The 230686-nt window shown below is 51.9% G+C and carries 218 protein-coding genes, 2 tRNA genes, 4 pseudogenes and 1 other annotated feature (2 of these 225 cut by a window edge); of the genes and pseudogenes, 95 read left to right on the forward strand and 129 right to left on the reverse strand.

Going from position 1 to position 230686, the window contains the following annotated elements; all coding sequences use genetic code 11:
- Window positions 1–643 carry the 5' portion of a phosphatidylglycerophosphatase B gene (pgpB, locus tag AC6I4B_RS13330; RefSeq protein WP_497765733.1) on the reverse strand. 110 nt of this gene lie to the left of the window's left edge, so 643 of the gene's 753 nt are visible here — the first part of the coding sequence; its start codon is at window positions 641–643; its stop codon lies beyond the left edge, outside the window.
- Between the two features lie 166 nt (window positions 644–809).
- Between pgpB and ribA the strand changes: the two genes are divergently transcribed.
- Window positions 810–1400: a GTP cyclohydrolase II gene (gene ribA / locus AC6I4B_RS13335; protein WP_106929021.1), complete on the forward strand. Its 591-nt coding sequence runs from the start codon at window positions 810–812 to the stop codon at window positions 1398–1400.
- A 43-nt stretch (window positions 1401–1443) separates the two neighbouring features.
- Here ribA and AC6I4B_RS13340 read toward each other — a convergent pair whose 3' ends face one another.
- From AC6I4B_RS13340 to topA, 8 genes are all read right to left on the reverse strand, one after another.
- Complete coding sequence (locus AC6I4B_RS13340) at window positions 1444–2571, reverse strand: ABC transporter ATP-binding protein (protein WP_497765735.1); 1128 nt, start codon at window positions 2569–2571, stop codon at window positions 1444–1446.
- A 5-nt stretch (window positions 2572–2576) separates the two neighbouring features.
- Entirely contained in the window at window positions 2577–3479 is a 903-nt protein-coding gene (locus tag AC6I4B_RS13345; RefSeq protein WP_497765737.1) for a carbohydrate ABC transporter permease, read from the reverse strand.
- Window positions 3472–4362: a carbohydrate ABC transporter permease gene (locus AC6I4B_RS13350; protein ID WP_497765739.1), complete on the reverse strand. Its 891-nt coding sequence runs from the start codon at window positions 4360–4362 to the stop codon at window positions 3472–3474. The genes AC6I4B_RS13345 and AC6I4B_RS13350 overlap by 8 nt, the downstream gene beginning before the upstream one ends.
- 411 nt (window positions 4363–4773) lie before the next feature.
- Window positions 4774–7449, reverse strand: a complete 2676-nt coding sequence (acnA, locus tag AC6I4B_RS13355) for an aconitate hydratase AcnA (RefSeq protein ID WP_497765741.1) — start codon at window positions 7447–7449, stop codon at window positions 4774–4776.
- Window positions 7450–7764: 315 nt separating this feature from the next.
- Window positions 7765–7932, reverse strand: a complete 168-nt coding sequence (locus AC6I4B_RS13360) for a YciX family protein (protein WP_497765743.1) — start codon at window positions 7930–7932, stop codon at window positions 7765–7767.
- A 2-nt stretch (window positions 7933–7934) separates the two neighbouring features.
- Complete coding sequence (locus tag AC6I4B_RS13365) at window positions 7935–8084, reverse strand: YmiA family putative membrane protein (protein ID WP_497765745.1); 150 nt, start codon at window positions 8082–8084, stop codon at window positions 7935–7937.
- A 285-nt stretch (window positions 8085–8369) separates the two neighbouring features.
- Window positions 8370–9344 carry an HTH-type transcriptional regulator CysB gene (gene cysB, locus AC6I4B_RS13370; protein ID WP_497765747.1) on the reverse strand — a complete coding sequence of 325 codons (975 nt, stop codon included), beginning with the start codon at window positions 9342–9344 and terminating at the stop codon, window positions 8370–8372.
- Between the two features lie 194 nt (window positions 9345–9538).
- Window positions 9539–12136, reverse strand: coding sequence for a type I DNA topoisomerase (gene topA / locus AC6I4B_RS13375; RefSeq protein ID WP_497765749.1), 2598 nt, complete (start codon window positions 12134–12136; stop codon window positions 9539–9541).
- 396 nt (window positions 12137–12532) lie between these two features.
- On the opposite strand from topA, the gene AC6I4B_RS13380 reads away from it, so the two are divergent.
- Window positions 12533–12784: a YciN family protein gene (locus tag AC6I4B_RS13380; protein WP_497765751.1), complete on the forward strand. Its 252-nt coding sequence runs from the start codon at window positions 12533–12535 to the stop codon at window positions 12782–12784.
- Window positions 12785–12867: 83 nt separating this feature from the next.
- Here the strand turns inward: AC6I4B_RS13380 and sohB are convergent, their stop codons facing one another.
- A complete protein-coding gene (sohB, locus tag AC6I4B_RS13385; RefSeq protein WP_497765753.1) occupies window positions 12868–13914 on the reverse strand; it encodes a protease SohB in 1047 nt (348 codons plus the stop codon).
- Between the two features lie 254 nt (window positions 13915–14168).
- On the opposite strand from sohB, the gene AC6I4B_RS13390 reads away from it, so the two are divergent.
- Complete coding sequence (locus tag AC6I4B_RS13390) at window positions 14169–14930, forward strand: YciK family oxidoreductase (RefSeq protein WP_497765755.1); 762 nt, start codon at window positions 14169–14171, stop codon at window positions 14928–14930.
- The gene (gene cobO / locus AC6I4B_RS13395; protein ID WP_497765756.1) at window positions 14927–15517 is read left to right on the forward strand and encodes a cob(I)yrinic acid a,c-diamide adenosyltransferase; all 591 of its coding nucleotides are present in this window, start codon (window positions 14927–14929) and stop codon (window positions 15515–15517) included. The genes AC6I4B_RS13390 and cobO overlap by 4 nt, the downstream gene beginning before the upstream one ends.
- Window positions 15518–15573: 56 nt before the next feature.
- On the opposite strand, the gene rluB is transcribed toward cobO, so the two are convergent.
- Complete coding sequence (rluB, locus tag AC6I4B_RS13400) at window positions 15574–16464, reverse strand: 23S rRNA pseudouridine(2605) synthase RluB (RefSeq protein WP_497765758.1); 891 nt, start codon at window positions 16462–16464, stop codon at window positions 15574–15576.
- Between the two features lie 506 nt (window positions 16465–16970).
- Here rluB and AC6I4B_RS13405 point away from each other — a divergent pair.
- From AC6I4B_RS13405 to AC6I4B_RS13415, 3 genes are all read left to right on the forward strand, one after another.
- Window positions 16971–17270 (forward strand): hypothetical protein, encoded by a 300-nt coding sequence (locus AC6I4B_RS13405; protein ID WP_497765760.1) that lies wholly within the window; start codon window positions 16971–16973, stop codon window positions 17268–17270.
- A 357-nt stretch (window positions 17271–17627) separates the two neighbouring features.
- Window positions 17628–17825, forward strand: a complete 198-nt coding sequence (locus tag AC6I4B_RS13410) for a hypothetical protein (RefSeq protein ID WP_497765762.1) — start codon at window positions 17628–17630, stop codon at window positions 17823–17825.
- A gap of 16 nt (window positions 17826–17841) precedes the next feature.
- Entirely contained in the window at window positions 17842–18495 is a 654-nt protein-coding gene (locus AC6I4B_RS13415; RefSeq protein ID WP_497765764.1) for a bactofilin family protein, read from the forward strand.
- Window positions 18496–18577: 82 nt separating this feature from the next.
- On the opposite strand, the gene AC6I4B_RS13420 is transcribed toward AC6I4B_RS13415, so the two are convergent.
- Together AC6I4B_RS13420 and rnm are read right to left on the reverse strand one after the other, a co-directional pair.
- Complete coding sequence (locus tag AC6I4B_RS13420) at window positions 18578–19198, reverse strand: L-threonylcarbamoyladenylate synthase (protein ID WP_497765765.1); 621 nt, start codon at window positions 19196–19198, stop codon at window positions 18578–18580.
- Window positions 19195–20076 carry an RNase RNM gene (gene rnm, locus AC6I4B_RS13425; RefSeq protein ID WP_497765767.1) on the reverse strand — a complete coding sequence of 294 codons (882 nt, stop codon included), beginning with the start codon at window positions 20074–20076 and terminating at the stop codon, window positions 19195–19197. Before rnm ends, AC6I4B_RS13420 begins: the two co-directional genes overlap by 4 nt.
- Window positions 20077–20243: 167 nt before the next feature.
- Window positions 20244–20336, forward strand: a sequence feature (Trp leader region).
- 34 nt (window positions 20337–20370) lie between these two features.
- On the opposite strand from rnm, the gene AC6I4B_RS13430 reads away from it, so the two are divergent.
- The 5 genes from AC6I4B_RS13430 to trpA are packed head-to-tail and all read left to right on the forward strand — an operon-like array spanning window position 20371 to window position 26902.
- The gene (locus AC6I4B_RS13430; protein WP_497765769.1) at window positions 20371–21933 is read left to right on the forward strand and encodes an anthranilate synthase component 1; all 1563 of its coding nucleotides are present in this window, start codon (window positions 20371–20373) and stop codon (window positions 21931–21933) included.
- Window positions 21933–23528, forward strand: coding sequence for a bifunctional anthranilate synthase glutamate amidotransferase component TrpG/anthranilate phosphoribosyltransferase TrpD (gene trpD, locus AC6I4B_RS13435; protein WP_497765770.1), 1596 nt, complete (start codon window positions 21933–21935; stop codon window positions 23526–23528). Before AC6I4B_RS13430 ends, trpD begins: the two co-directional genes overlap by 1 nt.
- Before the next feature lie 3 nt (window positions 23529–23531).
- Window positions 23532–24890 carry a bifunctional indole-3-glycerol-phosphate synthase TrpC/phosphoribosylanthranilate isomerase TrpF gene (trpCF, locus tag AC6I4B_RS13440; RefSeq protein ID WP_497765772.1) on the forward strand — a complete coding sequence of 453 codons (1359 nt, stop codon included), beginning with the start codon at window positions 23532–23534 and terminating at the stop codon, window positions 24888–24890.
- A gap of 9 nt (window positions 24891–24899) precedes the next feature.
- The gene (trpB, locus tag AC6I4B_RS13445; RefSeq protein WP_497765773.1) at window positions 24900–26093 is read left to right on the forward strand and encodes a tryptophan synthase subunit beta; all 1194 of its coding nucleotides are present in this window, start codon (window positions 24900–24902) and stop codon (window positions 26091–26093) included.
- Window positions 26093–26902: a tryptophan synthase subunit alpha gene (trpA, locus tag AC6I4B_RS13450; RefSeq protein ID WP_497765775.1), complete on the forward strand. Its 810-nt coding sequence runs from the start codon at window positions 26093–26095 to the stop codon at window positions 26900–26902. Before trpB ends, trpA begins: the two co-directional genes overlap by 1 nt.
- A 316-nt stretch (window positions 26903–27218) precedes the next feature.
- Here the strand turns inward: trpA and AC6I4B_RS13455 are convergent, their stop codons facing one another.
- From AC6I4B_RS13455 to ompW, 3 genes are all read right to left on the reverse strand, one after another.
- The gene (locus AC6I4B_RS13455; RefSeq protein WP_497765776.1) at window positions 27219–27563 is read right to left on the reverse strand and encodes a hypothetical protein; all 345 of its coding nucleotides are present in this window, start codon (window positions 27561–27563) and stop codon (window positions 27219–27221) included.
- Between the two features lie 426 nt (window positions 27564–27989).
- Window positions 27990–28385 carry a hypothetical protein gene (locus tag AC6I4B_RS13460; protein WP_497765778.1) on the reverse strand — a complete coding sequence of 132 codons (396 nt, stop codon included), beginning with the start codon at window positions 28383–28385 and terminating at the stop codon, window positions 27990–27992.
- A gap of 25 nt (window positions 28386–28410) precedes the next feature.
- On the reverse strand, window positions 28411–29046 hold the full coding sequence (gene ompW, locus AC6I4B_RS13465) for an outer membrane protein OmpW (RefSeq protein WP_497765779.1): 636 nt from the start codon (window positions 29044–29046) through the stop codon (window positions 28411–28413).
- Window positions 29047–29315: 269 nt separating this feature from the next.
- On the opposite strand from ompW, the gene AC6I4B_RS13470 reads away from it, so the two are divergent.
- From AC6I4B_RS13470 to AC6I4B_RS13480, 3 genes are read left to right on the forward strand one after another with little or no spacing between them, the layout of a single operon-like run.
- Complete coding sequence (locus tag AC6I4B_RS13470; protein WP_497765781.1) at window positions 29316–29702, forward strand: YkgJ family cysteine cluster protein; 387 nt, start codon at window positions 29316–29318, stop codon at window positions 29700–29702.
- 52 nt (window positions 29703–29754) lie between these two features.
- Window positions 29755–30498, forward strand: a complete 744-nt coding sequence (locus AC6I4B_RS13475) for a YciC family protein (RefSeq protein WP_497765783.1) — start codon at window positions 29755–29757, stop codon at window positions 30496–30498.
- Window positions 30499–30546: 48 nt separating this feature from the next.
- On the forward strand, window positions 30547–31086 hold the full coding sequence (locus AC6I4B_RS13480) for a septation protein A (protein ID WP_497765785.1): 540 nt from the start codon (window positions 30547–30549) through the stop codon (window positions 31084–31086).
- 96 nt (window positions 31087–31182) lie between these two features.
- On the opposite strand, the gene AC6I4B_RS13485 is transcribed toward AC6I4B_RS13480, so the two are convergent.
- The 3 genes and pseudogenes from AC6I4B_RS13485 to AC6I4B_RS13495 form a co-directional block, all read right to left on the reverse strand.
- On the reverse strand, window positions 31183–32610 hold the full coding sequence (locus AC6I4B_RS13485; protein ID WP_497765786.1) for a PTS transporter subunit EIIC: 1428 nt from the start codon (window positions 32608–32610) through the stop codon (window positions 31183–31185).
- A 319-nt stretch (window positions 32611–32929) separates the two neighbouring features.
- Window positions 32930–33154: pseudogene (locus AC6I4B_RS13490) on the reverse strand (alpha-amylase family glycosyl hydrolase); the annotation flags it as partial.
- 47 nt (window positions 33155–33201) lie between these two features.
- Window positions 33202–34200, reverse strand: a complete 999-nt coding sequence (locus AC6I4B_RS13495; RefSeq protein WP_497765788.1) for a LacI family DNA-binding transcriptional regulator — start codon at window positions 34198–34200, stop codon at window positions 33202–33204.
- Between the two features lie 190 nt (window positions 34201–34390).
- On the opposite strand from AC6I4B_RS13495, the gene yciA reads away from it, so the two are divergent.
- Window positions 34391–34789: an acyl-CoA thioester hydrolase YciA gene (gene yciA, locus AC6I4B_RS13500; protein ID WP_497765789.1), complete on the forward strand. Its 399-nt coding sequence runs from the start codon at window positions 34391–34393 to the stop codon at window positions 34787–34789.
- A gap of 35 nt (window positions 34790–34824) precedes the next feature.
- Here the strand turns inward: yciA and AC6I4B_RS13505 are convergent, their stop codons facing one another.
- Window positions 34825–35361 (reverse strand): YniB family protein, encoded by a 537-nt coding sequence (locus tag AC6I4B_RS13505; protein ID WP_497765791.1) that lies wholly within the window; start codon window positions 35359–35361, stop codon window positions 34825–34827.
- 148 nt (window positions 35362–35509) lie between these two features.
- Here AC6I4B_RS13505 and hxpB point away from each other — a divergent pair, with 148 nt between their 5' ends.
- The 4 genes from hxpB (at window position 35510) to AC6I4B_RS13525 (ending at window position 39343) form a co-directional block, all read left to right on the forward strand.
- Window positions 35510–36178 (forward strand): hexitol phosphatase HxpB, encoded by a 669-nt coding sequence (hxpB, locus tag AC6I4B_RS13510; RefSeq protein WP_497765792.1) that lies wholly within the window; start codon window positions 35510–35512, stop codon window positions 36176–36178.
- A 154-nt stretch (window positions 36179–36332) separates the two neighbouring features.
- Window positions 36333–37094, forward strand: coding sequence for a 2-dehydro-3-deoxy-D-gluconate 5-dehydrogenase KduD (gene kduD / locus AC6I4B_RS13515; protein ID WP_497765794.1), 762 nt, complete (start codon window positions 36333–36335; stop codon window positions 37092–37094).
- A 76-nt stretch (window positions 37095–37170) separates the two neighbouring features.
- A complete protein-coding gene (locus AC6I4B_RS13520) occupies window positions 37171–37773 on the forward strand; it encodes a metal-dependent hydrolase (protein WP_497765795.1) in 603 nt (200 codons plus the stop codon).
- A 178-nt stretch (window positions 37774–37951) separates the two neighbouring features.
- Complete coding sequence (locus tag AC6I4B_RS13525; RefSeq protein WP_497765797.1) at window positions 37952–39343, forward strand: L-cystine transporter; 1392 nt, start codon at window positions 37952–37954, stop codon at window positions 39341–39343.
- 47 nt (window positions 39344–39390) lie between these two features.
- Here AC6I4B_RS13525 and AC6I4B_RS13530 read toward each other — a convergent pair whose 3' ends face one another.
- From AC6I4B_RS13530 to osmE, 10 genes are all read right to left on the reverse strand, one after another.
- Window positions 39391–41445, reverse strand: a complete 2055-nt coding sequence (locus AC6I4B_RS13530) for a beta-galactosidase (RefSeq protein ID WP_497765798.1) — start codon at window positions 41443–41445, stop codon at window positions 39391–39393.
- Window positions 41446–41488: 43 nt separating this feature from the next.
- Complete coding sequence (locus tag AC6I4B_RS13535; RefSeq protein ID WP_497765800.1) at window positions 41489–42697, reverse strand: oligosaccharide MFS transporter; 1209 nt, start codon at window positions 42695–42697, stop codon at window positions 41489–41491.
- 325 nt (window positions 42698–43022) lie between these two features.
- Window positions 43023–43262: a cell division activator CedA gene (gene cedA / locus AC6I4B_RS13540; RefSeq protein WP_497765801.1), complete on the reverse strand. Its 240-nt coding sequence runs from the start codon at window positions 43260–43262 to the stop codon at window positions 43023–43025.
- 129 nt (window positions 43263–43391) lie between these two features.
- Window positions 43392–44141: a chitin disaccharide deacetylase gene (chbG, locus tag AC6I4B_RS13545; RefSeq protein WP_497772156.1), complete on the reverse strand. Its 750-nt coding sequence runs from the start codon at window positions 44139–44141 to the stop codon at window positions 43392–43394.
- A gap of 11 nt (window positions 44142–44152) precedes the next feature.
- Window positions 44153–45499 (reverse strand): 6-phospho-beta-glucosidase, encoded by a 1347-nt coding sequence (locus AC6I4B_RS13550; protein WP_497765803.1) that lies wholly within the window; start codon window positions 45497–45499, stop codon window positions 44153–44155.
- Window positions 45500–45604: 105 nt separating this feature from the next.
- Window positions 45605–46429 (reverse strand): transcriptional regulator ChbR, encoded by an 825-nt coding sequence (chbR, locus tag AC6I4B_RS13555; RefSeq protein ID WP_497765804.1) that lies wholly within the window; start codon window positions 46427–46429, stop codon window positions 45605–45607.
- Between the two features lie 25 nt (window positions 46430–46454).
- The gene (gene chbA, locus AC6I4B_RS13560; protein WP_497765806.1) at window positions 46455–46802 is read right to left on the reverse strand and encodes a PTS N,N'-diacetylchitobiose transporter subunit IIA; all 348 of its coding nucleotides are present in this window, start codon (window positions 46800–46802) and stop codon (window positions 46455–46457) included.
- A gap of 53 nt (window positions 46803–46855) precedes the next feature.
- Window positions 46856–48214: a PTS N,N'-diacetylchitobiose transporter subunit IIC gene (gene chbC, locus AC6I4B_RS13565; protein ID WP_497765807.1), complete on the reverse strand. Its 1359-nt coding sequence runs from the start codon at window positions 48212–48214 to the stop codon at window positions 46856–46858.
- 83 nt (window positions 48215–48297) lie between these two features.
- Window positions 48298–48618, reverse strand: coding sequence for a PTS sugar transporter subunit IIB (locus AC6I4B_RS13570; RefSeq protein WP_497765809.1), 321 nt, complete (start codon window positions 48616–48618; stop codon window positions 48298–48300).
- A gap of 288 nt (window positions 48619–48906) precedes the next feature.
- Window positions 48907–49245, reverse strand: a complete 339-nt coding sequence (gene osmE, locus AC6I4B_RS13575) for an osmotically-inducible lipoprotein OsmE (RefSeq protein ID WP_497765811.1) — start codon at window positions 49243–49245, stop codon at window positions 48907–48909.
- Window positions 49246–49471: 226 nt separating this feature from the next.
- Between osmE and nadE the strand changes: the two genes are divergently transcribed.
- Window positions 49472–50299 (forward strand): NAD(+) synthase, encoded by an 828-nt coding sequence (gene nadE / locus AC6I4B_RS13580; protein WP_497765813.1) that lies wholly within the window; start codon window positions 49472–49474, stop codon window positions 50297–50299.
- A gap of 85 nt (window positions 50300–50384) precedes the next feature.
- On the opposite strand, the gene spy is transcribed toward nadE, so the two are convergent.
- The 6 genes from spy to AC6I4B_RS13610 form a co-directional block, all read right to left on the reverse strand.
- Window positions 50385–50891 (reverse strand): ATP-independent periplasmic protein-refolding chaperone Spy, encoded by a 507-nt coding sequence (spy, locus tag AC6I4B_RS13585; protein ID WP_497772157.1) that lies wholly within the window; start codon window positions 50889–50891, stop codon window positions 50385–50387.
- A gap of 340 nt (window positions 50892–51231) precedes the next feature.
- Window positions 51232–52209 (reverse strand): succinylglutamate desuccinylase, encoded by a 978-nt coding sequence (astE, locus tag AC6I4B_RS13590; RefSeq protein ID WP_497765815.1) that lies wholly within the window; start codon window positions 52207–52209, stop codon window positions 51232–51234.
- A 9-nt stretch (window positions 52210–52218) separates the two neighbouring features.
- Entirely contained in the window at window positions 52219–53544 is a 1326-nt protein-coding gene (gene astB / locus AC6I4B_RS13595; protein WP_497765816.1) for an N-succinylarginine dihydrolase, read from the reverse strand.
- Window positions 53541–55019: a succinylglutamate-semialdehyde dehydrogenase gene (gene astD / locus AC6I4B_RS13600; protein ID WP_497765818.1), complete on the reverse strand. Its 1479-nt coding sequence runs from the start codon at window positions 55017–55019 to the stop codon at window positions 53541–53543. Before astD ends, astB begins: the two co-directional genes overlap by 4 nt.
- Window positions 55019–56050 carry an arginine N-succinyltransferase gene (gene astA / locus AC6I4B_RS13605; RefSeq protein ID WP_497765819.1) on the reverse strand — a complete coding sequence of 344 codons (1032 nt, stop codon included), beginning with the start codon at window positions 56048–56050 and terminating at the stop codon, window positions 55019–55021. The genes astD and astA overlap by 1 nt, the downstream gene beginning before the upstream one ends.
- The gene (locus AC6I4B_RS13610) at window positions 56047–57267 is read right to left on the reverse strand and encodes an aspartate aminotransferase family protein (RefSeq protein WP_497765821.1); all 1221 of its coding nucleotides are present in this window, start codon (window positions 57265–57267) and stop codon (window positions 56047–56049) included. The genes astA and AC6I4B_RS13610 overlap by 4 nt, the downstream gene beginning before the upstream one ends.
- Window positions 57268–57746: 479 nt before the next feature.
- On the opposite strand from AC6I4B_RS13610, the gene xthA reads away from it, so the two are divergent.
- The 7 genes from xthA (at window position 57747) to AC6I4B_RS13645 (ending at window position 64815) form a co-directional block, all read left to right on the forward strand.
- On the forward strand, window positions 57747–58550 hold the full coding sequence (gene xthA / locus AC6I4B_RS13615) for an exodeoxyribonuclease III (RefSeq protein ID WP_497765822.1): 804 nt from the start codon (window positions 57747–57749) through the stop codon (window positions 58548–58550).
- A gap of 192 nt (window positions 58551–58742) precedes the next feature.
- Complete coding sequence (locus AC6I4B_RS13620; RefSeq protein ID WP_497772158.1) at window positions 58743–59384, forward strand: TVP38/TMEM64 family protein; 642 nt, start codon at window positions 58743–58745, stop codon at window positions 59382–59384.
- Window positions 59384–60088 (forward strand): TVP38/TMEM64 family protein, encoded by a 705-nt coding sequence (locus AC6I4B_RS13625; protein WP_497772160.1) that lies wholly within the window; start codon window positions 59384–59386, stop codon window positions 60086–60088. Before AC6I4B_RS13620 ends, AC6I4B_RS13625 begins: the two co-directional genes overlap by 1 nt.
- A gap of 20 nt (window positions 60089–60108) precedes the next feature.
- Window positions 60109–61287 carry an ABC transporter substrate-binding protein gene (locus AC6I4B_RS13630; RefSeq protein ID WP_497772161.1) on the forward strand — a complete coding sequence of 393 codons (1179 nt, stop codon included), beginning with the start codon at window positions 60109–60111 and terminating at the stop codon, window positions 61285–61287.
- Window positions 61260–62795, forward strand: coding sequence for an ABC transporter permease subunit (locus AC6I4B_RS13635; protein ID WP_497765824.1), 1536 nt, complete (start codon window positions 61260–61262; stop codon window positions 62793–62795). The genes AC6I4B_RS13630 and AC6I4B_RS13635 overlap by 28 nt, the downstream gene beginning before the upstream one ends.
- Window positions 62795–63427 carry an ATP-binding cassette domain-containing protein gene (locus AC6I4B_RS13640; RefSeq protein ID WP_497765826.1) on the forward strand — a complete coding sequence of 211 codons (633 nt, stop codon included), beginning with the start codon at window positions 62795–62797 and terminating at the stop codon, window positions 63425–63427. Before AC6I4B_RS13635 ends, AC6I4B_RS13640 begins: the two co-directional genes overlap by 1 nt.
- Window positions 63428–63510: 83 nt before the next feature.
- Window positions 63511–64815: a sulfurtransferase gene (locus AC6I4B_RS13645; protein WP_497765828.1), complete on the forward strand. Its 1305-nt coding sequence runs from the start codon at window positions 63511–63513 to the stop codon at window positions 64813–64815.
- On the opposite strand, the gene AC6I4B_RS13650 is transcribed toward AC6I4B_RS13645, so the two are convergent.
- Together AC6I4B_RS13650 and AC6I4B_RS13655 are read right to left on the reverse strand one after the other, a co-directional pair.
- Window positions 64812–65444 carry a CDP-alcohol phosphatidyltransferase family protein gene (locus AC6I4B_RS13650; RefSeq protein ID WP_497765829.1) on the reverse strand — a complete coding sequence of 211 codons (633 nt, stop codon included), beginning with the start codon at window positions 65442–65444 and terminating at the stop codon, window positions 64812–64814. The two genes, AC6I4B_RS13645 and AC6I4B_RS13650, sit on opposite strands and share 4 nt — an antisense overlap.
- Window positions 65437–66003, reverse strand: a complete 567-nt coding sequence (locus tag AC6I4B_RS13655) for a carboxymuconolactone decarboxylase family protein (RefSeq protein ID WP_497765831.1) — start codon at window positions 66001–66003, stop codon at window positions 65437–65439. The genes AC6I4B_RS13650 and AC6I4B_RS13655 overlap by 8 nt, the downstream gene beginning before the upstream one ends.
- Window positions 66004–66081: 78 nt before the next feature.
- Here AC6I4B_RS13655 and AC6I4B_RS13660 point away from each other — a divergent pair, with 78 nt between their 5' ends.
- On the forward strand, window positions 66082–66501 hold the full coding sequence (locus AC6I4B_RS13660) for a pyrimidine (deoxy)nucleoside triphosphate diphosphatase (protein WP_497765833.1): 420 nt from the start codon (window positions 66082–66084) through the stop codon (window positions 66499–66501).
- Here the strand turns inward: AC6I4B_RS13660 and AC6I4B_RS13665 are convergent.
- Window positions 66458–66727, reverse strand: coding sequence for a YnjH family protein (locus tag AC6I4B_RS13665; protein ID WP_497765834.1), 270 nt, complete (start codon window positions 66725–66727; stop codon window positions 66458–66460). The two genes, AC6I4B_RS13660 and AC6I4B_RS13665, sit on opposite strands and share 44 nt — an antisense overlap.
- Before the next feature lie 234 nt (window positions 66728–66961).
- Between AC6I4B_RS13665 and gdhA the strand changes: the two genes are divergently transcribed.
- On the forward strand, window positions 66962–68305 hold the full coding sequence (gene gdhA / locus AC6I4B_RS13670; protein ID WP_497765836.1) for an NADP-specific glutamate dehydrogenase: 1344 nt from the start codon (window positions 66962–66964) through the stop codon (window positions 68303–68305).
- A 402-nt stretch (window positions 68306–68707) separates the two neighbouring features.
- Here the strand turns inward: gdhA and AC6I4B_RS13675 are convergent, their stop codons facing one another.
- From AC6I4B_RS13675 to AC6I4B_RS13685, 3 genes are all read right to left on the reverse strand, one after another.
- Entirely contained in the window at window positions 68708–70645 is a 1938-nt protein-coding gene (locus AC6I4B_RS13675; RefSeq protein WP_497765838.1) for a DNA topoisomerase III, read from the reverse strand.
- A 4-nt stretch (window positions 70646–70649) separates the two neighbouring features.
- Window positions 70650–71693, reverse strand: a complete 1044-nt coding sequence (gene selD / locus AC6I4B_RS13680; protein WP_497765839.1) for a selenide, water dikinase SelD — start codon at window positions 71691–71693, stop codon at window positions 70650–70652.
- 129 nt (window positions 71694–71822) lie between these two features.
- The gene (locus AC6I4B_RS13685) at window positions 71823–72374 is read right to left on the reverse strand and encodes an NAD(P)H nitroreductase (RefSeq protein WP_497765841.1); all 552 of its coding nucleotides are present in this window, start codon (window positions 72372–72374) and stop codon (window positions 71823–71825) included.
- A gap of 163 nt (window positions 72375–72537) precedes the next feature.
- On the opposite strand from AC6I4B_RS13685, the gene sppA reads away from it, so the two are divergent.
- From sppA to chiD, 4 genes are all read left to right on the forward strand, one after another.
- Window positions 72538–74391 carry a signal peptide peptidase SppA gene (gene sppA / locus AC6I4B_RS13690; RefSeq protein ID WP_497765842.1) on the forward strand — a complete coding sequence of 618 codons (1854 nt, stop codon included), beginning with the start codon at window positions 72538–72540 and terminating at the stop codon, window positions 74389–74391.
- A gap of 57 nt (window positions 74392–74448) precedes the next feature.
- On the forward strand, window positions 74449–75465 hold the full coding sequence (gene ansA, locus AC6I4B_RS13695) for an asparaginase (RefSeq protein WP_497765844.1): 1017 nt from the start codon (window positions 74449–74451) through the stop codon (window positions 75463–75465).
- A 10-nt stretch (window positions 75466–75475) separates the two neighbouring features.
- Entirely contained in the window at window positions 75476–76117 is a 642-nt protein-coding gene (pncA, locus tag AC6I4B_RS13700; protein ID WP_497765846.1) for a bifunctional nicotinamidase/pyrazinamidase, read from the forward strand.
- A 210-nt stretch (window positions 76118–76327) separates the two neighbouring features.
- Window positions 76328–77581 carry a chitinase ChiD gene (gene chiD / locus AC6I4B_RS13705; protein ID WP_497765847.1) on the forward strand — a complete coding sequence of 418 codons (1254 nt, stop codon included), beginning with the start codon at window positions 76328–76330 and terminating at the stop codon, window positions 77579–77581.
- 127 nt (window positions 77582–77708) lie between these two features.
- Here the strand turns inward: chiD and AC6I4B_RS13710 are convergent, their stop codons facing one another.
- A complete protein-coding gene (locus AC6I4B_RS13710) occupies window positions 77709–77987 on the reverse strand; it encodes a YeaC family protein (protein WP_497765849.1) in 279 nt (92 codons plus the stop codon).
- 42 nt (window positions 77988–78029) lie between these two features.
- On the reverse strand, window positions 78030–78443 hold the full coding sequence (msrB, locus tag AC6I4B_RS13715; protein WP_497772163.1) for a peptide-methionine (R)-S-oxide reductase MsrB: 414 nt from the start codon (window positions 78441–78443) through the stop codon (window positions 78030–78032).
- Between the two features lie 339 nt (window positions 78444–78782).
- Here msrB and gapA point away from each other — a divergent pair, with 339 nt between their 5' ends.
- The 3 genes from gapA (at window position 78783) to AC6I4B_RS13730 (ending at window position 85191) form a co-directional block, all read left to right on the forward strand.
- Window positions 78783–79778: a glyceraldehyde-3-phosphate dehydrogenase gene (gapA, locus tag AC6I4B_RS13720; protein WP_096757311.1), complete on the forward strand. Its 996-nt coding sequence runs from the start codon at window positions 78783–78785 to the stop codon at window positions 79776–79778.
- Window positions 79779–79862: 84 nt separating this feature from the next.
- Entirely contained in the window at window positions 79863–80747 is an 885-nt protein-coding gene (locus AC6I4B_RS13725; protein ID WP_497765850.1) for a D-hexose-6-phosphate mutarotase, read from the forward strand.
- 433 nt (window positions 80748–81180) lie between these two features.
- The gene (locus AC6I4B_RS13730) at window positions 81181–85191 is read left to right on the forward strand and encodes an autotransporter outer membrane beta-barrel domain-containing protein (RefSeq protein WP_497765852.1); all 4011 of its coding nucleotides are present in this window, start codon (window positions 81181–81183) and stop codon (window positions 85189–85191) included.
- Window positions 85192–85279: 88 nt separating this feature from the next.
- Here the strand turns inward: AC6I4B_RS13730 and AC6I4B_RS13735 are convergent, their stop codons facing one another.
- Window positions 85280–86026 carry a MipA/OmpV family protein gene (locus AC6I4B_RS13735; RefSeq protein WP_497765854.1) on the reverse strand — a complete coding sequence of 249 codons (747 nt, stop codon included), beginning with the start codon at window positions 86024–86026 and terminating at the stop codon, window positions 85280–85282.
- Between the two features lie 437 nt (window positions 86027–86463).
- Here AC6I4B_RS13735 and yeaG point away from each other — a divergent pair, with 437 nt between their 5' ends.
- From yeaG to AC6I4B_RS13760, 5 genes are all read left to right on the forward strand, one after another.
- The gene (yeaG, locus tag AC6I4B_RS13740) at window positions 86464–88398 is read left to right on the forward strand and encodes a protein kinase YeaG (protein ID WP_497765856.1); all 1935 of its coding nucleotides are present in this window, start codon (window positions 86464–86466) and stop codon (window positions 88396–88398) included.
- 102 nt (window positions 88399–88500) lie between these two features.
- A complete protein-coding gene (locus tag AC6I4B_RS13745) occupies window positions 88501–89778 on the forward strand; it encodes a YeaH/YhbH family protein (protein WP_497765857.1) in 1278 nt (425 codons plus the stop codon).
- 135 nt (window positions 89779–89913) lie between these two features.
- Window positions 89914–91404, forward strand: coding sequence for a diguanylate cyclase DgcJ (dgcJ, locus tag AC6I4B_RS13750; protein ID WP_497765859.1), 1491 nt, complete (start codon window positions 89914–89916; stop codon window positions 91402–91404).
- A gap of 15 nt (window positions 91405–91419) precedes the next feature.
- Window positions 91420–91935 carry a YbaK/prolyl-tRNA synthetase associated domain-containing protein gene (locus AC6I4B_RS13755; protein ID WP_497765860.1) on the forward strand — a complete coding sequence of 172 codons (516 nt, stop codon included), beginning with the start codon at window positions 91420–91422 and terminating at the stop codon, window positions 91933–91935.
- Window positions 91936–92108: 173 nt separating this feature from the next.
- Window positions 92109–92555 carry a DUF441 domain-containing protein gene (locus AC6I4B_RS13760; protein WP_497765862.1) on the forward strand — a complete coding sequence of 149 codons (447 nt, stop codon included), beginning with the start codon at window positions 92109–92111 and terminating at the stop codon, window positions 92553–92555.
- Here AC6I4B_RS13760 and AC6I4B_RS13765 read toward each other — a convergent pair.
- Complete coding sequence (locus AC6I4B_RS13765) at window positions 92550–93326, reverse strand: AraC family transcriptional regulator (protein ID WP_497765863.1); 777 nt, start codon at window positions 93324–93326, stop codon at window positions 92550–92552. The two genes, AC6I4B_RS13760 and AC6I4B_RS13765, sit on opposite strands and share 6 nt — an antisense overlap.
- Window positions 93327–93426: 100 nt before the next feature.
- Here AC6I4B_RS13765 and AC6I4B_RS13770 point away from each other — a divergent pair, with 100 nt between their 5' ends.
- On the forward strand, window positions 93427–94608 hold the full coding sequence (locus AC6I4B_RS13770) for a CynX/NimT family MFS transporter (RefSeq protein ID WP_497765865.1): 1182 nt from the start codon (window positions 93427–93429) through the stop codon (window positions 94606–94608).
- A gap of 38 nt (window positions 94609–94646) precedes the next feature.
- Here AC6I4B_RS13770 and AC6I4B_RS13775 read toward each other — a convergent pair whose 3' ends face one another.
- Entirely contained in the window at window positions 94647–95354 is a 708-nt protein-coding gene (locus AC6I4B_RS13775; RefSeq protein WP_497765866.1) for a CTP synthase C-terminal region-related (seleno)protein, read from the reverse strand.
- Between the two features lie 137 nt (window positions 95355–95491).
- Between AC6I4B_RS13775 and AC6I4B_RS13780 the strand changes: the two genes are divergently transcribed.
- On the forward strand, window positions 95492–95836 hold the full coding sequence (locus AC6I4B_RS13780; protein ID WP_497765868.1) for a DUF488 domain-containing protein: 345 nt from the start codon (window positions 95492–95494) through the stop codon (window positions 95834–95836).
- Between the two features lie 33 nt (window positions 95837–95869).
- On the opposite strand, the gene AC6I4B_RS13785 is transcribed toward AC6I4B_RS13780, so the two are convergent.
- The 4 genes and pseudogenes from AC6I4B_RS13785 to AC6I4B_RS13800 form a co-directional block, all read right to left on the reverse strand.
- Complete coding sequence (locus AC6I4B_RS13785; protein WP_497765869.1) at window positions 95870–96175, reverse strand: hypothetical protein; 306 nt, start codon at window positions 96173–96175, stop codon at window positions 95870–95872.
- 60 nt (window positions 96176–96235) lie between these two features.
- The gene (locus tag AC6I4B_RS13790) at window positions 96236–96484 is read right to left on the reverse strand and encodes a putative hemolysin (RefSeq protein ID WP_497765871.1); all 249 of its coding nucleotides are present in this window, start codon (window positions 96482–96484) and stop codon (window positions 96236–96238) included.
- An 886-nt stretch (window positions 96485–97370) separates the two neighbouring features.
- Window positions 97371–98603, reverse strand: coding sequence for a hypothetical protein (locus tag AC6I4B_RS13795; protein WP_497765872.1), 1233 nt, complete (start codon window positions 98601–98603; stop codon window positions 97371–97373).
- 180 nt (window positions 98604–98783) lie between these two features.
- Window positions 98784–99058, reverse strand: a pseudogene (locus AC6I4B_RS13800) (replication endonuclease); the annotation flags it as partial.
- Window positions 99059–99109: 51 nt separating this feature from the next.
- Between AC6I4B_RS13800 and AC6I4B_RS13805 the strand changes: the two are divergent.
- The 3 genes and pseudogenes from AC6I4B_RS13805 to AC6I4B_RS13815 all read left to right on the forward strand — a co-directional run.
- A pseudogene (locus AC6I4B_RS13805) lies at window positions 99110–99253 on the forward strand (site-specific integrase); the annotation flags it as partial.
- A gap of 255 nt (window positions 99254–99508) precedes the next feature.
- Window positions 99509–100528 carry a sensor domain-containing diguanylate cyclase gene (locus AC6I4B_RS13810; RefSeq protein WP_497765874.1) on the forward strand — a complete coding sequence of 340 codons (1020 nt, stop codon included), beginning with the start codon at window positions 99509–99511 and terminating at the stop codon, window positions 100526–100528.
- A gap of 47 nt (window positions 100529–100575) precedes the next feature.
- Window positions 100576–100680 (forward strand): YoaK family small membrane protein, encoded by a 105-nt coding sequence (locus AC6I4B_RS13815; RefSeq protein ID WP_497765875.1) that lies wholly within the window; start codon window positions 100576–100578, stop codon window positions 100678–100680.
- 98 nt (window positions 100681–100778) lie between these two features.
- Here AC6I4B_RS13815 and AC6I4B_RS13820 read toward each other — a convergent pair whose 3' ends face one another.
- Together AC6I4B_RS13820 and AC6I4B_RS13825 are read right to left on the reverse strand one after the other, a co-directional pair.
- Window positions 100779–102254 carry a GGDEF domain-containing protein gene (locus AC6I4B_RS13820; RefSeq protein ID WP_497765877.1) on the reverse strand — a complete coding sequence of 492 codons (1476 nt, stop codon included), beginning with the start codon at window positions 102252–102254 and terminating at the stop codon, window positions 100779–100781.
- Between the two features lie 196 nt (window positions 102255–102450).
- Entirely contained in the window at window positions 102451–102711 is a 261-nt protein-coding gene (locus tag AC6I4B_RS13825; protein ID WP_497765878.1) for a DUF2534 family protein, read from the reverse strand.
- Between the two features lie 211 nt (window positions 102712–102922).
- On the opposite strand from AC6I4B_RS13825, the gene AC6I4B_RS13830 reads away from it, so the two are divergent.
- From AC6I4B_RS13830 to AC6I4B_RS13840, 3 genes are read left to right on the forward strand one after another with little or no spacing between them, the layout of a single operon-like run.
- On the forward strand, window positions 102923–103249 hold the full coding sequence (locus AC6I4B_RS13830; RefSeq protein ID WP_497765880.1) for a TehB family protein: 327 nt from the start codon (window positions 102923–102925) through the stop codon (window positions 103247–103249).
- Between the two features lie 31 nt (window positions 103250–103280).
- Window positions 103281–103637, forward strand: coding sequence for a TehB family protein (locus AC6I4B_RS13835; RefSeq protein WP_497765881.1), 357 nt, complete (start codon window positions 103281–103283; stop codon window positions 103635–103637).
- 1 nt (window position 103638) lies between these two features.
- Complete coding sequence (locus AC6I4B_RS13840) at window positions 103639–103821, forward strand: DUF1869 domain-containing protein (protein ID WP_497765882.1); 183 nt, start codon at window positions 103639–103641, stop codon at window positions 103819–103821.
- A 527-nt stretch (window positions 103822–104348) separates the two neighbouring features.
- Here the strand turns inward: AC6I4B_RS13840 and AC6I4B_RS13845 are convergent.
- Together AC6I4B_RS13845 and AC6I4B_RS13850 are read right to left on the reverse strand one after the other, a co-directional pair.
- Window positions 104349–104984, reverse strand: a complete 636-nt coding sequence (locus AC6I4B_RS13845; RefSeq protein WP_497765884.1) for a carbonic anhydrase — start codon at window positions 104982–104984, stop codon at window positions 104349–104351.
- 357 nt (window positions 104985–105341) lie between these two features.
- Window positions 105342–105566 carry a hypothetical protein gene (locus AC6I4B_RS13850; RefSeq protein WP_497765885.1) on the reverse strand — a complete coding sequence of 75 codons (225 nt, stop codon included), beginning with the start codon at window positions 105564–105566 and terminating at the stop codon, window positions 105342–105344.
- A 270-nt stretch (window positions 105567–105836) separates the two neighbouring features.
- Between AC6I4B_RS13850 and AC6I4B_RS13855 the strand changes: the two genes are divergently transcribed.
- Both AC6I4B_RS13855 and AC6I4B_RS13860 read left to right on the forward strand, forming a co-directional pair.
- Entirely contained in the window at window positions 105837–106238 is a 402-nt protein-coding gene (locus AC6I4B_RS13855) for a CesT family type III secretion system chaperone (RefSeq protein ID WP_497765887.1), read from the forward strand.
- Window positions 106239–106267: 29 nt separating this feature from the next.
- Complete coding sequence (locus AC6I4B_RS13860; RefSeq protein WP_497765888.1) at window positions 106268–109480, forward strand: hypothetical protein; 3213 nt, start codon at window positions 106268–106270, stop codon at window positions 109478–109480.
- A 73-nt stretch (window positions 109481–109553) separates the two neighbouring features.
- On the opposite strand, the gene AC6I4B_RS13865 is transcribed toward AC6I4B_RS13860, so the two are convergent.
- A complete protein-coding gene (locus AC6I4B_RS13865) occupies window positions 109554–113915 on the reverse strand; it encodes an autotransporter outer membrane beta-barrel domain-containing protein (RefSeq protein WP_497765889.1) in 4362 nt (1453 codons plus the stop codon).
- A 518-nt stretch (window positions 113916–114433) separates the two neighbouring features.
- On the reverse strand, window positions 114434–115228 hold the full coding sequence (locus AC6I4B_RS13870; protein ID WP_497765891.1) for a CatB-related O-acetyltransferase: 795 nt from the start codon (window positions 115226–115228) through the stop codon (window positions 114434–114436).
- Between the two features lie 218 nt (window positions 115229–115446).
- On the opposite strand from AC6I4B_RS13870, the gene AC6I4B_RS13875 reads away from it, so the two are divergent.
- Window positions 115447–115851 (forward strand): VOC family protein, encoded by a 405-nt coding sequence (locus tag AC6I4B_RS13875; RefSeq protein WP_497765892.1) that lies wholly within the window; start codon window positions 115447–115449, stop codon window positions 115849–115851.
- 85 nt (window positions 115852–115936) lie between these two features.
- A complete protein-coding gene (locus tag AC6I4B_RS13880) occupies window positions 115937–116236 on the forward strand; it encodes a transposase (RefSeq protein ID WP_497772164.1) in 300 nt (99 codons plus the stop codon).
- A gap of 12 nt (window positions 116237–116248) precedes the next feature.
- On the opposite strand, the gene AC6I4B_RS13885 is transcribed toward AC6I4B_RS13880, so the two are convergent.
- The 3 genes and pseudogenes from AC6I4B_RS13885 to AC6I4B_RS13895 all read right to left on the reverse strand — a co-directional run bounded on the left by AC6I4B_RS13885 (window position 116249) and on the right by AC6I4B_RS13895 (window position 117448).
- A complete protein-coding gene (locus tag AC6I4B_RS13885) occupies window positions 116249–116542 on the reverse strand; it encodes a YciI family protein (protein ID WP_497765894.1) in 294 nt (97 codons plus the stop codon).
- 207 nt (window positions 116543–116749) lie between these two features.
- Window positions 116750–116866: pseudogene (locus tag AC6I4B_RS13890) on the reverse strand (hypothetical protein); the annotation flags it as partial.
- Window positions 116867–117067: 201 nt separating this feature from the next.
- Window positions 117068–117448: a winged helix-turn-helix transcriptional regulator gene (locus tag AC6I4B_RS13895; RefSeq protein WP_497765895.1), complete on the reverse strand. Its 381-nt coding sequence runs from the start codon at window positions 117446–117448 to the stop codon at window positions 117068–117070.
- Window positions 117449–117569: 121 nt separating this feature from the next.
- Between AC6I4B_RS13895 and AC6I4B_RS13900 the strand changes: the two genes are divergently transcribed.
- Window positions 117570–118313 (forward strand): SDR family oxidoreductase, encoded by a 744-nt coding sequence (locus AC6I4B_RS13900; protein ID WP_497765897.1) that lies wholly within the window; start codon window positions 117570–117572, stop codon window positions 118311–118313.
- Between the two features lie 130 nt (window positions 118314–118443).
- Here AC6I4B_RS13900 and AC6I4B_RS13905 read toward each other — a convergent pair whose 3' ends face one another.
- Entirely contained in the window at window positions 118444–119271 is an 828-nt protein-coding gene (locus tag AC6I4B_RS13905; RefSeq protein ID WP_497765898.1) for an aminoglycoside phosphotransferase family protein, read from the reverse strand.
- A gap of 464 nt (window positions 119272–119735) precedes the next feature.
- On the reverse strand, window positions 119736–120881 hold the full coding sequence (locus AC6I4B_RS13910; RefSeq protein ID WP_497765899.1) for a multidrug effflux MFS transporter: 1146 nt from the start codon (window positions 120879–120881) through the stop codon (window positions 119736–119738).
- Window positions 120882–120978: 97 nt separating this feature from the next.
- Between AC6I4B_RS13910 and AC6I4B_RS13915 the strand changes: the two genes are divergently transcribed.
- Window positions 120979–121761 (forward strand): AraC family transcriptional regulator, encoded by a 783-nt coding sequence (locus tag AC6I4B_RS13915; protein ID WP_497765901.1) that lies wholly within the window; start codon window positions 120979–120981, stop codon window positions 121759–121761.
- 204 nt (window positions 121762–121965) lie between these two features.
- On the opposite strand, the gene icd is transcribed toward AC6I4B_RS13915, so the two are convergent.
- Window positions 121966–123216, reverse strand: a complete 1251-nt coding sequence (icd, locus tag AC6I4B_RS13920) for an NADP-dependent isocitrate dehydrogenase (protein ID WP_497765902.1) — start codon at window positions 123214–123216, stop codon at window positions 121966–121968.
- 215 nt (window positions 123217–123431) lie between these two features.
- Here icd and rluE point away from each other — a divergent pair, with 215 nt between their 5' ends.
- Window positions 123432–124097 (forward strand): 23S rRNA pseudouridine(2457) synthase RluE, encoded by a 666-nt coding sequence (gene rluE, locus AC6I4B_RS13925; protein WP_497765904.1) that lies wholly within the window; start codon window positions 123432–123434, stop codon window positions 124095–124097.
- Window positions 124098–124124: 27 nt separating this feature from the next.
- On the opposite strand, the gene csgG is transcribed toward rluE, so the two are convergent.
- From csgG to csgD, 4 genes are read right to left on the reverse strand one after another with little or no spacing between them, the layout of a single operon-like run.
- Window positions 124125–124958 carry a curli production assembly/transport protein CsgG gene (csgG, locus tag AC6I4B_RS13930; RefSeq protein ID WP_497772165.1) on the reverse strand — a complete coding sequence of 278 codons (834 nt, stop codon included), beginning with the start codon at window positions 124956–124958 and terminating at the stop codon, window positions 124125–124127.
- Between the two features lie 31 nt (window positions 124959–124989).
- On the reverse strand, window positions 124990–125406 hold the full coding sequence (csgF, locus tag AC6I4B_RS13935; protein ID WP_497765905.1) for a curli production assembly/transport protein CsgF: 417 nt from the start codon (window positions 125404–125406) through the stop codon (window positions 124990–124992).
- 9 nt (window positions 125407–125415) lie between these two features.
- Window positions 125416–125805 (reverse strand): curli production assembly/transport protein CsgE, encoded by a 390-nt coding sequence (csgE, locus tag AC6I4B_RS13940; protein ID WP_497772167.1) that lies wholly within the window; start codon window positions 125803–125805, stop codon window positions 125416–125418.
- Window positions 125806–125807: 2 nt separating this feature from the next.
- Window positions 125808–126458: a biofilm master transcriptional regulator CsgD gene (csgD, locus tag AC6I4B_RS13945; protein ID WP_497765907.1), complete on the reverse strand. Its 651-nt coding sequence runs from the start codon at window positions 126456–126458 to the stop codon at window positions 125808–125810.
- Between the two features lie 719 nt (window positions 126459–127177).
- Between csgD and AC6I4B_RS13950 the strand changes: the two genes are divergently transcribed.
- From AC6I4B_RS13950 to AC6I4B_RS13995, 10 genes are all read left to right on the forward strand, one after another.
- A complete protein-coding gene (locus AC6I4B_RS13950) occupies window positions 127178–127684 on the forward strand; it encodes a curlin (RefSeq protein WP_497765908.1) in 507 nt (168 codons plus the stop codon).
- A gap of 44 nt (window positions 127685–127728) precedes the next feature.
- On the forward strand, window positions 127729–128256 hold the full coding sequence (locus AC6I4B_RS13955) for a curli major subunit CsgA (protein WP_497765910.1): 528 nt from the start codon (window positions 127729–127731) through the stop codon (window positions 128254–128256).
- 70 nt (window positions 128257–128326) lie between these two features.
- Entirely contained in the window at window positions 128327–128656 is a 330-nt protein-coding gene (gene csgC, locus AC6I4B_RS13960) for a curli assembly chaperone CsgC (protein WP_497765911.1), read from the forward strand.
- A 56-nt stretch (window positions 128657–128712) separates the two neighbouring features.
- Entirely contained in the window at window positions 128713–129174 is a 462-nt protein-coding gene (locus tag AC6I4B_RS13965; protein WP_497765913.1) for an NUDIX hydrolase, read from the forward strand.
- Between the two features lie 53 nt (window positions 129175–129227).
- Window positions 129228–130337 (forward strand): tRNA 2-thiouridine(34) synthase MnmA, encoded by a 1110-nt coding sequence (gene mnmA / locus AC6I4B_RS13970; protein ID WP_497772168.1) that lies wholly within the window; start codon window positions 129228–129230, stop codon window positions 130335–130337.
- A 93-nt stretch (window positions 130338–130430) separates the two neighbouring features.
- Window positions 130431–131072, forward strand: coding sequence for a high frequency lysogenization protein HflD (gene hflD, locus AC6I4B_RS13975; RefSeq protein WP_497765914.1), 642 nt, complete (start codon window positions 130431–130433; stop codon window positions 131070–131072).
- A gap of 3 nt (window positions 131073–131075) precedes the next feature.
- Window positions 131076–132446, forward strand: a complete 1371-nt coding sequence (purB, locus tag AC6I4B_RS13980; protein WP_497765916.1) for an adenylosuccinate lyase — start codon at window positions 131076–131078, stop codon at window positions 132444–132446.
- A gap of 125 nt (window positions 132447–132571) precedes the next feature.
- The gene (phoP, locus tag AC6I4B_RS13985) at window positions 132572–133246 is read left to right on the forward strand and encodes a two-component system response regulator PhoP (RefSeq protein WP_497765917.1); all 675 of its coding nucleotides are present in this window, start codon (window positions 132572–132574) and stop codon (window positions 133244–133246) included.
- On the forward strand, window positions 133243–134706 hold the full coding sequence (gene phoQ / locus AC6I4B_RS13990) for a two-component system sensor histidine kinase PhoQ (protein WP_497765919.1): 1464 nt from the start codon (window positions 133243–133245) through the stop codon (window positions 134704–134706). The genes phoP and phoQ overlap by 4 nt, the downstream gene beginning before the upstream one ends.
- 77 nt (window positions 134707–134783) lie before the next feature.
- Complete coding sequence (locus AC6I4B_RS13995) at window positions 134784–135905, forward strand: ribosomal protein uL16 3-hydroxylase (RefSeq protein WP_497765920.1); 1122 nt, start codon at window positions 134784–134786, stop codon at window positions 135903–135905.
- Between the two features lie 114 nt (window positions 135906–136019).
- On the opposite strand, the gene pepT is transcribed toward AC6I4B_RS13995, so the two are convergent.
- Window positions 136020–137249, reverse strand: coding sequence for a peptidase T (pepT, locus tag AC6I4B_RS14000; protein ID WP_497765922.1), 1230 nt, complete (start codon window positions 137247–137249; stop codon window positions 136020–136022).
- A 267-nt stretch (window positions 137250–137516) separates the two neighbouring features.
- Between pepT and potA the strand changes: the two genes are divergently transcribed.
- Genes potA through potD form a run of 4 tightly spaced genes read left to right on the forward strand, consistent with a single transcriptional unit; the run spans window position 137517 to window position 141344 of the window.
- Window positions 137517–138653, forward strand: a complete 1137-nt coding sequence (potA, locus tag AC6I4B_RS14005) for a spermidine/putrescine ABC transporter ATP-binding protein PotA (protein ID WP_497765924.1) — start codon at window positions 137517–137519, stop codon at window positions 138651–138653.
- Window positions 138637–139494, forward strand: coding sequence for a spermidine/putrescine ABC transporter permease PotB (gene potB, locus AC6I4B_RS14010; RefSeq protein WP_497765925.1), 858 nt, complete (start codon window positions 138637–138639; stop codon window positions 139492–139494). The genes potA and potB overlap by 17 nt, the downstream gene beginning before the upstream one ends.
- Window positions 139491–140282 carry a spermidine/putrescine ABC transporter permease PotC gene (potC, locus tag AC6I4B_RS14015; RefSeq protein WP_497765927.1) on the forward strand — a complete coding sequence of 264 codons (792 nt, stop codon included), beginning with the start codon at window positions 139491–139493 and terminating at the stop codon, window positions 140280–140282. The genes potB and potC overlap by 4 nt, the downstream gene beginning before the upstream one ends.
- Before the next feature lie 15 nt (window positions 140283–140297).
- Window positions 140298–141344 (forward strand): spermidine/putrescine ABC transporter substrate-binding protein PotD, encoded by a 1047-nt coding sequence (gene potD, locus AC6I4B_RS14020; protein ID WP_497765929.1) that lies wholly within the window; start codon window positions 140298–140300, stop codon window positions 141342–141344.
- A gap of 54 nt (window positions 141345–141398) precedes the next feature.
- Here potD and cobB read toward each other — a convergent pair whose 3' ends face one another.
- The 5 genes from cobB to lolC are packed head-to-tail and all read right to left on the reverse strand — an operon-like array spanning window position 141399 to window position 146342.
- The gene (cobB, locus tag AC6I4B_RS14025; protein ID WP_497765931.1) at window positions 141399–142220 is read right to left on the reverse strand and encodes a Sir2 family NAD+-dependent deacetylase; all 822 of its coding nucleotides are present in this window, start codon (window positions 142218–142220) and stop codon (window positions 141399–141401) included.
- A 12-nt stretch (window positions 142221–142232) separates the two neighbouring features.
- A complete protein-coding gene (gene nagK / locus AC6I4B_RS14030; protein ID WP_497772170.1) occupies window positions 142233–143144 on the reverse strand; it encodes an N-acetylglucosamine kinase in 912 nt (303 codons plus the stop codon).
- Window positions 143145–143204: 60 nt separating this feature from the next.
- Window positions 143205–144449 carry a lipoprotein-releasing ABC transporter permease subunit LolE gene (lolE, locus tag AC6I4B_RS14035; RefSeq protein WP_497765933.1) on the reverse strand — a complete coding sequence of 415 codons (1245 nt, stop codon included), beginning with the start codon at window positions 144447–144449 and terminating at the stop codon, window positions 143205–143207.
- Window positions 144449–145150 carry a lipoprotein-releasing ABC transporter ATP-binding protein LolD gene (gene lolD, locus AC6I4B_RS14040; protein ID WP_497765935.1) on the reverse strand — a complete coding sequence of 234 codons (702 nt, stop codon included), beginning with the start codon at window positions 145148–145150 and terminating at the stop codon, window positions 144449–144451. The genes lolE and lolD overlap by 1 nt, the downstream gene beginning before the upstream one ends.
- A complete protein-coding gene (gene lolC / locus AC6I4B_RS14045) occupies window positions 145143–146342 on the reverse strand; it encodes a lipoprotein-releasing ABC transporter permease subunit LolC (protein WP_497765937.1) in 1200 nt (399 codons plus the stop codon). Before lolC ends, lolD begins: the two co-directional genes overlap by 8 nt.
- A 161-nt stretch (window positions 146343–146503) precedes the next feature.
- Between lolC and AC6I4B_RS14050 the strand changes: the two genes are divergently transcribed.
- Window positions 146504–147121: a DUF2238 domain-containing protein gene (locus tag AC6I4B_RS14050; RefSeq protein ID WP_497765938.1), complete on the forward strand. Its 618-nt coding sequence runs from the start codon at window positions 146504–146506 to the stop codon at window positions 147119–147121.
- 50 nt (window positions 147122–147171) lie between these two features.
- Here the strand turns inward: AC6I4B_RS14050 and melB are convergent, their stop codons facing one another.
- Both melB and AC6I4B_RS14060 read right to left on the reverse strand, forming a co-directional pair.
- Window positions 147172–148590: a melibiose:sodium transporter MelB gene (melB, locus tag AC6I4B_RS14055; protein ID WP_497765940.1), complete on the reverse strand. Its 1419-nt coding sequence runs from the start codon at window positions 148588–148590 to the stop codon at window positions 147172–147174.
- An 84-nt stretch (window positions 148591–148674) separates the two neighbouring features.
- Window positions 148675–150030, reverse strand: coding sequence for an alpha-glucosidase/alpha-galactosidase (locus AC6I4B_RS14060; RefSeq protein WP_497765941.1), 1356 nt, complete (start codon window positions 150028–150030; stop codon window positions 148675–148677).
- Window positions 150031–150299: 269 nt separating this feature from the next.
- Here AC6I4B_RS14060 and melR point away from each other — a divergent pair, with 269 nt between their 5' ends.
- Entirely contained in the window at window positions 150300–151226 is a 927-nt protein-coding gene (melR, locus tag AC6I4B_RS14065) for a transcriptional regulator MelR (protein ID WP_497765943.1), read from the forward strand.
- 113 nt (window positions 151227–151339) lie between these two features.
- Complete coding sequence (mfd, locus tag AC6I4B_RS14070) at window positions 151340–154786, forward strand: transcription-repair coupling factor (RefSeq protein WP_497765944.1); 3447 nt, start codon at window positions 151340–151342, stop codon at window positions 154784–154786.
- Window positions 154787–154900: 114 nt separating this feature from the next.
- On the opposite strand, the gene AC6I4B_RS14075 is transcribed toward mfd, so the two are convergent.
- From AC6I4B_RS14075 to yceD, 19 genes are all read right to left on the reverse strand, one after another.
- Entirely contained in the window at window positions 154901–157069 is a 2169-nt protein-coding gene (locus AC6I4B_RS14075; protein ID WP_497765946.1) for a T6SS phospholipase effector Tle1-like catalytic domain-containing protein, read from the reverse strand.
- The gene (gene tli1a, locus AC6I4B_RS14080; RefSeq protein ID WP_497772172.1) at window positions 157054–157563 is read right to left on the reverse strand and encodes a Tli1a family immunity protein; all 510 of its coding nucleotides are present in this window, start codon (window positions 157561–157563) and stop codon (window positions 157054–157056) included. Before tli1a (AC6I4B_RS14080) ends, AC6I4B_RS14075 begins: the two co-directional genes overlap by 16 nt.
- 14 nt (window positions 157564–157577) lie before the next feature.
- Window positions 157578–158105: a Tli1a family immunity protein gene (gene tli1a / locus AC6I4B_RS14085; protein WP_497765947.1), complete on the reverse strand. Its 528-nt coding sequence runs from the start codon at window positions 158103–158105 to the stop codon at window positions 157578–157580.
- A 92-nt stretch (window positions 158106–158197) separates the two neighbouring features.
- On the reverse strand, window positions 158198–159010 hold the full coding sequence (gene tla1 / locus AC6I4B_RS14090; protein WP_497765949.1) for a toxin Tle1 chaperone Tla1: 813 nt from the start codon (window positions 159008–159010) through the stop codon (window positions 158198–158200).
- Window positions 159011–159021: 11 nt separating this feature from the next.
- The gene (gene tssI, locus AC6I4B_RS14095) at window positions 159022–161220 is read right to left on the reverse strand and encodes a type VI secretion system tip protein TssI/VgrG (RefSeq protein ID WP_497765950.1); all 2199 of its coding nucleotides are present in this window, start codon (window positions 161218–161220) and stop codon (window positions 159022–159024) included.
- 786 nt (window positions 161221–162006) lie between these two features.
- The gene (gene ptsG / locus AC6I4B_RS14100; RefSeq protein ID WP_497765952.1) at window positions 162007–163440 is read right to left on the reverse strand and encodes a PTS glucose transporter subunit IIBC; all 1434 of its coding nucleotides are present in this window, start codon (window positions 163438–163440) and stop codon (window positions 162007–162009) included.
- A 298-nt stretch (window positions 163441–163738) separates the two neighbouring features.
- Window positions 163739–164533 carry a metal-dependent hydrolase gene (locus tag AC6I4B_RS14105; RefSeq protein ID WP_497765953.1) on the reverse strand — a complete coding sequence of 265 codons (795 nt, stop codon included), beginning with the start codon at window positions 164531–164533 and terminating at the stop codon, window positions 163739–163741.
- A gap of 10 nt (window positions 164534–164543) precedes the next feature.
- Window positions 164544–165548: a DNA polymerase III subunit delta' gene (holB, locus tag AC6I4B_RS14110; protein ID WP_497765954.1), complete on the reverse strand. Its 1005-nt coding sequence runs from the start codon at window positions 165546–165548 to the stop codon at window positions 164544–164546.
- Window positions 165545–166186, reverse strand: a complete 642-nt coding sequence (tmk, locus tag AC6I4B_RS14115; RefSeq protein WP_497765956.1) for a dTMP kinase — start codon at window positions 166184–166186, stop codon at window positions 165545–165547. Before tmk ends, holB begins: the two co-directional genes overlap by 4 nt.
- Window positions 166176–167198 (reverse strand): cell division protein YceG, encoded by a 1023-nt coding sequence (gene yceG / locus AC6I4B_RS14120; RefSeq protein ID WP_497772173.1) that lies wholly within the window; start codon window positions 167196–167198, stop codon window positions 166176–166178. The genes tmk and yceG overlap by 11 nt, the downstream gene beginning before the upstream one ends.
- 1 nt (window position 167199) lies before the next feature.
- Complete coding sequence (pabC, locus tag AC6I4B_RS14125; RefSeq protein WP_497765957.1) at window positions 167200–168009, reverse strand: aminodeoxychorismate lyase; 810 nt, start codon at window positions 168007–168009, stop codon at window positions 167200–167202.
- A 116-nt stretch (window positions 168010–168125) separates the two neighbouring features.
- Entirely contained in the window at window positions 168126–169367 is a 1242-nt protein-coding gene (fabF, locus tag AC6I4B_RS14130) for a beta-ketoacyl-ACP synthase II (protein ID WP_497765959.1), read from the reverse strand.
- Window positions 169368–169456: 89 nt separating this feature from the next.
- Window positions 169457–169693, reverse strand: a complete 237-nt coding sequence (gene acpP, locus AC6I4B_RS14135; protein ID WP_000103754.1) for an acyl carrier protein — start codon at window positions 169691–169693, stop codon at window positions 169457–169459.
- A 209-nt stretch (window positions 169694–169902) separates the two neighbouring features.
- Entirely contained in the window at window positions 169903–170637 is a 735-nt protein-coding gene (fabG, locus tag AC6I4B_RS14140; RefSeq protein ID WP_497765961.1) for a 3-oxoacyl-ACP reductase FabG, read from the reverse strand.
- Between the two features lie 12 nt (window positions 170638–170649).
- Window positions 170650–171579, reverse strand: a complete 930-nt coding sequence (fabD, locus tag AC6I4B_RS14145) for an ACP S-malonyltransferase (RefSeq protein WP_497765963.1) — start codon at window positions 171577–171579, stop codon at window positions 170650–170652.
- Between the two features lie 16 nt (window positions 171580–171595).
- Entirely contained in the window at window positions 171596–172549 is a 954-nt protein-coding gene (locus tag AC6I4B_RS14150) for a beta-ketoacyl-ACP synthase III (RefSeq protein WP_497765964.1), read from the reverse strand.
- 58 nt (window positions 172550–172607) lie between these two features.
- A complete protein-coding gene (gene plsX / locus AC6I4B_RS14155) occupies window positions 172608–173666 on the reverse strand; it encodes a phosphate acyltransferase PlsX (protein ID WP_497765966.1) in 1059 nt (352 codons plus the stop codon).
- A gap of 134 nt (window positions 173667–173800) precedes the next feature.
- A complete protein-coding gene (gene rpmF, locus AC6I4B_RS14160; RefSeq protein ID WP_003036242.1) occupies window positions 173801–173974 on the reverse strand; it encodes a 50S ribosomal protein L32 in 174 nt (57 codons plus the stop codon).
- A 16-nt stretch (window positions 173975–173990) separates the two neighbouring features.
- A complete protein-coding gene (gene yceD, locus AC6I4B_RS14165; RefSeq protein ID WP_497765970.1) occupies window positions 173991–174512 on the reverse strand; it encodes a 23S rRNA accumulation protein YceD in 522 nt (173 codons plus the stop codon).
- 142 nt (window positions 174513–174654) lie between these two features.
- On the opposite strand from yceD, the gene AC6I4B_RS14170 reads away from it, so the two are divergent.
- Window positions 174655–175239, forward strand: a complete 585-nt coding sequence (locus AC6I4B_RS14170; RefSeq protein ID WP_497765971.1) for a Maf family protein — start codon at window positions 174655–174657, stop codon at window positions 175237–175239.
- A gap of 39 nt (window positions 175240–175278) precedes the next feature.
- Here the strand turns inward: AC6I4B_RS14170 and AC6I4B_RS14175 are convergent, their stop codons facing one another.
- The 7 genes from AC6I4B_RS14175 to rluC all read right to left on the reverse strand — a co-directional run bounded on the left by AC6I4B_RS14175 (window position 175279) and on the right by rluC (window position 185035).
- Window positions 175279–176064 (reverse strand): TSUP family transporter, encoded by a 786-nt coding sequence (locus tag AC6I4B_RS14175; RefSeq protein ID WP_497765973.1) that lies wholly within the window; start codon window positions 176062–176064, stop codon window positions 175279–175281.
- Between the two features lie 112 nt (window positions 176065–176176).
- Window positions 176177–178657 (reverse strand): (2S)-3-sulfopropanediol dehydratase, encoded by a 2481-nt coding sequence (hpfG, locus tag AC6I4B_RS14180; RefSeq protein WP_497765974.1) that lies wholly within the window; start codon window positions 178655–178657, stop codon window positions 176177–176179.
- A 37-nt stretch (window positions 178658–178694) separates the two neighbouring features.
- The gene (hpfH, locus tag AC6I4B_RS14185; RefSeq protein ID WP_497765976.1) at window positions 178695–179651 is read right to left on the reverse strand and encodes a (2S)-3-sulfopropanediol dehydratase activating enzyme; all 957 of its coding nucleotides are present in this window, start codon (window positions 179649–179651) and stop codon (window positions 178695–178697) included.
- Between the two features lie 169 nt (window positions 179652–179820).
- Window positions 179821–180924 (reverse strand): helix-turn-helix transcriptional regulator, encoded by a 1104-nt coding sequence (locus AC6I4B_RS14190; RefSeq protein WP_497765977.1) that lies wholly within the window; start codon window positions 180922–180924, stop codon window positions 179821–179823.
- Window positions 180925–181098: 174 nt separating this feature from the next.
- Window positions 181099–182247 carry an iron-containing alcohol dehydrogenase gene (locus tag AC6I4B_RS14195; RefSeq protein ID WP_497765979.1) on the reverse strand — a complete coding sequence of 383 codons (1149 nt, stop codon included), beginning with the start codon at window positions 182245–182247 and terminating at the stop codon, window positions 181099–181101.
- Between the two features lie 34 nt (window positions 182248–182281).
- A complete protein-coding gene (locus AC6I4B_RS14200) occupies window positions 182282–183712 on the reverse strand; it encodes an SLC13 family permease (protein ID WP_497765980.1) in 1431 nt (476 codons plus the stop codon).
- 363 nt (window positions 183713–184075) lie between these two features.
- Window positions 184076–185035, reverse strand: coding sequence for a 23S rRNA pseudouridine(955/2504/2580) synthase RluC (rluC, locus tag AC6I4B_RS14205; protein ID WP_497765982.1), 960 nt, complete (start codon window positions 185033–185035; stop codon window positions 184076–184078).
- 675 nt (window positions 185036–185710) lie between these two features.
- On the opposite strand from rluC, the gene rne reads away from it, so the two are divergent.
- Together rne and AC6I4B_RS14215 are read left to right on the forward strand one after the other, a co-directional pair.
- Window positions 185711–188893: a ribonuclease E gene (gene rne, locus AC6I4B_RS14210; protein WP_497765983.1), complete on the forward strand. Its 3183-nt coding sequence runs from the start codon at window positions 185711–185713 to the stop codon at window positions 188891–188893.
- 163 nt (window positions 188894–189056) lie between these two features.
- Complete coding sequence (locus tag AC6I4B_RS14215) at window positions 189057–189227, forward strand: hypothetical protein (protein ID WP_497765985.1); 171 nt, start codon at window positions 189057–189059, stop codon at window positions 189225–189227.
- Between the two features lie 97 nt (window positions 189228–189324).
- Here the strand turns inward: AC6I4B_RS14215 and flgL are convergent, their stop codons facing one another.
- The 11 genes from flgL to flgB all read right to left on the reverse strand — a co-directional run bounded on the left by flgL (window position 189325) and on the right by flgB (window position 199325).
- The gene (gene flgL, locus AC6I4B_RS14220) at window positions 189325–190260 is read right to left on the reverse strand and encodes a flagellar hook-associated protein FlgL (protein ID WP_497765986.1); all 936 of its coding nucleotides are present in this window, start codon (window positions 190258–190260) and stop codon (window positions 189325–189327) included.
- A 14-nt stretch (window positions 190261–190274) separates the two neighbouring features.
- Complete coding sequence (gene flgK / locus AC6I4B_RS14225) at window positions 190275–191921, reverse strand: flagellar hook-associated protein FlgK (protein ID WP_497765988.1); 1647 nt, start codon at window positions 191919–191921, stop codon at window positions 190275–190277.
- A 63-nt stretch (window positions 191922–191984) separates the two neighbouring features.
- Entirely contained in the window at window positions 191985–192935 is a 951-nt protein-coding gene (gene flgJ / locus AC6I4B_RS14230) for a flagellar assembly peptidoglycan hydrolase FlgJ (RefSeq protein WP_497765990.1), read from the reverse strand.
- On the reverse strand, window positions 192935–194032 hold the full coding sequence (locus tag AC6I4B_RS14235) for a flagellar basal body P-ring protein FlgI (protein WP_497765991.1): 1098 nt from the start codon (window positions 194030–194032) through the stop codon (window positions 192935–192937). The genes flgJ and AC6I4B_RS14235 overlap by 1 nt, the downstream gene beginning before the upstream one ends.
- Before the next feature lie 11 nt (window positions 194033–194043).
- The gene (flgH, locus tag AC6I4B_RS14240; RefSeq protein ID WP_497772175.1) at window positions 194044–194742 is read right to left on the reverse strand and encodes a flagellar basal body L-ring protein FlgH; all 699 of its coding nucleotides are present in this window, start codon (window positions 194740–194742) and stop codon (window positions 194044–194046) included.
- 181 nt (window positions 194743–194923) lie between these two features.
- The gene (flgG, locus tag AC6I4B_RS14245; protein ID WP_497765993.1) at window positions 194924–195706 is read right to left on the reverse strand and encodes a flagellar basal-body rod protein FlgG; all 783 of its coding nucleotides are present in this window, start codon (window positions 195704–195706) and stop codon (window positions 194924–194926) included.
- Between the two features lie 8 nt (window positions 195707–195714).
- On the reverse strand, window positions 195715–196470 hold the full coding sequence (locus AC6I4B_RS14250; protein WP_497765995.1) for a flagellar basal body rod protein FlgF: 756 nt from the start codon (window positions 196468–196470) through the stop codon (window positions 195715–195717).
- Between the two features lie 20 nt (window positions 196471–196490).
- Entirely contained in the window at window positions 196491–197756 is a 1266-nt protein-coding gene (flgE, locus tag AC6I4B_RS14255) for a flagellar hook protein FlgE (RefSeq protein WP_497765997.1), read from the reverse strand.
- A gap of 27 nt (window positions 197757–197783) precedes the next feature.
- Window positions 197784–198488, reverse strand: a complete 705-nt coding sequence (flgD, locus tag AC6I4B_RS14260) for a flagellar hook assembly protein FlgD (protein ID WP_497765999.1) — start codon at window positions 198486–198488, stop codon at window positions 197784–197786.
- A 12-nt stretch (window positions 198489–198500) separates the two neighbouring features.
- Entirely contained in the window at window positions 198501–198905 is a 405-nt protein-coding gene (gene flgC / locus AC6I4B_RS14265; protein WP_497766000.1) for a flagellar basal body rod protein FlgC, read from the reverse strand.
- A 3-nt stretch (window positions 198906–198908) separates the two neighbouring features.
- On the reverse strand, window positions 198909–199325 hold the full coding sequence (flgB, locus tag AC6I4B_RS14270; RefSeq protein WP_497766002.1) for a flagellar basal body rod protein FlgB: 417 nt from the start codon (window positions 199323–199325) through the stop codon (window positions 198909–198911).
- A gap of 156 nt (window positions 199326–199481) precedes the next feature.
- On the opposite strand from flgB, the gene flgA reads away from it, so the two are divergent.
- The 3 genes from flgA (at window position 199482) to flgN (ending at window position 200970) form a co-directional block, all read left to right on the forward strand.
- On the forward strand, window positions 199482–200141 hold the full coding sequence (gene flgA, locus AC6I4B_RS14275; protein WP_497766003.1) for a flagellar basal body P-ring formation chaperone FlgA: 660 nt from the start codon (window positions 199482–199484) through the stop codon (window positions 200139–200141).
- A 102-nt stretch (window positions 200142–200243) separates the two neighbouring features.
- A complete protein-coding gene (gene flgM / locus AC6I4B_RS14280) occupies window positions 200244–200537 on the forward strand; it encodes a flagellar biosynthesis anti-sigma factor FlgM (RefSeq protein WP_497766005.1) in 294 nt (97 codons plus the stop codon).
- Window positions 200538–200541: 4 nt separating this feature from the next.
- Window positions 200542–200970 carry a flagella biosynthesis chaperone FlgN gene (gene flgN / locus AC6I4B_RS14285; protein WP_497766006.1) on the forward strand — a complete coding sequence of 143 codons (429 nt, stop codon included), beginning with the start codon at window positions 200542–200544 and terminating at the stop codon, window positions 200968–200970.
- A 44-nt stretch (window positions 200971–201014) separates the two neighbouring features.
- On the opposite strand, the gene murJ is transcribed toward flgN, so the two are convergent.
- The 4 genes from murJ to rimJ all read right to left on the reverse strand — a co-directional run bounded on the left by murJ (window position 201015) and on the right by rimJ (window position 204836).
- Entirely contained in the window at window positions 201015–202550 is a 1536-nt protein-coding gene (murJ, locus tag AC6I4B_RS14290) for a murein biosynthesis integral membrane protein MurJ (protein WP_497766008.1), read from the reverse strand.
- A gap of 111 nt (window positions 202551–202661) precedes the next feature.
- Window positions 202662–203585: a Gfo/Idh/MocA family protein gene (locus tag AC6I4B_RS14295; RefSeq protein WP_497766009.1), complete on the reverse strand. Its 924-nt coding sequence runs from the start codon at window positions 203583–203585 to the stop codon at window positions 202662–202664.
- A gap of 5 nt (window positions 203586–203590) precedes the next feature.
- Window positions 203591–204241, reverse strand: coding sequence for a YceH family protein (locus AC6I4B_RS14300; RefSeq protein WP_497766011.1), 651 nt, complete (start codon window positions 204239–204241; stop codon window positions 203591–203593).
- A gap of 10 nt (window positions 204242–204251) precedes the next feature.
- Window positions 204252–204836, reverse strand: coding sequence for a ribosomal protein S5-alanine N-acetyltransferase (rimJ, locus tag AC6I4B_RS14305; RefSeq protein WP_497766013.1), 585 nt, complete (start codon window positions 204834–204836; stop codon window positions 204252–204254).
- A 244-nt stretch (window positions 204837–205080) separates the two neighbouring features.
- On the opposite strand from rimJ, the gene mdtH reads away from it, so the two are divergent.
- The 7 genes from mdtH (at window position 205081) to AC6I4B_RS14340 (ending at window position 210416) form a co-directional block, all read left to right on the forward strand.
- Window positions 205081–206289 carry a multidrug efflux MFS transporter MdtH gene (gene mdtH, locus AC6I4B_RS14310; RefSeq protein ID WP_497766014.1) on the forward strand — a complete coding sequence of 403 codons (1209 nt, stop codon included), beginning with the start codon at window positions 205081–205083 and terminating at the stop codon, window positions 206287–206289.
- A gap of 85 nt (window positions 206290–206374) precedes the next feature.
- Window positions 206375–206935: a lipoprotein gene (locus AC6I4B_RS14315; RefSeq protein WP_497766016.1), complete on the forward strand. Its 561-nt coding sequence runs from the start codon at window positions 206375–206377 to the stop codon at window positions 206933–206935.
- 164 nt (window positions 206936–207099) lie between these two features.
- Window positions 207100–208146: a dihydroorotase gene (gene pyrC / locus AC6I4B_RS14320; protein ID WP_497766017.1), complete on the forward strand. Its 1047-nt coding sequence runs from the start codon at window positions 207100–207102 to the stop codon at window positions 208144–208146.
- A 71-nt stretch (window positions 208147–208217) separates the two neighbouring features.
- Window positions 208218–208463, forward strand: a complete 246-nt coding sequence (gene dinI / locus AC6I4B_RS14325; protein WP_497766019.1) for a DNA damage-inducible protein I — start codon at window positions 208218–208220, stop codon at window positions 208461–208463.
- A gap of 282 nt (window positions 208464–208745) precedes the next feature.
- Complete coding sequence (gene bssS / locus AC6I4B_RS14330) at window positions 208746–209000, forward strand: biofilm formation regulator BssS (RefSeq protein ID WP_497772177.1); 255 nt, start codon at window positions 208746–208748, stop codon at window positions 208998–209000.
- A gap of 137 nt (window positions 209001–209137) precedes the next feature.
- Window positions 209138–210256, forward strand: coding sequence for an N-methyl-L-tryptophan oxidase (gene solA / locus AC6I4B_RS14335; RefSeq protein WP_497766021.1), 1119 nt, complete (start codon window positions 209138–209140; stop codon window positions 210254–210256).
- A gap of 46 nt (window positions 210257–210302) precedes the next feature.
- Window positions 210303–210416 carry a DUF2770 family protein gene (locus AC6I4B_RS14340; RefSeq protein WP_497766022.1) on the forward strand — a complete coding sequence of 38 codons (114 nt, stop codon included), beginning with the start codon at window positions 210303–210305 and terminating at the stop codon, window positions 210414–210416.
- Here the strand turns inward: AC6I4B_RS14340 and trhO are convergent.
- A complete protein-coding gene (gene trhO / locus AC6I4B_RS14345; RefSeq protein ID WP_497766024.1) occupies window positions 210413–211474 on the reverse strand; it encodes an oxygen-dependent tRNA uridine(34) hydroxylase TrhO in 1062 nt (353 codons plus the stop codon). The two genes, AC6I4B_RS14340 and trhO, sit on opposite strands and share 4 nt — an antisense overlap.
- A 222-nt stretch (window positions 211475–211696) precedes the next feature.
- Between trhO and AC6I4B_RS14350 the strand changes: the two genes are divergently transcribed.
- From AC6I4B_RS14350 to AC6I4B_RS14360, 3 genes are all read left to right on the forward strand, one after another.
- Window positions 211697–212617: a Kdo(2)-lipid IV(A) acyltransferase gene (locus AC6I4B_RS14350; RefSeq protein WP_497766025.1), complete on the forward strand. Its 921-nt coding sequence runs from the start codon at window positions 211697–211699 to the stop codon at window positions 212615–212617.
- A gap of 184 nt (window positions 212618–212801) precedes the next feature.
- Entirely contained in the window at window positions 212802–214019 is a 1218-nt protein-coding gene (gene mdtG, locus AC6I4B_RS14355; RefSeq protein ID WP_497766027.1) for a multidrug efflux MFS transporter MdtG, read from the forward strand.
- 106 nt (window positions 214020–214125) lie between these two features.
- Entirely contained in the window at window positions 214126–214500 is a 375-nt protein-coding gene (locus AC6I4B_RS14360; RefSeq protein ID WP_497766029.1) for a MysB family protein, read from the forward strand.
- Here AC6I4B_RS14360 and AC6I4B_RS14365 read toward each other — a convergent pair whose 3' ends face one another.
- The 3 genes from AC6I4B_RS14365 to mdoG form a co-directional block, all read right to left on the reverse strand.
- Window positions 214501–214722, reverse strand: coding sequence for a YceK/YidQ family lipoprotein (locus AC6I4B_RS14365; protein ID WP_497772178.1), 222 nt, complete (start codon window positions 214720–214722; stop codon window positions 214501–214503).
- Window positions 214723–214861: 139 nt separating this feature from the next.
- Window positions 214862–217390 carry a glucans biosynthesis glucosyltransferase MdoH gene (mdoH, locus tag AC6I4B_RS14370; RefSeq protein WP_497766030.1) on the reverse strand — a complete coding sequence of 843 codons (2529 nt, stop codon included), beginning with the start codon at window positions 217388–217390 and terminating at the stop codon, window positions 214862–214864.
- Entirely contained in the window at window positions 217383–218918 is a 1536-nt protein-coding gene (gene mdoG / locus AC6I4B_RS14375; protein WP_497766032.1) for a glucans biosynthesis protein MdoG, read from the reverse strand. Before mdoG ends, mdoH begins: the two co-directional genes overlap by 8 nt.
- Before the next feature lie 272 nt (window positions 218919–219190).
- Between mdoG and mdoC the strand changes: the two genes are divergently transcribed.
- The gene (gene mdoC / locus AC6I4B_RS14380) at window positions 219191–220345 is read left to right on the forward strand and encodes a glucans biosynthesis protein MdoC (protein WP_497766033.1); all 1155 of its coding nucleotides are present in this window, start codon (window positions 219191–219193) and stop codon (window positions 220343–220345) included.
- Here the strand turns inward: mdoC and ymdB are convergent.
- From ymdB to ghrA, 6 genes are all read right to left on the reverse strand, one after another.
- On the reverse strand, window positions 220342–220899 hold the full coding sequence (ymdB, locus tag AC6I4B_RS14385; RefSeq protein WP_497766035.1) for an O-acetyl-ADP-ribose deacetylase: 558 nt from the start codon (window positions 220897–220899) through the stop codon (window positions 220342–220344). The genes mdoC and ymdB overlap by 4 nt on opposite strands.
- Before the next feature lie 72 nt (window positions 220900–220971).
- Entirely contained in the window at window positions 220972–221280 is a 309-nt protein-coding gene (locus AC6I4B_RS14390; RefSeq protein WP_497766036.1) for a YmdA family protein, read from the reverse strand.
- 302 nt (window positions 221281–221582) lie between these two features.
- Window positions 221583–222065: a DUF1097 domain-containing protein gene (locus AC6I4B_RS14395; protein WP_497766038.1), complete on the reverse strand. Its 483-nt coding sequence runs from the start codon at window positions 222063–222065 to the stop codon at window positions 221583–221585.
- Window positions 222066–222161: 96 nt separating this feature from the next.
- Window positions 222162–222716 (reverse strand): TorD/DmsD family molecular chaperone, encoded by a 555-nt coding sequence (locus AC6I4B_RS14400; RefSeq protein WP_497766039.1) that lies wholly within the window; start codon window positions 222714–222716, stop codon window positions 222162–222164.
- Window positions 222717–222736: 20 nt separating this feature from the next.
- Window positions 222737–223474, reverse strand: coding sequence for a phosphatase (locus AC6I4B_RS14405; RefSeq protein WP_497766041.1), 738 nt, complete (start codon window positions 223472–223474; stop codon window positions 222737–222739).
- A gap of 66 nt (window positions 223475–223540) precedes the next feature.
- The gene (gene ghrA / locus AC6I4B_RS14410; RefSeq protein ID WP_497766042.1) at window positions 223541–224479 is read right to left on the reverse strand and encodes a glyoxylate/hydroxypyruvate reductase GhrA; all 939 of its coding nucleotides are present in this window, start codon (window positions 224477–224479) and stop codon (window positions 223541–223543) included.
- Between the two features lie 260 nt (window positions 224480–224739).
- Here ghrA and AC6I4B_RS14415 point away from each other — a divergent pair.
- Both AC6I4B_RS14415 and AC6I4B_RS14420 read left to right on the forward strand, forming a co-directional pair.
- Window positions 224740–224827, forward strand: a tRNA-Ser gene (locus AC6I4B_RS14415).
- Between the two features lie 953 nt (window positions 224828–225780).
- Window positions 225781–226326 (forward strand): ADP-ribose pyrophosphatase, encoded by a 546-nt coding sequence (locus AC6I4B_RS14420; RefSeq protein ID WP_497766044.1) that lies wholly within the window; start codon window positions 225781–225783, stop codon window positions 226324–226326.
- Window positions 226327–226412: 86 nt separating this feature from the next.
- On the opposite strand, the gene AC6I4B_RS14425 is transcribed toward AC6I4B_RS14420, so the two are convergent.
- Window positions 226413–227318 (reverse strand): LysR family transcriptional regulator, encoded by a 906-nt coding sequence (locus tag AC6I4B_RS14425; protein WP_497772180.1) that lies wholly within the window; start codon window positions 227316–227318, stop codon window positions 226413–226415.
- Between the two features lie 116 nt (window positions 227319–227434).
- Here AC6I4B_RS14425 and AC6I4B_RS14430 point away from each other — a divergent pair, with 116 nt between their 5' ends.
- Both AC6I4B_RS14430 and AC6I4B_RS14435 read left to right on the forward strand, forming a co-directional pair.
- Complete coding sequence (locus AC6I4B_RS14430; RefSeq protein WP_497766045.1) at window positions 227435–228295, forward strand: pirin family protein; 861 nt, start codon at window positions 227435–227437, stop codon at window positions 228293–228295.
- A gap of 191 nt (window positions 228296–228486) precedes the next feature.
- Window positions 228487–228574: transfer RNA gene (locus tag AC6I4B_RS14435), tRNA-Ser, on the forward strand.
- Between the two features lie 250 nt (window positions 228575–228824).
- Here AC6I4B_RS14435 and AC6I4B_RS14440 read toward each other — a convergent pair.
- Both AC6I4B_RS14440 and AC6I4B_RS14445 read right to left on the reverse strand, forming a co-directional pair.
- The gene (locus AC6I4B_RS14440; protein WP_497766047.1) at window positions 228825–229625 is read right to left on the reverse strand and encodes an MBL fold metallo-hydrolase; all 801 of its coding nucleotides are present in this window, start codon (window positions 229623–229625) and stop codon (window positions 228825–228827) included.
- Window positions 229626–229796: 171 nt separating this feature from the next.
- On the reverse strand, window positions 229797–230686 hold the 3' portion of the coding sequence (locus AC6I4B_RS14445; RefSeq protein ID WP_497766049.1) for a phosphoethanolamine transferase. 514 nt of this gene lie beyond the right edge of the window; only the last 890 of its 1404 coding nucleotides appear in the window; its start codon lies beyond the right edge, outside the window — the gene reads right to left on this strand; its stop codon occupies window positions 229797–229799.

Raw genomic sequence — 230686 nt, forward strand, 5'->3', positions numbered from 1 at the left:
CCATCATTAAGTCCAGCGGCCAATGCATACCCAGCAGTAAGCGGCTGCCCATAACCGCCGCCGCCCACGCCATAATCAGCGCCACGGTGAATACGTGATGGCGCGGCCACAGCAGCCCAACCGCCAGCAGCGCCCACGTAGCGGCAAACATCGTGTGCCCGGACGGGAAGGCAAATCCGGTCTCTTTCTGCCAATGATGGCGCAAATAGTTTGGAATATCACGTTGTTGCGCTAGCTGCTCTTCCACCAATGCGGCTCTGTCTTTACGCTTTAAAGTGTAGAACTGCTCTACGGGGATTTGCTGTGTTTTTTCCAGCCAGACCACAAATGGCCTCGGCTCCTGTACCTGGGCCTTGATTAGCGATTTTGCCCCCTGCCCCATGACAATAGCGGCACTGAGAATCAAAAACAAAATGACAGAAGCACGAAAAGGCCAGCGCAGTAGCCATAAAAACAGCCCGCACAGCAATAAATGGGTAATGATTCCCCACGGCTGAGTCACCGTTTCAGTCACTGCGTACAGTACTTTTAGCCATGTACCGCTGTGCCCTGGTAACCATTGCCATCCACAAAGCCAAACCATTACTGGCATCAATAAAAGTATGGCGGCCGCAATTAACGTTCGTCCGGTGATGACGCGCATTTCTGTTCCTTTTCCGTCAATGTCACAGCCTTAGCTGAGAGTAAAGTGTCAAATTTGTGCGCTTTACGCCCGGTTACCCGCGCACTATTAGGTGAAGTAAAGCACGTTGTGGCAAAATAAGGAAAACAGAAGGCGTCGCTGACGCTGACATAATCTGGAGAATCACATGCAGCTTAAACGTGTGGCAGAAGCCAAACTGCCAACCCCCTGGGGCGATTTCCTGATGGTGGGTTTTGAAGAACTGGCAACCGGGCACGATCACGTCGCTCTGGTTTTTGGTGATATTACTGGGCAAACGCCTGTGCTGTCGCGGGTTCACTCTGAATGTTTGACCGGTGATGCACTATTTAGCCTGCGCTGTGATTGTGGTTTCCAGCTTGAAGCTGCACTGTCGCACATTGCGGAAGAAGGCCGTGGGATCCTGCTTTATCATCGTCAGGAAGGCCGAAATATTGGTTTGTTGAATAAGATTCGAGCCTACGCGTTGCAGGATCAGGGCTACGATACTGTCGAAGCCAACCACCAGTTGGGCTTTGCCGCCGATGAGCGTGACTTCACTCTCTGTGCCGATATGTTCAAACTGTTGGGCGTGGATGCGGTGCGTCTGTTGACCAACAACCCGAAAAAAGTAGAAATTCTGACTGAAGCGGGCATCAATATTGTTGAGCGTGTGCCGTTGATTGTTGGGCGCAACCCGAAAAACGCCCACTACCTCGATACTAAAGCGGCGAAAATGGGCCATCTGCTGACCAAATAACGCGATTGTCGCCGTTTATCGCAATAAACGGCGACGTTCTACCCTACAGCGAGATATTCAGTTCGCTGTTCGCATCAAACATGTGGCATCTCTCCATATCAAAACGGAACCACACTTGGCTTTGCAACCCCGCCGCGAGCACCGGTTTTGCCTCATCGGACGGGATACGCACCGTCATTTCAAACTCGCCAACCTGCAGATAAAGAAAGAACTCGTGCCCCATATTCTCGACACGGATTAACGTCCCCTTGCCGCTGCCCGCAATAAATGGCTGCGTCGCCACGGAGATATATTCTGGACGAATACCAAAGAAAATGTCTTTATCCACGTATTGCGCTACCTTGCCCTGCTGCTGCGCGTTAAGCGGTAACGTATTATCGCCAACGGTAATGTGCAGCCCATCCTCTTTTTTAATGATTTTTCCCGGTTTGATGTTCATTTCCGGCGCACCAATAAACCCTGCGACGAACATATTTTTGGGATAATGATAGAGATTATCCGGGGTATCCACCTGCATAATGTGGCCCAACTTCATAACGCAAATGCGGTCGCCCATGGTCATCGCTTCGGTCTGATCGTGGGTAACATAAACCGTTGTCGCCGGTTTACCAGACAGTTTCAACTGTTTGTGAAGATCGGAAATACGAATGCGCATCGAGGCACGCAGTTTGGCATCGAGATTAGACAACGGTTCGTCAAACAGGAATACGTCGGGCTTTTTCACAATCGCCCGCCCCACCGCCACGCGCTGCGCCTGACCACCGGAAAGCTGACGCGGCAAACGGTCTAGCAGGTCTTCCAGCTCCAGAATTTTAGCGGCCTCGTTTACCTGGCTTGCTATCTTGTCTTTCGGCAGTTTGCTGAGCTTAAGACCAAATGCCAGGTTTTCGCGCACGGTCATGTGTGGATACAGGGCATAGTTCTGGAACACCATCGCAATACCGCGTTCTTTCGGCGCGAGGTTATTCACCACTTTTTCGCCAATCCGAATTTCACCGCCGCTGATAGTTTCCAGCCCCGCCAGCATCCGCAAGGTGGTCGATTTGGCACAGCCGGATGGCCCGACAATCACCATAAACTCCCCTTCTGCGATAGAAAGATCGATACCATGTACCGCTTTGAAGCCGTTGGAGTAGACCTTTTCCAGTTTTGTAAAAATCACTTCAGCCATGATAGTTAACCTTTAATTCCGCTGCTGGAGACACCCTGGACGAAATAGCGCTGCGCCAGGAAGAACACAATGATGGACGGCAGAATCGAGATACTTGCCATCGCCAGAATTTCATTCCACGGCGCGCCTTCGGTGACGTCGATAGACATTTTGAGCGCCAGAGCAATCGGGTACTTATCGACGCTATAGACGTAAATCAGTGGGCCGATAAAGTCATTCATTGACCACATGAACTGGAACAGCGCTACGGAAATGATCGCCGGTTTCAGAATTGGCACCAGCACGTACCACAGCACCTGCCAGGAGTTACAGCCGTCAATTTGCGCGGCCTCTTCCATATCACGCGGCACACCGCGCAGAAACTGAACCAGCATAAAGACGAAGAACCCTTGTGTGGCAAACGCCGTCGGCAGATACAGCGGTAAATAGCTGTTGAGCATCCCCATTTCACGGAACATCAAATACTGCGGGATCAGCAGCACCGTGCTTGGCAGCAGCATGGTGGCGATAAGTGTGGAGAACCAGAATTTCTTCCACGGGATCTCAAAACGGGCAAAACCGTACGCGACGATCGTCGAGGAAATAATGGTCAGAATGACTTTGGGAATTACATACTTGAAGGTGTTAATCATGTAGTGACCGAAGTCGTATTCCGTACCGGTTTTCCAGCCATTAATAAAACCATCCCAGGTGGCATGTACCGGCCAAAGATTCAGTGTGGTGAAAATTTCACTATTTGGCTTAAAGGCGGCAGAGAACATCCATGCCAGCGGGTAAAGCATCAATAGGCCAACCAGCAGTAAAATCACATAGCGAACGTTGCGGTTTATTTTCTCCCGCCGCAACGTGCGGGCGACCTCAAGCGCAGCCTGTTGCGCGGTTGCCGTCATGGGTTGCAGTTCACTCATTTTTGCCTCCTTTATCGGCAGAGTAGAACACCCAATATTTCGACGACTTAAAGGCCAGCATGGCGAAAATAGCCACCACCAGGAACAGCACCCACGCCAGCGCAGCGCCATAACCCATATCAAAATATTTAAATGCCGTGTCGTAGATATAGAGCGAGAACAGATAGGTGTAATACGTTGGGCCGCCGCCGGTAATCACATACGGGCCGGTAAATTCCTGGAATGCACCGCTGGTTTGCATGATGAAATTAAAGAAAATAACCGGCGTAATTAACGGTACTGTTATTTTCATAAACATCTGCCATTTAGTAGCACCATCAATCATGGCCGCTTCATACTGTGTCTGTGGCACATTTTGCAGCGCGGCAAGGAAGATAACCATCGACGAGCCAAACTGCCAAACGCTCAGCAGCGTAACGGAAAGCAGCGCTAAAGGCGGCTCGCCAAGCCAGTTGATAGGATCTAAACCGAATACGCCGAGAAAGCTATTTAACAGGCCGTCGATAGCAAATAGCGCGCGCCAAAGTACAGCGATAGCTACCGAACTCCCCAATATTGATGGAATGTAATAGGCCGTGCGAAAAAAGCCAATGCCGCGCAGTTTAAAGTTCAGGACAAAAGCAATGCACAGTGAGAACGACAATTTAAGCGGAATAGTGACAAATACATAGGCAAAGGTCACGCCGAGCGATTTCCAGAACAAGGAGTCTTGCGTCAGCATATAGCGGTAATTTTCAATACCGTTAAAAACCGGCGGGCTCATGAGATCATATTGCGTGAAACTTAATAAGAACGATGAAACAAAGGGGAATGCGGTAAATACCAGCAACCCTATTATGTAGGGTGATATCCATGCCAGACCTAATAGCTTATTCTCGTTCATAGATTCCTCTAATGTAATAAAGACGAACCGTATCACCGACCTGTGCGATGGATGAAACAGTCAACTTTATCATATTTAATATTAGCTAATAAAAATTAGCTGTGAGATTCGGCAGGTAAACGAGAAATATCTTTTATTCGTAAGATGAATTAATTATCCGTGCTAATACACGGTTAGCCGATAACTCACTGTAAAAAAAGGAAAAGAGAAACAATAAGAAACAGTTATTACGGTGAAAAACAGATTATCTGACGTCAATTTATTCACTTTTTCGCAGCATGGCTCACGTTTTAGCGCCGGTTTTCCACTGGTATTATTTTTTATATGAATATTTAAATAAAAAGCCCCAGAGCGGCAGCATCGCCCTGGGGCTTTTGGTCATCATTTACCTGTGGCGCTAATGACCTCTTTTTACGCCAGCATATTACGGATAACGTAGTGCAAAATACCATCATTCTGGTAGTAGGTTAGCTCCGTTGCCGTATCAATACGACAGCGGCAGGCTAGCGTTTGTTGCTGCCCGTCAGCGCGGGTGAGCACCACCGGAATGGTCGCCCCCGGCTTCAGTTGTTGTAGCCCACTGATATCAATTCGTTCTTCACCAGTGAGCTGCAGGGTTTTGCGATTCTCCCCCTGCGGGAACTCCAGCGGCAAAATGCCCATCCCGATCAGATTCGAACGGTGAATACGTTCAAATGATTCCGCAATGACCACCCGCACACCTAGCAAACGCGGGCCTTTTGCTGCCCAGTCACGGCTGGAACCAGAACCGTACTCTTTCCCGGCAATCACCGCCAGTGGCGTGCCCTGCGCCTGGTACTGCATGGCGGCATCGTAAATAGACATCACCTCGTTGCCTGGCAACAGGCGCGTCATGCCGCCTTCCACGCCGGGAACCATCTCGTTACGAATACGAATGTTAGCGAACGTACCGCGCATCATCACCAGATGGTTACCGCGTCGCGAACCGTATGAGTTGAAATCACGAGTCGCGACACCGTGTTCCTGCAAATAGCGCCCCGCCGGGCTATCGGCTTTGATACTGCCCGCCGGTGAGATGTGGTCGGTAGTGACCGAATCGCCAAGCATCGCCAGCACTCGCGCGCCGTGAATATCCTGCACCGGATCTGGCGTTGCGCCCATTTCATCGAAGAATGGCGACAACCGGATATAGGTAGAGTCGTCCTGCCAGTCATAGGTATCAGAGTTCGGCACGCTGATAGCTTTCCACTCCGGCGTGCCGCTAAACACTTCGGCATACTCTTTGTGGAACATTTCGGTAGAGACTTGCTGCACCGCGCGGGCTATGTCATCACTGCTTGGCCAGATGTCCTTCAGATACACCGGCTGCCCGTGGCTATCCTGCCCCAGCGGGTCGCGGGCCAGGTTAACCGACATATTCCCTGCCAGCGCATACGCTACCACCAGCGGCGGCGAGGCCAGCCAGTTGGTTTTCACCAGCGGATGAATGCGCCCTTCAAAGTTACGGTTACCCGAAAGTACCGCCCCCACCGTCAAATCGCCCTGTTTAATGGCGCTTTCAATAGGCTCCGGCAGCGGCCCAGAGTTACCGATACAGGTCGTACAACCGTAGCCCACAAGGTTAAAGCCGAGCTGGTCGAGATACGGCGTTAGCCCAGCATGAGCCAGATAATCGGAGACGACTTTCGAGCCAGGCGCGAGCGAGGCTTTGACCCACGGTTTTGGAGCAAGCCCACGCGCAACCGCGTTTTTCGCCAGCAGCCCCGCCGCCATCAGCACGCTAGGGTTAGAGGTGTTGGTACAGGAGGTGATCGCGGCGATCACTACCGCCCCTTCTGGCAGTGCGTATTGCTCGCCATTAAGGGTAAAATCGACGGCGGATTTGCTTTTCGCCCCCGCATTCACCTCCAGCTCAGTGGTGGCAGCAAATGCTTTCGGCACATCGCTTAACGCGACGCGATCCTGCGGCCGTTTTGGCCCCGCCAGGCTTGCTTCAACCTCCGCCATATCCAGCGCGAGCGTCTGGGTGAAAACAGGCTCGTCGCCAGTGTTACGCCACATGCCCTGCGCTTTGGCATAGGCTTCAACCAACGCAATCTGTTCATCGCTACGCCCGCTCAGGCGCATATAAGAGAGCGTGACATCATCAATGGGGAAAAAGCCACAGGTCGCGCCATACTCTGGAGCCATGTTGGCAATTGTCGCGCGGTCAGCCAGCGGCAGTGAATCCAGGCCGTCGCCGTAAAACTCGACAAATTTACCCACCACGCCCAGTTGGCGCAGCATTTGGGTAACCGTCAGCACTAAGTCGGTGGCGGTGATGCCTTCGCGCAGTTTACCGGTCAGTTTAAAGCCGACGACATCAGGAATCAGCATTGAGACGGGCTGCCCTAACATGGCCGCTTCGGCTTCAATCCCGCCGACGCCCCAGCCCAGCACGCCGAGGCCGTTAATCATGGTAGTGTGCGAGTCAGTCCCTACCAGCGTGTCGGGATAGGCAACCCACTGGCCGTCTTGTTTCTCACTCCATACCGCCTGCCCCAAATATTCAAGGTTAACCTGGTGGCAAATCCCCGTGCCTGGAGGCACAACGCGGAACTGACTGAACGCCTGCTGGCCCCAGCGTAAAAACAGATAACGCTCGTGGTTACGCGACATTTCCAGACGCACGTTTTCTTCGAATGCGTCATCATCGCCAAAGTGGTCAACGGTAACCGAGTGGTCAATGACCAGGTCAACCGGTGAAAGTGGGTTCACTTTGCGAGTGTCACCCCCCAGGCGTTTTACCGCCTCGCGCATTGCCGCCAGGTCAACCACCGCCGGAACACCGGTAAAATCTTGCATCAGCACACGCGCCGGACGATAGGCAATTTCGCGGTCGGCATGAGCATTTTTCAGCCAACCAGCAAGCGCGTGGATATCCTCGGCGGTAACCGAGTCACCATCCTGCCAACGCAGTAGGTTTTCCAGTAGGACTTTGAGTGATTTAGGTAGACGGGAGAGCGATCCCAACGTGTTTGCAGCCAGCGCTAAGCTGTAATAATGATAGGTTTTGTTATCGACCTGTAGCGTATCCTTGCAGGCCTCTCGTAGTGTTGACGACATAGCTCCTCCTTAAATGGCGGGAATTGCAATACTCTGACACTCCTTAGGGTTTATGCACGAAATCATTCGAGTTGCGTCACAACAGCCACCCTCTCGGTGGCGAAAATCGACACGCGCAGGCAGTACAGAAGCAGCTTGAATGATGACGTGTACCCATTAAAGATAACACAACAGACTGATAATGCCGGAAAAAGGCTCAGATTGATAAATTTGTGCGGTGCGTAATTCATTTTACGACCGGCAGGAATTAATAGCAGAGAAAGGATTTATTCGGCGGGGAGATGGGAAAATATAGGGCAACAAATACCCATAGGGTTATTGTTTCTTATTCTCGTCTTGATTAAAGAGATCGATAAAATCTTGCTGCTCAGGCGTCAATGTCCAGCCATCGGGAATTTTGACCTTATTATTCTGTTCGTCCGGCGAATGCTTCTCAACGGGGCTATTAGGCTTCACCGGTTTGATACGTTCAGAGGTCAGCATAGTTATCCCCAAAACTGCCAGACAAGCAGTGCAATTGCGACCCAAAACAGCGCAGAACCGAGGAATACACTCAGCCAGGCCTTACGTTTCACGCGAGAGTTTTTATTATCTGCCGCCATTACCACCCTCTCACAATCGATATCGCTTATCATTTTCACACCAATCAATTGTCACAACTAATCATCATTGAGATAAATCCTAAGTAAATTTTAGGCAAAAATCCAGTGGTTTTACGAATGTTCGCGAGGGATTAATTAAATCTTTTGACAACAAATAGATATTTGAGACGTGAAGTTTGCTTAACGGTAACTTTATTTCTACTTTTGCGGCGTTATTATCAAAAGCAATAACCGTTAATCAACAAATTCAGGCTGGCAGGCAAGAGGAAAGGATATAAAACACTCCGCCCCTGTCAACGGGGCGGAGAATTAATACCCTTATTTTTCGGGTAACTTGATATCTTTAAACATCGCTTCGATGTCTTCATTAGAGCGCAGTGCCACGGCAGTATCAACCACATCGCGGGTCAGATGCGGGGCGAAACGCTGAATGAAATCATACATATAGCTACGCAGGAACGTGCTGCGACGGAAACCAATTTTGGTGGTGCTGTGGCTGAAAATATCATCAGCATCGAGCTTCACTAAATCCGGGTCAGAAATAGGGTCAACGGCCATGCTGGCAATAACCCCAACCCCCAATCCTAAACGGACATAGGTTTTAATCACATCGGCATCGGTGGCGGTGAAAACAATACGTGGCGTCAGCCCTGCGCGGTTAAACGCCGTATCCAGCTCAGAACGCCCGGTAAAGCCAAAGGTGTAAGTCACTAGTGGGTACTGCGCCAATTCTTCAATCGTCACCGAGGTTTTCGATGCTAGCGGATGCTCCGGCGTGACCACAATGGAGCGGTTCCAGTGATAGCACGGCAGCATCACCAGGTCGTCATAGAGGTGCAACGCTTCGGTGGCAATAGCAAAATCGGCGTTGCCTTTCGATACCGCTTCAGCAATTTGTGTCGGGGACCCCTGATGCATATGCAATGAGACGCGCGGGTAACGCTCGATAAAACCTTTAATCACGCCTGGCAGCGCGTAACGCGCTTGAGTATGGGTGGTGGCAACATAGAGTGAGCCTTTATCCGGCCACGTGTGCTCGCCGGCGACGGATTTAATCGCATCCACCTTCGATAGCACTTCACGCGCAATGCGGATTATCTCTTGACCAGCGGGGGTGACTTGCGTCAGATGTTTACCGCTACGGGCGAAAATCTGAATACCCAGCTCATCCTCCAGCATTCTGACCTGCTTACTGATACCGGGCTGTGAAGTGTACAACCCTTCTGCGGTGGAGGAGACATTGAGGTTATGGTTTACCACCTCAACGATATAACGAAGCTGCTGTAATTTCATACGATTGTATCCAGTCTACACTCAGTAACGGCTCTACTCGGATTGGCTAAAGACGATTTATTCATAAGAAATGCATCGGCTATAACCACTATATCACTTATAGCAAGTGTGTATAGACGGAAACAAAAAATAATAAATGAGGTTATAAAAAAGGGCCGCTAAGCGGCCCTTTATAAACGTTTATACACGAAACGTTACTTTTTAGCTTCAACCCATTTACCATCAACGAAGAACGCTGACCAGCCCGTCGCTTTGCCATCTTTTTCAGAAGAGACGTACTGCTGTTTGGTTTTGCGGCTAAAGCGCACCATCGTTTTGTTGCCCTGCGGATCCTGCTGCGGCGCATCGGCCAGATAACGCAGTTTTTCCGGCAGACGATCGCGGAAGCGGAACAACTCTTCCACTAATGGCGCACGTGTTTCGCGCGATTTCGGGAAGGTGTTAGCCGCCAGGAAGACCCCAGCCGCACCGTCACGCAGCACGAAATACGCATCCGATTTCTCGCACGGCAGTTCCGGCAATGGCACCGGATCTTCTTTCGGTGGCGCAACCTCGCCGTTACGCAGAATTTTACGCGTGTTCTTACATTCTTCGTTGGTACAAGCCATGTACTTACCGAAACGCCCCATTTTCAGGTGCATTTCAGAACCACATTTCTCACACTCAACGATTGGGCCGTCATAACCCTTAATGCGGAACTCGCCTTCTTCAATCTCGTAGCCGTCGCAGGTTGGGTTATTACCACACACGTGCAGCTTGCGCTTCGGATCGATCAAGTAGCTGTCCATCGCCGTGCCGCATTTCTGGCAGCGACGTTTAGCGCGCAGCGCGTTGGTTTCGGCGTCGTCACCTTCCAGCACGTTCAGCACTTCGTTTTCTGGCACCAGGTTAATGGTGGTTTTGCAGCGCTCTTTTGGCGACAGTGCGTAGCCAGAGCAGCCCAGGAATACGCCGGTGCTGGCGGTACGAATCCCCATTTGGCGACCACAGGTCGGGCAGTCGATGCTGGTCAACACCATCTGGTTCGGCTGCATACCGCCTTCTTCCGGTGCTTTCTCCGCTGTTTCTAGCTGCTTGGTGAAATCACCAAAGAACAGATCCAGTACCTGCTTCCACTCGGCTTCATGATTCGCCACGCGGTCAAGGCTGTCTTCCATCTGCGCGGTGAAGTCGTAGTTCATCAGCTCACGGAAGTTTTCTTCCAGGCGATCGGTGACGATTTCACCCATTTTCTCTGCATAGAAGCGACGGTTTTCGGTGCGAACATAACCCCTGTCCTGAATGGTCGAGATGATCGACGCATAGGTAGACGGGCGGCCGATACCGCGTTTTTCCAGCTCTTTAACCAGAGAGGCTTCGCTAAAGCGAGCCGGTGGCTTGGTAAAGTGCTGCGCCGGAGTCAGTTCAACCAGAGTCAGGCTATCGCCCTGCTTCACCACTGGTAAAGTACGATCTTCATCGCCTTTACGCAGCGCTGGCATGACTTTGGTCCAACCGTCAAAGCGCAGAGTACGACCGCGTGCTTTGAGTTTGAAGTCGCCAGCTTTCACGGTCAGCGTGGTGGAGTCGTACTGCGCAGGTGTCATCTGACAGGCAACAAACTGACGCCAGATCAGCTGATACAGTTTTTGCGCGTCCGCTTCCATATCTTTCAGCGACTCAGCCAGCACGTTAACGTCGGAAGGACGAATCGCTTCGTGCGCTTCCTGCGAGTTTTCTTTGCTGGCGTATTGGTTGGGGTTCTCTGGCAGATATTTCTGACCAAAGTTGTCGCCAATGTAGCCGCGAACCATGCTCAGCGCATCCTGGCTCAGGTTAGTAGAGTCGGTACGCATGTAAGTAATGTAACCTGCTTCGTACAGACGCTGAGCCATCATCATGGTTTTCTTCACGCCGAAGCCCAGACGCGTACTGGCAGCCTGTTGCAGCGTGGAGGTAATAAATGGCGCGCCCGGCTTGCTGCTGGTCGGCTTATCTTCACGCTCCAGCACACTGTAGCTGGCTTTTTCCAGCAGACTGACTGCCGCCATGGTTTCATCACGGCTAACCGGACGGAACGGTTTATCGCCCTGGTGGGTGACTTCTAATGGCAGCGCATCGCCCGCTGGCGTTGTCGTGCTGGCGTCTACTTCCCAATATTCTTCCGGGACGAACGCTTTAATTTCACGCTCACGATCAACCACCAGACGTACCGCCACAGACTGCACACGGCCTGCCGATAACCCACGGGCTATCTTTTTCCACAGCAGCGGAGAAACCATGTAGCCCACCACACGGTCCATAAAGCGGCGCGCTTGCTGAGCGTTAACACGGTCAATATTCAACTCACCCGGCTTTTCGAAAGCCTGGCGGATAGCATTTTTGGTAATTTCGTTGAACACCACGCGGCTATAGCGCGTTTCATCACCACCGATAACTTCCCGCAGGTGCCATGCAATGGCTTCCCCTTCGCGGTCAAGGTCGGTTGCGAGATAGATGTGGTCGGCTTTTTCCGCCAGCTGTTTGAGTTCCGAAACTACCTTTTCTTTGCCTGGTAGCACTTCATAATGTGCCGCCCAGTCATGCCATGGGTCTACACCCATGCGATTAACCAGCGCGCCTCGTTCATCCTTTTTAGGCTTTTTGGCCGTTTTGGTGGAGGTAGAGTCAGCGCTCTTTTTGGCGGCTGAGCCACTTGTCGGCAAATCGCGGATATGACCAACGCTGGATTTAACCACGTAGTCATTACCCAGATACTTATTGATCGTTTTGGCTTTTGCCGGGGACTCAACGATAACGAGAGCTTTACCCATATTCACCTTTACCTAATTTGATTCTTCCAGGAATACATCGCACTTGTTCCACATTCCACTGGCGACATGCCTTGTTATGTTGCGGCAACGCCAATAGATATCAACCCTTTACGAACCGGCTTTTGACACAGGTCGCCAGATGGTTGAGTTTACAGACTTTTTTTCGTCAGATGCTACAGCACGAAGAATATTTGGTCGAATGTCAAGCAAATCTGCTGCCAGATTGCCGAAAGCGTCACACTGTACCTGATAAAATTCGTTACGCAACTTTATTAGCATGCAAACACCCAACATGCCAACTCTGCGGTAAAATCATTACCCCTGGTTAACGCAGGGAAGATTTGCCCGCAACGGGCGCCCGGCGTAAACTAGCGCGGGAAATTTGAGGAGTTGAATATGTCAAATAATAGCCAACCTATCGATCGTCAGACTTTGCTTATCGAAGCAAACCGACTCATTCGTGAGCATGAAGATACTTTAGCCGGAATTGAAGCCACTGGCGTAGAGCAGCGCAATGGCGTGCTGGTATTCAGCGGTGACTATTTCCTGGATGAACAAGGCCTGCCGACGCCGAAAAGCACGGCGGTGTTTAATATGTTCAAGTATCTTGCCCACCAGTTGTCTGAAAAATATCATCTGGTTGACTGACCGCCAGGCTAACGCCTGAACGAGGTAGAAACCGCCCGGTAAGCGATGGCTTCCGGGCGGTGTATTAATAAAGCAGAAAAGTCTTACAGCAAAGGTTTTTGCCCGCGCTGCCACCAGCGCATCATTAAGCGATCGGCACTTTCCGCCGCACTACCGGTAAAACGATCCATCATTTTCTTACGCTGCATAAAGCGCACGCTGTAAACGTCGCGGCCTTCCATCAGCCCCAGCAGCAGTTCATCACTGGTTCCGACTTCATCCACCAGCCCTTTTTCCTGCGCTTGTAATCCGTACCAGTGTTCACCCGTGGCAACCTGTTCGATATCCAGCGTTGGGCGCATCTGTTTCACAAAGTCTTTAAACAGATGATGGGTTTCATTCAGCTCTTCGCGGAATTTCTGCCGCCCTTCTTCGGTGTTTTCACCGAGCAGCGTTAGCGTTCGTTTGTACTGGCCTGCAGTGTGCAGTTCAACATCAATGTCTTTATTTTTCAGGAAACGGTTCAGGTTCGGGATCTGCGCAACCACACCAATGGACCCCAGAATCGCAAACGGTGCGGCGACAATTTTGTTCGCCACGCAGGCCATCATGTAGCCCCCGCTCGCCGCCACTTTGTCAACCGCCACCGTCAGCGGAATCTGTTTATCGCGAATACGTTGCAGTTGAGACGCCGCCAGACCATAGCCATGCACTACGCCGCCAGGGCTTTCCAGACGCACGACAACTTGATCTTGCGCCGTCGCGACCGTCAGCACAGCGGTAATCTCTTCGCGCAGAGACGCCACTTCGTGGGCATCCATACTGCCTTTAAAATCCAGCACCCATACGCGCGGTTTGCTGGATACTGCCGTTTCGCCCTGTTTAGCTTTCGCTTTTGCCGCTTTCGCTTCCTGCTTCAGCTTTTTCTTTTGCGCCTTGTGCCACAATTTTTGTTGTGGTGCATCCAGCAACGACACGGCTAAATCTTCCTGCATCTCTTTATGCTGCTCACTTAAATTGGTGATCCGCAGTTCACCGCGCTGCCGTTTGCGCTGGGTAATGTTAACGAGAAGCACCGCAATAACGGCAATAGCGACAACAATTGTGACAATTTTAGCCAGAAACAGACCATACTGAAAAAGTAATTCCACACATCCACCTTGTACAAAAATCACAGAATCTGCCGCTCAGTGTACAACACCGCGCCCTATACGTCTCTGCCGCAGTATCAGCCTACGAGCAGGCTTCCAGAATGCTTTTTTGCTGATGAAATCATTGCAAATTGTTAATTATCCGTTGTCTCTCCGGTAGGCCGATTGAAATAGCGCAGAGATTCAGGCATAAAGCCCAAACGCCATCAAAAAGTACTAAAAATATGGCAGATAAAGGCCATAAAGGAGTCTTCGTGCACTATCAACCCCAGCTCGATTTGTTACAGAACCGTATCATCCTGGTGACTGGTGCCAGTGATGGTATTGGCAGGGAAGCGGCAATAACCTATGCCCGCTACGGCGCGAGCGTTATTTTACTTGGCCGCAGTGACGAAAAACTTCGCCTTGTCGCGCAAGAAATTGACCGTCTTGGCGGCCTGCCCGCGCGTAGCTTCACCCTCGACTTGCTAACCTGCACCGCGCAAGACTGCCAGACACTCGCCCAACAGATTAGCTTGCATTACCCTCGCCTGGACGGCGTGCTGCACAATGCCGGGCTTCTAGGTGATGTAGTGCCGATGACGGAGCAAGACCCCGAAGTATGGCAGCAGGTTATGCAGGTGAACGTTAACGGCACGTTTATGCTCACCCAGGCGCTGCTGCCGTTGCTGCTGAAATCCGAATCAGGATCGCTTATTTTCACCTCTTCCAGCGTGGGCCGCGAAGGCCGTGCGCATTGGGGCGCATATGCGGTGTCGAAATTTGCCACCGAAGGAATGATGCAAGTGCTGGCCGAAGAGTACAAAAACCAGTCGCTGCGGGTGAACTGCATCAACCCTGGTGGCACTCGCACCAAAATGCGTGCCAGCGCATTTCCGACGGAAGATGCTAAAAAATTGAAAACGCCTACCGATATTATGCCTTTGTACCTTTGGCTAATGGGCGATGACAGTCGCCGTAAAACCGGTATGACATTTGATGCCCAACCAGGGCGTAAGCCAGGAATTGCACAATGAGTGATGAACGTTACCGCGAGCGCCAACAGCGCGTAAAAGAGCGTGTTGCTGCCCGAGTTGCCGCCGCACAGGACGCCCGAGGGATAGTGATTGTGTTTACCGGCAACGGTAAAGGCAAAACCACTGCCGCTTTTGGCACTGCAACCCGCGCTGTAGGCCACGGCCAGAACGTTGGGGTCATTCAGTTTATCAAAGGCACATGGCCCAACGGCGAGCGTAATTTGCTGGAGCCACTGGGCGTTGAGTTTCAGGTCATGGCAACCGGTTTTACCTGGGATACGCAAAACCGTGAAAGCGATACTGCGGCCTGCCTCGCCGTTTGGCAGCACGCTAAACGTATGCTCGCCGATGAGACGCTTGAGATGGTTGTACTCGACGAACTGACCTATATGGTGGCCTATGATTATCTGCCGCTGGAGGAAGTGTTAACGGCGTTAAAAAACCGCCCTACGCACCAGACGGTTATCATCACAGGTCGAGGTTGCCACCGGGATATTCTTGATTATGCCGATACTGTGAGCGAACTTCGCCCAGTAAAACATGCGTTTGAAGCCGGTATCAAAGCGCAAATTGGCATCGACTATTAACAAAAAGCCCGGCGCAGTCTCTGGACTGCACCGGGCTTTTTTAATGAGCAAATCGCTTAGCCGTTATTGTTGTTGCGAGTGCTGCTACGACGTGGGTTATTGCTGGTCTGACCGTGACGTTTCACCGCACGACGAATCTGATTCGCCTTCATGCGACGACGGTCTTTTTCTACCGCCACTTTCGACGTGGTTTCCGCTGGCAGTTCCACCAGTTGGCGCAGATAGTTGGTTTGCGCCAGATCCAGTTCCGTCCAGCCGCCGCGAGGCAGGCCTTTTGGCAACTGAATGTCACCATAGCGAACACGGATAAGACGGCTAACCTGCACGCCTACCGCTTCCCACAGACGACGAACTTCACGGTTACGGCCTTCGGTCAGGGTCACGTTGTACCACTGGTTAATGCCTTCGCCACCGCTAAATTTGATGGTTTTGAACGCCGCTGGGCCATCTTCCAACTGTACGCCACGGGAAAGCTGACGCAGTTTATTTTCATCAACTTCACCGAATACGCGCACGGCGTACTCACGTTCTACTTCGCGGCTTGGGTGCATCAGGCGGTTCGCCAGTTCACCATCGGTGGTGAACAACAACAGACCACAGGTGTTGACGTCCAGACGACCCACCGCAATCCAGCGCGCGCCACGCAGTTTCGGTAGACGGTCAAAGACTGTCGGACGCCCTTCCGGGTCATTGCGGGTGCACAGTTCGCCCTCTGGTTTGTAGTAAGCCAGAACGCGGCAGATTTGTTCTACCGACTCTTTTACGGAGATAAGATGGCCGTCGATACGGATTTTGAGGCCAGGAACAACCTCAACACGATCGCCCAGCTTGGCGATTTTACCGTCCACGCTAACGCGGCCCGCTTCAATAATCGTTTCAATTTCACGACGGGAGCCGTGGCCAGCACGTGCCAGTACTTTTTGCAGTTTTTCGCTTTTATCGCTCATCGAGCTTCCTTCAGGTGTCGCCTTCACAGGCGTCTGGATATACTTACAAAACAATGAGTTAGAGAGGAACTCCAATTAACTCTTTGTATGTATATGAAAATTTTTCTAAGGATGCCTCAACCTATGCCACAACAGCTAAGACACACCTATTAATGTGACCGGCAATAATACACTAATTTCAAAATCAATGCTTCTGCTCGTTTCATACAACCATCTTTAGACGCCGACCGTTTAAAACCGACTGAAAGAATGAGCATTTGGCTCAGAGCGCCCCCTGGCGTGGCAACGCTTGCCCACGCCAGGGGAGAGAACATCAGGATAGATGAATGCGCTTTGGAGGGATGCCGACAAATCAGCTAATAACCCGATAGCGGGATAAAGGACCCGAGACAGATGATACGCTTAACCGCTACATAACATTTCATGCATAGCGGCCATATTGTTTTATTTATATCCGGTAATCCTCGCCAGATATACGACGTTTATGGACTGGATGGAGAAATGTCATGATATTCTATATTACTCAAACCAGAAGTATTCCACCCACAATCAGTAACGCCTATATAGAACCTATTATTCCCTCTGCTACCGCTCCTGCAATGAGCCTATGGCAAAGTATGGGGAAAACGCCCGTAATACCGCAAGTAGCCACGTCTCAAGCGGTAACGTTGAATGCGACAACTCAGTCAGAATACAGCGTAGACCTGGATGCTGATCCTGACGATGATGGCTTGTGGATTGAATTCTATACTGATATTCCTTCCACCTCACCAGACTTCCAGACCGCTGTCACTGATAATCATTGACAGGCAGGAGAAGACAGCAAGTCAGCGCCTTCGTAGGAATGAATAAAGAATGCTCCCCGGCGCCGGTGAATTGACTGACCGGGTGGCCTGATAAGGCCACCCGAGATAGCAGATTAGGCATTTACCCCCCCCCCTCAAAAAGCTCACTTCAAAGATATTTTTCTCTTACTAAACAATAAATTACGCACAAGAAAAAGATTCTCATGAAAAGCCTTATAACCCATTGATTGTGAGCATAAATTTTAAGGGAAAATATTTTTTATGCTAAATCATAAATTGCCGATAGTAATTATAAAAGGCGCACGGAAATAATAACCCTTGCATTGTGCATACATCAGACCGTAGGAATTATGAATTATGGGCAACCAAGAAGAATTGGCGTCTATGCTAAAGGAAATACAACAAGTCATTAACTCCTACGTAACCAACGAACGCGTTGAAATAAAAGTTAACATTGAAAAAAACAACAAAACATTATTGATAAGCATAAAAGGAGTTTCAGATATGAAAATCCATTTTAAAAAGTGCATCAATGACAAGAGTAAGCATGCTTAACTGCAGAACTTTCCATATGGCGAAATGTTATACTGCAATCAATCTCGCTTTTCTTTTCTGGCTACTCGCTTTAATAAGCTGGCATTTTGACACAAAAATTCTAGCCAGTGTATTAGGAACCCTCTCTATAGCAGGTTTCATCATCCATATCCGCCAAAATCAGGTCCAAACAATGTTTAAAAAAAATAAACAGGTAGACACCCTCCCCATTACCGAAAAGCAGCTACCCGCCGCCGTTGACGACAAATCCACCTCCGGGATGAAAAACAATGATACGACCGTGATTGCTAAAAATGTCTCCGTTGAAGGAAATATTATCTCCAGCGGCCATGTTTATATTTACGGCCATCTGAAAGGTGACATCAATACTGAAGATGGGGTCATTAAAATAATGCACGGCGGCGAGGTTGATGGAAATATCACCAGCAAAGAGATTATCGTAGACGGCAATATGTCAGGGCATTGCATCAGTGATTCGCTGGAAATAGCTGAAAACGGTAAGGTATCAGGAACGATTACTTACAATAGACTGAGCATTAAAAAAGGTGGTGCGTTTTCGGGTCAGGCTGAAATGCTGCCGCAGAATGCAAAGAAAGGTGAGAAAAAAAGCGAGGTTGAGAGTAAACCTGCCGACGTTACGGCATCTAATGGTGGCAAGTCAGCACGCTGATACCTCGCTGTTTCGCCGTTTTAAAAAACACAGTAGGGCTATGACGCTGAACGTTAGCCCTACTGTGTCATCATCGCTCGGCTTACAGGAACGGTTTTACGTCACCAACGCCTTCACGAATCACCACCGGAGAGTCTTCGGTCAGGTCGATAACGGTGGTCGGTTGCTGGCCCAAATAGCCGCCGTGAATGATTAAATCCACGACTTTCTCCAGACGATCTTTAATCTCTTCGGGATCAGACTCGGTAAATTCGTTGCCCGGCAGCATCAGAGAAGTCGAGAGCATCGGCTCACCCAACGCTTCAAGCAGCGCTTGCGCGATCGGGTTTGATGGCACACGCATCCCGATGGTTTTACGCTTTTCCTGCAACAGGCGGCGTGGAACCTCTTTGGTTCCCTTCAAAATAAAGGTGTAGTTGCCCGGCGTGTTGTTTTTGATTAAACGAAACGCCACGTTATCAACGTACGAGTAAGTAGATAACTCGGACAAATCGCGGCACATCAGCGTAAAGTTGTGGCCGTCCGGCAGGTGACGGATGCGACAAATACGCTCCATCGCGCCTTTATCTTCAATTTTGCAGCCCAGTGCGTAGCCAGAGTCGGTAGGATAAACAATCACCCCGCCCTTACGCACAATTTCAACGGCCTGGTTAATCAGGCGCGGCTGTGGGTTATCCGGATGGATATAAAAAAACTGACTCATGCTTCCCTCTCAATTGAATTCTGCGGCTGCTCCCAGCGCTGCCAGACTCCCTCGACGCCTGCGGGTAACCACAGTTTACGACCCAGTTCGATCCACGGGCAAGGTTGATGAAAATCAGACCCTTGTGACCCCAGCAAACCGTATTCGCGGGCATAGGTGGCAAGCTGAGCGCGCTCGTGAGGCGCTTGCTGACACTGCGCGACTTCCATCGCGTCGCCGCCATGTTCGCTAAAATGTGCCAGCAATCTTTTCAGCCACTTGGCGGACAAATCGTACCGCCCCGGATGGGCTAATACAGCAACGCCCCCCGAATGATGAATGACATCAATAGCTTCCTTTATTGTACACCACTGCGGCGGAACGTATCCGGTTTTCCCGCGCGCGAGATATTTTTTAAACACGTCACCTATATTATTGGCTTTACCCTGCTCCACCAGGAAACGGGCGAAATGACCGCGCGTGACTGCCCCTCCGCCTGCTAATCGCAGCGCCCCTTCCCATGCACCGGGAATGTTCGCCTTTTCCAGGCGCTCGGCAATCATCTGCCCGCGCTGTTGGCGGCGTTCAATCTGCGCGCCTAAGAAATCGGTCAACGCAGGGTTATCGATGTCGATATTCAGACCGACAATGTGAATTTCGTGGTTTTCCCAGAGCGTGGAGATTTCAACGCCGGAAATGAGTTGTAAAGCCAACTGTGCGCGGGCGATTTCGGCCTGTGCCCGTGGAATGGCATCCACCGTATCGTGGTCGGTAATGGCCAGCGTTCCCACTCGCATCTCCCCCGCGCGGTGTACCAACTCTTCCGGCGTCAGATGGCCATCAGAGGCGATAGTGTGGCTATGGAGATCGTAAATCACTGCGTAATTGGTGTCGCTCAAAGACCGCTCCCGTTGGGCTACTCATAATGGTTCGCGACATATCATAACGACATTATGACAATTTCTAAAATCAAGGGTTGACTTTGAACTCACGAACTAGTTAACTAGTACGCAAGCTCACTTAATAAAGGTATCTGCAAATGACACGTAACATGATTGTTCTGCACGGCGGTTGGTGGCGCACTTCCCAGTAGGGCGGAGTCATCACGTCTGCATTATGCAAACAGATACCCAGCCCGCCAATGAGCGGGCTTTTTATTAAGTAAAAATGATACAGGACAGGCGAGAACAACGATGCAAACACCAAAACCTACGCTCGAACTTCTGACCAGTGACGCTATTTACCGTGAAAACCCAACCGCACTGTTTCACCAACTGTGCGGCGCGCGCCCGGCCACGTTGCTGCTTGAGTCAGCAGATATTGACAGTAAAAATGATTTAAAAAGCCTGCTGCTGGTCGATAGCGCACTGCGCATTACCGCGCTGGGTAACACCGTGACTATTCAGGCGCTTTCTGACAACGGCGCATCGCTGCTGCCGCTGCTGGATGCCGCGCTGCCTTCTGGCGTTGAAAATGACCGCCAGCCAACCCGCCGTGTGCTACGTTTCCCGGCGATCAGTAACCTGCTGGATGAAGATGCGCGGCTGTGCTCACTGTCGGTGTTCGACGCCTTCCGCCTGCTGCAAGAGCTGGTTATCGTTCCAGAAAATGAACGCGAAGCGATGTTCTTTGGTGGGCTTTTTGCCTATGACCTGGTCGCCGGTTTTGAAGATTTACCGCAGTTAGAAAGCGACACCGCTTGCCCGGATTACTGCTTCTATCTGGCAGAAACGCTGCTGGTTATCGACCATCAAGCGAAAAGCACCCGCATTCAGGCAAGCCTGTTTACCTCGTCCGACGCGGAAAAAGAGCGCCTGCTGCAACGTATTGCCCAGCTTCGCCAACAGTTGAACGAGCCGCCGATGGCGCTGCCGGTGCGCACCATCAAAGAGATGCGCTGCGAGTGCAACCAGAGCGATGAAGAGTTCGGCGATGTGGTGCGCAAAATGCAAAAAGAGATTCGCGCGGGTGAAATTTTCCAGGTTGTGCCATCGCGCCGTTTCTCACTGCCCTGCCCGTCGCCGTTAGCGGCCTATGACGTGCTGAAAAAGAGCAACCCAAGCCCGTACATGTTTTTTATGCAGGATAACGACTTCACCCTGTTCGGCGCGTCGCCGGAAAGCTCGCTGAAGTACGATGCCACCAACCGCCAAATTGAAATTTACCCGATTGCCGGGACTCGCCCGCGTGGCCGTCGCGCAGATGGTTCGCTGGATCGCGACCTCGACAGCCGCATTGAGCTGGAAATGCGCACTGACCATAAAGAGCTTTCCGAACATTTGATGCTGGTCGATCTGGCGCGTAATGACCTGGCGCGAATCTGCACGCCGGGCAGCCGCTACGTGGCGGATTTAACCAAAGTTGACCGTTACTCTTTCGTGATGCACCTCGTTTCCCGGGTGGTAGGCGAGCTGCGTAACGATCTCGATGTGCTACACGCCTACCGCGCGTGCATGAATATGGGCACGCTGAGCGGTGCGCCGAAAGTTCGCGCCATGCAGCTTATCGCCGCCGCTGAAGGCAAGCGTCGCGGTAGCTACGGCGGCGCGGTGGGCTACTTCACCGCCCACGGCGACCTCGACACCTGCATCGTTATCCGTTCCGCGTTTGTTGAAAACGGTATTGCCACCGTGCAGGCTGGCGCAGGCGTGGTACTGGATTCCGTACCGCAGTCTGAAGCCGATGAAACCCGCAACAAAGCGCGTGCGGTTCTGTGCGCCATCGCCACTGCTCATCATGCACAGGAGATTTTCTAATGGCTGACATTCTGCTGCTCGATAATATCGACTCTTTTACTTACAACCTGGCAGATCAGCTACGCGCGAGCGGGCACAACGTGGTGATTTACCGTAATCACGTTCCGGCACAGACCTTAATTGACCGTCTGGGCACGATGGATAACCCGGTGTTGATGCTCTCACCAGGCCCTGGCGCGCCGTCCGAAGCAGGCTGTATGCCGGAACTGCTGACGCGTATGCGCGGCAAACTGCCGATTATCGGCATCTGTCTGGGGCATCAGGCGATTGTCGAGGCCTATGGCGGCTACGTCGGCCAGGCCGGTGAAATCCTCCACGGCAAAGCCTCCAGTATTGAGCACGATGGCCAGGCGATGTTCGACGGGTTAAGCAACCCGCTACCGGTCGCCCGCTACCACTCGTTGGTTGGCAGCAATATTCCGGCGGGTTTAACGATTAACGCGCATTTCAACGGCATGGTGATGGCGGTACGTCACGATGCGGATCGGGTGTGTGGTTTCCAGTTCCACCCGGAATCCATTCTCACCACTCAGGGCGCGCGCCTGCTGGAGCAAACGCTGGCCTGGGCGTTGCAGAAGCTGGAACAGAGCAATACGCTGCAACCGATCCTCGAAAAACTGTACCAGGCAGAAACCCTGAGCCAGCAAGAAAGCCATCAGTTGTTCTCTGCCGTGGTACGCGGTGAAGTGAAGCCGGAACAGTTAGCCGCCGCGCTGGTGAGTATGAAAATTCGCGGTGAAAGCCCGAATGAGATAGCCGGAGCCGCCACCGCACTGCTGGAAAACGCCGCGCCATTCCCGCGCCCGGATTATCCATTTGCCGATATCGTCGGCACGGGCGGCGACGGCAGCAACAGCATTAATATTTCCACCGCCAGCGCATTCGTCGCCGCCGCCTGTGGTTTGAAAGTGGCAAAACATGGCAACCGCAGCGTGTCGAGTAAATCAGGTTCATCCGACCTGCTGGCAGCGTTTGGCATTAATCTCGACATGAACGCCGATAAATCTCGTCAGGCGTTGGATGAACTGGGCGTGTGCTTCTTGTTTGCACCGAAATATCACACCGGTTTCCGCCATGCGATGCCCGTACGCCAGCAGTTGAAAACCCGCACGTTGTTTAACGTACTGGGGCCGCTTATCAACCCGGCACACCCGCCGCTGGCGCTGATTGGCGTCTACAGCCCAGAACTGGTGCTGCCAATTGCCGAAACCCTGCGGGTACTGGGTTATCAACGCGCGGCGGTTGTGCACAGTGGCGGCATGGATGAAGTCTCCCTCCATGCGCCAACCGTGGTGGCAGAGCTGAACGAGGGTGAAATCCGCAGCTATCAGCTAACTGCCGATGACTTCGGCCTCAAGCCCTATCATCAGGCGGAACTGGCAGGCGGCACGCCGGAAGAAAACCGTGACATTTTAACACGCTTGTTACAAGGTAAAGGTGAAGCAGCGCATGAGTCTGCGGTGGCGGTAAACGTGGCGATGTTGATGCGCCTGTACGGTCACGAAGACCTGAAAGCCAACGTTCAGCAAGTGCTTGATGTTCTGCACAGTGGTGCAGCCTACGACCGCGTGACCGCATTAGCGGCAAGAGGGTAAAAAATGCAGACCGTATTAGCAAAAATCGTCGCTGATAAAGCAATTTGGGTGGAAGCGCGTAAGCAACAACAACCGTTAGCGACGTTCCAGAATGAGGTACAACCCAGCCAGCGCAGCTTCTACGATGCCCTGAGCGGGACACGCACGGCGTTTATTCTGGAGTGCAAAAAAGCCTCGCCATCGAAAGGGGTGATTCGCGATGATTTCGACCCGGCGCGTATTGCCAGCGTTTATCAACATTACGCCTCGGCCATTTCGGTTTTAACCGACGAAAAGTACTTCCAGGGCAGCTTTGATTTTCTGCCGATCGTCAGCAAAATCTCACCACAGCCGATTCTGTGCAAAGACTTTATCATCGATGCTTACCAGATTTACCTGGCGCGTTTTTACCAGGCAGACGCCTGCCTGCTGATGCTGTCAGTGCTCGACGACGAGCAATATCGGCAGCTTGCTGCCGTCGCGCACAGCCTGAACATGGGCGTGCTGACTGAAGTCAGCAATGAAGAGGAACTTGAGCGCGCCATTGCGCTGAAGGCCAAAGTGGTGGGGATTAACAACCGCGACCTGCGCGACCTGTCGATTGACCTGAACCGTACGCGCCAGTTAGCGCCGCGCCTGGGTCATAACGTGACGGTTATCAGTGAGTCCGGCATTAACACCAACGCGCAGGTACGCGAGCTAAGCCATTTCGCTAACGGCTTCCTGATTGGCTCGGCGATGATGTCGCATGACGATCTCAACGCCGCCGTGCGTCGGGTGCTGCTGGGTGAAAACAAGGTGTGTGGCCTGACCCGTCCACAGGATGCGCAAGCCGCTTATGAAGCGGGAGCAATTTACGGCGGGCTGATTTTTGTGCCGACTTCGCCACGCGCGGTCAGCATTGAACAGGCGCGTGACGTTATCGCCGCCGCCCCGCTGAGCTACGTAGGCGTGTTCCGTAATACGCCTATTGCCGAGGTGGTGGAACGAGTGACGAGCTTGTCACTGTGCGCCGTACAGTTGCACGGCAAGGAAGATCAGGCCTATATCGATGCCCTACGCGCAGAGTTGCCCGTCAGCGTACAAATCTGGAAAGCGCTGAGCGTAGCCGACACCCTGCCTCCCCGCACGCTGCATCACGTCGATAAATATGTATTCGACAACGGCCAGGGTGGTACAGGGCAACGTTTTGATTGGTCACTGTTACAGGGTCAGGATCTGAGTAATGTGATTCTGGCCGGTGGTTTAGGCGCAGATAACTGCGTAGAAGCAGCCAAAAGCGGCTGCGCCGGGCTGGATTTTAATTCAGGTGTAGAGTTGCAACCGGGAATCAAAGATGCCAGCAAACTGGCCTCGGTTTTTCAAACGCTGCGCGCATATTAAGGAGCAATAATGAGTACTTTACTGAACCCCTATTTCGGCGAATTTGGCGGTATGTACGTTCCGCAAATCCTGATGCCTGCCCTGCGCCAGCTCGAAGACGCTTTTGTCAGCGCGCAGAAAGACCCGGCATTTCAGGCTGAATTTACCGACTTGCTGAAAAACTACGCCGGTCGCCCGACCGCACTGACCAAATGCCGCAACCTGACGGCAGGAACAAAAACGACGCTGTATCTTAAGCGTGAAGATTTACTCCACGGCGGCGCGCACAAAACCAACCAGGTTCTGGGGCAAGCGTTGCTGGCAAAACGGATGGGCAAAACCGAGATCATCGCCGAAACCGGTGCTGGTCAGCACGGCGTAGCCTCGGCGCTTGCCAGCGCCCTGCTCGGCCTGAAATGCCGCATTTACATGGGCGCGAAAGACGTTGAGCGCCAGTCGCCAAACGTATTCCGTATGCGCTTAATGGGCGCGGAAGTCATTCCCGTTCACAGCGGCTCCGCAACGCTGAAAGACGCCTGTAACGAGGCGCTACGCGACTGGTCTGGCAGCTATGAAACCGCGCACTACATGCTCGGCACGGCGGCAGGCCCGCACCCATTCCCGACGATTGTGCGTGAATTCCAGCGCATGATCGGTGAAGAAACCAAAGTCCAGGTACGTGAAAAAGAAGGCCGTCTGCCGGATGCAGTTATCGCCTGTGTCGGCGGCGGCTCTAACGCCATCGGCATGTTCGCCGACTTTATTGATGAAGCCAGCGTGGGACTGATTGGCGTTGAACCCGCCGGTCATGGCATTGAAACCGGTGAGCACGGCGCACCGCTCAAGCACGGGCGCGTGGGGATCTATTTCGGCATGAAATCGCCGATGATGCAGACCGATGAAGGACAAATTGAAGAATCTTATTCAATTTCTGCCGGTCTGGACTTCCCTTCCGTAGGGCCGCAGCACGCCTACCTGAACAGTATTGGTCGCGCTGAATATGTATCGATTACCGATAACGAGGCGTTAGAAGCGTTTAAAGAACTCAGCCGCCACGAAGGGATTATCCCGGCGCTGGAGTCTTCCCATGCCCTGGCGCACGCGCTGAAAATGATGCGTGAAAACCCGGAAAAAGAGCAGCTTCTGGTGGTGAACCTCTCCGGTCGCGGCGACAAAGACATCTTTACCGTACATGATATTTTGAAAGCGCGAGGGGAAATCTGATGGAACGCTATGACAACCTGTTTGCTCAACTGAAGGCCCGCAAGGAAGGCGCATTTGTGCCGTTCGTCACCCTTGGCGACCCGACCCCAGAGCAGTCGCTGAAGGTAATCGACGCGCTCATTGAAGGCGGCGCGGATGCGCTGGAGCTGGGTATTCCATTCTCCGACCCGCTGGCCGATGGCCCGACAATTCAGAATGCGACGCTGCGGGCTTTTGCCGCTGGCGTCACGCCGACTCACTGTTTTGAGATGCTGGCGGCGATTCGCCACAAACACCCGACCATCCCGATTGGCTTACTGATGTACGCCAACCTGGTGTTCAACCGTGGTATTGACGAGTTCTACGCCGAATGCGCACGCGTCGGCGTAGATTCCGTCCTCGTGGCTGATGTGCCGATTGAAGAGTCGGCCCCGTTCCGCCAGGCGGCGATGCGCCACAATGTCGCGCCCATTTTCATCTGCCCACCGAACGCCGACGATGAACTGCTGCGCCAAATTGCCGCGCATGGTCGGGGCTACACTTACTTGCTCTCCCGCGCGGGTGTGACCGGTACGGAAAACCGTGCGGCGCTGCCGTTGCACCATCTGGTGGAAAAACTGGCCGAGTATCAGGCTGCGCCACCGCTGCAAGGCTTTGGTATCTCCACGCCAGATCAAGTCGCGGCGACCATTGAAGCGGGTGCGGCTGGGGCGATTTCCGGCTCAGCGACGGTCAAAATTATCGAGCGTAACCTTGATAACCCACAGGCCATGCTCGCGGAACTGAAAGACTTTGCTCAGCGAATGAAAGCCGCCACTAAAACGGCGTAATCTTATCGCCGCCTGTTCATTCAGGCGGCTTATTTTGCCGCAGGCTTCCTGCCAGAAACGCACGTTCAGGCTCATCGAACAAAAAAAATCACTTTCCCACAAAATATAGGGTTGATATCTCAAATGAGAAAGATTATCTTTCTCATTACCGAATGGTTGAGCAAGACACTCAGGTATTCGGTACGACATTGCTCACATTGCTTCCAGTATTTTTGCCCGCATCCAATGCGGGCTTTTTTTTGCTCGCTACCTACCCATTCCCCTCTTGCTCAACGCGAATGTTCACCGTGTATTGCGGGTGATGCGGCAATAAGGGTCAAGATTGATCACGTTTATCACACTCAAAGTGGGCATCACCTGAATAGAGAGTCACTCGGTTTTTGAGTGGGCGATACATCAAGTTCACTGGCTCACCATTGATAGTGCCAATAATTTGCAGACTGTCGTCACTATTTCCCTGCCAGTCTGCAACCGAGGAAATATCAGTCGCAGAAATACCGCTAACCACCAGCCCAAGCGGCCTGTAAGGCTTGCTATCAGTAGGGGGCTGTAAGGGAGAGTAAACTACAGAAACGCCTTCGCAATTGAACTTCATTGGAGTAGCGCTGACGGAAAAGGAGGTGATCGCTAAGGTCGCGATTGCTGCCGCGAATAATTTCATCTAATAAGTCCGGCTATATGATAAACGCCGAGCATTATTTCATTACCCGAACTCAAAATCTAAAAAAATGCAGTCTATCAACACGTTCACGGCTCCACGCGCCTCCCCTATAAGAACCTATCCCGGCAGGCGTATATTGTTGCCGCCAGTTCGGGCATGGACAGCGCAGAAAAAGGGAGCGTACACGTAGTACGTGAGGATTTTCGAGAGCCAAGATGGCAAATGAACCCGCCTACTGGGATAGGCTCTACGTCGCGTTAGCAGCAACACTGAGAGGGTTCAGTGGAGCAGACCTATCTCACTCAGTGCATTCGCCACCAGCAGCATGAACATAATCGCAGCGATTGGAGTGTACATGTTGAACCTCCGACAAAGGCCATTACTGAAATTATAGTTCCAGTTTTGCAGAGTAATATTGCAGGAAGTTTACAGCGACGCTGACACCCAGAGACAGGCGTTGGCTCGAGATAAGCCATTCACCTGATGGAGTGACAGGTCGAAGCAGATTACATTACCGTCCGTTGTGATTTTGATGTTGTTTTGCATTGTCAGGTTCGGCAATGCATAGAGGTAGACCTGTTTGCCCACGCCCTCCACCGTGGGCTTTTTTATTTTGGCGAGATGTATTTTACGTCCGCCGGTTATTGGCTCTGCCGTAACGAAAGTAGTTGTCTTTGCTCCCGAAACACTCTCCTTTTTAATATCCTTCAAGACGTTATCGACAGTGTCTGGCTTGAGCACAATAATGGGATAAGATTCAACAGCGGGGAGATTTGAGGGCATCAATGATTCATGCGCAGAAGAGTGGAAAAAACTGGCCATATAATAGCCAGTTTTAAAGCCAAAATTAAAAACGATAGCCCGCAGAGAACATAAACACCCACGGATCCAAACGGGTGCTCACGCTTTGATTAACACCGCCCGCTTTAAACTTCACGTTGGTGTCGATATCCATGTACCAGACTGACATATTCAGCAGCCAGTCACGGTTGATCAGATAATCAAGACCCACTTGCCCCGCCGCACCCCAGGAGTCGTCCAGGCTGAGATCGGATAGCCCCGCCGCTTTGCCGTTATCGTTGAAATCATTATCAAAGAAGGTGGTGTAGTTGATACCGGCCCCAACGTAAGGGCGGAATTTGCTCTGCGCATCGCCAAAATACCACTGCGCCATCAGCGTCGGTGGTAAATGGTGAACGGTGGCGATATCACCCGTCGGGCCAGTGCCGACTTTATGGCGGAAAGGCGTCGCTGCCAGCAGCTCAATACCCACATTTTCCGTCGCCATATAAGTGAAGGTAAACCCTAACTGCGTGTTATTGCTGACGTTAAAACCACCGAGCGCGCCCAGAACATTATCAGAGCCTTCGGTCGGCCGCACGGTCGCTGAACCCGCACGAATGAAAAATTCCCCTGCGTCATGCGCCCAGACGCCGCCAGAAAAGGTACTCAACATTAATGCAACTGTTGCTAACTTCTTCATATCCACTTCCTCATTATGGTTTTTAAAGCGCAGCAAATATACCCACAACGCGTTACTTTTGATCCGTTATGGATCACACAAAATTGTTAGTTTTAACATTTATTGATCCAGATTAATTTTTACTACTCCGTAACACCGCGACATATTCACTCAACATCAATTTCATGATTTTCAGAGAAATTCTTTTCGTTCCCCTCTTGTCGCCAGCGTCACGGCTGGATAATTTACATACTAAACCTTGTTTTAATGCGTTTTTATCAGGTGTAATCATGAGTGAAATCAACCCGTGCATGACGTGCGGTGCCTGTTGTGCGTATTTTCGAGTCTCTTTCTATTGGGCTGAAGCCGATGATGCTGGTGGCACTGTGCCTGTGCAGCTGACCGAGCCCTTAACCCCTTTTCTTCGCTGCATGAGAGGCACTAACCAACGTCAGTGCCGCTGTTCAGCGCTGTGCGGCGAAATCGGTGAGTCGGTTAGCTGTTCGATTTACAATAATCGCCCTTCTCCCTGTCGAGAATTCGCTATGTCCGGTGAAAACGGCGAGACAAATGAAGCCTGTAACCGCGCCCGTGCGCGCTACGGCCTGTCACCGCGAGTTCCTCTTTACAAAGATATACTTAGCGAGACCAGCGCAGAGGCTGCTACGCCAGCGTGATTTGCTGTACAATTGCCGGCTGATTAATACCAGCAATAAGCAAGGAGAGTGCATGTCTATCACGGCGCAGTCGGTATACCGTGACACGGGTAATTTTTTTCGTAATCAGTTTGTCACTATTTTACTGATTACCTTGCTCTGTTCATTTATCACGGTGGTGCTTGGCCATGCCTTTTCACCCAGCGATGAGCAGCTTGCAACGCTGACGGTTGGGGATCACCTGGATAATAGCAGGGGCCTGCTTGATTTAGTTCAGAGCATGACGCCGGAGCAACAGCAGGTTCTGCTGCACTCCTCGGCGGCGACAACCTTCGCCGGGCTTATCGGTAACGCGATTTTAGTCGGCGGGGTTCTGCTGCTGATTCAGCTTGTCTCCGCTGGGCATCGCGTTAGCGCCCTGCGCGCCATCGGCGCTAGTGCTCCGGTGCTGCCAAAACTGCTGCTGCTTATCTTCATCAGCACGTTTTTGATTCAGGTGGGGGTTATGTTGGTGGTCGTTCCCGGTATTTTGCTGACTATCGTGCTGGCATTTTCACCGGTGATGATGGTGCAAGATCGCCTCGGCGTATTTGCCGCTATGCGCAGCAGTGTGCGCCTGGGTTGGGCGAATATGCGCCTTATCGCTCCGGCGGTCATCGGCTGGATGTTGGCAAAATCGCTGCTGCTCCTGTTTGCCTCAAAATTTGCGTTCCTGACGCCGTATATCGGCGCAGTGGTGGTCAATACGCTCAGTAACCTGGTTTCCGCTCTGTTGCTGATTTATTTATTCCGCCTGTATATGCTTATTCGCCACTAACACTGACGCTGCCCATAGGTGGGCAGCGCTGAACTACGGAATCGAAGTATGAAGCAGTTTCTGGATTTTTTACCGCTGGTAGTCTTCTTCGCCTTTTACAAGATTTATGACATCTATGCGGCCACCTCCGCGCTGATTGTCGCCACGGCGGTGGTGTTAATTTACAGCTGGGTGCGCTATCGCAAAGTAGAGAAAATGGCGCTGTTCACCTTTATTCTGGTGGCTGTGTTTGGCGGTTTGACCGTTTTCTTCCACAACGATGAGTTCATCAAGTGGAAGGTGACTGTGATTTACGCGCTGTTTGCCGGTGCGCTGCTGTTCAGCCAATGGGTGATGAAAAAGCCGCTGATTCAACGGATGCTGGGCAAAGAGATTACGCTGCCTGCCGCCGTGTGGTCGAAGCTGAACCTGGCCTGGGCCGTGTTTTTCATCCTCTGTGGGCTGGCAAATATTTATATCGCCTTCTGGTTACCACAAAATATTTGGGTCAACTTTAAGGTGTTTGGTTTAACGGCGCTAACGCTGCTTTTCACCGTTCTCAGCGGTGTTTACATCTATCGCCATATGCCGCAGGATGATAAACGCTAAACATCTGTCAGTGCACAGACAACGGCCCTGCAACGGGCCGTTGTTGTCCTCTCTGGTCATTTCATCATTCACAGCCCGCCTGTTTCCCTTCCCCCCTTAAGCCACCGCGTTTTTCAGCGGCTGTTTGCGGGCAGGCTGAGCCACCTTATTCGGATTAATAAACAGTGTGGTTAAGGCAAAAGCGAAGATAAACACAATTATTCCCACACTGACGTAGCCGATAAGCTGGTAGCGGTCATAGATATACATCAGCGGTGATAACAGCACCGCCAGACCGTAGGAGTTCGCCTTAATTGATAGCAGCGAGAGCAGCATTCCGCCCAGCGCCGAGCTGAGTATCATGATCCCCAGCGCGCGTTCACCGGTGCGCATGACCACGCCAAAAAGTGCCGGTTCGGAAATGCCGAGCAACTGGGTGGCGGTCGCCGAGATCCCCGATGTTTTGAACGCGGCATCGTGAGATTTAATGGAAATCGCCAGGCAGACCGCTGCGTTGGCAAAACCGTACATCGCGCAAACGGTAATTAACGGATTAAAGCCTGTGCTGGCAATCAGCGAGGTTTCAATCATGATAAACATATGGTGCATACCGGTCATGACAGCTATCGGGTAGATAAAGCCAATCAGAAAGCCGCCGATCCCCGCAGGCAGCGACAGGAAATGCTTGAATGCGATAATGGCATAATATTCAAATCCATGAACCAGCGGCCCCAGCACCAGTAGCGCTATACCAACCGAGCACAGGATGACCACAAAAGGCGTGAATATCAGGTCCATTGAATCAGGCATAATCTTCCTGAAGAAAATTTCCAGCCGGGTGCCGATAATCCCGGTGATCAGCGCCGTTAAAACCGATCCCTGATAGCCGACCAGCGGGATAAAACCAAACATATAAATTGGTACCACGTTGCCCGACGCCACATCATAGGCATTCGGCAACGCCGGTGACACCAGCATTAAGCCAACCAGAAAGCCCAGAATGGGCGTTCCGCCAAATTTTTTAAACGTTGACCAGCAAATAAATGCGGCAAGAAAAGCAAATGCCGTATCGCACAGCACCGTGGACAGCGTCCGCACGTAAAGAGGAACATCCTCCGGCGTGCTGCCAAACCAGGCGAGAACGGTATCGTTGAAAATAACGCCTTTCAGACCGAGAAACAGCCCTGTCGCCCCCAGTCCGGGAATGATCGACACAAACACATCCGATAAATTTCGAATGCCTCGTTGTAATCTTCCGCTGGCCTGGCGGGTCATTTCATCTTTACTGACTTCGCTGACCTGATATTCTGCCACGAATTCCTGGTAGACTTTATTAACCAGACCGGTGCCAAGTATTATCTGATATTGCCCTGCATTATAAAATACGCCCTTTACGTCGCGGATCTGGCGAATTTTATCGTCATCAATTATTTCCCGATCTTTTACTTGTAGTCGCAGTCGGGTCGCACAATGGGTACCCGAAATAATGTTATCACGGCCGACGATGCTGACAATTTCAATGGCAATCTCTCTGAATTTGTTCATTTTTAAAATGTCCTTTTATAAAAATGGTTTGGTAGGGTTGTAGTTCGGAGGTAAGGTAATCGTAGTTATTAAGCAAGACATCTCCCTGTGGCAAAATAAAGGGTATCGTTTTATTACTCAGGTTGGTGATCGAAATAAAACGGGCGGCACTGCTTTTTCTTTCATACGCAATGATATTTTCACCCGGGAAGTCTAGTGGAGTAAATTCGCCATAAATCAGCGTTTCCGGCCAGCACTTATTCCGTAAGCGGATCATTTTTTTATAAAATGCAAAGACCGAACCGGCATCATTTAACTGGCTTGCGGCATTGACGGCAAAATAGTCGGAAATATCATAGCCATTATCCGCCATCGGCGACTGATAAAATGGCGAAAGCCATATCATGCCAATCCCTAACTCGTGCAAATAAGGGAGTTTTTCAATGATGCCCCGGATATCGCCGGTGCCATCGTTATTACTGTCATAAAAACTTTTGGGGTAAATTTGATAGACCACCGCTTCCTTCCACCACTCCACTGCCTGCGCGTCCTGATGTATTTGCACATCAACCTCCGATTATGAAATCGATACCATATCGAGTTAAAAATTTTTTATGCTGACTGCCTGATAATTAAATCAGATCTGAGTAATGCCTCATCATAGTGATAATGCTGACCGCCGATCTGCGCCAGCAGATATTCCACGGAGATCCGCCCAAGCTGTTCAATCGGCTGGGCGACGGTCGTCAGCGGGATAGTGACCATTTCTGCCAGCGGCAGGTTATCAAAGCCCATAACGGCAATTTCTTGTGGAACCGCGATCCCCTGCGAGATCAGGCCAGAAATAAGGCCACAGGCGACTTCATCACTGCCAGCAAAAACAGCGTCAGGACGCTCTGCGGCGGGCAAAGCGTAAATATGCTCCCCCAGCGCGACGCCATCGGCCCAGGTATGCCTGTGGCGAAACAGCCAGTCTTCTTTAATCGCGAGGCCGCAGGATTGCATGGCTTCCATAAAGCCCCGGTTTCTGCGTTTACCGTGACCGTGCTCATCAAAATTACCGCCAGTGGAATACGCTATTTTCGAGTAACCTTTGCCGATTAAATAATTGATGGCGCGCCAGGTGGCGTCCTGGTCATCGACCCGCACCACCGGCAAAGTAGTTTCTTTGATGCTGGTATTACACAGCAGGATCGGGCCATATTTTTGATAGGTTTCGATGATATTTTTATCATTCTCCACCGAGCACAGTATTAACCCGTCGATAATTTTTTTCTTCAGCAGGTCGAGGCAATTTTTTTCTTCACCGACGCTGTCATGGTTTTGCACAATAAGCACCGAATAGCCATTTTTACGGGCGGTAACTTCCATCGCATCCACGAGGCTGGCAAAAAACGGGTTGGTGATGCGGGAAATCAGCACGCCGATACGATGTGTTTTCACGCCGCGCATTTGTTGCGCCACGGTACTGGGTACGTAATCCAGCGCCTTCATCGCCGCAAGGATTTTTTCCTTTTTATCGTCGGAGATATAAGGATGCTGATTGAGAAAGCGCGACACTGTCGTCACTGAGAGTCCGGCTTTTAACGCCACATCTTTGATGGTTGCCATAAGCTGATATGAAATCGTTATCACATGCCGCCAAAATAGGCCGACGAAAGTCTTTCGTCAACTCGCATTGAGCAAAATTTGATCACCTTCACAGCTGGCATCTCCACCCACGTCATTGTCAGCCCATTCTCAGCCCTTCCCTTTCGTAGTAGCATTCGCCTGATATCGATAATGTGAAACCGGAAAAAGCATGACAATTGCAAATGATGCCCCGCAGGGCGAACTGGTGCTTCGCACCCTGGCGATGCCAGCAGACACCAACGCGAATGGTGATATTTTCGGCGGTTGGATAATGTCGCAAATGGATATTGGTGGCGCCATTATGGCGAAGGAAATAGCCCATGGTCGCGTCGTAACCGTGCGGGTTGATGGTATGAGCTTTCTGCGCCCTGTTGCCGTCGGCGACGTGGTGTGCTGCTACGCACGTTGTGTGAAACGCGGTAATACCTCAATAACCATCAATATTGAAGTCTGGGTGAAAAAGGTTTCGTCAGAGCCGATTGGTCAGCGCTATAAAGCGACTGAAGCGCTGTTTATCTATGTCGCGGTCGATCCACAAGGTAAACCACGCGCCATCTCAGCAGAGTAAAAATCAGCCCAGCATCACGCTGGGCTGATTTCTTTTTAGAGAAACCCTAAGACTTTCAATACGAAATAGCCAATCACGATGGTGATAATCGGCAGCACGTACAGCGGGAAATACTGCACGAAAATAGTATGATGTGGCACTTCAACGCGTGCTTCCAGCGCTTCACGGCTCAGACCTTCCGCCCCTTTCGCTTTCTCAAGAATGAGCTGATCGTTCACCCCTTCACGTAAGAACCTCGCCTGACGTGACATCCGCGCGCCAGAATCCTGCAATGCCAGGGCGATAAAAATCAGCGCAAAGATAATCCAGAACATAATGTTCAGCCCATTCTGGAAATCTGGCTGCGGTGAGTTGTACCAGAAAAAGTTCAAAAATGGCGTATTGAAACGCATCATGTCCACCATCACGTGGACAAAATCCATCATCACGGCATCAATACCCGGTTGCTTCGCGCTGTGCTCGTACATAAATTTGAGCACCGAAATCAGCGTAGATATCAGCGCCGGGATAAAAATCACCCACCCGGCAATACGCTTCAGGATGGCAATGCGTCCAGCTTGTTGATACGTCATGGGTTCCCCTTGTTAAGACGCTTTCCTTATGGGCAATACACTGTCGCTACGTGCTTGTTAAGTCTACCTGCGAGGGTGACTTTCGCCCGACTTTACGCGCGATATGATATACCATTGCTGCATTCGTTACCCTAAAGGAGAGGTAGTTATGTCCACCGAGCGTCAAATACGCGCCGCCATTTTCGACATGGATGGGTTGTTGATTGATTCCGAACCACTGTGGGATCGCGGCGAGCACGAGATCCTCAGCGAACTGGGCGTTGATTTTTCGCGCCGCCATGAGCTTCCCGATACGCGCGGTTTACGTATCGATTTGGTCGTTGATCTCTGGTTTGGTCAACAGCCGTGGCAAGGCCCGGACCGCGCTGCTGTCGTTGAACGGATTATTACCCGCGTTATTGCGTTGGTCGAGGAAACTCGTCCACTGCTGCCGGGCGTTCGCGAAGCCGTGGCGCTGTGTAAATCACAAGGACTTAAGGTCGGTCTGGCGTCTGCATCACCGCTGCATATGCTGGATAAAGTGCTGACCATGTTTGATTTGCGTGACCAGTTTGATGTGCTCTGCTCTGCGGAATCACTGGCTTACAGCAAACCGCATCCGCAGGTTTATCTCGACTGCGCTGCTAAACTTGGCGTTGACCCGCTGTGCTGTGTTGCGCTGGAAGATTCGGTAAACGGCATGATTGCCAGTAAAGCCGCGCGTATGCGCTCCATCGTCGTACCCGCCCCCGAAAGCCAACTCGACCCACGCTTTAGCCTCGCCGACGTTAAACTGGCGTCGCTGGAAGAACTTACCCGCGAAAGTCTGTGCGGATAATTCTGCTGCGGGCACTACGTGTGCCCGCAAATGCCAATCACACCATAAAAATGAAACACTGTTTTATTTTTGTTTGAATTTCTCGTTACTCCCTTCTATGCTTGATCCCTGTCAGTCACGTCATAACGATAAAAAACAACATACAGGGGTCGATATGATTCTCAACGCATTCAATCTACAAGGTAAAGTGGCGCTCGTTACCGGGTGTGATAAAGGTTTGGGGCAAGGAATGGCGCTGGGTCTGGCGGAAGCCGGATGCGATATCGTCAGCGTGAGCCGCCGTATTCCGCAGGAAACAGCCGATAAAGTGCAGGCGCTAGGCCGCCGGTTATTCGCGATTCAGGCCGATCTCAGCCAACCTGATGGCATTGCGGATATAGTCCCTGCGGCAATCGCCGCTGCGGGACGTATTGATATTCTGGTCAACAATGCCGGGACCATTCGCCGTGAAGATGCGCTCACTTTTAGCGAAAAAGATTGGGATGACGTGATGAACCTCAACCTCAAATCCGTGTTCTTTCTTTCACAAGCAGTGGCGAAGCAGTTCCTGCACCAGGGCAGCGGCGGAAAAATTATCAATATCGCTTCGATGCTCTCTTTTCAGGGCGGAATTCGTGTGCCATCCTACACCGCCTCAAAAAGCGGCGTATTAGGTATCACCCGTCTGCTGGCGAATGAATGGGCGCAACATAACATCAATGTGAATGCCATCGCGCCGGGCTATATGGCGACGAACAACACCCAGCAGTTGCGTGATGATGCCGAGCGCAGTAAAGAAATACTCGACCGTATCCCCGCTAACCGCTGGGGCACACCGGAAGATCTCAAAGGCCCAGTCGTCTTCCTCGCGTCCTCTGCGTCTGACTATATCAATGGTTATACCGTCGCGGTTGATGGTGGCTGGCTGGCGAGATAAATTTTGACAAAGAGTTACACTGTAACCTCTTCCGCCTACTGTATAAAAACCCTATACTGTATGAATCTACAGAATAATGGGTTTTATCATGACGGCGGAAGGTCATCTGCTCTTTTCTATCGCCTGTGCGGTATTTGCTAAAAATGCCGAGCTGACGCCTGTACTGGCGCACGGAGACTGGTGGCACATTGTGCCATCGGCGATATTGACCTGTCTGCTTCCTGATATCGACCACCCGCGTTCACTGCTGGGTCAGCGGCTAAGCTGGCTTTCTAAGCCAATAGCCCGCATGTGCGGCCATCGGGGCTTTACTCATAGCCTGTTGGCCGTATTCGCGGCGCTGACCCTGTTTTATCTCAAAGTCCCTGAAAGCTGGATTATCCCTGCCGATGCCTTGCAGGGCATGGTGTTGGGCTATTTAAGCCATATTCTTGCCGATATGCTGACGCCCGCTGGCGTACCGCTGCTCTGGCCCTGCCGCTGGCGCTTCCGTTTGCCTATTCTCGCGCCGCGCAAAGGCAACCAGTTAGAGCGTGTATTGTGTATGGCGCTGTTTGCCTACGCGCTGTTTATGCCGCAGTCAATGCCAGAAAACAGCGCCATACGTTGGTCATCTTCAATGATCAATGCACTACAAACTGACTTCAACCGCTTAATCAATCGGCGGGTTGAGCAATAATTCCGCGCAAATCACATTTTTGGCATAACCCATTCCATTTGGATATAAGCGTACTATTCGAGTTCTGTTAACCTTCTCACATCCAGGCAAATCTATTCAGATTTGACCTATAAAAACACATGCCACAGCACCGTAATACCGTGCCGGACGGTGTGGATAATACTTCAGGAGAACGGGGATGAACCTTCCATTAATAGCGAACGTGATTGTGTTCGTGGTACTGCTGTTTGGCCTGGCGCAAACGCGCCACAAACAGTGGAGTCTGGCAAAAAAAGTGCTGGTTGGTCTGGTTATTGGTGTGGTCTTTGGCTTCGCCTTACAGCTTATCTACGGCTCTGACAGCCAGGTGCTGAAAGACTCTATCCAGTGGTTTAACGTGGTCGGTAACGGCTATGTACAACTGTTGCAAATGATCGTGATGCCGCTGGTCTTCGCCTCTATTCTGAGCGCGGTGGCCCGTCTGCATAACGCCTCCCAACTGGGTAAAATCAGTATTCTGACTATCGGCACACTGCTGTTCACCACGCTGATTGCGGCACTGGTCGGCGTGCTGGTCACTAACCTGTTCGGCCTGACGGCTGAAGGGCTGGTGCAAGGTACGGCTGAAACAGCTCGTCTGAATGCGATTCAAAGCTCTTATGCCGGTAAAGTTGCCGACCTGAGCGTACCGCAGCTTCTGCTGTCGTTTGTGCCGAAAAACCCGTTTGCCGACCTGACCGGGGCTAGCCCAACGTCGATCATCAGCGTGGTTATCTTCGCCGCGTTCCTCGGTGTCGCTGCGCTGAAACTGCTGAAAGACGATGCGCCGAAAGGCCAGCGCGTTCTGACCGCCATTGACACGCTGCAAAGCTGGGTGATGAAGCTGGTGCGTCTGGTGATGCAACTGACGCCATACGGCGTACTGGCGCTGATGACCAAAGTGGTTGCCGGTTCCAACCTGCAAGACATTATTAAACTGGGCAGCTTCGTGGTGGCGTCTTATCTCGGCCTGCTGATTATGTTTATCGTCCACGGCATCCTGCTGGGCGTGAACGGCGTAAGCCCGCTGAAATACTTCCGCAAGGTGTGGCCGGTGCTGACCTTCGCCTTCACCAGCCGCTCCAGCGCCGCGTCCATTCCGCTGAATGTTGAAGCGCAAACCCTCCGTCTGGGTGTGCCGGAATCTATCGCCAGCTTCTCGGCCTCTTTTGGTGCGACAATTGGTCAGAACGGTTGTGCGGGTCTGTACCCAGCGATGCTGGCGGTGATGGTTGCGCCAACGGTGGGCATCAACCCACTTGATCCGCTGTGGATTGCAACTCTCGTCGGCCTGGTCACCGTCAGTTCCGCAGGCGTTGCGGGCGTGGGCGGGGGCGCAACATTTGCTGCGCTGATCGTACTGCCTGCGATGGGTCTGCCGGTCACACTGGTGGCACTGCTGATTTCCGTTGAGCCGCTGATCGATATGGGCCGTACCGCACTGAACGTCAGTGGTTCAATGACTGCCGGTACGCTGACCAGCCAATGGCTGCGCCAGACCGACAAAGACGTTCTCAATAGCGAAGAAGACGCCGAACTGGCACACCGCTAATTATCGCTATTTTGTTGAAACGCGCGGCCAAAACCGCGCGTTTTTTGTTAATCCCGCCGACACACAACCCGACAATCACAGGGCTGTAGCCGCAATTGACTTAACGATTCGCCCGATAGAACATCGGTGTATCCTGCGGGAAGCGTGACATTCTGCAAAAGATTCGTATAGTTCTGCACAAAGATATACGCTCTCTCACCGTCCGTTCTTGCCGTTGCCACAACCCCCGCTGGAAACTCACTTTCTACCGCTCGCGGCAACGCCAGTTCTGCCATAATGGCGGAGAAAAAGTCGCGTTGAAATTCAAGGGAATTACGTGAAGCGACGTACCAGGCTTTGCCTCGCCCAAAATGATTAACCGTAACGGCAGGCATTCCGCCGTAGAAATCATCACGATAGGTAGCCAACGTTGTGGCTGTTTCAGTATGAATCAGTTCACACAGTTGGCGCGCCGAATAAGGGCCTTGCAGGCTGGCTTCATTCTCGGATATACCCTGAATTTGCTGAAGCTCACCTTCAGGTAAACTGTCTATCTCTTCCGCCCAGATGCCCAACACCCTACGCAACGGGCCAGGAAAACCACCCAAATAGCAAAGATCACTTTCATTAACGATTCCCGACCAGTATGTCGCCACAAAGTGGCCGCCATCGCAGACAAACGCTTCAGCCCGGTCGGCAAAGCCCTCACGCACCATATACAGCATGGGCGCAATCACCAGTTGGTAGGCACTGAAATCAACATCGGCATCAATGACGTCAACAGCAATCCCCTGCTCCCAGAATGGACGATAGTGCTCATTGACAGTCTTTTCATACTCCATTCCCAAATTACGCGGCCCCTTCGCGTTATCCAGCGCCCAGCGGTTTTGCTGATCGAAAATAATCGCCACTTTAGCATCCGTGGTGCAACCAGCGACCTCGTGAAGTTGCTTGAGCAATCCGCCTAATTGGCTCACCTCCCGCCCGACTCGCGTCTCCAGATGACCGACATGATCGACCACAGCACCGTGAAACTTCTCCACGGAGCCACGGCTTTTCCGCCACTGAAAGTACTGCACGGAATCCGCCCCATGCGCCACCGCCTGTAATGAAGAGAGAATATGCATCCTCGGCCTTTTCAGCTTACTGATAGGCTGCCAGTTCGTCGCACTCGGCGTTGACTCCATCAGAACAAACGGTTTGCCCGCTTTCAGACTGCGCATCATGTCATGGTACATGGCCGTATAGCAGGCCACCGTAGAATCATCATTATCACAATGCCAATACGGGTAGCTATCCCACGATACAAAATCCAGCGTTTGCGCTAGCTGCCAGTAATCGTAATCATTGAAATACCCCATAAAATTAGTGGTTGCCGGTAAGTCTGGATTTATCGCTTTCAACGGAGCAATTTCCTGACGACAAAAATCGGTCACCTGCGCCGTGTTAAAACGATGCCAGTCTAAATTCAGCGCATGGACTTCATGCTCCCCCTGCGGAGATGGAGACTCGATTTGCCTCCAATCGGTATAGGTATGGCTCCAGAAATCACTCCACCAGGCATGATTGAGGTTATCCAGAGTTTGATAACGTGCCTTTAACCATTGCCTAAAATTCGCCTGGCACCGTTCACAGTGACATTCACCACAGTATTCATTCGAGATATGCCAGCCAAGGATTGCCGGATGGTGCGAGTAACGTTCAGCCAATAGCGTGTTGATCGTGCGCGTTTTTTCACGATATACAGGAGAAGACATGCAGTGGTTGTGCCGCCCGCCGTGCAAAGCCGCTACACGGTCAGCGCCTACACGCAACACCTGCGGGTATTTCTGCGACATCCAGGCTGGGCGAGCGCCGGTCGGCGTGGCGAGAAAGACACGAATTTTGGCGCTGTAGAGTTTATCAAGAAGGCTATCCAGCCATTCAAAATCAAACTCCCCCTCCTTCGGTTCCAGTTTTGCCCAACTGAATATCCCTAATGACACCACGTTACATTTTGCTTCCTGCATCATCGCCAGATCCTGTTCGACAATATCCGCATCGCACCCCCATTGCTCTGGGTTATAATCGGCCCCATGTAAAAGCACATGGCAATCACTACCAAAAATATATTTTCTTTCCATTTCACCGGCCCCTGATTGTAATTTAATCGCAGAGATAAATCCTCTAAGCTGGATTATCTTCAGTCTTTTTATTACTCAAGAAAAAGATGGAGAAGAAGGTGGTGATAAATACTGCGCCACCCATAATAAGATATGAATTAGCGAATCCGATAGTGTCATAGCTGAACCCAGCCAACGGAGATATCACAGTGCCAATAATGGAACTGGTACAGGCAAAGCCCACCAGATATAGTGTTGATGACAGCTGTTTATCGAAATTCGTTGTGATATATTTAAACATAGAAACTAATAGCACGGGTAATTCGGCGACATGTAAGAACTTGGTGAAGAAAATAGGTATTGGCCCCACGACTATTCCAGAGCTTACCATACGCATAGACATCACCATGCCAGCAAATATCAGCCCATTTTTTGCACCAATTCGATTAACCAGCCACGGCGCGCAAAATAGCCCTGCCGCCTCCAGAAATACTTGCCCAGAATTTAAGTAGCCGAACATGGCAGTGCCTTGTTCTGGCGTTGCAAACTGCGCCACAAAATAAACGGAGAACTGCTGATCGTAGACGTTATAAATACAAGAGCCCACGACAAAAAATATCAGTGCCCAAAAACGAGGTAACGTCAACAAACGCAGTGCATCGGCAAGAGACACACTGCTGCCTTCCGCCACCTGTTCCATCGCGCTCGTGGTGGCATCCCCCACTCGGAGTGCACTAAGCACGACAAAGAACAGCAGGCCTCCCACCGAGGCGAGAGCAAAATTGAGCCGCGGATCGATATTGAACAGGATACCGGTAAAAAAACTGGCTACGGCCCATCCCACTGCGCCCCCCGAACGAGCACGACCAAATTCAAAATTATCACGTCGCGCGACCCGTTCAGTAAATGATTCCAGAACGCCAATACCACCGTTGTATATCAACCCTATATATAAGCCACCAAAAATACTGCCTAATAGCAAGTTTACATGCAGGAGGTAGCCAAACAATATAAATATGGGGCCTGAAACTGATAGCATCACCGCAAGATACCACAATAAATTTTTACGTAACCCCAGTTTATCCTGAATGAATCCATAGCAAACCTGGGCACATAGAGCAGAAACTGATAATGCGGAGAAAATAAGACCCGTTTGTGTCGCTTGCAGACCAATGGTGTTATTCAGCCAGACCGATAATAATGATTGAAACGATGACCAGGAGAAGAAAAAGAAAAACATAAGCAAACAGAGGACCCGTTGATTTCGCTTCATGAAAAATCGTCCTTAATTTAATATTGTGTTTATTTCTTTCGAGAATGATACGGATGCAAGTATAGTATTTTTATTAACATTCAAATTATGAATATTAATGCATCAATACATCAGAGTGTAACCGCTTTCACATCAGAGAAAGTATTCTTCTTCCTGAGGAGCGTAGTCTATTATTATTTTTTACTACGCTATTATGTTTTTTACTTTGTGTGATCGGTGATGGAAAGGAGAAATAAAAGCGCGGAGGGTTTTCTAACAGAGTTCGCCATCCGGGATGATGCAGGCACACTTACCATTTAGAGTATTGATCTGCCCCCGCTAATCCTTATGACTCAACATCATTTTCCTGGCACATTTGCACCGCCCAACGTTGAGCAGACTCAGGGACACTAAAGGCCTGCGAACGACGGAACGTGTTGCCCATCAGTACAAACGCCACATATTTTCCACGCAATAGCCAAACATCGCGAAAGCCTTCTACCTTCACGGCGTGCTCTGGAGGAGCCGGTTCGGAACGCGGGATATAGCTGATAATCTGCCGATTTTGTTGGCGAAGCGGTTTCATAAGCGGTTAATTCACAATCATCGATGACAATAACAGTAAACCGTGATGATAGCAGGATTCCGCCGCTGTCGTCATACACAAAAAACCCGACAGGAGCGCTGTCGGGTTGAGTTTTGCAAAGTCGGTCGCTTACACGTCGCGGTAGGTTCCTAAACGGTAGCCGCGCTCTGCAATCGCGTATTTCAACGAGGTGGAGGTCAGCACGTCCAGTTCAGCCAGTCGCGGGTAGCAATAGGCGCTGCCCATAATCGTGTTATCGACAAATGCCGGATGACACATCACTTCGACAGATTGTTCACCGCGCGCCGCTGAAGCATCCAGCACCTCCAGGAACAGCGCTTCAGAGATAGCATCGCCGTAAAATTCGCTGGCGAAGCCTTCGCTACTGCGCAGCCCTTCCGGCGCGGTCAGTGAAGCGCTACGGTCAATGCGCATCGCAATGCCTTTAGCTTTCGCAAACTCAGCCACCAGCGGGAAGATTTGCGGGATCATATGCACATGATGGTGGCTATCAAGATGCGTCGGCTCTGCGTCAAGCAGGTCGATAAAGCGCTGATACTGACACTCCAGTTCGCGCGCAATTTCGTCCATCGGCAGCGCATCTTCTTGCGCCATCTGCCAAATCCACTTACCGAGTTTCCCCTCGCGGGTCAGCCCCGGCATCGGCGACAGCGGCTCGCCCAACGTCAGAACAAAGTGCATCCCGACCGCCAGTTCCGGCGTCCGACGGCTAAGCTGTGCCGCGTGGTCAATCGCCGCGCCGTTCACCAGCGCGGTCGTGGATGTGACCAGTCCATTTTTACAGGCGTCGAGAATGCCGTAGTTCTGCCCTTTGCTCAGACCAAAATCATCGGCATTCACGATCAACAAACGTTCCATCATGCCTCCTGTCACTGTTTCAGTTTCTCCACGGTGGCAGCAAAATTCGGCAGCCATTTTTCATGCGCCAGAATCATTTCACGTGCCAACACCTCTGCATCTTTATCAGAGTGGATTAGCGGGCTTAAGTTCAGCGCCAGCAGAACATCGTTAAATTCACCGCTGAGTGCAGCCTGGCTCGCCGCAACCTCAAAACCTTTGATCGTGTGGATAAGCCCCAGGACTTTTTCGTCGAAATGGGTGACGCGCGGGTGCGGTTTCGCCCCATCATGGCCCAGAATCGAGGTGACTTCAATCGACCAATCCGCCGGAATATTGTCAATGTGGCCGTGGTGCGGAATATTCACATAGTGTTCAGTTTGCTTATCGTTATAGATAGCGTTGATCACTTCACATGCCGCATCGGAGTAATAGGCCCCGCCGCGCTGCTCCAGCTCTTTCGGTTTAACGTTCAGATCCGGGTTTTTGTACAGCTCGAACAGTTGTTTCTCAACCTTCTGCACTACCTGCGCACGCGCGCCGCCTTTGTAGTATTCGCCCATTTCAATGGCCAGCATCTCTTTTTGCTTGAAGTAGTACAGCAGGTAAGAGCACGGCAACAGATTCAGGGAGCGAATCAGCCCTTCGCTAAACGGCATGTCGAAAATGTTCTTCACGGTATTAGCAGACAGCGTGCCAGAGGCCACGCCGTCCAGCAGCTCGGCAAAGCGAGACTCACCATTGACCAGGACATCACGGATAAACACCATGTGGTTCAGGCCGAACAGATCGATAGACAGGTCGTCTTTTTCGCTCAGGCGCAGTACGTCGGTGATGAACATTTTCATACCGATAGGAATGTTACACACGCCGATAAAACGCTTGAAGTTGGTGTGGCGATAAACCGCCTCAGTCACCATACCGGCTGGGTTGGTGAAGTTGATAACCCACGCATCCGGGCAAACGTCCTGAACATCTTTAATGATGTCAAAAATAACCGGAATCGTGCGCAGGCCTTTAAACAGGCCGCCAGCGCCGTTGGTTTCCTGTCCCAGGTAGCCGTGGCTCAGCGGGATACGTTCGTCTTTTTCACGGGCTTTAAGCTGGCCAACGCGCAGCTGCGTGGTCACGAAGTCAGCACCTTCAAGCGCTTCACGGCGGTTGAGCGTCTTATAGACTTTCATCGGTACGCCCGCTTTTTCGACCATACGCTGGCACAGAGCATGGATAATATCCAATTTCTCCTGACCATCTTCCACGTCCACCAGCCACAGTTCAGTCACCGGCAGTTCATGGTAACGTTTGAGAAAACCTTCCAGTAATTCCGGCGTATAGCTGCTACCACCACCAATTGTGACGACTTTTAATTTCTGGCTCATACTTTTCTCCCTCGTGATCCACAAGTTAAACGTGGGTTACCCTCCACATTATGCGTGGATAGTTAAATTCTTTATTACAGAACTGCGGAATACTTCCGCAGCGCGTTATTTGATAACCGTTAGCTGTTTACGATAATTGCTGGGTGTGAATGAGGTCAGCTTTTTGAATGTTTTAATAAACAAACTTGGGCTGCTATACCCTGATTCATACGCAATATCGGTTACTGAGTAGTTGGTAATTTCCAACTGTTTCTTGGCAAAATTAATGCGGATATCATTAATAATCTGCATCGGTGTTTTGCCGTAATAGCGCTGGGTGGCTCGGGTTAAATATTCCTGGGTTTTCCCGGATAACGCGACCATATTTTCCAACGCCCCTTCACCAAATTTTAATTTATCGTGCATGGCTTCAACGGTGGATTTTAACCACTGCGGCGTAACATCCTGCGCCTGTTCTTCCCGGTGATGTCGCAGGCGATTAATCACATAGAAGGAAACCAGTTCAATAAATTCGTCAAATTCCGTTTCGCGAAAGTGAAGTGATGAAATAACCGACTCAATGTAACTCAGGAACGTGCTTTTAATCGAATAGACTTGCGAAGCAACCAGGGCAAATGGAACCAGCGGTTGATAGTGCGTGTCGAAGAAATCTTTGCTGATCCCAACGTTAAGGATTCGCGTTGCACCAAACTCGTAGAAGCTCTGGTGGTGCGACCCCATCGGGATAAACACAAAGTCTCCGCGCTCCAGCATGACCCGCTTACCATTAATCACCTGATAATAGCGACCGGTCAGTACGATAGTGAACTCGTAGTAATCATGCTGATGTAACCCGCTGATACTTTCCGTTTTGTTGTAGATGAAGACATGAAAATTTTTACCGTTAAAGAGCTGTTGTTCTCGGGCGGTGTTAATTTCCATGCTGATCATCTTAGGTTGCCTCATAGGGAAAAGCCTATTGTACCTTCTCGTGAAGTTCGATCAATTCAGCAACCAGTTCACGGGCCAACATTGACGTCATAAGATGATCCTGCGCATGAACCAGCACCAGGCTGACTTTCATACGGCCTTCGCCTTCATCGCTTTCAATTAACTGCGTCTGAACACGATGCGCTTCGCTCAGTGCAACGCGGGACTGTTCCATGGTGGCTTTCGCGGTGGCGAAATCGCCCTGCTTCGCCTGCTTCAGCGCGGTATACGCCAGGCTGCGAGCTTGTCCTGAGTTAATAATCAGGCCCATCACCACTTCTTCCAGATCGTTTTCCTGCACGTCCTCAGCAACAACATTTTCCAAATCAAACATAACTATTCCTTTTTGTGAGGGCGGTATGGAGGCTAGCTCCATACCGCATGGCATTAGAATTTCAGTGCAGCAGCGATGTCTTCTTCGCTTTCTTCTTCTTCAATCGTGGCCTGCGCTTTGTTCGAAATCATGACGAACGGTATGTAGACCATAGTGGCGACAGCCAGGTTGAACAGCGCGACCAGCAGAGCGGCGACGCTACCATTACTGTTAAAGAACGCGCTCAGACCGGTTGGCATTGTCCACGGTGCCAGGTTAGTCACCGGAGGGATAATCCCCATCGCATAGGCAGCCAGTGTGATAGCAGCCAGAATCGGTTGTACCAGCACGAACGGGATAAACATTACCGGGTTCATGATGATTGGCAGGCCGAACAGAATCGGTTCGTTAATCTGGAAGATGCCAGATGGCAATGCCAGTTTCGCAACCTGACGATGGTCAGCGCGGCGTGAGGCGATAAAGATGGCGATAATCAGACCCAGAGTCGCACCGGAACCGCCCAGCAGGATGTACGAGTCAAGCATCGGCTTAGCCCAGAAGTGGAACTGTTGACCCGCAGCAACCGCTGCCTCAACGGAACCATACTGGTTGTACAGCGCGATGTTTTCCAGCGCCCACGGGGTCATGATGCCGTTGTCGAGCGCGGTCAGCGCCAGAGAACCATGCACACCGAAGAACCACAGCAGGGAGTTGAATACCACATACGCCCAGCCAACCACCCCACCCATTGCCGCCAGCGGCTTGGAGATAGAGTCCATGATTATCTGGTGGAAGTTGCTGCCATAAGAGGCCAGCATCCAAGAGATAATCCCGAAGATGGAGAGGATCAGGAAGCCTGGAATCAACGCCGAGAACGAACGGGAAACCGAAGACGGAACGCTATCCGGCAGGGTGATAACCCAGTTGCGACGAATAACGAAGGTGAACATTTCAGCAACCACCAGGCCGATAACCATCCCGGAGATAATGTTCTGACCACCCAGCCAGTTAGCACCGACAGCATAGGCTTCACCGACGCTGTATGGCGTAACGGTCATGAAAGCCGCGACGGCTAACAGGCCAGCCGCCATTGGGTCAACCTTGCGTTCTTCTGCTAACGCTGAGCCAATAAAGAAAGGAGCCATCAGCGACATAATGCCCAGCGTACCGTTATAAACGTTACCGCCGATGGCTTTAAAGCTGTTTAAGGTTTCAATGGTCGATGCATCCAGACGGATACCCATTGAATAGAAGAAAGAACCCTCACCAAAACTCAGAAAAACGTTATTAATTAATACAAACATGGCCCCCGCAAGGGTCAGCGGCATTAATTTAATAAAACCGTTTTTAATGGCGTTAATGTGAGGCTGTTTTCCTATTTTAACAGCAAAAGGAAGGAGTACCTTTTCAAGCGAATCGATCACTTTACTCATAGAAAAATACCCTTAAAAGGCCGTAATTAATATTACGGCGATTAAAATGAAATAACTCTTTGACGGGAAAATAATAATAAAATTTACTGCGCAGCGGCTTTTTTAATTGCAGCAACCGCTGCTTTAAGCACACCTAAACCATCGACTTTGCCATACAACGTTGAGTCAATAACTTCAACGGGCTTGTTTGGCAAAATCTTTTGAATATCTTGCAGCATATAGCCAATTTGTGGGCCGAGTAAAATAACGTCGGCTTCAGGGCCTTTTTCTGCTGCGAATGCTTCGGAGAATGCCTCAATCACGACCGGTACTTCGTATTTCTCAGCCTGTGTACGCATTTTGGATACCAACAATGAAGTAGACATCCCCGCAGAGCAAAATAGATAGATATATTTCTTTTCCATTCACGCTTCCTCAATTTGTGAAATCTGTCATCACCGGGCGTTGTTCCTTGTGCCCACTACCCTCTTATGTAACAGATGAGCTATCTTCTGTTTATGGGATGAGTATACGGCATCAAATTGTGTACGGATAATTCTTAGCACAGCAAAATTGTCTCTCATTGACCTCCGCTTTTGACTACCTTCACACTTTGCTCAAAATAATTCGCGACATGAAATAAGCATGATGACTCATAAAAAAGCCCGACACTGAGGTCGGGCTTTCGTAGATGTCCGATGAACACACGAAGATTACTTAGCCTTCGCAGGATCGGAGTCGTACTCGGCACAGGTCTGGTAACCAGAGTTGATCACATGGCCGGTATCATCCAGCGCCACGAAGTAGCTTTCTGCTTTACCATCACGTTGACCCAAGATATAGGTCTGGCAAGTCCCGCGCGCGTGAATCATCGTCACTTCAGAAGACGGCTTACCGGCAATTTGCGCGACCTGCGCGCGGCTCATGCCTTTTTTGACATCCTTAACCACCGGCTGGGTGAACTGGTCTTTAGTACGATCGTACGCGGTACAGCCTGCCAGCATCGCCAGTACGGTTGCCGCGCCCAGAAGCCCTACTACTTTCTTGTTCATCTACCTTCTCCTTTTTATTGATGTATTTTAAGCCTGGAATAAATAACGCTATTTATCAACTAATACGGCCAAATGACTGTCTTAATCGCTGAAGAATCGGATTAATTTACATCAGTCAAAACGGTGATCCTTGTCGTTTTACCGTCAAAGAGGTAGCTTTAACACTTTGTTCTGATGGCTTATCAGCAGCGGCATTCAGGCTGGCACACACATTCAGGAGGGGTAAGTGGGATTACAACAAGACATTATTCAGGCACTCGGTGCAAAACCACAGATTAATGCACAAGAAGAGATCCGCCGCAGCGTGGATTTTCTCAAGACATATCTGAAAACCTATCCGTTTATCAAATCCCTGGTACTGGGGATTAGCGGCGGCCAGGACTCTACCCTCGCCGGCAAACTGTGCCAACAGGCCATCAATGAGTTACGCCAGGAAACCGGCGACAGTGCGTTGCAGTTTATTGCCGTGCGTTTGCCGTATGGTGTGCAGGCCGACGAGCAGGATTGTCAGGATGCGATTGCCTTTATTGAGCCAGATCGCGTACTAACGGTGAATATTAAAGCCGCAGTGCTAGCCAGCGAGCAGGCATTACGTGAAGCGGGCATCGAGCTTAGCGACTTTGTTCGGGGTAATGAAAAAGCCCGTGAACGGATGAAAGCGCAGTACAGCATTGCCGGAATGACCCACGGCGTCGTGGTGGGAACCGATCACGCAGCAGAAGCGATCACCGGTTTCTTCACCAAATACGGCGACGGCGGTACGGATATCAACCCTATTTTCCGCCTCAACAAACGCCAGGGGAAACAGCTACTCGCCGAGCTAGGCTGCCCAGAGCACCTTTATAAGAAAGCGCCAACCGCAGATTTAGAAGACGATCGCCCTTCTCTGCCAGATGAAGTGGCGCTGGGTGTCACTTACGACAACATCGACGACTATCTGGAAGGCAAAACTATCGCCCCGGAACTGGCGAAGATTATCGAAGGCTGGTATCTGAAAACCGAACACAAACGCCGCCCGCCTATCACGGTGTTTGATGATTTCTGGAAGAAATAATTCGCATAAAGAAAACCGCCGAATCTGCCCATAGCCAGCGGCGTATGAGCAGATTCGGCGGTCTTAAGACAGTGTGCCGATGAGATTATTCGGCAGGCGCAGGAGTCATGTTACCTTCTGGCGCTTTATGTTCTGCAAGACGCTTCTCAAAATTGGCATTAAATTGCTTTTTCTGTTCCGGCGTTAAGATGTTGTAGATCTTGTTCTGGTTTTCCAGACGAGTCAGCATCATCGCTTTATGCTGTTGTTCCATTTTGTTGATTTGCGCTTCGGCTTTCGCCTTGTCGAAGCTGTCGCTGGCTACCAGGTTGTGCATCTCACGCATCTCATCCTGAGACGGGCGTTTCATGTGGTCGCGCCCCTCTTTCATGATGTCACGCACCTGCTGTTTCTGTGCATCAGTCAGGTTCAGCCCCTGGAACATCATGTCATGACGTTGGCCCATTTTACCTTTGTGGTGATGCATCATTTTCGCGTTTGGCTGTGCGGCATCGGTCGCCGTTGCAGAGGTCGCATCGGCTGCATGAGCCAGGTTAGCCGCGCCCAGAGCCAGAGTAGAAGCAACAAACAGAGCCGTTAATTTTTTCATTATCAAGTCCTTACTTTCAGTTATTCTGACGGCGCATCGCCGTGTTGACGAGACTCACTTTACGAGTTTTATCGTCAATTAATCAGAGCGTGCGTAAAACAATGAAAGTGGAGAAAACAATTTCACGCCAATTATGAGGAAATTAAGGATAAAGTATGGAGAGTTGCAATAAAAATATTCAAAACACTGATTAATGGGACATTTTTAATAAATCATAAAGCAGCTATGATTAATAATAAAGCAATATTATAAGAATAATCCGCAATAAAAACGAAGCGACGTAATAAAGCCGCAGTCTCAGACGCTGCGGCGCAGTTTAATTAAGAACGCCTCGCGATAAATTCTACGTTGCGGGAGGACAACGCTCCAGCATTAACCCCGCTCGCAGCCCCAGCGCGACATCAGGATTCGGGAACAGCACGTATTCGCAACCGGATTCCACCACATAGCGGGTATCGCCATCTTCAGCTAATAACGTCCCTCTGGCGAACGGCGTAAAGTTCAGCGTCTGCGCTGACATATACAGCCGAAAATCGGCACTGCGTCGGGTAATCTGCTGTACCACGCGATAATGCAGCGGCACGGTCAATGCCCCACCGCCTAACTCTCCAGCCAGCAGATGCCCTAGCTGGTGCGCCGTTAAGGCAAACTGGCTGAGATCGTTTTGCCCAAAAGGCCGCGCCTTTCCCAGCTCTAACGTACAGGCCAAAGCCTCAAAATTCTCGCTGGTATAATGGGTAAAAGTACCGCCAGGTGCCTGGTGAAAGACTAATGCCTGTACCCCCGCAGAGCCTAGCCAACTCAGAAACGGCGCATCCCACGGCGATGCGCGTGCCGGTAGCACCCCAAACCGGGGATGATGCGAGCCGCGAATAGCGGTATGTAAATCCAGATGCCAGCGCACCTCTGCCGGACAACGCTGGAAAAACGCCGTCACCGCCTGTTCCAGACATGCCGCGCGAATGGTCTCATCACTCACCGGAAAATGCCGCCAGCGCGCGCCAAACATGCGGTTAAGGTCGCTGTGCAAATAACGCTGGTTTTGCCGCAGCGCCGGTGGGTTACCCAGCACCACCAGTAAATGCCAGCGCAGTTTTTGCCGCCCGGCAAGTAACGCACTTAGCAGGTTATCCACGATTTCGACCGGCGCGGTTTCATTACCGTGGATCCCCGTCGATAGCACCAGCGCCTGCGCACAAGGCTGATGCGGCGTGAGCTGTAAAATCCCCACCTCGCGCCATTGCCAATGAAAATGTTCGGTGTCACCTTCCACCTGTGGCGGCAGCCTGCCCGCCAGCGTCAACGCCAGAAACTGTTTCATGCCGACTCCTTAACGCTGGAAAGGATACACAGAGCCAAGCTGCAAAATTTGAGTTAATCGGTCCAGTGCTTCACGCCCCTCTCGCAACAACTGCGGATCGGCCAGGTCGGCCTGGGTAAGCCTGTCGCGGTAGTAGCAATCTACCCAATTATTGAGCGTGGCAAACAACGCATCGTTCATCATCACCGCAGGGTTTACCGCTTTGCGCTCCGCCTCATTCAGCACCACCCGCAGGCGCAAACAGGCAGGGCCACCGCCGTTAGCCATACTTTCGCGCAGGTCAAACACCCGCAGCGTATCAATCGGGTTATCCTGCGCCAATAGCGCATTGAGATACCGCCAAACGCGTGGGTTCTCTTCAACCTCACCAGGCAGTACCAGCATCATGCTGCCATCGGCTTTGCTCAGTAGCTGGCTGTTAAACAGATACGTTGACACCGCTTCTGCCACCGTCACTTCCGCGCTGGGCACTTCAATAGCGCGAAAGCCAGGCACTTTTTGTGCCAGCCGCGCCATCAACAGCGGCTGGTCAACAAACGCCTCGGCGTGGCAAAACAGCACCTCTCGATGACTGACGGCAATGACATCATTATGGAACACGCCTTGATCTATCACCTGGGGATTTTGCTGGGCAAAAATCACCTGATTCGGGTTGAGCTGATTCAGGCGCGCCACCGCTTCACTGGCGGCACGGGTTTGCCGCGCCGGATAGCGCTGCGGCTGCAAAGAGGCTGAAGCATCGCGGCCATAAATAAAGAGCTGCGTACCCGGCTGCCCGTAGTCACGGCCCAAACGGTTATGATTTGCCGCCCCTTCATCCCCCAGCATCGCCACCGACGGCAGTGCGCCGTGCACCGAAAAATGCGCCACATCGCGAAAGATTGCCTGCAAAAGGGTCTGAGTCGTCGGCGCTTCACTGGCGCGATGCAGCAGGCTGCTTAAATTGGCGACCGTAAAATGTACTTTGCCGTCCAGCGCATCTGCTGAAGGGCACACCGTCGCAGCGTTGGCAACCCACATTGCCGATGCCGAACTGGCGGCACTCAGCAGATCCGGCGCATGTGCCGCCGCTTTCGCCACCACCTGCTCATCACGGCCACTAAAGCCCAACTGGCGCAACAGCGCCACATTGGGCCGTTCCTGTGGCGGTATCACCCCCTGGGGGAAACCCGCATCGGCTAGCGCTTTCATTTTCAGTAGCCCTTGCTTCGCGGCGCGTTGCGGGTTCGACACCTGATACTGGTGCTTGGTCGAGGCTTCATTGCCAAAAGACAGCCCGGCATAATGGTGCGTTAGCCCAGGCAAGCCATCAAAGTTGACCTCCCAGGCGTTCATGACTGCACCTCACGCTCAAAATCCAGGCCAGGGCTTAAAGTGGCGGGTAGCGCCAGTTGTGCCGATTCAAGGCTCGCCATTGGCCATGCGCAGTAATCTGCGGCATACCATGCGCCTGGTCGATGATTACCAGACGCGCCCACGCCCCCAAACGGCGCGCTACTCGCCGCACCGGTGAGCGGTTTGTTCCAGTTGACTATCCCGGCTCGCGCTTCCAACAACAACTGCTCGAACTTCTGTCTGTCCGGCGATACCAGCCCGCAAGAGAGGCCATACCGTGTGGCGTTAGCAAGCGTAATAGCTTGCGCAAAATCGTCATAGCGCCAGACACCTAACAGCGGGCCAAAGACTTCTTCATCGGCAATGTCCTGCGCCGTCGTCAGCTCGATAATGCCCGGTGTGAGCAGTGAAGTACCCGGGCGGATTAAACGCGGGGCCAGCAGCGTTTTCCCGCCTTTTGCGACCTGCTGCTGCCAGGCCTCATACACCCGTTCAGCCGCCTGTGGGGAGATAAGCCCGCCGATGAACGGCTGCGGCTCGCCATTCCATGCATCAGGCATAATGCGCCCGCTCACCTCCACCAGCCGTTGCAAAAACGCATCGCCCAACGCACCACGTTTAACCAACAACCGCCGCGCGCAGGTACAACGCTGCCCGGCGGTGATAAACGCGGATTGAATGGTCAGGTGGACGGCGGCATCGATATCCTGCGGGTCATCAATAATCAGCGGGTTATTGCCGCCCATTTCCAGTGCGAGGATTTTTTGTGGTTGCCCCGCCAACTGGCGATGCAGTTGGTATCCTGTCGCTGAGCTACCGGTAAACAGCACACCATCCAGCCCCGGCTGGCGGCTGAGCGCCTCACCGGTTTCACGTCCTCCTTGCAGCAAATTAAACACCCCATCAGGCAATCCGGCTTGCTGCCACAGCTTAGCAACCGCTTCGCCACAGGCGGGCGTCAGTTCACTGGGTTTAAACACCACCGTGTTACCGGCTAACAGCGCCGGAACAATATGGCCGTTCGGCAAGTGTCCAGGGAAGTTGTACGGGCCAAACACCGCCAGTACGCCATGCGGGCGATGGCGCAACGTGGCTGAACCGTCCGGCAGCGCAGCGGTACTTTCACCGGTGCGGCTGTGATAGGCCGCCTGCGAAATCGCGATTTTATTGATCATCGCCGTCACTTCGGTCGCCGCTTCCCAGCGCGGTTTGCCGGTTTCACGGGCGATAATCTCGCCAAGCGCCGTTTTATGTTCATCCAGCAAACGGCCAAATATTTCGACAATCTGCTGACGTTCATTAAAAGGTCGCCGCGCCCATGCGGGAAACGCCGCGCGCGCGGCCTCAACGGCCTGTTCCGTCTGCCGGTCATCGGCATCGTTTCCCTGCCAAACGCTTTCGCCGGTCACTGGGTTTGCGCTCTGGCGCTGTGAGCCGTGCCCGGAAAGCCATTCACCGTTAATCCATAGCGTCATTATTTTTTCTCCTCAGGGCACAGGCGCACCAGGCGAACGGTGTCGCCGGAGTGGCAATTCAGGGCATCTAACTGTTCGGCGGTTAACGTTAATATTTCGCACTGCGGGTCAGCGTGAACCAGCATGGCGCGATAGTGCTGATATTGTTCGTTGGCGACAACGCACAGCGGCAGCGATGAGTCACCGGCGTCCCCTTCTTGTGCCGTCACCAGGCGGCTTTTGCGTACCGCCCGCACGCGGTCAATCTCACATTCAAGCGTTGGACCGCCGTCGAATATGTCAACATAATCGCGATAGCGGAAACCTTCTTTTTCCAGCACCGCTCTGGCGGGTGCCGTTTGTGGATGCACCTGACCTATCACCGCCCGCGCTTCTTCGCTGAGAAAATCGGTATAGATCGGGTGCTTCGGCATCAGTTCGGCAATAAACGCTTTCTGACCGGTTCCACACAGGTAGTCAGCGCGGGCAAATTCCATCGAGAAAAAGCGTTTGCCCAGGCTCTCCCAAAACGGTGAATAGCCGTGTTCATCAATCACGCCGCGCATTTCTGCCACCACTTTGTGGTTAAAACAGTCGCGGAATGCCGCCATAAACAGAAAACGGGAGGAGGACAACAGATGCCCGTTACTCTCTTTGCGCCATGCCGGGTCAAGAAACAGCGTACACAGCTCGCTGCTACCGGTGTGGTCGTTGGTCAAAAACAGCGTTGGCAGCGCGTTGTAGACGTTCAGCTCTTTTGAGGCGTGTACCAGCGTGCCCACGCGGTAGTTGTACCAGGGGTCATTGATCCCCACGGCGACTTCAATCGCACAGACGCCTACCACCTCACCGCTGCGGGTATTTTCCAGCACAAAAACGTAGCCTTGATCGCCACGCGGTAACACGCCTTGCCAGGTGGCCTGGGCGCGGGCAATGCGCGCCGACAGGGTGTTTTCGTCGGCGGGCAACGAGGTCAACCCGCCGCCCGTTTCTCCGGCAAGTTTTAGCAGGCCGGACAAATCGCCGGCTGCCACTGGACGGATAATCATCATGATGATTCCCCCGCAATAAACCGTTCACAGGCACTGGCAAAGCGGTTAAGCCCAAGAGTGACATCCTCCTCAGCCACAATCAGCGACGGCGCAAAACGCACCACGCTCGGCCCAGCAATCAGCACCATTAGCCCTTCATCAGCCGCTAACTGGCTAATTAGCTTCGCTTTTCCGGCGTACTCCTCGCGCAACGCGCAGCCAATCAGCAGGCCGACGCCGCGAATGTCACTGAACAGGCCCCATTGGGCGTTAATCGCCTGTAGCCGCTCTTTGAACCACTGCTCCCGCTGTTTCACCCCGTTCAACACCTGCGGAGTATTAATTATCGACAGCACTTCTCCTGCCACCGCGCAGGCCAGCGGGTTGCCGCCGTAAGTTGTCCCGTGCGTCCCGACGGTCATCACGAGGGCTATCTCCTCACGCGCCAGCAGCGCACCAATAGGGAAGCCGCCGCCCAGCGCTTTCGCGGTGGTCAGCAGATCAGGCGTGACGCCATAGTGCTGGTATGCGTACAACTCACCGGTACGGCCCACGCCAGTTTGCACTTCATCAAAAACCAGCACCGCATGGTGGCGGTCGCAGAGTTCGCGCAGTTCGCGTAAAAAGGCTGGCGACGCCGGAATGACGCCGCCTTCGCCTTGTATCGGCTCCACAATCACCGCACAGGTGCTGTCGTTTATCAGTTCGCGCGCAGAGTCGATATCGTTATAAATGCCGTGGCAGATTTCCGCCGGTAAGGGGGCAAAATCTTGCGAATAGGCGGGCTGCCCACCCGCCGTCACGGTAAACAGGGTGCGTCCGTGGAAGGCATTTTTAAACGCCACAATGCCACTTTTATGGCTGCCGGCACGCTCGTGAGCAAATTTACGCGCGGTCTTCAGCGCCGCTTCGTTCGCCTCGGCCCCGGAGTTGCAAAAGAAGATGCGATCGGCAAATGTGGCGTCAATCAACTGTTTCGCCAAGCGCAGCGCCGGTTCGTTGGTGTAGCCGTTGCCGGTGTGCCAGAACTTTGTCGCCTGTTCGGTCAGCGCACGCACCATCGCCGGATGCGCATGTCCCAGGGCATTAACGGCAATACCGCCCGCAAAATCGATATAGCCTTTCCCCTGTTGATCCCACAGCCAGGCCCCTTCACCGCGTACAGGAATAAACGGAGCCGGTGCGTAAACGGGCATCATCCACTGATCAAAATTTTGACGGCTGATTGACTGAGACATAGCGACCTCGACAGGTAAATAAAAGGTTTAATTTATGTTAATTATTTGATGATTTTCACTGTAAATGTAGATTGCACGGTTCGTGCCAGCGAGGAGGGAAAATGCATAAAATCGGAGTGGTAGCGAAATATCAATCACTTACAAAAGTGAATTATTCATCAAAAATGCATACAAAGTGAATATCTGACATCTTCGCGCCGTTTTCAGGGCAAAATTAAGAAATATTATGCATCAGCAAAATATCGTTCTGAATGTGTGATCGACTGCGAAATAAATCGTCAGTTTACGCACCTATTCGGCGCAACACGCTCCAGTGTGGTGCAAATTTTGCTCGCCAAGTGAGGGTCGACCTGCGTGAAGACCGATTGATGGAATCGCCAATGAAAGAAATCGGCCAGCAAAGCCATTCAAAGACAGTCAGGCAACACAATTTCTGCTACTATCCGGTCACAATTCACCTTGCAAAAGCGGAAGCGACTATGAAATTTGTCTCTTTTAATATCAACGGCCTGCGCGCCCGCCCTCATCAACTGGAAGCTATTGTTGAAAAGCATCAGCCCGATGTCATTGGCTTGCAGGAGACAAAAGTTCACGACGACATGTTTCCTCTCGACGAGGTTGCAAAGCTCGGCTACCACATTTTCTACCACGGGCAAAAAGGCCACTACGGCGTGGCGTTGTTGACCAAAGCCGAACCGGTAGCAGTGCATCGTGGCTTCCCGACCGATGCTGAAGACGCCCAACGTCGTATCATTATTGCCGAAGTCCCCTCGCCATTTGGCAACGTTACGGTGATTAACGGCTACTTCCCACAGGGTGAAAGCCGCGACCACGAAACCAAGTTTCCGGCAAAAACCAAGTTCTACCAGGACCTACAGGACTATCTGGAAACGCACCTGAATAAAGAAAACCCGGTGCTGATTATGGGCGACATGAATATTAGCCCGACCGATCTGGATATCGGCATTGGTGAAGAGAACCGCAAACGCTGGTTACGCACCGGCAAATGTTCATTCCTGCCGGAAGAACGAGCATGGATGGAACGCCTGCTCGGCTGGGGGCTAGTTGATACTTTCCGTCACGCCAATCCCGAAACTAACGACCGTTTCTCCTGGTTCGACTACCGTTCTAAAGGCTTTGATGACAACCGTGGCCTGCGTATAGATCTGCTGCTGGCAAGCCAACCGCTGGCGGCGCACTGTGTGGAAACCGGCATCGACTACGAAATTCGCAGCATGGAAAAACCGTCGGATCACGCGCCGGTGTGGGCGACCTTCAAATAAGCATTATTCCCTCTCCGGTATAATGACGGAGAGGGATAATTCTGAGCAAAATCAATAAAGCGACGCGATCTCCTTGCCGTCAGGGCTAATCTATAATACCGTCGCGCGCACTGTTTCTTCCCGGCAGGAGACCCCCCATGCAAAAGAAGTCGGTATTACGCAGCCTCTAAGCTCCTGCTCATTGTTGCTGTTATCAGCAGCCTTATCGCGCTGATTCATGTATTTGGCCTGGCCGATCTGGTCACCAATTTCCGATATTTACAGAGTCTTGTCCGCCACAGCGGCACGCTGGGTTATGGGCTGTATATTGCGCTATTTATTGTCGCGACAATATGCCTGATGCCCGGCAGCGTACTGGTGATTGTCGGCGGTATCGTCTTTGGCCCGTGGCTCGGCACACTGCTGTCACTGGTGGCGGCAACCGTGGCTTCCGCCGCGTCGTTTTTGCTCGCCCGTAGCCTGGGGCGCGAACTGCTGTTACGCTACGTTGGCCATACCGCCACCTTTCAGGCTATCGAACGCGGAATAACCCGCAGCGGCATCGACTTTTTAATTTTGACACGCCTGATACCCCTATTTCCCTACAATATTCAAAATTACGCCTACGGCCTGACGGCTATTCCCTTCTGGCCGTATACCCTTATTTCAGCGCTGACAACGCTCCCCGGAGTTTTTATTTATTCATTGATGGCAAATGAACTGGCCGTTGACGGTATCAGTCTGGCATTTGTGTTTAAACTCAGCCTCGCGGGGCTACTGCTATTCGCCTTAGTACAGGCGGCAAAGCGCTACGCGCGCTATAAAAAGGTAGACCTTTCCACGGAGGAATTGTGATAACAGCCAAAAGTCGAGCGCTCTGGTATTACCGTGCGCTGATCGTCGTCGTGTTTATTGCCGCGCTGCTGGCGTGGCTCTGGATACCCAGCGTCAATACGTTTGTGGAACGCAGCCTGAACGCGTTTATGGCGCTAGATCAGCACGGCATCGAGCAGTTTATCCACTCTTACGGTTCACAAGCGGCGGTGGTTTCATTCCTGTTGATGATCTTCCAGGCCATTGCCGCCCCGCTACCGGCATTTTTGATAACTTTCGCCAATGCCTCGCTGTTTGGCGCATTTTGGGGCGGGGTACTATCCTGGAGCAGTTCAATGGTCGGCGCGGCGCTGTGTTTTTACATTGCGCGCATTATGGGGCGCGGGGTGGTGGAAAAACTCACCGGTAAAGCGGTGCTCAACAGCGTTGACGATTTTTTTGAGCGCTACGGGAAACACACCATTTTAATTTGCCGCCTGCTGCCGTTTGTACCGTTCGACCCAGTGAGCTACGCCGCAGGGCTAACCTCAGTGCGCTTTCGCCATTTTTTTATTGCCACCGGGCTTGGTCAACTGCCCGCAACCATCGTCTACTCATGGGTGGGAAGTCTGCTGACCGGCGGCACATTCTGGTTAGTCACAGGGTTATCTATCCTGTTTGCACTAACCCTTGCCATCGTTGTCGCTAAGACGTTCTATCATGAACGCCAAAAGAGGAATTCTTGATGCGTTATCACGCAAAGACCCTGCGCCATCTGGGTTACGGCCTGCTGGGGCTGGGAATGTTAGCACTCAGCCCGCAGGCTACCGCCAGCACGGAAAACTGGTCGCAAATTCAGCGCGAAGCCAAAGGCCAAACCGTCTGGTTTAACGCCTGGGGCGGCGATGAAGCGGTAAACCACTATCTCGATTGGGTAAGCGGTGAAGTTAAGCGCGACTACGCCATCAACCTGCGTATTGTGCATATCGCCGATGCTGCCGACACGGTAAAACGCATTCAAACCGAAGCGCGCGCCGGGCGCAAAACCGGCGGCTCGGTTGATTTGCTGTGGGTTAACGGTGAAAACTTCCGCGCGTTAAAAGAGGCCAGTCTGCTGCGCACTGGCTGGGCAGAACAACTGCCAAACTGGCAGTACGTTGATCTCAGCAAACCGGTGCGTGAAGATTTCTCCGTGCCGGTTGACGGTGCAGAGTCACCGTGGGGCAGCGCGCAACTGACGTTTATCGCCCGCCAGCAACAAACGCCGCAGCCGCCTACCTCGCCACAAGCATTGCTCGACTTTGCCCGCGCTCACCCAGGCACGGTGACCTACCCGCGCCCGCCGGACTTCACCGGAACGGCGCTGTTAGAACAATGGCTGATTGCGCTAACCGCAACGCCGGATGCCTTAAAACAGCCGCCAGAGGCCAACACATTCGCCACCGTCACCGCGCCGCTGTGGGCCTATCTTGACCAGCTTCACCCGCACTTGTGGCGAAAAGGCAAGGATTTCCCCCCCTCGCCCGCACGGATGGACACCATGCTGGCGAACGGCACTTTGCGCCTGTCGCTGACGTTTAACCCCATGCACGCGAAGCAGAAAGTCGCCAAAGGCGAGCTGCCTAAAGACAGCTACAACTTTGGCTTCCAGGACGGCATGATTGGCAACGTTCACTTCGTGGCGATTCCGGCCAATTCATCGTCCAGCGCCGCCGCGCAAGTGGTGGCGAATTTCCTGTTATCGCCTGCCGCGCAGTTACGCAAAGCCGACCCGACAGTTTGGGGCGACCCAAGTGTGCTGACCATAGACAAACTGGACGCCGCGCAGCAAAAAACGCTGCAACAGTTGATTCCCGAAAACACACCGCCGGTATTAGCTGAACCACACGCCGCCTGGGTTAACGCGCTGGAGCAGGAATGGCTGCGCCGTTACGGTACGCATTAATCCTGCTGTGCTGGGGCATGATGCTGATTATCTATCTGCCCCTGATTCCAGCCATCGGTGTGCTGCTGACACCGGCATTTTCTGTCGCCCATTGGCAGTTACTGCTCAGCGACGCTCAACTGCCGCAGGCGGTAATGGCGACGTTGCTGTCAACGCTTGTCGGCACGGGTGGCGCGTTATTCCTGACGCTACTGGCGATCGCGACACTGTGGCCTTCGGCGGGCTGGCAGCGGCTGGCTTCACGCCTGCCGTGGCTGCTGGCGCTACCGCACGTGGCCTTTGCCACCTGCGCCCTGCTGCTGTTCGCCGAAGGGGGGATGCTTTACCGCCTGCTGCCCATGCTCAGCCCCGTACAAGACCGCTACGGCATTGGTCTGGGGCTGGTGCTGGCGGTAAAAGAGAGTGGCTTTCTGCTGTGGGTGTGCTGGGCGCTGCTCGGGGAGCGACGGCTGGCTGAACAGGTGGTGGTGTTTAAAAGCCTGGGTTACGGGCGCGGGCAGTGCCTGAGCAGTGTGATTTTACCGGCGCTGATGCCATCGTTAAGCGTAGCGCTGCTGGCGACCACCGCATGGACATTATCCGTGGTTGATGTCGCCACGCTGATTGGCCCCGGCAACCCGCCAACGCTTGCGGTACTCGCCTGGCAATGGCTCAACTCCGCCGATGCCGACGACCAGGCAAAAGGCGGGCTGGCCTGTTTGCTCCTGCTGGCGTTGCTGGCACTGTTGGCGTGCCTCGCCGTTGTGACGTGGCGAGCCTGGCGCTCGCACCATCCGCGCCTCGACGGCGTTCGACAGCCGCATTTCCCGCTTTTGCCTGGCCGATGCCTCGGCCTTTTACTGCCGTTAAGCGGCCTGCTTTGCGTGCTGCTGTTAGCCTGGCTGGCACACGCCACCTTACCCTCAGCCGACACCGCCAGTAACAGCCTGTGGCTGGCGCTGTTTTCTACCTTTATCGGTACGGTTGTCTGCCTGCTATGGCTGGAATGGGGGCCTGTTCGCCAGCCGCGCTGGGTGGAACTGCCCCTGCTGTTGCCCGCGCTACCGCTGGCGGCGGGGCAATATCAACTGGCGCTATATAGCTGGCAGGACGGGCAATGGAGTACCGTACTGTGGGGGCATTTACTGTGGGTTGTGCCGTGGATGCTGTTTGTGCTGCGCCCCGCATGGCGGCACATTGACCCGCGCCAAACCCTGCTGGCACGGACGCTCGGCTGGGGACGTGGGCGTATTTTTCTCCAGCTCAAATGCCCGCTGATAATTCGCCCGCTGCTGTCGGCAATGGCGATTGGTTTCTCGGTGAGTATTGCGCAATATCTGCCTACACAATGGCTGGGCGGCGGGCGTTTTCCAACCCTAACCACCGAGGCTGTCGCGCTCAGTAGCGGCGGCGCAACCGCCACCCTTGCTGCACAGGCATTATGGCAACTGCTATTGCCGATGTGTTTCTTTTTGCTGACCGCGCTGCTGGCGCGCCGTATCAGCCACTTCCGCCGAGGATTACGCTAATGTTGCAGGTACACAATCTAACCTTAACGCTGGCGGGAAAACCGCTGTTACGTGAGGTTAATTTTTGCGTACAACCGGGGGAAATCGTCACCCTGATGGGGCCTTCCGGTTGCGGCAAATCCACCCTATTTTCATGGATGGTGGGGGCGCTCGACGGCGCGTTTCAAGCACACGGTGAGCTATGGCTGAACGGCCAACGCTGCGACTCACAGCCAACGGAAAAACGGCGCATTGGCGTACTGTTTCAGGATGCGCTGCTGTTCGATCACTTAAGCGTTGGGCATAATCTGCGGCTAGCGCTACCGGCTTGCGTACCACGTCACGCCCGTCAGGCGCAGGTTGAGCAAGCGTTAGCCCACGCCGATCTCGCAGGGTTCTACCGCCGCGACCCCGCGACGCTCTCCGGTGGGCAACGCGCCCGAGTCGCTCTGCTGCGCGCCCTGCTGGCTCAACCCGACGCCCTGCTGCTCGATGAGCCGTTTAGCCGCCTGGATCAACAGTTACGCGGCAGTTTCCGCCAGTGGGTGTTTAATCAGCTAAAACAGCAACATATTCCGGTAGTACAAGTCACCCACGATGCCGACGACGTACCGCCAGATTCATCCTGTTTGCAATTGGCAAACTGGTGTTGACGTGAAAAATACTGCGTTAACGCAAGGTAATTTGGGGATAGAAGATTCAGAATAGCGCTCCATTTTTCTCGTCGGACGCCTTGATGAAACGTGTTTCTCAACTGACCGCGCTGGCCCTCGCGCTTGGGCTAGCCACCTCTGTATATGCCGCTGAAACGGCGAAAACGCTCACTTTCACTCACCTGTTGCAGCAAAAAGGAACCGCTATTGATACGCGCATGAGCGCGTTTTATAACGGCTGGCCGCAGCAGGCGAACGGCCCACAGGGTCACGAACCAGGGGCATTGAACCTGTCGGCAAGCTGGCTTTCCGCCATGAACAACGAGCAGCTTTCTGCCTGGGCGGAGCAGCATCAGCTCAAGAAAGAGACAGAAATCGCGCTGTACGGCGACAGCAAAGATAACGCAGCGGTAGAAAAACGCCTGAAAGAAGCTGGTTTCACGCATATTTCTACCCTCAGCGACGCGCTGCAACAGCCTTCCCGCCTGCAAAAATTACCGCAGTTTGAACAACTGGTTTACCCGCAGTGGCTGCATGACCTGCAACAGGGTAAAGATGTTACGGCGAAACCTGCGGGCGACGTTAAAGTGATTGAAGCCGCCTGGGGCGCGCCGAAACTGTACCTTGTCAGTCATATTCCCGGCGCCGATTATATCGACACCAATGATGTGGAAAGCGAGCCGCTGTGGAACAAAGTGTCCGACGACAAGCTAAAAGCCCTGCTGGCTAAGCACGGCATTCGTCATGACACCACCGTGATTCTGTACGGCCGTGATGTTTATGCGGCGGCGCGTGTGGCGCAAATTATGCTCTATGCGGGTGTCAAAGATGTGCGTCTGCTCGACGGCGGCTGGAAAACCTGGTCAGACGCGGGCTTGCCGGTAGAGCGCGGTTTACCGAAAGCAGTAAAAGCCGCACCCGATTTTGGCGCAACCATTCCAGGTCAACCACAACTGATGCTGGACATGGAACAGGCGCGCGGTCTGTTGCATCGTAAAGATGCCTCTTTGGTGAGTATTCGTTCGTGGCCAGAATTTATCGGCACGACCAGCGGCTACAACTACATTAAGCCAAAAGGCGACATTGCTGGTGCGCGTTGGGGCCATGCTGGCAGCGACTCCACTCATATGGAAGATTTCCACAACCCAGACGGCACGATGCGTAGCGCCGACGATATCGCCCAGATGTGGAAGTCCTGGGGCATTTTGCCGGAGCAACAGGTTTCGTTCTATTGCGGCACGGGCTGGCGCGCATCCGAAACCTTCATGTATGCTCGCGCAATGGGTTGGCAGAACGTTAGCGTCTACGACGGCGGCTGGTACGAATGGAGTGCCGACCCGAAAAACCCAACCGTAACGGGCGATCGTAAGCCGGACAACGCTCTTTAATCTGTATCTTCATGACGCTGAAGCCCTTTCAGCGTCATATATCCCCCCCATACCCGGTTAAACGTAGTCAACCAACACAACGCGCCAAACAACCACGCCATCCACGAAAACCACGCCGGAAGCAGGCAACCCAACACGAACAGCAAAATCGTCTCCGTCCCCTCGGTTAAACCGCCCAGGTAGTAAAGCGATTTATGGGCGTAGCCGGGGTTATCAATTTGATGTTTCGCAGCCAGCGCAGCAAACGCCAGAAAACTGCTGCCCGTGCCCATAAAAGCAAACAGCAACCAGCCACCCGCCACCGCGTTTGCCGCCGGATCGGCGAGGATAAAACCGAATGGAACCAGCGCGTAAAACAAGAAATCGAGCGCAATATCCAGGAAACCGCCCGCATCCGATAACCCACGACGCCGCGCCAGCGCGCCATCAAGGCCGTCGAACAGGCGGTTGAGCACTATCGCCACCAACGCCGCGCTATACCAGCCAAGCGCTAAAAACGGCAACGCCAGCACACCGATGGCAAACCCCACCAGCGTGACGCCATCAGCGGAAACGCCGGGGCGGTCTAGCCATTGCGCAGTACGGTTAAGTAACGGTTTGAGGCGCGGGTGAAGATGTTTATCAAGCATCCGTTTTTCCTTGCATTGGGCACAGTCCCTGCGACGGGATATCCAGCGCGGCATTAAAACGCGCGGATAAATTCTGGAAAGCGACCAGCGCGGTCATCTCACAAATTTGATCGTCATTAAAGTGACAGCGTAACGTATTTTTCTGTTCATCAGAGATCTGCGGCGGTGTGGCGGTCATACCGTCAGCATAAGCCAGAGCGGCTTTTTCTGCGGGGGTAAACAGCGTGGAGGTTTGCCAGTTGCCCAGCGCCAGCACTTTATCCATCGCGCCGCAGCGCTCTGCCAGGCGCAAACTGTTGGCATCAATACAGAACTCACAGTCGCACTGTTGTGATACACGGGTCATCAGCAACGCGCGGAGCGTAGGGTCAAGACGCGCTCGCCTGCGCTCCAGATAGCCAACAAACATCGCCACCAGCCAAAACAGCCACGGCATACGCCCCCACCAGCGGGTTGGGTTAAGCACCTTACCGTAGTGTTTTTCCTGCATGTTCACGATAGGTTTTAAACTGCGAGGTATCTGGCTGAGCGGGGGGACCCAGGGGTGTTGTTTTTTCACCGGTAAACTCCTGCGAAACTTTAGCAAATGGCAAAGCAGCGATAATATGGCATTCCATTTATCAAGTCTTTGACCGCTATGCTGAAAACTATTGATGTTGTTGCCGCCATTATCGAAAAGAATGGCAAAATTCTGCTCGCCCAACGCCCTGCTCATACCGATCAAGCTGGGCTATGGGAATTTGCTGGCGGTAAAGTCGAACCCGGCGAAAGCCAGCCACAGGCGCTGGTGCGGGAGCTTCAGGAGGAGTTGGCGATTCACGCCTATCCGGCCTGTTATATCGCCAGCCACCAGCGTGAAGTGTCCGGGCGGCTCATTCACTTACACGCGTGGTACGTGCCGCGTTTTGACGGTGAGATTATCGCTCGCGAACACAGCGCGCTGGTGTGGTGCACCCCGCAGGAAGCCCTGAGCTATGCCCTCGCCCCTGCAGATGTGCCGTTGCTGGAGGCGTTTATGGCTTTACCCGACGCCATACGAGCGGGTTCGTGCCAATAGTGTGTTCGTCGCGCTGGCATTGTAACAAAATACCTTCGGTCTTAATGACCGCCCCTTCGCTGTAGTTTTGATCCTCATAAATACAGCATTGTGTGCACGGCTGCGTCCGCTGGTTATTGGTGTTATTGCTAAACACCTCCGGCGGAACATTAACTTCAACCTGCGGCCTGGCCTGCGCGGCGTGGCAAAACAGTACCAATGCGCCCGCTATCCACAACGTTTTCATGGTTATCTCTCCTGAAAAAAGCTCTCTTACTACTATCGACCAAATCCACGCCTAACTTAACTTTTTTAGTACATCACATTTGGTTATGAGCCTACCTGCGGTATTAATTTTATTCCGCGTCCGGATTTTCCTTGTCATCCGTTCGCCGGGTAGTGATATAGTCGAAAAACGCATTTACTAAACACAACCATAACAAATACATACAACCGCAACTATAAAGGGGTACTTATATTTATGGATCAGGTTTGCTCTCTGGAAAATTTCCTGGCTCATGTTCAACAACGCGACCCACACCAGACCGAATTTGCTCAGGCTGTCCGCGAAGTCATGACAACGCTCTGGCCGTTCCTTGAAAAGAACCCGCGCTATCGCCAGCTCTCGTTGCTGGAACGATTAGTTGAGCCTGAGCGTGTTATTCAGTTCCGCGTCGTGTGGGTAGACGACCGTAATCAGGTGCAGGTCAACCGTGCCTGGCGCGTTCAGTTCAGCTCGGCAATCGGGCCGTTTAAAGGCGGTATGCGTTTTCACCCGTCAGTTAACCTCTCTATTCTTAAATTCCTCGGTTTTGAACAGACCTTCAAAAACGCACTGACCACCCTGCCGATGGGCGGTGGTAAAGGCGGCAGCGACTTTGACCCGAAAGGAAAGAGCGAAGGCGAAGTGATGCGTTTTTGCCAGGCGTTGATGACCGAGCTGTATCGCCACCTGGGTTCCGATACCGACGTTCCGGCGGGCGATATCGGTGTCGGTGGGCGTGAAGTTGGCTTTATGGCGGGGATGATGAAAAAATTGTCCAACAACACCGCCTGCGTGTTTACCGGCAAAGGGTTATCGTTCGGCGGCAGCCTGATTCGCCCGGAAGCCACCGGCTACGGTCTGGTGTATTTCACCGAGGCAATGCTAAAACGCCACGGTCTGGGCTTTGAGGGGATGCGCGTTGCGGTTTCCGGTTCCGGTAACGTCGCGCAATACGCTATCGAAAAAGCGATGGAACTTGGCGCGCGCGTCATTACGGCGTCTGACTCCAGCGGTACGGTGGTTGATGAAGCGGGCTTCACCAAAGAGAAGCTGGCGCGCCTGTGTGCAATCAAAGACAGCCGTGATGGCCGCGTCGCCGACTATGCGCGTGAATTTGGTTTAGTGTATCTCGAAGGCCAACAGCCGTGGAGCGTTCCGGTAGATATCGCCCTGCCGTGCGCTACGCAAAATGAGCTGGATGTGGATGCTGCGCGCGTGTTGATTGCTAACGGCGTGAAGGCCGTAGCGGAAGGCGCAAATATGCCAACCACCATTGAAGCGACCGATCTGTTCCTCGAAGCCGGTGTGTTGTTTGCACCAGGTAAAGCTGCGAACGCCGGTGGCGTGGCAACCTCTGGCCTGGAAATGGCGCAGAACGCGGCACGTTTGAGCTGGAAAGCGGAGAAAGTTGACGCGCGTTTGCATCACATCATGCTGGATATTCACCACGCCTGTGTTGAGCACGGCGGTGAAGCCAAGCAAACCAACTATGTTCGCGGCGCAAACATTGCCGGTTTCGTCAAAGTCGCCGACGCCATGCTGGCGCAAGGCGTTATTTAACAGCACTTAATGCCGGATGGCGGCGCTCGCGCCTTATCCGGCCTACTCGCCTCAGGTAATTCCCCAAACCGTAGGCCCGATAAGCACAGCGCCATCGGGCAAAGCAACGCCGGATGGCGGCGCTCGCGCCTTATCCGGCCTACTCGCCTCAGGTAATCCCCCAAACCGTAGGCCCGATAAGCACAGCGCCATCGGGCAAAACAATGCCGGATGGCGGCGCTCGCGCCTTATCCGGCCTACTCGCCTCAGGTAATTCCCCAAACCGTAGGCCCGATAAGCACAGCGCCATCGGGCAAAACAATGCCGGATGGCGGCGCTTGCGCCTTATCCGGCCTACTCGCCTCAGATAATCTCCCAAGCCGTAGGCCCGATAAGCACAGCGCCATCGGGCAAGACAGGTGTTCAGGTCGGCGCATCCTGCGCGGGGCTGGCGGCTCGTTTTTTGCCTTTGCCTTTGCTGAACGTTTTTTTCGCGCCGCTTGGGGCAACCAGCCCACGGAACTGGCGGACTGGCGTAGACTTGGCCTGATCAATCAATTGGAACAACGTGCCCACCAGCGGCTGCATAAAGTCTTGATAACGGCACTGTTTTTCGCTGATTTGCGTCAACACCGATTCCCAATGCGCGGTCATATCCGGCCTTGCGGCCATCTCAGGCAGCGAGTGGATCAACGCTTTTCCGGCGTCGGTCGAGTGAATATAACGCCCTTTTTTCGTCAGGAAGCCGCGCTTAAACAGCAGCTCGATAATCCCTGCGCGGGTCGCTTCCGTACCTAAACCATCGGTCGCGCGGAGGATCTTTTTCAGATCTTTATCCTGCACAAAACGGGCTATTCCAGTCATCGCCGATAACAACGTTGCGTCGGTGAAATGGCGCGGCGGCTGAGTTTGCCGCTCGACCACTTCCCCATTTTCACACAGGAGTTCGTCGGCTTTTGCCACCACCGGCAACGGTGTGCCGTCGTTTTCTTCGTCGCGCTCTTTCGCCCCCAGCAGCGTGCGCCAGCCTGCTTCCGCAAGGAAACGCGCTTTAGCGACAAACTTACCATTGGCAATATCGAGATCAATCTGGCATTTGCGGTACACCGCATCCGGGCAGAACTGCATCAGATACTGGCGGGCAACGAGGGTGTAAACCTTGGCCTCATTTTCACTCAGATTCACGTTGCTGGTGCGCGCGGTCGGGATAATCGCATGGTGCGCATCCACTTTTTTGTCGTCCCAGCAGCGGTTACGGGTATCCGGGTTAACCACCGGTTGCGGCAGGAGATCGGGGGCATGAACGCCAATGGCATTCAGCACCGCATGACGCCCGGCGAAGTGCTCCTCCGGCAGATAACGGCTATCGGAACGCGGATAAGTGATTAGTTTGTGGGTTTCATACAGCTTCTGGCAGATATCCAGCACGTTTTGCGCGCTAAAACCAAAGCGCTTAGCGGCCTCAATCTGCAGAGCGGAAAGTGAAAACGGCAGCGGTGCGGGTTCGGAATCGCGCTTGTCGTTATAGGCGGTAACGATAGCAGGCTGCCCGCTAATTCGCTTAACCACGTGCTCGGCAAGCGACCGGTGCAACAGTCGCCCTTCTTCGTCCTGATACGGTTCACAGGCTTCGCTCGGCTGCCAGACGGCGGTAAAACGCTCGTCTTTTGGCGTCACGATATGCGCCTTTACTTCGAAAAAGTCTTTCGCGACAAAGTTTTCAATTTCTTCATCGCGACGCACCACCAGCCCCAGCACCGGCGTCTGGACGCGCCCAACGGAGAGCACTCCCTGATAACCGGCATTGCGCCCCAGAATGGTGTACGCGCGCGTCATATTGATGCCGTACAGCCAGTCTGCGCGCGCACGCGCCAACGCCGACACGCACAGCGGAATAAACTCACTGTTGGCGCGCAGGCGAGAAATTGCCCGCTCTACCGCCTGCGGGTTTAAGTCGTTAATCAAGCAGCGCTGCACCTGCTGGCGTTTTTCCGCCGACAGTTGCAGGTAGTCCAGCACTTCATCCACCAGCAGTTGCCCTTCTCTGTCCGGGTCACCGGCGTGGATGACTTCGCTGGCATCATGCAAAAAACGCTTGATAACATTGAGCTGTTTAGTGACCGACGGGCGAGGCTGGAGCTGCCATTTTTCCGGCACAATCGGCAAATCCTGTAAGCTCCAACGCGCGTAGCGGCTGTCGTAGGCATCCGGCTGCGCCTGTTCCAGCAGGTGACCAATGCACCAGGTCACCACCTGGCCATTGCCACACTCAATAAAACCGTCGCCCTTGCGGTGAGGCTTCGGCAGGACGTCAGCAATGGCGCGTGCCAGGCTCGGTTTTTCCGCGATGAACAGGCGCATGGGATCAGCGCAGCTCGATCATCGGGCGGCCACCGCGCGCGGTAACCAGTTCACCAATGGCGGTCAGCTTGATACCAAACTCTGCCGCCGCAGCCTGAACGGCGTCTTCGGCTTCTGGCGTGACCGCCAGCAGCAGGCCGCCAGAGGTTTGCGGGTCACACAGCAGCGCGCGTTGCGCGTCGTTCATTGCGCCCATCAGGTGGCCGTAGCTGGCAAAGTTACGTTCTGTACCGCCCGGTACGGCACCCTGAGCGATGTACTCTTCCACGCCCGGCAGTTTTGGTACGGCGGCGAAATCAATTTGCGCCTGTACGCCTGCGCCCTGGCACATTTCGCTCAGGTGGCCCAGCAGACCAAAGCCGGTAACATCGGTCATCGCTTTCACCCCTTCGATATCGGCAAAAGCAGAACCGACGAGGTTCATCTGGCACATGACTTCCGTCGCCAGGCCTTGATGTTCAGGCTTGAGCAGCGATTTTTTCTCCGCCGTAGTTAACACGCCAATCCCCAACGGTTTGGTCAGGAACAGCTTGCAACCCGCCTGCGCGGTGCTGTTTTTCTTCACGCGCTCGGTTGGCACAATACCCGTCACCGCCAGGCCAAAAATCGGCTCTGGTGCATCAATTGAATGTCCACCCGCCAGCGCGATACCAGCTTGTTTACACGCAAAGCGACCGCCTTCGGTCACCTGACGAGCAATTTCCGGGGCCAGTTTGTTGATAGGCCAACCGAGGATCGCAATCGCCATAATCGGTTTGCCGCCCATCGCGAAAATATCGCTGATGGCGTTGGTTGCCGCAATGCGACCAAAGTCGAACGGATTATCGACAATCGGCATAAAGAAATCGGTGGTGCTGATGACCGAGGTACCATTACCCAGGTCGTAAACGGCGGCATCGTCGCGAGTTTCGTTGCCGACAAGCAGGTTGGGGTCGATAAACTTCGTCTGCTCGCTGTGCAGGATGGTCTCCAGCACCTTCGGGGAAATTTTACAACCGCAACCGGCTCCGTGGCTGTACTGCGTTAAACGAATGGCCTGCTCGCTCATGGACAACTCCTGTCATTGCTTTGGCATATACGTAGATTGTGTATGGTAACGCCAGAACACAGCGGTGATAAGTATGAGTGTCTGAATTACGCAGCGGTTGCCTATAATCCAGACAATCATCGCGTTTTTTCAGAGATAACGTACGAACGGAGCCGTATCTGGGGCGGCGATGGTGGTTGACGCTTTCAATTGCGGAGTCCCCAAATACAGGAAGCCGACGATTTTATCCAACTCGCCGCAGCCTAATCCTTCACGCACAATCGGGCTTTCGGTCAGTGCACCACTGCGCCAGATACCGTTAAAGCCTTGCGCTGCCGCCGCCATTTGCATCGCCATCACCGCACATCCTGCCGACATTTCTTGCTCCCATACCGGCACTTTCGGGTGCGCCTGGCATTTAGCAATGACCGCGATAATCAGCGGCGCGCGGAATGGCGCGTTACGCGCTTTCTCAACGGCTTTTTCATCACTTTGAGCCGCTTTCGCGCCCTGCTCCAGCAATTGGCTAAAACGTTCGCGCCCATCACCTTCTACAATAATAAATTGCCACGGTTGCAGCGTGCCGTGGTCTGGCGCGCGCATCCCGGCGCGCAGGATGTTTTGCAGGGCATCGCCTGCGGGCGCGGGTTCTGCCAGACGGGAGGCGCTACGGCGATTCAGTAATAAGTCGAGTGCATCCATTTGAGTAACTCCTCTGCTGTTATTTTTCATAAAATTAACATGCACAGGAATTTTGTTACAGCACCGCAGGCGATTCCTGCTGACAAGCGGCGACGGTCTATTTAGGATAGCCAGATGTTTCACCATGTAGGTGAACCTTTTTTTCGTTTAGCAGGGAGAATACATGCGAACCGTATGGCGCTTCATTGGCGGATTTTTTAAATGGACGTGGCGATTACTGAATCTCGTCCGCGAATTGGTATTAAACCTGTTCTTTATTTTACTGGTGTTGGTGGGGATCGGTATCTGGGCGCAGCTTAGCAGCAGCACCAGCGAACACAGCAGCCGAGGCGCATTGTTGATGGATATCAGCGGCGTCGTGGTAGATAAACCGTCTGCCAGCAGCAAACTTGGGGTGATTGGTCGCCAGATTTTTGGCTCCAGCTCCGATAGGCTACAAGAGAACTCGCTGTTTGATATTGTGCAGACAATTCGCCAGGCGAAAGATGACCGTAATATCACCGGTATTGTGTTGGATCTGAAAAACTTCGCCGGTGGCGATCAGCCTTCCATGCAGTATATCGGTAAAGCGCTGCGCGAATTCCGCGACAGCGGTAAACCGGTCTACGCGGTCGGCGCTAGTTATAGCCAGGGTCAATACTATCTTGCCAGCTTCGCCAATAAAATTTGGCTGTCGCCGCAGGGCGTGGTTGACCTGCACGGTTTCGCGACCAATGGCCTGTACTACAAGTCACTGCTCGACAAGCTGAAGGTTTCAACGCATGTTTTCCGCGTCGGGACGTATAAATCGGCGGTAGAGCCGTTTCTTCGCGATGATATGTCACAGGCAGCTCGTGAAGCCGACAGCCGCTGGATTGGCGAGCTGTGGCAAAACTATCTCAACACCATTGCCGCCAACCGCCAGATTACCGCGCAGCAAGTATTCCCTGGCGCACAAGGGTTGCTGGATGGCCTGCGCAAAACTGACGGCGACACTGCGAAATATGCGCTCGATAACAAGCTGGTCGATGCCCTCGCCTCCAGCGCCGATATCGAAAAAGCGCTGACCAAACAGTTTGGCTGGAGCAAAGCCGACAACAACTATCGCGCAGTCAGCATGTATGATTACGTGGTGAAAACTCCGCCAGATACCGGCGCGAGCATTGCCGTAGTGTTTGCAAACGGTGCCATTATGGACGGTGAGGAAACCCCAGGTAACGTCGGCGGTGACACCACGGCAGCCCAGATTCGCGATGCGCGTCTTGATCCGAAAGTGAAAGCCATTGTCCTACGCGTCAACAGCCCTGGTGGTAGCGTCAGTGCTTCGGAAGTTATCCGCGAAGAACTGGCTGCGGCTAAAGCGGCGGGCAAACCGGTCGTGGTTTCTATGGGCGGGATGGCAGCATCCGGTGGTTACTGGATTTCAACGCCAGCCAACTACATTGTTGCCAGCCCAAGCACTCTCACCGGTTCGATCGGTATTTTTGGGGTTATCAATACCGTTGAAAATACGCTGGGGTCAATCGGTGTGCATACCGATGGCGTGGCGACGTCACCGCTGGCTGACGTTGCGCTAACCAAAACGCTGCCGCCGGAAGTTCAGCAGATGATGCAGTTAAGCATCGAGAACGGTTACAAACGCTTTATCACGCTGGTGGCGCAGTCGCGCAACAGCACCCCAGAAGCTATCGACAAAATTGCCCAGGGCCATGTGTGGACGGGTGAAGATGCGAAAGCCAACGGGCTGGTCGATAGCCTCGGCGATTTCGACGATGCGGTGGCGAAAGCCGCTGAGCTGGCGAAAGTGAAACAGTGGCATATCGATTATTATCAGAGCGAACCGACGTTCTTTGATTTAGTGATGAATAGCATGTCTGGCTCGGTACGCGCCGCGCTGCCGCAGGCGATTCAGGCCTACCTACCTGCGCCGCTGGCCTCAGCGGCAAGTGCAGTGAAAGCCGAAACCGATAAGCTGGCTGTATTTAACGACCCACAAAATCGCTATGCAATTTGTCTGACCTGCGCCAATATTCGCTAATCGCAATCCCCTCCTCGGCGGAGGGGATTTTCTTTAGATTAATCATTCGACGACCTCATGCAAAAAAAATCCATTTACGTCGCCTATACCGGCGGAACCATCGGGATGCAGCGCTCTGAGCACGGCTACATCCCGGTTTCAGGCCATTTACAGCGCCAGTTAGCGCTGATGCCGGAGTTCCACCGCCCGGAAATGCCGGACTTTACGATTCACGAATACGCCCCCTTAATGGACTCATCCGACATGACGCCGGAAGACTGGCAGCATATCGCCGATGATATTCAGGCGCATTATGATGAATACGACGGTTTTGTGATTCTGCACGGGACTGACACCATGGCGTTCACCGCATCGGCGTTGTCGTTTATGCTGGAAAACCTCGGCAAACCGGTTATTGTTACCGGCTCGCAAATCCCGCTGGCGGAGCTGCGTTCCGACGGGCAGATTAACCTGCTGAATTCACTGTACGTTGCCGCCAACTACCCGATTAACGAAGTGACGCTGTTCTTCAATAATCGTCTGTATCGCGGCAACCGCACCACTAAAGCCCATGCCGATGGCTTTGATGCGTTCGCTTCACCTAACCTCCAGCCGCTATTAGAAGCGGGTATCCACATTCGCCGTTTGGGTACGCCGCCTGCGCCGCATGGCGAGGGAGAACTTCTTGTGCACCCTATCACCCCGCAGCCGATTGGCGTGGTGACGATTTATCCGGGCATCTCCGCCGATGTAGTGCGTAACTTCCTGCGCCAGCCGGTAAAAGCGTTGATCCTGCGCTCATACGGTGTCGGTAATGCACCGCAAAACGGTGAGTTTCTCAAAGAGCTGGCGCACGCCAGCAGCCGGGGCATTGTGGTGGTCAACCTGACGCAATGTATGTCCGGGAAGGTCAATATGGGCGGCTACGCCACTGGCAACGCACTGGCGCAGGCTGGCGTAATTGGCGGCGCGGATATGACCGTAGAAGCCACATTGACCAAACTGCACTATCTACTCAGCCAGGGGCTGGACGCCGACGCCATCCGCCAGGCGATGCAGCAGAACCTGCGCGGTGAGCTGACGCCGGACGAATAAGGAGAGAGTCATGACGCAACGCGCATTGTTATTGGTTGATCTACAAAACGATTTTTGTGCGGGCGGGGCGCTCGCTGTTGCCGAAGGCGACAGCACCGTGGAGGTAGCAAACCAACTTATCCGCGCCTGTAAATCACGCGGGGACGCAGTGATTGCCAGCCAGGACTGGCACCCGGCTAACCACGGAAGTTTCGCTAGTCAGCATGGTGTTGAACCCTACAGCCAGGGGCAACTCGATGGCTTAGCGCAGACGTTTTGGCCGGATCATTGCGTACAAAACAGCGACGGCGCGGCATTCCATCCGCTGCTGGCAGTGGCGGAAATTGATGCCGTGTTCCATAAAGGCGAAAGCGTGAATATCGACAGCTACAGCGCCTTTTTCGACAACGGTCACCGCCAGCAGACCGGGCTGGACGCGTGGCTGCGCGCGCATGAGATCAATGAGCTGGTTGTGTTAGGCCTCGCCACCGACTACTGCGTGAAGTTCACCGTTCTCGACGCGCTGCAATTAGGCTATGCGGTGAACGTGATTACCGATGGCTGCCGTGGCGTGAATATTCAGCCACAGGATAGCGCCCACGCCTTTATGGAAATGGCGGCCGAAGGGGCCACGTTATATACCCTGGACGATTGGCTGGAAATCCAGGGTTAGCGCTCATATTCGCCTGACGGTGATCAGGCGAATAATTTCATAATCAATAATTTCCCCTCATTTTTCCGAGGGTTAGCCGCCAATCTTCCTCTCTTCACGTGAACTATCTCGCAGATTTCACCCATCGGTAATGCTATGTTCAACTGGTTGTTTTTTCGCCACGCCATCTCCGTGGCGTGTTTGCTTTTTTAATGTCAAAGAGGACCGTGTATGAAACTTTTGCCTTTGCTGGCAGCATTGCCCCTGCTCTGCGTCTCTGTTGTTTCCGCGAATTCCCTGATGTCTGTCGGTTATTTCAATGGCGGTGGTGATGTGACCGCCGGGCCTGGCGGCAATATCGATAAGCTCGACGTACGGCAGATTACCCACCTGAACTACTCGTTTGGCCTTATCGTTAACGACGAAAAAGAAGAAACCAACGAAGCGTTGAAAGACGCCAGTCAACTGCACCAGATTTGGCTGTCGCCAAAAGTGCAGTCTGACTTAGCCAAAATCCCGACGTTGCGTAAACAGAATCCGAACCTGAAAGTGCTGTTGTCCGTTGGCGGCTGGGGCGCTCGCGGCTTCTCCGGCGCGGCGGCAACGCCAGAATCACGGGCGGTGTTTATCCGTTCCGCGCAGGAGGTCGTGGAAAAATACGGTCTTGATGGTATTGATCTCGACTGGGAATATCCGGTTAACGGTGCGTGGGGACTGGTGGCCAGTCAACCGGCAGACAGAGATAACTTCACCGCGCTGTTAAAAGAGTTACGCACGGCGTTTGATCATAAAAAACTGGTCACCATCGCCGTTGGTGCTAATGCCGAAAGCCCGAAAAGCTGGGTCGATGTGAAGGCGATTGCGCCGCTGCTCGACTATATCAACCTGATGACTTACGACATGGCTTACGGGACGCAATATTTTAACTCGAATCTCTATGACTCTACCCAATGGCCAACCGTGGCCGCTGCCGATAAGTACAGTGCCGATTTTGTCGTGAATAACTATCTCGCCGCTGGGTTAAAACCAGGCCAAATGAACCTGGGGATTGGCTTTTATGGCCGCGTACCGAAACGCACCGTCGAGCCTGGTATCGACTGGAGCAAACCGGACGCACAGAAAAATCCCGTCACCCAGCCTTATTTTGGGGCGCACGAAGTTGAGTTGTTTAAATCGCTGGGCGTGGATTTAAGCAAAGATACTTACGTGAAATACAACGACATCGTGAGTAAATTGCTCAACGATCCACAAAAACGGTTTACCGAGCACTGGGATGAGCAAGCGAAAGTGCCGTGGTTGTCGGTACAGTCGTCGGACGGCAAACCGCTGTTTGCGTTGTCATACGAGAACCCGCGCTCAGTGAGCATTAAAGCCGATTACATCAAACGCAAAGGGCTGGCAGGCGCGATGTTCTGGGAGTACGGCGCAGACGATAATAATCAGTTAGCGAAACAGTTAGCCGATTCGCTGGGGATTAAGCACTAAACTGGGGAAATTGCCGGATGGCGGCGTTGCCTTATCCGGCCTACACAAACATTCATCCCACCGTAGGCCTGATAAGCGTAGCGCCATCAGGCTACTGTGCTATCCGGCCTACACCGTGGGCCGCAGCTTAATGCGTTTTAAAGGTGGCGATAGGTTCCGGCACAATGCCGAAGTCTTGCTTCAGCTGCTGCTTACTTTTCATCACCATCTGGCCCTGCGTATCAATGGTCATGTGCTGGGCGTCGTTATTATGGCGCGACTGCCAGAGCATCACCAACTGTAAGCAGTTCTCTTTTTGTTCATTGGTCAACGCTACGCCGTCCGGCCATTTACCCAGCTCAACGGCAGTGGCCAGACGCTGGTAAATTTCCGGCGTCATCGTCTCAAGCATTTGCTCAATATTCATGTTCCGTACCTTTCCTCTGGAATAATTTGCTGAATCGTTTTTTCAGCCCTTAGTTGAGGCACCATTTTCGTCATCCGTGAAGTTTAACGAAGCGGAATTGACGCAAAAACGCTCACCCGTTGGCTGTGGGCCATCGGGAAAAACATGTCCCAGATGAGCATCACACTGCCCACAACGGATTTCTGTACGCTGCATTCCGTGCGAATAATCGTTGAGATAACGGATTGCCGTGTCGCTTACCGGCTCATAAAAGCTCGGCCAGCCGCAGCCAGAATCGTACTTACTTTGGGAGTGAAATAGCGCCGCATCGCACACCAGGCAATGGTATACGCCATCACGCTTATTATGCAGCAGACGCCCGGTAAACGGCGGTTCTGTGCCATGTTTTTGCGTGACATAGAACTGCATTTCACTGAGGGTATTTTTCAATTCTTCTGGGGTGGGTTTGTTCACCATTTTGCTCACATCTCACTCTGAAAAATACATTTACCAGAGGATTCTAACAAAACATTAACAATGAAGTGTGAACTTTTGTTCTAAACTTAATCGGCGTGAAAAGGCTGCTGGGTAATTGTGACAAAGGTCACATTTTTATCTTCTCCGCCCTTTAAAATCCCCGCCGCCGCCCATATGTGGTTTCAAGCTCATAGGAAGAGTGAGGCAAATGATTCGTGCAAAGCTTAGGCAGAGGATTGATTTGTCGCAATGATTGACACGATTCCGCTTGACGCTGCGTAAGGTTTTTGTAATTTTACAGGCAACCTTTTATTCACTAACAAATAGCTGGTGGAATATATGACTATCAAAGTAGGTATCAACGGTTTTGGCCGTATCGGTCGCATTGTTTTCCGTGCTGCTCAGGAACGTTCTGACATCGAGATCGTTGCAATCAACGATCTGTTAGACGCTGATTACATGGCATACATGCTGAAATATGACTCCACTCACGGCCGTTTCAACGGTACCGTTGAAGTGAAAGACGGTCATCTGATCGTTAACGGTAAAAAAATCCGTGTTACCGCTGAACGTGATCCGGCTAACCTGAAATGGGACGAAGTTGGTGTTGACGTAGTAGCTGAAGCTACTGGCCTGTTCCTGACTGACGAAACCGCTCGTAAGCACATCACCGCTGGCGCGAAAAAAGTTGTTCTGACTGGTCCTTCCAAAGACAACACCCCTATGTTTGTTAAAGGCGCTAACTTTGACAAATACGAAGGTCAGGACATCGTTTCTAACGCATCTTGCACCACTAACTGCCTGGCTCCGCTGGCTAAAGTTATCAACGACAACTTCGGTATCATCGAAGGTCTGATGACCACTGTTCACGCAACCACCGCAACTCAGAAAACCGTTGATGGCCCGTCTCACAAAGACTGGCGCGGCGGCCGTGGCGCAGCTCAGAACATCATCCCATCCTCTACCGGTGCTGCTAAAGCAGTAGGTAAAGTACTGCCAGAACTGAATGGCAAACTGACTGGTATGGCGTTCCGCGTTCCTACCCCGAACGTATCCGTTGTTGACCTGACCGTTCGTCTGGAAAAAGCTGCTTCTTACGAAGAAATTAAGAAAGCAATCAAAGCTGCTTCCGAAGGCCCAATGAAAGGCGTTCTGGGTTACACCGAAGACGACGTTGTATCTACCGATTTCAACGGTGAAGTTTGCACTTCCGTATTCGATGCTAAAGCGGGTATCGCACTGAACGACAACTTCGTGAAACTGGTTTCCTGGTACGACAACGAAACTGGTTACTCCAACAAAGTTCTGGACCTGATCGCTCACATCTCCAAATAAGTTGAGATGAGATACTGATCCAAAAAGGCGACTTCGGTCGCCTTTTTTTATGGCAAAAAGTTTTTAAACACCAAGGATTGCATCATGATTAACAAAATTTTCGCTCTCCCGGTCATTAAACAGCTTACCCCTGTCCTCTCCCGTCGCCAGCTTGATGAGCTGGAACTTATCGTTATCGACCACCCAAAAGTGAAAGCCTCTCTGGCATTACAGGGCGCACACCTGCTCTCCTGGAAGCCGGCTGGCGAAGAAGAAGTGCTGTGGTTGAGCAACAACACCCCATTTAAAAACGGCGTCGCACTGCGCGGCGGCGTGCCTATCTGCTGGCCGTGGTTTGGCCCGGCAGCGCAGCAAGGCTTCCCGGCACATGGCTTTGCCCGTAATCTGCCGTGGACGTTGCAGGCACATAATGAAGACGACAATGGCGTCGTGCTGACGTTCGAACTGAAAAGCAGCGATGCAACGCGCCAATACTGGCCGCACGAGTTCACGCTACTGGCTCGCTTTAAACTGGGTAAAACCTGCGAGATGGAACTGGAAGCACACGGTGAATTCGAAACCACTACCGCGCTGCACACCTATTTCAACGTTGGTGATATTCACGCAGTGAAAGTGAGCGGACTCGGTGACCGTTACGTCGATAAAGTGCAGAACGCTGAAATCGGCGAGCTGAGCGATGGCGTGCAAACCTTCCCGGATCGTACCGATCGCGTGTATCTGAACCCAGAAGCCTGTAGCGTTATCCAGGATAGCGCGCTGAACCGCACCATTGACGTGATTCACCACCACCACGTAAACGTCGTCGGCTGGAACCCAGGCCCGGCATTGTCTGTTAGCATGGCCGATATGCCGGATGACGGTTATAAAACTTTCGTTTGCGTTGAAACCGCATGTGCCAGTGCACCGCAGAAAGCGACCGAAGAAAAACCGGCTCGCCTGTCACAAACCATCAAGGTCGTGAAACGCTAAGCCCTACCGCGCGTTACCCGTCATGTGATGGCTGGCGTCATCACATGACGATTTCCTCCTCCCTGAACTTCCCTTGCGATAATCCCCTTATCTTGCCCCGCCCCTCTCCGGCGTTTATTCGCTTAAAAAGCCCCCTAAACTAAACTCGCGCTTCCTTACACCAAACATCAACGGACTTTTTTATTGCCAAAAAATTGTTAGACCAGTGCCTTAAGTCAAACTTACATCCCGCAAAAGTAAACAGAACAATGCCCTGTGCTATGGTGATTAAACAATTAATATGTGCCATTAAATATTTATTCTGCATCATTTTGTCTACACATTAACCTCCTTCCTCCCTATTCCACACTGTGGGATCACGATGTATTCACTCTCTGATTCACCGCTACTTCCACGGTTTCGCCTGTAGGTTTTAGTTTTTGTAGAGGATCACATGCCTGTTTTTCATACCCCTCCTTTCCGGCAGAGCGCGCTTGCACTGACCGTCAGTCTGGCGCTGAGCGTTGCATGGATAAATGACGCACACTCCGCTGATGGCGCCGATGGTAGCGCCGCCACCCCAGATACCAGTGCGCAAGGGGGGAGCGGCGGTAGTATGGATTTAACCACCGGCGTTGGCGGTAACGGCGGCGCGGGTGGCACGGGGGGCCGTGGTCAGGCCAGCAGCAACGGCGAGAGCGGCAAAACCGGTAGTCAAAACGATCCTCTGGTGACCGGCGGTAACGGCGGGCAGCATCAGGAACCGGACGGCAGTGCCACAAACGGCTCTGGAGCCGCCGGTGGCGGCGGTGGCGGTGGTTCTGCGGGTTCTGTTATCAACGGTTCAGGGAGCAATAGCGGCATTATCAGCGGCGGCGACGGCGGCAACGGAGGGAACGGCGGCGCGAATGACAGCAACCTGGCCGATGCCGGTAACGGCGGGAACGGTGGCGGCGGCGGGAACGGCGGTAGCGGTGTCCTGATTACGACCAACGGCCGCTATGACAATAGCGGAACCATTAACGGCGGTGCTGGCGGCACAGGCGGCAACACCGGCAGCGCCAGCGCCAGTAGCTCCACCACCAGCGGGGCGACGATTCATGCTGGTAGCGGCGGTGCTGGGGGTAAAGGCGGCGATGGCGTCACCGCAACAACCGGCAGCAATATTACCAATACCGGGACTATCAACGGTGGACAAGGCGCAACAGGCGGCTTAGCCGCTGATGCCAATAGCACCCAGAATACCTCGGTCACTTCTGTGGGCGGTACGGGCGGGCTTGCAGCCGATGGCGGCAATGGCGTCTGGCTCAGTGATACCAGCTCCATCACCAATAGCGGGCTGATAGCCGGTGGCACAGGCGGCAATGGCGGCAATGGCGGTAATGGCGGCGCGGCGTCAGCCGGTCAAGGCACTGGCGTTCTCGGTTACGGCGCTGCCGGTGGTAACGGCGGCAGCGGCATTACGGTTGTCGGGAGCGGCAACATCATCAACCAGGCTAACGGGCGGATTGTCGGCGGCAACGCGGGGACGGGCGGCGGCGGGAACTCCACCAGCAGCGGCCTCAACCTGAGCGGTGGCGATGGGGGTGACGGTGGCGATGGCGGGATTGGGATCCTGCTGCAAGACGGCGGTCAGGTTTCAAACTTTGGCTCAGTGACCGGCGGTGCGGGTAATCGGGGCGGCGGTAGCGGGAATCTGGCAACGGCGGTCGGCGGCGACTCCGGTACTGGCGGCATTGGTATCAATATTCTTCAGCAAGGCAGTGTCACCAATGAAGCCTCCGGTATTGTCTCCGGGGGCAAAGGCGGCGATGACTCTGCAGGCGGCGGTGGCGTCGGGGGCACTGGCGGCACGGCGGTGAATATCGCCGGTTCCGGCAACGTCTTAAACAAAGGCCAGTTTGTCGGCGGCGACGGCGGCGCGGGGGCTAACGCTAACGGGATTAACGCCAACGGCGGTACGGGCGGTCTCGGCGGCAATGGGCTGACCATCACCGGCAAAGGTACACTCACCAACTCGGCGGGGGCGTCCGTGCACGGGGGTCTGGGCGGCACAGGCGGCGGCGGGAATCAAAGCGATGGCGGTACGGGCGGCAGCGGCGGTAGCGGTGTGCTGATTAGCGCCGGTGGCTCGGTCGAGAATAACGGCGACATTACCGGCGGTAGCGGGAATCGCGGCGGTGGCAGCGGGAAATCTGATGGCGGTAAAGGCGGCGATGGCGTGCACATAACCACCGGCGGTGGCACTATCTCGAATACCGGCACGATTTCCGGCGGTAACGGAGGTGACGCAGGGACAGCAACCGGGAGTCGCGGTAACGGCGGTACGGGCGTTTATGGTAATGACATGACCATTATCAATAGCGGCACGCTGCAAGGGGGCATGAGCGCCGATGGCAGCAGCCGCGCGCAGGCCGTTATCTTCACCTCAGGAACCAACTCGCTGGAGCTGCGCGCTGGTTATCGCGTCATCGGTGATGTTGACGCGCAAAACGGCGACGATACGCTGATTCTTGGCGGCAGCCAGAATGCACAATTTGATGCTTCAGCCATCGGTAATAACGCGCAGTATCACGGTTTCGACCACTTCAGCAAAACCGGCTCCAGCACCTGGCGACTTGATAATTCGACAACCGCCGTCACTCCGTGGACGCTGTACGATGGCGTTTTACAAATCGCCCGGGACAACAGTTTAGGGGCAAGTAGCAGCACCCTCACCTTCAATGGCGGGACGTTACAGCTACTTAATGACCTTGATTTAATCAGCGATCGCCCGGTAGTTATCGACAGCGCCGGTGGCACGTTGGATACCCAGCAATATCATTCGACCGTCCGGCAGGGTATTACCGGCAGCGGTAATTTAACCAAGCTCGGTACTGGCACGTTGACGCTTGCCGGAAACAACACCTTTAGCGGCAGCACCACGCTGGCGCAGGGGAAAATAGATGTCACCGGCGCATTGGTCGGTGCGGTGATTGCCGATGCGGGGACAACCCTTACCGGTGATGGCCGCGTGGGCGGCACGACGCTTAAATCCGGCAGTACGTTAACCGTCGGCTCGCCAACGCAAGATGCGACAACGCCCGCGACATTTACCATTACCGGCGCGCTGGATAATGACGGCACGGTGAACCTGTCGCGCAGCCCAGCGCTGGTGACAAATCAGCTCAAGGTAGGCGGTAATTATACCGGCGGCAGCCATAGCCACTTAACGATCAATACGGCGCTGGGCGATGACCGTTCGCCAACTGACCATCTCAGCATTGACGGCAGTACGTCGGGGAATACGCCCGTCAGCGTCACAAATGTGGGCGGCGCGGGCGCTCTTACCCAGCGTGGCATTGAGGTGATTAGCGTTAGCGGCGCCTCTGCTGCCAACGCATTTTCCCTGTCGGGACGAGCGGTCGCCGGTGCGTGGGATTACAGCCTGGTACAAAAAGGTCAGAACTGGTATCTGGACTCCGTGACCACCAATCCCGTCGCACCAACGCCACAGTATCGCCCGGAAGCCGGGAGTTACTTAATCAACCAGACCGCCAGCAATACGCTGTTTAACCTGTCGCTCGACGATCGCGAAGGGGCAACCGAATACAATCTTGCCGGAACTCAACGCGCTGATATTGCCAGCAACTTCTGGCTGCGTCAGGAAGGTGGGCAAAACCGCTTCCGCGCCGCCGAGGGGCATGTGCGTTCACGCGCGAACCGTTACGTCGCGCAAATGGGTAATGAATTTATCCACGGTAGCGCCAACGGTGACGATCGCTGGGGGGCAGGTCTGATGGCGGGCTATGCGAATGTCTCTGGTTTATCGTCTTCGAACGTGACCGGTTACCGTTCGCGTAACGATATGGACGGCTACAGCATCGGGGCTTACGGCACCTGGTATCAAAACGCGATAAGCCGCCAGGGCATCTACCTTGACGGCTGGCTGAACTATAACTGGTTCAACAACCACGTTGATGGCGACGATTTACCCGGCGAGCGCTACCGTAGCCACGGTATTACGGCCTCCGTTGAGACGGGCTACAACCTGCTACTGCGGGAAACGGAACGTCAGGCGATTTACCTCGAACCTCAGGCGCAGTTAACGTGGATGGACGTGAGAAGCAACAGCCTGACCGAAGCCAACGGCACGCGGATTGAAGATAGCGACCACGGTAATATGCAGTCTCGCCTCGGGATGCGCCTGTATCTGCGCGGGCATCGCATGGAAGACGACGGTAAAGGTCGCGAGTTCAAGCCTTACATCGAGGCCGATTGGCTGCATAATACTCATGCCGCCGAGATTATTATGAATAACACGCGCATCAGCCAGGAAGGGGCGAAAAACATCGCGCAACTGAAACTGGGCGTACAGGGACAAATCTCGCCAACGCTGAATATGTGGGGCGGTACGGCCTTGCAGGTGGGAGATAAAAGTTATAGCGATGCGTCGATAATGATGGGGATGAAGTACGCGTTTTAAAGCAATCACCTCATGACGGTGCTACGCACCGCCATGAGGCCCATTTTTAGTGCAGCTGTCGCACAGCGCACTGAAAATGAATACTGGCTTAGAAGGTGTAAGTCACACCCGTAGAGAGTAATCCAGTCCAGCTCTTATCAATCATTGGGCTGTCGGTAATCTCGTCAGACAGGCGAGTGTAACGTGCAGTACCAAACACGCTCCAGTTGCCTGCGAAGCGGTAGTTCGCGCTCAGCTCCAGATACGGATTCCAGCTACTGTTCGGATCATAGCTACGCATACCGCTGCGAGCAGATTCATGACGCGAAACGCCGTAGTAGTAATCGTTCTGGTTTTCGCTGTTCCATTGCACCCCGATACCCGGAGTTAAGGTCAGGCCACCGTTGGTGTAGCGGTAAACCCAGCCCAAGTCCCACACGATACCGTTGCTGTTGTCCAGCGTGTCGCCCGCCAGCGTGGTGCGCAGTGAGCCGTAATCCGTGTGGTGGAACCAGGAAACCCCCGCCATCATCGTTGACTTACGACGGTCGAGTTTACGCATCTGGCTGTTGTCGCTGTCACCAGGCTTGAAGAACATCGGTGACCAGTACGCTGTTAAAGAGAGCTGGTCAGTACCATCATTCCACAGGTAGTACCCCCCGCCCAGGCCACGGAACCAGAAATTATCGCCTTCATAGGAGATAACCGGCACAGGGTATACATCATGGTCATACTGTTTATAAGGATGTTCAACGATACCGACGCCTGCGCCCAGCGTGAACTTACTCTCCGCCTGAGCAGCGGTAGCAGAAGTAGCGATCAGTACCCCTAAGGCTAGAAGTTTGATTCGATTCACAATCTGTAATTCCTTTTTATTCAACGTATCAGCGGCGGAAGTTTACCTTCCAGTCAGCGTTATCACAAATTTTTTACCCACATTTGCACAGAACGACCGGTCATTATTCGGCGCCATTATGGCAGCCCGCTTGCAAATGCGTGACAAGCATATGAAAGCGTAAAAATGATTAAAAGAATTAATGGCGCAATTTTTTGATGAGTTATTGATATGTCATTGAAATTCGATTTTATCGCCATGCAAGTTTTGCAAATGCCATCTACGCTTATTTTTAGAAGGTGTAACCACAGCGCGCGTTAACGTTAATTGTCCAACAATCTGGCACACGGGTTGCTGAATAACCCAGTGAGCGGCGTTTAGCTTACCTCTTCCAGGAGCCTCCATTATTCATACCAACGGCTCTTAACCTGTGCTAAAAAACGAAAGGACGGCATACCATGAATATATTCGATCACTATCGCCAGCGTTATGAAGCTGCCAAGGACGAAGAGTTCACATTGCAGGAGTTCCTTGCCATTTGTCGGCAAGATCGCAGTGCCTATGCTAACGCAGCAGAACGGCTATTAACGGCTATTGGCGAGCCTGTAATGGTGGATACTGCCCAGGAACCACGGCTTTCCCGTCTCTTTTCGAACCGAGTCATCGGGCGCTATCCGGCGTTCGAAGAATTCTATGGTATGGAAGAAGCCATTGAGCAGATTGTTTCTTATCTGAAACACGCCGCCCAGGGACTGGAAGAGAAGAAGCAAATTCTCTATTTATTGGGGCCGGTTGGTGGCGGTAAATCGTCGCTGGCTGAACGCCTGAAATCGTTGATGCAGCGCGTGCCGATTTACGTACTTAGCGCTAACGGTGAGCGCAGCCCGGTTAACGATCATCCGCTGTGCCTGTTTAACCCGCAAGAAGACGCGCAGATTCTGGACAAAGAATACGGCGTGCCAAGCCGCTATCTCGGCACGATTATGTCACCGTGGGCGGCTAAACGGCTGCATGACTTTGGCGGTGATATTACCAAATTCCGCGTGGTGAAAGTCTGGCCGTCGATTCTGGAACAAATCGCTATCGCCAAAACCGAGCCGGGTGATGAGAACAACCAGGATATCTCCGCGCTGGTGGGGAAAGTGGATATCCGCAAACTGGAGCATTACGCCCAGAACGATCCCGACGCCTATGGTTATTCGGGCGCGTTGTGCCGCGCCAACCAGGGGATTATGGAATTCGTCGAGATGTTTAAAGCACCTATCAAGGTACTGCATCCACTGCTGACGGCAACCCAGGAAGGCAACTACAACGGGACGGAGGGGATCTCTGCCCTGCCCTTTAACGGTATTATTCTCGCCCACTCTAACGAATCCGAGTGGGTGACGTTCCGTAACAACAAAAACAATGAGGCGTTCCTCGACCGCGTTTATATCGTCAAAGTGCCTTATTGCCTGCGAATCTCCGAAGAGATCAAAATCTACGAGAAGCTGCTTAACCACAGTGAGTTGACCCACGCGCCTTGCGCGCCAGGTACGCTGGAAACACTGTCGCGCTTCTCTATTCTTTCGCGCCTGAAAGAGCCGGAAAATTCGAGCATTTACTCCAAAATGCGCGTCTACGACGGCGAAAGCCTGAAAGATACCGACCCGAAAGCCAAGTCCTATCAGGAGTATCGCGACTACGCCGGTGTTGATGAAGGCATGAACGGGCTATCTACCCGTTTCGCCTTTAAAATTCTCTCGCGGGTGTTCAACTTCGATCACGCCGAAGTGGCGGCAAACCCGGTGCATCTATTCTACGTACTGGAGCAGCAAATTGAACGCGAGCAGTTCCCACAAGAGCAGGCCGAGCGTTATCTCGAGTTTCTCAAAGGTTATCTGATCCCTAAATACGCTGAGTTTATTGGCAAAGAGATCCAGACTGCGTACCTCGAATCCTATTCCGAATACGGGCAGAACATTTTTGACCGTTATGTCACTTATGCGGATTTCTGGATTCAGGATCAGGAGTATCGCGACCCGGATACCGGCCAGCTATTCGACAGAGAATCATTGAATGCCGAGCTGGAAAAAATTGAGAAACCGGCGGGGATAAGCAACCCGAAAGACTTCCGTAATGAGATTGTCAACTTTGTGCTGCGCGCCCGCGCCAACAACAATGGACGTAACCCGAACTGGACGAGCTACGAGAAGCTGCGCACGGTCATTGAGAAGAAAATGTTCTCTAACACCGAGGAGCTGTTGCCGGTCATTTCGTTCAACGCCAAAACCTCGACCGATGAGCAGAAAAAGCACGACGATTTTGTCGATCGGATGATGGAAAAAGGCTATACGCGTAAACAGGTTCGCCTGTTATGTGAATGGTATCTGCGCGTGCGTAAATCGTCTTAATAACAAGGCCCGGCGGTGCACGCTGGGCCTACAACGACAAGACACTGGGCCGGATACGCGGCAGCATCATCCGGCACTGAAGTTGGCAGTACGGAGGGGAATATGACCTGGTTTATAGACCGGCGTCTGAACGGCAAAAACAAGAGCGCGGTTAACCGCCAGCGCTTCTTGCGCCGTTATAAAGCGCAAATTAAACAGTCGATCTCCGAGGCTATCAATAAACGCTCGGTGACCGACATCGACAGCGGCGAATCGGTTTCGATTCCAACGGATGATATTAGCGAGCCGATGTTCCACCAGGGGCGCGGCGGCTTACGTCATCGGGTACACCCTGGTAATGACCACTTCGTCCAGAACGACCGTATCGAACGACCACAGGGCGGAGGCGGTGGTGGCGGTAGCGGTCAGGGCCAGGCCAGCGCCGATGGCGAAGGTCAGGATGAGTTTGTGTTTCAGATTTCCAAAGATGAGTACCTTGATCTGCTGTTTGAAGATTTGGCGCTGCCCAATCTCAAACGCAACCAGCAGCGACAGCTCACCGAGTTTAAAACTCACCGTGCCGGATTTACCGCCAACGGCGTACCGGCCAATATCAGTGTGGTGCGCTCACTGCAAAACTCCCTCGCCCGCCGCACCGCGATGACGGCAGGTAAACGCCGCGAACTGCACGCGCTGGAAGAGACGCTGGATGAGGTCGCCAACAGTGAACCGGCACAGTTATTGGAAGAAGAACGCTTACGCAAAGAGATTGCCGAACTGCGGGCAAAAATCGACCGCGTGCCGTTTATCGACACCTTTGACCTGCGCTACAGGAACTACGAGAAGCGCCCGGAACCCTCCAGCCAGGCGGTGATGTTCTGCCTGATGGACGTCTCTGGCTCAATGGATCAATCCACCAAAGATATGGCGAAACGCTTTTATATCCTGCTGTATCTGTTCCTGAGCCGGACGTATAAAAACGTGGAAGTGGTGTATATCCGCCACCATACCCAGGCGAAAGAGGTCGATGAACACGAGTTCTTTTATTCCCAGGAAACCGGCGGCACGATTGTCTCCAGCGCCCTGAAATTAATGGATGAGGTCATGAAAGCCCGTTATGACCCCGCGCAGTGGAACATCTACGCAGCACAGGCTTCAGACGGTGATAACTGGGCCGATGACTCACCGTTGTGCCATGAAATTCTGGCGAAGAAAATCCTGCCAGTCGTGCGTTATTACAGCTATATCGAAATCACCCGACGGGCGCACCAGACCCTGTGGCGCGAGTATGAACATCTACAGGCGATGTTTGATAATTTCGCCATTCAGCATATTCGCGACCAGGAAGATATTTACCCAGTGTTTCGCGAGCTTTTTCATAAACAAGGTAGTGAAAAGTAGGTTTATACGGCTGCCTCTGACCAGGGGCAGCCGTATTACTCACCATTGTCAATCATTTACATTGCTAATGAGTTGCTAGAGATACCGACCAGCCCATGATAAAATTTCGGCTAATACGGAAGAACGCGACTCATCATGAAACTGCAGAATAAACTACTACGCTTCGTCATCTCCTCTGGCGTGGTAATACTAACGTCATCCTTTCTGGTTTATGAGTTGGTATCCAGCCAGCGTGATATGTCCGAATATATGCGATATATCATAGATAAAGGAGAATCGGCCTTTCTCTATGATAAATATCAGAACCAACTGATCATATCGCAATTTACTCGTAACATGGATATCCCGCCGACGCAGGAAGCCGCCGCGCGCGCCTGCGCCAGCGTTCAGCACAACGGTGAGATCAACGGCCTGAACATCGACGGGCATAGCTATTCACCGCTTCATGGCTCGCTGACCGCAGGCAAAACCCCCTGCTCTCAGTGGGTAAAAGACTTGCCTGCGCTGGAGGCTTTCGACAGCGCTATTGACAATAATACGCAATGGAAATCACCCCGGCCTAATGAGCCGCAGCAGGAAAAACGTTTCCGCTATTATATTGATCTGATGAATCAATATATCTACTTTAATACGCCGGTGACTATTAACGACCCGTCATTAACTAGTTGGAATTATCTTTACGGTAAGCGCCTGGGAATATCGCCCGCCAGCCTCGAAAATCTATTTCTGGGCAGAACGGTGGTGTCCAGTATCTACGTAGATAGTTTTACTCGTAAGAACACCTTAACGTTTTTGACGCCGGTTTATCAGCGTGAACAACTGAAAGGCATTGTGATGGTCGATTTATCACATCAGGAAATGCGCGATATTTTCTACACTTACGATCGTCCATTGGTCTGGCGTTATCTGGATATCGCCTTTATCGACTCGGACACCCAATCGCACATTATCGTCCACCGCAGCGCGACGCACCTGCTGAGCTATGTGAATTACAGCCGGCCGCTGGCGGAAAACATGCACGTGGAGCTATCGCTCGACGTCACCTATTTTCTGCTGAGCTCCTGGAAGCTGTTTTTATTCTACCTGCTGTCAACCATTGCCCTGCTGCACCTGGTGCGCACCCACTTCCGGCTTTACAGAACCATCAGTAAAGAGAATATCAGCGATGCACTGACCGGGCTGTATAACCGTAAAATTCTCACTGACGTCCAGAGTATGCGTTTGCAACGCCTGACCGAACAAGGCGCGAGCATTGTGATTATCGCGCTGGACTGCGATAAGCTAAAGCAGATCAACGACACCTGGGGGCATGACGAGGGCGACCGCGCCATTATCATGCTCGCCCAGGCGATTTCCGCGACGGTGCGCAAAAGCGATTACGGCGTGCGGTTGGGCGGCGATGAGTTTTGCATTATCCTCGTAGACTACGACGAAGCAGATGCGCAACTGATACCGGAACGTATTCAGCAACATCTGGCGCAAATCGACCTTGATAACCGCGTTAGTTTCTCGTGGGGCGCGTATAAAATGCAGCCCGGCGACACATTGGATAAGGCGATGAAAGCCGCCGATCAGCGTCTGTACGAGGATAAAAAACAGCGCAATAGCCGTGCGTCAACGCACTGAGAACAAGAGAGAAATATGTTTGAGCCACTAACAGCCAATATTCATCAGCAGCTCCTGGCACTGCTCGACGCGCATCAGGCGCGCTATCGCGTGGTGGAACATGAAGCGGTAGGTAAATGCGAGGCCGTGTCTGAAATTCGCGGTACTGCGCTGGGCCAGGGGGCAAAAGCGCTGGTGTGCAAAGTCAAAGGTAATGGGGTTAATCAGCACGTGCTGGCGATTTTGCCCGCTGACCAACAGGCCGACCTCGCCCAGTTGGCACAGCATATCGGTGGCCTGAAAGCGTCGTTAGCCAGCCCCGCCGAAGTCAACGCGCTGACCGCCTGTGAATTTGGCGCAATCCCACCGTTCAGTTTTCACCCAGCCCTGCGCCTGGTGGCCGACCCGCTGCTGTTTACCCGCTTTGATGAAATCGCCTTCAATGCCGGGAGCCTGGAAAAATCGGTCATCCTCAATACTGAAGATTACCTGCGTATCGCCCAACCGGAACAGGTCATCTTTCGCCGCCAGACAGCAGAAAGCCGCAGCTAAAGACGATTCCTCTGTCTATGCGCCGTTGCGGCCCATGAACCACGCCATTGGTGAATGTCTTTAGGCAAATACCTGAAATTCTCGACAAAAAAGAAAAAAGCCTGTTTACTCGCGCCGTCTTGCGTACAGTAAGCAGGCTTACTTTTTTATTTTTTGGCAAGGATCTCCTCAACATGCTCGATACCACCCTGCTGATTCTCCTGGGCCTCGCTGCGCTCGGTTTTGTCAGCCATAACACCACCGTCGCGGTGTCTATTCTGGTTTTAATTATTATCCGCGTTACGCCGCTCAACACCTTCTTCCCGTGGGTGGAAAAACAGGGGCTGAGCATCGGTATTATTATTCTGACCATCAGTGTGATGGCGCCTATCGCCAGCGGTACGCTACCGGCGACCACCCTCTTGCACTCATTTGCAAACTGGAAATCGCTGGTGGCCATTGCCGTCGGTGTCGGCGTGTCGTGGCTGGGTGGACGTGGCGTAGCGCTCATGGGGACGCAGCCCCATTTGGTAGCCGGGCTGCTGGTTGGCACGGTGCTCGGTGTCGCGCTGTTTCGCGGCGTACCGGTGGGGCCACTGATTGCTGCCGGGATCGTGTCGCTGTTTATTGGTAAGTCATAACGCCGCTAAATAGCGCCCCGGAGTCTGGCCTAACCCTTTACGGAACATGGTGATAAACGCGGTCGTCGAGTCGTACCCCAAAGACAATGCCGCTTGCTGGACGTTTAGCCCACGCACTAACATTTGCAGAGCGAGTATTAGCTGTAGCTGATGCCGCCAGCGGCGAAAGTTCAGCCCCGTCTCCTTCACCACCAGCCGCGCGAGGTTGCGCTCGCTCATCGCAAAATGGCTGGCCCATTGAGCCAGCGTTTGCCAGTGAGCAGGCTCTGCCTCCATCATTTTGACCATCTGGCGAATTTTAGGATGGGCAGAAACCGGCAACTGTAGCTGGTGTTCAGGCAGTTGCGGTAACTCATCGAACAACACCTGAATCAGCCGCTGTGTTTCGGGCGTTTGCCGCTGCTCCTCATTACGCTGGGCTAAGGTCAGAATCAGCTCGCGCACCAGTGGCGGTATTTTCAACGTGCAGCAGTGCGCGGGCATTTGCGCCGCACCAGGTTCGATAAACAAAAAGCACAGCTCGGCTTGCAGCGTGGCGCAGTTGCTGTGCGGCACTTCACCGGGGATCCACACCGCAAACTGCGGCGGAACCATCCACCAGGCGTTTTCAACCTCACAGGTAATCGCCCCGCGCAGCGCCAAAATAAGCTGCCCCTTGCGGTGCTGATGCTCGGGAATGTGCCGCTCATCCTGATCAACCTGAATACCAAATGCCACGGCAGCTTCCTGGTGGCTGTCCGGGTGATAACCGTTTAAACCGAGTCCCAGCATGATTTTGTCCGAATTTAGCGATAATCTGTCATTTTAGCTTGATTCAAACCAAAGCAAAACCGGATATCTTAGTCGCCCCCACACTTTTGTTGAGAAGACTATGTCTCACGTTGTTACGGCTTCCAGCCGCCGCTGGCTGCTGATTGTTGGCATGTTATTGATTGCTTCGACGCTACGCGTCACCTTTACCGGAGCGGCCCCGCTGTTAGACGCGATTCGCAGCGAATATGGCCTGACGACGGCGCAAACCGGGCTGTTAACCACACTCCCGCTGCTGGCGTTTGGTATTGTTTCACCGCTGGTTGCTGGCTTTGCCCGCCGCTTTGGTATGGAACGCTGCCTGTTTATCGCCATGCTGCTGATATGCCTCGGGATCGCCATCCGCTCTTTGCCCTCCGTGGCGCTGATGTATCTCGGCACAGCGGTTATCGGCTGCGGAATTGCACTCGGCAACGTATTGCTGCCGGGGCTAATCAAACGCGATTTTGCGTCACAGGTGGCGAAATTCACCGGCGCATACTCGATAACGATGGGCGTTGCCGCCGCGATAGGCTCGGCGTTAGTCGTACCGATTGCGGTCAGCGGTTTTGGCTGGCGCGGTGCGCTGCTGATGCTGATGTTCTTTCCACTATTAGCGCTGCTGTTCTGGTTGCCACAGTGGCGAGCCTCGAAAGCAACGGCGCTTTCCGGCAGTGGTGCGATGCATAATCGCGGGATCTGGCGATCGGCGCTGGCCTGGCAGGTCACGCTGTTCCTCGGTATCAACTCGCTGGTGTATTACGTCATTATTGGTTGGCTACCGGCAATTCTGATAAGCCAGGGTTATAGTGAAGCACAGGCAGGTTCTCTGCACGGCCTGCTGCAACTGGCCACCGCGATACCGGGGTTTGTGATACCGCTGGTACTACTCAAACTTAAAGATCAACGCGGGATTGCCGTTTCAATGGCGGTGCTGTGCGCTATCAGCATCCTCGGTTACTGGTTTTACCCGTCACAAGCGGTTATCTGGACGCTGCTGTACGGTTTTAGCTCCGGCGCGACGATGATCCTCGGCCTGACCTTTATCGGCTTGCGCGCCAGTTCAGCGCATCAGGCTGCTGCGCTTTCCGGCATGGCGCAAACGGTAGGCTATCTGCTGGCTGCCTGTGGGCCGCCGCTGATGGGCAAAATTCACGACGCCAGCGGCGCATGGCAAATTTCATTAATCGCCGTAGCGGTGATGGCGCTGATTATGGCGGTATTCGGCGGGCTAGCCGGTCGTGACCGGGAGATTAACCACTGATGAGATATAAGCCCGGTAGTAGCACTACCGGGCTTTTTTTATTGTGCGGCGGCGTGTAAGAACGCCTGCGCCAAAGGAACGGGGCGGCCTGCCAGCGCATTGCGCTCGTGCTGGAACAGTGTGGCAACGAAGAACGGATGGGTGATCAGCTCTACCGCGCGAATGTCCCCGTTATCATCCCAACCGGTCACGCGCAGCGGTTGCGTTTCCAGTTCGCTGGCGAAATCAGCGGCGATACCGTAGTTGCAATGATAACCTTCCTCAATACTATCGCGCCCGTATGCGCGGGCAATCAGCGTATTCGCTCGCAGTTCGATCGTGTCGCTTTTTTCCACCAGTGAGCAGGTCAATGGCGCAATCACCATCCGCCCTTCGCTGTCGGTTTCCGCGTGAGCGGCATCTTCCCAGCCCATCACATTGCGCGCAAACTCAATAATCGCATGTTGAAAACCCCCGCAGGTGCCGAGGAACGGCAGGCTGTTTTCGCGCGCGTAGCGTACTGCCATCAGCGCGCCTTCGGTGTTTTCATACGGGCTGGCAGGTACTAACCAGATGCCGTCAAAATCGGCAAAATCATCGGCACTTTTGATGTCGCGGGTCGCCAGCCAGTGGTATTCAACGGGCAGTTCCAGCACCGCAGCAGCATCGTCAATCGCCAGGGGGATCGCCTGATGTGCAATGACATCGGCATTATAGTCGCCTACGAGGGCAATACGCAGAGAAGGGGTCGCAGCTGAGTTTTCCATGATGGTCCTTATGTGCAGACGTTAACGAACGGCATAAGGAGCCTCACACTAGCGATGTTGGCGCGCAATAGCAAGAGCCTGATAACGCACCCTACCGTCGTTTATGGTATGGTCGGAAGGAAAAAGGGAGGAAGGTTATGATCCAGTGTAAACGCGTTTATGACGGCGTAGCCGCTGACGATGGTTACCGTGTTCTGGTCGATAGGCTTTGGCCGCGCGGCATCAAAAAAGAGGCGCTTGTCTACGATGAATGGTGCAAAACGCTTGCCCCATCCGCCGAGCTACGCAAGGCTTACCACGGCGAAGTGATCGACTTTGCCACCTTTTGCCAGCACTATCGCGAAGAGTTGGCGCAACACCGTGATGAAGGGCTGCGCCTTGTCGATATTGCAGGTAAACAGGGGCTGACGCTGATTTACGCCGCCACCAACACCTCGCAAAACCATGCGCTTGTGCTGGCCGACTGGCTGAAAAATCTTTAATCATCCGAAGCCGCGACGCTCGCGGGCGTCGCGCTACTCGACCTGCACGGTGCGCTCTTGCGCGGGCAACGCATCCGGCGTTAACGGCAGCAGATACTCCGCGCGGACATACGCAAATCCGTATTGTCCCTCTCCGGCACTCACATCACCGGTCACCAGCCACAGCGCCCGTGGTGCATCAGCCGACACTTCCGTCATTACACCGTTAACCGGGTTAAGGCAACGCTCACCGGGGTTAATCAGCGCAAACAGTTCAACATTTTTACCAATATTAGCGCGCCCGGCAACGGTGCGAGCGCCAATAATAATCGCAGCCGTACCCGGCTTAAGCGAAAACATACATGACTCGTTAATCAGAATTATCCAGGTCGCGCAGTGTACTAAATGCGCCTTTCACTGTCATTTTTTCTGCGGATGATCGCGACGCCACAGCGCCCACTCTTCAATCGTTTCACCATTTGGCAGCTTACACAGGCTGTATTCGCCCTGCGCATTCACCTGCGGAATACTTTCACCGCCCTTCTGCTGGCAATACACCGCCGCCGGATTCGCCATCCCGATTTTCGGTGGCACTGGCGCATCAGATTCAGCCTGTTTTGCACAACCGGCAAGCAACAGCGGCAAAAGTAAAGCGTAGCGATATGACATTATTTATCCTCAAGGTTTGGCGGGGTTTAGTTTTAAACTCCATGATTTCTTCATTTTAACTACACTTTTGGCTCGTAAAGTAGCTTTTGTTCTCTATTGACCAGAGAACAGAACATTCCATAATCAATGAGTTTTGCCCCACCTACCCCGGTGGGGCTTTTTTTGTCTGCATCCTGGGTATTGATTGTCGACTATTTTGCGTCAGATGTGGCAAAGCCGGAACCACTTCCCCCGGCTTTACAATGTATCTCTCGACCGTTTCAGTCATTACAAACGTGAGTCTTAACTAATAAGTCGTCCGCGCTGCATCCAAAGCATGCTATAAAAAAAAGGGTTAGCGCAATGCTGACCGCTTTTTTGTTTCAGTGTCCACGAAATGTCCACACAGATTGTAATTGACGAATGCGCACAGCAATTTACTCATTAGAATCAGACGCTCAAGCGAGCAGGTTGCGATATGTTGTTCTTTTGAACTCAAAAGGATGCTGTCAGGAAGCCACGGTAGCAACTGAGCAAAGTATTATGAGCGATGAAACGACATCGGAGAGACATAACAGAGACTTCTGATAGGTCTTCTTGTAAGTATCCCACCGCACACAACACCCTCAGCGCCACGACATGCTGTCGTCACGCCTCAACGCCTACGACCCAACCGCATCCATTTAAACGCCATAGCGCCGCGCTCAGTCGCTGGAAAAATAAAATAAATATCATGCTCAGCGCGCAATGCTATCCCCGCCACGCCTGAGGTGCGCCAACACTGGCGGCGCGCAGACGCAACAGGGGAGGAAAACGCATGCAATTCGATGCAATAGCACATGCTGAGAAAAAATAGGGGCAAAAGACATAAAAAAACCAATGTTAATGGTTCCTCTTTCAGTCTCTGTTATCGCCCGGAACCATAACGGAAGCGATTTGCCAGGGCCGCCTCCCTTCTGTCTCTTTCCTGCCTGAAGGGATTGGTGTCATCCAGATTCACGTTATGTATCTCATACATGTGTTTTTTCAACATATTGATATTATTTTCATCATTAACGGCAGCGGTTATAATAGGCGGGGTCATCCATTGCACGTTTTCATTTAAGTACGTAGAATTACCAATAATGTCGCTATAGTTATTCTTGATATCATCTTTGCTCTCATACTCAAAAAAACGTCTACCCCATGGATCCACTATATACTTGAGCTCCACCCCATAGAAATTAAAACATATATTAGCCACAATATAGTCACATCCTTCATCATGTCCATCCATTCCTTCCCATGGAGTGACTAACATAGATACATCTATATTATTACAGGTGTTTGCATTTAAGTTTAATGTGTGAATTCTTTTTTCAAGAATAGCAACCATCAACATTGCGGAGAGCGAATTCATCTCACCGCAATTGCCTGTGTTATGTTTTAACACATGTAACATACGTTTATCGCTGGTAAGGTTATTTCCTTCCCTGCCTATATCAACAACATTGTAGTGACTTGCAATATATGGAATCTTGTGTTGTGGTGTTTTTTTGTTTCTATAGATTTCATCATGGTCACGAGTTGCTGAATGCATTATAATGTCATTCATATTAATAATAATTTCTTGCATCTCTTGCTCTATACTTTTTTTTGCATATTCTTTATAGGCACTTAAAAACACACCCTCCAAAGTAGCGTTATTATCAATTCCAGTTGGATAGGTTATCTCGCCGTTATTTTTATTAAATAAGTTTTTTTCGAGAAAAGTACGCTCATCACTGGTAATAACGCCATCAATGAGAGGGGTACCACGATAATGTACTCTTATATTAAAATGCTCATCACTTTGTGGACTTATTGAAACTTTAAAAAAACCCCTTTTATTTTCTGGTGTAATATCCAGCATTTTAACCAGACCTAAAATTGGGTGAAATCTCTCCCCGACAATGTCATGAGATGAGGGAGCGTGCTCTGATAAAAGTAGAGTATGGATTTCCCGATACGCATCAATTAGACTTTCTCCGGTGAAGTTCTCCCGAAAAAAATCGATAAACTTCTCAAAGCACGAAAACTCATAAATATCTGTAGTGATATTTTTCTGTGAAGTTAATGTGCCAGGATTTATGTCCTGACCCGCAAGAACAGACAGTACCATCTATACCACCCATCTCATTGAAAATGGGGAGAATGCCGTTACCGGCCACTACAACCAATAAGGTTATACCTTGATATTGACGCTGTGATTATTGAACAGCATCGTTACATTAGAAATTTCCTGACCTGGCCCTGCGATAATTCTGAGCGAATTTAGATGACTTCAGGGGGATTTTTCCTATTAATTCCATTTTGTTTCAGTTGAGTATCCCGGCCACTCATCATCGCCCGCATAACGGAATTTTTTCTCGCCATATGTCACGGTTGCACCCCGCGCCAGTACATCCATCTCCCACCGTTCCGGCCTGATGCCATGCTTCACGACGTCGGGGGCGTTCCAGCATCAATGAGATTTAGCACCGCTGCGGCTTGCTCAGACGGTGTGGGCGTCATATCCGTGGTGGTTCCGCTGGTAGGTAACCCACAGTGATTGACAGAGCTCCGAGGTGCGGAGATATAGAAATCAAACTCGCCCTCATCGGCAGCTGCTCGAGCCGCTTCGACACAAAGATACTCTGTCACGCGCGCATAGAGCGGACAATGGTCTACGCGCACTGCGCGCCAGAGTATTTGCAAGATGCCGTAACACTCAATCCGTTAAAGGGCGGCATTGAACCCGACAACGGCCACACAGTGTCCACACTCGGGTGATTTATAGCGGCTTTCAGTGGTCTTGAGTGATGCTCTAACCCGCATTACACCGCTGGAAGCCCACGTAACAAAGGGTAGCTAACACCCCCGGTGGGGCTTTTTTTGTCTGCAATAAGAGGCATATGCCCTCGACTATGACACCTTTTACTGACAGAGTGCTTACCTTATGGATACATAATGTATAAAATTTAGTTAATCTGATTTCATTTAAGCAATATATCATTCCGTACGCTATCGTTGGGGGCCGTCGTTTTCATGTCAGATATCATTCTTGCTCGGGTATCACAAACGCTTGCTTCGGAACAGTCTTTAGAAGGGCTGGTCCGTCAGTTACTTGAGATGCTCGAATTAGTGACCAATATGGAATCGACTTATCTGACCAAAATTGATACCCAGGCGCAGTTGCAACATATTGTCTATTCACGCAATAGCGGCGATATGAACATCCCGGAAAACCTATCAGTGCCGTGGAAAGACACCCTGTGTAAACGCGCGATGGATGATAACTGCTTTTACAGCGATGACGTGGCAGGCCGCTGGGGCGACTGCGATGCGGCAAAAGCGCTGGGGATTACGACTTTCCTTAGTACACCGATTCATCTGACAGATGGTTCGCTGTACGGCACACTGTGCGCGACCAGCACGACGCAAAAACCGTTGAGTTTTAACAGCGAACACGTTTTACAACTGTTTGCGAGCATCATCGCGCGCTATATCGAAAAAGAGTCGCTGGTTTCCCAGTTACAGGAAGCCAACGCCGCGCTGGTGTATCACTCTTACACCGATGCGTTGACCGGCCTTCCTAACCGCCGCGCGGTGTTCGAAAACCTGGAAACGCTATTTTCACTGGCAAGACATCTCAATCATTCGGTGCTGTTGGCTTTTATCGACCTCGATAATTTCAAGAATATCAATGACCGCTATGGTCATCAGGCGGGAGATGCTTTTTTACAGCAAGTTGGGCAACGGCTTAAGCTGGGCATTTCTGCCGACGATCAGTTGGGCCGGTTAGGTGGCGATGAGTTTATGGTTGCGACGCTTGCGCGCTCAACGGCGCAGTTGGCTCAGTTTACCGAAACCCTGCGTCAGTTGTTGGTTGGCGATTATCTGTTGGGCGACACGCTGATTCACTACCCTGGCGCCAGCATTGGCGCAGTGAGCGTTAATCCTCACGATATGGATCCAGACGGCGCTCTGCGTGCGGCAGACAGCGCAATGTATGAGGACAAAAAATTTCGCCATCGTCCGGAAATTAGCGCCCAGAAGTTCGGTTAATTACAGTATCATACGCCGCATGTATACATAGAAATCAGGATGTCACCATGAGATTGGGTATCGCCTTCCCCATCGTTATCTTCTTTATCGCCGTTGCCTTCCTGGGCTGGTTTTTTATCGGCGGTTATGCGCTGCCAGGAGGAGCACAATGAGAAAGACCACGATTATTATGCTGATCGTTGCCATTGTCACCGTTGCAGGCATCCAGCTCGGCTGGTGGTAAACCGATGATAAGCCGCGCACGGTCGGCTTATCGCTCTTCTCCGCGCCGCTCTTTCATCTCATACATTCCCGCATCCGCCTGTTGAATGGCAGCATCCAGCGAATCCAGACAGGGCGCGACACCCCACGAAACAGACAACGAAACCGTATGCCCCTTCGGGTTAAACGGGAATACGGCAATCTTTGAGGCTATCCGCTCCGCAGCCATGTGGGCGTGCGCAATATCCGTGCGGCTCAGCAGCACAATAAATTCATCGCCACCGCTGCGGATAACCCAATCGCGATTGCCACGAATTTCACTCAACATGCAGTGAGCTATCGCCTGTAGCGCACGGTCCCCCGCTTTGTGACCAAAACTGTCGTTGATGGTTTTAAATTTATTACAGTCAAACAGAATCACGGTCATAAACGGCAACGATCGCTGTTGGATCAAGGCGAAAATATTGCGCGTAAAACAACCGGTTAGCGGGTCGCGATAGAACCGCAGGTCAGCGTGATTCAGGTGATAACGAATCAGCAAAAACAGTACCAGCAGCAACAGCGGCGCTAACGCCAGCAGCGCCAGCGTACGGCTATCCTCGGTAATAAATAGCCAAAGCGGCAGCGCGTATTTAACGTCGTAGCGTAATGAGACTTCGTGAATATGGTAGTTATCCAGCCAGCGGCAGTTATTGACGACACACAGCACGTCTCCGGTCTGACGGCTCAGAAAGCCCAGAATCAGCCCTTTCGGTAACTGGTTATCGAATGCCGATTCCAGCATCGTTCGCAACTCCGGGCGCGAAAGATCATAGACCAGATAACCAATAATATGGTTGCTCACCACGCTTTCCGTCAGATCGTAAATATAACTCACCACGCTGTAGGCTTTTTCATCGGTAATTTTATCGATGTAAAAGTTGGTCACACTCAGCGATTTTTTACGAATGCTCTTTTGTAGCACACGGTCATAGAACAGTTCCGGTTCAGAGAAAAATTGCCGAGGATCGCGCGCCATCTGTGATGTTTCAAAACTAAAGGGCAAAGAGTCGGCGGCGTTAAACCAGTAAAACCAGCGGCCATCGCTGGCGATGATATAGCGATGGATATCGTGTTGTTCGGGATTAAGCGCACGTATTTTTTCGCGAATAAACTCCGCAGCCACATAGATGCAGCGGGCGCTGCGCTCCGGTATACGAGTCAGTAATGCACCGCGATTATGGTCAAATTGATGGGGGTCAGCATTGATACCCCAGGCATTGCCCCGGGAATGAAAGACATCGGTATCACCGCACTGAAGATTGCGGCTAACCTGCTGATAACGTACCCCAGCCGCTTCCGCCATCATCTCGTTATCGTTAAACATCATCACCATCTGATTTTGTAACACGCCAATGCCTTCGCTTACCTGCGACACCGTGCGCTGATACAAGAACAAAATGGTGAGGCAGATCAACAGAAAAGTGACCGCTGCCGATGCCAATAACGCCTGTTTCTTACGTAGACTATCCTGAATAATTCTCACTACCACCCCATACTGACCGGGTTAACGCTCTGAAAAGCCACCCACGCCGTCAGCATAATCATCACCATACGTTTCATCACGTATCAGGATCATTATGGATGATATCTCTCGTAAGCAGGAATTTGATCGTCTCAGGTCTTTGCCTGAATGGCAATAGGGTTTGACGCAGGCGAGACGAATGCTCGCCTGGCGTGGATTACTGCGCGTTATCGGGGCCTAAAAGCAGGAAGCCCAGCGGGATAGAAAACAGCACGGTGAAGATTGAGCTATACACCATCACCATCGCACCTTGCAGCACAAACATGCTGGTCGTCCACTCGGAGTACGGCAAATTATATTCACTCACCACTCCACCAAACGTTGCGCGCCCCACTACCGCGACGGCAATAGTGAATATAACAAAAGCGGACAGCAGGAATTTCTTGCCGTTTGGCGTCCGCAGTTTTTCCAGAATCATCGCATCCTCCCGACGCAAATATCACCATATTCTGCCGTAGTTGTAACATTACCGAAGAACAATTTGAATATTTTTGTTTCATTAAAAACACATTTATTCTTTTTTATTGAACAAATATTTAACCAACATCAAAAGATGCATTATAAATGCAATTTCCGATAAACAGCGAAAGTGATTTGTGCTTTAATACTTTCAACGTAAGGGGGAAAACATGCTACGCATTCCGCAAAGTTGCATTCATACCCGTTCCACACCGTTTTGGAACAAAGACACCGCACCTGCCGGTATTTTTCAGCGTCATTTGGATAAAGGAACACGCCCAGGCGTTTACCCGCGCCTGTCCGTTCACCAGGGCGCCATTCGCTATCTTGGTTTCGCCTCTGAGACGTCGCCAGAGCCAGATAGTGAACTGATAATCCACGCCGGTCACTTTGGCGTATTTCCGCCTGAGAAGTGGCACTACATCGAGACAATGACCGACGACACCGTGTTTAACATCGACTTCTTTGTCGAAGCTGATGTGCTGAAATCGCTATAGAACCACCCGGTTCTGGAGTAAGGAGCCATCTATGTTACGTATTCCTGAACATTTTGTTCACTCTCGCTCAACCCCGTTCTGGAACAAAGATACTGCGCCGAAAGCCCTGTTTACCCATCACAACACTAAGGCCCACGTTTATGGCCGCCTTTCGGTGATGCAAGGCGCGGTGCGTTATTTTGGTTTCCCGGATGGTGATGCGACAGAGCCAGACGTTGAATTGGTCATCGAAGCAGGCTCTTTTGGCATTTCTCCGCCGCAAAAATGGCATCGCATTGAACTGCTGACGGACGATACCTATTTTAATATCGACTTTTTCGCCGACCCTGATGCCACACTGGAAGGAACCGGTTTGGGCAAAGTCGTCAATTCACATAAGGGGAAATAATATGGCTAAGGCAACCTATACGGTGACTGTCACCAATAACAGCAATGGCATTTCTGTCGATTATGAAACAGAGACACCAATGGAGCTGCTGGTTCCCGATGTCGCAGCGGAAGTCGTCAAAGATTTGGTCAATACCGTTCGCGCCTACGACACTGAAAATGAGCATGATGTGTGTGGTTGGTAAACGCTAAAGGGTAGCGAAATGGGGGCATCAGCCTAATGCTTTTCAGTTAAGGGGATTTCTACTTTTAGTATCGCCGCAGCCACGTCAGTGCGGTCTTTGAATGAACAGCCAGAACCTGAGTTGCTGAAACCGATGAGTCCCCGATGGAAATCGGCGAGCCGGAGAAAGGAAGACAAGGTCAGACCGCCAGGGATGGCGGGCTGAGGCGAACCGAGACAGGAAGTCGAGTTTCGCCGTGCCGCAGGCTGGAGTTCGCAGGCGAGCGCAGTGCGAAGCACCGATTTCCCTGCGGGGCCGAGGGGATTGTCAAGGGGGACTCGGCAGTCCCCCTTGACCCGTTCACAGGTACAGAGGCTTCATGTTCTACAAAACATCAGGTGAACGGAATGTGGCGCTTAACTGACAAGCATTAGGCTGATGCCCCCATCTGCGCTCGCCGTGGTTTGGAAATGAGTTCTATTGAGCAATACCAGGAAGTAACAAACAAAAACGCCGCACAATGGCGGCGTTTTTCAAAGCGGGAAGGTTTACTCGAAGAATACATCCGGGTTATCAGCCAGCGAGACAAACGTTTTGCTGTTTTTATCCAGCGCACGAATATCACCGCTTTCAATATCGTAAACCCAGCCATGCAGGCGGATAGTGTTATCACGCAGCCCTACCGCGACTGACGGGTGTGTTTTGATATTGTTCAACTGCGCGATGACGTTCTCTTCCACCATCGCATTCACTTTATCGGTTTCATTATCCCAGCTTTTCTTCTCGACCACCGCTTTCGCGGCATCGGAATAACGCAACCAGTGAGAAACAGCAGGCATTGGCTCCAGGCACTGGCAAGTGGCGATAGCCTTCATCGCACCACAGTTGGAGTGACCGCAAATCACAATATTCGTCACGCCTAACGCAACAACAGCGTATTCAATCGTCGCCGATACACCACCCGGCTCAGGACCAAAGGAAGGCACGATATTACCGGCATTACGGATAACAAACAGTTGTCCAGGATCTTGCTGCGTCACCAGCTCTGGCACCAGTCGGCTATCAGAACAGGAGATAAAAAGTGCTTTTGGATTCTGGCTGGAGGCCAGACTGCGGAAGAGTTCCTGACGTTGAGGAAAAACTTCTTTCTGAAAGTTGAGGAACCCTTCGATAATATGTTGCATAGCAGTATCTCTTTTTTCGTTTTTTACGCAGGTCATGATTGAAATCACGTTTTCAGTGTACCACTTGCGAACAGAAGAGAAAGGCTTCAATGATAAACGGCATAGATGAACGCACCGATAGACACATAGTTTTGGTTATCAATTCTTCTCCGGCTGGTGTTCCCCCAACAGGTTCAGCACTGCGTTATTAAGCTCAGCGATTTTGCTAACAGAATAAGTGAACAATCCCTTTCTAAGAAAAGAACGTGATAAAGGCATGAGGTAAAAGAGTATTACCGCTCACATGAAAAGACGATAAGAGGAGTGCAGTCATAAGGAAGGGAGTAGTGAAAGCCGCCCGAAGGCGGCAACGGAGGATTACTCACCGATTTCCAGCGCATCCTGGATGGCATCGGCCAGCGCGGCAACTTCCTGCGAAACGTTGCGCAGGTCCATCTGGGAGCGGATCCCCGAATTTGCCGTAGAGGCGGAAACAGACGCTTTGGAGATCTCCAGAGCGGCCTGCACGGCCAGTAAGCGCTTGCGGTTTTCTGCGGCATCGACGCCGGTGGCGTCGTCGAGATCGAAGTACCCTTCTAACATGACTCTCTCCTTATGTATTCATCCCCAGTGTAGGGGGTTAACCATGAGCAAGCCATCAAAATTATGCCTTTGTATGACAATGCGCCGACGACCGGAAAATGATGCCGATTGGGTCGTCGTCAGCCTCAACCGCGCGAAAATCACGACCAAACTTTATTTAACCGAAATCTTCATCTACGCCATAATTTTTAAGGTTATTAACCTATTTCTTCCACAAAAATGATGCGTATTGTTTCCGGAGATAAACGTTTAGACAAATGAGAAAACACATTGAATATTAATCACAATGTAATACTCCAGGAGTTTGGTGACATAATCGGCCTAACGTTATCTTTTGATAAAAACGGCCGCTGCCCCCTGCTGGTGGATGGACAAATTCTTATCTCAATAGCCATCAGGGGCGAGTACTGGCAGTTTCATAGCCTACTGATGGAAGATAAACAGTATAATAACAGTGACCTTTTTACATTTTGCCTGCAACTGAATATTGCTCTCGCAGAGGATAATGCCGGAGCATTGGCTTATGATCCTGTTTCAAAATATCTAATCTATATTTCATCTCAAAGTGAGCCGGCAACCGGCGGAGAACTATTGGAGATAGTCCGCTCTATTATATCTCACAGGGAACTCATCCTCATAAAATTAAAAGACTTTAACCAGCACATTATATAACACGCTATATTAAAAGTAAGGAGATTAACATGTCACAAATGATAGATGCTACAGGAGAGATTCTTAAAAGCTACGACATTGCAAGTTCAGGCGATACATTTCCAACGATAAAGGAATCAGTCAGTGAATGGAATGGAACTGAATGGCTGACTATAAACACCAACACCCCTGAGCTTAACGAGATTTTAACGGGTTATGACCGCGTAAAAAAAATATCGCAGTTAGCATCCCGTAAATATGATCTGGTCAGTAATTTCATGGATGTATTAGAACGCATACATAAAGACCTGCCAATAGATGAACATAACAGAAAGCATTATTCTATTCCCAACTTGAATTTCAGCATAGCTCGGGATGATTTAAAGGTAATCGATCTCCTGGACATTATAGAGCGTGCGAAAAAAAACTTTTCGGTCGCGGCTAATGACACTCCGATTGTCGAAGAAGAAATTACATTTAAAAGAGTAACCCCTAACTACACTTCTGCTTACCCCCACGTCTCCAGGCTACCGCTCCTGGAGGATGTCTCTGAAGTAGATAATTCAGATGCCGTAGATAGCAGTCATCCCGTAATGATAAAAGAATGTGACCTAATAGAAGAACTCAATTCTGGGCTATTACTGAATAAACTAGTGGAAGAAAAAAAAACCAGCTACATATTTTTTAACAATCCAAACTACAATGAAAAAATAGCCGACAATATCGCCAATTACAACGATTTATTTGATACCAACGATGTCACAAAGGTCATAGCATCAATTTACCTGGCCAGAGCTGCAGACATCGATGAATCATTAATAAGAGAAAGCGTTAAATCTTATACTGATAATTTTATCGCGATGAGAAATGAACTTGAAGAAATCATCGATAAATTAGATAGATCTGGAGATTATATAGATGAAGATTATACCAGACAGTTAGATTGCCTTAATGATCTTCTCAATTATCTTGATCAGGATTCATATCAGTCCTCAACTGAGGATGATTTAGGTAGTGACATTCTGCAGAAAATCATGATTAACCCAGACATGATCGACACGCCGGAACTGTTAATTAAAAACAAAGAAGATATCATTAAACTTTTCCATATATCAGAACGTTATGCAGAAATAATAGATGACTATTTCAGCTCAATAAAACAACAATCTGATGAAAAATTAACAGCTCTCTATCAGGCTGTCAGGGCTAAATTTAATTACCCAGAAAATGAAAACTTTGAGGCACTCCTGGTCAAGCTCAAGAACGATCCAGACAGTGCCATTCAAGTTCGTAGCGTGATAGAGGCATCGATAGCTGTTGGTACAAAGATGAGCGCTAACACTTATACACTTGAATCAGCAGAAGCCAATCAAAGAGATGGTGAAATTAGGGGTATCAAAGCCTGGCTCGCAGACCCTAATTATGCAGATAACATGTTTACTGAACTTAAAGGAGTGTACGAAGAATACCGTAAATCTCTCCAGAATTTATCAGCCACAGCGAAGGGGGATGATTTAACAATCATCAACAATGAACTACGATGGACAACGGATCTCATCGGTATTTTTGATGGAATACTTCCCTGCCTTGATAAAAGATTGGCCTATGATATCCAACGCTCTAGCTTAAATGAAGGTTATCAAGCCATTACTGGAAATATCCGAGGGCTATATCAGGATCTGAAATCTGGCATAACTCAAGCATGGGCTAAAAGAGCGAAAGAGATAGAAAACAACCTAAACGCTATTAACCAAGAAACCATCGGATTAGCGGCTGAATATAAAGCCACCAAAAAAAGTTTAGACGAGATAAAATCTTGCGCATCTGCAATACCCAACAACAAATATATAAATGATACTGAACATAATCTTGTTAACGAAAGAGAAGAAGAACTACAGGAACGTTTCAATAATCTTGAAGCAAAGATTAAATTACTAGATGCAGAGTATCTTGAGCTTCTTTATAAGGCAAAAACAGAGCATGACACTATTCGCAATCACTTTGAAAACGATGATTACAATAGTGCGATTGGGCTATTTGGATTTGCGACCAGTGTCAAAAACTATATCGTATCACTATTTAAAAGTGACCCAACAGATAGATTCTTCACCGATTTATTAACAAAGCGCCAATTAGCCAAGCATGGCATGACATCGATGACTGAGGCTTATCAGGAATTAATAAATAAACTATCCTCAACCGTATCAATTTCTCTATCAACTGAGAACTTATCCACTGAGAACTTAAGTAAACTTAACTCAACCATTATGGCTTCCTTACGGCCAGCAGTCACCAGGATTTATCAATTCGCAAAAAACCATCCCGATAAAGCGAAAGATCTCCTTGTAAATTTAACTCATGTTCTTTCATTTTTCACGGATGCCGAAGGGGCAAAAACGGTCCTTAAACTGGCCGAAGTTGAAAATGTTTTAGATAATATACTACATGGCGAAAGAGAGCCTTTAAACAATATGGAGCAGTTTGATTTGGAGCCAGAGATAATTGCGCTTTGTCATCTTTCTGGCTATATGCCTTATATCTTCAAAGCATCACTAGAATTAGGTAATCAAATTAACCAAAACTCTTTCTATTCATTGATTAACCCCGGAAGCTATGCAAAGGTGCTGGGCAGCGTTGCCGGTGAAATGCTTAAGAAGCAAGCATCAATATGCTTGGCTGGAAATAAGACTGTAGAGATGTATGTCAATGCACTTAATCATACTTTAGAATCGCAGGCTTCAGCCCCAGGAGCAGAAGCACGCTTAAAATCCATAACGGCCTATCTTGCTAGTCGAGAGATCATAACGGAAACAGGAACGTTGTTCAGAGATGCTGCAGAAGTAGGAGCAATGGGGGCAATCAAAAGAAAATGGCAAGATCTATCTCTTTGGTGGGAGCATGCACCGATAGAAACAAAAGTATTGTGCGTGACTTTAGCTGTCGCAACCACAGCAGTTGTTGCATCAACGATGGCTACTGGCATCATTTTTTCTGCCGGTTTGGTAGGTATTATCCCAATAGTATTAGCTGTACTGGTATCCGTACCTGTCGGCGCGGTGGCTGGCGGAGGATTAACTAAGCTATCACTTAATATGCTCAGTAGATTTAACCTCTTTAACTTACAAGATGTCGCCAACAGAGTGCGTCAGGATATGACAAAAATTCGTATGGAAGAAATGAAAAAAGACTTAGAAAAAATAAAAGAGCATTACATAAAGCAACTGGAAAATAAAGACGTCGTAATTGCTATTGATACACCTTAATAGTCACTAACGATGGACTGACGATTAGTCAGTCCATCGCATTATTAACGACAAAGCCAAAAGATTATTAGGCTCAGAATTGCCACTTAACGCCAATCATAGCCGATGTATTATTATACCCCTGGTCACCCAGTTGGACGCCGACATGACCCCACGCATTCAGATGTGAATTTATCTGCCCTTCCACACCGGCTTTTACCTCCGCAATATTACGCGAGCCATCCTGATGAACTGAAACCCCATCCAGATGAGTAGTGAACGCTTTGCTGTTATGCAACCAGTTCACTTCCATAAACGGCTGGAACTCACGTGATTTCCCCTCATCCATTTTATGATGGCTCTTGAGCCAGGTTTTGACGCCAAGACGGGTTTGAATATTACCGTGGCCTTCGCTACTGACTCGAGTGCTATTGTTTTCGCGGTGATTTTCCGCTTTCACTCCCATCCAGGTGACCTGAGCCTGAGGCTGGACAAACCATTGGTTCAGCGTTCCCTTACTACCTGTAAATTCAGCTAATTTTTGGCTGTACCCTGCTTCCAGTGATGCGGTAAACCCTTTCGATTTATAGGATTCAGCCTGCAATTCGTCACCTTTAACATGGTTATTGAACCAGTTGTACTGCGCCCAGCTATCCAGATAAGCGCCATTATGCGACTCATTATCGGCAAACCAGGTCGCATACATCCCCACGCTGTACCCGTTCACGCTCCCTTTTGAGCGGTAATGGGTCTGTGATGAGACGGTATTACTATGGTTGTTGCCATAACCCGCCATGACCCCTAAATGCCAGCGGTCGCCGCCATTCTGGCTCCATTGCGCAATATCTCCTCCCAGTTGCAGGACATATCGGTTGCTCTGAGTCTTCAACTGCCCGCTGCCATCACGCCAGTTGTTATGACTGCCCTCATGGCGCATCCACATGGTGGTTTTTTTCTGCTCACCCGTTACCGCATCGGTGTACTGCATTTTCCCCAGCCGATCGTGCAGCCGAGTCGCAAACAGGGTGTTTGCTGCCGCCAGGTTAGCGGTATAACTTCCGGCCTCTGGGCGTAAGTCATTACCCGACATGCCTTCAGGTTTCGGCTGTGGATCAGACGTATTTTGGCCGCTGGTCAAATACCAGTTTCCGCTATTAGCCCCCTGGCCACGTTCGAGGGTGTAATCATAAGCACCGGCTACGATACGCCCGTCCTGGATAAACTCACCGTCAGATTGCCCCCCCACATGGATAAGTTCGATGCCATTGAGCGTTTTTGCCCCTGAGCCACCGGCATTGTTCACGCTGACAAAGGTTGTGCCGCTGGTGTCTCCCTGCACAATCAGTTTATCGGTGGTCGAGTCGTCGCCATTGAGCGCCGTATTCAGTACCAAACGCCCGTTATCACCACTGTAATTCCCGTTCACAATCAGTTTATTGCCAGCCTGTTGCCCGGTAATACCAGTGGCCATTTCGCCGCTGTTAGTCAGATTTCCGCCAACGGTAAACTGTGAAGGAGATGCTGATTTCCCGTCACCGACCTGAAGCAACCCGGCATTATCAATGCTACCGGCCACGCCCCCAAAACCAGAAAGTTTACCCTGTTGCGCGATATTGATCTGCTGGCTGGCAAGCGTAACCGATTCCGTTGCACTGCCCAGTGCCAGAGCGCCTTCTTTGATATCGGTCTGGCCGCGCCAGGACATATTGTTGCCAACGGTGAGCGTACCGGCCCCCATTTTGCAAACACTCCCCGTGCCGCTAATACTGTTTCTCAGCTGCCAGTCTGCGCTGTTGTGCAGAATCAACGTACCGTTATTCTCCACGCTGGCGCTGCCCAGATTTTCCGCGTCAGAGGCGATGAGCTGAGAGTCGCTATCAAGGGTGAACTGGCCAGAAAAATGGCTATTATTGCCTGCCAGCAGCGTATCGCTGCGGGAAAGCGCAACCACGCCGTCACCGCTGAGGTTATTACTCAACACACCAGAAGCCTCGTTGAGTGACAACGTTCCCGCAGTATTGATATCACCAGCGCCCAGACCCAGTAGATTGCTCATCTGTACGCTAGCACCTTTTGCAATGTTCGTTTTCGCTGTCAGCGTACGGTTTTCACCCACAATCTCCAGAGTGCCGCCATGAATATTCAGCGTACCGTCCCCGGTCAGTGTTCCTGCCGAAGTCCCGCCGTCGGTCAGCGTCAAACTGCCGCCGTTGATATTCAATTGGGAATCTGCCGCACCACTCAATTTCCCTATTGTCTGGCTGTGCCCATTCATATCCAGCGCAGTCTCTGCCGCCAGACGTAGTTCACTGGTGTTGCCCAGCACATTATCGTTATTGAACAATAGGTTCCCGCTGCGCACATCGGTAATACCGGTGTAATCATTATCCCGGTTAGACAGCGATACGGTCTGCCCTTTCTGACTATTGAAAGCCAGGTCGCCATTGCCGCTAATCTGCGCGCTAAGATCTGCCGCATTCCCGGACTTGTTATTGGCACTCAGTACCAGAGCATCATTGCCGGAGGTCAACAGATCAAGCCGTGTCAGGCCATAACCGATGTACAGGCCGTCGTTGTTCGCGCCGCTGGTCAGGCGATAATCATAACTACCTATCGCGACTTTTTGCCCATTTTGATTAATATCCCCCTGTTCACCGCTAGATATTTTCTGGCCATTTTGATCGAGCAACTGCAAATTAGCCGCATCACCGAGTACCGTTGCCCCATTCGCCGATACCAGTTGAATGGTGTTATTACCATCATCCAGTTCAGTCAGCGACATCGAGGTATCAATATTGCGCGAGACGGAATCGACCACTCCGGTATCCGATATCTGGACAGCCCCATCCCCTCTCAAATCAAGAGAGTGACTGACTTGCACAGTGCTATCCGTCTGCTGTGTCCCGGCATTCAGAGTACCAAAATCCAGGGTTCCCCCTGAGAAAGCCAAAGCGTTCAGCGATTGTGTCCCCGTCCCCACAGAAATATGGCTTCCGTTACCAGCAATTAACCCCGCCCCCGACATGACGGCAGCGTTATCTTTTAGGTTAAAGACGGTATCCTGTAATTCCAGGCTACCGCTGAACTTCCCGCTATTAACGCCATCCTTGAACGAAAAGCTGTGATTCCCAGTATTAATGCCAAGAATACCGGTGCCAGAAACAACATTAGAGAAAACCCAGTCTTTTGTAGTATTTAGCTGGAGTTTGCCATCAATATTCAAAGCCGCAGAGCCGATATTTTTTTGGTCGGTAATATACGCTGCCGCATCCGAAGCAATATCTATATTGCCTCTTAACGAGGTATTATCGCCAGACAACGTCACCGCGCCGCTGCCAACGGCAATCGTCCCGTTACCCGAGATGTTATTCCCGAAGACCATATTTTCGCCAGCATTCAGCTGTAATTTGCCGCTGTTTGTTATGTTCGCAGTGCCAAGATTCTGAGTGACCCCCAGAACCGCATTTTTGGATATTTTCACCTCACCGCTAAAAGCTGAGTTATCACCGGTTAAGAACGTCGTACCGTTTATCGCATTGATATAACCCAGCCCTTCACTTCCGCTGGCGATATCAGCAGCGATCACCGCATTATCATCCGTATGGTTTAGCGTAATTTTCTTATCCGACGTCGAAGCCCATACAAACTCAATTTTATCTGCATCAATGATCCCCGCCGCCTTCGCCGCTTTACCTTCCTGAGCACCTAGAGCCAACTCCGATTTGGTGCTTAGGTTTATTTCAGATGCAGAAATTTTCCCACCCTCTGAAACTACCAGCGTGGTATTGGAGCGTTGGTCAAAATAGCCCAGGCTCAAACGCTCCTGAGCATTAATCTCACCCTCATTATTCACTGAAAGGAACTGATCACCGCCAGAACTGCCGCTAACCCCCATAAAAAAGGTTCCGGTATTCACCTGACTTCCTTTACCGCTGATATTCCCTTCCTGATATGTCAGGCGACTCGTACCCTTAACATGAATTTTGCCGCCGTTCGAAACATTAAAATATCCCTGGTCGTGTCGGATATTCGACTGTGAATCGTAGAGATCATCCGCATATAGCTCACTACCGGCATTGGCGACATTCAGAAAGCCGGTCCCCTTCAGCAGCACATTTAATGGGCCATTGATATGCACCTTCCCTTGGGTAATATCCAGCCCGCCGCCTGAAGCAAGCGTCAGGCGGTAACGAGATGAGTCTGTGGCGTTAATAACCAAATTGGCATTATTGGTAACAGTAATATGATAATCAACCGTTTGGTTAGCAGAACCAAACTCAACGGTCTCATCTTTGTTGATGGTGACATTGTTCGCTAACGCCATAGATGAGAATAAGCTGATTACGCCAAATAAAATGGCCTTTGCTTTCTTCCCCTTAATTCGACTACCCAGCTCGGAACAAACACACCAACAGTGACGGGACCGACTCCATTTAAGCTGATATATCTTATTCATAATACTCCCCAGAAATTAATCCAAGAAATAACATATCGCTCATGTACCGCTATACACCATAAAACCCCCACAAGCCAAAACTCATGAGGTAAAATAAACAAACGAATATAGATAGCTGCTCACCACAGGCAAACAGCACAGGGATAACAAAAAACAAACATCTATTGAACGTGTTTTATTCGATAGCGTGCTTATCCACCTCCGCAAGTGAGAATGCAGCCTGGATACCTGCGGATTATATTCATACAGAAAGCGAAATCAACACCCAAATACAGAACAAAATGCAATCAAAATATCGATGTGAACATATATCAATAGAAGTGATAATGCTTATTAATTTTTTTAATAGCAGAGATTAGAGGACATGAAATAAAACGGTTCTTCGCTGGCCCAGAACCAGGATGGCATATCACGATGTGGCGTCACAAAGAGTGCCCACTTTGGGTAAGAGGAAGAGTTCCGCTGCTACTGAGAAGTAGCAGAGATCGTTGGGCAATGCCCGATTAGCACATCATTTATTATATCTTACTGAGTTCATAACCTATATTAATCCGCTTGTAATCAACTGGATGTATCTCCCTACGCTCAATTTTTGATGATAAATTATCGATAAAGTAGTTTATATCATCACAATGTTTATTGCTCGGCAAATCGATATATTTATAATCCCACCATTTTAACTCCAGCAGTTTTTGAATGACGACATCTGGAAACCTATATTTAATAACTTTTGCGGGAACCCCAGCAACAATCGCATAAGGAGGAACATCTTTTGTGACCACTGAGTTAGCGGCAATAACGGCACCATCGCCAATAGAAATCCCGCCTTTAATGACAGCACCATCGGCAATCCATACGTCATTTCCGATAACAGGATGAGCGGCATTGGTGTTATGTGGTTTAATCTCCCAATCACCACCTAATTTTCTTGCCAGATCCTCAAATTCTTTTTTGTATGTTAACCGACTCGTCGTGAATCGGTCGTACGGATGTTGCCCGCCCATCACCTTTGCGCCGCTTGAAATACTGCAATAGCGGCCAATGACGACGCCATTCTGAAAATAACAACCAGGTTCAGAGAACGCACCAACAGAACAAAATCCACGAAATGGCATCATAGAATACTCTTCTACAAATACATCACCTTGAATTTTTATTTTTTCTCCTCGCTTAAATAGCAGAAGATCGCGCCTTGAGTAAACACCTTTTACTTTTTTATTTTTATCCCCTTGCATTAAGTAAATATTATTTTCAGTTAAATACTCCTCATGGAATTTATTCCATCTGAAAGAGTAAATCGGGGCAGTGCTCATAAAAACCTCAACTTTGCCATGTAAATAATAACAATATCATTGGTTATAATGTTATTCAATTGGATTGTAATTACTCTCTGATTTTTCATCAAGAACCTATTGGCTTAATTGTCCACGCGAGAAAAGTCATTAATGCCCCGCTACAAACCTGCACAACACAGATGTTATAGTAAACTAGCAAGATTGCATGGGTACACCACAATACGGAATGACGAAATATGAACAAACAAAAGCGATGCCTCGGGCATATTGCCATTGTCGTTGATGATTACGATAGAGCTATCGAGTACTACACCCAAAAACTGGGATTCACATTGGTTGAGGACACACCTCAACCGGGTAAACGCTGGGTCGTTGTAAGCCCCAATCCTGACAGTGATTGCACCCTTCTTTTGGCACGCGCCTCAAATGAAAAACAAGCCGCATTTATCGGCAATCAGTGCGGCGGACGGGTATTTCTTTTCCTCCAGACAGACGATTTTTGGCGCGATTACAATACGATGAAAGCTGCGGGTGTCACGTTTTGTGAGGAACCGCGACAGGAAGAGTATGGGACAGTAGTTGTTTTTGAGGATCTTTACGGAAATCGCTGGGACTTATATCAGAAGAAAGACGAGCGCTAAAACGCTCACGTGCCGACATAGATATTATATAAAGGTAAGCGTTAAGTGAGCGCCGTATTGACGGCTATTTATTGGTGAGATCTACATTCCATGGCAGCAGTTTGGCCACTTTGTTGCTGGGCTACTCCGGCAGTATGTAGTGGCACAGTATTACTTGACCACTACAAGTTGCAATGTGCCGGTGATGAGAAGCATGGCAGGAACCATCACTAAAAGGCTATACGGCATACTGAACGCAATGCGGCATAACGTTTCAAATGGTAATGCCGAAGCACTGAACAGCAAAATAAGGTTACTGAGGATTAAAGCCAGAGGATACCGAAATCGGGAGCGCTTTAAGCTGGGAGTGATGTCCCATTATGGTCGGCTCAATATGAGCTATTGAGCCGGAATAAACTCAGAAAATAGTATCCAGCAGTTGAGCTTTCATAGTAGCCTCAAAGGGAATAATTTCGGCTTTAGCGATATTTAGTTTTTGGAATGGATCCTGGCTAAGGCGGGCTTTCAGAGATTCAATATTTTCACATTTTGCAAGAATGACACCACCATTACGGGGAATTCTCCTTCCTGAAGCAAGGAATACACCATCTGAGTAACCTTGTTTCAGCCACTCGACATGTTCAGGGATTTGAGAGTCAACTTCTTCGAGTGGTTTTATATAAGTTAAAACAACTACATAAATGGTACTCATTTTAAATGTCCTTGTAGAAACAGTGTTTTGAAATGCTACCACCAAAAGACGTAAAACTGAAGTAACGCGATGATTCCCTACCATAATGGGGGAAGACCATTATATATAAAGTATAAGTCGTAATTATATTCAGCAAAGAGGCGCTAAAGTAGGTTTGTGAAACTCGTTTATGACAAAACAGATGTTCGCAGGCATAAAAAAACGGGATTACATGTTGTCGATGATTGAGTCATCAAACTCTGACCATTTCAACGGTTTAGCACTTTCCGTACCTTTAACAATCAGGTCGGCGGCTTCGAACCATTCCATATAATCCAGTATTACATTAGTGATGTGTGATTAATATTATGAATTAATAAAATATATTACGGTTTTATACGATTAGGAACGCTTATTTAAAGCACTCATAATCCATTGATTATAAAAATTTAGGGAAAAGGGAATCCTCTACCGACAAGGGATTTTAAAGCGTGCGTATTTTCTCAATTCCCCCAACGGTGAAAAATTTACAGCCACAAAAGTCCGCTATAAGCGAAGAACGGAAGTTCTGTCCATATTTTTATTCATGGAGCTCGCGTTGGCAGTCATCCACTCAGCCAGAGAATCAAGTGTCGGACGCAGTGATTTACCCAGCTCGGTTATTTGATACTCCACCCTCGGTGGAACTTCAGCGAACACTTTTCTGTTCACCAAACCACGGGCCTCAAACTGCCGCAGCTGGCGAGTCAGTTCTTTTTGGGTGATAGGTCTGACTGCCCGTTGTAACTCACTGAAACGAACAGGTTCACCTAATAAAATCAGACGATAGAGGATTGGGATCGCCCACTTACCGGCGATCAGATTCACAAAACTCACCATTGGGCATCCGGTGTTACTCTCTGCTAAAGCCGAAATATTTTGTGTCATTGGATCTCCTGTCTCACTTCATAGCATCCCATAAGGTTCCTTAGTATCCATATGGTGCCTACTTCCCAAAGGATACTGAAGAATAAATAATTACTCCACGAATAAAACATGGGGTGGGAAAATGGGCAGACTTGATGCTAAATACGCGCTGATTACCGGTGGTACCAGCGGCATTGGTTTAGAGACCGCACGTCAGTTTCTGGCAGAAGGAGCAAAAGTTGCCATCACTGGTCGTAGTGAAAAAAAACTGCAGGAGGCAAAAAAAGAGTTAGGTGACGTTATTCTTTTTCAAATTGAGGCTGGTGATATCCCTCAACAAGCTAACCTGGCAACAGCGTTACAGGAGCTATGGCCGAGACTTGATATTTTATATATCAATGCAGGTGATGTTACGCATAAGCCACTGGAATCCTGGGATGAGCAGGCTTACGACGCTCTGATGAATACAAATCTTAAAGGCCCATTTTTCCTGATCAAGGCACTACTTCCAATGCTTTCTGATCCATCCTCCGTTATTGTTTGTGGCTCAGTTAGCGCTCATATTGGTTTTCCACAAAGTAGTGCTTACGCTGCCAGTAAAGCCGCGATTCTCTCACTAGCACGAACACTTTCTGCAGAGCTTCATCCGCGTGGGATCCGTGTAAATGGCTTAAGCCCCGGACCGACTGAAACACCGGCATTGAACAAAGTGGGAGGCGGAGTGGATGAAGATAAACTCAGGGAAGAGATCCGGGCTCTGGTACCCATCGGGCGTTTAGGAACACCCTATGAATTAGCCAAGGCAGCCGTTTTCCTTGCTTCTGATGAATCTTCATACGTAGTTGGCACAGAGCTGCTCGTCGATGGCGGAGTTGGTAATCTTTAGCAGAAAATAATAACAGTGGCCTGGTTGAAAGGTTTCAGGCCACAATGAGCGAGGAGCAGACTTTCAGATTGTGATTGAACAGCAAATGAGATTTTGGATGAATACTCAGATGCCCGGCGTTGCCTTCATCTCATACGCCCAGTTCAGTAATAGCCAACTCAGCAATTTCAACCGGGACAGATATAGGATCATTACATTCAAGCGACCATGTCGCCGAAAGCCCGCACCATGCAATTATCCACTTCAGAAGTCGCTCTCTATTTATTCCCGATATCTCAGTGACTATCTCAAGCCGCTGTTTAAAAATACTCGGCGTTCTTGCAATATGATGCTCAGGATTCCCAAGATCCGGGTTGGTGAAAATATTAGCAAAGTCGAATCCTCTTTCGCCTAGTAGCCCTTTGGGATCAATGGCCAGCCAACCCAATGATTCGAAATCAAGTACGTTATCGTGATGCAAGTCACCATGTAATACGACGACGTCTTGCGGGGAGGAGAGCAGTTCCTGAGCGATCCCTTCGCAATGCGCCAGAATACCTCTATGCTCAAGGGCTGCGGGTTTTAGCGAAGAAAACCAGCGATGTAGAGGTGTAAGGTTTGGCAAAGGTTTATTTGGATTGCCGTGAAGCCTATTCGCAGTTGCACACAAAATTTGGCAGGCTGCATTGTCTTGACCATTTTGGGACATCGTTGACAGTGATGCCATACCTGTAGCGCGAGCGAGTAGAATGGCTTCTTTTTCATAAGCAATAACCGGTGCTGCGCCATTACCTTCCCACCATGCCATCAGCGAGTTCCCAATTTGCTCATCCGCATCATCAGTAACTTTCAGCATAGCCTTAATACCATGAGCCGCTGTTTTTACCGGGAGCAACATTGATGTGTGAGTTATAAATTTATCTCCATCCGCAATGAGCAACCAATGGCTTAACCAATAACTTAACTTGTCTGCATCCATCGCGATTCCTTTAAAATCCTTATTGTCGCCGAGCGTATCGGGACATACATCCGAGCTATCTTAGCCTACGGATCCAGATATTCCCTGAAATTGTTCACTGAACCAATTCGATAATTGCCAGCTCAACAACTTATAATGTAGCGGATGCTTTATCATTGCTGTCGAGTGACACTGTTGTTGAGAGACCGCTCCTCGCAATTATCCATTTAAGAAGATGCTCTCTATCCAGACCAGACATTTCGGTTCGGTAACAAATCTCAGTCGTTGTTTAAATATACTTGGCACAGTGGACTGGTTAGCGTTCTCAACGCTTAAATTTTAGTTCCCTATGTCACGCGGTTTTGCTTGTTGCCGGATTTCAACTCTTGAACAAACATCAGTGCTGTTGCCCGTAAATTCAACACAACGCGGCAAACAAATTTGCGAGTCAAGGCGTCGGCTATTAAGAGTCTGGCTAACTATCATCACATAGTGGCTAATTCTGATACGCGAAGGGGTTTACATAACCAGGCTGTCAGCGCGCAGGCTGTGAGAACAAGCCCCAACTGTTGTACCAGACCAGCGACTCCCAGCATCACACCTAGCAGTAAATAGTAGGTCAATCCGAATAATGCTCCAGCTGTTCCTGCCTGCTCCCGATAGTGACGTAGAGCATTGCTCAGTATATTAGGTATCGCAATCCCATAGGCGACGACAACTCCGGTAACAGGCATTAAAATCCACGGCGAACTCTGTAAGCTCCATGCGGCAAGGCTGGATAACAGGGCCAAACTACAAGCATGACGAACCAATTGCACAGGTTCCAAGCCTGTGACCAGTAACTTCCGGTTCAGAAGACTTCCAGATAGCGAGGCAATAGCCAGTAGTAATCCCGTCCACCCAAATGCTCTGGCTCCCCAACCCAACTGCTCGAAAAGAAAAGGTGCCAGGCTGTAATAACTGAAAATCATTGCATTGAACAGTGAAACCAGCATTGCATTTCGCCAAAGCGAACTGTCACACGCCATGCGGACAGCCAGACAGCCCATACGAGGTGTGATGGTATTTAACGGCCGTGTTTCCGGCAGCATAAAAGCAGTAAGTACCAGCAGCAATATCGCCAGCAACGACAGTGCAATAAATACCCCAATATGACCGTAAATACTCACGATCCAGCCCCCGCTCACCAAACCAAACACCGGACTGACTGCCAGTGCAGCCCCCATGATAGAAAATACGCGAGCCAGGTTCGTGGATTCATAACTGTCCCGTAACATAGTCTGCACCACGACAGATCCTGCAGCAGCACCCAGAGCTGACAACATGCGAGCCAATAACAACATATTAAAATCTGTAGCAACGATTGCCATCACGGCTCCTGACCCATAGCAGGTCAGGCCAAACATCATGGCAAGACGTCTACCAATGCGATCACTCAACCAACCCCATAGTGCTACACCAATAGCAAAGGCGACAAAGTAAACTGAAAGTGTCTGAGCGGTACGTTCACTGCTCACGTTGAATGTAAGAGCAATATTTGGTAACGCTGGGCTGTAGATCGTTTCCACGAGTTGCGGAAACATGATCAGCAGAGTTAGCAACCATAGTGGTGGCCGGTTAATAGTATTCATAGCGATGCTTCAATAATGAGGGAATAGATACCATTATTGCGGAAAGGAAGTGGTCACATTACAATCATAAGGACTAAATATATAAAATATCGGACAAATGGCTAAAATTAATCCGGATCAATTTTTTGACACAGATAGCTTCGATACCCCAGTAATCGGTATTGCAGCCGATCTGGGGCTGCATGATTCTGGTCGACACAGCCACCGTCGCCATCAATTGCTATTTTCTGCTGCGGGTTGTATCACTATTGAGCTGGAAAAAACCTTATGCCTACTTCCACCACGTCGCGCAGCCTGGATCCCCGCAGGCACTGTTCATCGTGCCATGATGCGTGGCGTAATGGCTTACCGCTCGCTGTATTTTTCAACTACGTTGCCATTTCCTGATATGCCATTACAGGTCGTAGCTGTAAATCCTCTCTTTTACGAAGTCATTGAACGGATGGCATTTTGGTCATGGGACATGCCTGCGAGTCAACAGACCAGCCTGATCACCGTATTTAATGAAGAGCTACACACAGCGCGTAGTGAGAACTGGAGTTTACAGTTTCCCTCAGATCCGCGTCTGTGCTCATGGCTGGACAGCGTGCGCAGGGGCGAATTACCTCCACGACTGAGCCAACTGGCGCATCGAGTTGGTGCATGCGAGCGCACGATTAGTCGAATTTTTATCAGAGATACGGGGATGAATTATCAGAGCTGGCGACAACAATGGCGATTGCTGAAGGCAATGGAATTGGTTGCTGATGGAGCTAATATAAATCAAATTGTGCAGCAACTGGAATTTGTCAGCGACAGTGCATTCATCGCATTTTTCCGTCAGCATACAGGTATAACACCAAAACATTATTCAAATAAGGTGCGAACCGGAAGTGAGTAGTGTCCTGGTCAACTAAAACCGGCCACCGCTCAAGAAAATGACTGACAAATATAACTGTGGCAGAGGTAAAGGCTGGGTAGTTGTTGATCTAAAAGCGGGATGAATCCTGTGAGGTTTTGGGGAGGAATTTTGGGGAAGAATTTCGTTAGGTAAAAAAATGGGAGCCCATCGGCCCCCATTTTCATGTCATCCCAAAAAACGGGATTACATGTTGTCGATAATCGCGTCACCAAACTCTGAACATTTCAGCAGCTTAGCGCCTTCCATCAGACGCTCGAAGTCATAGGTCACGGTCTTGTTGTTGATAGCGCCTTCCATACCTTTAACAATCAGGTCGGCCGCTTCGAACCATTCCATATGACGCAGCATCATCTCTGCGGACAGGATGATGGAGCCTGGGTTAACTTTGTCCTGGCCTGCATACTTCGGCGCCGTGCCGTGGGTGGCTTCGAACAGCGCGCATTCGTCACCAATGTTTGCGCCTGGGGCGATACCGATACCACCAACCTGGGCTGCCAGGGCGTCGGAAATATAGTCACCGTTCAGGTTCATACAAGCGATAACGTCGTATTCAGCCGGACGCAGCAGAATCTGTTGCAGGAACGCATCGGCAATCACATCTTTAACGATGATCTCTTTGCCCGTGTTCGGGTTCTTAATTTTCTGCCATGGGCCGCCGTCGATCAGTTCACCACCGAATTCTTCGCGAACCAACTGGTAACCCCAGTCTTTGAACGCGCCTTCGGTGAACTTCATGATATTACCTTTGTGAACCAGCGTCAGAGAGTCACGGTCATTGGTGATAGCGTACTCAATCGCTGCACGAACCAGACGCTTAGTGCCTTCTTCTGAACATGGCTTGATACCGATACCGCAATGTTCAGGGAAGCGAATTTTCTTCACGCCCATCTCTTCGCGCAGGAACTTGATAACTTTCTCAGCGTCAGCAGAGTCAGCTTTCCATTCGATACCCGCGTAGATGTCTTCAGAGTTTTCACGGAAGATGACCATATCGGTCAGTTCTGGGTGTTTCACCGGGCTTGGAGTGCCCTGATAATAACGCACCGGGCGCAGACAAACGTACAGGTCAAGCTCCTGACGCAGCGCAACGTTCAGAGAACGAATGCCGCCGCCAACTGGCGTGGTCAGAGGGCCTTTAATCGCAACACGGTAGTCACGGATGAGATCCAACGTCTCGGTTGGCAGCCAAACGTCCTGGCCGTAGATCTGAGTGGATTTTTCCCCGGTGTAAATTTCCATCCAGGAGATTTTACGCTCGCCTTTGTAGGCTTTCTCAACAGCGGCATTCACAACTTTGATCATCGGTGGGGTGACATCAACACCGATGCCGTCGCCTTCAATGAATGGGATAATCGGATTGTGCGGCACATTCAGCTTGCCGTCTTTCAGGGTGATTTTTTGACCTTCCGCCGGAACAACTACTTTGCTTTCCATTCACCTCTCCTTCGAGCGCTACTGGTGTGCTCGTCATCCTTTACGCCACAGGTTGTTGCCGCTACTACACCCACTCCACTTAGCCTGGAGATGCACTGTCTTACCGTCTTCCTGCAACACAAAGAGTTAGAGCATTTTTGTTAATGTTTTGTAATAAGCCTGTCAATACTACCTGATTGTTTGACGCCATGAAAGACTCTCGTTATTAGGCTATAATGCGCGAATCTATAAAGCCTGAAAATACTATGAGCAAGACTTCATTTAGAAAAAACCAGCTTGAGCGATTCAGCTCCCGACAAGCAACCAAACAGCGTAAAGATAACCAACCAAAACGCGTTATTTTGTTCAATAAACCCTACGATGTATTGCCGCAATTTACCGACGAAGCCGGTCGCAGCACGCTAAAAGATTATATTCCCGTGCAAAATGTGTACGCCGCAGGGCGGCTCGACCGCGACAGCGAAGGTCTGCTGGTGTTAACCAATGACGGTGCATTGCAAGCCAGGCTGACGCAGCCAGGTAAACGCACGGGGAAAATTTATTATGTTCAGGTTGAAGGCGAACCGACAGCAGAAGCCATTGATATGCTGCGCAATGGTGTGACGTTAAACGATGGCCCCACGCTGCCCGCTGGCATTGAACGTGTTGACGAGCCGGAATGGCTGTGGCCGCGTAACCCACCGATTCGTGAGCGTAAATCGATTCCCACCGCGTGGTTAAAAGTGACGTTATATGAAGGACGTAACCGCCAGGTGCGGCGAATGACCGCCCATGTGGGCTATCCTACGCTGCGTTTAATTCGTTACGCGATGGGCAGCTATACGCTGGATAATCTGTCTAACGGCGAGTGGCGAGATGCCGACAGCCATGAGCGTGGGTAAACTTGCCACACTCATGGGCGGCGCAGGTTAAGAGAGATCAGGGACGATAATGCTCTTATACTTTTCTAACACCGGGGAGTTGACGTCCGATGGGTTTTGCAACTGCCATAGGTTGCGCGAGATGCCGTCGTTCACCAAATAAATTATCCCGGTTTCAATCGCTGACATCAGGCATAGCATTACAGGCTCGTTTACCGTAAAACCAACCTCACCTTCCAGTAAGCGCTGATAATCGATATAGCGGAACACCCCAGCCTGGAACTCATAAGAGAGGATTGTTTTACTGGTATTCACCGATGAAAGCACTTCGCCGGTGCTGACGTTAACCACCCGCAGGTTGACCGCAATTTGATCAAGCTGATACTCGGTGCTAGCGCCGATACCGAAGAAGCGCGCCCCTGCTCCGCCGGATTTCACATTGCTTTCATAGCCGATAATCGACCCTTCAATCAGGATATTGGCCGCCACCAGCGAAGGTAATTGGGTGCGGTTATTTATCGCGACAGTGCCATTTTCCTGCGCTGCGCGGATAATCTTGCGCTCGTTAAGCAGGTTTTGCAGGCCTTGCCGCTCCAACGGAATAAACCAGTTAGAGTCTTTTAATGCTGACACCAGCATGGCGGTGGCGCTTTGTGGAACCGAAGTCGAAAAGTTGCTCGCCGGATAAGGTTTAAACTGCCCAGTTTCATCCTGAATATTGTACACCGAGACAAAAAGCTTCCCTTTTGGCGAGGGCAGATGCGTTAAATCTTGATAACTCTGCGAGCGTGGCAATAATGTCGGTTTTGCTGCCTGTTTCGGGGAAGAGGTAATGCAGCCTGTCAGCGTCAACAGGCTAATAAAGAAAGCCACTACGCCAATGATATTTTTCATGTCAGCATCTCGTCACAGATTAATTTGTTGAAATACTGCTCAGACCGCTAACCTGAATGGTTGACGATTTCCCGGTGGCGCGGTCAAGAATATTCATCGCCAATTGACCATCGGTATTGGTAATATCGACAATAAAATCTTTGGTCACCAAACGTCCTGGTTTACCACTCGAAATATTGCCCATTAAACTGCCCAACAACTGCGACTGAATAGCCGAGGTAAAATTATCCAACGGTGAGGACGCCGATGACGCACTGCCCCAATCATACGCATTGGGATCTTTATAGGAGTTTTGCGCATTAGCCTCAGAAAGCAAAAAAGCGCCGTTATTAGGATTACCGCCAAAATTAGGGTTAACAAACTGGAAAGTTAAATTCCCAGCATAGGCAGTCGTTGAAAGTAAACGCATGACAAGAATCAAAGAAAGCATTTTCATTGTACACTCCTAAAACTCATCGCTGGTTAAGTCACCGGTGTTTAATAATGCTTTATTGATTGCGCGTTTTGATAAGGCCTCGTAAACGGCGGCCAACGCGATATCAACCTGTTTGTTAAAGTCATTTTTACTGGGAAATAAAAATGTTTGATATAATAAATCCTGGTCAACTTTGATGGTTATCCAACTGCCCCAGCGAGCGCTAGGGCGTTCATTAATCGTAATTGCGCCAGGATATTCCTCCTGCCAGTGATCAGTAAACTCTCGATAAAAGTCATGCCCTACACGCGTAATGGTATTATCCGTTACCAGACCCGGAACCTCTATTTCTGAGGCATTACTGGCGTACGCGGCTATCAGCATCACAATGGATACTGTTATTCGCAATAAATATTTCATCATTATCGTCTGAGATTATCGTTAGCCCAGGAAACCGCCTGCGTTCGATTTTTTACCGCAATTTTACGGAATAGATTATAGAGATGGGTTTTTACCGTGTTTTCACTGATAAACAACAGCCGGGCAATTTCAACGTTTGATGCCCCCATCCTGAGTTTGTTGAGGATATCCTTTTCGCGCTGCGTTAACCCGCTGGTATCATCGTGGTAACGGTAGCTACCAGATTGATTAATAAGATAACTTGTTAAGTCATGAGGGAAATGGCAGCCGCCTTTCAGTACGTTGCGAATACCTTCAACTAAGGTGTATTCATCAACGGATGAGCAGAATACGGCACTGATCCCAGGCCAGCTTTCAATATCGTTAAATGGATAATCATCTGGCATGTTGATCAACAACACTTTGACTTTATCACGCAATCGTCGCAACTCTGTTTGCCACAATAGCGTTCTCTTTTTATCCGACTCGCTTAAATCAAAAAGAGCCAAAATTCTCTCTGCATTCAATTGCTCAGGAGATTTTTGAATATTCTGTATCTTGACATTAATGGTTAATGAAGTTTTGAGTTGATGTACCAGGGCGGAGCCCTGTAATGATGGTCTGGATATTAATAACAAAATATCGCTGTTCACCGGTTCTGTTTCTTTCGGCATTATGAAACCCCATCCCGCTTGCTGCTCGGAACGCGGCCTCTTTCTGATATGCATAAGAATATGCATATACAGAAAGAGTCGCGGTTCTGTGTAGTTGCTGATTTATAAGTATGACAATTAATAAGTATGACAATAAAGGTATTAAGTACACGTAGTGCGCTTGTTTCCTGAGTACTGCAATACTGTTCAATCTAGACATTGCCATTTTTATATCAAGGATTATTTGTGTTTCAAAATGTAACATCAACATGTCAGTTTATTACAAAGAATATTCACCTTATCTTTGATTTATATATAAAAAATAGCCAACCGCGTTTGAACAACAATCCGTATTATCCGCGTATTTACACTTTGCATTATTCAAGGTATGTCAACTGCAAACAAAAATTGCAGGGTCTGTAAATTTTTCCTGCCACGATTTGGCTTATGACAAAACAGTTTCAGTTAAGCTGTAAACTCTGCGCCACTTAACGTCGAAATACCTTAGCGCGCTAACCAAGTGATATTCCATTCTGCACCGTGACACGGCTCTCACCCGCCTTTGCTCATACTTAAGACTGAGCCTCATTTTCAAAATACGAGTTCCAGGCGAAAAGCATAAATATTTTCCTCAGACATACTCAAGCCATAAATCAGATTCATACCATAAACCTTTATTAGGTTGCGGTTTGGCTGATTTAACCCCTGACTTTAACCATCGGTTAAATCTAGGTGCCATTATGAAACAGTGGTTCTTATTAATACCCGTATTAGGATATTCGTATTTTGCCACTGCGGGAGGCGATCTTGCCGGTTCTGAGTTTTCGGGGCTGGATAAGTATCACCAGGGTTACGATATGGTAGCTATTACTGGTCAACACGGCAGCGGTAACAGTGCGTCGATTAACCAGTCCGGCACTTATATTTATGGCTCAATCTCACAGGTCGGCGGATATAACTCGGCGATATTAAACCAGAATGGTTTTAATAATCGTGCGGTGGTATCGCAATACGGTAGTGGTAATAACGCGACGGTTAACCAATCAGGGACGAATAACTCAGCCATATTAGTGCAGGCAGGAACGGGGAACCAGGCGGATATTACACAAACAGGTTTTGATAACTCTGCTGAAGTGGTCAATAGAGGCAAAGGCAACCTCACGCAGATTAATCAAACGGGCACAAACCGCACTGCGGCTGTTGTGCAAAATTCGGCAGGAATGGCAATTCGTATTACCCAAAATTAGTGTTTGAAACTGGCATATTAATCTCTAAACCTATGGGGTATCTCATGAAAACGTGGAAAATTGTTATTTTGTCAACATTATTGGTATCAGGCAGCGCACTGGCAACTCACTCTGGCAATTCAACGGTTAATGAACCGAACTACAGCGGGCCAAACATTCCGCAAGTGGGCAACTGGGCTTCCGTTATTCATATTTATCAGTCGGGTAATGATAACTGGTCAAATGCCAATCAGGATGGTGCGTATACATCGAAAACGGATGTCCACCAGACCGGTGACCGCAACTCGTCTAACGCCTATCAAAGCGGCGATCGCAGCCTAACGAAAGTGCTGCAATCGGGGGATAATAACTGGTCATCGACAGCGCAAAGCGGTGACCGCAGCGCCATCGAGGTCACTCAATCGGGCGATCGCAACAGTTCAACCGTTACCCAAAGCGCGCGCGACTCAATGGTTCTGGTATCTCAAAGCGGAAACCAGAACTACAGCAATGCGAGCCAATCCTTCGCCAACTCGCTGACGGTGGTAGAGCAAGGCGGCAACCACAACTCATCAACGACCAACCAGCACTAAGAACAACCATAACAAATCGGTCGGATAACGATTCATCCGGCCGATTCTCCCTTATCGTAAGGATAATCCTATGCATCTTCTTCTCATCGCTGCCGCCCTGAGTAATCAGCTATGGTTTGAAACCCAGCAACAGGAGCAATCCGTTGTCGTCACGCCAATGGCAACACTAACCGATGACTGCCAGTGCCAGTTGACGATTAATGTGCAGCACCAAGGCCAGTCGGGAACCAGCAACAGCAGCCAGAGTGGCAATGTGATGATTAAAGGGCAGCATCCGCAACCGCTCGCCAGCATGAAAATAGCGATTCCAAACGGTGAATGGGCGCAAATCACCGTGACCTTACGTGACAGCAACGGCATTATTTTGCAGCAAAGCTGGCGTTCGCCGACGCGAGTTTGATTTTCCCCTCTTCTTCTTTATATCCTTATCTCCTACTCGCCCGATAAGGATGCCGCATGTTTAAGCCGCACGTCACCGTTGCCTGCGTGGTTCACGCCAAAGGCAAGTTCCTCGTTGTTGAAGAAACAATTAATGGTAAAGCGCTATGGAACCAGCCTGCTGGACATTTGGAAGCCGACGAGACATTAGTGCAGGCCGCCGAACGCGAACTATGGGAAGAAACCGGCATTCGCGCCACTCCACAGCATTTCGTTCGCCTGCATCAGTGGATTGCGCCCGACAAAACGCCATTCTTGCGCTTTTTGTTCGTCATTGAGCTTAACGAAATATGTGCCACTCAGCCGCACGACAGCGATATTGACCGTTGCCTGTGGCTTAGCGCTGAGGAGATCCTGAGCGCGAAAAATCTACGTTCTGCGCTGGTCGCCGAAAGCATCCGCTGCTATCAGCAGGGCACACGCTACCCGCTGTCGTTAATCGGCGAATTTAACTGGCCGTTTACAGAGGGTGTCAAGTAAAAGGCTGCGTGCTAGAATATGCCGCTTTGAAGTCCAATGTCGTGAGTATTCCAATGTCAGAAAGCCAGAAAAAAGTGATCGTCGGCATGTCCGGCGGTGTTGATTCCTCTGTTTCCGCCTACCTGTTACAACAACAGGGTTATAAGGTGGAGGGCCTGTTCATGAAGAACTGGGAGGAAGACGACGGCGAGGAATACTGCACTGCCGCCGCTGACCTTGCCGATGCGCAAGCGGTATGCGATAAGCTCGGCATTGAGCTGCACACGGTAAACTTTGCTGCCGAATACTGGGACAACGTTTTCGAACTGTTCCTGGAAGAGTACAAAGCGGGTCGTACGCCGAACCCGGATATCCTGTGCAACAAAGAAATCAAATTTAAAGCCTTTCTCGAATTCGCCGCTGAAGACCTGGGCGCCGATTATATCGCGACCGGTCACTACGTGCGCCGCGCGGATGTGAACGGTAAAAGCCAACTGCTGCGTGGCCTTGATAGCAACAAAGATCAAAGCTACTTCCTTTATACGCTCGGCCATGAACAGATTGCGCAAAGCCTGTTCCCCGTTGGCGAACTGGAAAAGCCGCAGGTGCGTAAAATCGCTGAAGAGCTTGACCTTATCACCGCGAAGAAAAAAGATTCGACCGGTATCTGTTTTATCGGTGAGCGCAAATTCCGCGAGTTCCTCGGCCGCTATCTGCCCGCCCAGCCGGGCAAAATCATCACCGTTGACGGCGAAGAGATTGGCACGCACCAAGGGCTGATGTACCACACGCTGGGGCAACGTAAAGGCCTCGGCATCGGCGGTACTAAAGAAGGCAGCGAAGATCCGTGGTATGTGGTGGATAAAGACGTTGATAACAATATTCTTATCGTCGCGCAAGGCCACGACCACCCGCGCCTGATGTCCGTTGGGCTGATTGCCCAGCAGTTGCACTGGGTCGATCGCGAACCGGTTCAGGGCACATTCCGCTGCACCGTGAAAACTCGCTATCGCCAAACGGATATCCCGTGCACCGTTACCGCGCTGGATGAAGGGCGCATTGAAGTTCACTTTGATGAACCCGTAGCCGCCGTGACGCCGGGACAGTCTGCCGTGTTCTACAACGGTGAAATCTGCCTGGGCGGCGGTATTATCGAGCAGCGTCTGCCGCTGCCGGTAGCGTAATCCAACACAGCAACGCTTGCCCTCATTTGGACAGGCGTATAACGCAGTTTGCCAGGCGTCGCGCCGCCTGGCAGACGTCAACAAGGAGTTAGCGTGGCGAAGAATTACTATGACATCACCCTGGCGCTGGCGGGCATTTGCCAGTCGGCCCGTCTGGTGCAGCAGTTGGCTCATCAGGGCCACTGTGACGGCGACGCGTTACACGTCTCGCTGAACAGCGTTATCGACCTCAACCCAGACTCCGCGCTGGGTGTGTTCGGTGGCAGTGAAGCTAATCTTCGTCTCGGCCTTGAAACCTTACTCGGCGTGCTGAACGCCAGCAGCCGTCAGGGTTTGAACGCCGAATTAACCCGATATACGCTTAGCCTGATGGTGCTGGAGCGTAAGCTCGCCGCCGCCAAAGGCGCAATGGACACGCTCGGTAACCGTATTGCCGGGCTGCAACGCCAGCTCGACCACTTTGATTTACAGTCTGATACCCTACTCAGCGCGATGGCGGGGATTTATGTTGACGTTATCAGCCCGCTGGGGCCACGCATTCAGGTTATCGGCTCCCCTGCCGTGCTGCAAAGCCCGCAGGTACAGGCGAAAGTTCGTGCTTCGCTACTCGCCGGTATCCGCTCTGCGGTGCTGTGGCATCAGGTTGGCGGTGGTCGTCTGCAACTGATGTTTTCTCGTAATCGCCTGACCACTCAGGCCAAACAAATTCTTGCTCATTTAACCCCGGAGTTGTGATCTATGGAATTATCCTCACTGACCGCCGTTTCCCCTGTCGATGGACGCTACGGCGATAAAGTCAGCGCGCTGCGCGGGATTTTCAGCGAATATGGTTTGCTGAAATTCCGTGTACAAGTCGAAGTACGCTGGCTGCAAAAGCTGGCCGCACACGCAGCCGTCAAGGAAGTTCCAGCTTTTGCTGCCGACGCAAACGGTTACCTTGATAGCATCGTCGCCAACTTCAGCGAAGAAGATGCCGCACGAATCAAAACTATCGAGCGCACCACTAACCACGACGTGAAGGCCGTTGAATATTTCCTGAAAGAGAAAGTGGCGGCAGTCCCTGAACTGCACGCGGTTTCCGAATTTATCCACTTTGCTTGCACCTCCGAGGACATCAATAACCTGTCCCACGCGCTGATGCTGAAAACCGCGCGTGAAGAAGTGGTGCTGCCGTACTGGCGCAAAATTATCGACGCCATTAAAGACCTGGCGGTGCAGTATCGCGATATCCCGCTGCTGTCTCGTACCCACGGCCAACCGGCGACACCTTCCACCATCGGTAAAGAGATGGCAAACGTCGCTTACCGTATGGAACGCCAGTTCCGTCAGTTAGAGCAGGTGGAAATCCTCGGCAAAATCAATGGTGCTGTAGGTAACTATAACGCCCACATCGCCGCTTACCCGGATGTTGACTGGCACCAGTTCAGCGAGGAGTTTGTCACTTCGCTGGGCATTCAGTGGAACCCGTACACCACGCAGATTGAGCCGCACGACTATATTGCCGAGCTGTTCGATTGCATCGCGCGCTTCAACACCATTCTTATCGACTTCGATCGTGATATTTGGGGTTACGTGGCGCTGAACCACTTCAAACAAAAAACCATTGCCGGTGAAATTGGTTCTTCTACCATGCCGCACAAGGTGAACCCGATCGACTTCGAAAACTCCGAAGGCAACCTCGGCCTCTCTAACGCGCTATTGCAGCATCTGGCGAGCAAACTGCCGGTTTCCCGCTGGCAGCGTGACCTGACCGACTCCACCGTGCTGCGCAACCTGGGCGTGGGTATCGGCTATGCGCTGATTGCCTATCAGTCCACCCTCAAAGGGGTCAGCAAGTTGGAAGTGAACCGTGACCGTCTGCTGGACGAGCTGGATCATAACTGGGAAGTGCTGGCAGAGCCTATCCAGACCGTGATGCGTCGTTATGGCATCGAGAAACCATACGAAAAACTCAAAGAGCTGACTCGCGGTAAGCGCGTTGACGCCGAAGGCATGAAACAGTTTATCGATAGTCTGGCGTTGCCAGAAGAAGAGAAAACGCGCCTGAAAGCGATGACCCCAGCAAATTATATTGGCCGCGCCATCACCATGGTTGATGAGTTGAAATAATCCTGCCCTTCCTCCTCCTTCGCCCTGAAGGAGGAGTCTTTTCCGCCAATTTAATTAACGTTTAGCTCCACAAGCTCATAATCGGCGTTAAACTATTCATGTTATTAATTAAATGGAGAAACAGTATGCGCGTACTCGTCGTAGAGGACAACGCTCTGTTACGTCATCACCTGAAAGTCCAGCTCCAGGAAATGGGTCATCAGGTTGATGCGGCGGAAGATGCGAAGGAAGCCGATTATTACTTAGGCGAACATATCCCGGATATCGCGATTGTTGACTTAGGCCTGCCGGATGAAGACGGTTTGTCGCTCATTCGCCGCTGGCGCAGCCACGATATCTCGCTGCCGATTCTGGTACTCACCGCCCGCGAAAGCTGGCAGGACAAAGTGGAAGTGCTGAGCGCGGGCGCGGATGACTACGTCACCAAACCGTTCCACATTGAAGAAGTTGCCGCGCGAATACAGGCGCTGATGCGTCGTAACAGCGGTCATGCTTCGCAGATTATCTCTCTGCCGCCGTTCCAGGTTGACCTTTCTCGCCGTGAGCTGTCCATTAACGAAGAGGTCATCAAACTCACCGCGTTTGAATACACCATTATGGAAACGCTGATTCGCAACAACGGCAAAGTGGTGAGCAAAGATTCATTAATGCTGCAACTGTACCCGGATGCCGAGCTGCGCGAGAGCCACACTATCGACGTCCTGATGGGCCGCCTGCGCAAGAAAATTCAGGCCCAGTATCCGCATGACGTCATCATCACCGTACGCGGTCAGGGCTATCTATTCGAACTACGTGAATGAAAAAATTTAGCCGACATATTTTTCCGCTTTCGTTGCGGATGCGTTTCCTGCTGGCGACAGCCGCCGTGGTTATTGTGCTGTCGTTGGCCTATGGCATGGTCGCCCTGGTCGGCTACAGCGTCAGTTTCGACAAAACAACGTTCCGCTTGCTGCGTGGCGAAAGCAACCTGTTCTATACGCTGGCAAAATGGGAAAACAATACCCTTCACGTTGATATTCCCGACAACCTGAACATGCAAAGCCCTACGGTGGCGTTAATCTACGACGCGCATGGCAAGCTGTTATGGCAACAAAAAAACCTCCCCTGGTTGGTGGATCGCATTCAGCCAGATTGGCTAAAAGGTAACGGTTTCTATGAAATCGAGGCCGATGTTAACTCCACCAGCACCTTACTGCGTGACGATCATGAGGTTCAAAAACAACTGACCGAGATGCGCCAGCAGGGTGATGATTCCGAGATGACACACTCGGTCGCGGTGAACAGTTATCCGGCGACCAGCCTGATGCCTGCGTTGGTGATTGTGGTTATCGACACCATCCCCATTGAGCTAAAACGCTCATACATGGTCTGGAACTGGTTCTCCTACGTGCTCGCCGCAAACCTGTTGTTGGTGATCCCGCTATTGTGGATTGCCGCCCACTGGAGCCTGCGCCCTATCGCCGCACTCACCCGCGAAGTCCGCGAACTGGAGGAGCATCATCGCGAGCTGCTCAATTCAGAAACCACCCGCGAACTCACAAGCCTGGTCCGCAACCTTAACCGCCTACTGAAAAGTGAGCGCGAGCGCTACGACAAATACCGCACCACCCTCACCGACCTGACTCACAGCCTGAAAACGCCGCTGGCGGTGCTGCAAAGCTCACTACGTTCACTACGCAGCGAGAAAATAACGGTCAGTGAGGCGGAGCCGGTAATGCTGGAGCAGATAAGCCGTATCTCGCAGCAAATCGGCTATTACCTTCACCGCGCCAGTATGCGTACTGACAGCACGCTGGTTAGCCGCGAGCTGCATCCGGTCGCACCGCTGTTAGACAGCCTGACATCAGCGCTCAATAAGGTTTACCAAAACAAAGGTGTCAATATCACGCTGGATATCTCCCCGGAAATTACCTTTGCCGGTGAGAAAAATGACTTTATGGAAGTGATGGGCAACCTATTGGATAACGCCTGTAAATATTGCCTGGAGTTTGTTGAAGTTTCTGCCCGCCAGACCGAGGAATATCTGCATATTATTGTGGAGGATGACGGCCCGGGGATCCCGCAAAGTAAGCGTGATATCGTGTTCGATCGCGGCCAGCGGGCCGACACATTACGTCCAGGGCAAGGCGTCGGCCTTTCCGTGGCGCGTGAAATTGTTGGGCAATATGATGGGCAAATCGTCCCCCATGACAGCCTGCTCGGCGGAGCAAAAATGGAAGTGATTTTCGGTCATCAAAATCTGGACAGCCACGAAGGATAAATTGTGTTTCTGCGGCAGGGTGATTTTGTAAATAAGATGTATAATCCACGCATACATCCTGCTGCGGAATAATCAATATGGAATATCACTTAACGCTAAACTGGCCTGATTTTATGGCACGCTACTGGCAAAAACGTCCGGTAGTGCTGAAACGCGGCTTCGCCAATTTTATTGACCCCATTTCACCGGATGAGCTGGCTGGTCTGGCGATGGAAAACGAGGTAGACAGCCGACTGGTAAGCCACCTTGACGGCGACTGGCAAGTGAGCCACGGCCCGTTCGAAAGTTACGATCACTTAGGCGAGAGCAACTGGTCGCTGCTGGTACAGGCCGTCGATCACTGGCACGAGCCGTCCAGCGCGCTAATGCGCCCTTTCCGTGCCCTCCCCGACTGGCGCATTGACGACCTGATGATCTCCTTCTCCGTGCCCGGCGGCGGCGTAGGCCCGCACGTCGATCAGTATGACGTCTTTATTATTCAAGGGACGGGGCGTCGTCGCTGGCGTGTCGGTGAGAAAACCGCGCTCAAACAGCACTGCCCGCACCCGGACTTGCTCCAGGTGAAGCCGTTTGAGGCGATTATCGATGAAGAGATGGAGCCGGGGGATATTCTGTATATTCCGCCAGGATTCCCACACGAAGGCTACGCGCTGGAAAACTCGCTCAATTACTCTGTCGGCTTCCGTTCGCCAAACAGCCGCGAGCTGATTAGCGGTTTTGCTGACTATATTTTACAGCGCGATCTTGGTAGCCAGCACTATAGCGATCCTGATGTCCCGTCACGCGATCATCCGGCTGACATTCTGCCGCAAGAAGTGGATCGTCTGCGTGGGATGATGCTGGAGCTGATTGAACAGCCAGAACATTTCCAGCAGTGGTTGGGAGAATTTATCAGCCAGTCGCGCCACGAGCTGGACATTGCACCGCCAGAGCCACCTTACCAGCCGGATGAAATTTACGATGCTTTGCAGCAGGGTGATATGCTTCAGCGCCTTGGCGGCCTGCGTGTCATTCGTATTGGTGATGATTTCTTTGTTAACGGCGAGAAAGTAGATTCACCTCACCATCAGGCGCTGGACGCGATGGCGGGCAGTATCATGCTGGAAAGCCAACACTTTGGCGAGGCGCTGGATGATCCTTCCTTCCTGGCGATGCTGGCAGCGTTGGTGAACAGCGGGTATTGGTTCTTCGCGGAGTAAATTAAGAGCCGATGCCTGATGGCGGCTTCGCCTTATCAGGCCTACACAATATCCATGTATGCTCGATATGTAGGCCCGATAAGCGCATGCGCCATCGGGCATCTCGGTTGCAGATTACAGGCTGCGTTTTGCCGTCAATTCGGCAATGCGCACAATCACTTTCACCGCTTTTTCCATCCCTTCCAGGGTCACAAATTCATGCTTGCCGTGGTAGTTATAGCCGCCGGTGAAAATGTTCGGGCACGGTAACCCCATAAACGATAGCTGCGCACCGTCAGTACCGCCACGGATCGGTTTGAGATCCGGTTCGATCCCGCAATCACGCATCGCTTGCTGCGCAATATCGACAATGTGCGGATGCTCCGCCACCTTCTCGCGCATATTGTAATAGCTGTCTTCAATAATCAGCTCAATATAGCAATCTGGATGCAGCCCTTTGCCGACCTTTTTGGCGATTTCCATTATCTTGCGCTTACGCGCTTCAAACTGCTTACGGTCGAAATCACGCACGATATAGTGCATTTCTGCGCGGTCTACCGAGCCTTTCATGCTGGTCAGATGGTAGAAACCTTCATAGCCTTCGGTGTTCTCTGGGCTTTCATCCGCTGGCACTTCAGCGTGGATCCGTGCCGCCAGCGACAACGCATTGACCATCACCCCTTTAGCCGTGCCAGGGTGGACGTTGTTGCCCACAATTTTAATCGCGACCGACGCGGCGTTGAAGTTTTCATACTCCAGTTCACCCACGCCACCGCCATCAACGGTATAGGCCCACTGCGCATTAAAAGCCGCCACATCAAAGTGCTTCGCCCCTTTCCCGACTTCTTCATCGGGCGTGAACGCCACGCGGATATCACCATGCGGAATATTCTGCTCTTTCAGTACCATCAGCGCAGTCATGATTTCAGCAATACCGGCTTTATCATCCGCGCCGAGCAGCGTTTTACCGTCGGTGGTGATAAGCGTCTGCCCCAGCAACTGATGCAGCACCGGGAACATCACCGGCGACAGCACTTCATCACCGATACCCAGCGCGATATCACCGCCACGGTAGTTTTCAACAATTTGCGGGTTAACATTTTTACCGCTGAAATCCGGCGCGGTATCGACATGGGAAATAAAACCAATGGCTGGGATATCACCGCTGACGTTGGCAGGGAGCGTGGCCATCACCGTCCCCTTTTCACTCAGCGTAACGTTAACCAGCCCCATTGTTTCCAGTTGTTCTTTGAGCAGGTGTAACAGTTTCCACTGCCCTTCGGTACTCGGCACCTGACGCACACCAGGCTTCGACTGTGTGTCCAGTGATACGTACTGCAAAAAACGCTCAAGCAATTTATCCATGTAGCCACCCTCTCTTTTTGTGACAACATTATCAATAAGCAACAACAGACAAATATTGCGTCAGGTCACTTTTAGCCCGTCAAAGGTTACTTTTTTTCGCCGAACGGCATCTAATAGTCAGATATCCCTACAGGAAGTTTAACAAGGATTGGCGATTGAGGTGGTTTGCCGTAGAATGCCAGCCCTCATTAATATGAATCAGACCTCTAAACGTCTAAAGGTGGATAACCACAAACCCCGCATCGGTAAGCCATCCGGTGCGTTGACATGGGACAGAGTAATAAATTGAATACAAAATCGCGTTCGCTTTCACCGCTGGTGCAACTGGCGGGAATTCGCAAGGACTTTGATGGCAAAACGGTGATTTCCGATCTCAACCTGACCATCAATAACGGAGAATTCCTCACGCTGCTTGGCCCCTCTGGCTGCGGTAAAACAACCGTTCTGCGCCTTATCGCAGGTTTAGAAAATGTCGATGCCGGGCAGATCCATCTGGAAAATCAGGACATCACCCACGTTCCTGCGGAAAACCGGCACGTCAATACCGTGTTCCAGAGCTACGCACTATTCCCGCATATGACCGTCTTCGACAACGTCGCATTCGGCTTACGTATGCAGAAAACACCCGCCAGCGAAATTACCCCTCGTGTCAATGATGCCCTGCGCATGGTGCAGCTCGAAGAGTTCGCCCAGCGTAAACCGCATCAGCTTTCCGGCGGCCAACAGCAGCGCGTCGCCATTGCGCGCGCGGTGGTGAACAAGCCCAGCCTGCTGTTACTGGATGAGTCGCTGTCGGCGCTTGATTACAAGCTGCGTAAGCAGATGCAAAACGAGCTGAAAGCACTGCAACGTAAACTGGGGATCACTTTTGTCTTCGTGACCCACGACCAGGAAGAAGCGTTGACCATGTCTGACCGCATCGTGGTTATGCGCGACGGCAAAATCGAGCAAGACGGCACTCCGCGTGAAATTTACGAAGAGCCGAAAAACCTGTTTGTCGCCAGCTTCATTGGTGAAATCAATATTTTCGATGCCACGGTTATTGAGCGCCTCGACGATCTGCGCGTTCGCGCAAGCGTGGAAGGCCGCGAATGCAATATCGACGTCAAATTCCCGGTCGTTCCAGGCCAAAAACTCAACGTTCTGCTGCGCCCGGAAGATTTGCTCGTCGATGAAATTCACGACGGCACAGAAGCCGAGGGGCTGATTGGTTACGTGCGTGAACGTAACTATAAAGGCATGACGCTGGAGTCGGTGGTTGAGCTGGAAAACGGCAAAATGGTGATGGTCAGTGAATTCTTCAACGAAGACGATCCTGACTTCGACCATTCTCTTGACCAAAAAATGGCCATTAATTGGGTAGAAAGCTGGGAGGTTGTACTGGCTGATGAAGAGCACAAGTAAGTTCCAGAATGTGGTGATTGCCACAGTCGTCGGTTGGCTTGTGCTGTTTGTGTTCCTGCCCAACCTGATGATCATTGTCACCAGTTTCCTGACCCGTGATGATGCCAATTTCGTCCAGATGGTGTTTACCCTGGATAACTACGCACGGCTGCTCGACCCGCTGTACGCCGAGGTGCTGCTGCACTCGCTGAACATGGCGATAATTGCCACTCTTGCGTGTCTGATTCTGGGCTATCCGTTTGCCTGGTTCCTTGCCCGTCTGCCGCAAAAAGTGCGCCCGTTGCTGCTGTTCTTATTGATTGTCCCGTTCTGGACTAACTCATTGATTCGCATCTATGGGCTGAAGATTTTCCTCAGTACCAAAGGCTATCTCAACGAGTTCCTGTTGTGGCTCGGCGTGATTGATACGCCGATTCGCATCATGTTCACCCCGAGCGCGGTAATTATCGGTCTGGTGTATATCCTGCTGCCGTTTATGGTGATGCCGCTCTATTCCAGCATTGAAAAGCTGGATAAACCGCTGCTGGAAGCGGCGAAAGACTTAGGCGCGAGCAAATTACAAACCTTTATTCGCATCATTATTCCGCTGACCATGCCGGGCATTATTGCCGGTTGTCTGCTGGTCATGCTGCCCGCGATGGGGCTGTTCTATGTTTCCGACCTGATGGGCGGGGCGAAAAACCTGCTGATTGGTAACGTCATTAAGAGCCAGTTCCTGAACATCCGCGACTGGCCGTTCGGTGCGGCAACCAGCATTACATTGACGCTGGTGATGGGGCTGATGCTGCTGGTGTACTGGCGTGCCTCGCGTTTGCTGAATAAAAAGGTGGAGCTGGAATGATAGGGCGACTGCTGCGCGGCGGTTTTATGACCGCCATTTACGCTTATCTGTACATCCCGATTATCATTTTGATCGTTAACTCGTTTAACAGTTCACGTTTTGGGATCAACTGGCAGGGCTTCACCACCAAATGGTACAGCCTGCTCATGAACAACGACAGCCTGCTACAGGCGGCTCAGCACTCACTGACGATGGCGATTTTCTCCGCCACCGCCGCCACGCTGATTGGCTCACTAACCGCCGTAGCGCTGTATCGCTACCGTTTTCGCGGTAAACCATTCGTCAGCGGGATGTTATTTGTGGTGATGATGTCGCCAGACATCGTGATGGCAATTTCTCTGCTGGTGCTGTTTATGCTGCTGGGTATTCAGCTCGGCTTCTGGTCGCTGTTGTTCTCGCACATCACCTTCTGTCTGCCGTTTGTGGTGGTGACCGTATTCTCACGCCTGAAAGGTTTTGATGTGAGAATGCTGGAGGCCGCCAAAGACCTGGGCGCGAGTGAGTTAACTATCTTACGCAAAATTATTCTGCCGCTGGCGATGCCCGCCGTGGCGGCGGGCTGGCTGTTGAGCTTTACCCTGTCGATGGATGATGTGGTGGTATCGTCATTCGTCACTGGCCCAAGCTATGAAATTTTGCCGCTGAAGATTTACTCGATGGTGAAAGTGGGCGTGTCGCCAGAAGTGAACGCACTGGCGACGATTCTACTGGTGCTGTCGTTGGTGATGGTGATCGCCAGCCAGCTTATTGCACGTGATAAAACCAAGAGCCTGAAGGTCAGGCACTAACTCAGGGGACGTAAAATGATGAAATGGTCACGCCACCTGCTCGCGGCAGGTGCTCTGGCACTCGGTATGGGTGCGGCCCACGCGGACGACAGCAAAACGCTGTACTTCTATAACTGGACAGAATACGTGCCACCAGGGCTGCTGGAACAGTTCACCAAAGAGACGGGGATCAAGGTTATCTATTCGACCTACGAGTCGAACGAAACCATGTACGCCAAGCTCAAAACCTATAAAGACGGGGCATACGATCTGGTTGTGCCGTCCACCTACTTTGTCGATAAAATGCGCAAAGAAGGCATGATCCAGAAGATCGACAAAACGCAGTTGAGCAACTTTAGTAATCTCGATCCAGAAATGCTCAACAAGCCATTCGATCCGAACAATGATTACTCGATTCCCTATATCTGGGGCGCGACGGCGATTGGTGTGAACAGCGATGCGATCGACCCGAAAACCGTTACCAGCTGGGCCGACCTGTGGAAGCCGGAATACAAAAGCAGCCTGCTGCTGACCGATGATGCGCGCGAAGTGTTCCAGGTGGCGCTGCGTAAACTGGGCTATTCCGGTAACACCACGGACCCGAAAGAGATTGAAGCCGCCTATAACGAGCTGAAAAAGCTGATGCCTAACGTGGCCGCGTTTAACTCAGACAACCCGGCTAACCCTTATATGGAAGGCGAAGTGAACCTGGGGATGGTGTGGAACGGCTCCGCATTTGTTGCCCGTCAGGCCGGTACACCGCTGGAAGTCGTCTGGCCGAAAGAAGGCGGAATTTTCTGGATGGACAGCCTCGCAATCCCGGCCAATGCCAAAAACAAAGAAGGCGCGCTGAAATTTATTAACTTCCTGCTGCGCCCTGAAGTGGCAAAACAGGTGGCTGAAACTATTGGTTACCCAACGCCGAACCTGGCAGCACGTAAACTGTTAAGCCCGGAAGTCGCCAACGATAAGTCACTGTACCCCGACGCCGAAACCATTCAAAAAGGCGAATGGCAGAACGATGTCGGCAGCGCCAGTACGCTGTATGAAGAGTATTATCAGAAGTTAAAAGCTGGACGTTAAGATATAAAAATACAGGCCCGATGAGCATCACGCCATCGGGCCTGACTTTTGCAATCACAGCGTTTTCAGTAAGTTCTCGACATACGCTGGCACCACTTCGCTTGCTAAACCGTAATGCTTTTCTTCAAACTCGCTGCCAACCTGGCTCGGTTCCAGGTTCAGCTCAACGGTCTGCGCACCGTGTAGTTTCGCTTCATGGACAAATCCGGCGGCGGGATAAACATGCCCGGAAGTGCCGATGGCGATGAAAATATCCGCCATCGATAACGCCTGATAAATATGGTCCATATCAAACGGCATTTCACCAAACCACACGATATGTGGGCGCAGCGGCGCGGGGAATTGGCAGCAATGACACCGATCGTCAACGCTTAAATCCCCTGGCCAGTTGAGCACTTGCCCGCTCTGGGTACAGCGTACTTTTAGCAGCTCGCCATGCATGTGCAGCACGTTTTTATTTCCGGCGCGTTCATGCAGGTTATCGATGTTCTGCGTGACCAGCATGAAGTTTTCACCGAGCGCGTCTTCGAGGCGTGCTAACGCGAGGTGCGCAGCATTGGGAGCAATCTCCGGCTGCTGTAGCTGCCGACGGCGCGCATTGTAAAAATCTTGCACCAGTTTAGGGTTGCGCGCGTAGCCTTCCGGCGTCGCCACGTCCTCTACTTTATGCTCTTCCCATAGCCCATCCGCGGCACGGAAAGTCCGAATACCCGACTCGGCTGAAATACCCGCGCCAGTTAAGACCAGCACTCTTGGTTTTTCCATCTGCTCTGGCATGACCCCGTCTCTAAAAAAAGCCCGCTGGCGCAGACGTTGGCGCAGTTGACGTTTATTCCGACGAAAACGGCTCAATCGATGTAAGCGGCGCGACTGCATATCTACTCCATGTTAGTTGGTAAGATGAAGGAACGCTGCGCCGCGCATTCCCCCTGCATCACCGTGGCGCGCGCGTTCAATACGCGGCGGCTGGGCAACAGGTAACAAATGGCGCGGTAAGCGGTGCGCAAGTCCATCGGCGATCGCTGAAAAATTAGATAACCCACCGCCAAGCACCAGTAAATCGGGATCGACAATGGTCAGTATATTGCCCAGACACACGGCGAGCAGGTCGAGATAACGCTCTACGTGTTCGCGCGCGTTGTGGTCTCCCTGCTGCCAAAGGGCAACGATTTCCGGTGAGGTCAGCGTTTGCTGGTAAAAATGGTTATACAGCCACGCAAACCCACGACCAGATAAATAGTTTTCGATACAGCCCAGCTGGCCGCAGCCGCAGCGGGTGAGCGGGAAATCACGCCCCACCACTTCCAGCGCATCAACCGGCAGGCGAATATGGCCAAATTCACCGGTAATATAGCGGTGACCGGTAATCGATTTCCCGTTTTGCACGATACCGCCACCGACGCCAGTGCCCAGAATCAGCCCCATCACCAGCGGGTACTGGGTAAATTCATCATCCCAGGCTTCGGAAATCGCAAAACAGTTGGCGTCGTTATCAAGCCGTACATCACGGTCGAGCAAACGGCTGAGATCCGCGCGTAGCGGTTTGCCGCTTGCTGCCGGGACGTTCGCCGCATACAGCGTGCCGTCCTCGGTTTCTGGCATCCCGGGAATACCAATACCTACGGTTCCCCGGCAGTTAAATCGTTCGTCAGCTTCGCTGACCAGCGCAACCACCGCCTGCAGAAAACTGTCATAGCTCTCTTTTGGGGTTGCCACGCGTTTTTCCCACTGTAGCTGCCGAGAACGGTCAAATACGCCCAGTGCAATCTTGCTGCCGCCAATGTCAAATCCATAATGCATCATTGTCAATTCCTCTTACTGACGCGCGCAGCAGCAAGGCCGCACGGTCAGGACGTCAAATTACTGGCCACTCAGCACCCTCGCAGGGTCAATTCGGCTGGCACGGCGGGCGGGATACCAGCTTGCCAGCAGACTCAGCAACAGTGCCGTGACCAGCACATAAACGACATCCAGCCCGTGTAATTCAGACGGCAGGAAGTCGATAAAATAGATATCACCGGACAAGAACCGATGACCAATAAGTTTTTCAATACCATCAATAATATTGGTGAGATACAGGGAGCACAGCACCCCAATAACCACCCCGCAGACGCTGCCCAGCAGGCCTGCCAGCAAACCATACCATACGAAAATGGCGCGAATTAACCCGTCTTTTGCGCCCAATGTGCGCAGCACCGCAATATCGCTACTTTTATCTTTAACCGCCATCACTAGCGTCGATACGATGTTAAAACAGGCCACGCCAATCACCAGCACCATCGCCAGATACATAATGGCGCGGATCATCTGAATATCGCGGTACATATAGCCGTAAGTGCTAATCCAACTTTTGATATAGACGTAATTGTTGGTCACTTCACCCGCGTTGTGCACCAGTTGGATGGCGTTAAACACGTCGTTCACTTTGATAGCGATACCGGAAATGCTCTCACCCATATCGAGATACTGTTGCGCATCTTGCATCGGGATCATGGCAAAACTGTGATCAAGCTGGCCGCTCAGTTGCAGGATCCCGGTGACGTGCAAACGCACGCGCTTCGGTTGCAGCAGCTTATGCTCGGCGTTGGAGTTAGGGATCATGATAGACACCCAATCGCCCGCTTTCACTTTCAGCGCATCAGCGACCCCTTTCCCGAGGATCACTTGCTGTTCACCTGCTTTAAAATTGGCCCACGCATTGCCCTGCACAAATCGCGGTAGCGCACTCAGACGGCTTTCCTGCTGAGGGTCAACGCCCTTCACCTGAATGGCGCGCAGGTTGTTGCCGCTTTCAATCAGCCCGGTAAAGTTGATGTAAGGCGCAGCGGCCTCAATCCCCTTCACCGCTTCCACTTTCGGCAACACGTTTTGCCAGTTTGTCCACGGCTGGTTAACCGCTTCAATTTCACCGTGCGGCACTACCGCCAGAATGCGGTTATTCAGCTCACGTTCGAAGCCGTTCATCGCACTCAGGCCAACAATCAGCACCGCCACGCCCAGCGCAATACCGATGGTGGAGATAACAGAAATCAGCGATACCATGCCGCTGCGCCGACGCCCACGGCTAAAGCGCAGGCCAATCAGTAACGATAACGAGGGTGCCATTACTGCGCTCCCATCAGGGTTAACTGGTCACTCAGGCGGCCATCGCGCATCTCCAGTTGACGACCCATACGTTTCGCCAGTTGCAGGTCGTGAGTCACCACCAAAAACGCGGTTCCCTGAGCTTGATTCAGCTCACCGAGCAGTTTGAAAATACTGTCGGCGTTTTTCGCATCGAGGTTACCGGTAGGCTCATCCGCCAGCACCAGACGCGGGTTATTGACCAGCGCGCGCGCAATCGCAACTCGCTGGCGTTCGCCGCCGGACAGCTCCGACGGGCGGTGATGGGCGCGGTGTTCAAGCCCTACCGCTTTCAGCATTTCCAGCGCTCGGCTGTTAATTTCCGCCGTTTTGCGCTTGCCGATTAACAGCGGCATCGCCACGTTTTCCAGTGCGGTAAAGTCTGGCAGCAGGTGGTGGAACTGGTAAATAAAGCCCAGTTTTTGATTACGCAGCTCCGCTTTGGCGGCAGACGAGAGTTTACTCATCGGCTGGCCGCTGAAAATTACATCGCCAGAGGTCGGCGTATCCAGCCCGCCGAGCAGGTGCAGCAGCGTACTTTTCCCGGAACCCGACGTGCCGACGATAGCCATCATTTCGCCTTCGTCGATACTGAAGCTGACATTGTGCAGAACATCGGTTTGCACAGTGCCTTCCTGATAGCGTTTGCACAGGTTGTCGCATTGCAACAGGATCTTATTCATAACGTAAAGCCTCAGCGGGTTGAGTGGCGGCAGCGCGCCAGGAAGGGTAAAGCGTAGACAACAGCGCCAGCGCCATCGCCACCAGCGCAATCACAATCACCTGCAATGGTTCAATGGCGACCGGCAGCGCCGCGCCGTCAAGGAACGCGCCGATGATCGGCATTAAATTATTCAGTTGGCTTGCCAGCAGTACGCCCAGCACCGCGCCCAATAGCGCCCCGATGATACCGGCGCTCGCGCCCTGCACCATAAAGACGGTGAGGATTTGGCGTGGCGTCAGGCCCTGGGTTTGTAAAATAGCCACTTCGCCCTGCTTCTCCATCACCATCAGCCCCAGCGAGGTAATGATATTAAACGCCGCCACGGCGACTATCAGGCTCAGCAGCAGGCCCATCATGTTTTTTTCCATCCGCACAGCCTGGAACAGCTCGCCTTTACGCTCGCGCCAGTCCTGCCATTTGGTGCCTTCCGGCAACGTTTGCTGGCTGAGGGTGTCCACCTGCAACGGTTTATCCAGCCACAGACGCCAGCCGGTGATGTTCCCCTTCGGATAAAGCATCAGACGCGACGCATCCTGAATATTCGCCAGCATCTGGTAGCCATCGACTTCACTGTTGGCGGCAAAAGTCCCAATAACCGTAAACAGACGCTGGCTCGGCAGCCGCCCCATTGGGGTGAACTGACTGGCAGACGGCACCATGACCCGGATTTGGTCACCGCGATTAACGCCCAACTGCCCGGCTAACTGCTCGCCAAGAATGACGTTGTATTTGCCAGCGGCGAGGTCAGTTTGCTTCACGTTCACCAGGTACGGCGTTAGCGGATCGTTTTGTGCAGGATCAATCCCCAGCATGACGCCCACCGAGACGTTACGCGCGCTTTGCAGCACCACATCTCCGGTAGTAATCGGCGCAACCCGCGTCACGCCCTGGAGCTTAACGCTCTGCTCAGGGTGTTGTTGTGGGTTAAGTGAACCTTGATTGGCGGTCAGAATGGCCTGTGGCATCAGCCCCAGGATGTTGTTTTGCAGCTCACGTTCAAAGCCGTTCATCACCGAAAGTACGGTAACCAGCGCCATTACGCCAAGCGTAATGCCGATAGTAGACAGCCAGGAAACAAAGCGACCGAAGCGGTCGGCTGCGCGCCCGCGCATGTAGCGGAGGCCAATAAATAGTGCGACAGGTTGGTACATGTAATCCGTCTGGTTGCTGATAGCAGAAGCACGAGTATATAAGCGAAAGCGGTATGGGTAAATGACTGAACCGTAAGCGCAAGCCCACGATACGTTAGGAATATTGAATTTTTGTCGATGCCGCGTAATAGTAACCTTTTCCCTTTATTTGCGAATTCATTATGATCCGCACACGAAATTCACGCTTTTTGCCCCTCGGCGCGCTCTTGCTTGTCCTGATGCTGATTTACACCGGCGTTAACGCTGGCGATAAAATCACCTGGCTGATGGAAGTTACACCGGTCATTATTATCGTGCCATTGCTGCTTGCCACCGCGAAACGCTACCCGCTAACTCCCCTGCTCTATACGCTGATTTTCTTTCACGCCATTATTTTGATGATTGGCGGGCAGTACACGTACGCCAAAGTCCCTATCGGTTTTGAGGTCCAGGAGTGGCTGAACTTGAGCCGTAACCCGTATGACAAACTGGGCCACTTTTTTCAGGGGTTAGTGCCTGCGCTGGCAGCAAGAGAAATTCTGCTACGCGGCGATATCGTGCGCGGGCGGAAAATGCTCGCCTTCCTGGTGTGCTGTATCGCACTGGCGATCAGCGCCAGCTATGAGCTTATCGAATGGTGGGCCGCACTGGCGATGGGCCAGGGGGCGGATGATTTTCTGGGAACTCAGGGCGACCCGTGGGATACCCAGTCGGATATGTTCTGCGCCCTGCTCGGCGCATTAACCACGGTGATAGTGCTGTCACGTGAGCATAACCGCCAGATTAGCGCCTCCCGTTAACGGATATCCGGCCTACGACAATTGCCTTTTTGTAGGCCGGATAAACGCGGTTACGCCTTCACTTCACTCACCACCACGCCAGGCTGCAACGCCACGGTGGGTTGTGGAACTTTCCGATATTTATCGAGCAGTTGAATCTGCATCCGGCGTAGCGTATCGCCATTCAGGCGGTAGTAACGGAAGTAGAGCACCAGCGTTATCATGAAAAACAACGCTGGCAAGACAATCATAATGAACTGCATCCCGAGGAGGGTTGAGGCCGACTGAGCCACGTTCGGGGTGTAGCCAATCACGCCCAGCACCACCGCGATAAAAAATGCAGCAAATGCCGAACCGCCTTTCACCACCATCGTCTGCACCGAATACGCGATGCTTTCGCAACGGACATGTAGCTTAAGTTCGCCGTAATCGACGGTATCGGCGACCATAATCACCTGAAGCACCCAGAAAAAGGCAGAGCCAACATTGAGGAAAATACCGGCCAGCACAATCAAAGGCGCACTGTGATATTCGGCTAGCGCCATCAAAAACAGCCCCAGGCAGCTTACCGTTGGCAGGATAGCAGCCCCAGTCCACAAAATACGCCGTGACAGCATTTTCACCAACTGAGGGAAAAATACCAGCGTCAGCAGGTTCGCGGCCCCCGCGTAAGAGAGGTAATACGGGAACAGATCGGCGTCGCCAATCACGTAGGTAAAATAGTAGATAGCAAACCCGTTAATGGTGTTACCGGCAATGTTGTACGCCAGCGCCATGCCGAGCAAACAAGAAAGCTGATCGTTTTTGTAGATAAGCGCGACGATGGATTTAAGCGTCAACCGTGAGCTATCGGCGCAAGCGTGGCTGTCGGAGGAGAAGACTTCGTGCACATTGCGCAGCGTAACAATGGTCGAAGCGATAAAAAAAGCAATCAGGATAAGCGTGAACATCTGAAAACCAAAACCGCGATCCGCGCCGCCCACATAATTAACAAACGGCAGCGTCACTCCGGCAGTGACAAATCCGGCAAGGCTGGCGAAAAAGCGCGGGTACGGAACCAGTTGTTCTCGTTCGCGCTTGTCGAGCGTAATCGTCGGCACTAACGACCAGAACGGAATATCCATAATGGTGTAGGTCATGCCCCACAGTATGTAGGTGATGCAGACAAAAACAATCTGCGCCGTCCCTTCAAAAAGATGAGCGCTAAAAAGCAAAAACAGCACCAGCGAATTCGCCAGCGTGCCAATGAATATCCACGGTTTGAATTTCCCCCACCGCGTACGAGTGGCGTTGACTATCCAGCCCATAATCGGATCGTTGATGGCATCCCAGATACGGGCAACCAGAAACAACGTACCAACAACCCCCACCGATAAACCTACAACGTCGGTGTAGTAATACATTAAGTACATGTAGACGATGCCGATGGCGAAATCCTTACCAAATGCACCGAATCCGTAACTCAACTTTGTTTTCAGAGAGATGCTCATAGGGTATCGAGTCGCCGTTACCAGCGCCCGCCTTCTTGTCGTAGGGAGGTAAAACGCCGGACTTATCGCCCGGCGTCGTGGGTATTAACGGTGCAACCAGGCCGGTAGCCAGTCGCCGTGCGAGGCAATCAGGTCATCCACCAGCGCATAAATTTCCTCAATACCTAATACCGCCGCCGTGTGTGGATCCATCATCGCGGCGTGGTAAACACGGTCACGATTTTCCGTCAGGATGGCTTCGGTCAGCAGGGTTTGCACATTGATATTGGTCTGCATCATTGCAGCCAGATGTGCCGGGATCGCCCCCACTTTCGTCGGCTGAATACCGTTGGCATCCACCAGACAGGCAACCTCAACACAGCTCCCTTGTGGCAGGTTGTCAATCAGGCCATCGTTGCGTACGTTGCCATAAATCACGCTCGGCTCACCGGTCCAGATGGCGTTCATGATAGTGCTGGCGTACTCCTTCGAGGGGTTAATGTCGATTCGCTCGGCGGTTTTGTACTCTTCCAGCTCTTTATGCCAGTTCGCCAGTTGTTCAACGCAACGTTTCGGGTATTCATCCAGCGGGACTTTATAACGTTCAATCAGGTCTTCACGCCCTGGTTTGATAAACCACGGGGTGTATTCGGCAAAGTGCTCTGACGACTCCGTTACAAAATAGCCCAGCTTTTTGAACATCTCGTAGCGCACAATATTCTGGCAGCGCTGATTACCGTGAATATTAGGTTTTGGCGCCTGCCCAGCTTCATAAGCTGCCAGCAGTTCTGGGTACAGGTTCACATAGCCGCCGTCCGCCGTTTTGCGTTCCAGCTCCAGATAAAACGCCATATGGTTAATCCCGGCGCTGCGGTAGCGCAACGTCGCCGGATCAATATTCAGGTCACGCGCCAGCTCCTCCGCCGTCCCCTGCACCGAGTGGCACAGGCCAACCTGTTTGATATGCGGATAACGGGCATACATCGCCCAGGTATTCATCGCCATCGGGTTAACGTAGTTGAGCATCGTGGCATTCGGGCACACTTGCGTCATATCGTCACAAATCTGCCACAGGTGTGGGATGGTGCGCAGCGCACGCATAATGCCGCCAGGGCCAAGCGTATCGGCAATCGTCTGCTCCAGACCGTGACGTTTGCAGACCTCAAAATCGGTCACGGTGCAAGGTTCGTAGCCGCCAATCTGGAAGGCAACCACCACAAAGTCGGCGTCTTGCAGCGCGGCTTTACGGTCGGTATGGCAGGTTATTTGACCGAAAGCCCCGGCTGAATCCATCAGTTTACGGACAACAATATGTGACTCTGCAAGACGCGTTTCATCGATATCCATCAGCGCGATATGCGCCGACTTCAGCGCCTCACGGTGAAAGACATCACCCAAAATATTTTTGACGAAAATGGTAGAACCCGCGCCGATAAAGGTAATTTTTGGTGCTGTCATCATGACTCTCCAGAACAGTATTAAACCTTGTCATGGTGGCACGCGTGATAAGGGAAAACCTCCGGCTTCCTGGATGAGCACTCGCAAAAACTCAGATCGTATGCGAAAAGCGAGGAAATCTGAGGTTTTGGGACAAAATCAACAAAAAAGCAGAGCATCCGGCCTTTTCATGCGTCTACAATTAACCATATTTGTGGGTTTGCGCGCCCACTTGAACACTCTTGTTTCGGCAAAATAGAGATGATTCTGATAATTCAGGAAATGGAGCCACGATGAGTACAGAGCCAATCGACTTTCTGCCGCCCGATCCACATATGTGTAACGGCGACGAGAAGCAGACCCGCAGCCCGCTATCGCTCTATTCTGAATATCAACGGATGGATATTGAACTACGGCGACCGCACGTGATGCCCGCCAGCCACTGGCACGGCCAGGTGGAGGTGAATGTGCCGTTTGACGGCGACGTGGAATACCTGATCAACAATGAGGTGGTGCACATTGAACAAGGGCATATCACGCTGTTCTGGGCCTGTACACCGCATCAATTAACTCGTACAGGCCATTGTCAGCAGATGGCGATTTTCAGCCTGCCGATGCACCTTTTTCTCTCCTGGCCGCTGGATCGGGAACTGATTAACCATGTCACGCACGGCATGGTGATTAAATCGCTGGCGACCCAGCAGCTCAGCAGCTTTGAAGTGCTGCGTTGGCAACAGGAGATGAGTAGCCCAAACGAACAGATTCGCCAGTTAGCCATCGATGAAATCGGCCTGATGCTTAAACGCTTTAGCCTCTCCGGCTGGCAGCCCATTCTGCTCAACAAAACGTCGCGAACGCATAAAAACAGTGTCTCGCGCCACGCACAGTTTTACGTTAGCCAAATGCTGGGGTTTATTGCGGATAACTACGATCAGGCGCTGACTATTAACGACGTCGCCGAGCACGTTAAACTCAACGCGAACTACGCAATGGGCATTTTCCAGCGCGTAATGCAGCTCACCTTAAAGCAATACATTACGGCGATGCGTATCAACCATGTTCGCGCGCTGTTGAGCGATACCGATAAAACCATTCTTGATGTCGCCATGACTGCCGGATTCCGCTCCAGCAGCCGTTTTTACAGCACATTCAGCAAGCTAGTCGGTATGTCGCCACAGCAATATCGCAAACTGAGCCAGCAGCGTAAGCAACTACTGTGATGCCATATCATCATTTTCAGCGGTTGCACTCGCGCTGTCATCACGGATAATAAGAAAAGCAAATATATATCATTACCGTGCGAATACGGTTTTCTGGAGAACGTGCGCTGACTATGCCCGAACATGCTCGTTATGCCCTACCGACCAAACCCGGCGATCAGCGCCAGCTTGGCGAACTGACCGGCGCGGCCTGCGCAACGCTGGTGGCGGAAATATCTGAACGGCACGCAGGCCCGGTGGTGTTAATCGCCCCGGATATGCAAAATGCCCTGCGATTGCATGATGAAATCGGCCAGTTTACCGACAGCCTGGTCATGAGTCTTGCCGACTGGGAAACGCTGCCTTACGACAGTTTCTCGCCGCATCAGGACATTATCTCCTCACGCCTATCGACGCTGTATCAGTTGCCAACTATGCAGCGCGGCGTGTTGATTGTGCCCGTCAGCACCTTAATGCAGCGCGTTTGTCCGCACAGCTTCCTGCACGGCCACGCGCTGGTGATGAAAAAAGGCCAGCGTTTATCGCGCGATGCACTGCGAAGCCAACTCGACAGTGCCGGATATCGTCACGTTGACCAGGTAATGGAGCATGGCGAATACGCTACGCGTGGCGCGTTGCTTGACCTCTACCCAATGGGCAGCGAACAGCCTTACCGCCTGGATTTCTTCGACGACGAAATTGACAGCCTGCGTGTTTTTGACGTTGATAGCCAGCGTACGCTGGAAGAAGTCGAGGCCATCAACCTGCTGCCCGCGCATGAATTCCCCACCGATAAAACCGCTATCGAGCTGTTTCGCAGCCAGTGGCGCGATAACTTCGACGTCAAGCGCGATGCCGAGCATATCTATCAACAGGTAAGTAAAGGTACGCTACCTGCGGGGATCGAATACTGGCAGCCGCTGTTCTTCAGCGAGCCGCTACCGCCGCTGTTCAGCTATTTTCCGGCGAACACGCTGCTGGTGAATACCGGCGACATTGAGGCCAGCGCTAACCGTTTCCAGGCCGACGCCCAGGCGCGCTTTGAGAATCGCGGCGTTGACCCGATGCGCCCGCTGTTGCCTCCCGCACAATTGTGGTTGCGCAGCGACGAGTTGAACAGCGAGCTGAAAAAATGGCCGCGCATTCAGCTTAAAACGGAACATCTGCCGGAAAAAGCCGCCAACACCAACCTCGGTTTCCAGTCGCTGCCGGATTTGTCCGTCCAGGCGCAGAACAAATCGCCGTTAGATAACCTGCGTAAATTTGTCGAGTCGTTTAACGGGGCGGTGATTTTCTCGGTAGAAAGTGAAGGCCGCCGTGAAGCGCTGGGGGAACTGTTGGCGCGCATTAAACTGGCGCCTAAACGCATTCAGCGCCTGGATGAAGCGGCTGATAACCAGCGTTACCTGATGATCGGTTCTGCCGAGCACGGGTTTATCGATAGCCACAATAACCGCGCATTAATCTGCGAGAGCGACCTGCTGGGTGAGCGCGTAGCGCGCCGCCGCCAGGACTCGCGTCGCACCATTAACCCCGATACGTTAATTCGTAACCTGGCGGAGCTGCACACAGGTCAACCGGTGGTGCATCTGGAGCACGGCGTTGGTCGCTATGCGGGGATGACGACGCTTGAAGCGGGCGGCATTACCGCTGAATACCTGATGCTGACCTATGCCAACGATGCCAAACTGTACGTGCCGGTGTCGTCGCTACATCTCATCAGCCGCTATGCCGGGGGCGCTGAAGAGAGTGCGCCGCTGCATAAACTGGGCGGTGATGCATGGACGCGCGCGCGGCAAAAAGCCGCTGAAAAAGTGCGCGATGTCGCCGCCGAGCTGTTGGATATTTACGCCCAGCGCGCGGCAAAAAAAGGCTTCGCGTTTAAGCACGACCGCGAACAGTACCAACTGTTCTGCGACAGCTTCCCGTTTGAAACCACGCCAGATCAGGCGCAGGCCATCAATGCGGTACTCAGCGATATGTGCCAGCCGCTGGCAATGGACAGGCTGGTGTGCGGCGACGTTGGCTTTGGTAAAACCGAAGTGGCGATGCGTGCCGCTTTCCTGGCAGTGGAAAACCACAAACAGGTGGCGGTACTGGTGCCAACAACCCTGCTGGCACAGCAACATTATGACAACTTCCGCGACCGTTTCGCCAACTGGCCAGTGCGCATTGAGATGCTCTCTCGTTTTCGTAGCGCTAAAGAGCAAACGCAAATTTTGCAGGAAGCTGCCGAAGGCAAGATTGATATTCTGATTGGCACGCATAAGCTGCTGCAAAGCGACGTGAAACTGCGCGATCTGGGGCTGTTGATCGTCGATGAAGAGCACCGCTTTGGTGTGCGCCATAAAGAGCGTATTAAAGCCATGCGCGCCGATGTGGATATTTTAACCCTCACCGCCACGCCGATTCCGCGAACGTTGAATATGGCGATGAGCGGAATGCGCGACCTGTCGATTATCGCCACGCCACCGGCTCGCCGTCTGGCGGTGAAAACCTTCGTCCGTGAGTACGATAATCTGGTGGTACGCGAAGCGATTCTGCGTGAAACGCTGCGCGGCGGGCAAGTGTATTACCTGTTCAATGACGTGGAAAATATTCAGAAAGCGGCGGATAAACTGGCGGAACTGGTGCCAGAAGCGCGTATAGCCATCGGCCACGGCCAGATGCGTGAACGCGAGCTGGAACGGGTGATGAACGATTTTCACCATCAGCGCTTCAACGTACTGGTCTGCACCACCATTATTGAAACCGGGATCGACATTCCGACCGCCAATACCATCATTATTGAGCGAGCCGATCACTTCGGCCTGGCGCAGTTGCACCAGTTGCGTGGGCGCGTTGGGCGCTCGCATCATCAGGCCTACGCCTGGCTACTGACGCCGCACCCTAAGGCGATGACTACCGACGCGCAAAAGCGCCTGGAAGCTATCGCCTCACTGGAAGATTTAGGCGCGGGTTTTGCGCTAGCCACTCACGACCTGGAGATTCGCGGTGCGGGTGAACTGCTCGGTGAAGATCAGAGCGGGCAGATGGAAACCATCGGCTTCTCGCTGTATATGGAGCTACTGGAAAACGCCGTCGATGCGCTGAAAGAGGGCCGCGAGCCGTCGCTGGAAGATTTAACCAGCCAGCAAACCGAGGTCGAGCTACGAATGCCGTCGCTGCTGCCGGATGACTACATCCCGGACGTCAACACCCGTCTGTCGTTCTATAAACGCATCGCCAGCGCCAGAAGCGAAAGCGAGCTTGAGGAGATTAAAGTCGAGCTGATTGACCGCTTTGGCCTGTTGCCTGACCCTGCGCGTAACCTGCTGGATATCGCCCGTTTACGCCAACAGGCGCAGAAGCTGGGCATTCGCAAGCTTGAAGGCAACGAGAAAGGCGGCGTGATTGAATTTGCCGAGAAAAACCACGTTAACCCGACATGGCTGATTGGCCTGCTGCAAAAACAGCCGCAGCACTATCGCCTTGACGGCCCAACGCGGCTGAAGTTCTTCCAGGAACTCGGTGAGCGCAAAACGCGGATGGATTGGGTTCGTCAGTTTATGCGCCAGCTAGAAGAGAACGCCCTCGCCTGACGACGATGATAAGGGCGGCCCATCAGGGGCCGCCTTGCAGGTTGTTGAGTCGTGAGCATTGATAGTGACTGAACGAGCCTGCGACACCACGCAACTAAGTTCATAACAGGTTTCTTACCAGGTATTGGCGCTTAGCGTCTGCGTCCTCCCGGTCACCAGATCCTGAACCATATGGACTTCACCTTTGTAAGCGGTTTTCGGTTCGACGAGATATACAACCCGGTTGGATGTAGGCTGTGCGCCAACAACTTTGCCGTCTACTGAGATCAGTTGCAGCTTTTTATTGGCCTTATTGCCGCAGTAGATCATGCGATAGCGGAAATAACCTCCCCAGGGTTCACGCCCACCAAGAGCACTTTGCATGAACCAGGCACGGGAATCGTGAACCTGCTCGTCATAGAGAGCCAGTAATTCAGCATGAGGTTGTGTGTGAGTGCCCGTTCCCAGTTCATCTATAAACAACTGCGAATATAAACGGTCGCCATCTGACTTAATTTTCTGATATTCGGCATATTCGTCATCACCATTAATCAGGAATACCGCATATTTGGGAATAACATCCAGAACAACTTGTTTAGTTTTCTCCAGATAACTGCCGTTAATATCGCGTCCCCATTCTTTATAATCGCTCTGAAATTCACGGGCCGCTTCTCGCAACTGATACTGAGCATTAGTCGGATCAAGGTCAGGGATCCCCTGATGACTCTCATCCAGTGTATTACGATCTTTCAGTATTTTTTCCCGGTTTGTTTTGATAATTTTCATTTTTTCATCATGCGCCTCGGCCTCTTTTTCGAGCCCGACCTCATCCAGTTGAGGGGCATTTTTATAGAAATATTGCGCGGTAAGACTGCCATTAGCATAGCGACCAATACGCCAGGCGGTGATCCAGCCTATCTGCTCAATAACCGCACTCTCAAGTGTCTGGGAAAGTTGATAAGGGTGATAGCCTTCCTCGGTATCACCCATCTCCTCAGATCCTTGTAGGGTCGTGTTCAGAAGCGTTTGCCGCCAGATATTGAAATATTTTATCACCGCTGGAGCGATGGAAAATTCGGCAATTGATGAATCAGACATAGCCCTTGGTGGTGAAATATCCTTTAATAAACTGGTTAGAAGTAAAGGATGTATTGATAATGGAGCGCCCATTTCAAACGCAGCAAGATACATATCATGCAAAACTATCTGCGAGAGAATTTCACCCGCACTTCCACAGGATTTACCCTGATCGCGAACGGGATATCCGCCGCCAACATCTGAGTGCATCCCAGGATAAGTCACTTCCTGAGCATCAGAAGGATAACTGCCATCTGGCCGACGGATAGAATCCAGCGGAAAGCACAACCGTTGTTCATGCGCTGCGACGAAGTGACGGCAGCATTTAATTAGGCCGGGAAACTGACTCTCATCGGGTAGTCGTTGTGTGCTATCAGCCCATCCCATATGACCGGCAGCCCCCGGCAGAATGTGGGCAGCCCCAACCGAGGCAACAGTATCCAACAGTCCCAAAAACTCAATACTGACGGGTAGCCCGGCAAGCATCAACGGTTGTCCTTTACTTTGCGCCTTCGGGTCAGGTAACTGTGTTAGCCAGTTAACAAACGTTCGCGCTTCTGCAGCCCCACGGGAAAACCCATAGATAAACAGCTTTACCTTCAGCAGGAGCGGTCTGGCCTGATTAAGCTGTTCCTGCAATGTTTCCAGGTAGGGGTTAATAGTATTACGACGATTAACCTCACCAGTAATCGGCCAGTGAGCGCGCATATCAAGAATTAGCTCTTTCGCAACATCATCATCCAGTCGCTTATGGGTGGGGTTAATAACATAACTTAGGGCATCAACAAGCCGTAATAATCCCCAATTGATCCTGTCTTCACCACCGGTGGCAAATGCCAGCCCATCATTGCTGTAATCCATTTCACCGATCTTCGGAAATGGAGTACCTACACCTGGCATATAGTAGTTGAAGTATCCCTCGTTTTCCGCATCCAGATAGGTTGCATGAAAAAGCTTGGCAATATTTGTTGGATGTGAAGGAGTATCATTATACTCATTATTCCCTGTACCATCAAAAAACAAACTAATATGCAAGCTCTGGCTACAGGTAAAACCCAGCCTGACTCCAGCCTGTTTGCTAATCCTGGCCTTGTACTCTTCTGCTTCTCTGATCTGTTTTTTGTAATTCGCGTTTACCTGTGTTTCAGATAATATTAACCGCCCCCCTTCAGGAAACGCTGGTGGAGCAAAACACGGAAAAGCCAGGCCACTTATTTCACTGGGCATGATGCTGGTTCCTCCATATTACGGGGTTCTTTGATGGGATAATCTGGCGTCCCATAGCCCTCGCAGACGGTTGTTACTTTAATTTGATTACACGGTAGAAAATGAACGGTAAGGCCGCAACGCTCACGACCGTATTCGGGGATATCGACAATTGTCATATGTTTAATGAAACTCGCTTTTAGACTTTTCTCCCACGCCAAATATTTATCCCAATCCTCATAACCTGGTGGCAGAGGAACTATTTTGGGATTAACCTCCCACTCAATCCTGGCTTTTAGTCCGGGATACCACTTGTCCGGCAACATAACGCAGCAATATCCACCACCTAAACCTGGAACGTGGTAGCCATTTACAGAGAACCAATTAATCTCGATACCTTTCACATGATTTTTTGCCCGAAGATCACCTGCGGTATAATCGTCATAATTTGCCGACGAACACCCTGAAATCAAAACAAAAATTAATATTATGTAGCATTTAAAAAAAGTACTCATATTCGAACCACTCCCTATTTCACTGGACATGATGCTGGTTCCTCCATATTACGAGGTTCTTTGATGGGATAATCTGGCGTCCCATAGCCCTGACAAACTGTTGTCACTTTTATTTGATTACACGGCAGAAAATGAACGGTAAGGCCACAACGCTCACGACCGTATTCGGGGATATCGACGATTGCTGTATGCTTTTGATAATTTGCAGCATGCTTAGCATAAGCATATTCATCATAACCAAATCCTTTTTTCTTCATTGGAATAGACTCATAGGGGTTGGGATCAATCTCCCACTCAATCTTGGCTTTTAGTCCGGGATACCACTTGTCCGGCAGCATAACGCAGCAATAACCCCCACCATCACCAAATGGACTAATGTTTGGTCCACCATATCCGTTGACTTTCACATAATTCACCGGAAAAGAGGTATGGTTTATTCCTCCAATATCACCTGCCGTGTAATTACCGCCGTTTTTGGCTACTGAACACCCTGACATCACAAATAAAATCATTATCAGGAAGCCCTGAAAAACTGCTTTCATATTCGAACCACTCCTTATTTCACTGGACATGATGCAGGTTCTTCCATATTACGAGGTTCTTTGATGGGATAATCTGGCGTCCCATAGCCTTCTCAGCCAATCGTGGCTTTAATTTTATGTTTCTGAATATCACTATTACGCAATCCCTTAAAATCCCGCAGCGCCCCGAAATACCCCGCATCATTAGCCCTGATAGCAATATCAAGGCAACGCGCAAAATAGCTTTCCTGGCTGATTTCACTGACCGTTTTCTCCTTCATCAAGGTTTCTGCATCGCTGATGCAACCCAGTAACCCCACTTGCGCATCATCTATTCGGCTCATCTCTGGTTCGTCTACAAGTCTGCGTTCTGGTGAGAAACTCCCCGCTTTCCAGGCAACACCTCCATCCCGGTCTCGCCAACTCCAGAACAACGCGATATCCGTAAATGCCGCCCACTGCTCACAGGTGAGAACATGTGTGAACAGCGAAGAAAAAACCCGGTTATCGTAGTAACGTAACAGCCCGGTCTGCTCCTCCCACTGAACCTGTGACAACACCTGAAGATGGCGGCTCAACAGGTCAAAAGCGAGGGGGGATATCAGCAGGGTGAGGCGCGGCGAACTGGCAAAATCCGCCACCAGTTGCCCCAGCCATATACGATGGCTGCTGAGTGCAAAATGCAGGCGCATCACTATCGGGGAATACTCCATCGTTCCCGCCTCAGGTGTCTCTTCGAACAGGGCAAACCAGCGGGGAGCTGGCGACAGTTGGCGCATCGCGTTCTGTAAAGGCTGGTCGGTTCCGGCCTGGTCTACCAGTACGTCGATATAATCCAGCCCGGCAGAAGAACAGAGCGATTCAGCCTGTTTCAACCAGAGGGTATGTTTGCTGGTCTCCGTTGTCTGTGGTAGTACTGCTGTCATTGTTTTCTCCCTTATCCACGCGGTGCAAAAGCGGCAGCAGTTTCCTGAGCTTTTTTCAGGCACTCCTTACACACTGATTTGGCTGGATCTTCCCCGTCTTCGTTATTACTCTGCTCAGAGGTTGTATCGTTCTCATCCCCCAGCGCTTTCAGCACCGTCGGTTGCAGCACCCTCACCGGCGTCCCCGGGCTCCCTCCGCCATTCAGATTGATCACTGGCCCCATAATGTCCACGCCACCCGCGTGTATCACCATGAACGATCTGCCTACTTTCAGGCTTATCCGGCTGCGGCTCTCCAGAACAATATCGTCGCTAACAAGAATCCCCAGCGCACCGCTCACTTTTTCCGCCCGATCACCCTTCACCTCCGGGCTGCATTTGCCTTCCACCAGGCTGATATGGTTCCCGGTGGTTCTGTGCTCCTGCTTTCCCTCCACCGTTATCCGGCGGTCGTTCGCCACATACAGACTGTCGTTATGGCTGATATTCACGGTCCTGTCCCGCTTTACCTTCAGCGTCTGATCATTGCCCACCGTGAGACTTCGATCATGCGCCACCGTCACGCGCTGATCGTGCCCGCCGGCATTCTCTTTCCCGACCCGCACCGTCTGCCCCAGACCGACGGTAATATTCTGGTTGTTGCCGATAGTTTCCGAATGATCCACTTTCACATTCGTGGTGCGGTTGTTCAGTACCTCCGTATCCATATTTTTCTGCGCATGGATATACACCTGTTCTTTCCCGGTCGCGTCGTCGAATTTCAGCTCGTTAAACCCGCTGCCTTTATAGGTTTTTGAGCGTATCGTCATCTGCGTTTTTGTGGCCGGCAGCCTTCCCGGCGGGCGGTTATCCTGATGGTAAGTTCTGCCCATGATGATCGGCTGATCCGGATCGCCATTCAGGAAATCCACGATCACTTCCTGCCCCACGCGTGGAATGGCGAGATGGCCAAAACCCGCGCCCGCCCACGCCTGTGATACCCGCACCCAGCACGAGCTGTCTTCATTCCCCGGGCTGTAGCGATCCCAGTGAAAACGTACCCTCACCCGACCGTACGCGTCGCAGAAGATTTCCTCGCCCGCCGGGCCGGTGACAATGGCACTCTGCGGGCCATCCACCTGCGGTTTTTGCAGCGCGGCGGGCCGCCAGGTGCGGTCTGCCGGAATGACTTCAAACTGATTATTGAGGGTGGTTCCCCGGCCCTGGCTGCCGTGCAGCGCCTGCGGCTGCTCACCCGTCAGGCAACTGCTCACCACCTGCCACTCCCGGTTCAGCGACGCCGACGGATGTTCCGTCAGATGAAACCGCACGCCCGGCGACAGCGTCGGGGAGTTGCTGCTGCCTCCGGCCATTTCAGCATCGCAGCGCAGGCTGTCTGTCCGGTAACGGACAAATGCCTGCCCGTGCTGCTCATCCTTGAACCGCCCCGGATAATCAAAAATTTCATACTGGGTCAGTTGCCCGTTCAGAAACCGTCCGGTACGGTTGTAATACGCCGCCCAGCGCGGAGATTTGAAGGTATAGTCCTGGATTTCCACCGACGACGGGCGTATCTGTGCCTGGTAGCGGAAGGTGCTGATACATTCCGTGGGTGTATCGGTTGAAACGTTCGGGTTAAACGGCACTTCCGGCCATGACGCCACGCCGGACACCTCGTCGCTCAGCACCAGTTTTTGCTCCGCCCCGTCTTTCGCGCATCCGTCGTAGAAGAAAATGCCCTCTTCCGCCCACAGCCGCGCCAGAAAAGTCAGGTCGGTTTCGCCATACTGAACACAAAATTCCCGCGCCGGATGCGGCTCGTAAAACACCGGCGTCCAGGCCGTGACGCCGTTTTCCGCCAGCAGCGTGGCGGTGATGGTCTGAATATCCTGCTGCTGAAAGATACGGAAGTTCTGCCGCAGGCCGCAGCGCCAGAGCGGCGGCGAGATCGCCAGCCGGTATTTTGTCTGCCAGTGATTGTTCTCCCCCCGCACCATGCGGGTGATGATGCCGGTGACGCATCGCAGGGCGACCGACCCCTGCCAGAGAGTCAGCACGGCGCGTTTTTCCAGAAAATCCGTGGCCTCCAGCTCGGGAAGGGAGCTGGCAATATCGACATTCAGGCGGAAGGGAGCCGAGTAGCGCTGCTCGAGGGAAAAACTCACCACCGCAGTGGCCGTCTCCGGCAGCCCGTCCACTGCCAGCGTAAATCGCAGTCCTTTTAATGACATATTTACCTCATGGATATATCAGCCCACATTTACCGAACTGCTACCGATAACCACGCCATTCTGCCCATAAACTGATGGGGCGGAATATCATTATCAGTGTCAATATATAGAAATTTGATTTATTCTGATTTCAAAATAACATTGGCGGCTATAATCATTAATTCCATCATACATAAGAATATATATTAGGTTATCTTCCCCGCTCTAATATTAAAGACATAGCAGCTATCGTACTGATATCAATAGTAAATCATTTTTTATTGGGCATTGTGATGCATTGCTCAAATATTATAAAAATTATGTTATATAAGTTTTTCTAAGGAAATAATTTTTGCAACCATCATGAATTCAATATAGTTTATCTACCATTGATATATTTCAAAAATAAATTCATATGTGCAATATAAATAGTTACACCAATTAGTCGATTATTTGGAGGGAACTCAGTCCGGATAATGTTATCTTGCTCGATAGCCAAATATCTTAAATCACCACTCAAACTGATCGATAAACCGGAGAGATGCAGTTTCACAAAGGTATCGCGGTATCAGGAACGCCTATTGAGTTCCGCCAGTATATGGATCTTTTTGTTGGCAGAGTTATTAGCTGTAGTCTATCGGCGAGCACTGATAAGCGGCGCTCTGCGAATGGCATATGAGAAACTTGGTCTCACAGGTTCAATAGAGAACGAGGAAGCCAGTATACATGAGGTAGGGAGTCATCAGGGCTGTAAAAAAGGCAGCCATTCGGCTGCCTTAGTCTCCCCAATCTACTACATCGAATAACTTAGTTATTGCGAATATAGTCATCCATCTCGGTTTTCAGGTTATCGGATTTAGTCCCGAAAATAGCCTGAACACCGGAACCTGCAACGACAACACCCGCAGCGCCCAGTTTTTTCAGGCCAGCCTGATCCACTTTGGCAACGTCGGCTACGCTAACGCGCAGACGGGTGATGCACGCATCGAGGTTAGTGATGTTTTCTTTACCGCCGAAGGCAGCCACCAGCGCAGGAGCCATTTCACTGGTCGCGCCCGCTTTAGAATCTTCAGTCGTATCTTCACGGCCCGGCGTTTTCAGATCCAGTGCTTTAATCAGCACGCGGAAAACAACGTAGTAGACGATCGCATAGCAGATACCGACAATCGGGAACAGCCACAGTTTGCTGCTGTTACCAGACAGAACGATAAAGTCGATCAGACCGTGAGAGAAGGACGTACCGTCACGCATACCCAACAGAATACAGATTGGGAATGCCAGACCTGCCAGAATCGCGTGGATAATGTACAGGATCGGCGCAACGAACATGAACGAGAACTCGATTGGCTCGGTGATACCGGTCAGGAACGAGGTCAGCGCTGCGGAGATCATGATACCGCCCACTTTCGCGCGGTTTTCTGGTTTAGCAGAATGCCAGATAGCGATAGCTGCAGCCGGCAGACCGTACATTTTGAACAGGAAGCCGCCAGACAGTTTGCCCGCAGTTGGGTCGCCTGCCATGTAACGTGGGATGTCGCCGTGGAAAACCTGGCCTGCGGCGTTGGTGTATTCACCAATCTGCATCTGGAATGGAACGTTCCAGATGTGGTGCAGACCGAACGGCACCAGGCAGCGCTCGATGAAGCCGTAGATACCAAACGCCACAACTGGGTTCTGGTACGCAGCCCACTGAGAGAAGGTCTGGATAGCAGTACCAATCGGTGGCCAAATGAAGGACAGCACGATACCCATGAAGATAGCGGTCAGGCCGGAGATGATCGGTACAAAACGTTTACCGGCAAAGAAGCCCAGATATTCTGGCAGCTTGATGCGGTAGAAACGGTTGAACATATAAGCTGCAATCGCACCTGCGATGATACCGCCCAGAACACCGGTATCGGCCAGGTGTTTTGCGGCAATTTCTTCAGCCGGTAAATGCAGAACCAGCGGCGCAACCACGGCCATGGTTTTCACCATGATGCCATAGGCAACAACCGAAGCCAGTGCGGATACACCGTCGTTATTGGTGAAACCTAAAGCGACACCGATAGCGAAGATAAGCGGCATGTTAGCAAAAACAGAACCACCTGCTTCGGCCATAACATGAGAGACGACGGCTGGCAGCCAGCTGAAGTTAGCGGAACCGACGCCCAGCAGGATACCTGCGATAGGCAGCACGGAAACCGGCAGCATCAGCGATTTACCGACCTTTTGCAGGTTAGCAAATGCATTCTTAAACATAATTAGGAGTGCTCCTGAGTATTTGTACTTTATCTACGTTTTCACGCATCGGTGAGAGGGGAGAGACTCACCAGGGTCAGGGCATCTAAGTGCCCTTTATTTATTACACAGAGTAAAATAATTACTCATGATTTTGTTTGACGGCTATCACGTTTCAATGAGCATCGGCTGAAAAACTTAATCTTATTTACACTAAAAGTGTCTAATTGTTTCAAGATTAACATTCACCGCCACTTTTGAGGCGGTGAACTGTACTCGCTTTAACCATTAATTACGAGTATTAAAATAACCTCTGAAATCATGCGGATTGCAGGCGGGCCGAGTCGATATGGAAGAGTTTTGAGAAGTTGTCAGTGGTCTGTTGTGCCAGCTGTTCAATGCTAACGCCCTTCAGAACCGCCATGTATTCAGCCACGTCACGCGTCATCGCCGGTTGGTTCTCTTTGCCGCGATGTGGTACTGGCGCAAGATACGGTGAATCGGTCTCAACCAGCAATCTGTCCAGCGGCACGTAACGCGCGGCTTCACGCAGTTGTTCTGCGTTGCGGAACGTCACAATACCGGAAAACGAGATATAAAAGCCCATATCCAACAGCTTACCCGCCGTCTCTGTATCTTCAGTGAAACAGTGTAGTACACCACCACAATCCGTCACTTTTTCTTCTTGCAGAATCGCCAACGTGTCAGCGCGGGCATCACGAGTGTGCACAATCACCGGCTTGTTCAGCTCTCGACCAATCTGGATATGCTGGCGGAATGACAATTGCTGCTGTGCTTTCGTTTCCGGAGTGTAGAAATAATCCAGCCCGGTTTCACCCATTGCCACAACGCCCTCTTCCGCCGCCATCCGACGCAGGTCTTCCACGTCATAGGCTTCGTCCTGGTTCAGCGGGTGAACGCCGCAAGAGAACACCACATTTGGGCGCTCCCCCACCAGCGCGCGCATTTGCTGGTAACCGGGCAGCGTGGTCGCCACCGCAAGACAAAAACGGACGTCGCGCGCGGCGGCTTTCGCCAGTACGTCATCAACATCTTTATGCAGGGATTGGTAATCAAGGCCATCAAGATGGCAGTGCGAGTCGACTAAAAACATGATGTCTCTCTTAGAGGTGGGATACTGGCAGTACCGCACCAGGTTGCAAATACTGTTCCCAGCGCAGCAGGCGCTCGGTGAGGATTAATTCGCGATTCAGCCCCGTCACGCTTAACAGTTGTTCACGGCACACGCAGGCATCCTCAGTGATAACCTGTAAACGCGAGGCCGAAAGCGTATGGGCCAACTGATTCACCAGCACGGCCTGGTCTGCGTTAGTTAAACGGGTAATACGTTGCTGCTGTTTTAACGCATCCAGCAACAGTGATGAGAACCAGTGCAGACGTTGCACCACGGTATCATGGTTCAGCGTAGGCAAAAGCGCCAGCCAGTCACCGCTGTGCAGAGTGCTGCTCAGCGCCTGACACACTTTATCGCGCGCAGCCCATGTTTCAGGCAGCAACAGTTCCAGCGCGGCAGCAGGTGCGTGATCGCTCAGACGAAGCGCGGTCAGCAAGGTGTCGCGCGGGGCGTTGTTTTCCCGCTCCAGCCACGCCAGCGCGTATTGTTCGCTCGGTGGCGCCAGATGGAAGAAACGGCAACGGCTACGCAAGGTTGCCAGCAGGCGCTCGGGTTCCTGACACGCCAGGAAGAACCACGTATTCTTCGGCGGTTCTTCCAGCGTTTTTAGCAATGCGTTGGCGGCAGCCTCTGTGAGCAGCGTCGCGTCGGCAATCCACACCACTTTCGCTCCACCCAGCCGGGAATGCTCATAAAGTTTTTCGCCGACGTCACGCACGGCATCAATACCCAGGGTATTTTTGCCTTTTTCCGGCTGCAAAGCGTAGTAGTCTGGATGTGTTCCGGCTTGCATCAGTTGACAGCTATGGCACTGACCGCAGCTTTTATGACCGTCCGGTTTTTGGCACATCAAAAAGCGGGTGATAGCGTAGGCTAAAGAGTCGGCCCCCATCCCGCTGCGCGCCTGAATAAGCAGCGCGTGGTGACCACGTCCGGCCTGGTAGCTTGCGACAAGCTGTTCAAACGGCGGGCGCAACCACGGATACCATTTCATGCCTGTTGCTCCGCAACCCACGCGGTGACCGTTTCGCGAATATCGCTCATCACCTTCTCCAGCGGTTGGGTAGCATCGATAGTGCGAATCGTATCGTCGGCGGCCGCCAGCTCAAGGTAGCGCGCACGGGTACGGTTAAAGAAATTCAGCGACTCTTGTTCGATACGGTCAAGGTCGCCACGTGCACGAGCGCGTTTGAGGCCGACTTCCGGCGTCACGTCGAGATACAGCGTCAGATTCGGGCGAAAATCCCCCAGCACCGCATCGCGTAGCGTTGCCAGCAATGTGCGGTCAATACCGCGTCCACCGCCCTGGTACGCTTGCGTCGAGAGGTCATGACGGTCGCCAATCACCCACTGCCCTTGCGCCAGTGCCGGTTTAATCACTGTATCCACCAGTTGTACGCGCGCCGCGTAAAACATCAGCACTTCGGCTTTATCAGTAATCACTTCATCGCCGACGGATTTAATATCCAGCACCAGGCTGCGCAGTTTTTCTGCCAGCACCGTGCCGCCCGGTTCACGGGTAAACAGCAGGTCGTTCACACCCAACTCGCGCAGCGTTTCAACAACAACATCCCGCGCGGTGGTTTTACCCGCCCCTTCCAGTCCTTCAATGACGATGTAATTACTGCGCATTTTTTTCCTTTAGCACTTTCAGGTAATCCTGCACTGACCGGTTATGGCCCGTGAGATTAGTATTAAACGTATGCCCGCCTTTGCCATCCGCAACAAAATAGAGGTACGGCGTTTTCGCCGGATGTGCGGCAGCATTCAAGGATGCTTCGCCAGGACTCGCAATCGCGCCTGGCGGCAGGCCAGCAATCGTGTAGGTATTATACGCGGTTGGCGTCTCAAGATCTTTACGTGAGAGCTTTCCATCGTAGCCCTCGCCCATCCCATAAATCACCGTCGGGTCAGTTTGCAGGCGCATCCCGATACGCAGGCGGTTGATAAACACCGACGCTACGCGATCGCGTTCTTCGGCGACCGCCGTCTCTTTTTCGATAATTGACGCCATCGTGACCAGCTGATTTTTGTCGCTGTACGGCAGGTTTTCCATCCGCCCTTCCCAGACTTTATCAACCTGGTTGACCATTTTTTGGTGCGCGCGCTTGAGAATCGCCACATCGCTGGTATTGGCGGTGTACATCCAGGTATCGGGCCAGAACCAGCCTTCCACCCATTGCGGGTTATCCAGATTCAGCGCGCTGGCAACCGTCTCGTAGCTATCATCGCTCAAGGTGTGTTTGATGTACGGTGCTTCGCGTAGCTGTTTGAGGTAATCGCTAAGGCGCATCCCTTCCACAAAACGCAGCGGGAACTGCGCTTCTTTGCCGCTCGCCAGCAGTTCTAACATCTCGCGAACCGTCATTTGTGGCGTCAGGCGATAAGTACCGGCTTTAAAGTGGGACAACTCAGGCTCAAGGCGCAACAGCCACTGGAAGACTCGCGGACGGTTGATCACTTTCTCCGCATACAGTTGCTCGCCCAGTACAAGGCGGCCAGTACCGGGTTTTAGCGTAAAGATCGTTTCGTCTTTAATCAGGAGTGCGCTGTTTGCCAGTTGTCGAACCTTCCACATGCCGACACCTGCGGCAATGCCCATGACAACCAACAGTAACAGAACCAAGCGTAACATTTTCTTCATGCTAATCAGACGACTCACAAAGTGGGGCTAAAAATTGGTAAAGTTCGCGCGCGGGCCATTGTTGCTCCGCATAACGCTGAACGGGAATGACCGGCATCAGGGCGTTACAGATAATCACTTCGTCCGCATCCGCCAGCGCCGTTAACGGTGCATTAACTTCGACAACGCGATACGCCGACTGTGCCAGTTGCGCCATAATAAATTGTCGCATAATGCCATTCACACCGGCCTGATCAAGGCGCGGGGTAAACACATCCTGCCCACAGCGCCAGAACAAATTAGCCGCACAGCATTCCGTAACCCACCCTTCGCTGTCAAGAACCAGCGCCTCATCGGCGTTTGTCTGCTCAAGATGAGAGCGAATCAGCACTTGTTCAAGGCGATTAAGGTGTTTAAGGCCTGCAAGCCACGGGTTACGCCCCAATGGTACAGGGCTAAGCGCCAGCGTGATGCCTTCGGCCTTCCAGCGAGCGTAATGTGCGGGGGCGTCCGATGTTGAAAGGATACGCGTTGGCGTTTCGCAGGCGCTACCGCTATACCCTCGCCCGCCCGCGCCACGGCTGATAATGACCTTAAGCACACCGGTTTGTTGCCGCTGCGCCAATAAAGACATTTCATCGTTTAACGATTGCCACGAGGTAAACGGGATCATCAGACGCTGGCAAGCTAACTGTAGCCGCGCAATATGGGCGGTTTGCCGTTGCACAAGACCGTCGATAACCCGCGCAGTGGTAAAACAGCCATCGCCAAACTGCGTCGCCCGATCGTTCACGGCGAGAGTGTTCTGCTCAATACCATTAATTAAGAACATAACGGCTCCTTATTGATGGTCGAGTAGTTTCGCAGGATGATAAGCATTGAACAAGCAGAGAACGCTGAATAGAAAAAGGCCCGAAAAACGGGCCTTTTTTCAATACGCTAGCGGTCTCAGACCTTTTTGAAGATCAGCGATCCGTTAGTGCCGCCGAAGCCGAAGGAGTTACACAGGGTGTATTCCATACCGCTTACCTGGCGCGCTTCATGCGGAACGAAGTCCAGATCACAACCTTCATCTGGGTTATCCAGGTTGATGGTTGGTGGCACAGCCTGGTCGCGCAGTGCAAGGATGGAGTAGATAGACTCTACAGCACCCGCAGCACCCAGCAAGTGGCCGGTCATGGACTTGGTCGAGCTGACCATTACGCTGCGTGCGGCATCGCCAAACACAGACTTAACCGCCTGAGTTTCTGCTTTGTCGCCCGCTGGCGTAGAAGTACCGTGGGCGTTGACGTAGCCAATCTGCCCTGCTTCGATGCCCGCATCGCGAATGGCATTAACCATCGCCAGCGCAGCACCTGCGCCGTTTTCCGGCGGTGAAGTCATGTGGTACGCATCGCTGCTCATACCAAAGCCAACGACTTCAGCATAAATCTTAGCGCCACGTTTTTTCGCGTGTTCGTACTCTTCCAGTACGACCATGCCAGCACCGTCACCCAGTACAAAGCCATCGCGTTCTTTATCCCACGGACGGCTCGCCGCCTGCGGGTTATCGTTGCGCGTAGACAGCGCACGCGCTGCACCAAAGCCACCAACGCCCAGCGGGGTACTGGCTTTTTCTGCGCCACCGGCAACCATCGCATCGGCATCGCCATAAGCGATGATACGCGCTGCATGACCGATGTTATGCACACCAGAAGTACATGCTGTCGCGATAGAGATGCTTGGCCCACGCAGACCGAACATGATAGTCAGATGACCTGCCACCATGTTAACAATCGTTGACGGAACGAAGAATGGGCTGATCTTACGCGGACCGCCGTTCACCAAAGAGGTGTGGTTTTCTTCGATCAATCCGAGACCGCCGATACCGGAGCCAATAGCAGCACCGATGCGAGACGCGTTCTCTTCTGTCACTTCAAGGCCAGAATCCTGCATGGCCTGAACGCCAGCGACAATTCCATATTGAATGAAGGCATCCATCTTGCGCTGTTCTTTGCGCGAGATAATGTCATCACAGTTAAAATCCTTTACTAAGCCAGCAAATTTGGTTGCATAGGCGCTAGTATCGAAATGGTCGATCAGGCTGATGCCACTCTGACCGGCAAGGAGAGCTTTCCAGGTAGACTCTACGGTATTGCCGACAGGAGACAACATGCCCAGTCCGGTCACAACTACACGACGCTTAGACACGTTTGTCCTCCAGGGAGGGATTAAATAGATACTTGTGGGACAAAAAAGATAAAACTCAGGCGGTCGAATGACCGCCTGGAGATGTTCACTTACGCCTGGTGACCGTTGATGTAATCAATGGCAGCCTGAACAGTGGTGATTTTCTCAGCTTCTTCGTCCGGAATCTCAGTATCAAACTCTTCTTCCAGAGCCATTACCAGCTCAACGGTGTCAAGAGAATCTGCGCCCAGGTCTTCAACGAAGGAAGCATTGTTGGTCACTTCTTCCTGCTTAACGCCCAGCTGTTCGCCGATGATTTTCTTAACGCGTTCTTCGATAGTGCTCATACTCTTAAATTTCCTATCAAAACTCGCTTTCGCGATGGTTTTCGTAGTGTATAAAATGTTGAAAAATTTGCAACTAAATCCCGGCAGGTCGTACCACGATTTTACGCTATTTTGCGGCTGATCGCCCTAATAACGCAAATCATTTTGCACTAATTATTGCTCAGACATCCATAGATGCCCGTTGTCTGAGCACATTGTGCAAAACACGGTCAGACCATATACATCCCGCCGTTGACATGCAGAGTTTCACCAGTGATGTAACTCGCTTCGTCAGAAGCTAAGAATGCAACCGCACTGGCGATTTCCTGAGCGCCACCGAGGCGACCCGCAGGAACTGATGCCAGAATACCCGCACGCTGATCGTCAGATAGCGCACGCGTCATGTCCGTTTCAATAAAGCCCGGAGCAACAACGTTCACAGTAATCCCGCGAGACGCAACTTCACGTGCCAACGACTTACTGAAGCCGATCAGACCGGCTTTCGCCGCAGCGTAGTTAGCCTGACCCGCATTTCCCATGGTACCAACCACAGAACCGACAGTGATAATACGCCCATGACGCTTTTTCATCATAGCGCGCATTACCGCTTTTGACAGACGGAAAACAGATGAAAGGTTGGTTTCGATGATATCGTTCCACTCGTCATCTTTCATGCGCATTAACAGATTATCGCGAGTAATCCCGGCATTATTGACCAGAATGTCCACTTCGCCAAATTCCGCACGAATATTTTCCAGCGCAGATTCAATAGATGCTGGGTCGGTCACATTCAACATCAGACCTTTACCGTTTGCACCCAGATAGTCGCTGATAGCCTGCGCGCCGTTCTCGCTGGTCGCAGTACCAATAACTTTTGCGCCGCGAGCGACGAGAGTTTCAGCGATTGCGCGGCCAATACCGCGGCTTGCACCTGTAACCAGTGCAATTTTACCTTCAAAGCTCATGCTTTTCCCTTTTTATTGCGCAAGTGCCGCTGACAGCGCTACTGGCTCGTTAATCGCCGATGCTGTCAGGGTATCTACAATACGTTTCGTCAGACCGGTAAGAACTTTACCTGGGCCGACTTCATACAGGTGCTCTACGCCCTGGGATGCCATAAACTCAACGGTTTTGGTCCACTGAACTGGGCTGTAAAGCTGGCGAACCAGCGCATCGCGAATCGCGTCTGCGGAGGTTTCGCACTTCACGTCAACGTTGTTCACAACCGGAACAGTCGGCGCGTTAAACGTAATTTTTTGCAGCTCAACGGCTAGTTTTTCCGCCGCAGGCTTCATCAGCGCACAGTGGGATGGCACGCTCACCGGCAGTGGCAGCGCACGTTTTGCACCCGCCGCTTTACACGCTGCGCCCGCACGTTCTACCGCTTCTTTGTGACCCGCGATAACCACCTGGCCAGGCGAGTTGAAGTTAACCGGAGAAACAACCTGCCCTTGAGCAGATTCTTCACAGGCTTTCGCGATAGCTGCATCGTCAAGACCGATGATAGCAGACATGCCGCCAGTGCCTTCCGGCACCGCTTCTTGCATGAATTTGCCGCGCAGTTCAACCAGACGTACAGCATCAGCGAAAGCAATAACGCCCGCGCACACCAGCGCAGAGTATTCGCCCAGGCTGTGACCCGCCATCAGCGCCGGCGTTTTTCCGCCCTGCTGCTGCCACAGACGGTACAGCGCAACGGAAGCCGTCAGCAGCGCTGGCTGTGTCTGCCAGGTTTTATTCAGTTCTTCAGCAGGCCCTTGCTGAGTCAGCGTCCAAAGGTCATAGCCCAGTGCCGCAGAAGCCTCTTTAAAAGTTTCTTCAATAACCGGATAGGTTGCTGCCAGTTCAGACAACATTCCTACCGCTTGTGAACCCTGACCCGGGAACACAAAAGCGAATTGCGTCATTTTTTTATCCTTATACTTAGAAACGAACCAGCGCAGAACCCCAGGTGAAACCACCACCGAAGGCCTCCAGCAGAACCAGCTGACCGCGTTTGATACGGCCATCGCGTACGGCTTCGTCAAAAGCGCACGGTACGGAAGCCGCCGAAGTGTTGCCATGACGGTCGAGAGTGACCACGACATTGTCCATCGACATGCCCAGTTTCTTCGCCGTTGCGCTGATAATACGGAAGTTCGCCTGGTGCGGCACCAGCCAGTCTAATTCAGAGCGGTCGAGATTGTTGGCTGCCAGCGTTTCATCAACGATATGCGCCAGTTCAGTCACCGCCACTTTAAAGACTTCGTTGCCCGCCATCGTCAGGTAAATCGAGTTCTCTGGATTTACGCGATCGGCGTTTGGCAGCGTCAGCAGTTTGCCGTAGCTACCGTCAGCATGCAGGTGCGTGGAGATGATACCTGGCTCTTCAGATGCGCCAAGCACCACTGCGCCCGCGCCGTCACCAAAAATAATGATCGTGCCGCGATCGCTTGGATCACAGGTGCGCGCCAGCGTATCTGCGCCCACCACCAGCGCATATTTCACTGCGCCAGATTTCACATATTGATCGGCAACACTGAGCGCATAGGTAAAGCCCGCACACGCGGCGGCAATATCAAATGCCGGAGCGCCTTTCACACCCAGCATATCCTGAATCTGACAAGCTGCACTTGGGAATGCGTGGGTCGCAGACGTGGTAGCAACCACAATCAGACCCAGCTCGCTAGCCTCAATGCCCGCCATTTCCAGCGCGCGCTTGGCCGCTTCGTAACCCAGCGTAGACACGTTTTCATCAGGGCCAGCAATACGACGTTCACGGATACCTGTACGGGTGACAATCCACTCGTCAGAAGTATCAACCATTTTTTCCAGATCGGCGTTAGTCCGCACTTGCTCAGGCAGATAGCTGCCGGTACCAATAATCTTCGTATACATGTACGCTCAGTCACTTTTCGCTAATATAGCCGCTCAATTCAACCACCGCGAAGCTGGTTTACTGTTTGCCGGCTTCCCGCATGTCGAATCCGGCGGGGTATACGGATTCCAGGCGAGCGGCAATTCGCTGAGGAACTTGTCGCTGCACCGCCTGCACTGCCTGTTCTATCGCGATCGCAAAGGCTCGCTGATTGGCCGCACCATGACTCTTAATCACCGTGCCGCGCAATCCTAACAGACAGGCACCATTATACTGGTCGGGGTTGAGGTGACTGAATCGCCTTGTCAGACTTTTTTGTAACCAGCGCTTTAATAAAATCAGCCACCACGACCGTTTTTTACCCTCGCTCTGAGATTTCAGCAGCGAAAGAAAGACTCTAACCACCCCTTCCATCGTCTTTAAGGTGACGTTACCTGTAAAACCGTCACAAACCATCACGTCGGTTTTGCCCGTCAACAATTCGTTGGCTTCAAGATAGCCGATATAGTTGATAGACGGGATCGTTTTTAGCACTAAAGAGGCATCACGGATACTGTCGTGCCCTTTAATTTCTTCTTCACCGATGTTGAGCAAAGCAACGCGGGGGCGGGCAATACCCAGCACCTCTTCCGCCATTACTGACCCCATCACGGCGAATTGCACCAGCATTGTACTGTCGCAATCAACGTTAGCGCCTAAGTCCAGCACCACCGTTTTGCCCTTTTGCTGATGCGGTAACACCGTCACCAACGCTGGGCGCTCAATCCCCTGAATCGGTTTGAGCAGTAATTTCGCAAGCCCCATCAGTGCTCCGGTATTTCCGGCACTGACGCACGCTTCGGCCCGCCCTTCTTTCACCATTTCTAACGCCACCCGCATTGAACTACCGCGACTGTGGCGGATAGCATGAGATGGCCGTTCATCACTGGCAATAACCGACTGGGCAGGGATAATCTGCAAACGTGAACGTTGTTCAAAGTCAGCTCTGGCGAGTAATGGCGTAATGTCGTCGGGGTTGCCGACCAGAAGAAGTGAGAGTTGCGGATTAGAATTCAGTGCCTGCAAAGCTGCAGGCACTGTCACGAGAGGGCCAAAATCGCCCCCCATGACATCTAACGCCAGGGTTAGACGTGTCAAGGTATCGTCGCCGCTCGGTTTGGTGTTTCCCCAGTTGCCTGGGGAAAATCCTCACTAAGCTTCATCACGCTTGAACTCTTGGTCTTTCGCATTACAGGAAACCCGTAACGCGAAATTCTTTGAGTATCGCGTGATTACTTAGCGATTACCTTACGGCCACGGTAGAAACCGTCGGCAGTGATGTGGTGACGCAGGTGTTGTTCACCAGAAGTTTTGTCTACAGACAGGCTGGTGACTGCGGTCAGAGCGTCATGGGAACGACGCATGCCACGTTTGGAACGGGTTGGTTTATTCTGTTGTACGGCCATGGACCTTACTCCTCAATTACTTACGCTTTAAGCTGGCTAATACGGCAAATGGATTTGGCTTCTGTGCCTCTTCAGGCAATTCACCAAAGACCATGTCCGCCTCGGACACTTCACAGTGTTCAGAATCATGCACCGGAACTACAGGCAAGGAGAGGATGATTTCATCTTCAACCATCGCCAGCAGATCGATTTCACCGAATTCGTTAACCTCAATCGGCTCATACGCTTCCGGGAGTGCTTCAACCTGATCATCATTTTTGACCGGGCTAAAACAATACGTTGTGTGGACGTGATGAACAAACGGTTTCCCGCAACGCTGACATTCTAACGATACCGTGACCTTCACATCGCCGTTTATCACCGCGAGGCGTTGGTTATCGATAGCGAAGGATATTTCGCATTCTACATCGCTGTCCACACTGACTACAGATGCGGCGACGCGCTCCGCCTGATCGGGGGTATAGATACCCTGGTAATCAAGGCGTTTTTGAGCCGTACGAACCGGATCGAGAGTCAGGGGTAATTTTACCTTTTGCATAGGGCGCGCATATTAACTTTGTAACGTCATAGAGTCAAAGAAAAAGGCAGCCTCAGGTTGCCTTTTGCCAATTATTCGCACACATTGCGGCCTATAGTTTAAAATGTCGGAATCTAATTCGCTACCGTCTATTTAAAAAATTATGTCTGAATTGATTCTTGCCTCCACCTCCCCTTATCGCAAACTGCTGTTAGAGAAGCTCGGAGTACCGTTTGAATGCGCCGCTCCAGAGGTTGATGAACGCCCTCATGCTGGCGAAACAGCGCGCAACCTGGTGCTACGCCTGGCGCAAGCGAAAGCTCAGGCACTGGCGGAACGTTATCCGAATCATCTGATTATCGGTTCTGATCAAGTGTGTGTGCTGGATGGTGAAATAACCGGCAAACCGCACACCGAAGAAAATGCGCGCCAGCAATTAAAAAAGGCCAGCGGCAATATCGTGACCTTTTTTACCGGTCTGGCACTGTATAATTCTGTTAATGGACAGTTACAAACAGAATGCGAACCATTCGATGTTCATTTCCGTCATCTTAGTGAACAAGAAATAAACCATTATATTCGTAAAGAAAGCCCGCTAAATTGCGCCGGTAGTTTTAAAAGCGAAGGTTTGGGCATTGCGCTGTTCGACCGCCTTGAAGGGCGCGACCCAAACTCGCTGATCGGGTTGCCGCTGATAGCCTTGTGCCAAATGCTGTGCCGCGAGAACGTCAACCCGCTGTTAAATTAGGCTTTTCCCCTCATCCTGCTAAGGAGTGAGGGGATAAACTCAGGCTATCGCCATCAGGCTGGTGATCAGCATATTACCGCCGACAAACAGCAGCACCAGGTAGACCAGCCGCAGGAATGTCTCTCTTTTGATGCGCTGTAAGAAGGCCATGCCGAGGAAAAAGCCAATGGCCGCCATCGGGAAGCCGATGGTTAACGCACTGCCCAGATGAGCGGTAAACGCGCCGTTACGATACTGATTGAACGCGTTCCAGGTGTTAAAGACGACCCAGACCATATTCATGGTGTTACGGAACTTCTCTTTTTCCTTCACGGCCTCAATGGTATAGACCGTAATCAGCGGCCCGCCGATAGTGAATGCGCCATGAACGATCCCACCTAAAATCAGGCAGCCATAGCGGAAACTTTTCCGCGCCAGCGTGTCCGGTGCATTAGCCACTTCCACCTTTTTAAAAATCATCGGGTTGACGATGTGCTTGTAGATATTCATGACTGCAATAATTGTCACCATTGCGCCAATGCAGATTTTCGCCACGTTAGGGCTGATGGTATAAAACAGATAGTTACCGACTAAGATCCCCGGCACGCAAAGCACCACGATTTTTCCCAGGTCGCGCCAGGAGATATCACGCCAGGTTTTTAGCGCCAGGAAGTAGAGAAACGGCAGCGTAATCACTGTGCCGTATGGAACCCCGACCGACGTGCCCAGCAGGCCGTTAGTCACCGATGCGGCAATCACCGTACAGCCAAATCCCGTACATCCCTGCACAAAAAAGCCGACGATTTGCATCAAGCCGACAAGAACAAAATCAAGATTAAAATTCATTATATCCGCCCTGGATATCTATTGAGGATGAACCTGGTTGCCATAGCCCGAGCGCAAGCCCGGGCATACGAAAGCGAACGCAATGCGCCCGCTTTGTGAGCAAAAAAGGTTCTTAGAAGTGAAGTTCGGTACGCTGAATCAAATCTTTTTGCAGCGGCTTGCCCAGTTCAACGAAATAGGCGCTATACCCCGCCACACGCACCAGCATGTCCTTGTAGTCTTCCGGCTTTTTCTGCGCCGCGCGCATCGTCGCCGAGCTCATGATATTGAACTGGACGTGCATGGCCTGTTTCGCGATGTACTCGTCAATAAAGCTGACCAGGTTGTCTCGCCCTTCAACCCCCGCAACGGCTTCCTGCGGAAAGCGCAGGTTCATCAGCGTGCCATTGGTCGCCAGGCTATGGTCAACTTTAGTCACCGAGTTAACCAGCGCCGTTGGCCCACAGATATCGTGAGAGCCGCCGTCGGTGTGCACCGGCCCCATATTGTCGGAGATAGGTTCGAATTTTTTACGTCCATCAACGGAGGCATTCGTATTCAGCCCCATGCCGACGTTGGCGTTAACGGAATACACACCAGGGCTAAACTCGCCACCACGCGGCGTTTTTCTGCCGCTGATGTGTCGGCAGTAGCATTCGAACATGAATTTGAAAAGATCATCGGCATAGTCGATATCATTGCCGTAATGATGCACTTTCGAACTGTTGACCAGCGCGTACAGCTTTTCATGGCCGACCCAGTTATCTTTCACCGCCTGCAACAATTGCGCGCCGGTATAGAGTTGCTCATCGAACACCAGTTGTTTAATGGTGGCAAGACTATCGGCACAGGTCGCCATCCCCGCCGCCTGCGGGGCAATACCGTTGTATTTCGCCCCGCCCTCGGTGAGATCTTTGCCCGAGGCCATACAGTCTTCATAAAAGGCGGAAACATAAGGCACGGGCTTCAGCGCACGATGGGCGTTGTCGATGATATTCAGGCTACTGCACATCTGATCCGTCCAGTATTCAAACTGTTTATCAACGCTCGCCAGCACATCCTCAAAACTTTGGTAGGTATCAAGGCTGCCGGTATCCGGCCCCAGTTGTTCTCCGGTGCTCAGGCTACGTCCGCCGTTGAGCACCATCTCCATCATTTTCGGCGTATTGACATACGCGGCGTCATGCCAGCCATACTCTTTACCGGCCAGATCAAGCTCCACGCAGCCGACAACGCAGTAATCACGCGCCTCTTCCAGCGTCATGCCTTTACGCATCATGCCTTTGATCGACGGAGCATCGTTGAAAATCTTCGGATGCCCATAGCCTGCGCGAATACACTCTACGGTCTTAATTTTTAACTCATAAGGCGTATTTTCATGCATACGCACGCAAACCCACGGGTTCATCATGCGCGTGTGCGCAGACCCTTCCAGCATCAGCATGGTCAGATCGTTAGTCGCATCGTTACCGTTACGATCGACACCGCCTAGGGTTAAGCTTTCCCCGCCAAAACCGCGACCATTGCGCACCGCGACGGTTCCTTTATCTTTCAGCTTGGTTGGGTTATTCATCTTGACGTACTGAACTTCAATCAGCTCAAGCGCAAACTCTTTGCTGATGGTGTTGTTCTTCATGTCGGCCTCGTACCAGGGGTACAGCCATTGGTCCATGCGGCCATAGGAGATAGAGTGGCCGTTGCTCTCAATCTGAATCAAGCTGGTTGCGAAGTTAAAAAGCTGTAGTGCCTGCCAGAAAGTCTGCGGCGCACCGCCGGCAATTTGCTGGCAGTTGAGCGCCATCGTTTCCAGCTCTTGTTTGCGCTGTGGGTTGCACTCTTTTTCCGCATATTCGTGCGCCAGCGAGGCGTAACGCAGAATATATTTTTTAGCGGCCTCCAGCTCAATAATCATCGCTTGATAGAAGTCACGCTTATCGCCATATTCCGTATCGCGCAGACTTAATTTCTTAAGCCCCGCCTGGGCGTTGGCAATCAGGCCGTTATAGCCCAGCTTCATCAGGCAGGCGTAATCGATCGCCAAATGCCCGGCGCCAGCATAGTGGTAAAGGTTGGTCTGGAAGATTTTTTCCCCCACTTCCGAGCCTTTGGTTTGATCTTTTTCGAGGCGACTATTAATAAGGTCATCGACGGTTTTACCTTCCCAGTAACGGCAAAGCTCGACAATTTCCTGCCGCTCTTCTTCATTACGAATATAGAACTGATCGTTCGCCCGCTCTTCAAACGGTGAGTGCAGAATTTCGTCAATGATCCAGTTCACTGAAAATTCCGGATAGATAGGCGATGCTTTTGCCGGTGCGGCAATTTCGCCGAGGATCAGATCTTCATCGTAAATATACAGCGTGGTGTTGAGCAGAATGTTTTCGAAAGCATAGGCGCATTTTAACTTACGCGGTGCGTTCTCATGCTTTTTATACGCTTCGGTAACCAGTCGCAGGCGCTCAACGTCAATATCATAAGGCCGGTCAAGGAAGGACTGACGTAGACGGTTGACACGTGGAAACGGCGACCAGTCTTCATGATGCACCTGATAGCCCAGACTGTAAGTTTTATCGAAATCTTGCGTCCCGTTTGCGGCGGTATGGTGTACTTTCATTAAATTTTTCCCATATAAGATTTAAATTAAATGCTGGTTATTTTTCTTTTGTCCCCACCACGCAATGGATGCCGCGCTGGTTAAAATATTCGGCTAAGTTCTGGACTTTTTTCTGGAAGGCTCGACGGTTTATCTTCACGTTGTGCATTTTGTAAGGCAGGCCTAATGATTGATATTTTTCTTCCCCAAGACGCATAAAGCTGAGCAACTGTAAGGTGCGAATACGCCCCTGCATTTCATTGAGGATAAAATCGGCGCTTGCCACCGCGTTTGCCATATCGTCATTCACATCAGGAATGACCGGAATTCGTAAGATAATTTCACGTTGCTGCGCGGCGATTTTTCTCAGATTGGCAAGAATTTTATTATTTGACGCGCGGGTGTATTTTTTATGGATAGCGGGATCCATATGTTTAATGTCGGAAATAATAATGTCGGTATAAGGTAAAACCGGACTGACTTTTTTCCAGTCCACAAACAAAGAGGATTCAAGACAAGTTTGGATGCCTTCCTGCTTACACGCTTTAAAGAGTTCGGCGACAAACTCCGACTGCAATAGCGGTTCGCCACCAGATACCGTGACCCCACCGCCTGAGCGCTCATAATAGCCTTTGTCTTTACGGATTTCGGCCATACACTCATCGACAGACATGGCCCTGCCCCATAATTTTATCGCTTCTGAAGGGCAGACATCCTGGCAGGCCAGACAGTGACTACACTGACTGCGATTAAGAGACGTGAGTTTTCCACGGGTGAAGTTTAATACGTTATTTTCTGGGCAGACTTCAATACAGGCAGCGCATTTCTTCGCAGAAATACATTTCGTTTTATACACCCCTAGCTGCACGTAAGGCTGCAAACTTTCAGGATTACTACACCATTCACAGCGTAATGGGCAGCCTTTTAAAAACAACTCAGTACGCAACCCTGGGCCATCATGGATAGTGAAGCGCTGGATATTAAAAATAACACCCTGGAGTGGCGACTGATTCATACCGGCTTTCCCGAAACGTTCATATAAATAATGCCATGCCTGTGATTTATTATTCACATGCGGTGACGGTTGCTTTTAATACCCCTATAAATACAGGGTATCGCAAAATGAACGTTTTAAAAAAGCGGCTACTCTTACTATTTTAATAGGGAGAACTCCCTATTTTTCTCTATTTATCATCGAACCATTTATAAAGTTGGAACCGACTATTGACACCGCACTTAATGTATATATTTTGAATATGTTTTTTGACCGTGTGATAGCTTATCACCAACTCATCAGCAATCGCCTGGTAAGTGAGGCCGTTGTACATCAGAGCAGCGACTTTTTGCTCGGCCTGGGTCAACGGTAGTTTAGCGGCAGCATTATCATCGGGTTTACCATCATCTTTTTGCGAAATGGTGATCCAGTGATAGATATCAATAATGCCATTAGAGTAACTTTGGTCGTATGTATATATTTTGAATATATAATTTTTAATGACTCGCGTCTGTACTCGGCTGGTCGTCAAACCTTCCCCTTCGTTGCCCAACAAAAAAGGCAGCCAGTTGCAAGGTTTACTGCTGCTAATCTGTTCGGCAATCGATGCCCCGAGAATATCTTTCAGATATTCTTGAGCTAATTCATTAGAGCTCATAATATGCATGAAATCATCAGTGACCAGATACGCCTTTTCCCCTGATAAAATGATTTCATTTTGGATGTTAGAGATAATACGAATCTGCTCGTGTTTCTTAAAGTTTTTATACGAATTGGCAACATATACGTATATTTTATTCAGCGTCGCAATCTCATCATCAGTAAAATCCCCTTGTGCCTGACTTTTAAAAAAGGCAACCTGAATATAAGCATTGATCCCGAATGCCATGGTAACACTATAGTGACTTTGGAAATTTTCCTCCAGAAAGCGTAAATAACCAGAATGCTCATAGTCGATAGTTCCAATCACCGAGGTCGATTTATACAGGCGAGGCGTCACGTTAAAATAAGTCAGATGATCGACAACCGCCTCCTGGTGAATCACATGACGGACGACATCATTCGCCACGAATTTCCGATACGGATGCTCGGCGCTATCTGGCATAATGCCATTCCAGTTTACCCATGAAAGAAATTTCCCATGGGTATCAAAATAAGAGATAAGTATTTTTTTAAAGCCGAAATTTCGCTCAATCGAATCAATTAATACGCTACTAAAAAACTCCCGCGCAGAAATTTGCCGCTCTGACATTTCAGAAAAAAAAGTCATCTGATCTGCACTCTGGTAACTCATGACCATTCCCTTATTAAATATATGGCATTCATTCCAGATTAATCAAAAGCAAAGTTTCTGTACAACCGTTTTTTGAAACAAAAGCTGAACATTATGCCTGGATCACAATGACTCAGCTTTTTGTATTATGTATTTCAAAATCAAACAAAAGAAATGTTAAATGAGAAAAAATACTTACAACGCTTTATGATAAAGTTCAATAATATCATTTAACGTTGACTGTCTTGGGTTTACAAGTACGTTACCACTTTTCATCGCATCTTTTGCCATCTCATTAATCCTTTCCGCTTTTACGCCGACGGCAGATAATGAATCAGGAATACCACACTCTTTATTTAATTGACGAACTTCGGCAACCAGCATCTGCGGTTTGAATCCAGAGACGTTTTCATCGCCCTGACAAATATAATTATAGATGGTCTGATAACGCCCCTGATCGGCCAGCGCGTTATACTCCAGCACTGTCGGCAGCAAAATAGCATTCGCCACCCCATGAGGAACATGGAAAAAGGCGCTAACCGGATGGCTCATGGCATGAACATTGCCCAAACGCGCCCAGGCAAAAGCGATCCCGGCGAACGTGCTGCCCAGCAGCATATCGCAGGCCGCAGATTCATCTTTACGATTAGCAATAAATCGGCGCAGGCTGCCGCCGATAAGCTGCATTGCCTTCTCCGCCATCGCATCGGTAAAGGGCGATGCCTTAGTAGAAAGATAGGCTTCTATGGCATGAATTAAGGCATCAATACCACAGGCGGCAGCAATCGATGCCGGTGCTGTCATGATTAATTCGGGATCCAGCAAAGCATATTTAGGCAGGATCTCGTAGCTGATCACCGACAGTTTGTAATTGCGTGATTCATCGGTGATCACCGATGAAGCCGTCACTTCGCTCCCTGTACCCGCCGTCGTCGGGATCGCAATAATCGGCACAATAGGGCCAGGGACATTATTGCTGCCTTCATAATCGGTAATACTGCCGCCATAATTCGCCAGCACCCCAACGGCTTTGGCGACATCCATTGAGCTGCCGCCCCCCAGCGCCACAATACTGCTGGCGCCGCACTGCTGATAGGCCGCCGTCGCGCTATTGACTATCTCAACGGTAGGGTTCGGCAACACATCCAGCCATGAGGTATAGCGAATCCCCGCCTGCGCGATAATCTCTTCAATTTTTTTCACCACGCCCAGGCTTTCCAGCCCTCGGTCAGAAATCAAAAAAACGTGGTCGGAATGATTCTCTGCCAGAATCGTCGGCAATTTTTTTAAACTGCCGATGCCGAACTCAATATTTTGCGGAATTTTAAAGTTAAAGCTGTCCATCACATCCCCTTGCCTCAAGTCATCATTAAACATGTCATCCCACAAAATCCGTGAGAGAGCTAAACGCTGGCCACCATCTCATGCAGGCATAGCCCACAATGACCACCATCACGATATGCACAATCGCCATCACCAGGCCGCCCTTGAGCATTTTCCTGGCGTCAAGGCCGTAGGCCACCGGAATCGCCCGCACGCTAATGGGCAACATAAACTCGGCGTTGAACGCCATCACGGTGATAAGCCAGTACGGAATCGGGTTAAGCCCAAGCTTGCTGGTGAAGCCCAGCACAATAGGTAGCACCACCGCCGCCGAGGCCGTGGAGTTAGTGGTTTCAGAAAGCAGACGAGCCAGAATGGTGAATACCACAATGGTCAGCAGACCGCCGTCCAGCGACATTCCGGTAATCAGGCTGGCGATCCCCGCGCTCGCGCCGGAGTCATTGACCATTTTGCCTAACGCCAGGCCGCCGCCAAAAAGAATCAGCATCCCCCACATCGTCTCTTTTTCCGCGCGATCCCATGTCAGCAGCGGCCCGTTATTAGCGCTAGTGAGCACAAAACAGATAACCCCGAGGATCAAATAGAGATACGCCGGAGAGAGTGCCGGGAACATCGCCGCATAAAGCGGGCGCGTAAAGGCGCCGATCAGACCAACAAAAAACAGGACGACACAGATTTTTTCATCCCGCGTCATCATGCCAAGCTCGCGGTACTGCTGCTCAAACCATTCGCGCGTCCCATCCAGCCGGGTGACCTTCATCGGCATCAGCAGCATACAGCCCAGACTGACCAGCGAGATCAGCACAAAGAACGGCGTCAGATGAATAAGCCAATCAACGTACATAAACTCATGGCCAATTTTGCTCTCCAGAATCGAGATCGCCGCCAGATTCATCGCGCCACCGAGCGGGCTGCCGACGCCACCAATACCAACGCCCCAACCGATAGCCAGTAGAATAGGCACGGCGGGTTTACAGGAGGGAATATCCTTATAGCCGGATGCGGCAAGCATTGAGACGGCGATGGGGACAAACAATGCGCAAACCATCACGTTGGGGAATATCGTTGAAGTTGCGGCACTGGCTAAAAACCAGACCGTCACCTGCGAGCGCATCGATGGGCCAATCAGAGAAAGCACTTTTAACGCCACCCGACGGTCAAGACCCACGCTCGCCCAGGGTAAGCACAACAGCCCCGACCCCAGAATAAGAATGATGCTATCCGAGAAGTACTGCATCGTAATGCCGTTCATCGGGACAATATTAAAGAGCGCATTGATAACAATCGGTAACAGGCTGGTCACGGCGACATGAACCGGGCGGGTCACCCACCAAAAAATCATCCACAGTAAGAGGCCAATCGCCTGGGATCCAGGTGCAGTCAGGCTCTGTGAAAGCAGTAGCGCAGAGGCCGCAAAAATTGCAGGGCCTGTAAGAATGACAACGTAACGCCGTGAGTTATTCATCACCTAATCTCTGTTCATCCACTCACAGCCAAAACGATTCAGCAGCTCAGGTAAAAAAAATGCTCTATGAGCAATGTTTATTCCTTGATATTGCTTGCTTTAGCTCCTGTGGCCTCTACCTGTCATTGCCGTTTGGCATATTGCCAATACGTAAAAACAACAAATAAAACCTTATATTTCAGAACCATAACAAAACAGCATAATGGATGACAGCAGGCGTTCTTACTATTTCTCATAGGGAATATTCCCTATTTGATGAAAACTATGCGCGAGGTCACCTTAGCGTGTCGAAGGCAGCCAGCAAAAAGCCGGGGGAGAGGAAAATAGTCGGGAAGACGGCGGATAGACAATCCGCCGGAAGTCTTATTTTGTGTTACGTAACACCTGTAGACAGCGCTTCAATGCGTTGTCCATCGGCGCTTCAATACGCATCACTTCACCCGTACCCGGGTGAGTAAATTTCAACGCCGCCGCATGCAGGAACAGACGTTTAAGCCCCGTGCCCGCTTCGGTAAGCTGCTGATCAAACTCGCGGTCGCCGTAGCGATCATCGAACGCGATCGGATGGCCTGCGTGAAGCGTATGCACACGAATCTGGTGAGTACGCCCTGTCACTGGGCTACACCGCACCAGCGTGGCATGAGTGTAACGCTCCTCAACCTTAAAGCGGGTTTCCGACGGTTTCCCTTCCTGATTCACACGGACAATACGCTCGCCGCTTTGCAGAATATTTTTCAGTAGCGGAGCCTGTACCACTTTAACGTGCGACTGCCACTGCCCGCGCACCAGCGCCAAATAATCCTTCTGCATTCCTTTCTCACGCAGTTGTTCGTGCAGCGAACGCAGCGCCGAGCGCTTCTTCGCCACCAACAGTACGCCAGAAGTATCACGGTCAAGACGGTGTACCAACTCAAGGAAACGCGCTTCCGGGCGTAACGCACGAAGCCCTTCAATCACGCCAAAACTTAAACCGCTACCGCCATGCACGGCAGTACCGGACGGTTTGTTGAGCACCAGAATATGGTCATCTTCGTACAGGATGACATCGGCCAGTGCCGCAACCTTTTGCAGATGCGGCGACACCGCTTCTTCTTCGCGTTCGGCTACGCGCACCGGTGGGATGCGCACTTCATCACCGGCTTCAAGTTTGTATTCCGGTTTAATGCGTTTTTTATTTACCCGCACTTCGCCTTTACGCAGGATGCGGTAAATCATGCTCTTTGGCACCCCTTTCAGATGGGTGCGCAAAAAGTTGTCAATTCGTTGCCCGGCTTCGTCAGCGCTAATGGCAACCATTTTTACGGTCGGAGTCTCAGTTTTCATGGTGCGCGATTCTAAATATCCCCGCTCAATAGCGCCACTCATTTTTCTATGCTTATATTTATCATCACCCGTTTTCTCCGGTGACTTCCTCCTGCCAGTTGTTTGTTATTAGAACAATCTAAACGGACAGGTGAAAAAACTGTGAGTAGCAGGATGATAAAAGGTGAAAGTCAACTTGCTATAACTAGGTTAGCAAGGAATAATGAAGCTGTTTTCCGTGTTAAACCTGGAATAACAAGGATATGACGGAATGACCAATTTTGTCTGTCCGATCATCCACGCAGCAATGGCGTAAGACGTATTGATCGCTCAGACAGTTAGCGGGCTGCGAGTTGCAGTCCTTACCGGTACATATACTGTATGAATTTTAGATGGCAGACAGAAAGCGCTACGGGGAACATCCGTGCTTACGCAAGTAAAACGCTAAGACCTCTACCCTCTAAACGATGACGAGTATAAATGGAATCTTCTCTGGAGAGTTATCCCAGGCTGTTCCCCTAATAATTGCGCTGTGTTTCCGTTTGAAACGCAGGCTACCGACACTCTGCGCCTCTTAAGCGAGCGACAACCGTGAGGTTGGCGACGTGAATAGTCACGAGGCCATCGGTTTACCCCGGAAAGGCAATACTCTGCTCGCAGCTTAGTCGTCAATGTAAGAATAATGAGTAAGTTACGATGAAAAGAATGTTAATCAACGCAACTCAGCAGGAAGAGTTGCGTGTCGCTCTCGTTGATGGGCAGCGTCTGTACGATCTGGATATTGAAAGCCCAGGGCACGAACAGAAAAAAGCGAACATCTACAAAGGCAAAATTACCCGTATTGAACCGAGCCTCGAAGCCGCATTTGTTGATTACGGTGCCGAACGCCACGGTTTCCTCCCCCTTAAAGAAATTGCTCGCGAATATTTCCCAGCCAATTACAGCTCACACGGTCGTCCAAACATCAAAGATGTGCTGCGTGAAGGCCAGGAAGTCATCGTTCAGATTGATAAAGAAGAACGCGGCAACAAAGGCGCTGCGCTAACCACCTTTATCAGCCTGGCGGGCAGTTACCTGGTGCTGATGCCGAACAACCCTCGTGCTGGCGGTATTTCCCGTCGAATCGAAGGTGACGACCGCACCGAACTGAAAGAAGCGCTGGCAAGCCTTGAACTGCCAGACGGCATGGGCTTAATCGTACGTACCGCCGGCGTGGGTAAATCCGCCGAAGCGCTGCAATGGGATTTAAGCTTCCGTCTGAAGCACTGGGAAGCCATTCAGAAAGCCGCTGAAAGCCGCCCTGCGCCATTCCTGATTCACCAGGAAAGCAACGTTATCGTTCGCGCCTTCCGCGACTATCTGCGCCAGGACATCGGCGAAATCCTGATCGACAACCCGAAAGTGATGGAGATGGCGCGTCAGCATATCTCTGCACTCGGTCGCCCGGATTTCAGCAGCAAAATCAAACTGTACACCGGTGAAATTCCGCTGTTCAGCCACTATCAGATTGAATCGCAGATTGAATCCGCCTTCCAGCGTGAAGTCCGTCTGCCGTCCGGTGGCTCTATCGTTATCGATAGCACCGAAGCACTGACCGCTATCGACATCAACTCCGCGCGTGCAACTCGCGGCGGCGACATCGAAGAAACTGCGTTCAACACCAACCTTGAAGCGGCCGATGAAATCGCCCGTCAGTTGCGTCTGCGTGACCTCGGCGGCCTGATTGTTATCGACTTCATCGATATGACACCAGTGCGCCACCAGCGCGCGGTTGAAAACCGCCTGCGTGAAGCGGTGCGTCAGGATCGTGCACGTATCCAGATCAGCCACATTTCTCGCTTTGGTCTGCTGGAAATGTCGCGTCAGCGCCTCAGCCCATCGCTGGGTGAATCTAGCCATCACGTTTGCCCGCGTTGCTCCGGAACCGGCACTGTGCGTGACAACGAATCGCTGTCGCTCTCTATTCTGCGTCTGATTGAAGAAGAAGCGCTGAAAGAGAACACCAAAGAAGTTCATGCGATTGTCCCTGTGCCGATTGCCTCTTACCTGCTGAACGAAAAACGTGCGGCAGTAAGCGCTATCGAGTCTCGTCAGGGTGACGTTCGCTGCATCATCGTGCCAAACGATCAGATGCAAACGCCGCACTACCACGTATTGCGTGTACGCAAAGGCGAAGAAACCACCACGCTGAGCTATCTGCTGCCTAAGCTGCACGAAGAAGAAATGGCGCTGCCAGCCGATGAAGAACCGGCTGAACGTAAACAGCCTGAGCAACCAGCGCTGGCGACTTTCGTCATGCCAGAAGAACCACCGGCTCCAGCCGCTGAAAAACCGGTTGCTGCCGCGCCACAGGTGAAAGCGAAGGTTGCCGCTGCACCAGCCGCGCCTGGCCTGCTTTCTCGTTTCTTTGCTGCGCTGAAAAACCTGTTTGTTGGTAGCCCGGAAAAACCGGTTGAAACTCAGCCAGAGAAACAAGAAGCGAAGCCTGAGCGTCAGCAAGAGCGTCGCAAGCCGCGTCAGAACAACCGCCGCGATCGTAATGACCGCAGCGAACGTCGTAATGACCGCAACGAAGGTGCTGAAGGCCGCGAGCCGCGTGAGAATCGTGAAGGTCGCGAGGACAACCGCCGCAACCGTCGTGAGAAACCGCAGCCGTCTTCCGAGGTGCGTGAAAACCGCCAGCTGAACGCCGTTGATGACAGCGAAAAAGCGAAATCTCGTGAAGAACAGCAGCAATCTCGCCGCGAACGCAACCGCCGCCGCAATGACGAAAAACGTCAGGCACCGCAGGAAGCGAAACCGCAGAACCGCGAAGAACAGCCGGTAGCTCAGGATGCCGTGCAGGAAGAACGCGTACAGACTATGCCGCGCCGCAAACCGCGCCAGTTGGCACAGAAAATCCGCATCGAAACTGCCGAGCAAACTGCCGCTCGCGAATTCATCGCTGATGAACCGCAGCCGGAAGCACCGCGCACTGCACTGGCAAAAGTTGACCTGCCAGCCGTTGTTGAAGCACCGGTTGACGCCGAGCACGATGACAACACCGAAGCCCGTGATAACAACGGTATGCCGCGTCGCTCCCGTCGTTCACCACGCCACCTGCGTGTGAGCGGTCAGCGCCGTCGTCGTTACCGCGATGAGCGTTATCCAGCACAATCTCCGATGCCACTGACCGTCGCTTGCGCGTCGCCAGAACTGGCTTCCGGTAAAGTGTGGATTCGCTACCCAATTGCACAGGTTCAGGAACAGGCCGTCGTTGAAGCACCGGTTGCAGAAGAAGTCATTAGCCAACCGGCTATCACCGAAGCGGTTGAACAAACCGTTGCACCAGTCGCTACCGCAGCGCCAGCCGCTGTTGAAGCACCAGCAATCGTTGAAGCCCCAGCGGAACAACCAGCCGAAACCGTAGCTCCTGAAGCTGCCGTTGAAGCCGCTCAGGTGGTTGAAGAAACAGCGCCAGTGCAGGAAGAAACCCCTGCCCCTGCCGTTGAAGAACCGGCTGCTGTCGTAGAAGAAACGGTTCCGCCGGTTGTTGAAACCGCTACGGTCGTTGAAGAGGTGAAAGCTGAACTGGTTGTCGCACCGACAGTGGTTGAAGCGCCAGTTGTGGCAGAGCCAGTCGTTGCTCCAGCGCCAGTGGTTGAAGCTCCGGTGGTTGAAGCCCCAGTGAAAGCTGAGCCTGTTGCCACGCCAGCCGCCGTCAGCCATGCAACCGCACCGATGACTCGCGCACCCGCGCCAGCCTACGAGCCGGAAGCACCGCGTCACAGCGACTGGGTACGCCCGGCCTTCGACTTCGACGGTAAAGGTTCTGCTGGCGGTCACAGTGCTACGCACACCGCCACGGCTGGACCAACTCGCCCGCAGTCGGTTGAATAAACCGCTCCGCGCAAGCTAAAAAATCGGCCCTGAGTGGCCGATTTTTTTTATCCTTTTTTCAGCTGCGGCATCACTTCACCTATCAAATCCAGAAACTGACGCCAACGCATCAGATAATAACGCACCTACGGATACACCAAATGCACCGGCAGCGGCGCTGTCGGTGCTTAAATGGGCTGATCGTCGGGTTATTGTCGCAATGGCGCGCGGTTATCTGAATGCTCTGGCTACGGTTGCCGGAATCATCGCGCTGGCGATTCGCGTGAGTGAAACATATCGTCTGTGCAGCGTTAAGCGCGCGCTAAATGCTGAAAAAAAGCCCGCGTCGGGGTAAGGACGCGGGCGACAAAAACATATCTATACTCATTGCCCTTCCTGATGCAGCGTGAAGGGCCTGGTGTATTTTCTCAGATATGTTCACACCTTCATTATTATTTATTCAGCTGAAACAGAGACATACCTTGCATGTCGGTGAACGCTTTATAAGATGCCTGTAATGCCGCTTGCTGCATGGTGTAGTTGGAAATGGTTGAGTTCCAGTCGACATCAACCAGGTTACTCATCTGCTGGGTCTGCGCCAGCGCACGGTCATCCCCTAGCTGATCCAGTTTTTCCAACTCATTGAGCTGCGTACCCAGCTCCGCGCGAACGCTCAGAACGTTGTTCAACGAGTTACTCAGGCTGCGGTTGGTACGGTCAACAATGGCATTGGCCTGATCCTTCAGCGCTGCGTCATCGCCCACCGGGTTTTTCAATGCCGCAATCGCGGTATCGAGCGCGGTAAACATGTTGGTGTCCGCATCCGGTTTGGCGTTGCTGGTCGCCGCGTCAAAAATCAGATTCCCCGTATGGCCGATAACCATTGAACGCGAGGAATCAACCTGCTGTTCGACATTCTGCGAGCCGCCCACATAGGAGCCGTCGTCGGCGAAAGGCTTAGCGTCCGTTTTATAACCGGCAAAAATATAGCGACCGTTACCGTCGGTGCTGTTTGCCAGGTTCATCAACTGGTCGCGGATCCCCTGAAGGTCAGTCGCCAGGGAGGCTCGGTCATCGTCGCTCAACGTGCCGTTGCCCGCATTGACAATTTTTTCCTGTGCCGCCTGAATGGCGTTAGTCACCTGCTTCAGCGTACTTTCTTCTGTAGATACGCGCTGAGTGGCGAACGTGCGAGCGGTGGCATATTGGCTGTTTTGCGCCTGAGCCTGAGACAATACAACCGCCTGCGATGCGGCAACGGGGTCATCCGATGCGCGATTTACCCGCTTACCGGTTGACATCTGTTCACCATATTTTAACCAGGCAGACTGGGAGTTAGTGATCCCACCCATATTCTGCTGATACATCATTAGAGTGCTGACGCGCATGGCTTGCCCTCTCCTTAACGGATATTAATTAATGCGTCGAAGATAGCGCTGGCAGTTTGCAGCACCTGCGCATTGGCCAGGTAATACTGTTGATAGAGTTGCAGGTTGCCGTACTCTTCATCCAGGTTAACACCGGAAATGGACTGCTGCTGTTTGGTCAGCTGCGTCACCACATTGCCCTGCGTTTTGGCGCTGCTCTCAAGCGTCGCGGTTTTCGTACCGATGCTGCTCACCATTGCCGCGTAGGCATCGTTGAAGCTTTTCGTGCCGCCTACGACTTTGCTATTTTGCAGTTCCAGCAGCGCTTTACCGTTACGGTTGTCGCTCTCGCCGCTGTCTTTTTCTTGCGCCATCGCAATTTCAGATTCGTTGTGAATAGCCACGTTCATATTGACGATGGTGTCGCTGACCGGTTTCACCGTAAAGCTGTCACCGACAGACGCGCTGCCGCTTTTCACATCAACGGAAATACCGTCAAATTTCAGCGAGGTACTGGTACTCGTGCTGTCCAGTTTAACGGTGGTGTTATCCGCTAAACGGGTAACCTGCCAACCGCTGGCGGTGTATTCGACGCGATAATCTGTGGCTTTGACCGCAGAGGAATCGGTCACGCTGGCCACTAAATCCGCATTACCGCCGTTTTTCGAGTTATCCACCACCGACGGTTTACCGAAGTTAAAGAAGTCAACACCGGTATTGCCGTCTGCGTCATACCCCTGACGATGCACCTGGTTAAAGGCATCCGCAAAGGCCAGCGCCATCTGGTTGAGGCTGTTACGCGTCTGGTCCAGATCCTGTGAACGGAAAGTCATCAGGCCACCGAGAGAACCGGTGTTCAGCAATTTCTCAGGGATTTCGACTTGACCCGCCACGTTATCCACATAAGCGACCGTCGTACGTGATGGGTCAGCACTGCTTGGCACTGCGGCCAGTTGGCTGGATTTATTACCCGCAACCAGTGTGTAACCGTTCGCCATCGTGATGTTGTAAGTGTTGCCGTCCTGCACATTCACTTCAACGCCAACCAACTGGTTAAGCTCGGTGACTAACTGATCGCGCTGATCCAGCAGTTCGTTAGGCGATGCCCCTGCGCCCACACCGGTCATCCGCGCAATTTTGTCGTTCAGGCTGGCAATCTGGGAGGTGTAGTTATTGATTTGATCAACGGTCGAAGTGATAGACAGGTTAACCTGCTTATCCTGGTCGCGCAGATACTGATCCGCCACTTTAAACTGGTTCACAACCCCATCAGCCTTGCCCAGCACGGTCTGGCGAGCCGCCGGATCTTCGGCGTTACTGGTCAGAGTTTGCAGGCTACTGAAGAAGTCTTGCAGCGTGGTGGACAGGTTATTGGTCGAGCTGGAGAACATATCGTCAATTTTTGAGATCTGTGCAAAACGGGAAACCAGCCCGCTGCTCTGGCTCTGCGCATCGCGCAGTTGGTTGGTGATAAACGCATTGTATTCACGCTGCACGCCAGAGACGTAAACACCGTTTCCCACCCAACCGCCCGCACCCAGCGTACTGTTGCTCGCGCTCAGAACCGTAGTCTGGCGAGTATAGCCAGCGACGTTATAGCTGGAAATATTATTACTGGTGGTGTTCAGTGCCGATTGCGCGGCACTCAGCCCGCTCATCGCATTGTAAATTAAACTGGACATGAACGCTCCTTTCTAAAACCATGGTAATACTTATCGGATAGCAGAAGGCAAACTTGAGGCCTGTCAGAACAGATTTTCGATATCATTTCGGTAAGCGTGGCTGACCTTCTCACTCATCGATTTCAGCTGTTGAATCATGCTGGTTAGTTTGCGCGCATATTGCGGATCGGTGGCATATCCGGCGTTTTGCAACGCTTGAGCGCCCTGCTCTGCGGTGGCCGCTGAGGTCACGGCGGCATAGCGCGGGTTGCGCGTCAGCAGGCCAACGTAGTCGGACAATGCCTCCAGATACGAGCTGTAGACACGGAACTTCGCTTTCACCTTCTTCGCTTCACCGTTTTCAAATTCGGTAGTGGTAATTTCTGTGACCTTGCCCTTCCAGCCGCCGGAGGCTTTAACACCAAACAGGTTAAAGCTCGGCTCACCGTTCTCACGACGAATCTGCCGTTGCCCCCAGCCGGACTCCAGCGCCGCCTGCGCCAGAATAAGATGATGTGGAATACCGCTCTGCTCACTCGCCAGGCGCGCGGGCAAGGAGAGCTGCGCCAGGAAGTCTTTGCTGTCGCCGGACAACGGCGCATCGCTGCTGTCCGGCGCTTTTGGCAACGCTTTACGAACCATTTGCGTCAGTGCCGCATTCTGGTAGCGGGTCACCGTTTGCATATCAAACTTCATCGGCACCTGGCCTACGCTATCCCCCGGCTCTTGCTGATTGGCTGACAGCTGTTTGACCATCTCCTCAGCGAGGCCAAGGCCTTTGCCAGCGGTCATCTGCTGGGCAATTTGCTGGTCATACATACTGGTATAAAGCCGCGTCTGGTCGCTGCTGAACATGCCATCTTTCGGCAGCGTTTCACGCATACTTTTAAGCATCATCTGCACGAACATCCCTTCCACCTGGCGCGCCACAGGCCGTAACTGCGCCTGCGGATCTTTCCCGGCTTGCGTTTTCAGCTCGTTTAACGACTGCGCGTCCCAGGCGGCGCTCGCCAGTAATTTGCTGTCAGTCAGCATTAGATAATCTCCACCTTCGCCCGCAGGCAGCCTGCGCTTTGCATTGACTGAATAATCGACATTAAGTCCATTGGCGTTGCGCCCAATGCGTTCAGCGCACGCACCACATTATTCAGGTTGGCGCTGGCGCGAATGCTTTGCAGCGAGCCACCGCTCTGGCGCAAATCAATTTGCGTTTGCGGCGTGACGACCGTTTGCCCACCGGCAAATGGCGTATCCGGCTGGCTAACCTGTGCCGAACGGTTAACGGTCACCGACAGGTTCCCCTGCGCCACCGCACAGCTATCGAGCGTAACTTCGCGGTTCATCACCACCGAACCCGTACGGGAGTTAATAATGATTTTCGCATCCTGCGGAGCGATACCGACTTCCAGATTCTGGAGATCCGCTAGCAGACGCACCTGCCCGCTGCCACCTACTGGCGCACGCACCTGCACGGTACGCGCATCCAGCGCGGTGGCATTGCCGAGGCTGCTGCGACGGTTGATGGTGTCAGCAATTTGCTGCGCCATCGTAAAGTCGTCCTGGTTAAGCTGAAGATTGATGGTATTACCCGCGCCAAACTGCGTCGGCAATTCGCGTTCAATGGTCGCCCCGCCGGTAATGCGCCCGCCGTTCAATTGGTTAACCTGCACGCTGCCGCCGCCTGCGGAGGCGCCCGCGCCGCCGACCAAAATATTGCCCTGCGCCAGCGCATAAACCTGGCTATCGACACCTTTCATAGGAGTCATCAGCAGCGTACCGCCGCGCAAACTCTTGGCGTTACCCATCGACGAAACCACAACATCAATGGTTTGCCCCTGGCGACCAAAGGCCGGTAGCTGAGCGGTAACCATGACCGCCGCGACGTTTTTTAGCTGCATGTTGGTTCCCGCCGGAACGGTAATCCCCAACTGCGACAGCATGTTATTCAAGCTCTGAGTGGTAAACGGCGTTTGCGTCGTCTGGTCACCCGTTCCATCAAGCCCCACCACCAGACCGTAGCCGATAAGCGAGTTTGCCCTGACCCCTTGCACACTGGTGAGATCGCGAATGCGTTCAGCGTGCGCCAGGCCAGTGACCAGCACCAGCGCCAGGGTTAGCAGAGTTTTAAACATGGTTCACCTCGTTACATCGGCGATAAGTTAAGGAAGAAACGTTGCAGCCAGCCCATATTCTGCGCTTCGTTGATGTAGCCATTGCCGACATATTCGATACGCGCATCCGCCACCTGCGTTGACGGTACGGTGTTGCTGCCGCTGATGGTGCGTGGGTTCACCACCCCAGAGAAGCGGATAAATTCAGTGCCCTGGTTGATGGCTATCTGTTTTTCGCCCACAACATGTAGGTTGCCGTTCACCAGCACCTGATCAACGGTCACGGTCAACGTGCCGCTAAAGGTGTTGCTGGCATTCGCGCCGCCTTTGCCGTTAAAGCTGTTACCACCGGAGGCATCCACATCGGCACGCTGATTGCCAAACAGGCCCTGCAAGTAGCGCGGTACGGTGTCAAAGCCGAAATTAGTTTTGCCATCACGGCTGGCATTAGCCGACGAACTTTTGCTCGCACTGACGTTTTCCTGAAGCACAATCGTCAGCGTATCGCCGATATTGCGTGGACGTCGGTCTTCAAACAGCGGCTGATAACCGTAGTTAATCGGCTGCGCGGTCTGGAATATAGAGCCATTCGCTACCGGAACCGGGCCGGGGATCGGCTGGGCTGTCGTCGCCCCTTCAACCAGCGGTTTAGACGGGATCAAGGCGCACCCGGCTACGCTGAGCGCGACAACGGTTAACAGCGGATAACGAAACGCGGCGGATTTATGCATTGCTTTCTTCTTCTGAATCTCAATGTTTGCCCCGAGAGTTCCCGAAGTGACTGCGCTCGTCCGGCGGCAGAATGCCGGATGGCGGCTGCGGGTACTCATCGTTTGTAGGCCTGATAAGACGCCTGAGCGTCGTCATCAGGCGCTCGTATAGCCCGGACGAGGCGTTCCGCCCGGCTACACCTTACAGTTGCGTCAGTTTTTGCAGCATCTGATCGGTCGTCGAAACCGCTTTACTGTTAATTTCATACGCGCGCTGCACCTGGATCATATTGACCAACTCTTCCGCGACGTTCACGTTAGAAGTCTCGACGTATCCCTGATACAGCAGACCCGCGCCGTTCAGCCCTGGCGTGGTATCGTTCGGCGCACCTGATGACTGGGTTTCGATATACAGGTTTTCACCAATGCTCTCGAGACCGGTGTCATTCATGAAAGTGGACAGGTTAAGCTGCCCAACTTGCACAGGGTTCGCCTGCCCTTGCAGCGATGCGCTAACAATACCGTCACGCCCGATGGTAATGCTCAACGCATTCGCCGGGATGGTGATCGCTGGCTGTACCTGATAACCGCTTGACGTCACCATCTGGCCGTTTTGGTCAACCTGGAATGAACCGTCGCGGGTATACGCAGAAGAGCCATCCGGTAATAGAATCTGGAAGAATCCATCCCCTTTAATGGCCACATCTTTGCTGTTGTTGGTCTGTGACAGGTTGCCCTGGCTGTGCAGACGCTCGGTTGCCACAGGGCGCACCCCAGTACCAATCTGCAAGCCGGATGGCAGCGTTGTTTGTTCGGATGACTGCGCACCCGGTTGGCGTATAGTTTGATACAGCAAATCTTCAAACACCGCGCGCTGACGCTTAAAACCATTGGTACTGACGTTCGCCAGGTTGTTGGCGATAACGTCCATATTGGTTTGCTGCGCGTCGAGACCGGTTTTCGCGATCCATAATGAACTGATCATAATTTTCCTTAGCTCATTGACAGCAACTGGTTAGCTTTCTGCGTGTTTTCATCCACGCTGCTGATAACCTTCATTTGCATTTCGAAACGGCGCGCGCTGGCAATCATATCGGCCATTGCTGCCACGGCTTTCACGTTGCTGCCTTCCAGTACGCCGGACTGCAAGCGCAGCGTCGGGTCGGCCTGTAAGGTCTGGCCTCGCGTCGCCTGCGCTAACGGCGTCAGACGGAACAGACCGTCATCCCCGCGCGTCACTTCGCTGGCGCTGGCTTTCACCATTTTCAGTTTGCCGACTGGCGACACGGTATTCGGCGCATCACCCGGCGTCAGCGCGGAAATCGTCCCGTCTGACGCAATAGTGACCTGCGAGCCTTCCGGCACGCTCACCGGCCCAGCTTCACCTATCACCGGATTGCCCTGGATGGTGAGCTGGCCTGTGGCACTGACCTGAATATTGCCGTTACGGGTATAACCTTCGCTGCCGTTGGCTGACTGCACTGCCAGCCAACCGTCTTGCTGAATGGCGACATCCAGCGGACGCGCGGTGTAGTCCAACTGACCGGGAGTCATATCGGCTCCTGGCGTAGTGGCCGCCACCAGCGTGCGCGTCTCAACGGATGGCCCAGCTACCGGGACAGCACGCATCGCCGTCAACTGAGCACGAAAGCCCGGCGTTGACGTGTTCGCGAGGTTGCTCGCCGTGACCGCCTGCTGTTGCATGGTCTGGCTTGCCGCCCCCATCGCCGTATATATCGCGTGATCCATAACGTCACCCTGTTAAACGGTTAGCGCAGGTTAACCAGCGTGTTGAGGATCTGATCCTGAGTTTTGATGGTTTGCGCGTTCGACTGATAGTTGCGCTGCGCCACAATCATGTTCACCAGCTCTTTACTCAGATCAACGTTGGAGGCTTCCAGCGCGCCGTTGGTCAGCGAGCCAAAGTTACCCGTGCCCGCCGTACCGAGCAGGGCGACGCCAGAGGATTGGGTTGCCGACCATACGTTATCGCCTTCAGATTGCAGGCCACCGGTGTTGGAGAAGTTAGCCAGCACAATTTGGCCCAGCAGTTGGTTCTGACGGTTAGAGTAGTTACCCACGACCGTGCCATCTTCGTTAATCTGGTAGCTCACCAGGTTACCTGGCTCATAGCCGTTCTGGGTGGTGGCGACCACATCGCTGGAGCCGGTGTTCTGCTGCATCGAGTTGAGGAAGCTCAGGTTAAAGCTGCTCGCCTGAGAGCCGTTTAGCGACGCCATTGCAATAGTGATTTCTGGCGTGGCATTCGCAGGCCCGACGATTAAGGTGCCAGGGTTATTGATATCATCGATATAGTTAGAGACGGATTGCAGCGTACCGCTGTTGCTAAATAACATCTGCGCCGCTTTCACTTCTTTGGCGTTAGGTACGCTGGTATCCTGGGTATAAACGTCCCATTTGTTTTCTGCCGTTTTCACGTAGTAAACGTTCATATCGTGGGAGTTACCCAGACTATCGTAGACCGTCACCGTCCCTTTTTTGCTGTAGGTATCCGGGTCGCTAGGGTTAAACGTTTTGCTGATGATGCTGTCCGTGGAGTTGAGGTTCATCTGCATTGCGCCGCTGGTGGTCGCTTTTGCAGACATCAGCGTGTTAGGAATAGACAGCGGAACCGGGTTTGCCCCTTGCTGGATAGTCGGCGGCGTACCGGTGGCCGGATAACCGGTCAGGTTCAGCCCCTGGGAGTTCACCAGATTGCGATTCTCATCAAGCGCGAACTGGCCGTTACGGCTGTAATAAACGCCGCCGTTGCTATCCACCAGACGGAAAAAGCCGTTCTGGCTAATCGCCACGTCCAGCGCACGACCTGTACCGGTCGTGGTGCCATCGGTAAAGTCCTGACTAATCCCCGCAACTTTAACCCCCAGACCCACTTTGGAACCGGCAAACATATCCGCAAAAGACGCCGTCCCCGATTTAAAACCGTAGGTGGCGGAGTTGGCGATGTTGTTGCCGATAACATCGAGGTTGGTGGCAGCCGCGTTTAATCCGCTAACCGCTTGTGAAAAGGCCATAACATCTCTCCTGAAATTATAAAAGTCTTAAAGAATCTGACGAACCTGGTCGAGCGTGGTCGTACCGTAGGTTCCCAAATCCAGTTTGTTGCCATCGCTGCCAATCGTAACTGCCTGAACCAGCGCGAATTGCAGTGGCTGAACCACCAACTGAGTTGTGCCTTTGCTGGCGGCAATATTGACGCTGTAAGCGCCATCAGGAGCCGCCGTGCCGTCCTCCAGCTTGCCGTCCCAGGTAAAGGTATGAACGCCTGCGCTCTGAGCACCGATGTTCAGCGTTCGAATCACTTTGCCGCTGCTGTCGGTGATCGTGGCGGTCACTTTGTCTGCGGCCTGCGGCAGTTCCATGCCGAACGGCGTGGTATCCACGCTTTCGCCACTGCTGCTTTTGCCCGCCAGAATGATGGAGCCTGGGATCATGACGCCGTGGCCCACCAGCGAGCTCGCCTGCAACGATTGCCCGCTGTCGATTTGCCCTGAAATGGAACCCAGTGTGGTGTTGAGCTTCTCAATGCCGCTCAAGGTGCTGATCTGCGCCAGCTGTGAAGTCAGTTCGTTATTTTGTAAAGGGTTGGTCGGATCCTGGTTTTTCAACTGCGCCACCAGCAGCGTTAAGAAGCTGCTCTGGAGGTCGGACGAACTGTTCGTGCCAGTACCGTTCAGTGACGATGACGATGACGTTGAGGACGCGCGATTGTTGGCCGCGTCGGTGATATTTGCTGTGATAGACATCGCTTACTTTCCTTATTGCCCAAGCGTCAGCGTTTTAAGCATCATGCTTTTCACGGTATTCAACACCTCGACGTTGGCCTGATAGCTGCGCGACGCCGACATGGTGTTGACCATTTCGCCCACCACATCGACGTTAGGCATACGGACATAGCCTTTCGCATCCGCCAGCGGGTTGCCCGGCTGATACACCAGCTTGTCTGGCTCCTGGCTCTCGATAACGTCCGCCACTTTCACGCCGCCGGTTGCCGCACCCATCGGCGCATCAACCTGGAAAACCACCTGTTTAGCGCGATACGGCTGGCCATCCGGCCCCGCCACACTGTCGGCGTTGGCGAGGTTACTGGCGGCAACGTTCAAACGTTTGGATTGCGCCGTCAGCGCCGATCCGGCAACGTCGAAGATATTGAGTAATGCCATGGATTAGTTCCCCTGCTGAAGGACACTCATCATGCCCTTGATTTGTCCGCCCAGAACCGAAAGCCCGGTCTGGTACTGGAGGCTGTTATCGGCAAACTGCGTGCGCTCGCGATCCATATCGACCGTGTTGCCATCCATCGCTGGCTGGTCTGGAATGCGGTACAGCAGTGAGGTGTTCGGTGTCGAGAGCGCCTGAGCAGGAATATGGCGTTCAGAGGTCAGCGCTAACGCCACGCCGCTACCTTCCGCACGCCCGCGCGCCATCACTTTTTTAAGTTCACTGGCAAAATCGATATCGCGCGCCTGATACCCGGGGGTATCTGCGTTCGCAATATTGGCCGCCAGAATTTCCTGACGCTCAGCGCGCAGGTTTAATGCTTCTTGCTGAAAACGTAATGCGGCGTCGAGTTTATCGAGCATGTCTCCTCCGCTAATGACAAAGTTTCAGCCGACAGCTTAATTCCCCATATACCCCCTCCATCGCTGGAATAAGCGCAATATGCCCCGCTATTTGTTGCGTTGAAATGGCGACAAGATAAGTAGAATGCTGACATTCACCATTCATGGGAGCCGCCAATGCGTCAGTTCATTGCCCCTTTCACCGCTGTGATTCTGGCTTTTAGCCCGCTGGCTCAGGCCGACGATATCCAGACACAGTTGAATGCGTTTTTTACTCAGCGGCTAACCGGCTTTAGCAATGAGGTTAACGTCACGCTGCGCAATGCGCAGATGTTGAAGCTAGCCTGCGAGCAGCCAGCGTTAAGTACGCCGGGCAATTCACGTTTGTGGGGAAACCTGACGGTGCAGGCTCAGTGTGGTGGGGTTAAGCAGTATCTACAGGTGAACGTTCAGGCTGTCGGTGATTATGTGGTCGCCGCCGCGCCTATCGTGCGTGGTATGCCGATTGGCGCACAAAGCGTGACCTTAAAGCGGGGGCGGCTCGACCAGTTGCCACCGCGCGCTATGCTCAATTTGGCGCAGGCCGAAGATGCTATCAGCCTGCGCGATGTCGCGATGGGCCAGCCATTACAGCTCTCGATGGTGCGCCAGTCATGGCGCGTTAAGGCGGGGCAAAAAGTGATGGTGGTGGCGCAAGGCGACGGCTTTAGTATCAATAGCGAAGGTCAGGCGTTAAATAACGCCGCCGTCGCGCAAAGTGCACGAGTGAGAATGCCGTCCGGGCAAGTGGTGAGCGGACAGGTCGATACTGATGGGAATATTCTGATTAATCTATAAACGTCATAAAGAAACTGTGGCGCTTGCCGATAGATAAATTAACAATTTAATGAATGAGAGTCGGCGCGTGCGCCATACCAGAGCCTCAATGAGGAAAGAACCATGAGTATCGATCGTACATCACCTCTGAAAGCTGTCGCCGCCGTACAACAGCGCGAAACGCAAGAAACCAGCGCGCAAAAAACTCGTGCGGAAAAAACCGAGACCGCTACCAGCGCTAACGTCACGTTGAGCAACGCGCAAACGGCGTTAACACATGCAAGCAGCGGTGATATTAATATGGCTCGTGTCGAGGCGTTAAAAACGGCTATTCGCAACGGTGAACTCAAAATGGACACCGGGAAAATTGCCGATGCGCTAATTCAAGACACGCAAGATTATTTGCAGAGTAAATAAGCACATGAGTGGTTTGTCAGCAATACTGGACCAAATGACCAGCATCCTGAACTCATTAAAAGAGGTGATGGATGCTGAGCAACAACAGCTCTCCGCAGGCGACGTTAACGGCCTGCAACTTGCCAGCATCACCGAACAAAAAAGTTCGCTACTGGCAACGCTAGATTATCTGGAGAAGCAGCGTCGTGTAGAACAGGACGCCCAAACGAGCGCCAACGATGACGCGGGCGAACGCTGGCAAGCCATTACCGATACCACGCAACATCTGCGTCAGCTCAACCAGCACAATGGTTGGCTACTCGAAGGCCAGATTGCGCGCAATCAGCAGGCGATTGACGTGCTCAAACCGTTTAAAGAGACGGGGCTTTACGGGAAAGATGGGCAGGCTGCGGGCAGCAGCGTGGCGCGTAGCGCGAAGAAATTTTCAGTCTAAACACTCGCGGGGCCACAGAACGTGCCCCGCGACGTTGATATCAACTACGCCGTCCGGCGAGCAAACTCTTTAATCTTGAAGCCTAAAATCGCCAGCGTGATGAAATACGCGGCAATCCCGACCACGACCACACCCATCAGGCGCAGCAGACGGTAAGGCATTGTCCCCTGCGACCACTCCGGCATGACGTGCAAAATCCCCAGCAGCGCAGCCGCCATCACCACCACCGACACCAGCAGACGCGCTAAAAATGCGCCCCAGCCTGGCTGTGGGGTAAAGATTTTCTGCTTACGCAACTGCCAGTAAAGCAGCGCGGCGTTAAGACATGCGGCCAGACCAATCGACAGCGACAGACCGGCGTGTTTCAGCGGGCCAATAAACGCCAGGTTCATCACCTGCGTCATAATCAGCGTCACAATCGCAATTTTAACCGGCGTTTTGATGTCCTGACGCGAGTAAAAGCCCGGAGCCAGCACTTTCACAATAATCAGCCCCATCAGCCCAACCGAGTACGCCACCAGCGCGCGCTGGGTCATGGCGGCGTCAAACGCGGTGAATTTACCGTACTGGAACAGCGCAACGGTGAGCGGTTTTGCCAGGATCCCCAGCGCCACCGCGCTCGGCAGCGCCAGCAGGAAGCACAAACGCAGCCCCCAATCCATTAAGCGGCAGTATTCATCATGATTACCGCTGGCAAAACTTTTCGACAGCGACGGCAGCAGAATCGTCCCCAGCGCAACGCCCAGCACACCGGACGGGAACTCCATCAGGCGGTCAGCGTAGTACATCCAGGAAACCGAGCCGGAAACGAGAAAAGAGGCAAAAATAGTGTTGATAATAAGCGAGATCTGGCTAACGGAAACACCAAGGATCGCCGGGCCCATTTGCTTCACCACCCGCACCGCGCCAGCATCTTTAAAGTTGATGCGCGGCAGCACCAGCATACCGATTTTCTTCAAATGCGGCAGTTGGTATGCCAACTGGAGTACACCGCCTACCGTCACCGCCCACGCCAGCGCCAGCACCGGCGGATGGAAATGCGGCGCAGCAAACAGCGCAAAGCCAATCATGCTGATGTTCAGGAACGTGGGAGCAAATGCCGGGACAGAGAAACGGTTCCAGGTGTTAAGAATAGCCCCCACCAGCGAGGCCAGCGAGATAAGCAGAATATAAGGGAAAGTAATGCGCAGCAGTTGCGTGGTGAGGGTAAATTTATCCGCCGTATCGGCAAAGCCTGGCGCGGTAATGGTGATAACCCACGGCGCGGCCAGCATCCCCAGTACGGTCACCAGCGCCAGCGCCAGCGTTAACAGCCCGGAGACATAAGAGACAAACACACGAGTCGCATCTTCGCCCTGTTTGCTTTTATATTCGGCTAAAATCGGCACAAATGCCTGGGAAAACGCCCCTTCGGCAAAAATACGGCGCAACAAGTTGGGCAGTTTAAAGGCCACGAAAAAGGCATCGGTTGCCATACCGGCCCCAAATACCCTCGCGACGATAGCATCGCGCGCAAATCCCAACACGCGCGAAAACATAGTCATCGAGCTGACGGCTGCCAGCGATTTTAATAAGTTCATTACTTTGTGATTCCACAACACGGAGCAAGACGCCCGGAAGACGAGCGCTTAAAAAGTGGCGTTAGTCTACCGAGTTCAGGATGAATTGCTACTGCCAGATGTTACAGCTGATTATTCGCGGATGGCTTCATGCCACAGCCCATCGACGATGCGCTGAGCCAGAATCGCCTGCTCACCCGCCGTTTCAGGAACCGTCTGATTTTGCACGCATTCGATAAAATGACGGGCGCAACCGGCAAAGCCGCGCTGCTCCAGCGTCGTTTGCCAGCCTGGAACAGGCCGAGTGACAATACCGGAGCCACACTCTTCGCGCCACTCCCGCATATCGCTCACTTCATATAACCCACCGTCGGCAACCGCCTGCACCCACTCACGTTGGCTGCCCGCCCGGCGGTGCATACTGGTAGTGACCTGTACCCCTGCCGCGCTAAAGTGATGCTCCGCGTACAACATGCAGCCTTCGTCGGTGGTTTGCAGGATACCGTCATTGAGTTTTGCTTTGCCACCCGCCAACCACAGCGCGGTATCCACCACGTGAAGATAGTCATCCAACAGTGTAAAACGCAGGTCATTCGGCCCGACGCTATCGGAGCGGTGTTTGTCCATGCGCAGAGAGAACATTTCTCCGGCATGGCTTTTCAGCTCACGGTACAGCGGTGAAAAGCGGCGGTTAAACCCGACCATCAGCGTCAGATTTTTGCGGGCTGCCAGCGCCACCAGACGCTCGGCATCGTCAAGCCTGTCGGCAAGCGGTTTATCCACGCAAACATGAACACCTAAATTCAGAAGTTCACTGACGACCGCATAATGCGAGGCCGTAGAGGTGTGGACGAATACCGCATCACACTGTGCCGCCAGCGATGCCAGCGAGTCGGCATACGGCATCCGATAGGTTTCACATACACGTAGCGCTTTTTCTTTATTTGGCGACCATGCCGCTTGCAGCGTCCAGTCAGCCGCTGCGCCTAACACCGGTAGCCAGGCCTTCTGCGCGATACCGCCCAGACCGACCACCCCAATACGTAATGCCGCCATGCTGATTATTCCCCGAGGTGTGCCAGCAATGAATCCAGCCGTTGTTTGAGTTCAGCCACTTCACCTTCGAGGGCTTCAACACGCGTGCGCAGGTCATCATCAATTTGCGCTACGTCACTTTGTGCCGCCACGGCCTGCACGTCAACGTCACCGCTGAACAAGTGCATATAGCGGCTTTCACGTTTGCCCGGTTCACGAGCCAGACGCACCACAAACGGGCCATCTTCGCGGTTCGCCAGACGCTCGAGCGTACTTTCCACTTCGGCCATATCGGCAAACTCATGCATTCGTTGCGCCCGCCCACGCAGTTCCCCCGGCGTTTGCGCACCGCGCAGCAGTAGCGTAGTCACTAGCGCCACTTCAGCAGAAGAGAGCTTCAGGTCGCCAAACTCCGAGTTGCAAAAACGCTGCTCGTATTTGGTGACGCGGTTACCAAAGCCGCTTACCGTGCGCAAATAGTGGCGCTTAACCAGCGTATCGAGAATATCCTGCACTTCCGCTTCGCTCAGGTTCATCACCGGTTCGCGGTTGGTTTTCTGGTTGCATGCCGTTACGACACCGTTCATCGACAGCGGGTACTGTTCCGGCGTTGTGACCTGTTTTTCCAGTAAGCAGCCGATAACACGGGCTTCCAGTGGGCTGAGTTGGTATTTCATTCAGGTCTCCTTATCGACCGGGCGTCCATTGTGATGTGGTTAGAGCGGTCAGCACATGATCGCGCCATTCGCCGTCAATCAGCAAATAGTCTTTCGCATAACCTTCTTTTTCAAACCCTAACCGCGCGAGCAAATCGCCGCTACGCTGATTATGCGGCATGTAGTTCGCCATAATACGGTGAATATGCTGTGTGCGCTGCATATAGCGAATCGCACTGGTTAACGCCTCATACATCATCCCCTGCCCCTGCCATTTCTGGCCGATGGAGTAGCCAAGATAGCAGGCATGGAATGAACCTCGCACCACATTGGAGAAGTTCGCAACGCCAATAATCTCTTTTTCTTCAGGGTCGAGCAGTGCGAAGTAAAAGGCCGTTCCTTGCTTATGAAACTCATTAATCATCGACAGTCGCGCCTGCCAGCCAGACGGATAACAGTGGCTGTCGTCGCGAATCGGTTCCCAGGGTTTTAAAAACTGCCGATTCTCCGCGTAGTAATCAGCCAGACGCCAGGCGTCTCTGTCATGAACCAGACGCACAACCAGCCGGTCTGTGGTTAACCGAACTTTCGGCACATTACTGCGATAGCCAAACATCTCACTACTCCTGTACCCGATGGCGCTGAATAAAAACAATAATCTACATTTTTTGGCGTGACGATTTCATTTTCAACAAAAAAACTCAATCAAGGCTGTATTTTGATAAAAAAATATTGTCGCTGGCAATATGGGAAAAGGTGAGATAACTCGGCAAAATGAAGATGTTTCTCTCACTTTATCCATCGCACTCTTCTCGCCGTCACCGCAGGAAGGGTGAGATCTCTATTTCCCTGGAGGGGAAATGTCCCGTGTATCGCAGGCAAGGAACCTGGGTAAATATTTCCTGTTAGTCGATAACATGCTGGTCGTGCTGGGTTTCTTTGTTGTTTTCCCCTTAATTTCCATCCGTTTTGTCGATCAAATGGGATGGGCGGCACTGATGGTCGGTATCGCGCTTGGCCTGCGCCAACTGGTGCAACAAGGGCTGGGTATATTTGGCGGTGCCATTGCCGACCGCTTTGGCGCGAAACCGATGATTGTGACCGGTATGCTGATGCGCGCGGGCGGTTTTGCCGCAATGGCGGTGGCTCACGAGCCGTGGTTGCTGTGGCTGTCGTGTATTTTATCCGGCCTGGGCGGCACGTTATTTGACCCTCCACGCTCTGCGCTGGTGGTGAAACTGGTGCTCCCACATCAACGTGGACGCTTCTTTTCACTGCTGATGATGCAAGACAGCGCCGGAGCGGTGATCGGCGCACTATTGGGCAGTTGGCTGCTGCAATACGATTTTCGCTTGGTGTGTAGCGTCGGAGCACTGCTTTTTATTCTCTGTGCGCTGTTTAACTTCTGCTATTTGCCCGCCTGGAAGCTATCGACGGTGAAAACGCCGGTGCGAGAAGGGTTGCAGTACGTCCTGAAAGATAAGCGTTTTGTCACCTATGTGCTGACGTTAACCGGCTACTATATGCTGGCGGTTCAGGTCATGCTGATGCTGCCGATTATGGTCAACGATATTGCCGGTACACCGTCGGCAGTTAAATGGATGTACGCCATTGAGGCCACGCTGTCGCTTACGCTGCTGTACCCTATTGCCCGCTGGAGCGAGAAACGCTTTCGCCTTGAACACCGCCTGATGGCGGGGCTGTTTATCATGATTGTTGCCATGCTACCGATTGGCCTCACCAGCTCGCTACAGCAGTTATTTTCGTTAATTTGCCTGTTTTATATTGGCTCCATCATTGCTGAACCGGCGCGCGAAACACTGAGTGCCCAACTGGCTCATGCCCACGCTCGCGGCAGCTATATGGGCTTTAGCCGATTAGGGCTAGCGTTTGGCGGCGCGCTGGGTTACACCGGCGGCGGCTGGCTGTTCGACAGTGGTAAGGCGCTTAACCAGCCAGAGCTACCGTGGGCGATGCTGGCGGCGATAGGCCTGCTCACATTCATCGCGCTGTGGTGGCAGTTCAGCAGTAAACGTGCCGCGCCGGATATGCTCGAACCACGAGTGTGATCGCCTTTTACTGGCTCTGTGGTAGGCTTTCAACGTTGGCTGCTTTGTGTCAGGATGCACAGAATGCTTCACGTTGAGGAACCACATGAAAAAGTTTTTAGTCATTTTCGCCCTGATCGTCAGCGGTCTGATTGTCGGCTGTAATCAGCTCACGCAGTACTCCGTGAGTGAGCAAGAAATTAACCAGGCGCTACAAAAACGGAATAATTTCTCCAAAGATATTGGTGTGCCAGGTGTTGCCGACGCCCACATTGTGCTGACGAATCTCACCAGCGCTATTGGTCGTGAAGAGCCGAATAAAGTGACGCTTAGCGGTGACGCGAAGCTGGATTTGAACTCACTGTTCGGTAGCCAGAAAGCTAATATCGCGCTGACATTAAAAGCGCTGCCGGTGTTTAACCAGGAGCAAGGCGCTATCTATCTTCAAGAGATGGAAGTGCAGGATGCCAAAGTGACCCCGGAGAAAATGCAGTCGGTTGTACAAACGCTGATCCCGTATCTGAATCAGTCGCTGCGTACCTACTTTAATAAGCAGCCCGCCTACGTGCTGAAAGAAGATGCCAGCCAAGGTGAAGCACTGGCGAAGAAATACGCCAAAGGTATTGAAGTGAAACCGGGTGAAATTATTATCCCATTCACCAACTGATGACCCCTTCACCACTAATGAGGCCGGAGCCTGAACACCGGCCTCATTACTACATCGCTACCCGCGATCTCTTTTTTACAGAAAATGAATGCAAAGGGAAACGTTTACGCTTATCCTTTGCATCCGGCAAAAAATGACTGTAATCCCACCAGCCGGAGCCTCAAATGACTGCATTACCTCAAGTTCTGAAAATTCGCCGCCCAGACGACTGGCATATTCATCTTCGCGATGGCGAGATGCTAAAAACGGTTGTTCCCTATACCAGTGAACTGTATGGCCGTGCGATTATTATGCCGAACCTGGTGCCGCCGATTACCACCGTGGATGCCGCAATAGCCTACCGCCAGCGAATCCTTGATGCCGTCCCTGCCGGACATGATTTCACCCCTCTGATGACCTGCTACTTAACCGACACGCTCGATCCAAACGAGCTGGAGCGCGGCTTTAACGCAGGCGTCTTTACCGCCGCCAAACTGTATCCGGCGAATGCCACCACTAACTCCAGCCATGGGGTGACCAGCACTGACGCAATCATGCCGGTACTTGAGCGGATGGAAAAACTCGGTATGCCGCTGCTGGTTCACGGCGAAGTGACCCATGCGGATATTGATATTTTCGATCGCGAAGCCCGTTTTATCGAAAGCGTGATGGAGCCGCTGCGCCAGCGCCTGCCAGGTCTGAAAGTGGTATTCGAGCATATCACCACCAAAGATGCCGCCGAGTATGTTCGCGATGGCAATGATCGGCTGGCTGCAACCATTACCCCGCAGCATTTGATGTTTAACCGTAACCATATGCTGGTTGGCGGCGTGCGCCCTCACCTCTATTGCCTGCCGATTCTTAAACGTAATATCCATCAGCAGGCGCTGCGTGAACTGGTTGCCAGCGGCTTTGAACGTGCCTTCCTGGGCACTGACTCCGCACCACACGCCCGTCACCGTAAAGAGGCGAGCTGTGGTTGCGCGGGATGCTTTAACGCGCCAACCGCGCTGGGTAGCTATGCCACCGTGTTTGAAGAGATGAACGCGCTACAGCATTTTGAAGGCTTCTGCTCGCTGAATGGCCCACGTTTCTACGGCCTGCCGGTGAACGAAGGTTATGTTGAACTGGTGCGTGAAGAAAGCCAGGTTGCCGAAAGCATTGCGCTGAGCGACGACACGCTGATTCCGTTCCTCGCGGGCGAAACACTACGCTGGACGGTGAAAAAATAAAATGCTGCCCCCTGTTGTAAAACGCTGAAGGTAACTGTATAAATATACAGTGTATAACACAGGGGGCAATTATGCGCATTGAAGTCACTATTGCAAAAACGACCACCTTGCCAGCAGGTGCATTAGACGCGCTGGCAACGGAGCTTTCCCGCCGTATCAATACCCAATTCCCAGACCGCGATGGCTCGGTGAGCGTGCGCTACGCTAGCGCCAACAATCTCTCCGTTATCGGTGGTATCAAAGAAGATAAAGACCGCATTAGCGAAATCCTCCAGGAAACCTGGGAAAGCGCTGACGACTGGTTTATTACAGATTAATCCTTTGTTGCTGTATTATTTTTTGCCGGGTCGCCCCGGCTTTTTTTCATTTATCCACGCTTGTTTTTTTTCTTTCTATCCCCATCTTTTACATCAGCAGCAAAAACAATGAGCAATATGGTTGTTTATTGCGCAAACAGGCCAGTTACTCAGGAATTTATGTTGCATTTGATTTCAATTCTCGAGTATCTATTGAATTGTTGTATACTGATAAAGCTTCACAAAAAAATTGCATTAAACCTCGAGAGTTGTTGCCTTTTAACACGTAAATAAGGGGTTATGATGGAAAAGAATAATGAAGTCATCCAGACCCATCCCCTCGTCGGATGGGACATCAGCACCGTAGATAGCTATGATGCGCTGATGCTGCGCCTGCACTATCAAGACCCCAATCAATCAAGCAAAAAAGAAGCAGAAGTTGGCCAGACGCTGTGGCTAACGACCGATGTCGCACGTCAGTTTATTTCTATACTGGAAGCCGGGATTGCCAAAATTGAATCTGGTGATTACCACGTCAATGAGTATCGCAAGCATTAATGCTGATACATCCTGCAAATTAAGCGCTAACAGGCACCTACGGGTGCCTGAATTATTTTCACGCTTGTATAACAACTGCGGCTTAATTACTCTACCCACATTGATATTTGAGCCTATTCATCGCGTCAGGAAAGACTATGCAATACGACCTAATCATTATTGGCAGCGGCTCTGTTGGCGCTGCGGCGGGTTATTACGCGCGTAAAGCTGGGTTAAACGTGCTGATGACCGACGCTCACATGCCACCTCACCAGGAGGGCAGCCACCACGGCGATACCCGTTTAATGCGCCATGCCTACGGCGAAGGTGAAAAATACGTGCCGCTGGTACTGCGCGCCCAAACGCTGTGGGACGAACTGGCGGCGTTGAGCGGCGAAGCACTATTTGAACGCAGCGGCGTGGTGAATCTCGGCCCGGCAGACTCCGATTTTCTTCGCACCGTGGCGCAAAGCGCGGCACAGTACCAACTGCCGGTGGAGCATCTTGACGGCGCTGCGGTCACCGCTCGTTGGCCGGAAATTACCGTCCCTGGCGACTATCAGGCCATCTTCGAACCCAATTCAGGGGTTCTGAAAAGTGAGCTGGCGGTCAAAACGCTGATTGCCCTGGCGAAAGACGCCGGTTGCGCGCAGCTATTCAACTGCCCAGTCACCGCGATTCATCACGATGCTGACGGCGTGACTATCGAGACTTCTGAGGGGTCATGGCGCGGCAAAAAACTGCTGTTGAGCGCGGGGACATGGGTCAAACAATTCTATCCACAGTTGCCTGTTCAGCCAGTGCGCAAAGTTTTCGCCTGGTTCCAGGCCGATGGCCGCTATAGCCGTAAAAACAACTTCCCGGCATTTACCGGCGAACTGCCTAACGGCGACCAGTTCTACGGTTTTCCGGCGGTCGATAACGAGCTGAAAATCGGCAAACATAACGGCGGGCAGGTGATTAGCCAGCCAGAAGATCGCAAGCCGTTCGGCGCTGTCGTGAGCGACGGTTCAGAAGCGTTCAGTTTCCTGCGCCAAATTCTGCCGGGTATCGGCGGTTGTCTGCACGGGGCAGCCTGCACCTACGACAACTCGCCGGATGAAGACTTTATTATCGATACTTTACCCGGCCAGCCGAACGTGTTGTTCATCGGTGGCCTGAGCGGTCATGGCTTCAAGTTTGCGACCGTGCTGGGGGAAATTGCCGCCCAGTTCGCCCTACAACAAACGCCTGAGTTTGATCTTCAGCCGTTTGCCCTCACCCGCTTTCAGCCCTAAAAACAACACGGCCCCGATATTTCGGGGCCGTTAAACAGAGAACGCTATGCGCCGCCTGCTCCACTACCTGGTCAACAATATCCGCGAGCACCTGATGCTATATTTGATGCTCTCATTACTGTTGGCGATTGCTGACCTTGCCTATCTCTACTTCAGTTAATCGCCAGACATTTCCGGGTCGGGGATACCCAGGCGTGTATTCAGCCGCCCACGCGATTTATTAAAGATTTTATTGCCATTCTCACGTCCGGCACGGCGCTGACGCTGCTCTTCTTCCGGCAGTTTGTGTTCCTGCTGGCAGGCTTCACTACAGCAGCCTTCGTATTTCTCGGCACAAGCCGGACACTGGATAAACAGCAGATGGCAGCCATCGTTCAGGCAGTTAGTGTGGCTGTCGCACGACGTGCCGCACTGGTGGCAATGCGCAATCACCTGGTCTGAAATACGCTCGCCCATGCGTTCATCAAAAACAAAGTTTTTGCCAATAAACCGCACCGGCAAGCCCTGTTCACGCGCACGGCGCGCGTACTCAATGATCCCACCTTCGATATGCCACACCTGTTTAAAGCCGTTGTGTTTCATCCACGCGCTGGCTTTTTCACAGCGGATACCGCCGGTGCAGTACATCACAATCTTCTTGTCTTTATGCTCCTGCATCATCTCTACCGCTTTCGGCAACTGCTCGCGAAAGGTATCAGCAGGGATTTCCAGCGCTTGTTCAAAATGGCCCACTTCATATTCATAGTGGTTACGCATATCGATAAACACCGCGTCAGGGTCATCCAGCATAGCGTTAACGTCCGCCGCCTTCAGATAATCCCCCACATCACTGGCATCAAAGCTCGGGTCGTCGATACCATCGGCAACAATGCGCTCACGCACTTTCATGCGCAGCACCCAGAACGATTTACCGTCATCGTCCAGCGCAATGTTCAGGCGCAGGTTTTTCAACGCAGGATCAAAACCATCCAGGCAGGCGCGCAAAGCCTCCACCTTGCTGGCGGGAATGCTGATTTGCGCGTTAATCCCTTCACGGGCGAGATAAATACGGCCAAACACGTTAAGCGCCGACAGCGCGATATACAGCGCATCACGCGTCGCTTTTGGGTCAACAATGGTGAAATACTTATAGAATGAGATAGTGGTGCGTGGCTCAGTTTCTGCCAGCATCTGCGCTTTCAGCGTCTCATTCGAAATGCGGTTATGCAACACTGGCATGGTGCTCTTATCCTGCAATCGTCAAAGGTTGATATAAACGGGGCGCATGATATAGCAATCATTGTTAATTTACATCCCCACATTTTACGCTACATTTTCATCACCACTAATCATTTGATGCAAAACAACTGCTTAAATTAACGCCATTCGCAACCCTCTCATTTTGGTTGCCGGAAAAATAGTGCGACAATAGTCTTAATTGCTCGAAAAAACAGGAAAGACATGACCCAGTTACCCAAATTTACCGCCGCGTTGCTGCACCCACGCTACTGGCCGTCATGGCTGGGTATTGGCCTACTTTGGTTAGTTGTCCAGCTGCCGTATCCGGTGATTTACCGCTTAGGTAATGGCATGGGCCGCCTGGCGATGCGCTTTATGAAACGTCGCGCAAAAATTGCTTACCGCAATCTTGAACTCTGCTTCCCGCAAATGAGCGCCGCAGAGCGCCACCAAATGGTGGTGAAAAACTTTGAATCCGTGGGAATGGGCGTAATGGAAACCGGCATTGCCTGGTTCTGGCCAACCCAACGCGTGAATCGCTGGATGGATGCCAGCGGCCTTGAACATATTCGCAGCGTGCAGGACTCTGGACGTGGCGTGTTGTTAATCGGTATTCACTTCCTGACCCTTGAAATGGGGGCGCGGATGTTTGGTATTCATAACCCCGGGATCGGCGTCTATCGCCCGAACGACAACCCCGTGCTTGACTGGCTGCAAACCTGGGGCCGTATGCGCTCCAATAAAAGCATGATCGATCGTAAAGATCTGAAGGGAATGGTGAGAGCGCTGAAAAATGGCGAGATCATCTGGTACGCACCGGATCACGATTACGGCCCGCGCGCCAGCGTATTTGTGCCGCTGTTTGCGGTTAAAGATGCGGCGACCACTTCCGGTACCTGGATGCTGGCAAAAATGTCGAAAGCCTGCGTCGTGCCGTTTGTTCCACGCCGCAAGCCAGATGGCAAAGGCTATGAGCTAATAATCCTTGAGCCTGAATGCAACCCACCGCTGGATGATGCGGAAAGTACCGCCGCCTGGATGAACAAAATAATCGAGCAATGCATCATGATGGCACCGGAGCAGTATATGTGGCTGCACCGCCGCTTTAAGACCCGGCCTGACGGTGTCCCATCCCGCTACTGACCCCTAAAACACGCAGCCAGGCTGCGTGTTTTGTTTTGACTTTAAAAGCCCTCCGCATTGCGACGTATACAGCACAGGCGCATAATTAGCCAGCTAACATACTTGTCACACCTCAAGTTTGCTACAACCCGAATGATTTAAAGTATCGATGCCGTTTATTGACAAAAATTGCCTGCGGAACCCTATGCAACCCTCAGATGCCCCCATAAATTGGAAGCGTAACCTCGCCGTTGTCTGGCTCGGCTGTTTTTTGACCGGTGCGGCCTTCAGCCTGGTCATGCCCTTCCTCCCTCTCTACGTGGAACAACTTGGCGTAACTGGCCACAGCGCGCTGAATATGTGGTCTGGCCTGGTTTTTAGTATCACCTTTTTATTCTCTGCCATCGCCTCGCCGCTGTGGGGTGGCCTCGCCGACCGTAAGGGGCGAAAAATCATGCTGCTGCGTTCAGCGCTGGGCATGGGAATTGTGATGTTATTGATGGGGATGGCGCAAAATATCTGGCAGTTTTTGATCCTACGCGCGCTGTTGGGCCTGCTGGGGGGATTTATCCCGAACGCCAACGCGCTGATTGCCACCCAGGTTCCCCGCCATAAAAGCGGCTGGGCGCTGGGTACGCTCTCAACCGGCGGCGTCAGTGGCGCGCTGCTCGGGCCGTTAGCCGGTGGGGTGCTGGCAGATAACTATGGCCTACGCCCGGTGTTTTTTATGACTGCCTGCGTGCTGTTTATCTGTTTTGCGCTCACCCTATTTTTTATCCGCGAACAGTTCACGCCTATCTCTAAAAAAGAGATGCTGCACGTGAAAGAGGTGTTCGGTTCACTAAAAAACCGCGAGCTGGTGCTCAGCCTGTTCGTCACCACGATGATTATCCAGGTGGCAACAGGCTCAATTGCCCCAATTCTGACGCTCTATGTGCGTGATCTCGCGGGGAATATCAGCGATATCGCCTTCGTCAGCGGTATGATTGCCTCCGTACCCGGCGTCGCCGCGCTAATTTGCGCCCCCCGTTTGGGTAAGCTGGGTGACCGCATTGGCCCGGAAAAAATCCTTATCGTGGCCTTAATGGCCTCGGTATTGCTGCTTATTCCTATGTCGTTTGTGCAAAATCCGCTTCAGCTCGGTATTCTGCGCTTTTTATTAGGTGCGGCAGATGGCGCGCTGCTGCCTGCGGTACAAACGCTGCTGGTGTATAACTCCAGCAACCAAATTGCCGGGCGAATATTTAGCTATAACCAGTCGTTCCGTGATATTGGCAACGTGACCGGTCCGTTGATTGGCGCGGCCGTTTCCGCCAGCTATGGCTTCCGCGCGGTATTCTGCGTCACCGCTGCGGTGGTGCTGTTTAACGCCATTTATACCGGCATTAGCCTACGCCGCCGCGCGACAACTTCCCGCTCATAAAGACGCCGCCCTACGGTTTGTGTTAAATCACAGCGTAGGGCATGTACAACCGTAAACTTCAGCTATTATTTTCCTGAATACCACGTCAAATTGCAGGGAGAAAGAGATGACTTTATACGCCACACTCGAAGAAGCTATTGATGCGGCACGTGAAACTTTCCTCGCCGATAATCCCGGCATTGAGGAAAGTGAAGCGGAGGTACAGCAATTCAATATGCAAAAGTACGTTCTACAGGATGGTGACATCATGTGGCAGGCTGAGTTTTTCGCCGATGAAGATAACGAAGGTGAATGCCTACCGATGCTCAATGGCGAAGCCGCGCAGAGTGTGTTCGACGGCGATTTTGACGAGATCGAACTGCGCCAGGAATGGCTGGAAGAGAACACGCTGCACGAATGGGATGAAGGCGAATATCAGCTTGAGCCGTCGCTGGATACCGAAGAAGGACAGACGGCCGCCGATGAGTGGGATGAACGCTAGTTATTCATACGGGCCATGGCTGGCATCGATGGGCAGCAGCAAGGTGTCGAACACCAGCGAGAACGGCAGATCCAGAATGGTGACATAACGCCAGGCTGAATCACGTAGATCCCACTGTACGCCCGGATAATACTGGTTGCCGTGGCCCTGGCCTGGAATTGTGCGGCTGATAATGCTGCCACATCCGCTCAGCACGATAGCCATCGTTACCACCAGTATCATTCGTATCACGTATCCATTCCTCTTAGTACAGACAAAAAAATACCGGCATTGTCTTTAATGCCGGTATTTCCTTACGGCGTGTTTTTCGCGCCCATGTATTCCCGGAATCGCTGCACAGCACCTCATCCGGGTAACCGATTTACTTCGTTTTTAACGCCAGCGGGTTAAGCGCCAGTTTCTCATACTCGCCCACCCAGGAGGAGTATTTCTCTGGTGCTGACCACACGCGATAATGCATACGTGATAGCGTAACCGGGTCGCTCAACAGCACCAGACGGCGGTCGCGGTTGAGTTTATCCGGCGTATCATTCAGCGCTTGCTCAACGTGACGATCGCGCGCAATCTCCAGCACGTGGCTGGCACGGTGACGCGCCGTTGCCATCGCGGTTGCCAGGGCGTTAAACGATGGGTTAAACACCGCGTGCATAAATCCATCGTCCAGCACACGAGTCCGGTTCAGCGCCAGATACGCTTCGGTATCGGCCAGCACTTTCGGCGTGTTGTACTCTTCTGGGATCAGGAACAGCTTCCAGCGTTTAGTGCGCAAACCATTGGTCGCACGGCTGGAAACCACCGACACAAACGGTGACAGGATAAGCGAGAACACGATCGGCGCTAGCCAGAACAAGAAGCGGAGATCCAACCATGCCATGCCAACTGCCCACACAAGGCCCAGCAGCAGCTGCGAGCCATGACGCATAAAGGCTTCGCCCCACGGCGTAGAGTCATCATCACGCTGCGGTGAGTTCCAAACCACCTCCCATCCCAGGAACGCGCTGACCACAAACACGGTGTGGAACAGCATACGCACTGGCGCAAGCAGCACAGAGAACAGCACTTCCAGCAGCAGGGAGAGAGTCACACGGATAAAGCCGCCATACTCTTTCGAGCCTTTACACCACACCAGAATAATACTGAGCAGTTTTGGCAGGAACAGCAGCACCATGGTTGAAGCAAACAGCGCAATTGCCAATTCAGGACGCCACTGCGGCCACACCGGGAAAAGCTGGCGTGGTTGCAGGAAGTACTGCGGTTCGGTTAATGCGTGTACCACTTGCAGCGCGGTCGATAGCGCCAGGAACATAAACCACAGCGGCGCAGAAAGGTACGACATCACCCCCGTCAGGAACACCGCACGGTGTACCGGGTGCATACCTTTCACCAGGAACAGGCGGAAGTTCATCAGGTTACCCTGACACCAGCGGCGGTCGCGCTTGAGCTCATCCAGCAGGTTCGGCGGCAGTTCCTCATAGGAGCCTGGCAGGTCATAGGCAATCCACACGCCCCACCCTGCGCGACGCATCAGTGCGGCTTCAACGAAGTCATGCGACAGAATCGAACCGGCAAAGTTGCCATCGCCCGGCAGTGGCGCCAGCGCACAGTGCTCAATAAACGGCTTCACGCGGATAATCGCGTTGTGACCCCAGTAGTGAGATTCACCCAGTTGCCAGAAGTGCAGCCCTGCGGTAAACAGCGGCCCGTAGACGCGAGTCGCAAACTGCTGGCAGCGCGCGTACAGCGTGTCCATCCCGGATGCGCGCGGCGAAGACTGGATAATCCCGGCATTCGGGTTCGCTTCCATCAGGCGCACAAGGTTAGTCAGGCAGTCACCCGACATCACGGAGTCTGCGTCCAGCACGACCATGTAGCTGTACTGGCTGCCCCAACGACGACAGAAATCATCGATGTTACCGCTTTTACGCTTCACCCGACGGCGGCGACGGCGGTAGAAAATCTGCCCTTCGCCCTGCACCTCGGCGATAAGCTCCATCCAGGCCTTTTGCTCTGCGACGCAGATGTCCGGGTTGTAACTATCGCTCAGGATATAAACGTCGAAATGCTTTTGTTGACCGGTCGCCTTAACCGATTCCCAGGTCGCCCGTAGACCGGCGAACACGCGGGAAACGTCTTCATTACAGATAGGCATAATCAGCGCCGTCCGATGCTCTGGATTCAGCGGCTCATCACCCACCGTTGAGGCCGAAATACTGTACTTATCCCGACCAATCAACAACTGCAGGAAGCCCATCAGCGCCGTCCAGAAGCCGGCGGAAACCCAGCAGAACAGGACTGCGAAGAGGATTAATATCCCGGTTTGCAGCAGATATGGCAGCAACTGCATAAAGGAGACCCACAGATCTTGCCCGACCATATCCGCCGGGTTAATCAGCGCCCAGCCTTGATACGGCAGGATGGTCTTCATATACCAGGTGGCAACAACGGTCTGCGCCAACGTGAGGATCAGCAGGGTATAACGACGCAAAGAACCCACCATGCGCCATTTTTGTTCATGCTCCTGCTCCTCTTTGGTCAGACGAGACAGGTAGCGCGGCGTCACATCACGCCCACGCAGGCGATCCCAGAAACGCCCGACGGGGTTTGTCCGCCACGGATCGGGGAACATCGAAGAACGCGTCGCTTTCGGCATAGCCTTAAGCTGCGTGCGCCCTTCGTCGTCTTTGATCAGTTGAGAACCCGCCAGCGAGTCAGGCCAGCTCTGTTCGAGCCGAGCCTTAACGGACGCTAAAGGGGTGTCGTCATCACGGATAAACATCTGATGTTCATCATCCAGCGCTTCATGCACGGCACGAAGATTCGTGTCGGGAAGCGCTGCTTTTTCCGTATCCGTAAGCGACAGCGCGTCGATATACTTCGTTGTCTTATTCATTTGCAGGCAGCTGATAGCTCCAGGTTTCACTCAGCGTCTGGTCAGCGTTGACCAGTGCAGCGCGCATTTCAGTGGTTTTCTTCGGATCTTTCACTTTCACACGCAACGTTAAACGCCAGCCTTTCGTTACCGGATTATAGCGCACACTGTTTTCTACGATTTCACCGTTGTCGCCAATGCTGGTTTGCGCCGTTACCGGCGTATCCTGCGGCATTTTGCGCATGTCTGCGCCAGTGAAATCGACCACGAAGGCTAGCGTACCGTCCGGCTGACGAATCAGATTGGACTGCTTCACATCACCGGTTGAGCGACGTGTCTGCATCACGTACGCACTGTCGGCGTCATGCAGTTTGTCTTCGTCACGAGTAAAGGTGATGGTGTATTTGTAGTTCATCTCTTTACCGGCTTCCGGCAGTTTGTCCGGTGTCCAGTAAGCGACGATGTTATCGTTGGTTTCGTCGTTGGTCGGAATTTCAACCAGCTCGATAGTCCCTTTGCCCCAGTCACCTTTCGGCGTAATCCAGGCGCTTGGGCGCAGATCATAGCGGTCATCCAGGTCTTCGAAACGGGAGAACTGACGGCCACGTTGCAGCAAGCCGAAGCCCTGTGGATTTTCCGTTGCGTAGCTGCTTACCGCCAGATGTTTCGGGTTATTCAGCGGACGCCAAATCCACTCATCATTACCAGCATGAATAGACAGACCGTTAGAGTCATGCAGTTCAGGGCGGTAATTGGTGGTTGCCGACGGCTGGTTTGGACCAAACAGGAACATACTGGTTAGCGGCGCAACGCCCAATTTACCCACTTTATCGCGCAGGTAGATTTTGGTCTGCACGTCCACAACGGTGTCGCGGCCAGGCATAATAACGAAGCGATACGCTCCGGTTGCACGTGGGGAATCCAATAGTGCATAGATGGTCAGACGTTTATCGGCCGCTTTTGGACGCTCAATCCAAAATTCGCGAAAGCGAGGGAACTCTTCACCGGACGGCAGCGCTGTATCAATAGCTAAACCGCGCGCGGATAAACCATAAACCTGCCCTTGACCCAGAACGCGGAAATAGCTCGCGCCAAGCATACTGACAATTTCGTCGTTTTTATCTTTGCTATTAACAGGATAAAGCACTTTAAAGCCAGCAAAACCCAGATCCTTAACGGTGTCTTTGTCATGCTGAACATTACCGAACGTGAAGTAGTCCGGGCTGTACTTAATTCTACGTACGGAAGTGGCCGTGACCTCGTTAATCTTCACCGGCGTGTCGAAGTACATACCCTGATGGTAGAACTCGAGCTTAAATGGGGTCTTTATTTTGTTCCAGTACGCCTTATCGTGATTAAACTGGATTTGTTGGTAGTCCGCGTATTTCATGTCGCGGAAGATGGAAGGCAGGTTGCTTTTCGGCGCTTCATAGCTCTTATCAGCCAGCGATTTAGCCTGCTTTGCAACGTCATCAATAGTGAATGCCCATGCAGATGAAGTACACAGGGACAACATTACGGCTGCGCCTAACCAACGCAGTTTCATCATCTGTGGTGTATGTTTCATATAACTAAGCACTTCCCCCTTTGTGTGCTTAAATCGATCCGATCCATTTTACTGGAAATTCAAGCAATCCGACAACATAATCCCCGTATTGTTCAACGCAGTGGCTTATCGAGTAAGCAACTGTTAACTGCGCTTTGCACTTTACGTGCTTATCCTGAAGACAGGTAACCAGAGTTCGTGTAGGGTTGCCAACGAATGTAATCTTTATCGTCTGGTCGTATAAGGCGATTTGTCTGAGAATCGTACCTAACCCTATGAATAACAAACCCGCACAGCGTGAATACTTCCTCGACTCCATTCGCGCCTGGCTGATGCTGCTGGGGATACCCTTTCACATCTCATTACTCTATTCCAGCCATACCTGGCATATGAATAGCCCTACACCTTCGTGGTGGCTAACGCTATTCAATGATTTTATTCATGCTTTTCGTATGCAGGTGTTTTTCGTTATCTCCGGCTACTTTTCCTATATGCTGTTTTTGCGTTATCCATTAAAAAAATGGTGGAAAGTGCGCGTGGAACGCGTCGGCATTCCGATGCTAACGGCGATTCCCCTGCTGACGCTGCCGCAATTCTTAATGTTGCAATACGTTAAGGGTAAGACGGAAAGCTGGCATACGCTCTCGTTGTATCAAAAATATAATACTCTGGCGTGGGAATTGGTGTCGCATCTCTGGTTTTTGCTGGTGTTGGTCGTGCTCACGTCCTTAGGTATTTTGGCCTTCCGCTTTATGCGCCGCCGCCAGGAGCGCAAACACCCTGAGTTCTTCGACAACATGACGATGAGCAAACTCACGCTGATATTTCTGCTGCTGGGGCTAGCCTACGCCGCTATTCGCCGCACCATCTTCCTGTTCTTCCCGCCAATTCTTAGCGACGGGCTGTTTAACTTCGTGGTCATGCAAACGCTGTTCTACGTGCCCTTCTTTATTCTCGGCGCGTTGGCGTTTATCCATCCACGGCTAAAAGCGCTGTTTACTACACCATCGCCGTGGTGCGCGGTGGCGGCGCTGCTAGGTTTTATCGCCTATCGCTTAAACCAGCATTACGGTTCTGGTGAGGCATGGATGTATGAAACAGAATATGTGATTACGATGGTGCTGGGGGTATGGATGGTGAACGTGGTGTTCTCATTTGGCCACCGTTTGCTGAACTTCCAGTCAGCACGAGTCACCTACTTCGTTAACGCATCGTTGTTTATTTATCTGGTGCACCATCCGCTGACGCTGTTTTTCGGTGCGTGGATTATGCCAAGCATTAGCTCCAATGCGCTCGGTTTCCTGACAGGGCTAATTTTTGTCATTGGTGTCGCGCTAGTGCTGTATGAAATTCATCTGCGTATCCCTCTGCTACGTTTCCTTTTCTCCGGGAAGCCGCAGCAGAAGGTGGATAAAACACAGGCTGCTTAGGTTTTGTCGTCCTCGGCCAGGCTCGGAATCCAAGTCTGGCTGAGGACCTGTTCGTACAACCGGGTCATCTCATCGTCAAAGCAGACAAAGTAGACCATTTCCGGCAAGCTACGGCGAGTCAGAAACGCGGCAACGGTACTCACGGCGATTTCGGTCGCTTGTGCCGCAGGATAACCATACGCCCCCGTGGAAATAGCGGGAAATGCGATACTGTGATAACCATTATCTAACGCCAGTTGCAAACTATTGCGGTACGCCTGTTGTAACAGCGACGCTTCTTGCTCTCCCCCGCCCTGCCAAACCGGCCCCACCGTATGGATGACCGCTTTCGCTTTTAGATTACCAGCATGAGTAATCACCGCATGTCCCGGTGGACAGGTTCCCTGTTGCTGGCGGACGACCGCGCAGGCCTCCTGTAAAGAAGGGCCGGCGGCACGGTGGATTGCGCCATCGACACCGCCTCCGCCCATCAGTGAGGGATTGGCGGCATTGACGATAACATCCACCTCAAAGTGGGTGATATCCCCCTGCAGCACCTGAATTCGATCGGTCATGCTCACTTCCTCATTCGTAATGACCAAGAGATTGTCTACCATAGACAACACCGACCGCAATTTCGTTTCGGACTATTTGTACTCTATGTTCAGAATAGCCAGTTTTTTTTGTCGGTTTATCCATTGTAGGCTGACGGTGCTGACCGCGTTGTTGATGGTGCGGCCTTCCGCCAGTGCATTCAATGCTATCGACTGTACATTGTCCTGGCCGTTGCGGTAGCAGCTAACATGAACCTGCCGTACCGAAGGCTGAATATCACAAGGGGGGTCGACAATTTGCCCCCGAAGATGAATCACTCCGACGGTCGTGGCTTCCGCGCAGAGATTTCCAATAGTCAGCAGCGAGAGGGTAATACATGTGCAACAGATAAAGGTTTGCATGGCAACGTCCCCGTTTATTTGAGATCGTCCTTGATGCAGCCAGTCCCGAAGCTTAAATAGGCGGTTAAATTACTTTTTGTAAGCACAATATTCACATTAGTAACAATAACGCCAATTGCCAACTTATTTAATTTTTATATAGTTATCATCACTATATGCCAGCTTATCGACGACTATCACCGCGTGGACGATAGCAACCAAAAGGCCGTTTCGTAGGGAAACGATAATGTCAAAAACCAGAATAGGCATAAAAAAAGCGGCGGTAGGGAATCCCTACCGCCGCTTACTTTTTATCTTATCGATTAAAGCGCAGTCTCTTTCGACGATTGCGTTCTTGCCTTACGATTTGCAAGCCATAACCCGCTGTTTTTCATGGCATAACCAAACACCAGGCCAACCCCCAGAGAGGGAACCACCAGCCGCCAGTCGCCCTGCCCAGCAAAAGTCGCACAGGCGCCAATAAACGTGCCCGGAACAAAAGAGAGCAGCCACTGTTTTGCCTGAATACACATCAAAAACGCCACAATTCCAGTCATGACGTAGCTGACGATTTCCAGATGCGGCGCCAGCGCGCTGGCGTAAATAATCACCAACGCCCAAATCACGCCACTCATGGTGGTAGAGGCCGAAATGACCAACCCTTTCAAGCCACCCTGCGGGCAGGCGAAATAGGCCGTGCAGCCTAAAAACCCAGCCCAACTGAGTAACCCGAGAGACACGGCAACCCATCCCCAAATACCGGAGAGAATGCCTGTTGTAATTGCGATAGCTAAGATAACGTTCATGGCGAGCATCTTAGCAGATACTCGCCTTTATGGTGAGATCACGAGCACATAATGCTCGTAATACAAACTACACTTACATCAACTTTGTGATTTAAATCACTCTTCATTCTCTTCTTGCAGCTCGTCCCACATCGCAGCAATCGCTTCGCGGGTCAGCGGAGCCATAGTGCGCCAGAAAGCCGTCGTCGCATGTGCTTCTACTTTTCCGAGGAAGGTTTCAAACCACGGCATAATAAAGTCAGCAAACAGTGTTTCCAGCGCTTCGTTGTCGTCTTTTTCCGCTTTATCTTCAAGCCATGATGCCGCCAGCAACAGTGTACCTAATTGATCAGCGGGGCTTTCACCCAGTGGCATACCGTGTTCACCCAAGAAGGCACGGACTTCCGCCTCCGTAGCGCCCTCTTCCCACGCGCTACGGAACGGTGGCACGCTGCACTCGTCACCCACAAACAGCGCATTATAATCAGCCGCTATCTGCTGGATATCACAGCTTTTTTGCAGACGAGCCAGCAGTTCATCCTGCTCCAGAGGCCAGCTTGCCGCCAGCTTGCCTTCCCGAATCAAGGTAAACAGCGGAACCAGCAGTGGGTCTTGCGGTTGACGATAATAGAGCGAGCCAAGCGCGCGACAGATGATTGAAAACTCGTTCATTCAGTTAGTCCATTCAGTCATTAAAGTTCAGTAAATTCTGGAATCGGCGGCATACCGCGCGATTCAAGGAAATTGAGGAAACGTCGTGGCGTGACGTTAAGAATGCGATCCTCTGGGAAATCCACCGCGTCCAGGATCTTCTTACACTCGCCAAATTCACCCAACGTAAAGGCGGTATGCGAGTCCGATCCCAGAGCTAACCACCCGCCTGCGTCGCGCACTGCCGCTGCAATCGCACGGCAGTTACTTTCACTGCCAATACGTGAGGAGACGAACGAGGAGTTATTGATCTCTAACGCCACATGATATTTGGCCGCAGCCGCAGCAATCGCAGGAATATCAACCGGGAATTTAGGGTTGCCAGGATGGCTAATCATATGAACGTTGCCGCTCGCCATTGCCGCAATCATCGCTTGCGTATGGGTTTCTTTATTCTGCGGGGCAAAAACCGGTTCGTGGAAACCTGCAATGATAAAATCCAGTGATGTCAGCATCGGCCCAGTGCAATCAATCTCACCTTCAACGTTTTTGATATTCGATTCAATACCGCGCAGAATCCCAACACCGTCCACCATACGAGGCCAGATACGCATATTCAAAAAGTGCCAGTAGTGCGGCGCATCGGCCATATCTGGGCCGTGATCGGTAATAGCGAAGAGTTTAATCCCTTTGCGCTTCGCTTCGGCGATATAATCATGCAACGTGCTGTAGGCGTGCGTACTGGCAACGGTGTGCATATGTAAGTCAACAGGATACATCACTTTCTCCTCTCTCGTGATAAGCCAAGGATAGCAGGAAAGCCCCTTATTTATTAGCCTGACGCATTAATAGCCGCGCACTCGATCAACCTGCCCACTTGGCTTTTCTCCGCGCTCCAGTTGGATAATTGTCTGCGCGATATAGGCAATAGCCTCTTGCGGGCGAGTCACGGCAGCAACATGCGGCGTGATAGTGACCCGAGGATGACGCCATAGCGCGCTTTCCACGGGCAGCGGTTCACGGCTAAACACATCCAACATCGCCGCCTTAAGTTTGCCGTTATCCAGCGCCGCCAGAAGGTCATCTTCCACAACGTGAACGCCGCGTGCCAGATTGAGAACGTAGCTATTATCCGGCAGTTGAGATAATAACCGTTGATTAATGATGCCAACGGTTTCGGCGGTGTTTGGCAAGAGATTTATCAGCACGCGAGTGCCCGCTAAAAACGTGCCCAGCTCGCTTTCTCCGGCAAAACTGGTCACCTGCGGCCAGTTTTTACGGCCGCGGCTCCAACAACGCACTGGAAATCCCCACGCCAGCAGGCTTTCAGCCACTTTCGCGCCCAGCACTCCGGCCCCCATAATCCCGATGGAAAATTCTTCGCGCGTGTAGTCCGGCAACGGTTGCCACGTGGATTCACGTTGTTGCGCCTGATAATCATCAAATCGACGGAACCAATGCAGCACCTGGCTCACCGCATACTCCTGCATCTGGAGGCCCATGCCGGTATCTTCGAGGCGGAACAGCGGGATAGACTCCGGCAACATCTCCGGGTGCGCTTTTAGTTTGCTGAGGATAGAGTCAACGCCTGCCCCCAGGGCAAATACCGCTTTCAGCCTGCGGCCCGCAAGCATATCGACCGGTGGATGCCACACCAGAGCATAATCGGCTGGCTGGTTATCCCCACGCTGCCACGGGCGAATATTCGCATCCGGTAGTTTTTTGCTCAGTTCCGTAATCCAGTAGGGGGTATCAAACGTAGGATGGTAAAAGATTATCTCCATTGTCACTCCAGTTAAGAGCGCCTTTATTCAACCTGCCAGGCGCGATTTATGATTTTTTTAGTGTTTGAACAGAATAACAAATTTCATTCCGCTGTCCCTGAAAATGCGGGTGTGATCGCAAAAAAGACGATTTTTGCGTGTTTAAGAAGCAAGTTGTTTGAAGTTTGTCTAAACGAACGTTTTTTTAAAAAAGTTTATTGACGCTAGAGAGGCTTTTCCCTACATTAGCGCTCGTCCCAGCAACGTTGGGACGACAATATGGTGAGGTGTCCGAGTGGCTGAAGGAGCACGCCTGGAAAGTGTGTATACGGCAACGTATCGGGGGTTCGAATCCCCCCCTCACCGCCATATTCGAGAAAGAGCTCGTACGAAAGTACGGGCTTTTTTTTCGCATGTTGCACGCTCAGGGGGGATAAGAATCCCCGACCGGGGGTCGACAACTGGCTATAGCCAGTTGGACAGACTGCGAACGCAGTAAGCAGGCTGCCCCGAAGGGGCGAGCGCAGCGAGTCAATCCCCCCCTCACCGCCATATTTGAGAAAGAGCTCGTACGAAAGTACGGGCTTTTTTTTCGCATGTTGCACACCCTGGGGGGTGAGAATCCCCGACCGGGGTTCGACAACTGGCTATAGCCAGTTGGACAGACTGCGAACGCAGTAAGCAGGCTGCCCCGAAGGGGCGAGCGCAGCGAGTCAATCCCCCCCTCACCGCCATATTTAAGAAAGAGCTCGTACGAAAGTACGGGCTTTTTTTTCGCATGTTGCACGCCCAAGGGAGGATGAGAATCCCCGACCGGGGTTCGACCGCTGGCTATAGCCAGTTGGACAGACTGCAAGCGCAGCGAATCAATCCCCCGCCTCTCACATTTGATGTTAAAAGTTAATCAAAGGAACATAACACCCGCTTCTGACGGTTTAGTGCTAAAAGCGCACATTGAGAACGTAGTGTGTTAATCACTCGTGAACAAAGAAACTATCGATAATTTAACGGTTCCAGTTTGAGGAACTTACAGACTCAAACAATTTTAGTGGATAATATTAATTAACAATTCTTCCGACTTTATCTTTAATTTTCGCGAAATAAAACATTGCCCATCGGGTAGAGTAAAATATCGAATACCGTAAACTGGCCGTCAGCTTTACCACCGCCACCTTTGACAATATAATCAATCAGTTACAAAACCATTCACATTAAAACGCTTGCGATTTATATAAGTCAGCAACAGAAAATAAATAATATAAAAATCATCCACGGTGCTATTATAATAGTTACCCAAAAATATCTTTCCCGGGAGAATATAAATGGATGCTGAAATACTCACTCTCGATTCAAAAGAGGTTTATCGCAACCAATGGATGACATTAAAAGAAGATCAGATCCTCAGAGCTAATGGTAAAAAAGGCATCTACTCGGTTGTCGAGAAAAATGACTTCGTCATCATCGTTCCTATTCAGGATGATGATATTTATGTCGTTGAGCAATACCGTTATCCGCTAAAAGAACGGACGATAGAGCTTCCTCAGGGAAGTTGGGAGTTATCCCCCACAGCAACACCGGAAGAAATAGCGGCAGGAGAACTAAGGGAAGAAACGGGTTTGCTGGCGGGTAAGTTAATTCATGTGGGCTATCAGAAATTAGCGCAAGGATATTCAACACAAGGTTACCATATCTATCTTGCTAAAGATCTCGTTTGGCATGGGCAACAACTCGATGCCGAAGAGTACGGGCTAACTGTTAATAAAATAAAAATAGATGACTTCCTGACGCTGATCCTTGAAGGAAAAATCTCTGATGCAACGTCTGTCACCGCGTTTCTTTTGGCAAAAGCCTCAGGTCTGTTAGGTTAAAAACCACAGGCTTTCTGCACCGGAGGATCTGAACTGCCCACAAACTACGCCCCAAAGGGGAGTCAACACCGGTATTGACCCCCGATTTAATCCTCTTCCATCTTCTGATACTCATCGCTGAGAAAATCGACCAGCGCTCTCACCGATGGCAACATTCCACGGCGAGAAGCAAAAACCGCGTGAATCACTTCCCTTCTCGGTTGCCACTTATCCAGCACAACCACCAGTTCCCCACAAGCCAGCTGATCGCGCACCATTAATAGAGGAAGCTGCACGACGCCAACCCCTGCAATTGCCGCTTCACGTAGGGCCAGCATATCGTCCGTCACCATCCGAGGCGTGAAATACACCTCCGCACGCGCACCTTCGGGGCCAGTGAGTTGCCATTGATGACGATGATTACCCGCCCCCATACTTAACCCCGGCCATTCGCTGAGTTCCGAAGGCATCTGAGGATCCCCCAGCCGCGCGACGAGCTTCGGGCTTGCCACCAGACGATGCCCTCGATCGGCCAGCACACGCATCACCAGGTCGCTATCTTCTATAGGCCGTGGACGTACGCGAATCGCCACATCAACGCCTTCGGCAACAACATCCACTCGCCGGTTGGTCGCCTCTAGCTGAAGGTTAACATTTGGATAACGCAGTAAAAATCTCGCCAGCATAGGCCCAATATGCGCATGTAGAACCGTCACAGGGCACGTGAGTTTCACGCTGCCGCATGGCTCTGAGCGCATAGTCTCTACCGCTTGCTGTGCAGCCTCAGCCTCAATCAGCATCGCTTTACAGTGCTGATAAAAAGTCTGCCCCACTTCCGTCACCACAAATTGCCGAGTGGTGCGCTGAATCAAGCGCACGCCCAACCTCTCCTCTAGCTGTGCAATTCGGCGACTTAACGTTGATTTTGGTTGATTAAATGCTCTCCCTGCTGCGGCAAAACCACCGTGATCAACCACCTGCACAAACCAGGCTAACTCGTTGAGATCTTGCATATCCCGCTCCAACTGTTCCATTTATGGAACAGTATAGGCCATTTTCACTCTCTACCAGGGCATTGGTGTAGGACATATGCTTAAGCACATCAGCAACAGATAAGCAGGAGATCACCATGAAACAGATAACTGGTATTTATACCGCACCCGCAAAACATTGGGTTGGCGATGGTTTTCCGGTTCGCTCGATGTTCTCTTATCAAACTCACGGCGAGCAGCTAAGCCCTTTCCTGCTGCTTGACTACGCGGGGCCGCACCACTTTGCACCAGGCACAGAGAAGCGCGGCGTTGGTGAGCATCCACATCGCGGATTTGAAACCGTGACCGTGGTTTATGCCGGCGAAGTCGAACACCGGGACTCTACCGGCAAGGGGGGCGTTATCGGCCCAGGCGATGTGCAATGGATGACCGCTGGCGCGGGGATTCTGCATGAAGAGTTCCACTCGGAAGCATTCGTCCGTCAGGGCGGTGAGCTGAAGATGATTCAGCTCTGGGTCAACTTACCGGCGAAAGACAAGATGACCCCTCCGGGGTATCAGAGCATCACCGCAGAGGCCATCCCTACTATCACGCTGCCAGACAACGCAGGCCACCTGCGCGTGATTGCCGGCCACTATGACGATGTGAATGGCCCTGCCCATACCTTTTCGCCGCTTAACGTATGGGATTTGCAGCTTAATCAGGGGCATGACGTCACACTTCACCAGCCAGACGGCTGGAGTACGGCACTAGTGGTACTGGAAGGCGATGTGCAAGTAAATGAAACGGAAAGCGTTCGCGAAGGCCAACTGGTGGTATTCAGCCAGAAAGGCGAGACGCTGCACCTAAGTGCCAACGCCGACACTAAAGTGTTGTTAATGGCCGGAGAGCCGTTACAGGAGCCTATCGTGGGTTATGGTCCGTTTGTCATGAATACCAAAACGCAAATCATCGAAGCCGTGAGTGATTTTAACAGTGGCCGCTTTGGTCAAATCTGAGCGCAAGGCACGGTAAAGCACCACGAATAGCTTGATTTAACGCGTTAAATAGCTGCCCTGGCGCTTTCTCGCAGGGCAGTGCTCAATGCTTAACCAAACGGAAAAGAAAAAATAAATTCTGCTTGACCGTTTTAGCCCAACTCCCTATAGTAGCGCCCCGTTGCCCACCCAAGGTGAGCAGCGAACAATATGGTGAGGTGTCCGAGTGGCTGAAGGAGCACGCCTGGAAAGTGTGTATACGGCAACGTATCGGGGGTTCGAATCCCCCCCTCACCGCCATATTTAAGAAAGAGCTCGTACGAAAGTACGGGCTTTTTTTTCGCATGTCGCACACCCTGGGGGGATGAGAATCCCCGACCGGGGGTCGACAACTGGCTATAGCCAGTTGGACAGACTGCGAACGCAGTAAGCAGGCTGCCCCGAAGGGGCGAGCGCAGCGAGTCAATCCCCCCCTCACCGCCATATTTAAGAAAGAGCTCGTACGAAAGTACGGGCTTTTTTTTCGCATGTTGTTTTTGCTGCCAACTTTTCACCCCAACACAAAAGTATCCCCAGTTGCTGGCACAATAACCTCCGGCAGCCATAAACGCCCCCATGAACCGGTGCAATGGCACGCCATGATTTTATCGGGTCGTTGCTGGTTCAGAAATTGCCTTATCTGCCAGAGCACATGCGGTGGCGCGCAGCGCAAATGGAAGCCGCCCAATAGGGCATGAATGTGATGTATTCCGGTGATTTTTTGGCAGTGGCGCACAATATTAATGATGCCGCGATGCCCACAGCCAGTAATAATCACCAGCCCACGATCGGACTTATAAATCAGCACGCCTTCATCAATAACATAATCCAACGCTGCTGCTTTGCCGCTGATAACACCGTACGGTTGCGGTTTCGCTACCGCTATCTCTCCTGACCAGATAAAACGCTCGCTCAGTTGCAATGGCGTGCGCGTATACTCCATTCGGTGGCGGGAGTAATCGATATCTAACGATAGTTTTTTGATTTTGCGGGTATAATTCGGGAATCTTATCGCCGAGTATCGCTCATCGGCTATCTGCGGATGGCATATAATTCGGCTGTCGTCAGGCAACCACGGCACACCACCACAATGGTCGTAATGGCCATGAGAGAGCACTGTCGCCGTTAATCTCGATACATCGACACCCATGACCGCCGCGTTATGCAGGAAGCTGTCATCGGGGCCGGTATCGAATAAAATTGTGGTGGTTTCATCCTGTAGCAACAGGCTAAGCCCAGCCTTTGCCCGCAGCGAACTATCTACGTTATCAGCGCGTCGGTTTTCTAATAACACACGAATCGTCAATGCCATCGTCACTCTTTCCTGAGAGAGAATCCATTGACGCACATTATAACGACGATGACGAACAGCACAGTGACCTACAACTCATGCTTTCAAGCTCCAGCATGAAACGGGCAAGGGAAATAAATCAATCCCCCACTCGCCCGTTGATATGTGCACACTACGCTTACAGTAAGACCATCATTTATAGATAACTTCCTGGGTTCCCAAGTCATTATACTTAACAAGATTAGAGCCATTAAATACTCGGGCTTCTGTGCTTTGTGGCGCATTAAAGTCAAACGTATTAATGCCTTTCGCTTTTACGCCAATGACCTCACTGAATATGGATAAAAAGTTATATGCACTTATCTGCTCTTCTTTAACGATTCTTTTTTTAACGTCAGAGTCAATGACGATCAACGGTACGGAGTAACACTCTTTAAAATCTTTGCAATGATGCGGAGAGCTATCCCCATCAACCGATAACCCGTGATCGGAAAAGTAAATCACAGAGTAATTTTTTCCTTTCGGCACAAGGTTGACTACATTTTTGATAAAGTCATCGGTCTTGCTTACCGTCGAGACATAACATGCCGTTTTCTTATCTGAAAATTTCTCTTTAAAGATATTTTCATACTTAAACAATCTATCGCATGGGTTGGGGTGAGATCCCATTACATGGACAAAAATAACTTTTTTAGCCTCATCCTGGGCTAACACCTGTTTTAATTTTGGTAACAATACATCATCATCCTGGTTCTCAGCAGAATAGTCACCTTTCTTGGTAAAAAAGGTACTTTTCGCATAAGAGGAGATAGCAGAAACTATCGTATCAAACTTGCTCACGAACCCCTGGTTCGACAGCCAATAGGTATTGTAGCCAGCTTTATTTGCTAAACTAACGACATTATTCTGAATTTTGGGTTTGCCATCGGTCTGCGATGCCAGGGACAAAGTACTAGGCAATGATTTCGCTGTCGAAGCTGCCGTCGATATATAATGGTTGAAAAAGTAGCCGTTTTGTTCATCTAACCAGGGTGTTGTTTTTAGCCCATAGCCAAATGTAGACATATAGTCCTTTCTTAAAC

This window comes from Kluyvera fluvialis, assembly GCF_059725275.1.

What these genes read in the sequence shown, in the direction of transcription:
- ribA (WP_106929021.1), top strand. Translation starts at nt 810, where the DNA reads ATGCAGCTTAAACGTGTGGCAGAAGCCAAACTGCCAACCCCCTGGGGC.
- AC6I4B_RS13340 (WP_497765735.1), bottom strand. Translation starts at nt 2,571, where the DNA reads ATGGCTGAAGTGATTTTTACAAAACTGGAAAAGGTCTACTCCAACGGC.
- AC6I4B_RS13345 (WP_497765737.1), bottom strand. Translation starts at nt 3,479, where the DNA reads ATGAGTGAACTGCAACCCATGACGGCAACCGCGCAACAGGCTGCGCTT.
- AC6I4B_RS13350 (WP_497765739.1), bottom strand. Translation starts at nt 4,362, where the DNA reads ATGAACGAGAATAAGCTATTAGGTCTGGCATGGATATCACCCTACATA.
- acnA (WP_497765741.1), bottom strand. Translation starts at nt 7,449, where the DNA reads ATGTCGTCAACACTACGAGAGGCCTGCAAGGATACGCTACAGGTCGAT.
- AC6I4B_RS13360 (WP_497765743.1), bottom strand. Translation starts at nt 7,932, where the DNA reads ATGCTGACCTCTGAACGTATCAAACCGGTGAAGCCTAATAGCCCCGTT.
- AC6I4B_RS13365 (WP_497765745.1), bottom strand. Translation starts at nt 8,084, where the DNA reads ATGATAAGCGATATCGATTGTGAGAGGGTGGTAATGGCGGCAGATAAT.
- cysB (WP_497765747.1), bottom strand. Translation starts at nt 9,344, where the DNA reads ATGAAATTACAGCAGCTTCGTTATATCGTTGAGGTGGTAAACCATAAC.
- topA (WP_497765749.1), bottom strand. Translation starts at nt 12,136, where the DNA reads ATGGGTAAAGCTCTCGTTATCGTTGAGTCCCCGGCAAAAGCCAAAACG.
- AC6I4B_RS13380 (WP_497765751.1), top strand. Translation starts at nt 12,533, where the DNA reads ATGTCAAATAATAGCCAACCTATCGATCGTCAGACTTTGCTTATCGAA.
- cobO (WP_497765756.1), top strand. Translation starts at nt 14,927, where the DNA reads ATGAGTGATGAACGTTACCGCGAGCGCCAACAGCGCGTAAAAGAGCGT.
- rluB (WP_497765758.1), bottom strand. Translation starts at nt 16,464, where the DNA reads ATGAGCGATAAAAGCGAAAAACTGCAAAAAGTACTGGCACGTGCTGGC.
- AC6I4B_RS13405 (WP_497765760.1), top strand. Translation starts at nt 16,971, where the DNA reads ATGATATTCTATATTACTCAAACCAGAAGTATTCCACCCACAATCAGT.
- AC6I4B_RS13410 (WP_497765762.1), top strand. Translation starts at nt 17,628, where the DNA reads ATGGGCAACCAAGAAGAATTGGCGTCTATGCTAAAGGAAATACAACAA.
- AC6I4B_RS13415 (WP_497765764.1), top strand. Translation starts at nt 17,842, where the DNA reads ATGGCGAAATGTTATACTGCAATCAATCTCGCTTTTCTTTTCTGGCTA.
- AC6I4B_RS13420 (WP_497765765.1), bottom strand. Translation starts at nt 19,198, where the DNA reads ATGAGTCAGTTTTTTTATATCCATCCGGATAACCCACAGCCGCGCCTG.
- AC6I4B_RS13430 (WP_497765769.1), top strand. Translation starts at nt 20,371, where the DNA reads ATGCAAACACCAAAACCTACGCTCGAACTTCTGACCAGTGACGCTATT.
- trpD (WP_497765770.1), top strand. Translation starts at nt 21,933, where the DNA reads ATGGCTGACATTCTGCTGCTCGATAATATCGACTCTTTTACTTACAAC.
- trpCF (WP_497765772.1), top strand. Translation starts at nt 23,532, where the DNA reads ATGCAGACCGTATTAGCAAAAATCGTCGCTGATAAAGCAATTTGGGTG.
- trpB (WP_497765773.1), top strand. Translation starts at nt 24,900, where the DNA reads ATGAGTACTTTACTGAACCCCTATTTCGGCGAATTTGGCGGTATGTAC.
- trpA (WP_497765775.1), top strand. Translation starts at nt 26,093, where the DNA reads ATGGAACGCTATGACAACCTGTTTGCTCAACTGAAGGCCCGCAAGGAA.
- AC6I4B_RS13455 (WP_497765776.1), bottom strand. Translation starts at nt 27,563, where the DNA reads ATGAAATTATTCGCGGCAGCAATCGCGACCTTAGCGATCACCTCCTTT.
- AC6I4B_RS13460 (WP_497765778.1), bottom strand. Translation starts at nt 28,385, where the DNA reads ATGGCCAGTTTTTTCCACTCTTCTGCGCATGAATCATTGATGCCCTCA.
- ompW (WP_497765779.1), bottom strand. Translation starts at nt 29,046, where the DNA reads ATGAAGAAGTTAGCAACAGTTGCATTAATGTTGAGTACCTTTTCTGGC.
- AC6I4B_RS13470 (WP_497765781.1), top strand. Translation starts at nt 29,316, where the DNA reads ATGAGTGAAATCAACCCGTGCATGACGTGCGGTGCCTGTTGTGCGTAT.
- AC6I4B_RS13475 (WP_497765783.1), top strand. Translation starts at nt 29,755, where the DNA reads ATGTCTATCACGGCGCAGTCGGTATACCGTGACACGGGTAATTTTTTT.
- AC6I4B_RS13480 (WP_497765785.1), top strand. Translation starts at nt 30,547, where the DNA reads ATGAAGCAGTTTCTGGATTTTTTACCGCTGGTAGTCTTCTTCGCCTTT.
- AC6I4B_RS13485 (WP_497765786.1), bottom strand. Translation starts at nt 32,610, where the DNA reads ATGAACAAATTCAGAGAGATTGCCATTGAAATTGTCAGCATCGTCGGC.
- AC6I4B_RS13495 (WP_497765788.1), bottom strand. Translation starts at nt 34,200, where the DNA reads ATGGCAACCATCAAAGATGTGGCGTTAAAAGCCGGACTCTCAGTGACG.
- yciA (WP_497765789.1), top strand. Translation starts at nt 34,391, where the DNA reads ATGACAATTGCAAATGATGCCCCGCAGGGCGAACTGGTGCTTCGCACC.
- AC6I4B_RS13505 (WP_497765791.1), bottom strand. Translation starts at nt 35,361, where the DNA reads ATGACGTATCAACAAGCTGGACGCATTGCCATCCTGAAGCGTATTGCC.
- hxpB (WP_497765792.1), top strand. Translation starts at nt 35,510, where the DNA reads ATGTCCACCGAGCGTCAAATACGCGCCGCCATTTTCGACATGGATGGG.
- kduD (WP_497765794.1), top strand. Translation starts at nt 36,333, where the DNA reads ATGATTCTCAACGCATTCAATCTACAAGGTAAAGTGGCGCTCGTTACC.
- AC6I4B_RS13520 (WP_497765795.1), top strand. Translation starts at nt 37,171, where the DNA reads ATGGGTTTTATCATGACGGCGGAAGGTCATCTGCTCTTTTCTATCGCC.
- AC6I4B_RS13525 (WP_497765797.1), top strand. Translation starts at nt 37,952, where the DNA reads ATGAACCTTCCATTAATAGCGAACGTGATTGTGTTCGTGGTACTGCTG.
- AC6I4B_RS13530 (WP_497765798.1), bottom strand. Translation starts at nt 41,445, where the DNA reads ATGGAAAGAAAATATATTTTTGGTAGTGATTGCCATGTGCTTTTACAT.
- AC6I4B_RS13535 (WP_497765800.1), bottom strand. Translation starts at nt 42,697, where the DNA reads ATGAAGCGAAATCAACGGGTCCTCTGTTTGCTTATGTTTTTCTTTTTC.
- cedA (WP_497765801.1), bottom strand. Translation starts at nt 43,262, where the DNA reads ATGAAACCGCTTCGCCAACAAAATCGGCAGATTATCAGCTATATCCCG.
- chbG (WP_497772156.1), bottom strand. Translation starts at nt 44,141, where the DNA reads ATGGAACGTTTGTTGATCGTGAATGCCGATGATTTTGGTCTGAGCAAA.
- AC6I4B_RS13550 (WP_497765803.1), bottom strand. Translation starts at nt 45,499, where the DNA reads ATGAGCCAGAAATTAAAAGTCGTCACAATTGGTGGTGGTAGCAGCTAT.
- chbR (WP_497765804.1), bottom strand. Translation starts at nt 46,429, where the DNA reads ATGATCAGCATGGAAATTAACACCGCCCGAGAACAACAGCTCTTTAAC.
- chbA (WP_497765806.1), bottom strand. Translation starts at nt 46,802, where the DNA reads ATGTTTGATTTGGAAAATGTTGTTGCTGAGGACGTGCAGGAAAACGAT.
- chbC (WP_497765807.1), bottom strand. Translation starts at nt 48,214, where the DNA reads ATGAGTAAAGTGATCGATTCGCTTGAAAAGGTACTCCTTCCTTTTGCT.
- AC6I4B_RS13570 (WP_497765809.1), bottom strand. Translation starts at nt 48,618, where the DNA reads ATGGAAAAGAAATATATCTATCTATTTTGCTCTGCGGGGATGTCTACT.
- osmE (WP_497765811.1), bottom strand. Translation starts at nt 49,245, where the DNA reads ATGAACAAGAAAGTAGTAGGGCTTCTGGGCGCGGCAACCGTACTGGCG.
- astE (WP_497765815.1), bottom strand. Translation starts at nt 52,209, where the DNA reads ATGAAACAGTTTCTGGCGTTGACGCTGGCGGGCAGGCTGCCGCCACAG.
- astB (WP_497765816.1), bottom strand. Translation starts at nt 53,544, where the DNA reads ATGAACGCCTGGGAGGTCAACTTTGATGGCTTGCCTGGGCTAACGCAC.
- astD (WP_497765818.1), bottom strand. Translation starts at nt 55,019, where the DNA reads ATGACGCTATGGATTAACGGTGAATGGCTTTCCGGGCACGGCTCACAG.
- astA (WP_497765819.1), bottom strand. Translation starts at nt 56,050, where the DNA reads ATGATGATTATCCGTCCAGTGGCAGCCGGCGATTTGTCCGGCCTGCTA.
- AC6I4B_RS13610 (WP_497765821.1), bottom strand. Translation starts at nt 57,267, where the DNA reads ATGTCTCAGTCAATCAGCCGTCAAAATTTTGATCAGTGGATGATGCCC.
- xthA (WP_497765822.1), top strand. Translation starts at nt 57,747, where the DNA reads ATGAAATTTGTCTCTTTTAATATCAACGGCCTGCGCGCCCGCCCTCAT.
- AC6I4B_RS13635 (WP_497765824.1), top strand. Translation starts at nt 61,260, where the DNA reads ATGGCTGCGCCGTTACGGTACGCATTAATCCTGCTGTGCTGGGGCATG.
- AC6I4B_RS13640 (WP_497765826.1), top strand. Translation starts at nt 62,795, where the DNA reads ATGTTGCAGGTACACAATCTAACCTTAACGCTGGCGGGAAAACCGCTG.
- AC6I4B_RS13645 (WP_497765828.1), top strand. Translation starts at nt 63,511, where the DNA reads ATGAAACGTGTTTCTCAACTGACCGCGCTGGCCCTCGCGCTTGGGCTA.
- AC6I4B_RS13650 (WP_497765829.1), bottom strand. Translation starts at nt 65,444, where the DNA reads ATGCTTGATAAACATCTTCACCCGCGCCTCAAACCGTTACTTAACCGT.
- AC6I4B_RS13660 (WP_497765833.1), top strand. Translation starts at nt 66,082, where the DNA reads ATGCTGAAAACTATTGATGTTGTTGCCGCCATTATCGAAAAGAATGGC.
- AC6I4B_RS13665 (WP_497765834.1), bottom strand. Translation starts at nt 66,727, where the DNA reads ATGAAAACGTTGTGGATAGCGGGCGCATTGGTACTGTTTTGCCACGCC.
- gdhA (WP_497765836.1), top strand. Translation starts at nt 66,962, where the DNA reads ATGGATCAGGTTTGCTCTCTGGAAAATTTCCTGGCTCATGTTCAACAA.
- AC6I4B_RS13675 (WP_497765838.1), bottom strand. Translation starts at nt 70,645, where the DNA reads ATGCGCCTGTTCATCGCGGAAAAACCGAGCCTGGCACGCGCCATTGCT.
- selD (WP_497765839.1), bottom strand. Translation starts at nt 71,693, where the DNA reads ATGAGCGAGCAGGCCATTCGTTTAACGCAGTACAGCCACGGAGCCGGT.
- AC6I4B_RS13685 (WP_497765841.1), bottom strand. Translation starts at nt 72,374, where the DNA reads ATGGATGCACTCGACTTATTACTGAATCGCCGTAGCGCCTCCCGTCTG.
- sppA (WP_497765842.1), top strand. Translation starts at nt 72,538, where the DNA reads ATGCGAACCGTATGGCGCTTCATTGGCGGATTTTTTAAATGGACGTGG.
- ansA (WP_497765844.1), top strand. Translation starts at nt 74,449, where the DNA reads ATGCAAAAAAAATCCATTTACGTCGCCTATACCGGCGGAACCATCGGG.
- pncA (WP_497765846.1), top strand. Translation starts at nt 75,476, where the DNA reads ATGACGCAACGCGCATTGTTATTGGTTGATCTACAAAACGATTTTTGT.
- chiD (WP_497765847.1), top strand. Translation starts at nt 76,328, where the DNA reads ATGAAACTTTTGCCTTTGCTGGCAGCATTGCCCCTGCTCTGCGTCTCT.
- AC6I4B_RS13710 (WP_497765849.1), bottom strand. Translation starts at nt 77,987, where the DNA reads ATGAATATTGAGCAAATGCTTGAGACGATGACGCCGGAAATTTACCAG.
- msrB (WP_497772163.1), bottom strand. Translation starts at nt 78,443, where the DNA reads ATGGTGAACAAACCCACCCCAGAAGAATTGAAAAATACCCTCAGTGAA.
- gapA (WP_096757311.1), top strand. Translation starts at nt 78,783, where the DNA reads ATGACTATCAAAGTAGGTATCAACGGTTTTGGCCGTATCGGTCGCATT.
- AC6I4B_RS13725 (WP_497765850.1), top strand. Translation starts at nt 79,863, where the DNA reads ATGATTAACAAAATTTTCGCTCTCCCGGTCATTAAACAGCTTACCCCT.
- AC6I4B_RS13730 (WP_497765852.1), top strand. Translation starts at nt 81,181, where the DNA reads ATGCCTGTTTTTCATACCCCTCCTTTCCGGCAGAGCGCGCTTGCACTG.
- yeaG (WP_497765856.1), top strand. Translation starts at nt 86,464, where the DNA reads ATGAATATATTCGATCACTATCGCCAGCGTTATGAAGCTGCCAAGGAC.
- AC6I4B_RS13745 (WP_497765857.1), top strand. Translation starts at nt 88,501, where the DNA reads ATGACCTGGTTTATAGACCGGCGTCTGAACGGCAAAAACAAGAGCGCG.
- dgcJ (WP_497765859.1), top strand. Translation starts at nt 89,914, where the DNA reads ATGAAACTGCAGAATAAACTACTACGCTTCGTCATCTCCTCTGGCGTG.
- AC6I4B_RS13755 (WP_497765860.1), top strand. Translation starts at nt 91,420, where the DNA reads ATGTTTGAGCCACTAACAGCCAATATTCATCAGCAGCTCCTGGCACTG.
- AC6I4B_RS13760 (WP_497765862.1), top strand. Translation starts at nt 92,109, where the DNA reads ATGCTCGATACCACCCTGCTGATTCTCCTGGGCCTCGCTGCGCTCGGT.
- AC6I4B_RS13765 (WP_497765863.1), bottom strand. Translation starts at nt 93,326, where the DNA reads ATGCTGGGACTCGGTTTAAACGGTTATCACCCGGACAGCCACCAGGAA.
- AC6I4B_RS13770 (WP_497765865.1), top strand. Translation starts at nt 93,427, where the DNA reads ATGTCTCACGTTGTTACGGCTTCCAGCCGCCGCTGGCTGCTGATTGTT.
- AC6I4B_RS13775 (WP_497765866.1), bottom strand. Translation starts at nt 95,354, where the DNA reads ATGGAAAACTCAGCTGCGACCCCTTCTCTGCGTATTGCCCTCGTAGGC.
- AC6I4B_RS13780 (WP_497765868.1), top strand. Translation starts at nt 95,492, where the DNA reads ATGATCCAGTGTAAACGCGTTTATGACGGCGTAGCCGCTGACGATGGT.
- AC6I4B_RS13785 (WP_497765869.1), bottom strand. Translation starts at nt 96,175, where the DNA reads ATGTTTTCGCTTAAGCCGGGTACGGCTGCGATTATTATTGGCGCTCGC.
- AC6I4B_RS13790 (WP_497765871.1), bottom strand. Translation starts at nt 96,484, where the DNA reads ATGTCATATCGCTACGCTTTACTTTTGCCGCTGTTGCTTGCCGGTTGT.
- AC6I4B_RS13795 (WP_497765872.1), bottom strand. Translation starts at nt 98,603, where the DNA reads ATGGTACTGTCTGTTCTTGCGGGTCAGGACATAAATCCTGGCACATTA.
- AC6I4B_RS13810 (WP_497765874.1), top strand. Translation starts at nt 99,509, where the DNA reads ATGTCAGATATCATTCTTGCTCGGGTATCACAAACGCTTGCTTCGGAA.
- AC6I4B_RS13815 (WP_497765875.1), top strand. Translation starts at nt 100,576, where the DNA reads ATGAGATTGGGTATCGCCTTCCCCATCGTTATCTTCTTTATCGCCGTT.
- AC6I4B_RS13825 (WP_497765878.1), bottom strand. Translation starts at nt 102,711, where the DNA reads ATGATTCTGGAAAAACTGCGGACGCCAAACGGCAAGAAATTCCTGCTG.
- AC6I4B_RS13830 (WP_497765880.1), top strand. Translation starts at nt 102,923, where the DNA reads ATGCTACGCATTCCGCAAAGTTGCATTCATACCCGTTCCACACCGTTT.
- AC6I4B_RS13835 (WP_497765881.1), top strand. Translation starts at nt 103,281, where the DNA reads ATGTTACGTATTCCTGAACATTTTGTTCACTCTCGCTCAACCCCGTTC.
- AC6I4B_RS13840 (WP_497765882.1), top strand. Translation starts at nt 103,639, where the DNA reads ATGGCTAAGGCAACCTATACGGTGACTGTCACCAATAACAGCAATGGC.
- AC6I4B_RS13845 (WP_497765884.1), bottom strand. Translation starts at nt 104,984, where the DNA reads ATGCAACATATTATCGAAGGGTTCCTCAACTTTCAGAAAGAAGTTTTT.
- AC6I4B_RS13850 (WP_497765885.1), bottom strand. Translation starts at nt 105,566, where the DNA reads ATGTTAGAAGGGTACTTCGATCTCGACGACGCCACCGGCGTCGATGCC.
- AC6I4B_RS13860 (WP_497765888.1), top strand. Translation starts at nt 106,268, where the DNA reads ATGTCACAAATGATAGATGCTACAGGAGAGATTCTTAAAAGCTACGAC.
- AC6I4B_RS13865 (WP_497765889.1), bottom strand. Translation starts at nt 113,915, where the DNA reads ATGAATAAGATATATCAGCTTAAATGGAGTCGGTCCCGTCACTGTTGG.
- AC6I4B_RS13870 (WP_497765891.1), bottom strand. Translation starts at nt 115,228, where the DNA reads ATGAGCACTGCCCCGATTTACTCTTTCAGATGGAATAAATTCCATGAG.
- AC6I4B_RS13875 (WP_497765892.1), top strand. Translation starts at nt 115,447, where the DNA reads ATGAACAAACAAAAGCGATGCCTCGGGCATATTGCCATTGTCGTTGAT.
- AC6I4B_RS13885 (WP_497765894.1), bottom strand. Translation starts at nt 116,542, where the DNA reads ATGAGTACCATTTATGTAGTTGTTTTAACTTATATAAAACCACTCGAA.
- AC6I4B_RS13895 (WP_497765895.1), bottom strand. Translation starts at nt 117,448, where the DNA reads ATGACACAAAATATTTCGGCTTTAGCAGAGAGTAACACCGGATGCCCA.
- AC6I4B_RS13900 (WP_497765897.1), top strand. Translation starts at nt 117,570, where the DNA reads ATGGGCAGACTTGATGCTAAATACGCGCTGATTACCGGTGGTACCAGC.
- AC6I4B_RS13905 (WP_497765898.1), bottom strand. Translation starts at nt 119,271, where the DNA reads ATGGATGCAGACAAGTTAAGTTATTGGTTAAGCCATTGGTTGCTCATT.
- AC6I4B_RS13910 (WP_497765899.1), bottom strand. Translation starts at nt 120,881, where the DNA reads ATGAATACTATTAACCGGCCACCACTATGGTTGCTAACTCTGCTGATC.
- AC6I4B_RS13915 (WP_497765901.1), top strand. Translation starts at nt 120,979, where the DNA reads ATGGCTAAAATTAATCCGGATCAATTTTTTGACACAGATAGCTTCGAT.
- icd (WP_497765902.1), bottom strand. Translation starts at nt 123,216, where the DNA reads ATGGAAAGCAAAGTAGTTGTTCCGGCGGAAGGTCAAAAAATCACCCTG.
- rluE (WP_497765904.1), top strand. Translation starts at nt 123,432, where the DNA reads ATGCGCGAATCTATAAAGCCTGAAAATACTATGAGCAAGACTTCATTT.
- csgF (WP_497765905.1), bottom strand. Translation starts at nt 125,406, where the DNA reads ATGAAAATGCTTTCTTTGATTCTTGTCATGCGTTTACTTTCAACGACT.
- csgE (WP_497772167.1), bottom strand. Translation starts at nt 125,805, where the DNA reads ATGAAATATTTATTGCGAATAACAGTATCCATTGTGATGCTGATAGCC.
- csgD (WP_497765907.1), bottom strand. Translation starts at nt 126,458, where the DNA reads ATGCCGAAAGAAACAGAACCGGTGAACAGCGATATTTTGTTATTAATA.
- AC6I4B_RS13950 (WP_497765908.1), top strand. Translation starts at nt 127,178, where the DNA reads ATGAAACAGTGGTTCTTATTAATACCCGTATTAGGATATTCGTATTTT.
- AC6I4B_RS13955 (WP_497765910.1), top strand. Translation starts at nt 127,729, where the DNA reads ATGAAAACGTGGAAAATTGTTATTTTGTCAACATTATTGGTATCAGGC.
- csgC (WP_497765911.1), top strand. Translation starts at nt 128,327, where the DNA reads ATGCATCTTCTTCTCATCGCTGCCGCCCTGAGTAATCAGCTATGGTTT.
- AC6I4B_RS13965 (WP_497765913.1), top strand. Translation starts at nt 128,713, where the DNA reads ATGTTTAAGCCGCACGTCACCGTTGCCTGCGTGGTTCACGCCAAAGGC.
- mnmA (WP_497772168.1), top strand. Translation starts at nt 129,228, where the DNA reads ATGTCAGAAAGCCAGAAAAAAGTGATCGTCGGCATGTCCGGCGGTGTT.
- purB (WP_497765916.1), top strand. Translation starts at nt 131,076, where the DNA reads ATGGAATTATCCTCACTGACCGCCGTTTCCCCTGTCGATGGACGCTAC.
- phoP (WP_497765917.1), top strand. Translation starts at nt 132,572, where the DNA reads ATGCGCGTACTCGTCGTAGAGGACAACGCTCTGTTACGTCATCACCTG.
- phoQ (WP_497765919.1), top strand. Translation starts at nt 133,243, where the DNA reads ATGAAAAAATTTAGCCGACATATTTTTCCGCTTTCGTTGCGGATGCGT.
- AC6I4B_RS13995 (WP_497765920.1), top strand. Translation starts at nt 134,784, where the DNA reads ATGGAATATCACTTAACGCTAAACTGGCCTGATTTTATGGCACGCTAC.
- pepT (WP_497765922.1), bottom strand. Translation starts at nt 137,249, where the DNA reads ATGGATAAATTGCTTGAGCGTTTTTTGCAGTACGTATCACTGGACACA.
- potA (WP_497765924.1), top strand. Translation starts at nt 137,517, where the DNA reads ATGGGACAGAGTAATAAATTGAATACAAAATCGCGTTCGCTTTCACCG.
- potB (WP_497765925.1), top strand. Translation starts at nt 138,637, where the DNA reads ATGAAGAGCACAAGTAAGTTCCAGAATGTGGTGATTGCCACAGTCGTC.
- potC (WP_497765927.1), top strand. Translation starts at nt 139,491, where the DNA reads ATGATAGGGCGACTGCTGCGCGGCGGTTTTATGACCGCCATTTACGCT.
- potD (WP_497765929.1), top strand. Translation starts at nt 140,298, where the DNA reads ATGATGAAATGGTCACGCCACCTGCTCGCGGCAGGTGCTCTGGCACTC.
- cobB (WP_497765931.1), bottom strand. Translation starts at nt 142,220, where the DNA reads ATGCAGTCGCGCCGCTTACATCGATTGAGCCGTTTTCGTCGGAATAAA.
- nagK (WP_497772170.1), bottom strand. Translation starts at nt 143,144, where the DNA reads ATGCATTATGGATTTGACATTGGCGGCAGCAAGATTGCACTGGGCGTA.
- lolE (WP_497765933.1), bottom strand. Translation starts at nt 144,449, where the DNA reads ATGGCACCCTCGTTATCGTTACTGATTGGCCTGCGCTTTAGCCGTGGG.
- lolD (WP_497765935.1), bottom strand. Translation starts at nt 145,150, where the DNA reads ATGAATAAGATCCTGTTGCAATGCGACAACCTGTGCAAACGCTATCAG.
- lolC (WP_497765937.1), bottom strand. Translation starts at nt 146,342, where the DNA reads ATGTACCAACCTGTCGCACTATTTATTGGCCTCCGCTACATGCGCGGG.
- AC6I4B_RS14050 (WP_497765938.1), top strand. Translation starts at nt 146,504, where the DNA reads ATGATCCGCACACGAAATTCACGCTTTTTGCCCCTCGGCGCGCTCTTG.
- melB (WP_497765940.1), bottom strand. Translation starts at nt 148,590, where the DNA reads ATGAGCATCTCTCTGAAAACAAAGTTGAGTTACGGATTCGGTGCATTT.
- AC6I4B_RS14060 (WP_497765941.1), bottom strand. Translation starts at nt 150,030, where the DNA reads ATGATGACAGCACCAAAAATTACCTTTATCGGCGCGGGTTCTACCATT.
- melR (WP_497765943.1), top strand. Translation starts at nt 150,300, where the DNA reads ATGAGTACAGAGCCAATCGACTTTCTGCCGCCCGATCCACATATGTGT.
- mfd (WP_497765944.1), top strand. Translation starts at nt 151,340, where the DNA reads ATGCCCGAACATGCTCGTTATGCCCTACCGACCAAACCCGGCGATCAG.
- AC6I4B_RS14075 (WP_497765946.1), bottom strand. Translation starts at nt 157,069, where the DNA reads ATGCCCAGTGAAATAAGTGGCCTGGCTTTTCCGTGTTTTGCTCCACCA.
- tli1a (WP_497772172.1), bottom strand. Translation starts at nt 157,563, where the DNA reads ATGAGTACTTTTTTTAAATGCTACATAATATTAATTTTTGTTTTGATT.
- tli1a (WP_497765947.1), bottom strand. Translation starts at nt 158,105, where the DNA reads ATGAAAGCAGTTTTTCAGGGCTTCCTGATAATGATTTTATTTGTGATG.
- tla1 (WP_497765949.1), bottom strand. Translation starts at nt 159,010, where the DNA reads ATGACAGCAGTACTACCACAGACAACGGAGACCAGCAAACATACCCTC.
- tssI (WP_497765950.1), bottom strand. Translation starts at nt 161,220, where the DNA reads ATGTCATTAAAAGGACTGCGATTTACGCTGGCAGTGGACGGGCTGCCG.
- ptsG (WP_497765952.1), bottom strand. Translation starts at nt 163,440, where the DNA reads ATGTTTAAGAATGCATTTGCTAACCTGCAAAAGGTCGGTAAATCGCTG.
- AC6I4B_RS14105 (WP_497765953.1), bottom strand. Translation starts at nt 164,533, where the DNA reads ATGTTTTTAGTCGACTCGCACTGCCATCTTGATGGCCTTGATTACCAA.
- holB (WP_497765954.1), bottom strand. Translation starts at nt 165,548, where the DNA reads ATGAAATGGTATCCGTGGTTGCGCCCGCCGTTTGAACAGCTTGTCGCA.
- tmk (WP_497765956.1), bottom strand. Translation starts at nt 166,186, where the DNA reads ATGCGCAGTAATTACATCGTCATTGAAGGACTGGAAGGGGCGGGTAAA.
- yceG (WP_497772173.1), bottom strand. Translation starts at nt 167,198, where the DNA reads ATGAAGAAAATGTTACGCTTGGTTCTGTTACTGTTGGTTGTCATGGGC.
- pabC (WP_497765957.1), bottom strand. Translation starts at nt 168,009, where the DNA reads ATGTTCTTAATTAATGGTATTGAGCAGAACACTCTCGCCGTGAACGAT.
- acpP (WP_000103754.1), bottom strand. Translation starts at nt 169,693, where the DNA reads ATGAGCACTATCGAAGAACGCGTTAAGAAAATCATCGGCGAACAGCTG.
- fabG (WP_497765961.1), bottom strand. Translation starts at nt 170,637, where the DNA reads ATGAGCTTTGAAGGTAAAATTGCACTGGTTACAGGTGCAAGCCGCGGT.
- fabD (WP_497765963.1), bottom strand. Translation starts at nt 171,579, where the DNA reads ATGACGCAATTCGCTTTTGTGTTCCCGGGTCAGGGTTCACAAGCGGTA.
- AC6I4B_RS14150 (WP_497765964.1), bottom strand. Translation starts at nt 172,549, where the DNA reads ATGTATACGAAGATTATTGGTACCGGCAGCTATCTGCCTGAGCAAGTG.
- rpmF (WP_003036242.1), bottom strand. Translation starts at nt 173,974, where the DNA reads ATGGCCGTACAACAGAATAAACCAACCCGTTCCAAACGTGGCATGCGT.
- yceD (WP_497765970.1), bottom strand. Translation starts at nt 174,512, where the DNA reads ATGCAAAAGGTAAAATTACCCCTGACTCTCGATCCGGTTCGTACGGCT.
- AC6I4B_RS14170 (WP_497765971.1), top strand. Translation starts at nt 174,655, where the DNA reads ATGTCTGAATTGATTCTTGCCTCCACCTCCCCTTATCGCAAACTGCTG.
- AC6I4B_RS14175 (WP_497765973.1), bottom strand. Translation starts at nt 176,064, where the DNA reads ATGAATTTTAATCTTGATTTTGTTCTTGTCGGCTTGATGCAAATCGTC.
- hpfG (WP_497765974.1), bottom strand. Translation starts at nt 178,657, where the DNA reads ATGAAAGTACACCATACCGCCGCAAACGGGACGCAAGATTTCGATAAA.
- hpfH (WP_497765976.1), bottom strand. Translation starts at nt 179,651, where the DNA reads ATGAATCAGTCGCCACTCCAGGGTGTTATTTTTAATATCCAGCGCTTC.
- AC6I4B_RS14190 (WP_497765977.1), bottom strand. Translation starts at nt 180,924, where the DNA reads ATGAGTTACCAGAGTGCAGATCAGATGACTTTTTTTTCTGAAATGTCA.
- AC6I4B_RS14195 (WP_497765979.1), bottom strand. Translation starts at nt 182,247, where the DNA reads ATGGACAGCTTTAACTTTAAAATTCCGCAAAATATTGAGTTCGGCATC.
- AC6I4B_RS14200 (WP_497765980.1), bottom strand. Translation starts at nt 183,712, where the DNA reads ATGAATAACTCACGGCGTTACGTTGTCATTCTTACAGGCCCTGCAATT.
- rluC (WP_497765982.1), bottom strand. Translation starts at nt 185,035, where the DNA reads ATGAAAACTGAGACTCCGACCGTAAAAATGGTTGCCATTAGCGCTGAC.
- rne (WP_497765983.1), top strand. Translation starts at nt 185,711, where the DNA reads ATGAAAAGAATGTTAATCAACGCAACTCAGCAGGAAGAGTTGCGTGTC.
- flgL (WP_497765986.1), bottom strand. Translation starts at nt 190,260, where the DNA reads ATGCGCGTCAGCACTCTAATGATGTATCAGCAGAATATGGGTGGGATC.
- flgK (WP_497765988.1), bottom strand. Translation starts at nt 191,921, where the DNA reads ATGTCCAGTTTAATTTACAATGCGATGAGCGGGCTGAGTGCCGCGCAA.
- flgJ (WP_497765990.1), bottom strand. Translation starts at nt 192,935, where the DNA reads ATGCTGACTGACAGCAAATTACTGGCGAGCGCCGCCTGGGACGCGCAG.
- AC6I4B_RS14235 (WP_497765991.1), bottom strand. Translation starts at nt 194,032, where the DNA reads ATGTTTAAAACTCTGCTAACCCTGGCGCTGGTGCTGGTCACTGGCCTG.
- flgH (WP_497772175.1), bottom strand. Translation starts at nt 194,742, where the DNA reads ATGCATAAATCCGCCGCGTTTCGTTATCCGCTGTTAACCGTTGTCGCG.
- flgG (WP_497765993.1), bottom strand. Translation starts at nt 195,706, where the DNA reads ATGATCAGTTCATTATGGATCGCGAAAACCGGTCTCGACGCGCAGCAA.
- AC6I4B_RS14250 (WP_497765995.1), bottom strand. Translation starts at nt 196,470, where the DNA reads ATGGATCACGCGATATATACGGCGATGGGGGCGGCAAGCCAGACCATG.
- flgE (WP_497765997.1), bottom strand. Translation starts at nt 197,756, where the DNA reads ATGGCCTTTTCACAAGCGGTTAGCGGATTAAACGCGGCTGCCACCAAC.
- flgD (WP_497765999.1), bottom strand. Translation starts at nt 198,488, where the DNA reads ATGTCTATCACAGCAAATATCACCGACGCGGCCAACAATCGCGCGTCC.
- flgC (WP_497766000.1), bottom strand. Translation starts at nt 198,905, where the DNA reads ATGGCATTACTCAATATCTTCGACGTTGCCGGATCGGCGCTGACGGCG.
- flgB (WP_497766002.1), bottom strand. Translation starts at nt 199,325, where the DNA reads ATGCTCGATAAACTCGACGCCGCATTACGTTTTCAGCAAGAAGCATTA.
- flgA (WP_497766003.1), top strand. Translation starts at nt 199,482, where the DNA reads ATGCGTCAGTTCATTGCCCCTTTCACCGCTGTGATTCTGGCTTTTAGC.
- flgM (WP_497766005.1), top strand. Translation starts at nt 200,244, where the DNA reads ATGAGTATCGATCGTACATCACCTCTGAAAGCTGTCGCCGCCGTACAA.
- flgN (WP_497766006.1), top strand. Translation starts at nt 200,542, where the DNA reads ATGAGTGGTTTGTCAGCAATACTGGACCAAATGACCAGCATCCTGAAC.
- murJ (WP_497766008.1), bottom strand. Translation starts at nt 202,550, where the DNA reads ATGAACTTATTAAAATCGCTGGCAGCCGTCAGCTCGATGACTATGTTT.
- AC6I4B_RS14295 (WP_497766009.1), bottom strand. Translation starts at nt 203,585, where the DNA reads ATGGCGGCATTACGTATTGGGGTGGTCGGTCTGGGCGGTATCGCGCAG.
- AC6I4B_RS14300 (WP_497766011.1), bottom strand. Translation starts at nt 204,241, where the DNA reads ATGAAATACCAACTCAGCCCACTGGAAGCCCGTGTTATCGGCTGCTTA.
- rimJ (WP_497766013.1), bottom strand. Translation starts at nt 204,836, where the DNA reads ATGTTTGGCTATCGCAGTAATGTGCCGAAAGTTCGGTTAACCACAGAC.
- mdtH (WP_497766014.1), top strand. Translation starts at nt 205,081, where the DNA reads ATGTCCCGTGTATCGCAGGCAAGGAACCTGGGTAAATATTTCCTGTTA.
- AC6I4B_RS14315 (WP_497766016.1), top strand. Translation starts at nt 206,375, where the DNA reads ATGAAAAAGTTTTTAGTCATTTTCGCCCTGATCGTCAGCGGTCTGATT.
- pyrC (WP_497766017.1), top strand. Translation starts at nt 207,100, where the DNA reads ATGACTGCATTACCTCAAGTTCTGAAAATTCGCCGCCCAGACGACTGG.
- dinI (WP_497766019.1), top strand. Translation starts at nt 208,218, where the DNA reads ATGCGCATTGAAGTCACTATTGCAAAAACGACCACCTTGCCAGCAGGT.
- bssS (WP_497772177.1), top strand. Translation starts at nt 208,746, where the DNA reads ATGGAAAAGAATAATGAAGTCATCCAGACCCATCCCCTCGTCGGATGG.
- solA (WP_497766021.1), top strand. Translation starts at nt 209,138, where the DNA reads ATGCAATACGACCTAATCATTATTGGCAGCGGCTCTGTTGGCGCTGCG.
- AC6I4B_RS14340 (WP_497766022.1), top strand. Translation starts at nt 210,303, where the DNA reads ATGCGCCGCCTGCTCCACTACCTGGTCAACAATATCCGCGAGCACCTG.
- trhO (WP_497766024.1), bottom strand. Translation starts at nt 211,474, where the DNA reads ATGCCAGTGTTGCATAACCGCATTTCGAATGAGACGCTGAAAGCGCAG.
- AC6I4B_RS14350 (WP_497766025.1), top strand. Translation starts at nt 211,697, where the DNA reads ATGACCCAGTTACCCAAATTTACCGCCGCGTTGCTGCACCCACGCTAC.
- mdtG (WP_497766027.1), top strand. Translation starts at nt 212,802, where the DNA reads ATGCAACCCTCAGATGCCCCCATAAATTGGAAGCGTAACCTCGCCGTT.
- AC6I4B_RS14360 (WP_497766029.1), top strand. Translation starts at nt 214,126, where the DNA reads ATGACTTTATACGCCACACTCGAAGAAGCTATTGATGCGGCACGTGAA.
- AC6I4B_RS14365 (WP_497772178.1), bottom strand. Translation starts at nt 214,722, where the DNA reads ATGATACTGGTGGTAACGATGGCTATCGTGCTGAGCGGATGTGGCAGC.
- mdoH (WP_497766030.1), bottom strand. Translation starts at nt 217,390, where the DNA reads ATGAATAAGACAACGAAGTATATCGACGCGCTGTCGCTTACGGATACG.
- mdoG (WP_497766032.1), bottom strand. Translation starts at nt 218,918, where the DNA reads ATGATGAAACTGCGTTGGTTAGGCGCAGCCGTAATGTTGTCCCTGTGT.
- mdoC (WP_497766033.1), top strand. Translation starts at nt 219,191, where the DNA reads ATGAATAACAAACCCGCACAGCGTGAATACTTCCTCGACTCCATTCGC.
- ymdB (WP_497766035.1), bottom strand. Translation starts at nt 220,899, where the DNA reads ATGACCGATCGAATTCAGGTGCTGCAGGGGGATATCACCCACTTTGAG.
- AC6I4B_RS14390 (WP_497766036.1), bottom strand. Translation starts at nt 221,280, where the DNA reads ATGCAAACCTTTATCTGTTGCACATGTATTACCCTCTCGCTGCTGACT.
- AC6I4B_RS14395 (WP_497766038.1), bottom strand. Translation starts at nt 222,065, where the DNA reads ATGAACGTTATCTTAGCTATCGCAATTACAACAGGCATTCTCTCCGGT.
- AC6I4B_RS14400 (WP_497766039.1), bottom strand. Translation starts at nt 222,716, where the DNA reads ATGAACGAGTTTTCAATCATCTGTCGCGCGCTTGGCTCGCTCTATTAT.
- AC6I4B_RS14405 (WP_497766041.1), bottom strand. Translation starts at nt 223,474, where the DNA reads ATGTATCCTGTTGACTTACATATGCACACCGTTGCCAGTACGCACGCC.
- ghrA (WP_497766042.1), bottom strand. Translation starts at nt 224,479, where the DNA reads ATGGAGATAATCTTTTACCATCCTACGTTTGATACCCCCTACTGGATT.
- AC6I4B_RS14420 (WP_497766044.1), top strand. Translation starts at nt 225,781, where the DNA reads ATGGATGCTGAAATACTCACTCTCGATTCAAAAGAGGTTTATCGCAAC.
- AC6I4B_RS14425 (WP_497772180.1), bottom strand. Translation starts at nt 227,318, where the DNA reads ATGCAAGATCTCAACGAGTTAGCCTGGTTTGTGCAGGTGGTTGATCAC.
- AC6I4B_RS14430 (WP_497766045.1), top strand. Translation starts at nt 227,435, where the DNA reads ATGAAACAGATAACTGGTATTTATACCGCACCCGCAAAACATTGGGTT.
- AC6I4B_RS14440 (WP_497766047.1), bottom strand. Translation starts at nt 229,625, where the DNA reads ATGGCATTGACGATTCGTGTGTTATTAGAAAACCGACGCGCTGATAAC.